The organism is Candidatus Pantoea rara, assembly GCF_051136265.1.
Taxonomy (GTDB): Bacteria; Pseudomonadota; Gammaproteobacteria; order Enterobacterales; family Enterobacteriaceae; genus Pantoea; species Pantoea rara.
On the sequence record NZ_CP194942.1, the window covers coordinates 2,174,400 to 2,405,085 of the forward strand.

A 230,686-nucleotide genomic window follows, 5' to 3' on the forward strand; every position below is an offset into this window, starting at 1 on the left:
CAATCAGTCGATTAAAACCACTGATGGCCGCACCATTGTGACTGACGGCAAACCGCAGATTGATTCAGATACTGGTCTGGTTTCTTACCGTGATGCTCAGACAGGAAAAACTGAGCAGATCAATCGTAATGAGATCAGTAACATGAGTGAACTCGACAACTAATATAAGGTGAAAACGATGAAAAAAGCGCTGATTTTACCTCTCGCCGCATTGATTGGTATGACCGTATTAACCGGCTGCACCCGTACCAGTTATGCGATTCAGACTAACGATGGACGCACCATTATTAGTGATGGCAAGCCTTCTGAATCGGATGCCGGCCTGCTGGCGTATACCGACGCAAATGGCGTGAAGCAACAGATTAATAAAGCAGACGTTAAAGCCGTCTCTGAAGTTCCGCACAAATAATGCGTGTGCTGTTAGCCAATTAATAAAGCCGCCTGAGGGCGGCTTTATTTTTGCCTGTAAGCAGAGCACTGCCTGGCGCTGCCCTTCTTTTATTATCGATATTTTATAAACCAGAAATAGCTAGTATGGCGTGGCAATAATATTGCTAAGCCCGGTCGGATCTTGTGCCAGAAGTATTAAAAAATATGAGATACACACGTTCTGCTTATCTGAATTTCAGGCAACCCCGCTCTTTTTTGACCAGCATAATAAATCAGTGATTTTCTGCCGAATCAGCATGCCCTTTTTTATCATTTATAATCATGGGGTTACATCCTGCCTTAAAGGTTCCATATATTTTCGGTAATTTGCACCGTCTCTGTCCGGCGTTTTCGGCCTTTTAGTCCGGAGCACCTTTAACTAGACTATTTATATCGCTATTTAATCAGGAGGGTAGAGATGGTTTATCACGATAAAACAACCGGTCATATGATTCTTGGTGAAGCAGCCATTAATCTGGCGTTTGAAGAGCAGGAAATCACCCTGATATCACTGATTCGGCAGTTAGGTGAAATGGCAGAGAATGAGCGCAGCGATGATCGGGTAGAGCAGATTTCAGACGCGCGAAACTGGCTCAAAGGTTTCATTGATCCCACAACCCGCGATCGCGCCGAACTGAACTGGCTGGTAGAGACCGGACAGGCGCCGATTTCCCTTAAAGATTATCGTTAATCATGTACAGGTCGTTGCTGTTCATTTTTCATGGCGCCGGACGCCTGTCCGGGGCCAATCAGCCTGATGGACGTCCCCGGCGTCTTACTTTAAACCGCCTCGCGTTGACCTGGTTCCCGGGATAATAAACGCATTTACCCTCATGGCTGAAATTGCTGTACAGATGCACTGCTTTTGTATAACTTCGCGCAATACGATCGTTTTTATCTCACACCCAGGAAATCCCCCCATGTACCCGACCCAGAGACTGCCACAAACGGCAGACGACATTGCCCGTTATTTCAATGCGGCAAGCCTGCCTTCGCAGCAGGAGACGCTGGGACAGGTGGTGGTGGACATTCTTAATTCGGGCGGGAATGTGAATCGCAAATCAATCTGCACCAAACTGTTGCGTCGCCTTGAAACGGCATCCACTGAGGAAGAAGAGCGCCATTACCGTGCGCTCATCAGCCTGTTATTTGGGCGTTAATGCAATCCCTGTCAGCGCGTCAGCGGCTCCCCGCTTTCCGTTACCCGCTGAGTCTGTGGATGTTTCGCTGTCTGGGTTTCAAACCCACCACGGGCGGCAAAAACAGAGCAGCTAATCGCTGCTACGAGTGTCAGTAAGATTGAAGTTTTCACGAAACAGGCCTTAATTTTCCACGCTATAGAATAAAGCGTGAAAGCCTGGCACAGAATCAGAGGTGGGGAAAGGAAAGTGCAGAATTTCTCGGTCCTGAATGTGCGGGGCTGCGAAGTGCCTGCTTACTGAGCCTGCTTATTGATTAAGCGGCCCTGCCTCAAAACAGTTATCCCGACACTTTTAATACCAGCGTCTACTTCAGCGCAACCACAGGCAGATCCGTGATCCGGGTGGTATAGGCTGGCGACAGCATTTCGCGCTTCATCGACCAGGCTTTGTTAATCCCCTGTCCGGCAAACCACAGCTTCCCACTGCCGAGTTTGTTGACTGTGTCGATCAGCTTCATCAGCTCTTCGCTATTGCGGCGGGGTTGATGTTCGTCAAACAGATCAAGCTGAGCCACGCCCTGACTGAAAAAATCCCCCAGCACGATGCCTGCCTTCATGTAGCGGTGTCCTTCAATCCAGATGTTATCCAGACACGCTATCGCAACGCTGATAATGTCGCGCGTGTCCTGCGTCGGGATCAACAGCTGGCCAGTGGACTGATTGCCATAAAAGGGTTCGTCAGTCGCATGCGGGCTGGTACGCACAAACACCCCTATCTGGCGACAATATTGATTCTCACGACGCAGTTTTTCTGCCGCGCGCTCAGCATAGGCGCAGACGGCCTCACGCATCTGATCGTAGTCTGAGATACGGCTGCCAAACGATCGCGAACACATAATTTGCTGTTTTACCGGCGTCATCGACTCCAGTTCCAGGCAGGATTCGCCGCGCAACTCTCTGACGGTACGCTCCATTACCACGCTGAACTGTTTGCGAATGGCTTCTGTACTTTGATCGGCCAGATCTTTCGCCGTCATGACGCCCATGGCGTTGAGCCGTTTGCCGATCCGGTGGCCCACGCCCCAGACCTCAGCCACATCAATCAGCGGCAGCAGCTTTCTTTGCCGCCCGGGATCTGAGAGATCGACAATGCCGCCCGTTTTGCTCCACTTTTTGGCCGCAAAATTCGCCAGTTTGGCCAGCGTCTTGGTCTGGGCAATGCCGACCCCGACGGTCAGATGGGTCTCTTTGCGTACCCGCTCTCTGACCTGGCGGCCAAAGGTCTCCAGCGCCATACAGTTATGCACGCCTGTGAGATCCATAAAGGCCTCGTCGATCGAGTAGATCTCCACCGACGGCGCCATCTCTTCCAGTATCGTCATCACCCGGTGGCTCATGTCGGCGTAGAGGGCGTAATTTGAGCTGAAGACGTGCACCGCGTGACGCGTCAGCTCTTCACGCATTTTGAAATAGGGTGCGCCCATTTTGATGCCGGCTTTCTTTGCCTCGGCACTGCGTGCAATCACGCAGCCGTCGTTGTTGGACAACACCACCACCGGCTTGCCTCTGAGATCGGGCCGGAAAACGGTCTCACATGATGCGTAAAAGCTGTTGACGTCGACCAGCGCGAACACGATCAGTGCGTCGCTTTAATCACAAACGTCACCACGCCAAATACCTCCAGCGCATCTTCCGTCCGGATAGCAATCGGTTTAAATTTAGTGTTCATCGGCATCAGTTGCAGGCAGGGATGAAGCTGGAGACGCTTAACGGTGAATTCACCGTCGACCGCGGCGACCACGATATCGCCGTGTGAGGCGGTGAGTGAGCTGTCGACTACCAGCATGTCGCCATCGTTAATGCCCGCCTCAATCATCGACTCGCCGCTGACCCGGACAAAATAGGTGGCGCTGGGGTGCTGAACCATCAGTGCATTAAGATCGATACGTTGTTCGACATAATCCTGCGCCGGAGAAGGAAATCCACACGGCACGCGTTCGATATAAAGCGGTAAAGGCATAACGGCGCGAATGTCCGCAGGTTTAATGAATTCCATCATGTCACTCCTTTTTCAAATTACTGTATATAAATACAGTAATGGCTAATCCCCCTTTTAATCAAGTAACAGAAAAGATTTTTAAGCGAAGGGGTTGATGGTAATGCACTTTTTTTTAACCGTTTTTTCGCATTGCCGTCAGAGTAAGCAGAAATGGGTTACTTTCGCCGCACTGCGGGAATATCAGCAATTTTTTTTTACAGTAACGCACCTTATACATTCAGCCGCTGGTTATTCTGACTTAAGGAAAATCTGACAACGCCTCTCTGGCGCGGGTGGAGGTTTGAATATTACGAGCGGGCTGGTTATTCTGCCTTTTTTAAGCATGGAGGGATTATGACAGACGACGATCGAATCAAACATCTGGAAGAGGCAGTCGCGCAGTTAAGGGTTGAGACCACGGTATTAAAAGCGATACTCGGTCAGCAAATAGCGCTGAATAATCTTAATTACAAAGGGAAGTTTGACGATGTGCTGGCGGCGCTGGCGAAAGAATATGCCGGGCGTGGTCTGGAAGAAGGCAATAATCAGGCCATTCATGATGCCCTACGTGAATATATTAAATATGAGCCGCCTGCAGTGGAATAACCGCGTTCTGGCAGCGTCGGATTACCGGACATGACCGGCTCCCGAACGCTGCCATCCTCCTGACCTGCCCCGGCAAATGCCTGACGTTGCCGTTCAGTCTTTAAGCCTGACTGTCACTCTCCAGCGCATCCTGAATCGCATCGGCCAGATTACCAATTTCATTCGCCACGGCCTGCAGGTCCCAGGAGGTTTTTGAGCCGGTTGCCGACGTGGAGGCGCTGACCGACTCCTTTGCCACTGAAAGCGCAGCCGCCACAGCCACTGCACGTTTATGTTGTTCCTGAGTTACGCCCGCAGGCGGAATCGCGAAATAGTCGTGAACCATGATCATTTCCTTGTGATGAATAAGGGCTCAACCTTAGCCTTCTGCATCAGGCGTGGGAAGTGAATTATGCAGCGTGGCGGGTCAGACGGCCAGGATTGCAGCAGTCGCATTGCCCTGCGCCTTTTTACTATGCTAAAACCTGTACAGCTTTTTTTAAAATCCGCCAAAAAAACCGTTTTAACGCGTTAAGGTGCCATCAGGTACTTCCCGCATTTTTCTCCTGAAAATCTTCCTGGCCCAGGAAAGAGCGCCAACCTGCTGTATTTTAAACAGTAATAAGCAAAAAACCATTTTGCCGTTTTAAACACGTATTTAACATACACCACCGACCAGTATAATTTTGTCAAATTTTGTTGTACAACTTTGCAATTCCTGTATAACTTTGTCCCGTGATGTTAAATCACTTGTAACGAGGGTACTTTGCACCGCATCTGAAGGTGTTGTGGATTTCCACCTTCAGATGCAATTTTTTTTGCGTCAGCCGGCAACCGGATCTGAAACGACGCATTCTCCCCCTTTTCTTATGAGGCCTGACATGCAAACAACGATGAATACAGAGTCTCAGATTTCTGATTACTTCATGAACTCTGGCGCAGCGCTGACTACTGAACAACAGGTGGTCACCGCCGTTCATGCCGAACTCGCCCGTTCGAAAGCGCATGTCTCACATAAAGACGTCGTGCTGGGCCTGATTAATCGTCTGGAGAGCGAGCGTGACGTGGTTAAGCAGGATATTTACCGTCAGGCTCTGGAACATGTTCTGCAGCGTGCTTCGGCCACCAGCGAAAGCTAAATGGTTAAGTGGGAACGCGATTGAGCATGGATGCTTTTCCCGTCCGGAATCAGCCCCTTTTAAGGGGCTTTTTTGTTTCTCCTGCACTGAATAGCGAGTCCCCTTTTTATCGCTGATATTCCCTGCTCTGCCAGGCCAGATTTAGATCCGGAAAACACCGTTTTTTCCTCTTATTTAACCGCAAATTCTGGTTAATTGCTCTCGTTTCGCTTTATTTATCCGATATCTGTGTCCAGGCTTTTTCCTGCATCTACTGCAAACACAGACGAGGAAAATAACCATGTTTCATCATTCATCAAAACTTCAATTCCCGGTTCGTGTAGATAAACCCGATCCAGAGTTTGCCATGCTGTTACAGCAGGCCATCGGCGGCGTCGAAGGTGAGATTCGTGTAGCGATGCAATACTTTTTCCAGGCGATGGGCGCACGGGGTGATGTGCGGATTCGCGATCTGCTGATCTCAACCGCCACCGAAGAACTGAGCCATATCGAAATGCTGGGCTACGCCGTGGCGCTTAACCTTGAAGGCGCTCCGCTCTCTTACCAGGAAGCCTCAGCGAAAGACCCGGTGGTCAATGCCATTCTGGGCGGCATGAACCCACGCCATATCCTCTCTTCCGGTCTGGCGGCGATGCCGGTTAACGCCAACGGCATGCCTTTCGACATGAGCCATATCTACGCATCTGGCAACGTGGCGGCCGATATGCTGGCTAACGTCACCGCAGAAGCCACGGGCCGTGTGCTGGCTACCCGCCTCTACAACATGACCGAAGACAAAGGCATGAAGGATTTCCTCTCCTTCCTGATTGCCCGTGACACCATGCATCAGCAGCAGTGGCTGGCAGTGATCGAAGAGATGGGCGGACTGAATGCATCGCTGCCAATCCCGAACAGCTTCCCGCAGGAACATGAGGCGCAGGAGCATTCTTACTACTGTCTGAATACCTCGCTGGATAAACCGCTGCCGGAAGGTCGCTGGAGCAGTGGCCCGGCTTACGATGGTCATGGTCAGTTCAGCGCGAAACAGCAGCCCGATATTCTGGGCGATGAGCCGGTGCTGGGCAATGCCCGTCCCGGGTCCGGTGCGCAGTCAGAACAGATCGACGGCGTCACCCCACCAAAACCTTAATCCCTCACCTGTCAGGGTCCGATGCCCTGACAGGGTTGTCCCCTTTTTACGGAGGAAAAGTCATGTCATCCACTCAGCGTCCACACCCCCCTTTTGCAGAGCAGCCGCAGACGTGGCCTGGCAGCACCGCCGCGATGCAGCCGCAGCCCGATCATGGTGAAGAGAGCTATCAGGGTTCAGGCCGTCTGGTGGGTAAAAAAGCGATTATTACCGGCGGGGATTCCGGTATTGGCCGGGCCGTCGCCATTGCCTTTGCCCGGGAAGGTGCCGATGTGCTGATCTCTTATCTTGATGAGCATGAGGATGCGCAGGATACCGCCCGACTGGTTGAGGCTGCCGGATCGACCGCACTTCTGGTGCCTGGCGACATCACCGAGGCGTCACACTGCAACGCCCTGGTCGATAAAGCCGTCGAAGCCTTTGGTGAGATTAACATTGTGGTCAATAACGCGGCGTATCAGATGACCCGCGAGTCGCTGGATGAAATCAGCGACGACGAGTTTGACCGGACCATGAAGACCAACCTTTACGCGATGTTTTACATCACTAAAGCGGCCACGAAGCATATGCCGGCGGGCGGATCGATCATCAATACCGCCTCGATCAATGCTGACCAGCCGAAACCCAGGCTGCTCGCCTACTCTGCCACCAAAGCCGCCATCATTAACTTTTCTGGCGGCCTGGCCGCCCTGCTGGCGGAGAAAGGCATCCGTGCCAATGCGGTTGCACCCGGCCCGATCTGGACGCCGCTGATCCCTTCGACCATGCCGGTTGAACAGGTGAAGAACTTTGGCAGTGAAGTGCCGCTGCAGCGTGCCGGTCAGCCTGCTGAGCTGGCACCCACCTACGTAATGCTGGCCAGTGATGAAGCCAGCTACATTTCAGGGGCAACCATCGCCGTCACGGGCGGCGTGGCGATTATTTAACGTTCGCCGATTCCCTGGTCTCTTCGGCCAGGGGATGACTTATCAGCTTCTGCGTTATCCCCCATTGATAGAGCGGATCCCTCGCCAGATTTTTCATTTTCACTTCGCACATGATGTCGAAATTCTGGAACGACAGCGCCCACGCATTCAGCGTCGGATTAAAGAAATAGTCGGAATGCGCCCGCAGTTTGCTTTTGCTCACGCCCAGCTGCTGCTGATCGGGCCAGCCCTCCTGCGGAATAATGCCCTCCTGCGAAATCGAATAGTGCAACACCGGCCGCACGCCGCGCCATGAGTCGATAACGCTGGCAACACGTCCGTCATCCGGCTGAATAAACTCACTCTCTTTGACCCAGTGATGGTGAATATCCAGCACAACCGGACAGAGCGGTGCCGCCTGCAGCACATCATCCAGCGAGCAGGAGATCTCATCATTCTCTACTGTCAGCATCAGTCGCGCTTCCGGGCTGAGCTGATTAAATGATCGTTTAAAGCCGTCGAATCCCGCCCTGCCGTTCATATGAATGTTGATTTTGAAATCCTGGAAGGTCTTGCCGTAGCCCATCAGACAAGCGCAGAGTGTGTGATACTCCACATCCTCGATCGCGCGCGCTACCACATCAGGATTATCGGAGGCCAGCACCGTATATTGCCCCGGATGGAAGGAGAGCCGGATCTGATGCGCCCGCGCCAGTTCGCCACAGCGGGCAAACAGCGGATAGAGCGCAGGCAGGAACGCCGCAAACAGCGGCGCTGCTTCGGGTACCGTGTAGAGTGGCAGCAGATCGCTGCCGATGCGCATCATCCTGAGTGGCTCCGGTAATGTGGCCAGATGCTCAAGCGTCAGGTAGAGATGATTAAGGTTGGTAACGGTGATCTCATGGACCAGCTGATGACGTTCAGCGTGCGGTAAACTCAGAAATCGTTTGCGGGTGGTTGCGCGAAACGGGAAAAACTGTTTACCGTCGCTATTGAGATACTTACATGCAAAGCCTAATTTCATGTCTGCTCCTGATTTATGCTTACCCGAAGTGTAACAGGCCTCGGGTGACCAGCCAGTCGCGGGCCACAGAGATCAGGCTTAATAATGACAGGGAGAATGACTATGCAGGGTCACGAGATTCAGCGCATCGCTATCGACGCGGCTGAACGGCTGCCCGCCGCCGAATCAAGCTATCCATTCGGGCCGGAACATCAGGTTTATAAAGTGTGTGGAAAGGTGTTTTTACTGCTGACTGAATTGCGGGGTGTGCCGATTATCACCCTGAAATGCGAGCCGCAGCAGGCGGAGCTGCACCGGGTAATCTATCCCTCGATCACCGCCGGTTATCATATGAACAAGCGCCACTGGATCACGGTGTATCCCGGCGATGGCCTCTCGCCCGGCCTGATTCAGCAACTGGTTGAGGAGTCCTATCAGCGGGTGGTGCGCGGCATCCCCGCCTCACGCCGTCCTGTTTGGGTGGGATGAGGGCGGTGACAGATCAGATGGAAAACCCGCCGTGGCCAGCGGGTCATCCGATTGCAGTCCTTTACTTAGTGGTGCAGCATCTCTTCCACAACCTGTGAGTTTGTCATCTGGTAGGGATAATAAGTTGGCCAGTTATCCATTTCAGCCAGCAGCGCCTGCTGAGACTGGTTGCCCATAAAAATGTGGAAATGGGCAGACTTGCGCGGCCCGATCGTGTGATCGCTGAACTGCACATATTTCGGGGCGTGACTGCTGGCGTCCTGACATTCAAACAGATAGCGCACCCCTTTTTTGCCGGAACTGTAGGTCAGGATTTTATGGCCCGCGTAACGATAGTGGCAGGCACTGACCCGATCGCCGACATGGAACTCCATCACCCCATTTTCGATACCGATGGTATCGACGTCGGTGGCGTAGCCTTTACGATAATAAGCTTTAACGTCCTCTGCCGTTTTACGGTGATCCTGTTGCGCTTTCTTCTGCCAGACCGGATCCAGCTCGCCGCTTTGCAATAACGGATAGACCGATTGCCACAGCCCATCCCAGTCAGAGAGCGGCCGATCTTTTACGTCGCTGTCAGCAAAGACGCCTTCAGCCGCCTTCTGCTCCGTCGCTGACAACGGTTTTCCATGAGCATGCGTGCCGTGTGCCAGCCCCTGCTGACTAATTAACAGCGCACCCAGTAGTCCCATCCATTTACCTGCATGATTTCTCAACGCCTGATCCTCAGTCAAGGTTACAAAATGAAATGTTATGATATAACATAATGTAACTCAACCCCGAATAGGCTCTCTGCCTATTAATTTTATTTATTGATTATCTCTCTCACCACAACATGACGCTGACCGGCGGATGACGAGTCGGACGGTGTATTAAAGCGGGTTGCCCGCAAAGCAGACGCGGACGGGTAAGCCGCTAAGCCAGACGGTACAGGGCATGGATAAGCGAAGCGATAGGGAGTATTCAGAAGTAAGCCCGATTTTCTGCCGGATAAAAAAGACGCAGTCACCGCAGTTAAATGGCTGGTTTACCCTCAGCATTGTTCAGGTTGTTCTATATTTAGTGTCGTCGAAAGTAAAATAACAGCTGGAGCACGAATTAATGTCGAAAGAAACAGAGAAGAAACCCCTGAGCGAACGCGCCCCCACCACCGGTCCGGAATCATCAGAACCGGGTCTGGGATCGCTGGCACCAAAAGATGGTTCACATCAGCCCCCAGCCGAACCGACTCCGCCAGGCAAACAGCCCACTGCCCCGGGCAGCCTGAAAGCGCCCCAGACACACAGCGCCAAACTTGACCAGCTTGAAGCCAGCCGTAAAAACGGCACTCATCAGGCGCTCACCACGAATCAGGGCACGCGCATCGCCAATGATCAAAGCTCACTGCTCGCGGGTTCGCGAGGTCCGACGCTGCTGGAAGACTTTATCCTGCGTGAGAAAATCACGCATTTTGACCATGAACGTATCCCGGAGCGTATCGTTCACGCCCGTGGCTCTGCCGCACACGGCTATTTTCAGCCTTACCGTTCACTGACAGATCTGACCAAAGCGCAGTTCCTCAGCGACCCGGCGCAGACCACGCCGGTGTTCGTACGTTTCTCCACGGTTCAGGGTGGCGCTGGCTCTGCGGATACCGTGCGTGATATCCGCGGTTTCGCCGCCAAGTTCTACACCGAAGAGGGTGTCTTTGACCTGGTCGGCAACAACACGCCGGTGTTCTTTATTCAGGATGCGCATAAATTCCCTGACTTTGTGCATGCCGTTAAACCTGAGCCGCACAACGAAATCCCGCAGGGTCAGAGTGCCCATGACACCTTCTGGGATTACGTCTCACTGCAGCCGGAAACCATGCACAACGTCATCTGGGCGATGTCTGATCGCGGTATTCCGCGCAGCTATCGCACCATGGAAGGCTTCGGCATTCACACCTTCCGCCTGATCAACGCCGAAGGCAAAGCGACCTTTGTCCGTTTCCACTGGAAGCCGGTGGCCGGTAAAGCCTCGCTGTTGTGGGATGAATCGCAGAAACTGACTGGTCGCGATCCCGATTTCCACCGCCGCGATCTGTGGGAAGCGATTGAAGCCGGTGATTTCCCGGAATATGAACTGGGTCTGCAGCTGATCCCGGAAGAGGATGAGTTCAAATTCGACTTCGATATTCTGGATGCCACCAAGCTGATCCCGGAAGCGCTGGTGCCGGTAGAGATTGTCGGCAAGATGGTGCTGAACCGTAACCCGGATAACTTCTTTGCTGAAACCGAGCAGGTGGCATTCCACCCTGGCCATATCGTGCCGGGCCTGGATTTCTCCAACGATCCACTGCTGCAGGGCCGTCTGTTCTCCTATACCGACACGCAGATCAGTCGTCTGGGCGGACCGAACTTCCATGAGATCCCGATTAACCGTCCGACCTGCCCGTACCATAACTTCCAGCGTCAGGGCATGCATCGTCAGGATATCGACACCAATCCGGCGAACTACGAGCCAAACTCCATCAACGACAACTGGCCACGCGAAACCCCACCGGCTGCCAAAGGCGGTGGCTTCGAGAGCTATCAGGAGCGGGTTGAGGGCCACAAAGTACGCGAGCGCAGCCCGTCATTTGGTGAATATTATTCCCAGCCGCGCCTGTTCTGGAACAGTCAGACTGAGGTTGAGCAGCAGCACATCATTGGTGCCTACTCGTTTGAACTGAGTAAAGTGGGTCGCGCTTACATCCGTGAGCGCGTGGTGGATCATCTCGCACGCATTGATATTAAGCTGGCGCAGGGCGTGGCGGATAATCTGGGCATCGCGCTGACCGATGAACAGCTCAACATCCAGCCACCTGCAGCGGTGAACGGCCTGACGAAAGATGACAGTCTGAGCCTCTATGCCATTCCGGATGGTGAGATCAAAGGCCGTCAGGTCGCGCTGCTGCTGAGCGATGGTGTGAAAGCGGCGGATGTGCTGGCGATTCTGCAGGATCTGAAAGCGGAAGGCGTGCACGCCAAACTGCTGGCGCCGCATATGGGCCAGGTGCGTGCCGACGATGGTTCGGTGCTGCCGGTCGACGCGACCTTTGCCGGTCTGCCGTCGCTGACCTTTGATGCGGTGATGGTACCGAATGGCAATATCGATGCCCTGCTGTTAAGCGGCGATGCCCGTTACTTCCTGCTGGAAGCCTACAAGCACCTCAAGGTGATTGGTCTGGTGGGCGATGCGCGTCGCTTTAAAGCGCAGTTCGGTCTGGAAGAGGCCGATCAGGAAGAAGGCATTGTGCAGGGCGACTCGGCAGAGCGCGCACTGATGTCTGAGTTTACTCAGGCGATGAAGGCGCACCGCGTCTGGTCACGCAGCCAGAAGGCACAGTCCGTTCCGGCCTGATGCGTTGAGTGAATAAAAAACCGCCCCTGGGGGCGGTTTTTTTATGCTGAAACTGTCGCACGGCTGCGTGCGCAGTGATCCGTCAGACATTCCGTTATCAGAAGGTCTGCCAGTTCTCATTGTCCGTCACGGCGGCAGGCTGACGTTTTGGCACGGCAATCGCCTTCGCAACCGGTGCGGCAGAGAATGCGGCGTGCAGACTGCCGGTTTTGAATACCGATACCGTTTTACGCAGATAGCTCGCCTGCTCTTCCAGTGAGGCGGCGGCACTGGCTGACTCCTCCACCAGCGCGGCGTTCTGCTGCGTCACGCCATCCATCTCAGAAACCGCAATGCAGACCTGCTCAATGCCACGGGTCTGTTCGGTCGAGGAGGCGGCGATCTCTTCGATCAGTTGTGTCACCCGGCTTACCGACTTCACGATACTCTCCATCGCAATGCCTGCCTGAGAAGCGTGACCGGCACCGGTTTTGATGCGCTCGGCTGAGCGGTCAATCAGACCGCGAATCTCCTGCGCGGCGCTGGCGCTGCGTCCGGCCAGCGAACGCACTTCACCCGCGACAACGGCAAATCCACGCCCCTGCTCACCGGCACGCGCGGCTTCAACCGCGGCGTTCAGCGCCAGAATATTGGTCTGGAAGGCGATGCTGTCAATAATGGCGATAATACCGGCGATCTGATTCGAGCTTTCGCTGATCTGATCCATGTTGGCGATAACGCGGGCAACGGTTTCGCCGCCCTGCAGGGCGGTGGCAGACGCCTCTTTCGACACGGTGGTCGCCTGCTGCGCATTGTCTGCGTTGAGTTTCACCGTCGAGGTGAGCTGCTCCATGCTGGCGGCGGTCTGCTCCAGCGCGGCAGCCTGCTGTTCGGTACGGGAGGAGAGATCGGTGCTGCCAGCGGAAATTTCTGCTGCTCCGGTAAAGATAGAGCGGGTCGCGTCATCCACCGAGGTAATGGTCACCACCAGCGCATCGCGCATCTGCTGCAGCTCCTGAATCAGCAGGCCCATCTCATTGCGGCCTTCGTGCTGAATATCGGAGGTTAAATCACCTGCCGAAATCGCACGCATATAGCCGGTCAGTCGGCCCAGCGGGCTAATCAGCAGCTTCTGCAGTCCCATCCAGACCGCCACGCCAATCACGCCAGTAATCAGGCAGATAGTCAGCAGCGCCCAGAGCGCATCCGTCAGGCTGCGCTGGTTATGTTCAGAGGTATCTCTCATCAGCTGGATGTTCACCGCACGCCAGGCTTCATAGGCCGAATCAAGCTGGTCCTGTGCCGCCTGCGCTTCAAGGTTGCCATAGCCCGCGTAGTTACCCTGCTTCAGAAACGTAATGGAGGCCAGCATGGTGTCATGCATCTGCTGATAGGCGTTCTGCACCTGCGTCGACTGGGCTTCGCTCTGCCCCTCTTTGCGCGGCATCGCCTGCCACGCTTTAAAGTCGGCATCGGCTTTGTCCGCAGACTGTCCCGCCTGCTCCAGCAGCGTGGCGATGGCCGCCAGTGATTTAGGATCCTGCTGGTTTTTCAGGAAACGGATCGCCACGCGGTTGATGGTAACGCGGGTTTTAATCAGGGTTTTCACCGCATCGCTCAGATGCTGCTGCTGCAGTGTCAGCTGTTCGGCGGCCACGAAGTTTTTATCGGCTTTTGCGACGCCGTTGTAGAACAGAAATCCGGTCAGGGTCAGTAACGTAATAAAGACGGCAAGCACCGCCAGAATACCGTGAGTTATTTTAAGATTTTTAAGCATGTCCGCAGGCTCATGTCAGAGAAGTTAGAGTGGTTATCGGCCAGCCTGGGATTTATCTGAGTATACCGGCAAAGAAGTTACCAATCCGCCCCCGCCGGGCGCAGCCAGCGCGCCGCTCAGGGCAGAAAAAAGTTACGACTCTGTCTGAACGCATTCGGCGCTTAACAACCGACCCCATGCTGTGGTTGAATTCGCCCCTTACTTTTTCGCTCGTGGTTAACATGCATTACATTCAGAGTCTGATGAGTTTTATTGAGGGGAACAGGGTGCTATCGATCAGCTTCAGCCTGCTGCTGCTGATCGTGGCCGGGATGGTCACTCACCTGATCTGCAAATTTTTCATCGTCAAAGTCATCAGGCGGGTCTTTTTCAGCGGGCATAAAAAGGGTGTGCCACTGGATAAGGACATTCGCCTCTCTCAAAAGCTGTCAAATTTTGTGCCGGTGATTGTGGTCTACAATTTCCTGCAATTCATGCCGGGCCTGCCTGAAAATCTGAAAGTCGCGATTCAGACCATTTGCGGCATCCTGTTTTTTGTCTATCTGTCGATCTTCTTCAACGAAGTGCTGGAGATTGTTAACAACTCCTATACGCGCAAATCCAAGCGCAAGAATCACTCGATCAAGGGCTATATCCAGATTGGCAAAATCCTGGTGCATATCATCGCCGCGATCATGATTCTGGCGATAATGTCCAACAAATCACCGGCAATTATCATCTCCTCGCTGGGTGCAGTTGCCGCGGTGCTGATGCTGATTTTCCAGCATACACTGCTGTCGCTGGTGGCGAACATTCAGCTCTCCTCCAACGATGTCCTGCAACTGGGCGACTGGATTGAGATGCCGGACAGAAACATCAGCGGCGAAGTGATCGACATTGCGCTGCATACCATCACCATCCGCAACTGGGATAACACCATTTCGCGTATTCCGACCAAGAACTTCCTGACCGAGACCTACACCAACTGGCAGGCGATGTTCTCGTCGGGCGCGCGCCGCATCATGCGCAGCTTTTATCTTGATCAGAAGTCGATCACCTTTGTGAATCAGGAGATGCTGCAGTCGATGAGCCAGATCCGTCTCGCAGGCGAAACGATTACTGAGATGCTGGATGGACGCGATATCAATGCCGTTGGCGACCGCTGGTTTATGGAAAACGGCATCACCAATCTGATGGTGTTCCGTAAATACCTGACTGGCTGGCTGGCCCAGCGCGATGACATTATGAAAGAGATGTATATCGTGGTGCGGCCGCTGAAGCCGTCGCCGGATGGGCTGCCGGTGGAGATCTACTGCTTCACTTCATCGATTTTCTGGGCTGATTATGAAAATACCCAGGCGGCGATTTTTGAGTATATCTATGCGATGGCCCGACTCTTTGAACTGCAGATTTACCAGCACCCGACAGGATCGGATTTTGCCCGGCTGGCTCAGCCGCGGCCCGACAGCCGGGATGCGCAGCAGAACGGCGTACAATGACGCGCGGTGGCAAGCTTCTGCCACCGCCGGAGTAAAGGTTGCTCAGCATTAACTCTTGCTGAGCGCATAGTTCAGCACTTTGTCATTTTTCATCTGCACGGTCAGCGTCTGCCCCTCGGTGGTGTTCAGGGTGCGCGCCTCGCTGTAGGTCCACTTCAGCAGCCGCTGCCCGTCCGGGTAAGGCGTTTCACTGTCAGGCTGACCAAACAGCGCAATCAACTGAGCTTTGGTGGTCTGACCGGCATGAATGTGCTGCAGATTACTGCTGTCCAGCCGGTGCCCGACCTGGCTGGAACAGGCGGCGAGCAGCAACAACAGCGCGGCTAACAGAATTCGTTTCGTCACGTAACATCCTTATGAAGTATTCAGCGCCGCAGGTCATCGAGCGCGATCGCGTTTAAGCTTATAGCGAATCCGCACCATCCGGCAGGGTTTTCTGCGCCTGCACCGTCTCCTGTCCCCAGGCAGAGTCCGATTCACGGCAATTAACGCAAATTTATGCCGCCAGACGCCCTGCAGCCCTGCGATTGCAACATCTTAGTCTATGATTACTCTCTGTATGCCGCGTGGAAGCGGTCTCACTCCTTTCTTCCCGCCGCATTACGCTGAATATCAGTCCAGCATCCTGGCTGAAGAGACGCGCCAGCCCACCTGGCATCCTGGTCTCGCTGCAAGGTTTATGATTTTTGACGCTTACGTCATCGACATCCTTTTCTCGCGGTGGCCGCCATCGCGTATTTCCAGGCTAAATGAGGCAACTGAATGGAATCCAAATCTTTTTTTAAAAGTTGGGGCGTTGAACGGGTTGCCAGTGATGAGGTACGTTTCCGCCTCTGGGCAACCGGTCAGCAACGCGTGACGCTGCGTCTCTCCGGCAAAGACATTGAAATGACACCGCAGGCGGATGGCTGGTTTGAAGCCCAGGTCGCCGGTGTAGCGGCGAACGCCGAATATGATTTTGTGCTGGCGGATGGCACGGCCGTGCCCGATCCCGCCGCCCGCGCCCAGAAAGCGGAGGTTAACGGCCCGTCGCTGGTGATCGACCCTGATGCGTATCAGTGGCAGAACACAGGCTGGAAGGGTCGTCCGTGGCAGGAGTCGGTGGTGTATGAACTGCACATCGGCACCTTTACGCCTGAAGGCACCTTCCGGGCGGCGATTGAGAAGCTGCCCATGCTGGCTGAAACCGGCATCACCATGATTGAAGTGCTGCCGGTGTCGCAGTTTGGCGGCCATCGTGGCTGGGGTTACGATGGCGTGTTGCTCTATGCACCCCATGCAGCCTACGGGTCACCCGATGATTTTAAAGCCTTTATCGATGCGGCACACGGTCACGGTCTGTCGGTGGTGCTGGATATCGTGCTGAACCACTTCGGTCCTGAGGGCAACTATCTGCCGCTGCTCGCGCCAGACTTCTTCCACAAAGAGCGCCAGACGCCGTGGGGCGCGGGTATCGCCTATGACGTTGATGCGGTACGCCGCTACATCGTGGAAGCGCCGCTTTACTGGCTGCAGGAGTTTAATCTGGATGGCCTGCGCTTTGACGCCATCGATCAGATTGATGACCCCAGCGAAAAGCATGTGCTGATTGAAATTGCTGAGCGCATCCGCGCCACGATTACCGACCGCCCTGTTCATCTCACTACCGAAGATTGCCGTAACGTCACCTTCCTGCATCCGCGTGATGAAAACGGAGAGGCTCCGCTGTTCACCGGCGAATGGAACGATGACTTCCACAACGCCGTGCATGTGCTGGCCACCGGCGAAACGCACGCTTATTACCAGGATTTCGCCGACCAGCCGGAACAGCGGGTAGCACGTGCGCTGGCAGAAGGCTTTGTCTATCAGGGTGAAGTCTCGTCGCAGTCGGGCGAGCCGCGCGGGGTGAAAAGCAGCAGCCAGCCGCCAGTCGCATTTGTCGACTTTATCCAGAACCATGACCAGACGGGCAACCGCGCGCAGGGCGAAAGGCTGGTCTCGCTGGCAGGCGCAGAACGGACGCAGGTGCTGCTGGCCATGTTACTGGTCTCGCCGCACATTCCGCTGCTGTTTATGGGCGAAGAGTATGGCGAAACCCGGCCGTTCCTGTTCTTCACCGATTTCCACGGCGATCTGGCCAAAGCGGTGCGTGAAGGTCGTGCCCGCGAGTTCGAAGGCCATGCCGGTCACGGTGAAACGGTGCCGGATCCCAACGATGTCACCACCTTTGAACAGTCGAAGCTTAACTGGCAGCGCACAGAAACGCCGGAAGGTCAGCAGTGGCTGGCGCTGACCCGTCATCTGCTGGCGCTGCGTCAGGAACATATCGTGCCGCTGCTGCAGAGCGCCGGAGGGGATGCCGGTCAGATAGTGAAAACAGCAGAAGGTTTCCTGGCAGTACGCTGGGACTTCCCGCTGGGCACACTGTCACTGGCGCTGAACGTCGGCGACAGTACGCAGCCGATCCCGGACTTGCCGGGTGAAACCCTGTTTGCCTGGCCGCAGACCGCTACCGAACTGATTCCCAACGCTATCGTGGTGCGTCTGGAAAAGAGAGAAGCTGAATGAATATTCCTACCGCAACGTACCGCATCCAGTTCCGCAACGGCATGACCTTTGACCGTGCGGCAGCGCTGGTGCCCTACCTGAAACAGCTGGGTATCAGCCATCTTTACGCCTCGCCGATCTTCAGCGCGACCGCGGAGTCGACCCACGGCTATGACGTGACCGACGTTAACCAGATCGAGCCGTCGATTGGCGGCCGTGAAGGCTTTGATCGCATGGCTGCCGCGCTGAAAGCAGCCGGGCTGGGGCTGATCCTCGACATCGTGCCGAACCATATGGCTGCCTCACTGGAGAACCCGTGGTGGCGCGATGTCATTGAGCATGGCGAACAGAGTCGCTATGGGCACTATTTCGATATCGACTGGTCGCGCCGCCTGACGCTGCCGTTCCTCGGTGACACCTTTGAGGCGGTGCTGGCAAAAGGTGAGATCAGCGTGCAGCGCGATCCCCAGACCGGCAAGCCGGCGCTGGCCTACTTCGACAATTTCTATCCGCTGAAACCTGAGACCTGGCAGGATCGGGAAGAGGCGGTGCTCGCCCTGCGCGATGCCGCACAGATTGCCGAACTGCATGAGCAGCAGCCGTGGCGACTGATCTCCTGGCGTGATGCGCCCAATGACCTTTCCTACCGCCGCTTCTTCGAGGTGACCGGTCTGGTGGGTGTCCGCGTGGAAGATAAGGACGTCTTTGATGCTGCACATCAGCTGATCCTCGAACTGGTACACAGCGGCGCAGTGCAGGGATTGCGCGTCGACCACGTGGATGGTCTGGCCGATCCGCGCGGCTATCTGGAGCAGTTACGCCAGGCTGCCGGTCCCGACTGCTATCTCACCGTGGAAAAAATCCTTGGCGACAATGAACAGCTGCCTGACGAGTGGCCGGTTTCCGGCACTACCGGATATGAATTTATGGCTGCGCTCGCCAATCTGCTGGTCGACAGCGATCGCCTGAGCGGCCTGCGCAAAGCATATCAGGCCGTCATCGGCAAAACCGTCGACATGAAAGCGGAGCTGCGTGCTGCCAAGCTGCTGATGGCGAACCGCAACTTCGCGGGTGAATTTAACCGGTTACACCAACTGGCGCTGAAAATTGCTGATACAGAAGGCGCGCCACAGCCGGAAGCCGAACTGAAAAATGCGCTGCGTGAGTTGCTGGTGGCGTTCCCGGTTTACCGCACCTACGGCACACCGCAGGGCCTGACACCGGCCGACACTGCGCTGCTGCAACAGGTCGTCAGCGAGGTTAAAGCCAGTGCCCATGCACCGGACACGCAGGCGCTCGACTTTCTGACCCGCATTCTGCGTGCTGAGATTCCCGACGCTGCCCGCGACGATGCCACACAGTTCCGCACCCGCTTTCAGCAACTGACCGGCCCGCTGATGGCGAAATCGGTAGAGGACACCCTTTTCTTCCGTCAGCACATGGCGCTGGCGCTGAATGAAGTGGGGGCTGAGCCGCTGGCGCGTCACTTCTCGCAGGATCAGTTCCATGCAGAGATGCAGGCGCGGCGCGAACATCAGCCCGATGCGCTGTCAGGCACTTCAACGCACGACACCAAGCGCGGTGAAGATGCCCGTGCGCGTCTCTATACGCTGACCGAAGCGCCGCAGCGCTGGGCGGAGTGCGTCAGCCGCTGGCGTGAAATGAATAACGATCATGTCGTTCACCTGAAAGATGGTCCGGCACCGGAACCGGCGGTCGAGTGGATGCTGTATGAAGCGCTGGCTGGCGTCTGGCCAACCACCCTGCAGCCGCAGGATGCGGCGGGTCTGGCGGCGCTGGAAGCCCGCTTTGTGGTTTATGTAGAGAAAGCGCTGCGTGAAGCCAAACTGCGCACCGACTGGGCCGACAATAACGACGCCTATGAAGAGGCGGTGCTGGGCTATGCCCGTCACCTGCTCGCGCCTGACAACAGGGCTTTCCTCAGTGATTTCTGCCAGTCGCTGCAACCCTTTATGCGTGCCGGGCTGGTCAACAGTCTGACCCAGACCGTGGTGAAGCTTACCGCGCCTGGCGTACCCGATATTTATCAGGGCAGCGAAGCGCTGGACTTCAGTCTGGTCGATCCTGATAACCGCCGCGAGCCTGATTTCGACGCCCTGGCCGCGATGCTTAATGCGCCACAGCAAGACAGCAGCGAAGCGCACTGGCTGCGCGGTCAGGTCAATCAGCAGGCGATTGTGAAGCTGCTGGCGCTGCGTCAGCAGCAGCCTGAACTGTTCCGCCAGGGTGACTATCTGGCGCTATCAGCGGAGGGCGAGCAGCAGGATAACGTACTCGCCTTTGCCCGCACATACCAGGATCAGGCGGTCATTGTGATTGTGTCACGCCGGGTGTTTAACGCGCTGCCAGAGAATCTCGATCAGCCACCCGCAGCGCGCTGGGCTGACACGGTCATCGACCTGCCTGCGGCCTTGGGCAATCGCCGCTATCAGGATCAACTGAGCGGCAAAACCCTCAATGCCAGCGACCCGTTGCCGCTTACAGAGCTGGCATCGCAGTGGTGCGCCGTGCTGGTGGCACAGTGAAATCCGAATGAATTTGTTTATTACGCGTCAATCTGTTCATTGAATAACGAGGCATAAATGTCAAACAGTCAGCGTTTTGAAATTACGGCGGGTTACAGCCATTTGCTGGGGGCCAACTTTGATGGCCAGGGCGTGAACTTCGCCCTGTTCAGCGCCCACGCCGAGCGGGTTGAACTCTGCCTGTACGATCCCAGCGGCAAAACGGAAATTGCCCGTCTGGAGCTGCCGGAATATACCCATGAAGTGTGGCACGGCTATATTCCGGGGCTGAAACCCGGCGCGCTCTATGGCTATCGCGTTTATGGTCCTTATGATCCGGAAAATGGCCATCGCTTTAACCCGAATAAATTGCTGCTCGACCCGTACGCGCGTGAACTTGCGGGCGACATCGCCTGGAACGAGGCGCATTTCGCGTACGATCTTTATCACGACGATAAAGATCTGACGTTCGACACCCGTGACAGTGCGCCGTTTACGCCAAAGTGTCGGGTTGTCGACCCGAATGAATTCGACTGGCACGATCAAAACCGCCCGAACGTGCCATGGCCCAAAACCGTGATTTATGAAACTCACGTCAAAGGCTTCACGCAGCTCAACACCGCGCTGCCGCCGGAAATGCGCGGCACCTTTGACGGCATGAGCCACAAATCGACCGTCGACTACATTAAAAGTCTGGGCATTACCTCGGTTGAACTGCTGCCAGTGCACTGGTTCCCGGACGATCAGCATCTGCTGGATAAAGGGCTGAAAAACTTCTGGGGTTACAACACGCTGGGCTTCTTTGCGCCCGCGACCCGCTACTTCGGGCCGCGCGGCATTCAGGGCTTCCGTGACATGGTGCGCGCCTTCCATGATGCCGGCATTGAGGTGATCCTCGACGTGGTCTATAACCACACCGCCGAGGGGAATGAGCTGGGTCCTACGCTGTCATTTAAAGGCATCGACAACTTCTCCTATTACCGCACGATGCCAGACCAGCATCGTTACTACATCAACGACACCGGCACCGGCAACACCGTGAACACCTCGCATCCGCGCGTGCTGCAGATGGTGCTCGATTCACTGCGTTACTGGTCGGAGTCGATGCATATCGACGGTTTCCGTTTCGACCTCGGCACCATTCTCGGTCGTGAACCCGATGGATTCGACCCGCGCGGCGGCTTCTTCGATGCCGTGATGCAGGACCCGATTCTGTCGCAGAAAAAGCTGATTGGCGAACCCTGGGATATCGGTCCGGGCGGCTATCAGGTGGGCAGCTTCCCGCCTGGCTGGGCAGAATGGAACGATCAGTACCGCGATACGGTACGTGATTACTGGAAAGGCAACAACGTCTCTACCGACTTTGCCGCCCGCCTGCTGGGATCCGGTGACCTTTACGATCAGCACGGTCGTCGCCCGTGGGCCAGCGTTAACTTCATTACCGCGCACGATGGCTTCACCCTCAACGATCTGGTGTCGTACAACGACAAACAAAATGCGGACAATGCCGAAGATAACAACGACGGTCACAACGACAACCGCTCGTACAACTATGGCGTCGAAGGCCCGACCGAAGATGAAGGCATTAACGCAGTGCGTGAGCGTCAGAAGCGCAACTTCCTTGCTACGCTGATCTTCTCTCACGGTACACCGATGCTGCTGGCAGGCGATGAGTTTGGCCGCAGCCAGATGGGTAACAACAACGGCTACTGCCAGGACAGCGAAATCTCCTGGGTACACTGGGATAACCTGCCGGAATCTGCCGAGGCGCTGCGCGAATTCACCCGCCAGATCCTGACGTTACGTGCGCAGCAGCCGTTGCTGCGCCGTGAAAGCTGGCGCGACGGTATGGATATCAAATGGTTTAACGCCGGTGGCGGCTTCCAGCAGGCTGAGCAGTGGGATGAAGGCTCAACGCTGGGCGTCTATATCGGCCGGCCGGACCTGCAGACTGAGGAAGGCATCTGGCATGACGTCCTGATGCTGTTCAATCCGTTTGAAGGCAATGTACCGTTCCAGATTCCGCAGTTTGGTGAAGGCGGCTGGGTGCTGGAACTGACCACCAGCGACACCGCGAAGCGCGGTCTGGTGATTACCAAAGAAAAGGATTTCGAACTGGAAGGACGCAGCTTCGCCCTGTTCAGACGTCCATAGCCGTTAACCCCGGTTAGAAAGTCGTCATCTGGCGCAGCGCATTTCGCGCTGCGCTTGTGTTTCTGGCGATGGCTGCCAGGCTTAACCGGTTGTTAACAGTGAGAATTGATGCTGATAAGGAGGCATAATGTCCAGATTTACGCAGAAAGTTGTGGTTGTGACAGGTGCCGGGTCCGGCATTGGCGAAGCCAGCGCAAAGCGCTTCGCTGAAGAAGGGGCATCCGTCGTGCTGGTAGGTCGTACCGCGCAGAAACTGGAAGAGACGCTGGCCGGAATGACGCCAGGCGATCACCTGGTAGCAGCGTGCGACGTCTCAGAAGCCGATCAGGTTAAGCAGCTGTCAGAAACCGTGCTGAAGAAGTATGGCCGGGTTGACGTGCTGGTGAATAACGCGGGCGTTATCGTGCAGGGCCGCGTCCATGAAGTCGGACTCGACGCATGGAAAACCCTGATGAAAACCGACCTTGATGGCGTTTTCCATGGCGTACACTATTTCATGCCTGCCCTGTTAAAGAGCAAAGGCAACGTGGTCAACATCTCTTCCGTTTCCGGCTTAGGCGGCGACTGGGGCATGAGCATCTACAACGCAGCCAAAGGGGCGATCACTAATTTTACCCGTGCACTGGCGATGGACTACGGCGCAGATGGCGTGCGGGTTAATGCAGTCTGCCCCGGCTTTACCCTCACCGACCTGACCGAAGATGCCAGTCAGGATCAGGCGCTGATGGAACGCTTTTACGATCGCATTCCGCTACGCCGTGCAGGTGAAGCAGATGATATCGCCCATGCCATTCTTTTTATTGCCAGCGATGAAGCCAGTTATATTACCGGCGTCAATTTGCCGGTCGATGGCGGAATTACCGCCTCTAATGGCCAGCCTAAACAGGCATAAATATCAGGGCAGCGTCTTTACGCTGCCTTTTTTATTCTGAACGCCCCGCCCTGTTATTTCGCTTTATTCTCTTTTATATGTGGCCATGTGTTGCCGGAGAATTTTTACGCCCGCGAATTAATGTTTTGGCGTATGACGGGTTGGGGTGGCTGCGCGCGCCGGTTTAATTGTCGTGCTGTTGCTTGTCGGGCAAATAAACGTGCTCAGACAGGCATTACAGAGAATGGCATTGGCGTGATGGACTTTCGCCACTGCCAGCGCCTGCTGCCGGGTATAAAGCGAACCAATAAAGACGCGTTTATCGTTCTTTGACAGATTAACGCAACCTTCTTTGTGTAAAATCCATCCACCCATGGGACGCGGGCACAGATAATAGTAGCTGGCTTTAAGCATGGTAGTCATCCTGATAGTTGCTGTATGTATCTTAAAAAACGAACCAAAATTCGTAAGAGGTTTTTTTTGTAATCTGAAGCGTTATTAAACTAACTGAGAATTTACCCTAAAACCACTTTATTGCGTAACGCAAACTGACTTTGAGAATATGCCCTTTTTTGCCGATGATATCGCTTCAGGCATTCGACGCACTGAAACATACCCTTCCGTTTTGCACCCCCTATTGTAGTTGTAATGCTAATGCATCAATAAAGCAGCTAAACTTAAAATAATACATTAAAAACAACTGACTACCGGATGGTATAGTTAATTTATCCTGCAAGTACCCTCCGTTATGATTAGAGTCACAACTAACTTAGTTCATCCCCACCGGGGTAAGTATGAGTATTGATAAACAGAGACTGAAAAAGAATAAAAACAGCCTGCGGCACGCCTTTAAGCGAAGCGCCAGAGTGGCCGCCGTCGGGGATTTATCAATACCGTCGTATTCAAAGGATAGAAATGGGCTTGAAAAAGTAAAACGATCGGTTTACTTTTAAGGAATGAAAAAGAGAAACGATATCATTCAGGCTGCCGAGCGGCTCTTCTACACACATGGCTTTCACGCTACCAGCACCGATCAACTCTGTCGGGAAGCCGGTGTCTCTACGCGTACGCTTTATCACCACTTCGCCTCACGCGAGGCGCTAACCTCTGCCGTGCTGAGTGCTCGTGAGCAGCGTTTTATGGCTGACTTGCTGCCACCGCAACAGCCAGAGGCGATAGCGCAGCTGTTTGTGGTGCTGGGCGACTGGACAAAGGCGAACGGTGCCCATGGCTGCTTCTTCCTGAAAGCCTGGGGGGAATACGCTGAGCGTGACAGTGAGCTGGCCGCGCAGGCACTGGCCTTCCGTGCCACAATGCGCCACTACATCACACAGTGTGTGACGCATCTGTACGGTGCTGAAGATCGGCAACTGAGTGATGCCATCTGGATACTCTTCGAAGGCGCGATCACTACGGCGCTGCTCACCGGTCCCGCCGCAGCCCGACAGGCGGCTCAGGTCGCCCGTCAGCTACTGCGTCAAAACGGCGTGACCGGATGAGATCGTCTACCGCTCTGGCTCTCACCGGCTTTAGTCTGATCGCCGCGACTTACGGCATGGCCCGCTTCTCATGGGGATTGATGCTGCCTGCTATCTCGCCAGATATCCCGTTTACCCCACAGCAGGCAGGGTTGCTGTCGGCATGCAGCTTTGCGGCTTACTGCTTCACTATTCTCACTTCAGCCGCGCTGACCGAACGCTATGGCACACGTGTGACCGCGTTACTGGCCTCACTCAGTGCAGCGGCAGGTCTGCTTCTGCTCGCCAGTGCCTCTTCAGTACTGATGCTGGCGGCCGGACTGTTTATCGCCGGATTGAGTTCTGGTCTGGCTTCACCCGCACTGGCCGCAGCGGTCAGTCACAGAATTCCTGCAGCACGTCAGCCGCGTACAAATACGCTGATCAATGCAGGTACCAGCGCGGGCATTATCCTGACGGTAGTGATCCTGAGCATGCTGCCTGGCGGCTGGCGCGCCGCCTGCCTGCTGTTTGCCCTGCTATCACTGCTCTGTGTGCTGCCAGTCATGCGCGTGTTAAAGGATCAGGCGGCCGAACGCACCTCCAGAGTGCGTCACTGGCAACAGCGATTTTATCGCCGCACTATGCGCCAGCTGATGGGTATCGCGCTGATGTCGGGCCTGGTCAGTGCAGCCTGGTGGAGCTTTGGGTCGGCGCTTCTGCGTCAGCATGTCGGTGTTGATGCAGAGACCGCCCGCTTACTCTGGCTGATTGCGGGAAGTGCAGGCATTGTGGGTGCGGCAACCGGCCTGGTCGCTGCCCGTATAGGGCTAAATGGGGTTTACCGGCTGTCATTGTGTGGTATGGCACTGCTGGTGCTGGCCATGAGTCATGGTGAATCTATCGGCTTAGGCATCGCGGTTGCCTGCTGCGGCGCAGGTTACGTTACCCTGTCAGGCGTACTGTTGGTCTGGGGCGCTCGCGCCACCGCCGAGGACCCGGCGACGGGCGTCAGCATCCTGTTTTTTATGCTGGCGGTAGGTCAGGTTGTGGGATCGCTGCTGTTTGGTCAGCTCTACGCCTGCTGGGGTGCCACAACCGCCTTAACGCTCTTTGCGATCGTTGCCCTGCTGTTGCTGTTTATTGCACCTGCAAAGAACAGCGGCGAGGCAGTTAAATAAGCAGACGGCGGCGAAAGAGATAAAATCGCCGGTAAATGTAATAAATCGTCGCGGATATGCCATGCCAGACAGTCTGAAAATATGTATCCGGCTAATGAAGAGTAATCATTTTACGTGGCGGACTATCGCGTGATAACAATCACCCGCGCGAATCAGATCGCACGGATATTTTTAATACGGGGATTAACTTTCTGCTGAAGTAAATCCTCTTCGGGACCCAGATAATAAGGTACAGCGCATTGCTTACCATCTTTGGTAAAAATAATCTGGTTATCGTGCAGGAATAATGCCGTGAAATGACCCAGCACTACACCATTTAATTCAAAGCAGTGATTTCTTGCTGCATGCAGCCCCTGCTTACTATTCAGAAAATCAATAAATCGCATCACGCTGCGCCTCCGCAAAATCACCTAGCCCCACCAAAACCGCAAAGATAATAGCCTTAACTCTGGCACGAATCACCCGACTGATGCTGTTTTCAGAATAGGCTTAACCGCCATTCAGTTGTGGTACTAAACCGGCGTCTTTATTTTATCCACGTTCTGCCAGGAATATTCCTGGAAAACATGGCAGATATGAAATAACGGCAGCGCATCATATTTATATTGCGCCCTTTAATCGTCCGCTATACCGTTGTTTTTTAACCAGGTGCAGATTTTCAGATGAAAAGCCGGAGCAGGTTATGGAAATTCATGAAGCAGATGAACGCCACATCGCGGCGATTCAGCAGATCTATGCATGGCACGTCCTTAACGGCACCGGCTCTTTTGAGACGGTACCGCCTGAGGCCGCAGAGATGGGTGAGCGGATGCGAAAGATTCAGCAGGCTGGCCTGCCGTGGTTCATCGCCGTCAGCGACGGGAACGTTCGCGGGTTTTGCTATCTGGCCCCCTATCGTCCGCGTTATGCCTACCGGCATACGCTGGAAGACTCTATTTATATCGATCCTGGATTTCAGAAGCGCGGTGCAGGCTCACGTCTGCTGGAGCATGCAATCAGCTGGGCTGAGCAGGCAGGATACCGCCAGCTGATTGCTAACGTCGGTGACAGCGAGAACCAGGGGTCAATTGCCGTGCATCGCGCCGCGGGCTTTGAAATGACCGGCATTCTGCGCTCGGTGGGTTTCAAACACGGCCGCTGGCTGGATACCGTTTTTATGCAGCGCACTCTGGGAACGGGCGATTCAGCGTTACCGATTAAAGACTAAATAGTGTCCTGGCGAGAAAGGCACACGGCCCCACGTTCTCCCGTGGAGAACCTTCTGGTAAAGTGTGTTAACAAAAATTAAAAATTCCGGAAAACTTTATGTTGTCGACAATCATTTATCGCAGCCACATTACAGAGAATGTGCCGCTGAAAACCCTGAATGATCTGGCGTTAAAAGCGAATAAAATCAATAAATCATCCAGCGTTACCGGAATTTTGCTGTTCAATGGCACGCACTTTTTCCAGCTGCTTGAAGGGCCTGAGGCGGCGGTTAAGGCAGTCTACAGCCGCATTTGTCAGGATCCGCGCCACCATAATCTGGTCGAACTGCTGCGCGATTACGCACCGGCGCGTCGTTTTGGTCACGTCGGGATGGAGCTGTTCGATCTGCGGCTGCATGATAAAGAGACGGTGCTGGAAGCAGTGCTGGCGAAGTGCACCACCCGATATCAGTTGACCTATGCCGATCGCGCCCTGCATTTCCTGCGCACTTTTGTCGAAGCGCGGGAAAAAGAGAACTATTTCGAGATCCCTTCCGCCAGGGGCTGGTCGTTTATTCGTGATGAGTCAGAGCAGCGTGAAGGCAATGCGGCGCTGCTGGCAACAGATGAGGTCAGCTTTGCTTTTCAGCCGATCGTTGACCCCTTCGCCTGTGAAATTGTCTCGCTGGAGGCGCTGCTTCGTGGCCCGCAGGGAGAACCACCACTTCAGTACTTTGCCGGACTATCACGCGAGCAGCTCTATCAGGTCGATCTGAATTCGAAAAAGCTCGCTTTTACTCAGGCGAAACATCTGGGGATCGAGGGCATGACACTGTCGATCAATCTGTTGCCCATGACTCTGGTGGAAATCCCCGACGCCGTCCCGTTTTTGCTGAACGAAATTGCTGCGCAGGGGCTGGTGCCGGAGCAGATCATGGTTGAGTTCACCGAGAATGAGATTATCTCGCAACCCGAGGCCTTTGAAGCCGCTATCAGGCAGCTGAAGGCGGCTGGTATCAGTCTGGCGCTGGATGATTTCGGTGCCGGTTTTGCCGGCCTGTCGCTGCTGACCCGCATTCAGCCCGACAAGATCAAGATTGACCGGGCCATTATCTCTGATGTGCATAAAAGCGGGCCAAAGCAGGCAATCATTCATGCCATTCTGAAATGCTGCGCCTCACTGGAGATTGGCGTTATCGCGGAGGGCATTGAACAGCCTGAAGAGTGGATGTGGCTTGAAGCGGCAGGCGTGACCCAGTTTCAGGGTTTCCTGTTCTCCAGACCTGAACTCAATGGCATCGCCGCCGTGGCCTGGCCGGAGCTGGTTTAACACTGCGATTAGGATGAATTTGCGATTCCCTGCCTTGCTGGATTCTCCGGCTGCTGCTAAATAATTAACAGCGCCGGGGGATCATATTTCTGTCATCTTCCCGCGTCACAGTCAGTCATAATAAAATCAGCGATTAAATGTTTAGCAGTCAGATGTTCAGTGTTTAGGCCAGCGCTACGCGCCCTGCGTGCGACGTGACTCCAGGAACAGCATTTGAGGAACTGAATGAAGCAAATCATCCGCGGTGATAAAGAACCCTCCCATATCCTGGCTGCGACCCGTGCGCTCGAAGCGCACTACTCACGCTACGGAGAAGGTAATAAATACCATCCGATTATCTATTCTATCGCCTACCGCAGCCGGTTTTACCAGGTTGAGGTAATTACCCGGCGCGAAACCATGGTGGCCACGGTGATAACCGGGGTTCGTAACCTGACGCATCTCTCCGGCGCCGCCTGACGGCCGCCTGCTCTCCTGCGGGGGCATTCAGCCCCCGCCATCCCCGCTTAACGTCGATAGAGTGAATTGGCCGGATAGATTGCGCCAATCACACTTTGTTCCCGTGCGCCTGTCACCGCAGGCAGATTGCCCGGCAGCCCGGAGAGCGTGCGGAACGCCAGCCAGGCAAACGCCAGTGCTTCCATATCATCGCCACTGATTCCCGCCGCATCGGTAGTGGTCACTTCTGTACCGGGAAGATGCGCCGCCAGACGCGCCATCAGTTGCGGATTGCGACTCCCGCCGCCACACACCAGCAGACGGTCGCAGCCATCATTGAGCAACACCTGCTGTGTGATGGTGATAGCGGTCAGCTCAACCAGCGTGGCCTGCACATCCTGCGGTGCCAGACCCGGGAAGTAGCGCAGATGCTGTTCCAGCCAGCCCAGATTGAAGTGTTCGCGCCCGGTGCTTTTCGGCGGCGGCAATGCAAACCACGGCTCCTGCAACAGCGTCTCCAGCAGAGCCGGAATAACTGTTCCGCTGCGCGCCCACTGCGCATCTTTGTCATAGGGCTGTCCCTGGTTACGCCAGATCCAGGCGTCCAGTAGCATATTCCCGGGACCGGTATCGAAGCCGCGCACCGGCTGACCCGGAATCAACACGGAGAGATTAGCGATGCCGCCAATATTCAGCACCATGCGGCGTTCAGTGGCATCCATCAGCAGCGCCTGGTGAAAGGCGGGCACCAGCGGTGCGCCCTGCCCGCCCAGTGCCATGTCACGGCGGCGGAAATCACCCACCACGGTAACGCCGGTTGCTGCCACAATCTGGTTATTGTCACCAATCTGCAGCGTATTGGGTGCGTCACCCAGTGGCTCATGCCAGACGGTCTGTCCATGACAGCCAATCGCCGTAATATCGCTGGCTTCCAGCGACTCGCGCTTCATTAATGTCACCACGGCCTCAGCAAACAGCTGGCCCAGGCGGGTATCAAGCTGCCCAAGCTGTGACAGCGTCAGAGATTGTCCCTGACAGATTTCCAGCACCGCCTGACGCAGCGCCGGTGGCATTGGATGGGAGTAGCTCGCCTGCTGGGCCACCATATTCTCATCAATGGCGGCCAGCACCACATCCACCCCATCCAGGCTGGTACCTGACATTACCCCGATATAGCGTCCTGATTTCATAGCCATTCCTTACTTCCGGCGGGAAGTGCGATTCATCTGCGGCTAGCCTGACAAATAATGATCGCTAATTCTATGATTAAATTGTTTTTATCCAATTGTGCCTGGCGATAACGTAACGGGACTATTTTTCATCGACGATTGAATTATTGTTGATCCTGCATAGTCTATGCTTGGTCCAACCGTGTTTTATTCGGACAGGGATTAATTTGCCAGGTTTGTGTCTTATACTGTGAGCAGGATACAGCGGTAAACGTGGCGCCTTCTCGACTAAAGGAGTTTCAAATGATTAAGCGTGTAATTGTGGTCGCTCTGGCCGGTGCTATGCTGGCAGGTTGTAGCAATACCAGTACGCTGTCGGGTGATACCTACAGTGCCAGTGAAGCCAAGCAGGTGCAGAGCGTTTCGTACGGTACCTTAGTTTCTGTGCGTCCGGTGAAAATCCAGGGCGGCGATGACAGCAACGTTATCGGTGCAATCGGTGGTGCGGTGCTGGGTGGCTTCCTGGGTAATACCATTGGTGGCGGCACCGGGCGTAGCCTGGCGACAGCCGGTGGTGCGGTTCTGGGTGGCGTAGCAGGCCAGGGCGTACAGGGCGCAGTCAATAAAGCCGATGGCGTTGAGCTGGAAATCCGTAAGGATGATGGCAATACCATCATGGTGGTTCAGAAACAGGCTGCCTCGCGTTACTCCGTTGGCCAGCGTGTTGCGATGGCGTCCAACGGCAGCCAGGTGACGGTTTCACCTCGCTAATGCTGTAAAACAAAAAACCGACGCCCTCGCGTCGGTTTTTTTATTTCTCTTTGTTCTGAAGTTCGAGAATGTTTTTCTCAAGCCGGGCGATCAGCGTCACCATCTGGCTGATCTCTTCCCGACTGATGCCAGACAAAATGTCGTCCCGCGTCTCATCAATCACACTCTCAACCTGTTCGATAATCGGCTCCGCCTGCTGCGTCAGCTTAATGCGCTTAGCACGACGATCGTTGGCGCAGGTCGAACGGGTAATGAGTCCTTTCTCTTCCAGCTGGTCCAGCGTGCGCACCAGCGAGGGCTGTTCAATACCAATCGCCTTGGCTAACTGAATCTGCGACTGTTCGGGCGGCAGTTGATGAATATTGTGCAACGTCACCCAGTGAGTCTGAGTCAGCTCAAGCGGCTTGAGCCGCTGATCAATCAACGCGCGCCAGATGCGCACCAGGCGAGATAAATCCGTTCCGAGGGGCGTATCCATTTCATCTCCTTATAATTAGCTTGCTAGCTATCAAGCCAGATTTTACACTATTCTGCGAGTTTACAGGAAAAATTACAAATCCCGGACCAGGCCACGATAACGTGGCAGCGCTTCAAGTCTGCCGTTTGGGTTAACGAAGGATGTTATCACGTGCTCACTCCTGCTTTTTCAGGTGCGAATCCGCTGACTGACCTGGTCGTGGGCGCCTCACTGTTTTTCCCGCCAATATTCAAAGCGGTGATCCTCGGCTTCTTTTTCTGGCTGTTGATCCACCCGCTGGTGCGCGGCTGGATCTACTCCGGCGATGTCTGGCATCCCACCCTGTTTGATCTCTCCCTGTTTGTGCTGTGCGTTACCGCCGCACTCTGGCTCATCGGTCACGGATAATCGATATGAAATTTAACGCGGTAAAATATTTCTCCACGCTGATTGTGTTTGCCCTCGCGCTGCTGGCCGCTGGCTGGCTGTGGAACTACTACATGCAGTCGCCCTGGACCCGTGACGGGAAAGTGCGGGCAGAGCTGGTCGATATCACGCCTCAGGTATCGGGCCGGATTACGCAACTGAAGGTGAAAGACAATCAGTTTGTACACAAGGGCGAGCAACTGCTCACGCTGGACCCGGTGCCGTGGCAGATCGCCCTCGACAACGCCGCCGCCCAGCTTAGCAAAGCGCAGGCGGACATGGCGAAAGCGCAGCATGAATTTAACCGACGCAGCAGCCTGCCACGCAACATTATCTCCGCCGAGGATCTTGATGCGGCACGCTTAAGCTCTGGTGCCGCCGCCGCCAGTACCAAAGCCGCGCAGGCTGAATGGGAACGGGCGCGCTGGAATCTGCAGCAGACCACGCTGACCGCTCCGGCGGATGGCTGGATCACTAATCTGACGCTGCGGCCCGGCAACTATGCCACCGCGGGTTCTCCCCTGTTTGCGCTGGTCGACAGCCACTCTTATTACGTGATGGGCTATTTCGAAGAGACTAAGCTGCGCCATATTCGTCCTGGCGCGGCGGCACAGGTGGTGCTCTACAGTAATGGTATGCAGCTGCAGGGCCAGGTGGACAGTATTGGCCGCGCTATCTATGACCAGAGCATTGAGCTCGACAGCGGCCTGGTGCCCGATATTAAGCCAAACGTGCCCTGGGTGCGGCTGGCGCAGCGAGTGCCGGTGCGCATTCGTCTCAACGCGCTTCCTGCCGATGCCGATTTAGTGGTCGGTACCAGCTGCACCATCACCATCCAGCCATGAATCTTCAGTGGCTGGCCTGGGATCAACTGCCCTGGATTAAGGCGAACGCCGGTCAGTGGCGCTATGCGTTGCGTAATGCTATTGCGATGTGTCTGGCGCTGAGCATCGCCTATGGGCTGGATCTCGATGAGCCTTACTGGGCGATGACCTCTGCCGCCGTGATCAGTTTTCCCACTGTCGGCGGCGCGATCAGTAAAAGTCTTGGCCGTATTGTCGGCAGCTTGCTGGGAGCAAGCGCCGCGCTGCTGATTGCCGGACATACCCTGAATGAACCATGGTTGTTTACCTTTGCGATTGCGGGGTGGCTGGCGCTCTGCACCGGCATTTCAAACCACTACCAGAATAATGTCGCTTACGCGTTTTCACTGGCGGGTTACACCGCCGCCATCATCGCCTTCAGCAGCGTGAATATCACCGATATCACTACGCTGTGGACTATTGCGCAGGCACGCGTCTGTGAAGTGATTTCCGGCATTCTCTGCGCCGGATTGATGATGATGGTGCTGCCGAGCACTTCCGATGGCGAAGCGCTGATTACCTCACTGAAGCAAATGCACGCCCGGTTGCTGGAGCATGCGGTGTTACTGTTGCAGCCCTCGGCAAGCGATACCATTCGTGTCGCGCATGAAAACGTCATCAGCCAGATCCTGACCATGAATCTGCTGCGGATTCAGGCGTTCTGGAGCCACTATCGCTTTCGCCGACAGAATAACGTCCTGAACTATGTGCTGCACCAGCAGCTGCGACTCACCAGCGTACTTTCCAGCCTGCGCCGTATGTTACTGAACTGGCCGGACGCGCCTGATGCGCTGTTTGAGGCATTGCAACGCCTGCTGGCTGAGCTGGCAAAACCCGCGTGCGATAAATATCGTCTGGCGCAAATTCTGCGCAGCGTGACGCCTGCGACGGATGGCGACTACCGGCAACGTGCCTTTTGTCAGCGGCTGCGCTACTTCTGCTGGATGTACCTCAACGTGCTACGCTGGATTCGACTGATCGATCGCGCCGATGCCGATACCCGCTTTCAGCCGCCGCCGGTTCCGGCACTGGCGCGCGACAGTGACAGTGCCGAAGCGGGCTGGAGCGCCCTGCGGACCTTCTGTGTGATCGTGCTGGGCTGCGCATTCTGGATCAATACGCAATGGTCTTCCGGGGCTTCCGCGCTCACCCTGACCGCCATTGCCTGCGTGCTTTATGCTTCCGTGCCCTCACCCGGCGGCAGCGTTACGCTGCTGCTGAAAACTCTGCTATGGCTGTTTGCGTTTAGCTTTGTGATGAAGTTTGGCCTGATGGTGCAGATCAGTCAGCTATGGCAGTTTTTACTGTTTTTATTTCCGCTGCTGGTGACCCTGCAACTCTTCAAGCTGCAGCAGAAACAGCGGGCTGGGATGTGGGGACAGTTCATCGTCTTTATGGGCTCGTTTATTGCGGTGACGAATCCGCCCACCTGGGATTATCAGGACTTTTTTAACGATAACATCGCCAAAGTCTGCGGCGTGTTGCTCGCCTGGCTGGCGTTCCAGATTCTGCGGCCCAGTTCTGATGCGCGACGCAGCCGACGGCATATCCGGGCGTTGCGGCTGGCATTTCTTGATCAACTGCGGCAACGGCCCCGTCTCAGCGAGAGTCGTTTCGAATCGCAGATTTACCACCGTATCAGCCAGCTCAGTCACAGCCGTGATGAGCAGGCGCGCGTCTGGCTACTGCGCTGGGGTGTGGTGCTGCTTAATTGCTCGCATATTGTCTGGCAGTTGCGTGAATGGCGCGCCGGTTCGGCAGCACTGATGACGTTCCGTGATAACAGCCTGCAAAATTTACAGCAGATTATCAGCAGCCGCGGCGTGCGCCACAGCTCGCTGGATCGGATGCTGACGGAACTGGAAGAGACCATTGCCACATTACTGGCGCTGGAAAACAACGAGGCCAGCGAACTGGCGGGAATTATCTGGCGATTACGCTGTTCGCTGGCACAGCTGAAGCAGGCGGTACCGGCGTGATTACTGGCAATATTGCTGCTGCTGCCGGTTAAAATCCTCCTGCAACTGTTGTAGCGTTTTATGGCCTTCGAAGCGGGTTTTATCCATTTCAGTCATAGGTTCGATCACCAGCGCTTTCTCATCGGGTGAGAAGATGAACCGGCGTGTGAGGTCGGTGCCGGTAAAACTTTGACCGTGGATGCCGCCGCACACCATGGTCATAGTGCGCCGATTGATGGTGGTATCAGTGAAATTGGTTTCGGTGGCGCTGCGAAAGACCTGATCACAGCCCTGTGCTTCCAGCTTGCGCACCATGTTGCGGCTCAGCCATTCCCGGCCTTTGGCGATCTTTTCGCAGGTGACACGCATCGGGCTGGTGTCAATGGTGCGCTGAAGTTCCCGTCCGGTTTCAGTAACCAGTTGCGTCTCATTGGGTTTATCGCATCCCACCAGCAGCAGACACAGCAGTAATGCGCCCTTAAATTTCATTTTCCTGCTCCTTTCCCCATCACGCTTTCTTACCTGAATCAATATCATAGGGGGGAAATGTCAGGGATGGTACAACAATTCATAAACAGTCAGGAGAAAAGCGGGCGGCCATTGCCTGCCGCCCAAAAATTCAGATTACACCGCAGGCATAGCGCGCCCCGCCGCCGCCCAGCGGTTTAGGATGGTCGGCATGATTATCCCCACCGACATGCACCATCAGCGCTTTGCCTTTAATCTCTTTTAACGATTTCAGACGCGGTGCCAGCACCGGATAGGTCGCGTTGCCTTTGTCATCGACATAGACCGCAGGCAGGTCGCCCAGGTGTCCCTCTGCATAAGGCCCCAGATGTTTACCGCTGCTGGCCGGATCAAGGTGCCCACCAGCTGCACCAGCGGCGACCCTTTTTCCATCAGACTCGCCCGGCTCACAGCTGCCTTTGGCATGAACATGGAAACCATGAATGCCCGGCTGAAGCCCCTGCAGATCCGGTGTGAACTGCAGACCATACTGTGTCTCGTCAATCGTTACGGTGCCCAGCGATTTTCCAATCCCTTCAGCGGTAACCTGATGGATCGTAACCTGCTCGCTGGCAGCCTGTGCTGCACCGCAGGCGATCAGAGCGGATAGCGCAACTGCTTTCATTTTCATGGTGACTCCATTTGCATCCCAGGGGTTGAGATAAGTCTGGTCGCTGTTGCGCTATTTTGCTGAAAATTGACGCAGTTTTACGCTTCAGGGCACATCAAATCCCAGGGCGGCCTTGCGAATCCGGAACCACTGCTGGCAAGTCAGGATTACGTTCAGTGACCCGGCAGCCTCGCTGACCCGCGCTGCTCTACCTGAACCAATGATCGGCAGTGGGCGCGATGGCAGCATCAGTATCCAGGCATAGACCACCTGCTCCAGGCTGGTGGCACCGGTTTCCTGCCGCACGGCTTCCAGTTCGTTACGCAGCGGCTGGAAATGGGGATCGTTAAACAGGCGACCACCACCCAGACAGGACCAGGCCATCGGACGAATGCGCAGCTGCTGACACTGATCCAGCGATCCATCAAGCAGCACGCTTTGCTGAACCGGTGAGATCTCAAGCTGATTCGTCACCAGCGAGAACGGCAGACGGGATTGCAGCAGGGAAAACTGTGATGGTGTGAAGTTGGAGACGCCAAAATGCAGAACCTTGCCGCTGTGATGCAGCGCCATAAAGGCTTCAGCGACCTCATCAGCCGCCATCAGCGGATCGGGCCGATGGATGAGCAGCAAATCGAGCCGATCGGTGTGGAAATGGCGTAATGAGTTTTCAGCACTCTGCAGGATATGACGTTTATCAGTAATGTAATGACCAATCTGGTGCTCAGGCCGGGCGCGGGTGGCAATGCCGCACTTGGTCACAATCTGTAGCTGGTCGCGCAGTCCGGGTGCCAGTTTCAGTGCCTCGCCAAAGGCCGCCTCACACTGGTAATCACCGTAGATGTCCGCATGATCAACAGTTGTAATACCCAGCTCCAGATGGTGCTCAATAAACGCGACCCGCTCCTGAGGCGACATACCCCACTCCATCAGACGCCAATACCCCATAATCAGCGGTGAAAAATCGGGCCCCTGTGAGGCGATGGCTTGCGGTTCTAACATGACGTTCTCCCTGTTGCGCGTGGGCTGTAATTAATGTGTCAGAGAGTATAACGGAAAGCGCAACGTCGTCAGAATAACTCCGGCTGTTGCGGTTCGGGCGGTTCGTCGCCTTTCTGCTGCCGCTGCAGACGCTGACGACGCTGCTGACAGAGTCGGATGACCTCACGCTTCTGGGCATCGCTGAAGCGAAGCCAGTTGAACCGCTCATCGCGGCTGCGTAAACATCCCAGGCAGTAGCCGCGCGCATCCGTCTGGCAGATGCCGCGACAGGGACTGGGAACCGGGAAAAACTCAAGCTGCTCGGCCACCACGACTCCGGATTCACAGAATAAATAGTTAACTAAAAAGCGTAGCCTGTTTACACAGGAAGTACGCCCTGGCCGGTCACAATTATCCCTTTCTTTCATGGACAGGTGAACACTCTGTGCCAAACGCCTGGTGCAAGGTTGCATTAGACCGACTGGTCTACTAACCTCGTTGCTATGAATAAGACGCTACAACGCAATGAAACCCGCGAACACCTGCTCCAGACAGGTGAGCAACTCTGTCTGCAGCGCGGCTTTACCGGAATGGGCCTCAGCGAACTGCTGACGCAGGCGGCGGTGCCGAAAGGCTCCTTCTACTACTATTTCCGCTCTAAAGAGGCGTTTGGCGTGGCGTTACTGGAACGCTACTTTGCGCGTTTCCTGCAGGATGTAGCGTTACAGCTTAATCAGACCAGCGGCACGCCGCGTGAGCGCCTGCTTAATCACTTTCGTGCTGCCGTTGAGCTGTTTGTGGAGCAGGGCCATATTGTTGGCTGTCTGGGCGTCAAAGTCTCCGCTGAAGTGTGCGATCTCTCTGAGCCAATGCGTGACGCATTGCAGCAGGGCGCGGCGAAGATCACTGCGCTCTACGCCCGGACACTCATCGCTGCAGAGCAGCAGGAGACGCTGAACCTGCCCCAGCCTCCCGCGCAAATGGCAGAATTACTGTCGCTGTTGTGGCTCGGCGCCAGTCTGCAGAGCAAAATTTCCCGCGAGGCGCAGCCACTGCGTCTGGCACTCAGTACCATCGAACAGTGGCTTAAAATTCACTGATTTTTAAAAAACATGCTTGTAGACGACTGGTCTACTAATCAGGAGCTATTATGGCGAGTACCCAGCTGTTTCGTCCGCTGAAAGTCGGCGCAATTACCGTCCCAAACCGCGTATTCATGGCACCGCTGACCCGTCTGCGCAGCATTGAGCCAGGCGACATCCCTACCCCGATGATGGCGGAATATTACCGCCAGCGTGCCAGCGCAGGGCTGATTATCACCGAAGCGACCCAGATCTCTTTCCAGGCGAAGGGCTATGCCGGTGCGCCGGGCTTACATACACAGCCACAGATTGCGGCATGGAAAGCGATTAACGAAGGTGTGCATCAGGCTGGCGGTCACACCGCAGTACAGTTATGGCATACCGGTCGTATCTCTCACAACAGCGTGCAGCCGGAAGGCAAAGCCCCCGTCGCTCCATCGGCGATTGCCGCAGGCACCCGTACTTCACTGCGTGCTGAAGATGGCAGCGTTTATCGCGAAGATACTTCGACGCCACGTGAACTGACTGTGCCCGAGATTCAGCAGATCGTGGCAGATTTTGGTCAGGCTGCGGCTAACGCGCGTGAAGCCGACTTTGACCTGCTTGAGCTGCACTCCGCGCACGGCTACCTGATTCATCAGTTCCTGGCGCCAGATTCAAACCAGCGTACCGATGAATATGGCGGCAGCATCGAAAAACGCGGTCGCTTTGCGCTGGAAGTGGTTGATGCGGTCATCGCTAACTGGTCAGCCGATCGTATTGGTATTCGCGTCTCGCCAATCGGCAGCTTCCAGAATCTGGACAACGGCCCGGATGAAGAAGAAGCGGCGCTGTGGTACATCGCAGAGCTGGCGAAACGCAACATTGCCTATTTGCACCTTTCAGAGCCAGACTGGGCCGGTGGTCAGCCTTACACCGACGCCTTCCGTCAGAAAGTGCGTGATCTCTTCCCGGGTGCCATCATTGGTGCCGGTGCCTACACAGTTGAGAAAGCGGACGATCTGATCGGTCGCGGTCTGATCGATGCGGTTGCGTTTGGTCGTGATTACATCGCTAACCCGGATCTGGTTGAGCGCCTGCAGCAGGATGCCCCACTCAATCCACAGCGTCCGGAAAGCTTCTACGGCGGCGGCGCTGAAGGTTATATCGACTACCCGACGCTGTAACCGTTTTGGGCTGCCGTACGGGACGATGGCGGCAGCCATTATTCAACGGCGATTTTCATCGCTATACTTATCGCCTGGGTCATCCGGCGATGGCGTTTTATTTTAAAGAGGATGTTATGCGTTTACTTCATACCATGCTGCGCGTTGGCGATCTGCAACGTTCTATCGACTTCTATACCCGTGTGCTGGGCATGCGCGTGCTGCGTCAGAGCGAAAACACCGAATATAAATATACCCTGGCCTTTGTGGGCTACACCGACGAGAGCGAAGGTGCAGTGATCGAGCTGACCTACAACTGGGGCGTCGATAAGTATGACCTCGGTAATGCTTATGGTCATATTGCGCTGGGCGTTGATGACGCAGCAGCGGCCTGCGAACGTATCCGCAAAGATGGCGGCAACGTGACGCGTGAAGCCGGCCCGGTTAAAGGCGGCTCCACCATTATTGCCTTTGTTGAAGATCCCGATGGCTACAAAATCGAGCTGATCGAAAATAAAGATGCCGGCAACGGCCTGGGCAACTAAACCTGCTCCTCAGCCTGCCCGTCCGGGTGGGCTGAATCCCCTTCTCTTCGCTTCATCTGCTGCACCCGGCCCCGTTTTTTGCCATAATACGCGCTGCCCTTTTTCTGCAACGAGATCCTGATGTCTGAATCGAATTCCCCCAATGCACTCAATCAACGTTTCCGTGGCTTCTATCCGGTGGTGATCGACGTCGAAACCGCCGGTTTCAACGCGCAAACCGATGCGTTACTGGAGATTGCCGCTATCACGCTGAAAATGGATGAAGAGGGATGGATTCAGATTGACCAGACGCTGCACTTCAACGTTGAACCTTTTGTTGGATCGCTGCTGCATCCGGAAGCGCTGGCTTTTACCGGTATCGACCCGAGTAATCCGCTGCGCGGTGCAGTGAGTGAATATGAAGCGCTGCACGCCATTTTCAAAATGGTGCGTAAAGGCATTAAAGACAGCGGCTGCAATCGCGCCATTATGGTGGCGCATAATGCCACCTTCGACCTGAACTTTATGTCAGCGGCAGCAGAACGTGCCAGCCTGAAGCGTAATCCGTTTCACCCGTTTGCCACTTTTGATACCGCGGCTCTGAGCGGACTGGTGCTGGGTCAGACGGTGCTGGCGAAAGCCTGTATTGCGGCAGGAATGGAGTTTGACAGTACGCAGGCGCATTCGGCGCTCTATGACACGCAGCAGACGGCGACGCTGTTCTGCGAGCTGGTGAACCGCTGGAAACGGTTAGGTGGCTGGCCACTGCCCTTTGCGGAAGGTGATACAGAAGCCACGACATCCGCATAAGGGATGCCGCAATGAGAAAGGCCGACGTGATGTCGGCCTTTTTTTATTCTGCTTCTTTAAACTTCTCTGCAGTCTCTTTAATCAGCGTCTGCAGTTCACCACGTTGTAACATCTCAACGATGATGTCGCATCCACCGACCAGCTCGCCATCGACCCACAGCTGCGGGAAGGTTGGCCAGTTAGCGAATTTCGGCATCTCGGCACGAATATCCGGGTTCTGCAGAATATCCACGTAAGCAAAACGCTCACCACAGGCTGACAGCGCCTGGACCGCCTGAGCAGAGAAACCACAGCTAGGCAGTTTCGGGGAACCTTTCATGTACAGCAGGATCGGGTTTTCTGCGATCTGGCGCTGAATTTTTTCTACAGTACTCATTATTGCCTTCCTTAATTCGTCACTTCGTGTTTGTTTATTGTAGCGACTTCGCAGCCTGACTGAAAACGAGATTTTGACCGCTGCCCGATTAAATCGCCATCATTGTTAAGTCCTGCTTCGGGACGCTTTAATTCATGATTATTAACAGCTGGTAACAGTTTAATAATTCGTAATAATTTCGTTGATATAAGACGCTGAAAATGTTCATTTTCAGCGCGATTACGTGGGTTGCAAAGATTAATATTAAAAGGCATTACAGTTTTTAAACGAACTGGACTAGAATGGCCTGGGCGCTGATCCTGGATCAGATTAATCTCAACTTTGTCGCGGTGCGTAGTGGCCCTGACAACTTAACTAATCAACGGACTATGCGTTTAATCATTACGCTTTTCATGCTGGCCTTTGCGCAACTGTTTTTCAACGTCGCTGCTGCTTCACCGCACGCGCCGGTGAACGTCAGTACGCATAAAGCAGAAAAAAAGAGTGCGCGCGACGATGAGCGCCGCAAGCGTCGCCAGGTGAAAACGGTGACGAAAAAGACTCGCCTCAGCCCTGTTCAAAAACTCAAAACTAAAAAACAGAAAAAAGTTGAACTCACCGCTAAACAGACGCCTGCTAAGAAGACCTCGCTCAAAACTGCCCGTATCAGCAAAACCAAAGAAAAAAATAAAGAGAAGAAACGCTATGGTCATGAGCGTCTGCTGAAAACGGCTGAGGTCACCGCCAGCGAGCCTGGTACAATTAAGATGAGCAAATCTCACCGTCAGCGCTACCAGAAGGCGCGCGAAACGGCGATGACCAAGCTGATGGGTCAGTTGGGTAAACCGTATCAGTGGGGTGGCACGTCACCGCATACCGGTTTCGATTGCAGTGGTCTGGTCTGGTACGCCTATAAAGATCTGGTCAAGTTTAAGATCCCCCGTACCGCTAACGAGATGTATCACCTGCGTGACGCTGCGCCAATCAAGCGTGAGTCGCTGGAGAAAGGTGATCTGGTCTTCTTCCGTATTAATGGGCGCGGTACTGCGGATCATGTTGGCGTTTACCTGGGCGATGGCAAATTTATCCAGTCGCCACGTACCGGCAAAGATATTCAGATCAGCGCATTAGGTGAAGATTACTGGCAGCGCCACTACATCGGCGCTCGTCGGGTGATGACGCCAAAAACCATACGCTGAGCAGCATTACAGGCAGAAAAAAGCCGGGATATTCCCGGCTTTTTTATTAGTGCAGAATGGCGGTAAAACTAAAGGCCACAATCATCAGCAGACAGCCCACGGTGGTCATTAACGCCAGTTTAAGATCGGTACTCATTGCTTGCTCCTTAGTCACACAATGTGTAGGGATATGGCATTTTCCCACACAGCCCGGTAAAAATCTCGTTTTATCCGTCCAGCCTTGTTAGAATCCCGCCTTTGTTGCGCAACGCGCGCAACTCTGATTCCGTTTGCGCATCTTTTACAGCGTTTATTCATCGCCCCAGGCCAGTTTACGAGCCGGAAAGCTGCATTTTTGCGTAAAAAACCCCTGAGCAGACGCAAACGTTTAACACTACGCTTATCATAGAGTTAGATAAGCACTGGAGTCCGATTTTCATGGCAACAATTAAAGATGTGGCGAAACGCGCCGGCGTCTCAACGACCACCGTTTCGCACGTCATCAATAAAACCCGCTTTGTCGCTGAAGAAACGCGTAACGCGGTCTGGCAGGCGATCAAAGAACTGCACTACTCGCCGAGCGCCGTTGCACGCAGCCTGAAAGTGAACCATACCAGGACGCTGGGCCTGCTTGCCACCTCCAGCGAAGCGCCCTATTTCGCTGAAATTATTGAAGCGGTTGAAAATCACTGTTTTGACAAAGGCTATACGTTGATTCTGGGTAATGCGCATAACGATCTGCAAAAACAGCGCGCCTACCTCAGCATGATGGCGCAGAAACGCGTCGATGGTCTGCTGGTGATGTGCTCTGAATATCCGGATGATCTGCTGCAGATGCTGGAAGAGAACCGCAATATTCCGATGGTGGTGATGGACTGGGGCGAGTCGCGCGCCGACTTCACCGACACGGTACTCGATAATGCTTTTCAGGGCGGCTATCTGGCGGGACGCTATCTGATTGAACGTGGACACCGGGATATTGGTGCTATTCCCGGTCAGATGGAGCGTAACACCGGAGGTGGACGTCATGCCGGTTTCCTGAAGGCACTGGAAGAAGCGGGTATTCTGCCGCGCGCCGAGTGGATTGTGCAGGGTGATTTTGAGCCGGAGTCGGGCTATCAGGCGATGCAGCAGATCCTGTCACAGAAACAGCGTCCGACGGCGGTGTTCTGCGGTGGTGACATCATGGCGATGGGCGCGATTTGCGCTGCCGACGAGATGGGTTTGCGTGTGCCTCAGGATATTTCGGTAATCGGCTACGACAATGTGCGCAACGCCCGCTACTTCGCGCCGGCTCTGACCACCGTGCATCAGCCTAAAGCCCAGCTGGGTGAGAAAGCGCTGGATATGCTGCTGGACCGCATCACCAGTAAGCGTGAAGTGTCACAAACGATTGAAGTCCACCCTACGCTGATAGAGCGCCGTTCCGTGGCCGATGGTCCGTTCCGTGACTATCGCCGTTAATCCTCGCTTAACCACTCCTGATTAAGCGTTTGCGCATCACCCAGATAGCTGAGTAGCCAGCCTGTCGCCGGTGATGCGCGATCCTCGGCCCAGCTAACACAGCAGGGGCTGTCCGGAAACGCCACCGGCAAGGTCAGTTCAACCAGATCGCCGCAGTCGAGCAGTGGCCTTGCAAGATGTCCCGGCACCATCGCCACACACAATCCCGCCTGCACGCACTCCAGCCCGGTTTGCCATTCCGGCACCACCAGTCTGCGCTGATTATCTAACGTCCACGTCATACGGCGCGGCAGCGCACGCGAGGTATCTTCCAGCACCAGCGAAGGCCAGCTACGCAGCGTATCGTCATCAATCTGGCTCGCCTGTGTCAGTGGGTGATCGGGTGCAACTACGCAGCGCCAGTTGAGGGTGCCCATATCACGAAACGCAAAACGTCCGCCCACCGGAATCGCCTGGGTGGCCCCAATGGCCACTTCTACCCGTCCATCGGCGAGCGCATCCCAGACGCCGTTAAAGACTTCATAATGAATGATCAGCTCCATATCGGGAAAATGGCGATAGAAATCTTTGACAAGTTGCCGGGTTCGCTGAGGTTTGGCGATACGGTCAACGGCAATGCTGAGGTGCCCGCGCCAGCCGTTGGCCAGCTGCTGACACTGTCGCCGTGTGGCAAGCATTTTTTTGATGACGCTTCGCCCTTCCCGGACAAAATGCTCGCCCGCCGGGGTCAGGACCACTTCGCGATGCTGACGTTCAAACAGCGGTACTGCCAGCCAGTTTTCCAGCTGGCGCACCGTATAGCTGATGGCAGAGGGTACCCGATGGAGCTCCTGCGCGGCGGCGCTGAAGCTCCCTCCACGCGCAACCGCGTCAACCACTTCCAATGCATATTCTGACCACATAATCTGCCTTCAAAAATTTTAACAGCAATCGGCAAATATTACCGTTTCACAGCAGCAAACGCACCTTTTACACTCTGCCGCGTTTATCCTGCAAAAATGAGAATGAGATGTTGTCGAATAAAGGATTTATGCCTTACCTTGCCCTGCTGAGCATGCTCGGCTTTTTAGCCACGGATATGTACCTGCCCGCCTTTGGTGCGATGCAGCAAACCTTTAACACCTCACCCGGCCTGATCAGCGCCAGTATGAGTCTCTTTCTGGGAGGTTTCGCCGTCGGTCAGCTTTTCTGGGGACCGCTCTCCGATCGCATTGGCCGTAAACCTGTGCTGCTGGCCGGACTGGCTATGTTTGGCGTCGGCTGTGCGGGCATGCTGTGGGTAAATGATATTTATCTGATGCTGGCGCTGCGCTTTGTGCAGGCGATTGGCGTCTGTTCTGCGGCTGTGAGCTGGCAGGCGCTGGTGGTGGATCGCTACCCTGCCGCGCGCGCCAACAAAGTCTTCGCCACCATTATGCCGCTGGTTGCGCTCTCTCCGGCGCTGGCCCCGTTGCTGGGCGCCTGGCTGATCGGCCATTTCCACTGGCGTTCGATTTTCCTGGTGCTGACCCTGATTGCGGTAGCGCTGATTCTGACCACGCTGCGTCTGCCTACCGTTCGCAAAGCCGCAGGTGAAAAAAGGGCGCAACCCGGCTTTTTCACACTGCTGAAATCCCGGATCTACAGCGGCAACGTGCTGATCTACTCCGCCTGTTCCGCTAGCTTCTTTGCCTGGCTGACTGGCTCGCCATTTATTCTGGCGGAGCTGGGTCTTTCGCCCGCCGATATCGGCCTGAGCTATGTGCCACAGACACTCGCCTTCCTGATTGGCGGCTTCGGCTGTCGCGCCCTGCTCAACCGCTTTAACGGCGCACAGTTGCTGCCCTGGCTGCTGAGCATCTACAGCCTGAGCATTCTGGCGCTGTTTGCTGTTGCACTTGCAGGCAACAGCACGCTGGTGAGCCTGATGGTTCCGTTCTGCGGCATGGCGCTGGCTAACGGTGCGATCTATCCGATTGTGGTTTCCAGTGCGCTGATGCCCTTTCCGGATGCCACCGGCAAAGCGGCTGCGCTGCAAAATACTCTTCAGTTAGGACTTTGTTTCGCCGCCAGCCTGGCGGTATCGGCCGGATTAACTCAGGCGCTGTTTACCACCACACTCATCATGACGGCGACTATTGTGCTCGCGCTGATCGGTTACGCCATGCAGCGTGCCGCAAGCGCACAAACTGTTGTTGCCTCTGCGCAACCTGCCTGCCAGGATAATCATTAACACAGTGACTTTTTTAGTTAGCATCCTAACAATAAGTTATTGAATATTGACCCGCGTGAGAATATACTCATCCGGGTCAACAAATCTGTAATAAATCAACAATATAATAACGTAATAATCTGATTGGCACCCTGTTGCCGGGACGGTATTCGCGCGCGTTATTCTCACCCTACCGACCTGCTGCAGGCTATTCCAGTCCTCTGTATCACACAATAACCGGTGTGCGGAGTCATCCGTAACGTTTCTCAATGCCTGACGAAATTGGCTACTCTTTGTTCAGGTTCAGATTGGACAGGTGGTGGAAAAGCTATGAGTTCATCGTATGCAGACGCAGTGAGCCCAGAAGAGAACCATTGGTATCGCATCGTTCACGAACTGCTGGAAAAAGCGGATATCGAAATCAATGGTTCACGTCCCTGGGATATTCATATTACTCATCCCGGTTTTTTTAAACGTGTTCTGCAGGAGGGATCGCTTGGGCTCGGTGAGAGCTACATGGATGGATGGTGGGAGTGCGACCGGCTGGATATCTTCTTCCACCAGGTGCTCAAACATAAACTCGATCAGCAGCTTCCTCATCATTTCAAAGATACACTACGCATTGCCGCTGCACGCTTAACCAATCTCCAGTCAAAAAAACGGGCGTGGATTGTTGGTAAAGAGCATTACGATCTCGGTAACGATCTCTTTTCACTGATGCTCGACCCGTATATGCAATATTCCTGTGGCTACTGGAAAGATGCCACGACACTGGCAACGGCGCAGGAAGCCAAGCTGGATATGATCTGCCGTAAATTAGCGCTGGAACCCGGGATGTCGCTGCTGGATATTGGCTGTGGCTGGGGCGGGCTCGCGGAATTTGCCGCACGTCATTACGGCGTCAAAGTGCATGGCGTGACAATTTCCGCTGAACAACAGAAACTGGCGCAGCAGCGCTGTAGCGGATTAGACGTCACGATTTTGTTGCAGGATTATCGCGACCTGAATGAGCAGTTTGATCGCATCGTTTCGGTGGGGATGTTTGAACATGTGGGGCCGAAAAATTACGCCACCTATTTTGATGTGGTCGATCGTAATTTAAAGCCTGAGGGTATTTTCCTGCTTCACACCATTGGCGCGATTAAAACCGATATGAGCGTCGATCCGTGGATTGATAAATATATCTTCCCAAACGGCTGCCTGCCTTCAGTTCGCCATGTGGCGGATGCCAGCGAGCCCCACTTTATTCTGGAAGACTGGCATAACTTTGGTGCCGATTACGATAAAACACTGATGGCCTGGCATGAACGCTTTTTACAGGCCTGGCCAGAGCTGGCCGATAAATATGGCGAACGCTTTAAGCGGATGTTCTCCTATTATCTGAATGCCTGTGCCGGTGCCTTCCGGGCGCGCGATATTCAGCTGTGGCAGATTGTGTTTAGTCGCGGCGTTGAGGGGGGACTACGGGTGGCGCGGTAGGGTGATGTTAAGAAGATGCTGCTGCGCTAAAGGCTTTAAAATAATGGCCTGTTAAGTTCTGAGCGTGGAGCGGCGCAGGAACACCGAAAGATTTGAAAAGACACAAAACCCGTTATCCGTGGCGGGGGACGCTTTCCTCTTCTGACTGTGTTCCCTGTGCTTCAGGCTATTATATCGCTGCCAGATTCACCCGGATTGGCTCTCCAGCAATCTTTGCCGCTTATTAGCTCTCGGCGTCAGGCTGGCCGGTCAGCATGCTCATCGCCGCCGCGGCATCGCGCTGTGCTAATACCCGCTCAACGGTCTCTACGATCGCCTGCGTGTGCGGGTCGACCTCAATATTGACCCGATCGCCAAACGTCTTCGCGCCCAGAGTCGTGCGCTCCAGCGTTTCGGGGATCAGATAGACGCAGAATTTGGTCTTAGTCACATCACCTACCGTCAGGCTGATACCGTCGATGCCGACATAACCTTTATGCAGAATATATTTCATCTGCATCGGATCCTGGATTTTAAACCAGACTTCGCGATTATGTTCTGACTGGATAATCTTGCAGATTTCAGCGGTGGTCATAATATGACCTGACATCAGATGGCCGCCTATTTCATCGCTGAATTTGGCTGCACGCTCAATATTGACGACATCGCCCTGATGTAAATCGCCAAGATTGGTCACCCGCAATGTCTCTTTAATTAAATCAAAACTAACGCGGTCGCCGTCAATTGCCGTCACGGTTAAGCAGCAACCGTTATGAGCGACAGATGCGCCCAGCGCCAGACCCGGTAACAGTTCTTCCGGCAGTCGGACAGTGTGGGTACGAAACAGTTCTTTCTCTTCAATGGACACGATTTCTGCGGTGCCCTGCACAATACCGGTAAACATAGTCTTTGCCTCTGCGAAGTTTGCGTTAGTTTATCACAGCTCAGGTCAGCTGTTAGAATTCAGCCCGTGCCGCCTCTTTAATCTGTGGCAAACCGCATTGTGTGACAAAGATTGGCGAATAGTGTTACGCCAGTTACACTAGCTCGCGCAATTTCCTGGGCTTTTCTGCCCTTTTAATTCATTCAACAAGTCAGGTGTTAACGTGCAGAAGTATTTAACAGAAGCGCGTCAATTGCTGGCCCTTGCGATTCCGGTCATCCTTGCTCAGGTGGCTCAAACCGCAATGGGATTTGTGGATACCATTATGGCCGGCGCTGTCAGCGCCACGGATATGGCCGCCGTTGCTGTCGGCACCTCTGTCTGGCTTCCGGCCATCCTTTTTGGTCATGGTCTTCTGCTTGCATTGACGCCCACCGTTGCGCAACTCAACGGTTCAGGTCGCCGCGAACGCATCGGCGAACAGATCCGCCAGGGATACTGGCTCGCCTTCTTCGTCTCCCTGCTGATTATGGTGCTGCTGTGGCATGCCGGTTATCTCATCCGGGCGATGCATGACATTGATCCGGCGCTGGCGCTCAAAGCAGAAGGCTATCTGCATGCCCTGCTATTCGGCGCGCCTGGCTATCTCTTCTTCCAGGTGCTGCGCAATCAGTGCGAGGGGCTGTCGAAGACGAAACCCGCCATGGTGCTGGGCTTTCTGGGGCTGATGTTCAACATCCCGCTTAACTATATCTTCATTTATGGTCACTTCGGCATGCCTGCCCTGGGGGGTGTCGGCTGTGGCGTAGCGACCGCCTCTGTTTACTGGGTGATGTTTATCTGTATGCGCTTCTGGGTACGCCGGATGGGTAGCATGCGCGATATCCGGATGGAGAGCCGCTGGTCACCTCCTTCGCGTCCGATTCTGAGCCGCCTGATGACGCTGGGGTTGCCGGTGGCGCTGGCGCTCTTCTTTGAGGTCACGCTGTTCGCCGTTGTGGCTCTGCTGGTCTCACCACTGGGCATCGTTAATGTGGCCGGTCACCAGATTGCGCTGAATTTCAGTTCACTGATGTTCGTGTTGCCGCTGTCGCTGGGTGTCGCGACCACTATCCGCGTCGGGTATCGCCTGGGTCAGGGCTCCACCGAGCACGCCCGCGTCGCGGCCTGGACCGCCCAGGGTGTTGGGATCAGCATGGCGGCACTGACCGCGATTTTTACCGTGACGTTTCGTCATCAGATTGCCCTGCTCTACAACGACAATCCCGACGTGGTAACGCTGGCGGCACAGCTGATGATGCTGGCGGCGATTTATCAGTTCTCAGACTCGATTCAGGTGATTGGCAGCGGGATCCTGCGCGGCTATAAAGATACGCGGTCAATATTCTTTATTACCTTTATCGCTTACTGGCTACTGGGGCTGCCGGCTGGCTATCTGCTGGCGCTGACCGACTGGATTGTGCCCCGGATGGGACCGGCGGGCTTCTGGTGCGGCTTTATCATCGGCCTGACCTCAGCGGCCATCATGATGCTCTGGCGCATCAGACGGTTACAGCAATTCCCTGCTGAAATCATTCTTAAGCGCGCGGCGCGATAGCTAAACAGGCGGGTCATGCGTGGCCCGCAATGATGAAAAAAACGACGGTTAGCACAGTTGCTGCGCAGTCACGGCGAAAAAACTATTTTCCCCTTGCCAGCCTTACACGCTGCCGTTAATATTCGTCCCCGCTGTCGCCCTGACAGCATGTTGCGCTCTTAGCTCAGTTGGTTAGAGCACCACCTTGACATGGTGGGGGTCGATGGTTCGAGTCCATTAGAGCGCACCAAGTGCGTCCGTAGCTCAGTTGGTTAGAGCACCACCTTGACATGGTGGGGGTCGGTGGTTCGAGTCCACTCGGACGCACCACTATTCAAAAGATTCAAAATGCGCTCTTAGCTCAGTTGGTTAGAGCACCACCTTGACATGGTGGGGGTCGATGGTTCGAGTCCATTAGAGCGCACCACTTTCAGAATTTCCGCAGTTTGCGCAACACCCCTTTTATTGATCTGCATCGCTTACCTCCTCTGCTTTTTGATTGGTTTTCGCATACTTAGCGTCTATACTGTCCCGCGTTGCTTACTTGAAAGGTTTCAGCGATCACGTGCATACTGCGATAACTCAAATGATTTGCGCAACAACAGCGTGGTGGTTACCAACCGTAACCGCACAACTTCCCTGCACGCCTGGCCTTCGTCACCTATTCTTACTCAGTACTGCCCATTTCAGTCTCAATCAGAAATTTCACTTCGATGCGCTGCCATCGAATTCCGCCCTTATTCATCCATCACAACTTACAGAAAATCCGTCATGAAAAAGACTAAAATCGTTTGTACAATTGGCCCGAAAACCGAATCCGAAGAGATGCTGACTCAGCTCCTTGAAGCTGGCATGAATGTTATGCGTCTTAACTTTTCTCACGGCGACTATGCTGAGCATGGCCAGCGCATCACCAATATGCGTGCCGTAATGCAAAAAACCGGCCGTCAGGCCGCCATCCTGCTGGATACCAAAGGCCCTGAAATCCGCACCATGAAACTGGAAGGCGGCAACGACGCTGCTCTGAAAGCGGGTCAGACCTTCACCTTTACGACCGACCAGAGTGTGATTGGCAACAGCGAGCGCGTTGCGGTCACCTACCCGGGCTTCACAGCTGACCTGAAAATTGGCAACACTGTGCTGGTTGATGATGGCCTAATCGGCATGGAAGTAACCGAAGTCACTGAAAACACAGTGGTATGTAAAGTCCTGAACAACGGCGACCTGGGTGAGAACAAAGGCGTTAACCTGCCGGGCGTTTCCATTCAGCTGCCAGCACTGGCTGAAAAAGATAAGCGCGACCTGATCTTTGGTTGTGAGCAGGGTGTGGACTTTGTCGCCGCCTCTTTCATCCGTAAACGTTCTGACGTGCTGGAAATTCGTGAGCACCTGAAACAGAACGGCGGTGAGCACATCCAGATCATCTCCAAAATCGAAAACCAGGAAGGCCTGAACAACTTCGACGAAATCCTCGAAGCCTCAGACGGCATCATGGTTGCGCGTGGCGACCTGGGTGTTGAGATCCCGGTTGAAGAAGTGATCTTCGCGCAGAAGATGATGATCAAAAAATGTAATAAAGCACGCAAAGTGGTTATCACTGCCACCCAGATGCTGGATTCCATGATCAAGAACCCGCGCCCTACCCGCGCAGAAGCCGGTGACGTCGCCAACGCCATCCTCGACGGAACCGATGCCGTTATGCTGTCTGGTGAGAGCGCCAAAGGCCGTTATCCGCTGGAGTCGGTCACCATCATGGCGACCATCTGTGAGCGTACCGACCGCGTAATGAAGTCCCGCATCGACAGCCAGAGTGATAACCGCAAAATGCGTATCACCGAAGCGGTCTGCCGTGGTGCTGTTGAAACAGCTGAGAAGCTGGAAGCACCATTGATTGTGGTAGCTACAGAAGGCGGTAAGTCGGCTAAAGCCGTACGTAAATACTTCCCGAACGCGACTATCCTGGCGCTGACCACCAATCCGACCACTGCCCGTCAGCTGATCCTGAGCAAAGGCATTGAGACGCGTCTGGTAACTGAGATCGCTTCAACCGATGATTTTTATCGTCTGGGTAAAGAAGCAGCGCTGGAAAGTGGCTATGGTCAGAAAGGCGATGTCGTGGTGCTGGTGTCAGGTGCATTAGTACCAAGCGGAACTACCAATACCGCATCCGTACACGTCCTGTAAAACTTTCTTTATCTGTTATTTTAAAGCGCCTGAGTCAGGCGCTTTTTTTATTTGTACTTAACGCAAGTGCCAGATAAATCCAATCGAAAATAACAATCCGATTACACTTTATATGAAGGTTAATCCGATTAAATCCCTCTGTTTTAGCTAAATTTTTCTATCATGTTCTGTGATTCGCTGCTTCTTTGAGCGAACGATCAAATTTAAGCATGTTCTCATCAAAAATTTATTCTCAACTTAAAAAGCTTTGTGTAATACTTGTAACGCTACATGGAGATTAACTCAATCTAGAGGGTATAAATAATGAATCGTACTAAACTGGTACTGGGCGCGGTAGTTCTGGCTTCAACTATGCTGGCTGGTTGCTCAAGCAACGCTAAAATCGACCAGCTGTCTTCAGACGTTCAGACTCTGAACGCTAAAGTTGACCAGCTGAGCAACGACGTGAACGCAGTGCGTTCAGACGTTCAGGCTGCTAAAGATGACGCAGCTCGCGCTAACCAGCGTCTGGACAACCAGGCTCACTCTTACCGTAAGTAAGAGTTCTGGTTTAAAAATGGCGCCTTTATGGCGCCATTTTTTTTGCCTGAATTCAGTGCCCTTCTCAGGCACGCATTGTTTCAGGGTTGAACCGCTTTACCTTCATTTTGTATAACAGGGCTTTCTGCACCCACAGACGCACTCTCCAGCCCCGCAGGCGGCACGGTTTCACTCTGTACTGGCTCTCCATTACTGACCAGCACAGGCATGCCTGAGCGACGCGTCAAGCTGGCTTTAATCAGCGCACTATCACTCTTCTCATTTTTCATGAACTTCTTCAGGTCACTGGTGATCGCAATTGGCATGGTCTGCGGATCATCTTTGTCGTTACGCGACAGTGGCTGATGCACTTCCACGTAACGTTTCCCATCCGGCTCCACGGCATACTTCACCGGCTGATTAATGATCTGAACACGCGTGCCCTTAGGTGCAGCACTAAACAGCGCTTCGATATCCTCTGAACGCAGGCGGATGCAACCTGAACTGACACGCATGCCAATGCCAAACTTCGCATTGGTGCCGTGGATCAGGTACTGGCCAGTGCCGCGTGCCAGACGCATGGCAAACAGCCCCATCGGGTTGTCCGGTCCGGCTGGGACCACGCCAGGTAGCGTAATGCCCTCTTTAGCGTAACGTTTGCGGATATTCGGGGTGGGCGTCCAGGTGGGATTCGGGATTTTCTGGCTGATCTGCGTCACCATGACTGGCGTTGCCGCACCCAGCTGGCCAATGCCGATGGGATAGACGATGACTTTATCTTCCCCTTTGGGATAGTAGTAGAGGCGAAGCTCGGCGAGATTCACCACAATCCCTTCGCGCGGCGTATCGGGCAGGATCATCTGAAGGGGTACCGTCAGCTGAGTACCTGCTTTGGGCAGCCAGGGATCGGTACCGGGATTCGCTTCCAGTATGCCCAGCAGGCCGACCTGATAGCGTGACGCAATTGATTCGAGTGGTTGTTTATCATCAGGAACCTGAGTCAGGACGTTTTCGCCAATCAGGCGACTGTCAGGCGGTGGCAGCGGATATTCGGTGGCGAACGCGGGTGCAGAGAGCCCAAAGCAGGTCAGCAGCAATGCACCGGCTAAACGTAAAGCAGGTTTCATGCAATTTTTTCTCGTCAGATAAAAAAACAGACGCCGGATGGCGTCTGTCGAGTGTACCTTAGCTGAGGTTCTGAGCGGTATGGCGAATAGACCGAATCATCGCCTCAAGCCCCTGCGACCGTGTGGGCGTGAGGTGCTGCATCAGGGCCAGTTCGCCAAACCAGTGGCGCACATCCAGCGCCAGGATTTCGGCGGGTTGCAGATTCTGATAAAGACTAAATACGATAGCAATCAGCCCTTTAACGATAGCAGCATCGCTGTCGCCTTCAAACGAAATCGAACCATCTTCCTGCGGAGTCATTCTGATCCACACCTGACTCTGACAACCCGAAATCACGTTTTCTGGCTGGTGTAAGGTTTCAGAAGATTCCGGAAGCTTTGAACCCAGCTCGATGATGTAGAGATACTTCTCTTCCCAGTTGGCGCAACGATTGAAGTTGCGGACCAGTTTCTCTTTTTCAGGCAAAGTCGCCATCACTTACTCCGTTAAAACTGTTCAGCCGCCCAGCAGACGATGAATGCGCGTCAGACCAGCAGCCAGACGATCCACTTCCTCTTCACTGTTATAGAAAGTGAAGGAGGCGCGGCACATCGCCGGGACGTTGTAGTGCTGCATCAGCGGCATCGCGCAATGATGTCCTGTGCGGATGGCAATACCATATTGATCCAGGAAGCTGCCAACGTCATAAGCATGGTGCTTGCCCAGGTTGAAGGCGATCACACCAGCACGTGACTGCGGGCCATAAATCTGAATGTCCGGAACGGTGCCCAGCTTATCGAGCGCATAATTCATCAAAGCCGTTTCGCGCTGATGAATCGTATCCAGTCCCAGCGCCTGCACATAGGCCAGTGCCGCACCAAAACCGATAATGCCGCCGGTGTTCGGCGTACCCGCTTCAAAACGCCACGGCGCGCTGTTCCAGGTGGTACCGGTGGGCAGCATGACGCGGTCAATCATCGAACCGCCGCCTTCCCACGGTGGCATCTCATCCAGCAGCGCTTTGCGGCCGTAAAGAATACCTACGCCGTTTGGACCATAGAGTTTATGACTGGAGAAGACGTAGAAGTCGCAGCCGATATCCTGCACGTCGACTTTGTCATGCATAACCGCCTGCGCGCCATCCACCAGTGTTACCACGCCAGCGGCTTTGGCCTGTGCCACAATCGCCTTAACCGGGTTAACGGTGCCGAGCACGTTTGAAACGTGCGTGACCGCCAGCAACCGCGTACGGCTGTCGATCAGCCCCGCCAGTTGCTCCAGCGCCAGTTCACCGCTGTCATTCAATGGCAGGACGCGCACTTCTGCGCCGGTGCGCTGGGCCAGCATCTGCCAGGGAACGATATTGGCGTGATGCTCCATCTCAGTGATGATCAGGTTGTCGCCAGCCTGGAGGTTACTGCTGCCCCAGGTGTTCGCTACCAGATTGATGCCCTCGGTAGTGCCTTTGACGAAGACAATCTCTTCCTGTGACTGCGCATTGATAAAACGGGCAGCCTGATCGCGCACATTCTCCATGTCGCTGGTCGCCTGCTGGCTCAGCGTATGGATACCACGGTGCACGGCCGCATAGCCGTGCTGATAGAAATGACTCTCGGCATTAATTACCGAGAGTGGACGCTGTGCACTGGCCGCACTGTCAAGATAGGCCAGCGGATGACCGTTGACCTCACGCTTCAGGATAGGAAAATCAGCCCTGATGCGTTCGAGATCGAAGTTCATCATATGTCGCCTCCGGGAAAACGTTCAGCAATGCGCTGCAGCACAGCCTGACGCATCACGCTGTTTTCCAGTGTTTCGGTCAGCTCTGCGGCAAACGCATGAATAATCATGGTCTGCGCCGCATCCTCTTCAATACCGCGCGAACGCAGATAGAACATCTGCTCATCATCGATACGACCGATGGTGGCACCGTGGCTGCACTTCACGTCATCTGCGTAAATTTCCAGCTGCGGTTTAGTGTCCACTTCAGAGAGTTTGCCCAGCAACAGGTTGTTGTTGGTCATCTGTCCGTCAGTCTTCAGCGCATGCTGTGCCACTTTAATATGGCCGTTAAACACCGCCCGGCCTTTGTCACGCACGATGGTTTTATGCATCTGGCGACTCATACAGTGACCTTTGTTGTGCTCCAGGTAAGTGCGTGTATCGGCCACTTCCTGTTTCACTGGCAACACCAGGCTGTTAATCGCCAGCGTGGTATTTTCGCCGTTCAGCTGAGTACTGGTGTTATGACGCGACAATCCGGCACCCAGCAGGAAACTGGTGCTGCTGACCTGGCCATCATTGCCAATCACCAGATCGTTATGAGCGAAGTGATAGCTGGCACTGCTTTCAAAGGACAGCTTAGTGTGGGTCAGCTTTGCGTTGTCGCCGACGGCAAAGGTAAAGCGCGTGCCGGTGAAATGGGCGCGCTCATCCAGTGAGACGTAGTGCTCAATAACTTCCGCTTCAGCACTCTCTTCCAGCTGCAGATGATGACGATAATGAACCGTATTCATGCCCGTCTGTTGGCCGCTGGTGATATGCAGCAGGTAGATCGGACGCGCAGCGGATTTACCACGAGGCAGACGCAGGGTCGTAACCTCTTCCGCCAGACTTTCTGTCAGGTGCAGGAAGACTTCCGGCTGGACCGCTGCGGGCAGCGGACGGCGCTCGGCGGCTACGCTGTGCTGAACCTCAAACAGCTCGACGTCGCGGCTGCTAAAGGCAGGCTGGAACTGACCGTCGACATAAACCAGACGGATCGCATCCAGCGGCAGCGCCAGGGCATCAACCTGTTCAGCGCTCAGAGTCTGTGGCGCATCGGGCAGCACAAACTGCTGGGAAAGCAGCGTATCCAGCGGCGTGTACTTCCAGTTTTCATGCTTGCGGGTTGGCAGGCCAACACGCATCAATTGCTGCCAGTGCTGCTGTGCCTGCAGAGAACGCACGTCGCCACGCGACTCAAACAGGTGATGCCACTGTTGCAGCGCAGAATCACTCTTCGTCGGTAAGCCAGCCATAACCTTGCTCCTCCAGCTGTTTCACCAGCGAGAAGTCGCCAGATTTCACGATTTTGCCCTGATACAGAACATGAACGAAGTCTGGCTTGATGTAATCCAGAATACGTTGGTAGTGAGTCACGATGATAAAGGCACGCTTCTCGTCACGCAGGCTGTTTACGCCATTAGCAACGATTTTCAGCGCATCGATATCCAGACCGGAGTCGGTCTCATCCAGGATGCAGAGCTCCGGTTCCAGCGCCGCCATCTGCAAAATGTCGTTACGCTTCTTCTCACCACCGGAAAAGCCAACGTTGACTGATCGGGTCAGCAGATCTTCCGGCATCTTCAGCAGCTGAATTTTCTCTTCAATAAAGTCCTGGAAATCGAAGCGATCCAGCTCTTCCTGCTGACGATATTTGCGCACCGCGTTAACCGAGGTTTGCAGGAAAAACTGGTTACTGACGCCGGGAATCTCTACCGGATACTGGAACGCCATAAAGATGCCTTCACCGGCACGCTCTTCAGGTGCCAGTTCCAGCAGGTCTTTACCTTTAAAGCTGACCGAACCGCCAGTCACCTGGTAATCTTCACGGCCTGCAAGCGTCGCTGACAGCGTACTTTTACCTGAGCCGTTCGGGCCCATGATGGCATGCACTTCGCCCGGTTTAATTTCGAGATTCAGACCACGCAGAATGGCTTTATCTTCAACACTGACCTGCAAATCTTTAATGCTTAACATTCTTATTCCTTCACATTGCTTCCGGCAAGGCGTGTGACGGCATCAGCCCACACTGTGCTCAAGGCTGATGGCTAACAGTTTCTGGGCTTCCACGGCAAATTCCAGTGGCAGCTCCGAGAATACGTCTTTACAGAAGCCGTTCACGATCATGGAGATCGCATCTTCTTCACTGATACCGCGTTGCAGACAGTAGAACATCTGATCTTCGCCGATACGTGAGGTCGTGGCTTCATGCTCCAGCTGAGCGGTGTTGTTGCGGGTCTCAACATACGGGAAAGTATGTGCGCCGCAATCCGGACCGATCAGCATCGAGTCACACTGGGTAAAGTTACGGGCATTGGTGGCGGTTGGCATGATCTTCACCAGCCCGCGATAGGTGTTCTGACTTTTACCGGCCGAGATCCCCTTGGAGATAATGGTCGATTTGGTATTTTTACCAATGTGGATCATCTTGGTGCCGGTATCGGCCTGCTGACGCCCACTGGTCAGTGCTACTGAATAGAATTCGCCTACTGAATAGTCCCCGCGCAGAATGCAACTCGGGTATTTCCAGGTGATAGCCGAACCGGTTTCCGACTGCGTCCAGGACATCTTGCTATGGTCACCTTCACACAGCGCGCGCTTAGTAACAAAATTCAGGATACCGCCCTCACCTTCGCCACCTGGGAACCAGTTCTGAACAGTCGAATATTTTACTTCGGCATTTTTGTGGATGATCACTTCCACGACGGCCGCGTGCAGCTGATAAGTATCACGCACTGGCGCAGAACAACCTTCGATGTAGCTGACATAACTGTCTTCATCGGCGATCAGGATGGTGCGTTCAAACTGACCCGTTTTTGCCGCATTGATGCGGAAATAGGTCGACAGCTCCATCGGGCAACGCACCCCTTTCGGGATGTAAACGAAGGTGCCGTCAGAGGCAACCGCCGAGTTCAGCGCGGCAAAGAAGTTATCGTTAGCCGGAACCACCGTCCCGAGATACTGCTTCACCAGTTCAGGATGCTCCTGAATCGCTTCGCCGAATGAACAGAAGATAATCCCCTGCTCCGCCAGCTTGCCGCGATAAGTGGTTGCTACCGAAACGGAGTCAAAAATGGCGTCAACCGCCACTTCGCGACCTTCACGTACCGGCACACCGAGCTGATTAAACGCGTTTTCCACTTCCTGCGTCAGATAGTCGCTGGCTGGCGCGCTGCCTGAAGCCTGCAAGGCGCCCGGTTCGGAAGCACAGCTGTCATCACAGTTGCCGCAGGACGGCGCAGAGTAGTAGCTGTAATCCTGGTAGTCGAGTTTTTCGTAGTGGGCTTTCAGCCAGTGTGGCTCTTCCATTTCAAGCCAGGCACGAAAAGCTTTAAGACGAAACTCCAGCATCCACTCTGGCTCGTTACGCTTGGCCGAGATCGCCCGCACCACATCTTCATTAATGCCGTTGGCAAATTCTTCGGTCTGCAGTTGGGTAAAGAAGCCCTCTTTGTAGTTGAGCTTGCCTTCCCAGATTTGTACATCGTCAGATGTTTCGCTGTGTCGTGACATATTTCACTTACTCGACGCCAAAGCTCTCACCGCACCCGCAGGCGTGCTGAGCTTTAGGGTTATTGAATTTAAAAATCTGATTCAGGCCTTCGCGAACGTAATCCAGCTCGGTGCCATCAACGAATGGCATCGCCTGAAGCGGCACAAACAACGTTGCACCGTGGAATGAGAACTGCAGATCGTCTTCGGCGGGCTCTTTAACCATATCCATGACGTAGCCAAACCCGGCGCAGCCAGATTGTTTCACGCCAAGGCGCAGACCCTTGACATCAGGGTCCTGAGCAGCCAGATTGAGTATTTGTTGCGCTGCGGTTTCAGTCAGCGTCAGCCCTTTCCAGACAAAATCGTCGGGTGAGAAAGAGTCTGTATTAACAGATGCCATGTTGATACCTCTTGAGTCCGGACCTTTTCAGGTTATCCCCCTATGGTAGTGATCTGACCAATCACTTCAACCTCTTGTTTTGCAGGGATAATCATCTAGTGCTATTTTACCTGCTTATTTATTAAGCATAGCTGCTTCAGCTCACCCTGCGGTGGGAAAATCAGCATCAATAAGCCAGTGATAACCTATTAATAAATCACTCTTTTTAAAATAGCCATTTTTGAAAAAAGTGCTTATTGATAGGTTACGCCTTTCTTCGATGTAAACAGATTGTTATTTCCGATTATACCGACAGGCAGGATAAATCGATAAATTTTTCTGCCCGGCAATTGCAATCCCAGAATGGATGAATATGATAATTATTATCATTCACATTCAGGGCGACGCAATGACCCTCTCTGTTTCAGCCTGGTTGCAGCACAAAATTGACGAATACCACTTTTCCGTCCGTGACATTACCGTCGACTTTTATATGGCGCAGGCAAAGCTTGACCGGACCGACTGCACGATCCATCAACTACGTCAGTTTAATGATGCCTGTCAGGATATGGCAGAAGTCTGCCAGATGAACGGTGACGATCAGAGTTACCTGCATGCCTTGGGTAAACTGCATCACCGACTGGTGCAGGAGATGGGAAACAACGATCGCGATCGCCTGTTTCGCCTTCAGGCTTATCAACTGGCGCGACTGTCCCTGACCCGACTCTGCCATCAACTGGCCATGGTCGGAGAATGGAACAAAGCCACCGTGCTGCAAAGTGACTTTGTACGTCACGCAGGCTGGATATTCTAATCCAGCCACGGCGTGACGTCGCGCACAATTTTTTTACATTATCTCTAACAATGCCTGAAGCGGATGGCGCATGCCGTTGCCTTCCACACGTTTGACCTGACTGCGGCATGAATAGCCGGTGGCAAGGCAACGCTGGCGCGGCAATCGCTGGAGCTGAGGATGCCAGGAGAGCGCGTAGATCCCCAGCGAGTTTTCGAGATTTTTACTTTCGTGGCCGTAGGTGCCCGCCATGCCGCAGCACCCCACATTGATGTTTTCCAGCTTCGCACCAAACCGGGCAAAGATCCCCTGCCACTGATTCGGTGTGGAAGGCAGCGCGGTTACCTCTGTACAGTGCGCAAAGAGATACCATGACTCCCCGCCCGTGGCCTGCACGTCACGCTCTGCCAGCGCACGCTCTAGCCATTCATGCACCAGCAATACGCTAAAGTCGCCACGTGATTCACCCAGCGTCTGACGATACTCATCGCGATAACACAGCACGGTAGCGGGATCCACACCCACCATAGGCAGTTCCAGTTTTGCTACCCGGTTAAGAAAATCGGCAGTGCGGGCTGCGGTGCGGGCGAAACGTTGCAGAAAGCCTTTCACATGCTGTGCTTTGCCATTGGGCGAGAACGGCAGCAGCACCGGACGATAGCCCAGCTTCTCAATCAGCCTGACAAAATCGTTAACCAGCTGTGCCTCATAGAAGCTGGTGAAAGGATCCTGTACCACCAGCACGCAGTTGGCGCGCTCAGTGGCTGACAGCCCTTCGAGCTGCTCCAGCGTCATATTCATGGCGGGATGACCGCTGAGCTGCTGTTTCAGATTAGGCGCTGAGAGCAGAGGCAGATCGACCATGCCGATATGCGTCTTGCTCAACTCTTTCACCCACGGCTGGCGCAGGAAAAAGTTGAACACGTTCGGGGCTTTCGCCATCAGGGGCGCATAGCCTTCAACCGCCGCCACCAGATGATCGCTCACCGGACGCAGATAACGGGTGTGATAGAGCTGCAGGAAGCGCGAACGAAACGCGGGCACGTCAATTTTAATCGGACACTGGGTTGAGCAGGCTTTGCAGGCCAGACAGCCTGACATCGCCTCTTTCACCTCGTGAGAGAAGTCATACTCCCCTTTACTGGCGTGCCAGCTGTTGCGGGTACGGGCAATCATCCCGCGCAGTGACAGGCTGTTTTCCGGTAGCTGCTTTTCCAGTGCCAGGGGATCGACGCCCTGTTCGGCCAGCAGCCGTAGCCACTCCCGCGTCAGCGTCGCCCGCCCTTTGGGTGAGTGAATGCGGTTGCGCGTGATCTTCATGGAGGGACACATCGGGCTGCGGGCATCAAAGTTAAAACACAACCCGTTGCCGTTGCACTCCATCGCCCCACGCCATTCATCCCGGACCGTGACCGGAATCTGTCGATCGAAGGTTCCGCGCTTCACTGCATCAACCTGCATCATCTCGTCGTTGCTGTTAAAAGGCGTACAGATCTTGCCGGGATTGAGTCGGTTAAGGGGATCAAAGGCCGCTTTGATGCGGCGCAGTTCGTTAAACAGCGTCTCGCCAAAGAATGCCGGACTGTACTGGGCGCGGAAACCTTTGCCATGTTCGCCCCACAGCAGGCCACCGTAGCGCGCGGTCAGCGCTACCACTTCGTCGGAGATCTGTTTCATCATCATCACCTGCTGCGGATCGCACATATCCAGCGCCGGGCGCACGTGCAGGACGCCTGCATCGACATGACCAAACATGCCGTAGCTAAGACCGTGGCTGTCCAGCAACGCGCGAAACTCAACAATGTAGTCCGCCAGTTTTTCCGGCGGGACGGCGGTATCTTCCACAAATGGGATCGGTTTAGCGCGGCCTTTGGCATTCCCCAACAGACCCACCGCTTTTTTCCGCATGTTATAGATGCGCTCAATGCCATCCAGATCGTTATAGAACTGATAGCCAATTACGCCGCCCTGCTGCTGCGCCATCAGCGCGTCAAGGCGGGTGCAGAGCTGTTCAATCTGCTGATCGATCAGCACTGCGTTGTCACCGGCGAATTCAACAATATTCAGACCCTGCATCTCTTTGTCGGGTACGTCAGCAATCAATTCACGCACCGAGTGCCAGACGATATCTTCCCGCGCCAGATTGAGCACCTTAGAGTCAACGGTTTCAACGGAAAGCGCCTGCGCTTCTACCATTAAGGGCGCATTGCGCAGGGCAGAATCAAAAGAGTCATATTTGATGTTCACCAGTCGCCGCACTTTCGGCAGCGGGGTGATATCGAGCCGCGCTTCTGTGACGAAAGCCAGCGTACCTTCTGCGCCACACAGCAGGCGCGTCAGGTCGAAGGTTTGCATATCGTCGCTGAACACATGTCGCAGGTCATATCCGGTCAGAAACCGATTCAGCTTAGGAAACTTTTCCAGAATCAGCGCACGATGCTCTCGGCAACGCGTGAGGACCTGCTGATAGAGCCGCCCTTCAGGTGTGGCTGTCTGAGCCAGGGTTTCAGCCAGCGCGGTTGCCATGGGTCGCGTATCAAGGATATCGCCGCCCAGCAGCACGGCGCGCAGACCCAGCACATGGTCCGAAGTTTTGCCATATACCAGCGAACCCTGACCCGACGCATCCGTATTGATCATCCCGCCCAGCGTTGCGCGGTTACTGGTGGAAAGCTCTGGCGAGAAGAAAAAACCGAAAGGCTTCAGCCACGCATTCAGTTGATCTTTGATGACTCCCGCTTCGACCCGCACCCAGCCCTCATCCGTATTGATCTCCAGAATGCGGTTCATGTAGCGCGACATATCCACCACAATCCCCTGATTCAGCGACTGCCCGTTGGTGCCAGTGCCGCCGCCACGCGGGGTAAACACCAGACTGGCGAAACGCGCTTCTCCGGCCACGCGGGCGAGCAGTGCAACATCCGCCGTTGAGCGCGGAAAGAGCGCCGCGTCGGGCAGCAGCTGATAGATACTGTTATCAGTGGAAAGTGAGAGGCGATCGGCATAGCTGGTCGCCATGTCACCCGTAAACCCCTGCTCTTTCAGTGATTCAAGGAACGTCAGCACCAGTTGAACGAGGCCCGGCGCCTGCGAAATCTGTGGGATCATGATTGTCTGACCGAAGGTGTTGTAAACGTTTGCGTTTATGCGTGAGCGATTTCTCGTTTTATCATATTTTTCCTGCGTCTGCCCTTTTTTCAGAAAAGGCAAAAACCTTTCACCACGACGCTGTTTAATCCCTGGTAAATAGATCATGATAAAAACGGGCATCCGAATACCCGAAGATGAAGGATTAAGACGAGGTTATGAGTCAATGATGAAAAGCCAGTATCGGGATATGGATTTACCACAAATACTCTTCACCCTGATGTTCATTCTGCTGTTGATCGTCGCCTGCTTATGGGTGGTGCAGCCGTTTATTCTGGGCTTTGCCTGGGCCAGCATGGTGGTGATTGCCACCTGGCCATTGATGCTGAAATTCCAGCGACTGTTATGGGGACGCCGTTCACTGGCGGTGATCGTCATGACACTGCTGCTGCTATTGTTGTTTATTATTCCTATCGCCCTGCTGGTCAGCAGCCTGATCGATAACAGTGCGCCTGTGATTGCCTGGGTTACCCAAGGCCACACGATGCCGAAACTGACGTGGCTCAAAGAAATCCCGATGGTTGGCAAAAAGGTGTATGTCAGTTATGACACGCTCGTGGCAAGCGGTGGTGCCGGCGTGATGGCGAAAATACAGCCTTACATCGGCCGCACCACAGGCTTTTTTGTGGCTCAGGCCGGTCATTTCGGGCGCTTTATGATCCATCTGGGCGTGATGTTACTGTTCAGCGTGCTGCTTTACTGGCGTGGCGAACAGGCTGCCCAGGGCATCCGTCACTTCGCGTTTCGCATGGCAGGGCGACGCGGTGATGCCGCCGTACAGCTGGCAGCCCAGTCAATCCGTGCCGTAGCACTTGGCGTGGTGGTGACGGCGCTGGTGCAGGGTGTGCTGGGCGGTATCGGACTGGCGATCTCCGGTATTCCTTATGCCACGCTGTTGACGGTGCTGATGATCCTCTGCTGTCTGGTACAGCTCGGTCCACTGCTGGTGCTGGTTCCTGCCATCATTTATCTCTACTGGAGCGGCGATACCACCTGGGGAACCGTGCTGCTGGTCTGGAGTTGTGTGGTCGGCACGATGGATAACGTTCTGCGCCCGATGTTAATCCGTATGGGCGCAGACCTGCCGATGATTCTGATCCTCTCAGGCGTGATTGGTGGCCTGTTCGCGTTCGGCATGATTGGTCTGTTTATCGGCCCGGTGGTTCTGGCGGTTTCCTACCGTCTGGTTTCCGTCTGGGTTCATGAAGCGCCAGCCCCGGATAATGACCCGATGGCCTCGGCTGATGCCCTGGCCGATCACGAGAGTACCCCACCTGTCGTCTGATGCGCTGCGGTAACGCGCCGCGTTAATCCCCCTTTTGAGCATTGATTAGTGCGGTTAATGATGATTAACCGCACCTACTCTCACCTATCAGATAAATTCTGTTTTTCATTAGCGATTTTTAAGAAAAAAGCCATCTTTGGCCGAAAAGTGACCTTTCAGGGCTAAAAAAGATTACTTTCTGCACTGTTTCTTAAGCCAAATGGCAAAGTAAAGGTGACAAAAGATTATCGGCTTTAAACTAATAAGAGGATTCTTAAAGACGCCAGCCAGCCGTATGAATAACATGTTTCCTATGTTCGAAGTCAAACCGATGATTTCCAGACAAACTAATTCCCCTGAGTAGCGTAAAGAATTGCTGTGTGTAGTCTTTGCCCATCCCCTGTGATGGGCTTTTTTTTTGCCTGAATCAGGCCAGCGATGAATAGAAAAGGCCCGCAATGCGGGCCTGAGAAGATTGCTACAACAGGTGTCAGGCGGTTTTATTTAGCTGCGCCAGACTCACCCACGTTTCCACCACGGTGTCCGGGTTCAGTGACAGACTGTCGATACCTTCTTCCATCAGCCATGCGGCAAAATCCTGATGGTCGGAGGGGCCCTGTCCACAAATTCCGACATATTTCCCCTGCTTCTTCGCCGCTTTGATCGCCATGGAGAGCAACGCTTTCACGGCTTCGTTACGCTCGTCAAACAGCGCAGAGACAACGCCGGAGTCGCGGTCCAGCCCCAGCGTCAGCTGAGTCATGTCGTTGGAACCAATAGAGAAGCCGTCGAAATATTGCAGGAACTGTTCTGCCAGCAGGGCATTGGACGGGATCTCACACATCATAATGATCTTCAGTCCGTTCTCGCCGCGCTTCAAACCCTGACGCGCCAGCTCTTCTACCACGGCCTGCGCCTGATCCACGGTGCGCACAAACGGAACCATGATCTCGACGTTGGTGAGGCCCATTTCGTTGCGAACACGTTTCACTGCTTCACACTCCAGCGCAAAGCAATCCCGGAAGCTGTCGGCCACATAACGACCTGCCCCACGGAATCCCAGCATCGGGTTTTCCTCTTCTGGTTCGTAGCGTTCGCCGCCCACCAGGTTGGCATATTCATTCGTTTTAAAGTCCGAAAGTCGGACAATTACGCGTTTCGGCGCAAATGCCGCGCCAAGTGTGGAAATTCCTTCAGTCAGGCGAGCAATGTAAAACTCGACCGGATTATCAAATCCTTTCATCATTTTACGGATCTGCTGTTGCAGTTCCGGCGTCTGCTGATCGAATTCCAGAAGCGCTTTAGGATGGACGCCAATCATGCGGTTAATAATAAATTCCAGACGCGCAAGACCGACACCTTCATTAGGCAGACAGGCGAAATCAAAGGCACGATCGGGGTTGCCGACGTTCATCATGATTTTCAGTGGCAGTTCAGGCAGTGAATCGACCTGCGAACTGGTGACATCGAAATCAAGCAGCTGATCATAGACGTAGCCGGTGTCGCCCTCGGCGCAGGAGACGGTAACCTGATGGCCCTCTTTCAGCCGATCGGTGGCATCGCCACAGCCGACGACTGCCGGAATGCCCAGCTCACGAGCGATGATTGCCGCATGACAGGTTCGTCCGCCACGGTTTGTGACAATTGCTGATGCCTTTTTCATGATCGGTTCCCAGTCAGGGTCGGTCATGTCAGTCACCAGCACGTCGCCTTTTTCAATACGGTTCATTTCGCTGATATCGTGAATGACCTTCACCACGCCGGCACCAATACGATGACCGATAGCACGGCCTTCAACCACGACGCTGCCCTGACCCTGTAGCGTGTAACGTTCCATTACCTGTCCATTAGAACGCACGGTTTCTGGACGCGCCTGAACAATAAACAGCTTGCCAGTGTGACCATCTTTAGCCCACTCAATATCCATCGGGCGCTGATAGTGCTGTTCAATCAGCACGGCCTGCTTTGCCAGCGCCTGCACTTCTTCATCGCTCAGGCAGAAACGGTCTCGTTCAGCTTCCGGCACATCTTCAATTTGCACCTGCTCGCCATGCGCCTGGGAATCGGCGTAGACCATGCGAACCTTTTTCGAGCCCATGTTGCGGCGCACGATCGCGGGACGATCGGCTGCCAGGGTTGGCTTGTGGACATAGAACTCATCCGGGTTAACGGCACCCTGCACCACCATTTCACCCAGTCCCAGCGCGGCGGTGATAAAGACCACCTGATCAAAGCCGGACTCAGTATCAATGGTGAACATCACCCCAGAAGAGGCCAGGTCAGAGCGCACCATGCGCTGAATGCCCGCCGAGAGTGCAACGCCGCGGTGATCGTAACCCTGATGCACGCGATAAGAGATAGCACGGTCATTAAACAGCGAGGCAAAGACATGCTTCACTGCGACCATCACTGCGTCGATTCCCTGCACATTCAGGAAGGTTTCCTGCTGGCCGGCAAAGGAGGCATCGGGCATATCTTCTGCGGTGGCAGAGGAGCGGACGGCGAACGACGCAGCATCGTCATCGGCCGAAAGTTGCTTATAGGCATCCAGAATGGCGGACTCCAGCTCCGGCAGGAACGGCGTTTCCACCACCCACTGACGAATCTGCTTACCCGCTTTTGCCAGCGCATCCACATCATCAATATCGGTCTCATCCAGCAGCGCATAAATTCGCTGGTTCAGCCCGCTCTGGTCCAGGAACAGGTTAAAGGCCCAGGAGGTGGTCGCGAAACCATTGGGCACGGAAACGCCCAGCGACGACAGATTAGTAATCATTTCACCCAGAGAGGCATTCTTGCCTCCTACCCGGTCAACATCATGCATACCAAGCTGGTTATACCAGAGCACAAGTGGCTGTTCGCCTTTCGTGGACATTGAGCTTATCCTTTATCAATTATTAATGAATAGACACAGGGAGTTATCTATCTTCAGCCTGGCATATTCCTCCTTCAATAACGATGTGTTGAATCGTTAAAGCAGAATTTCAGCAACAGTTTCGGAATTGTGAGCGGATTATTTTGTTGTTGCGCAAAGAGGCTATTTTCCGCTAACCACTTGATGCAACTGGAAATGGCACATTTTCAGCCACTTAACCATTCTGTTTTGTTGCGCAACAGTTGCGTGGCTATTTGCGGCGTAATATCAGATAGAAAGTATTCCGGCAAAGCGAAACACCTTTTCATTTTGTATTATCGTGATGAAAAAGCAGGTAAATAATCCGGACAGACCTTCCAGAAATTAAAATCAGAGATGATTTATTTAATCGCATGGCTCATGCTGATTGCTCACTCTTGTCTGAGGCTGATTTCGTTATGACAACTGACAGAAGCGTTTTTTATATCTCCGATGGTACGGCTATTACGGCTGAAGTACTGGGTCATGCGGTGCTGTCGCAATTTCCGGTTAATATCACCAGTCTGACGCTGCCGTTTGTAGAAAACGTCCAGCGGGCGCTGGCGGTTAAAGCCCAGATTAACGCGCTCTATCAGCAGAGCGGTGTCCGGCCGCTGGTGTTTTTTTCCATCGTAACCCCGGAAGTGCGCGACATCATCGTGCAGAGCGAGGGCTTTTGTCAGGATATCGTGCAGGCACTGGTCGCCCCGCTACAGCAGGAGTTAGGTTTAGCGCCTGCACCGGTCGCTCACCGTACCCACGGACTGGATGCCAGTAATCTGGGTAAATATGATGCGCGCATTGCAGCGATCGATTATGCCCTCGCGCATGATGACGGCATCTCGCTGCGCGGGCTGGAGGATGCACAGGTGATCCTGTTGGGGGTCTCGCGCTGTGGCAAAACGCCCACCAGCCTCTATCTGGCGATGCAGTTTGGTGTTCGCGCCGCCAACTATCCTTTCATTGCTGACGATATGGATAACCTCAAACTGCCGCCAGCGCTGCGTGCACACCAGAATAAGCTGTTCGGGCTGACCATCGATCCGGAACGCCTGGCGGCAATACGTCAGGAGCGGGCGGAAAATACCCGTTACGCCTCAATGCGTCAGTGCCGACTGGAAGTGGGCGAAGTCGAAGCGCTGTTCCGCACCCATCAGATCCGCTATCTCAACAGCACCAACTACTCGGTAGAGGAGATAGCCACCAAAATTCTCGACATCATGGGCCTGACGCGCCGCATGTACTAGAACGCTATTCGGGTCGGCGTTGTAAAGCGGCGCTGCCGTCGCTTTTGATTTCATTATCAAATCCCGGGTTGAATTCGCAGGCTAATGGTTTATTGTGACCATCATCACTTCCCGGTATTTCACCGCTGCGAAGAACCGTTTTCGAGAATCTCATGAATAAAACCGACGAACTGCGTACCGCACGCATTGGTAGTCTGATTACCCCCGCCAGCCTGGCGGCCGAACATCCTGTCTCTGCGGCAATTGCTGACAATGTCACTGCTGCCCGTAAACGTATTGCCCGTATTCTGACCGGTGAAGATCCCCGCCTGCTGGTGGTGATCGGTCCCTGCTCGCTGCACGACCCAAAAGCGGCCCTGGACTATGCTGAGCGTCTGAACGCGTTACGCAGCCGCTATGAAGACCGGCTGGAGATTGTGATGCGAGCCTACTTCGAGAAGCCGCGCACGGTAGTGGGCTGGAAAGGCTTAATCTCCGATCCGGATCTGGATGGCAGCTATGATGTAAACCGGGGTATCGGCATCGCCCGCAAGCTGCTGATTGATATCAACGCGCTGGGTCTGCCTACCGCTACCGAATTTCTGGATATGGTGATCGGCCAGTTTATTGCCGACCTCATCAGTTGGGGCGCAATTGGCGCCCGCACCACGGAAAGCCAGATCCACCGCGAAATGGCGTCGGCACTTTCCTGCCCGGTCGGCTTTAAAAACGGTACCGATGGTAACGTACAGATTGCCGTGGATGCGATCCGTGCTGCGCGCGCCAGCCACATGTTCCTGTCGCCGGATAAGCTGGGCCAGATGACCATCTATCAAACCAGCGGCAATCCGCATGGGCATGTGATCCTGCGTGGCGGCAAGCAGCCTAACTATCATGCCAGTGATGTCGCCGCCGCCGCAGAAAGTCTGTCGGCGTTTAATCTGCCTCAGCAGCTGGTGATCGACTTCAGTCACGCGAACTGCCTGAAGCAGCATCGTCGCCAGATGGATGTCGCGGCAGAGGTGGCAGAGCAGATTAAATCGGGATCGCGGGCCGTTGCCGGTGTGATGATTGAAAGCTTCCTGGAAGAAGGCAATCAGAAAGTGGTGAGCGGCGAACCGCTGGTTTATGGTAAGTCGATAACCGATCCCTGTCTGGGCTGGCAGGAGAGCGAACAGGTGCTCTCCCTGCTGGCAGAGGCGGTTTCTCACCGCCTCTGAGTATGGATTAGCTGGAGCAGCTCACCTCTAAAGTCTTGCCCCAGTCTGGCGGCCGCTGACGATACTCAGCGGCTGTCTCATCACTAAAGGGTTGCTGTAACGCCTGATGCAAATGTGCCAGCGCACCCTGCTCGCCCCGCTCCGCCTCTTCAATTGCCTGCTGTGCCAGATAGTTGCGCAGAATCACCGCCGGATTGGCGGCCTTCATGACTGCCTGACGCTCTTCATCGCTCACCTGCTCCTCCATGAGACGGTTGCGATAGCGCAGATACCAGCCATCAAATGCCTCACGATCGATAAATTCATCGCGCAGCGGTGAGCGGCTTTCAGCCTGTTGAGTCTCACTCAGCAGCCGGAATGTCAGGGTATAATCGCTGTGCTCCTGCGTCATCAGTGCCAGCAGATCCGTCAGAATCTGATTGTCGCTGCTCTGCTGGGTCAGCAGGCCGAGCTTCGCCCGCATCCTTTCACCCCAGACCCGCATTAATTCAGGTTCATAAGCGCTCAACGCCGTCCGCAGCTGCTCGGTGGTCAGCAGACCCGATAACGCATGTGCCAGCCGGTTGAGATTCCACATGCCAATCATCGGCTGATTTTCAAAGCTGTAGCGCCCCTGATAATCACTGTGATTGCAAATGAAGTCAGGCTGATAATCATCAAGAAACCCGAAGGGGCCATAGTCAATGGTCAGGCCAAGAATCGACATGTTGTCGGTGTTCATCACCCCATGTGCAAAACCCACACTTTGCCACAGCGCAATCAGCCGCGCGGTGCGTAACACAATGTCGGTGAACCACTGTTGATAGCGGTCCGCTTCCTCTGCCAGGTGCGGCCAGTGATGACGGATGGCGTAGTCGGCCAGCTGCTGCACTTTCTCCTGCTGCTGGCTGTAAAAGAAATGCTCGAAATGGCCGAACCGCAGATGGCTCGGTGAAATGCGCATCAGCATCGCACCGCGCTCGGGAGTTTCGCGGTAGACCGGCTCATCGCCTATCGACAGAGTCAATGCGCGCGTGGTGGGAATGCCCAGATGGTGCAGCGCTTCCGAAGCAAGAAACTCCCGCACGCTGGAACGGATTACGGCACGACCATCACCCATGCGTGAATAAGGTGTCAGACCTGCGCCCTTGAGATGCCAGTCCAGCTTACTGCCATTCTCCAGACGCTGTTCACCCAGCAAAATGCCGCGCCCGTCGCCCAGCTGGCCTGCCCAGACACCAAACTGATGGCCGCTGTACACCTGCGCCAGTGGCTGCATGCCGGGCAGCAGGGCCGCGCCGTGCCAGACATCATGACCGCGACCGTCAAAGAGCGCGCTATCCAGTCCCATTGAAGTGGCAAGCGGTGCGTTGTGATACAGCAGGCGTCCGCCTGTCAGCGGTGTAGGGGTAAGCGCGGTGTAACACCCTGTCAGTTCACGGAACCAGGTGTTGTCAAAAGAGGCTTTGTCTGAGGACATTGTTTCTCCCATGCGCTGCTCAGCGATACGTAGATTAGTTCTCTAGTGTAACGCTGATAGCGGGGATTAACAGGAAGTATCAGCCGGGATGCTGAGAGGATGGCATACGATCGTCGGCGCAGAGCAACGAACGCAGTGCATCAGATTTAACCACGGAGAAAAGTGCCCCCTGGAAGTCGGCACCGTCAAGCTGGCTGACTTTATCGAACAGCATTTCATCGTCAACGCCACAAATAATGAGGCGGTCACAGTGAGCGCGGAAATTATCAATAATGCTCTGGATAAATGGCACGAATGAAGCGCGTTTTGCCAGCGAATGAATAAATTCTTTGTCCAGGCAGATGCAGCTGAATAAATTATCGTAGACCGCATTCGAGGGAGTCTTGCCCGCCCCGAAATGGGAAATTGCTAAATTAAACTCAGCATGCAGGTCAGCCAGCAGGGGATTATTTTTGCCCAGCTTCAGTTGCGGAAACGTTTCAGTGATATTCAACAGAATGAACGGCAGCTGCTTTATTTTGCGCATGACTAATTCACTCGCCAGGAGCGTCCGGGCCATACCTTCATCAATACGGATAAATGCTGACACCGAATGCGCTTCAAATAACGCACGATTCTGCTCCAGCAGTCCAATCTGACTTTGCAGCAGGCGCAACTGCTGCGACTCCTCAAGCTGCGGCAGCAACAGATCCTGCGGCAGAGTGATGGGGGCATTTTCATGCACAAATTGCGTTACCAGCTCGACAGCGGTCAACCGTCCGTGAACATCACAGACAGGATAAAACCAGATTTCCGACTGATAGTCGGCCGAGAGATGAATTTTCATTTTAATGCCAGAATAAGCGGCGATGGAGATATCGTATAGTAATGGTCAGGCGCAGGCAAGAGCGCCAAATCATTGAAGAGACGAACTTCTTTACCCTTCCACTGCCGTTTGACAACCGTCGATCACGCTTAAGCCAAATAGTCGCGCTAAAATAGCGGTTATTAGTGGAATTAAATAAGCATTAATTATGTTTATTAAAATCCATGCTCAATAACAGTCATTTAAAATAATACTTTTATTCTCTGTTTTAACTCTATTTAAAATTGGACTTAAGTCAGATTTGGCTGGCTGCGTTTAAATACGGCGCGCCTGCCAGAACACTTTTCGCCAGTAGACATTGTCGAGCGAAGAGCGGATCACCCCCTGGCTGGTTGAAGCGTGGATAAAGGCGTTATCGGTGTCATAAATGCCCACATGCAGGCCATTCTCGCCGCGACCGGTTTTGAAGAACACCAGATCGCCGGGCAGCAGGTCATCTTTGCTGATTTGCGTGCCAATATCGCTTTGGGCTGAGGTGGTGCGTGGCAGTTGCAACGCAAATTTGTCACGGAAGGTCAGATAGACAAAGCCAGAGCAGTCAACACCGTTACGACTCATGCCGCCATAGCGATAAGGCGTGCCACGCCAGTGGCCGAGCTGATCGTTCAGTTCCGCTATCACGGTGATCGAATCGGAAAGACGGCCATTTATCGGCGGAGCGCGATGACTGCATCCCGTCAGCAGCAGAACTAAAATCAGCAAACCCAGGCGCATTGCCAAATGTCCTTATCAGAAGTTGCAACCGGCTTAATGTAGCGGTAAAGCCCGCCAGGTAGCAAGTGTCAGGGCAGCACAGTTAATAGCGTGCGTCCTTCGAGTTGAATCTGCCGGAATGCTATCTGGTAGAGCGGAGTCAGGCGCTGCGGCGTCAGGACTTTAGCCGGTTCGCCCTGCGCAACCACCTGGCCCCTGTTCATCAGCCAGACCCGATCGGCCTGTTGCAGGCTGTGGTTAAGGTCGTGACTACTGGCGATTACGCTGATACCTGCCGCGCACAGCTCCGCAATCAGATCGTCGACCGCTTTCTGCTGGCCGATATCCAGCGCCGTCAGCGGCTCATCGAGGATCAGTAGCCGCCCGTGAGGATTGATGAGGGGATCAATTTGCGCACAGACTGCCGCCAGCCTGACGCGCTGCCATTCACCACCGGAGAGTCGGGTCAGCGAACGGGATAATTTATCCTGCAGCTGAAGCCGTTCCAGCAGCGTGGTGAGTCGGGCATCGGACTGCGAGCCCGCCTGTTTAAGATGCAGACGCAAATAGTGCCAGACCGGCATCTGACTCAGCGGCGCCTGCTGTTGTGGCAACCAGCCGCGAATCCTGGACAATGCCGCGCCGTTCCAGTCACTCAGTGGCTTTTCATCCAGCATTACTGTGCCGGAGGCGGGTTGCAGTCCGGCAAGTACGCTAAGTAAGGTGCTTTTGCCTGCCCCGTTCGGCCCTGCCACGTGCAACAGCTGACCGGCGGCAAGCTCACCGGTCAGTGGTAGCAGCCGTCCGGCAACGGCTGCCTGTTGCAGGCGCAACAGCATCTATTTTGCCAGCGCCTGCTTAATGGTTTCCAGAATGATCGGATCTTCCGGCGTCATGTCAGGTGCAAAACGCTGAATCACGCTGCCGTCACGGCCAATCAGGAATTTTTCGAAATTCCACAGAATGTCGCCCTGCGCTTTCGGGGCGCGCCCTTTACTCTCCATACGCTCGTAAAAACCGCTTCCTTCCGGACGCACGGCTTCGGGCCGGGCCGCAATCATCTGAGCATAGAGCGGATGACGACCTTCGCCATTGACCTCGGTTTTGGCAAACATCGGGAACGTGACGCCATAGGTCGTGCTGCAGAAGGTTTTGATCTCTTCACTGCTGCCCGGCTCCTGCTCCAGAAACTGATTGCAGGGGAAACCGAGTACGCTGAAGCCCTGATCCTGCCAGGCTTTCTGCAGGTTCTCCAGCTCTTCATATTGCGCCGTCAGGCCACATTTCGAGGCAACATTGACCACCAGCAGGACCTGACCCTGCCACTGTGACAGCGTAGTTTTTTCTCCGTCGAGCGTAACCAGTTCAGTCTCATAAATGTTCATGCTATTTCCTTTGTGGATGCTGTTGTGGATCCAGAATAACCAGCCGAAGCTAGCGCGAAGATTTCACCAGTAAAATAATAAACAGTGGCGCGCCCAGTGTCGCTGTGACGACACCTATCGGCAATTCTGCCGAGGTCAGCGCCAGACGTGCCACGATATCGGCGGCCAAAAGCACAGCCGCGCCCGCCAGCGCCGAGGCCGGCAGCAGATAACGGTGGTCGCTGATGCCACTCAGGCGCAGGAGATGCGGGATCACCAGTCCGACAAAGCCAATGGCACCGGCCATCGCGACGCTGATGCCTACCAGCCAGCCCATCGCCAGCACCAGGAGGTTCCGCCAGTAGAAGAGTGACAGCCCGAGCTGACGGGCAGAGGTCTCGCCCAGGGCCAGCAGATTGAGAATCGGTCCGGTCGCCCCCAGCGCCAGCATCACAGGCAGCAGGGCCAGCAGCATCCAGCCGTAGCGCCAGTCAATCCCGCTGAATCCCCCCATCATCCAGTACATCAGCTGACGCAGATCGAGACTGGTGCTGAAGTAGACCGCCCAGGTCATGATGGCGCTGCAGATAATCCCCAGTGCCACGCCGGTCAGCAACAGCCGGGCGACCGAGAGCTGACGATGCGCAAAATGCAGCAGAATCAGTGTAATAATCAGCGCACCTGCCATCGCCGCCAGTCCCAGGCTCCACAGTGAGCCACTGCCCAGCAGCACGCCAAGCACCAGGCCGATACCGGCTCCGTTCGAGACACCAAGCAGGCCCGGCTCCGCCAGCGGATTGGTGAACAGCGCCTGCATCACAACACCGCATACCGCCAGAGAGGCGCCCACCAGCACCACCGCCAGGCTGCGGGGCAGCCGCAACTGCCAGACGAAGAGTCTGCCGCTCTCGGTGAACCATGCTGAAGGCGCAATCCAGCTGTCTCCGGCACAAAGGCTGACACAGAGCAGTACAGCAAGCATAAGAGCCAGCGCAATCAGCCATTTCTGGCCGCGCCGATCGGACTGGCGCGCGAACGTGTCGAGCAGAGACATAAGCAGGATTAGCTGAGAAAACAGTGATTTGATTGTAGAGGGATTGCAGAAAAAAGAAAGGCGGATAAAGCGGGTTGCGCCGGGCTGACGTGGACATCAACGGGCGCGGGGAGCTGAGATGATGCATGCCGAAACCATGAAAAAAGGCCGCTTTCGCGGCCTTTTTGAAACGCTGAAATTCAGTCAGTCTCTTTGGGTGTAGCGTTCTCTACGCGGCTTTTCAGCTTCTGTCCTGGGCGGAACGTTACTACGCGACGCGCAGTAATCGGAATATCTTCACCCGTTTTCGGGTTTCTGCCAGGACGCTGGTTTTTGTCACGCAGGTCAAAATTACCAAACCCAGACAGTTTTACCTGTTCTCCATTCTCCAAAGCGCGACGTACCTCTTCGAAAAACAGCTCTACTAACTCTTTGGCATCGCGTTTGCTCAGCCCGAGTTTCTCAAACAGGTACTCTGACATCTCAGCTTTTGTAAGCGCCATAGGTTCAATCCCTCAAGGTTGCCTGGAATCGCTCTTTTAATGCCGCAACGCATTTGCCAACGGTCGCGGCAATCTCCTCTTCTTCGAGTGTCCGGCTGGTATCCTGCAAAATCAGGCTGATTGCGAGGCTCTTGTAGCCCTCAGAAACGCCCTTACCGCGGTACACGTCAAACAAGTTTACGCCAACTACCTGATTTACGCCAACTTTCTTACACTCCGCGATGATATCTGCTGCAGGCACGTTTTCAGCCACCACAACGGCAATGTCACGACGGTTCGCCGGGAAGCGAGAAATCTCGCGCGCGTCAGGCAGGACGCGGTCTGCGACCTTATTCCAAAGCAGTTCAAAGACTAAGGTGCGGCCATTGAGATCAAGCTTACGTTCCAGCTCAGGATGAACCACGCCGATAAATCCGATATGTTCATCATGCAAATAAATCGCCGCGCTCTGTCCTGGATGCAACGCCGGATTCACTTCAGCCCGGAAGCTGATGTCATCCAGTTTGCCGGTTAAATCGAGCAGCGACTCTAAATCGCCTTTCAAATCATAGAAGTCAACTGTCTGACGCGCCAGATCCCAGTGCTCTTCAACGCGGTTACCGCTGATGACGCCAGCCAGCATAAGATCCTGACGGATGCCTAAATCTGCCTGCGTATCCGGCACAAAGCGTAAGCCGCTCTCAAACAGACGCACGCGACTCTGCTGACGGTTCTGGTTGTAGACCACCGCGCTGAGCAAACCCGTCCAGAGTGACAGACGCATCGTCGACATATCGCTGGAAATCGGGCTTGGCAGTAGCAGCGCCTCTTCACCTGGATGCAGTAACTGCTGGATTTTCGGATCGACGAAGCTATAGGTAATCGCTTCCTGATAACCTTTGTCCACCAGCAGGTTTTTAGCGCGTTTCAGCGACAGATTTGCTTCGCGATGCTGAGTCATAACCAGACCAGCCTGCACCGGCACATCCGGAATATTGTTATAGCCGTAGATACGGGCCACTTCTTCAACCAGATCTTCTTCAATCGCCATATCGAAGCGCCAGGCCGGAGCGACAGCCTGCCACTGCCCTTCACCCACAGTCACTTCGCAGCCGAGACGGGTCAGAATATCAGTGACCTGCTCATCCGCAATCACGTGACCAATCAGACGGTCCAGCTTTTCACGACGCAGCATAATGGTCGCCGGTACCGGCAGGGCAGCCTGATGGGTCTGATCGATGATCGGGCCCGCTTCACCGCCACAGATTGACAGCAGCAGCTGGGTAGCACGCTCCAGCGCGGTATGTTGCAGCGCCGGATCAACGCCACGCTCGTAGCGATGTGACGCATCGGTATGCAGACCGTGACGACGGGCGCGGCCAGTGATAGAGAGCGGATCGAAGTAAGCGCACTCGAAAAGGATGTTCTGCGTTTCGCCGTTCACGCCCGAATGTTCGCCACCAAAGATACCGGCCATGGCCAGCGCTTTCTGATGATCGGCGATGACTAAGGTGTCACTCTGCAGGCTGGCTTCAGTGCCATCCAGCAGCGTCAGCTTTTCGCCCTCTTTCGCCAAGCGAACCACGATACCGCCGTCAATGCGGTCGAGGTCGAAGGCGTGCATCGGCTGGCCCAGTTCCAGCAGGACGTAGTTGGTGATATCCACCACCGGATCGATTGAGCGAATGCCACAGCGACGCAGCTTCTCTTTCATCCACAGTGGCGTAGCCGCCGCGACGTTAATCCCCTTCACTACACGGCCCAGATAGCGCGGACAGGCTTCAGTTGCATCAACCTGAATCGGGAATGTTTCATTCAGCGTAGCCGCGACAGGTTGTATCTCTGGCACGTTCAGCGGTAAACCGTTCAGCACGGCGACATCACGGGCGATACCGATCAGACCCAGGCAGTCGGCACGGTTAGGCGTGACGCTGATTTCAATAGTGTTGTCGTCAAGTTGCAGGTAAGTGCGGATGTCAGTACCCACCGGCGCATCGGCGGGCAGTTCAATGATGCCGTTGTGGTCGTCGGAAATACCCAGCTCGGAGAACGAGCAGAGCATGCCTTCAGATGGCTCGCCACGCAGTTTGGCCGCTTTGATTTTGAAATCACCTGGCAGCACGGCGCCCACAGTCGCGACGGCGACTTTCAGCCCCTGACGGCAGTTCGGCGCGCCACAGACGATATCCAGCAAGCGATCGCCGCCCACGTTGATTTTGGTCACGCGTAGCTTGTCGGCATTCGGGTGCTGGCCGCACTCCACCACTTCACCGACTACGACGCCGTGGAATGCGCCGGCAACCGGATCAACGCCGTCAACTTCCAGACCGGCCATGGTGATTTGTTCAGACAACGCGGCGCTGTCCAGGGCTGGATTTACCCATTCGCGTAACCAGAGTTCACTGAATTTCATTGGATATCCTGCCCTTACTTAAATTGTTTGAGGAAACGTAAATCATTTTCGAAGAAAGCACGCAGATCGGTCACGCCGTAGCGCAACATGGTCAGACGCTCCATGCCCATACCAAAGGCGAAGCCGGAGTAAACTTCCGGGTCGATGCCGACATTGCGCAGCACATTAGGGTGGACCATGCCGCAACCCAGCACTTCCAGCCACTTGCCGTTTTTACCCATGACGTCCACCTCTGCGGATGGCTCAGTGAACGGGAAGTAAGAAGGACGGAAACGAATCTGCAAATCTTCTTCGAAGAAGTTGTTCAGGAAATCGTGCAGCGTGCCTTTCAGATTGGTAAAGCTGATGTTTTTATCAACAATCAGCCCTTCCATCTGATGGAACATTGGGGTGTGAGTCTGATCGTAATCGTTACGGTAAACGCGGCCGGGCGCAATAATGCGGATGGGCGGCTGTTGAGCCTTCATGGTACGGATCTGTACGCCCGAGGTCTGCGTTCGCAGTAAACGCGTAGCATCGAACCAGAAGGTGTCATGATCGGCACGCGCCGGGTGATGGGCAGGAATGTTCAGCGCATCGAAGTTATGATAATCATCTTCAATTTCTGGTCCGGTGACGACGCCAAAGCCTAACTCACCAAAGAAGGTCTCAATGCGATGCATAGTGCGGGTCACCGGATGCAGCCCCCCATTCTCAATGCGACGGCCCGGCAGCGAAACATCGATGGTCTCCTCCGCCAGACGGGCATTCAGCACTGCGGATTCCAGAGCATCTTTACGCGCATTCAGGCGCTCGGTGACCTGCTGTTTAGCTTCGTTGATTATCGCACCCGCTGCAGGACGTTCTTCTGCTGGCAGCTCGCGCAACGTCGTCATCTGCAGTGTCAGATGTCCTTTCTTTCCCAGGTATTCGACGCGCACCGCGTCAAGGGCGGCGATATCCGTCGCCCCGTCGATAGCCGCTGTGGCGCTGGCCACCAGTTCTGCGAGTTGGGACATAGTTTCCTCTTTTTCCAGTCAGGCTGGTCAGTTCTCGTTGGGACCTGCCGGTCCAATATACTTACGCCAGAAACAAAAAAGCCTCCACGAGGGAGGCTTTCAGCGCGATTTTTCGTTTCTTCTCTTATGCGCAAAAGCCCCCGAATGTCAGGCGCTAAAGTAAAAAAAGAAACGGAAAATAGCAGCATTCATGCTTGCGGTTACCTTGTCATGCTATACAGGGGGTACTATTGAAATGCTCAGCGACGAAAAAGTCAATCTTTTGCGTAAGTTACAGGCAATAAAAAAGGGAGCAAGCTCCCTTTTCCATCTGACTTACGCCAGGGCTGATTTCGCTTTTTCGACCAGTGCAGAGAATGTCACTTTGTCGAATACTGCGATGTCGGCCAGGATCTTACGGTCAATCTCAATGGCTGCTTTTTTCAGACCATTGATGAAACGGCTGTAAGACATGCCGTTCTGACGAGCCGCTGCGTTGATACGCGCGATCCACAGCTGACGGAACTGACGCTTACGTTGACGACGGTCACGGTAAGCATACTGACCAGCTTTGATAACAGCCTGGAAGGCAACACGGTAAACACGTGAACGTGCACCGTAATAGCCTTTAGCTTGTTTTAAGATTTTTTTGTGACGTGCGCGAGCAACTACACCACGTTTTACACGAGCCATTTAGCTCTCCTGTTTAATATTCTGAATTAATGAAAAAAATTTACTTATGCGTACGGCAGGCAGGCAATTACCAGACCCAGATCGCCTTTAGACACCATGCCTTTCGGACGCAGGTGACGTTTACGCTTAGTAGATTTTTTAGTCAGAATATGACGCAGGTTTGCGTGTTTACGCTTGAAGCCGCCAGAAGCGGTCTTCCGGAAGCGCTTGGCCGCGCCACGTACAGTTTTAATCTTTGGCATTTTAAAAATATCCACTTCGCATTGTTAATAACATGACCCAGACAGGCGAACAGTTAACCGCACAGCGCGAACGCTGCGCGGTAAATGCTACTTGAAAGCCTACTGTTTCTTCTTAGGAGCGAGCACCATGATCATCTGGCGGCCTTCGATCTTCGAAGGGAAGGATTCGACAATGGCCAAATCCAGATCTTCACACAGGTCTTTACGAACGCGGTTAAGCACTTCCATACCGATCTGCTGGTGCGCCATTTCACGACCGCGGAAGCGGAGCGTGATTTTGGCTTTATCGCCTTCTTCCAGAAAGCGAATCAGGTTGCGTAGTTTGACCTGATAGTCGCCATCATCGGTTCCAGGACGGAATTTGATTTCCTTAACCTGAATAACTTTTTGCTTCTTCTTCTGTTCCTTAGAAGATTTGCTTTTTTCATAGAGGAACTTGCCGTAATCCATGATGCGGCAGACCGGCGGTTCGGCATTCGGGCTGATTTCGACTAAGTCGCCGCCCGCTTCCTCGGCTTTTTCCAAAGCTTCGCGTAATGTGACAATGCCAATCGGCTCGCCATCCATGCCTGTTAAGCGCACTTCGGTAGCACGGATTTCACTGTTAATTTTGTTCGGACGCGTAGGTAGTACTCGTTTTCCGCCTTTAATACTTTATTCCTCCAATTGTTGAAGATTTCGGCTGCGAATCTCTTGCTGAAGTTTCTCAACAAACACATCGACATCCATCGACCCAAGGTCTTTACCACGGCGGGTGCGAACGGCCACTTTGCCAGCTTCCACCTCTTTATCACCGCAGACCAACATATAAGGGACGCGACGTAATGTGTGCTCGCGGATTTTAAAGCCTATCTTCTCATTTCTCAAGTCTGCCTTCACACGAATGCCAGCATTCTGCAGCTTACGCGTCAAAGACTCAACATATTCTGCTTGTCCATCGGTAATATTCATTACCACGACTTGCAGCGGTGCCAGCCAGGTTGGGAAGAAACCGGCAAATTCTTCGGTAAGAATACCGATGAAACGCTCCATTGATCCCAGAATCGCACGGTGAATCATCACTGGCGTCTGACGATCATTGTTTTCACCCACGTAGGTTGCTTCAAGGCGTTTTGGCAGGGAGAAGTCTAGCTGAACTGTTCCGCACTGCCAGGCGCGATCAAGACAATCGTACAAGGTGAACTCAATTTTAGGACCGTAGAACGCGCCTTCGCCTGGCTGGAACTCAAACTCAATATTGTTTTCGTTCAGCGCGGCAGCCAGATCTTCCTCGGCACGATCCCACATCTCGTCTGTCCCAATGCGCTTCTCAGGACGGGTGGATAACTTCACCACAATCTTTTCGAAGCCGAAGGTGCTGTACATGTCATAAACCATGCGGATACAGCTGTTCACTTCGTCACGTACCTGCTCTTCTGTGCAGAAGACGTGTGCATCATCCTGGGTAAAGCCACGTACGCGCATCAGACCGTGTAGCGCACCTGATGGCTCATTACGGTGACAACTACCAAACTCTGCCATACGCAGCGGCAGGTCACGATAAGATTTCAGACCCTGATTAAAGATCTGAACATGCCCAGGACAGTTCATTGGTTTGATGCAATATTCACGGTTCTCAGATGAGGTGGTGAACATGGCTTCTTTATAGTTTTCCCAGTGCCCGGTTTTTTCCCACAGGACGCGATCCATCATAAATGGACCCTTAACTTCCTGGTACTGGTACTCTTTTAATTTGCTGCGGACAAACACTTCCAGCTCGCGGAAGATGGTCCAGCCATCATTATGCCAGAAGACCATGCCTGGTGCTTCTTCCTGCATGTGGTAGAGATCCAGCTGCTTACCGATCTTACGATGGTCACGCTTCGCCGCCTCTTCCAGACGTTGCAGATAGGCTGCCAGCTGCTTTTTGTCTGCCCATGCGGTGCCATAAATACGCTGCAGCATTTTATTGTTGCTGTCGCCGCGCCAGTAAGCACCGGAGATTTTCTGCAGTTTAAAATGATGGCAGAACCGCATGTTCGGCACGTGCGGACCGCGGCACATGTCGACATATTCTTCGTGATGATACAGGCCAGGCTTATCATCATGGCTGATGTTTTCATCAAGAATGGTGGTTTTGTAAATCTCGCCACGCGCCGCAAATACGTCGCGGGCTTCCTGCCAGCTGACCTTCTTCTTCACCACATCGTAGTTGGTTTCAGCCAACTGATGCATGCGTTTTTCCAGCAGGTCGATATCTTCCTGGGTCAGGGTACGATCAATGTCGACATCATAATAGAAGCCATTATCAATGACCGGGCCAATCGCCATTTTGGTATCCGGCCACAGCTGTTTAATCGCATGCCCTAACAGGTGCGCACAGGAGTGACGGATGATTTCCAGACCCGCTTCATCTTTAGCGGTAATAATCGCGACGGCGGCATCTTCAGTAATGGGATCAACAGCATCAACCAGTTCACCGTTGACGCGGCCAGCGATACAGGCTTTCGCCAGACCCGGGCCGATGTCGAGTGCAATATCCATGACACTGACAGGGCGGTCAAACACGCGCTGGCTGCCATCAGGAAGCGTAATTACAGGCATTTCATATCCTTATTTGCAGTGGTAAGCCACACGAAAGCTTACATGCAACGTAATGTAAAATTAGTGACCTGGCGTGATATCAGACCCACATTGTCGGAATGTCACCAGGATTGCAGTGCGGAGCAGATGATAGCAGTTTTCCGCAGCGAGAAAAACCCATGCCCTTTTCGCTAAGCCATGGAGAGAACAAAAAAAAGCGGCCTGACACAGTTGTCAGGCCGCTCTCAAGACTGCAGGCAAAAATGCGCTTACATCGCGTAAGAGAGCATGATTGAGGTTTTGGTATCGGTACGATCCGGCGCAGATTCTGCCGGATGGTTGTTCCAGCTGACGTTGTAAGCCAGCTTCAGCGCGAAATGGCTGTTGATCGCCACCTGCAGACCGGTTTCGGAGTTCACTGTGGTGTCTTCTCCGAAGCTGCTCAGCACAGAGACGCCCTGAATGAATTTGGTGGTATCGGTCAGCTGCCACTGATAGCTGACTGCGCCATAGCCCAGCGCCTTGGTCTGATGGCCGCCAGCGTGATAATCGTCATAACGTACACCCGGACCTACTTCCGCACGCAGCGAGTGTACCGGGCCATTCAGAATCTGACGACCATAACCGGCAGTCAGGACATCGCGTGAATCGTAACCGTTGAATCGATCGCTTAACCAGCTCGCCTGTCCAAACAGGTAGTCATACGAATTCAGGTTATAACGTGAACGACCACCGATGTTGTACGTCTCTGACGAGCGCTCATCGTTAGATGAGGTGTTAGCTGCGTTACCCCACAAGCTGTATGCCATAGATGACTGATACCAGGTCATATTGGTCTGAGCCGTCATTGATGAACTGGTGGTGTTACCGGTTTGCGCCAGGTATCCCGCAGCAGCAGAACCTTCAAATGGCTTTTTAGCGGTAGAAGGATCATCCATTGATGTAAATACGGCGTTATCGGCCAGTGCCTGGTGACAAAAAGCTCCGGCGGAGAGCAAAAGAACAGCAGACAGCTTGTTATAGGCTTTCATTAAATGTGATCCGTGCGACTGTTTAAAAAACGGAGAGTCTGAAGCGTTTTGCCGGGCATTCAATGCAATTTACGGTAAGTTTTGTAAAAAATTATTAACTTACACAAAATGCCTGGAATTGCCCTGACAACCCCTGTTAATTGGGACTCATCTTATTAACGTCGCGCATTATAGTGCTGCCTGCCTGAAAAGCCAGACGCAACGGCAGAAGATTTTTAAGACATGCTGCTGGCTCCTTACAGAGATTTACGCTATGCGTCACGTCATAAACACAGCATCTCCTTCATAATTCGCCTGATTTTTCACCATGGTCTACGCTCAGTTCAGTTTCCTTTCCCCCGGAGGTACCGCATGAGCAGCAATGATTTAACCCGCTATATTGTGACCTTTCATTATCAGGAGTCGGGATTAAGTGACATCCTGGAGCTGACCAGCGCGATGACCGCCGCCGGTTTGAGTACCACGCTGACGGATGACGAGGGCCATCCTCATGAACTGGGTACGAACAGCTATGGCATTGTCAGCACGCTGGATGCGGAAAATCTGCGACAGCAGGTCACTGCGGCCGGTGAAAGCGCACTGGGTCAGAAACCTGAGGTGATGGTTACGACCTTTGAGGAGTATCTGCGCGACGTCGCCAATCATCGCCCCGCGACCTCCGCGCCAGAATAAGAGGTGCAATCGCGCGGGTTTTGGTGAATATTTAGGCATCACAATCTGACTTACGCAGCGAATAACGAGGATAGCCCTATGTGGTCAGCCATTAGTCGTCTGTTAAGCGAGCAGTTAGGCAACGCCGAAATCACTCAACGTCACGCCCTTGCAGGGGGTGATATCCACCCTACCTGGCATATCCGCTACGGTGACCACGACGTCTTCGTCAAAAGTAATAGCCGTGAAATGCTCTCGCTCTTTACCTGGGAAGCGGATCAGTTAGCGTTGCTGGCGCGCACCGGCACAGTTCGGGTGCCCAGAGTCTATGGTGTGGGTCATCATCGTGAAGAGAGCTTTCTGCTGCTGGAGTACATCCGGCCACAGCCGCTTGATGAGCAGAGCGCGTATCAGCTGGGTCAACAGCTGGCGCACCTCCACCAGTGGAGCGAGCAGACGCAGTTTGGCCTTGATTTCGACAACAACATCACTACTACGCCCCAGCCCAACAGCTGGCTGCGACGCTGGTCGGTGTTTTTTGCCGAACAGCGTATTGGCTGGCAATTGCAGCTGGCGGCGGAAAAAGGCATTCAGTATGGTGATACTGAACTGATTATTGCCTCCGTGCAGCGGGTGCTCGCGTCCCATCATCCGCAACCGTCGCTGCTGCATGGCGATCTCTGGCCAGCTAACTGCGCAAGCAGTGACAGTGGCCCGTGGCTGTTCGATCCTGCCTGCTACTGGGGCGACCGCGAGTGTGATTTAGCGATGCTGAGTTGGTACCCCGACCTGCCTCGTCAGATTTACGACGGCTATCAGTCGGTGTGGCCCTTGCCGGATGGGTTTTCGCAGCGCCTGCCTGTCTACCAGCTCTACTATTTGCTAAACCGCGCTAACGTGTTTGGCGGCCACTGGCCTGGCGATGCACAGTTCGCCATTGGCCAGTTGCTGGATGAAGATGCATTGGGCAACAGTCAGGCCAGACCGGCCTGACTGACTGACCGGGAGGGTGTGTCAGATAAAGCCCAACAGCGACAGCGCGAAATAACCGGCTATCGCAATCACTACCGGCAGCACATAGAGTGGGAAGATCTGCAGGAAAATGGTGTGGCGAGGAACGCGCACCTTCTCTTCCAGTTGCTGACGCGTGCGCCCTTCAGGGCCTTTTGCCTGCTCAAGAATCATCTGATCCTCGATGCCCTCTTTGACATGACGCGCCTGACGTCCCATCCGCGCGCCTGATGACTCCAGCGCCAGGCCGACAAAAATCAGAATATAGATCAGCCAGAAGCCCAGGTTCATCTGACCGTTAAATTCCGGTACCGGCGAGTTATGCCAGAAGACATTCAGGAACGGCGTGTTAAAACGCAGCATATCAACGATGACATGGACGAAATCGAGCATAACGGCGTCAATGCCTGGCTGCTTTTCGCTGTGCTTAAACATAAAGCTCAGAACAGAAATAATGGTCGACATCAGCGCCACTAAAAAGAGCACCCAGCCCGCCACTCGCTTAAGGATGGCGATACGGCCAGCCTGTTGATAGGTCATAATATCTCCTGAACCCGGAATCCAATTTGCCGTCAGTCTACCTGCCAAAGGTGAAATTTCCCAAATAAAGCGTGGCCGATCGGGCAGAGAGTGCGCCCGCAGAGAATGATGCTAAGGTAAAGCCGACTTTAAAAGGAGACTTCTGATGCCCTATCACCGCCCTGTCCTCGCCGCCCTGTTTGATATGGATGGCTTACTGATCGATTCTGAGCCGCTGTGGGATCAGGCTGAGCTGGATATCTTTTCAACGCTGGATGTTGACCTGTCACGTCGCAGTGAAATGCCCGATACCCTGGGTCTGCGCATCGACCAGACGGTGCGGATGTGGTACGAAATACTGCCGTGGCAAGGCCCCTCTCAACAGGAGGTCACCGAGCGTATCATCGCGCGTGCCATGACGCTGGTGGATCAGACACGGCCCCTGTTGCCGGGCGTCGAAACGGCACTGCAATTGTGCCGGGATCAGGGACTGAAAATTGGCCTTGCCTCGGCATCGCCTCTACGGATGCTGGAACAGGTACTGGAGATCTTCAATCTGCGCCACTATTTCGATGTTCTGTCTTCTGCAGAAGCGCTGCCCTACAGCAAACCCCATCCGCAGGTCTATCTCAACGCTGCCGAAAGCCTTGCGATTGATGCGCTCAACTGCATCACGCTGGAAGATTCGTTTAACGGCATGATCGCCACCAAAGCCGCGCGTATGCGATCGATCGTGGTGCCCGCCGCTGAGCACCGTGACGATCCGCGCTGGGCGCTGGCAGATGTCCGGCTGGACAATCTTATACAGCTCCGTCTGCAGCATCTGCAGGGATAATCAACAGCCCGCCTGGCGCGGGCTTTTTTTTGCCCTTTACCCCTCTCAGTTGATCCCACTCGCAATAAAATAAAACAACGTTTCATTTTTATTGAATTCCCATGCCGCTCTGCCTAAGATGCCCAAACCGTCCCCTTTCGGGGCATGAATAACCTGACCTGCAGAGAGGCCTGAGATGGACATTCGCCAAAGTATTCACAGCGATCATGCAAAACAACTCGACACTGACGCACTGCGTCGCGAGTTTCTGATTGAGAAGATTTTCACTGCCGACGATTACACCCTGACCTACAGCCATATCGACCGCATCATCATTGGCGGCGTCATGCCGGTGAACAAGCCGGTCACAATCGGTGATGAGATGGGAAAACAGCTGGGCGTCAGCTATTTCCTTGAACGACGTGAGCTGGGCATGATCAATATTGGCGGCCCGGGGCTGGTAGAAGTTGATGGGAAAGCGTGGGAAATCGGCCAGGAAGAGGCACTCTACATTGGCAAAGGTGCGCGCAACCTGCTGTTCCGCAGCCTGAATCCGTCTCAGCCCGCCAAATTTTATTACAACAGTGCGCCCGCACACAGCACCTTCCCGGACAAGAAAATTACGCTGCAGGAGGCTGCCACCGCAACGCTGGGTGATGCCGCGACCTCCAACCGCCGCACCATTAACAAATTCATCGTGCCGGACGTGCTGCCGACCTGCCAGCTCACCATGGGCTTAACCAAACTGGATGAAGGCAGCCTGTGGAACACCATGCCCTGCCACACCCACGAACGTCGCATGGAAGTCTACTTCTACTTCGATATGAGCGAAGAGAGCGCCGTCTTCCACATGATGGGGCAACCGCAGCAAACCCGCCATCTGCTGGTACACAACGAGCAGGCGGTGATATCGCCCAGCTGGTCTATTCATGCCGGTGTTGGCACCCAGCGTTACACCTTTATCTGGGGCATGGTGGGTGAAAATCAGGTCTTTGATGACATGGACCACGTCAAAATCAGCGAGCTTCGCTGAACAGAGGAGAAATACCATGGTACTGAACACGTTTAACCTGGAAGGTAAAGTGGCGCTGGTGACCGGCTGTAACACCGGTCTGGGGCAAGGTATGGCGCTGGGTCTGGCGCAGGCGGGCTGTGATATCGTCGGCGTTAACCGTGATGGCCCGGATGATACCCAGGGCAAAGTCGAGGCGCTGGGTCGCCGCTTCTGGCCGGTGCAGGCCGACCTGATGCAGACCAGTGTGGTGGCCTCTGTGGTTGAACAGGCGGTGGCGGTGGCAGGCAAAATTGACATTCTGGTCAACAATGCCGGCATTATCCGGCGTGAAGACGCACTGAATTTCAGCGAGCAGGACTGGGATGATGTGATGAACATCAACAGCAAGAGCCTGTTTTTCCTTTCGCAGCAGGTTGCCCGTCAGTTTATCGCGCAGGGTCGCGGCGGCAAGATTATCAATATCGCCTCCATGCTCTCTTTCCAGGGTGGAATCCGGGTGCCCTCTTATACCGCTTCAAAAAGTGCCGTAATGGGACTGACCCGTCTCATGGCGAACGAGTGGGCAAAGCATGGCATTAACGTCAATGCCATCGCACCCGGCTACATGGCGACCAACAATACCGAGCAGCTGAGAAATGATGAGTCCCGCAGCGAAGAAATCCTGTGCCGCATTCCGGCCGGACGCTGGGGCGTGCCTGATGACATGATGGGCCCGGTGGTCTTCCTTGCCTCTGCTGCTTCTGATTACGTTAATGGTTACACGCTGGCAGTCGATGGTGGGTGGCTGGCGCGTTAGTCTTTCGGGCGGACAGTGTTTCATCGCTGTCCGCCTTATTAATAATATTCATGCTTCGTTACAGCGTCACATGTTCTCATTTACTGGATAAATCCCTATACTGGATGCATCGACAGTTTCTTTGTAACCAGGTTCTATCATGACGGGCGAAGGCCACATCATTTTTGCCATTGCCAGCGCTATTTTTTCCAAGCGTGCTGAGCTGACACCTGTGCTGGCTCAGGCCGACTGGTGGCATCTTGTTCCCTCAGCACTGCTGACTTGTCTGCTACCCGATATCGATCACCCTAAATCTCTGCTGGGACAGCGACTCAGCTGGCTCTCTCATCCTATTGCACGCGCGTTCGGCCACCGGGGATTTACCCACAGTTTGCTGGCGATTGCCGCCGGATTGTGGCTTTTTCAGATTAACCTGCCTCAGTCGTCACCGATACCGGCCGATGTTCTTCAGGGGCTGACGCTGGGGTACCTTAGCCATATAGTGGCCGATATGCTGACGCCCGCCGGGGTTCCACTGCTGTGGCCCTGCCGCTGGCGCTTCCGCCTGCCGATTCTGCGCAGCCAGAAGGGCAATCAGCTGGAGCGGGCATTGTGTCTGGGACTGGTGGGCTATGCGCTGTGGTTTCCGGTGGGGATGCCATCTTTTGGTGCAAACGGCTGGCCATCCCAGCTGTTCGATACGCTACAAAATGGCGTTGGGCGATTGATTTCCAGTCATACTGCGCAATAAAAGCGCGAAAAAAGCCATTAAGTTATAAACCATGCCATTTGGATATAAGGCACCCTCTGCGCCTGCTGTTACCATTCATGCTGTCTTAATTCGTGATTAACATTATGCGGCCTTCCCGTGACGGAAGGCCGCATTACTCTGGAGTTTCAGCATGGACCTTCCTCTTACGCTTAATATCGTAGCCTTTGTGGTGCTGCTGGTATTACTCTCCCGCTTCAGCCGTCAGAACTGGAGCCTGTCGAAAAAAGTGCTGACCGGTCTGGTGATCGGCGTACTGTTCGGCCTGGCATTGCAGTTGATCTATGGCGAAAACAGCGCAGTGGTTAAAGAGTCGATCAGCTGGTTTAACATCGTCGGTAATGGCTATGTTCAATTGCTGCAGATGGTAGTCATGCCGCTGGTGTTCGTTTCCATTCTGAGTGCGGTCGCCCGTCTGCATAACGCCTCGTCGCTGGGAAAAATCAGCGTACTGACTATCGGTGTTCTGCTGTTTACCACCGCGATCTCGGCGCTGGTCGGCGTCTTCGTCACCGGCCTGTTTGGTCTGAGCGCGGAAGGTCTGGTGCAGGGCGTGCAGGAGACCGCACGTCTTAGTGCGATCCAGAGCAACTACGTCGGCAAAGTCGCTGACCTGACTGTGCCGCAGCTGGTGCTCTCCTTTATCCCGAAAAATCCGTTTGCCGATCTGACCGGAGCCAGTCCGACCTCGATCATCAGCGTCGTCATCTTTGCCGCTTTCCTGGGTGTGGCTGCGCTGCAGTTGCTGAAAGATGATGAAGTTAAAGGCCAGCGCGTGCTGGTAGCGATCGACACGCTGCAGTCCTGGGTGATGAAGCTGGTGCGTTTAGTCATGAAGCTCACGCCATATGGTGTGCTGGCGCTGATGACCAAAGTGGTTGCCGGTTCTAACCTGCAGGACATTATCAAGCTGGGCAGCTTTGTGGTCGCCTCTTACCTTGGCCTTGCCATCATGTTTGGTGTTCATGCCCTGCTGCTGTCGGTCAATGGTATCAACCCGATGCGCTTCTTCCGCAAAGTGTGGCCGGTAATCACTTTCGCCTTCACCAGTCGCTCAAGCGCAGCCAGCATCCCACTGAGCGTTGAGACCCAGACCCGACGTCTTGGCGTGCCTGAGTCGATTGCCAGCTTCGCGGCATCCTTTGGTGCCACAATCGGTCAGAACGGCTGTGCCGGTCTCTACCCGACCATGCTGGCCGTGATGGTTGCGCCAACGGTTGGGATCAACCCATTTGACCCGTTGTGGATTGCGACACTGGTCGGGATAGTCACGCTGAGCTCAGCAGGCGTTGCCGGTGTCGGCGGTGGTGCCACCTTTGCTGCACTGATTGTCCTGCCTGCGATGGGCTTGCCGGTGACCCTGGTGGCGCTGCTGATCTCGATTGAGCCGCTGATTGATATGGGGCGTACCGCACTGAACGTCAATGGTTCAATGACTGCAGGTTCCCTGACCAGCCGCTGGTTAGGAATGACCGATAAACGCGTACTGGAAAGTGACGACAACGCCGAGCTGGCGCACCGTTAATCTGCCTTAAACCTGGCGCGCCCGCGCCAGGTTTTTTTCTGTCTCTCTTCTCCACAATCTCCCCCATTGATGGCGATGCCGTTAAGAAAGCGTTAAGCATGGTAAACAGAGGAAAAATCCGCGCTTTAGTGCTTGTCTTTGCCCAATAAAAGGCGAATTCTGCACCCAGTCTTAGGAGGAGAACACCGGATGAAAAAGATAATCGCCTCGCTTCTGACCCTGACACTTCTGACACCTGCTCTGGCTTTCGCCCATCCTGGCGACTGGGGCCCGGGATGGGGCCGACATGGCGGACCCGGCCCTCACTGGGACCGGCCTGGGCCGATGCGCTTTTTGCCTGAGGCCGCTACTGCGGTACTGATAGGCGGCCTGACTTACTACCTGCTAAACGGCAGTTATTATCAGCGGCACGGTGAGGAGTATGTCATGGTAGAGCCGCCTGCAGAGTCGCGGGTCAGCAGTGAAATGCGGGTACTCGACTTTAACGGCAAACGCTTCTATGTGCAGGCGGGTCACTTCTACCAGCGGCAGATAGACGGCAATTATGTTGAGGTGCCACGCCCGGCAGGATTGTAGTCAGCGCCACAACGAAAAACGGCCCGTCATCATGACGGGCCGTTTGCTATTCAGGGTGGCGATTACTGCTGCTGAACCTGCGGATCGGTGTCATATTCCGCACAGCTCTGGAAGCCGTAGTTCATCACACGGCCGGTGTCGTTGTAGCTCACGAAGTAAGTCTGAGCTTTACCATCGCGCTGACCCAGAACATAAGTCTGGCAGGTGCCGCGCGCGTGAACCATAGTGATTTCAGTAGAAGGCGTACCGGCGATCTGACGAACCTGATCACGGGTCATACCCTTTTTAACATCCTTTACCACTGGCTTAGTCACGTAGCTTTCCGCACGATCATAAGTCGTACAACCAGACAGTGCAGCCAGCGTCAGCGCCGCAGCGATACATCCCATCACTTTATTCATCTTGTTGTTCCTCATTGATTGTCCATGTGGAAACAAGCCTGGAACATAAATGCTGATTTATCAAGTTTATGAGGAACAATTAGTGGCAAGGCAAATGTCAGCATTTCGTAAAGATGGCTGTTTTACTGTCAGCGCCGCCGTATACTTCCTGCCGAAGCAGGCTACGAAAGCGAGACGATTTCAGCTATCTCCACTCTATCGGCACAGGTGCAGATAAGTGTGGCGGTCACGTTGCCTGCCCCTGTTCTCTTGCCCGCTTTCTGTTCATCCCATCGCTGACTATCCCGAGGAACAATGACCCCTGCTCACTCCAACCGCCTGGTTTATGCCATTACGCTGGGCCTGCTGGCCGCACTTGGCCCGCTCTGCATCGACCTCTATCTGCCTGCTCTGCCGCAGATGGCGCAGGATCTACACACCGAAACCGCGACCGCGCAGCTGAGTCTGACCGCCGGTCTGCTGGGTCTGGGCTTTGGCCAGCTGCTGTTTGGCCCGATGAGCGATAAGTCTGGCCGACTGCGCCCGCTGACTCTGTCACTGGTGTTACTGTTTATCGCGTCGATGGGTTGTGCGCTGGCGCAGGATATCCACCAGCTGCTGGTGGCAAGGCTGTTTGAAGGGTTAGCCGGTGCGGGCGGCGCAGTACTGTCACGGGCGATTGCACGCGATATGTACAGCGGCCATGAGCTGACACGTTTCTTCGCACTGCTGATGCTGGTCAACGGTCTGGCACCGATTGGCGCGCCGGTACTGGGCGGCGTGCTGATGACGATAGTCGACTGGCGCGGCATCTTCATGGTGCTGGGCGGCATTGCTATTCTGCTGATCCTGCTGGCGCGCTGGAAGCTGCATGAAACCCTGCCCGAAGAACGCCGCAGCAAGGGATCCCTGTTTTCCGCTTACGCGGCCCTTGGCCAGGTGGTTACCCATCGCCCCTTTATGGGCTTCTGTCTGACCCAGGGCTTTATGATGTCCGGCATGTTCGCCTATATCGGCGCCTCGCCGTTCGTGCTGCAACAACTCTATGGCCTGTCGCCCCAGGCCTTTAGCTTCTGCTTTGCGGCCAACGGGTTTGGCCTGATCATTGCTTCGCAGACCAGCGCCCGCCTCTGTCCGTTGTGGGGCGAATATCGGGTGCTGAAAGGCGGATTGACGCTGGCGTTTGTTGCCTCCAGCCTGCTGCTGCTGGCCGCGCTGCTTCACGCACCGTTAGCGCTGCTGCTGGTGGCGTTGTTCTTTACCATCGCCAGCAATGGGGTCATCGCTACCACCGCCTCATCGCTGGCGATGCAGAGTCAGGGCCATCGCGCAGGCAGCGCCTCGGCGATCATTGGCGTCACCATGTTCACGCTGGGTGCGATTACTGTGCCAGTCACCGGCATTGGCGGCACCTCGGTACTCAGCATGTGTGCCACCATTTTTGGCTGCTTTATGATGGCGATTATGATGTTTAACGTGCTGGCGAAAAAACCGCTACCGCAGTTATAAACTCACTGATTTCGCAACCTTTAGCCGCAATCAGTTGCCGCTTAAGCTTGTTGTTTTCACGAAGGCACGTTAGCTTTACTAACACGTTCGCATTGAGCCGACTGGCCACTGACCTGAGGAGAAGTTCATGTCACTGCAGCAGGAAATTATTGAAGCACTGGGTGTCAAGCCCGCTATCGACGCCGATCAGGAAGTGCGCGTCAGCGTCGATTTTCTTAAAGCCTATCTGAAACGTCACAGCGGACTGAAAACGCTGGTGCTGGGGATTAGCGGCGGTCAGGATTCAACCCTGGCGGGCAAGCTGGCGCAAACGGCGATCAGCGAACTGCGTCAGGAGAGCGGCGATAACGACTACACCTTTATTGCTGTACGTCTGCCATATGGTGTGCAGGCAGATGAGCAGGATTGTCAGGATGCACTGGCCTTTATCAAACCCGACCGTTCCCTGGCGGTGAACATTAAAGAGTCCGTGCTGGCCAGTGAACGCGCGCTGCAGGAGGCGGGTATTACCCTGTCCGATTTCGTGCGCGGCAATGAAAAAGCGCGCGAGCGCATGAAAGCGCAATACAGCATCGCCGGTATGACCAAAGGGGTGGTAGTCGGCACCGACCACGCCGCTGAAGCGGTCACCGGATTCTTCACCAAATATGGCGATGGCGGTACTGACATTAACCCCCTTTTCCGCCTGAACAAGCGTCAGGGTAAACAGCTGCTGAAGCATCTTGGCTGCCCGGAACATCTCTATCTGAAGAAACCGACTGCCGATCTGGAAGATGATCGTCCAGGCCTGCAGGATGAAGTGGCGCTGGGCGTCACCTACGAGATGATTGATGACTACCTGGAAGGCAAAAGCATCAATCCTGACAGCGCCCGCATCATCGAAGGCTGGTACCTGAAAACTGAGCACAAACGTCGCCCGCCGATCACGGTATTCGACGACTTCTGGAAGTAATCCTGCGCCTCCTTTGCCCTGGCAAGGGAGGCTTCACTCATTCATTTTGTTGATCGCTGCATGCCTGCCACCGTTTCGCGCGCCACCCTCATCGGGCTTATCGCCATTCTGCTCTGGAGCACCACTGTGGGTCTGCTGCGCAGCGTCAGTGAAGCCTTTGGCGCCACCGGCGGCGCGGCGCTGATCTACACCACCACGGCGATCCTGCTTTGCCTGACCCGAGGGCTGCCCAGACCTGGCGCGCTGCCCGCCCTCTACCTGTGGCTGGGCGGTGCGCTTTTTGTCGGTTATGAAATCTGTCTGGCGCTGGCTATCGGGCTGGCCAGCGATCGCAGCCAGTCGCTGGAGCTGGGGATGATTAACTATCTCTGGCCCTGCCTGACCATCGTCCTGGCCATTCCGTTTAATCAGCAGCGCTTCCGCATCTGGCTCTGGCCCGGGCTGCTGCTGTCGCTCCTGGGGATCATCTGGGTGATGAAAGGCAGCAGCAGCTCGCCCGCGCTGCTGTGGCAGAATATGCTGCGCAACCCTGTTGCCTATGCACTCGCCTTTATTGCCGCCCTGACCTGGGCGGTCTACAACAACCTTACCCGCCGTTTTGCCCGGGGTTCGAACGGCGTTACGCTGTTTTTTATCCTGACCGCGCTGGCGCTGTGGCTGAAATATGCCTTCGGCGATCGTTCTGTGCCGCTAACGTTCGATCTGGTGCCGATGATGGAGGTACTGTTTGTCGGCCTCTCAACTGCTATCGCCTATTCCGCCTGGAATCATGGGATTCAGCAGGGCAATCTGACGCTGCTGGTCACCGCTTCCTATTTCACGCCAGTGCTGTCGGCCCTGCTGGGATCGCTGTGGCTCGGCCTGACACCACCGCTTGCCTTCTGGCAGGGTGTGGCGATGATCACCCTGGGGTCGCTGATCTGCTGGCTGGCGACACGACGACTGTAATCAGACGGCTGGCGATCATTTCACCTGCCTGTTATGCTGTATGGACAACCAGTAAGTGGAGTCCATTTTGGCCAGACGTGCTGCCATTCTTCGCCCCGAACCCGACGCGAATACAATTTATCAATATCCCGAACACCTGCGTGAATGGCTGGAAGGCCTGCCGAATCATCCTGGCGTCTATACCTTTCATGGCGAAAGTGAGTCACTGCCGCTTTACATCGGTAAAAGTGTCAATCTGCGTTCGCGGGTGATGTCCCATTTCCGCACCCCGGACGAGGCGAAAATGCTGCGCCAGTCACGGCGCGTCAGCTGGATCCCTACCGCAGGCGATCTCGGTGCGCTGCTGCTGGAAGCGCAGATGATCAAAACCCAGCAGCCGCTGTTCAACAAGCGACTGCGCAAAAACCGCCAGCTCTGTTCGCTACAGATTACCGACGGCAAACCGACGGTGGTTTACGCAAAAGATCTCGATTTCAGCCAGTCACCCAACCTCTTTGGGCTCTATCGCAGTCGCTTTGCAGCGCTGGAACGGCTCAAGCAACTGGCGGATGAGTATCAGCTCTGTCATGGGCTACTGGGTCTGGAAGCGCTGAGTGCGGGACGCGGCTGCTTCCGTTCGGCTCTGCGCCGCTGTGCCGGAGCCTGCTGCGGTAAAGAGCCGGTCAGCGATCATCAGGATCGACTGCTGGAAGCGCTGGAAAATGTGCGGGTTTTCTGCTGGCCGTGGCAGGGTGCCGTAGGTCTGGTGGAGGAAGGCAAAGAGATGACGCAAATCCATGTCATCGACCACTGGTTCTATCTCGGTTCGGTCAGCAGCATGGATGAGGCCAGAAAATTGCAGCGGCCCAAAGGGGGTTTTGATCACGACGGCTACAAAATCCTCTGCCGCCCGATTCTGTCGGGTGTCTACCCTATTCTCCCCCTATAAAAAAACCGCCGACGCTGCCCACTCACTTTCAGTGGACAGCGTCGGCGGTCTCAGACCGTTCGCTTAACGAATGTTATTCAGCGGGTTCTGCTGGCGGTGCCATCTTACCCTCGTGCGGGCCTTTCTCAGTCAGACGCTTTTCAAAGTTCGCGTTGTACTGTTTCTTCTGCTCCGGCGTCAGCACGTTATAAAGCTTGTTCTGGGTTTCCAGCATCTTCAGCGCATGCTCTTTCGCATTGGCGGACATCTTCTCTGCCTGCGCCTCGGCTTTGCTCTGGTCAAAGCTATCAGACGCAATAATGCTGTGAGCCGCACGGCGCTCGTCCAGTGACGGACGTTTCATATCTTTATGGCTCTCTTTCATGATGTCGCGCATCTGGGTTTTCTGCGCTTCGGTCAGGTTCAGACCTTTAAACATCATATCCATGCCGTGGCGCATTGGCGGTTTGTGCATCGCCTTTTCGCTGCCCGCTGGCGGTGGGGTCAGGTTATCTGCTGCTGCATGGACGGCGCTGGCTGCACCAAACGCCAGCGAAGAAGCCAGTAAAAGGGAAGTCAGTTTGCGCATAATAGTGTCCTTATAATTCATGATAATGACGACAGCACTCTGTCGCGTCTTCGGAAACAAGCATACGACGCTGAACGTCAACTACTCAGAGCCTGAGTAAAGCCGTGAAAGCATAAAAGATAAAAAACGGGCAATCATGAAGAGAATAAGAAGAAAGGCGTGAGGAATTGAAAAAGTTTATGAATTTAAAGCGAATCTGGCAGAAATCATGGAGGATTGTAAGGGTTACGGCAGGAAAGCGGAAGGCGATCTCCCGCTTTTCCTGTCGATTTTTTAGCGCCGATGGCCTGCGCCCGTATATGCAGGCATCAGACCGGAAGCGCCTGGGTCTGTTCACCCTCTTCAATCAGCATCAGTCCGGCACGCAGCCCGGCGGCCACGTTGGGGTTGGGGAACAGCACATATTCCCGCGCCTGCTGCACGTAATAACGCGTATCGCCATCCTCCGCCAGCAACGTTCCCTGCGGGAACGCGGTAAAGTTCAGCGTTTCCGGCGACATATGGAGCGTAAAGTGCTCACTCAGTCGGGTGATCTGCTGCACAACCCGATAGTGGCGCGGTTTCACCGTCGCGGCAGGCATCGTTTCGCCATAGAGTAATGACGCCAGCGCCTGCTGTGCTGCGCTGAACTGACTGAGATCGTTCTCGCCAAATGGCAGCGCTTTGCCCAGTTCAAGGGTACAGCTGGCCGCACCGAAGTGCTCGCAGCTGAAATGCGTGAAGGTGCCGCCCGGCGAGCGATGAAACACCAGTGCTTCCAGCCCCGCAGCGGCCAGCCACTCCAGAAACGCAGGCGGCCAGGGGCGCTCGTTCTGCGGCATCACGCCGAACTGAGGATGATACGAACCGCGAATGGCGGTATGCATGTCGAGATGCCAGCGCGTCTCATCGCACTCGCCCAGCTGCCAGAAGGTTTCCAGCGCCTGCTCCAGCCGCAGCACGCGGCGGGCCTCATCACCATCATCAATCTGCTGCCAGCGTCCGCCAAAAAGCCGGTTAATGTCATAACGTACATAGCGCTTACCGGCACGCAGCGCTGAGGGATTACCCAGAATCACCAGCATGCGCTGCTGTAACGGCTTCTCACCCCGTAACAGCGGATTAATCAGCTGGTTCACAATCTCTACCGGGGCCGTTTCATTGCCGTGGATCCCGGCAGAAAGCACCAGCGCCTGTTTAACCGGCACCGTCGGCTCCATCAACAGTATGCCGTGATACAACCACTGCCAGCGAAGATGCGCCGTTTCACCACTACGCTTACGCGGCACCTCGCCGGAAAGCGTTTGCTGTAAAAAGTCCTGCATCATTCCTCCTTTGCGCCCTGAGCAGATGGCAGACTGTGCTGTCCCCCTGCTTCACTGCTGAAATGCGTATACATTTCCTAAGTCTAGCAGCTTCGTCAGTTCATCCAGCGCGTCGCGTCCCTCACGCAGCAACTGTGGGTCGACCAGATCGGCCTGCGTCAGGCGATCGCGGTAATGACGGTCAACCCAGTTATTCAGTGTGCTGAAGAGCTTTTCGTTCATCAGCACCGCCGGATTCACTGCCTGCTGCTCCTCTGGCGTCAGCACTACCCGCAAACGCAGGCAGGCTGGACCCCCTCCGTTATACATGCTTTCGCGCAGATCAAACACCTTCAGGGCTTTTAGTGGTGTATCAGCCTCGACCTGTTCACACAGGAAACGCCAGACTCCCGGATGCTGGCGTGACTCCTCCGGCAGCACCAGCATCATCGTGCCGTCAGGACGGCTCAGCAGCTGGCTGTTAAACAGATAAGTCTCTACCGCATCTTTCACTGAGACCCGGTCTGCCGGCACTTCCAGTGCGACAAAACCGGGGACGCGCGCCCGAAGCTGCGCGAGCAGTTCAGGCTGATCAACAAAGGCGTGCTGATGGCAGAACAGCATCTGCTGGTTGCTGACCGCAATCACATCGTTATGAAACACGCCCTGATCGATCACCGCAGGATTCTGCTGAGCGAACAGTATGCTTTCGGGTGAGAGCTGATGCAGACGGGCTACCGCCTCGCTGGCCTCGCGGGTCTGACGCGCCGGATAACGCTGCGGCGCTTTGCCCTCATGGCTGTTGTCGCGACCATAGACAAACAGCTGCACGCCGCGCTCGCCATAGTCACCGCCGAGACGGTTATGGTTAGCCGCCCCTTCATCACCAAACATCGCCACCTGCGGCAGCGCATCGTGCACGGCAAAATGGCGATCGTCGCGGAAGATGGAACGCAGCAGCCACGCGGTTTCTGGCGCTTCCATCGCCCGGTGGAATTTGTTGTTCAGGTTTGCCACCGTCAGGTGAACACGGCCATCCAGACTGTCTGCGGACGGCGAAACCGTCGCGGCATTGGCAACCCACATCGCCGACGCAGAGCTGGCGGCGGAGAGTAATCCCGGTGCGGTTTTCCCCGCCGCCGCCAGCACCTGCTCATCGCTGCCGCTGAAGCCGAGCTGACGCAGCGCCGCAATATTCGGCCGCTCGTGCGGCGGGATCACTCCCTGTACGTAGCCCATATCGGACAGCGCTTTCATCTTCAGCAACCCCTGCTTTGCCGCCAGACGGGGATTCGACGGCTGCAGCTGGTTGCGTGTCGAGGCTTCGTTTCCAAAAGACAGCCCGGCATAGTGGTGCGTTAATCCCACCAGCCCATCAAAGTTGGCTTCAGTTGCCTTCATGCGCTCTTCTCCGACGCGGAGAAATCAAGTCCCGGCGACAACGTGGCGGGCAGCGTCAGGTCCGGCGTCTCCAGTGAGGCCATCGGCCAGGCACAGTAATCCGCCGCATACCAGGCGCTGGCACGATGGTTGCCCGAAGCCCCGATGCCACCAAACGGCGCGGTACTGGCCGCACCGGTCAGCGGTTTGTTCCAGTTGACGATACCGGCACGGGCTTCAAGCAGCAGCTGATCGAACTGCTGACGTGAAGGCGAGATTAAACCGCACGACAGGCCGTAACGGGTCTGGTTCGCCAGCGCAATCGCCTCGTCAAAGGTGTCATAGCGGATTACGCCGAGTAGCGGGCCAAAGACCTCTTCATCCGGGATACCCGGCACACCGGTTAAATCGATAATGCCCGGTGTAAGAATGGCACTGTGACGATCCGGCCAGCGCATCGCCAGCAGCACTTCGCCACCCGCATCAACCCGCTGTTGCCACTCACTCATGATCTTCTCTGCCGCGCCCGTAGAAATCACGCTACCCATAAAGGGTTGAGGCTCAGCATTCCAGGCGGCCGGTTGCAGTCGTCCAGCGACCTCTGCCAGCCGCTGCAGAAATGCATCGCCCACCCCTCCACGTTTGACCAGCAGACGCCGGGCGCAGGTGCAGCGCTGACCGGCGGTAATAAAGGCTGACTGCAATGTAATGTTAACGGCCGCATCCAGGTCAGCCGGATCTTCCACAATCAGAGCGTTGTTACCGCCCATTTCCAGCGCCAGCATCTTCTCAGGCTGACCGGCAAACTGGCGATGCAACTGATAGCCGGTATGGGCACTGCCGGTAAACAGCAGGCCATCGATCTGGCTACAATTAGCCAGCGCCTGGCCGGTTTCACGTCCGCCCTGTAACAGCGCCAGCACACCAGCAGGCAGGCCCGCAGCCAGCCAGATTTCAACCGTTTTCTCGGCGGTTAGCGGCGTCAGTTCACTGGGTTTAAAGACCACGCAGTTGCCCGCCAGCAGCGCCGGAACGATATGGCCGTTTGGCAGATGGCCGGGGAAATTATAGGGACCAAATACCGCCAGCACGCCATGCGGGCGATGGCGCAGCGAGCTTTCGCCCTCATGCTGCTCACCGGTGCGGCTATGGTACGCCTTCACCGAAAAGCCAATTTTATTGATCATCGCACCGACTTCGGTCAGGGCTTCCCAGCGTGGCTTGCCGGTTTCACGGGCAATAGTTTCTGCCAGTTCCGTCTTGTGGGCCTCAAGTCCGGCCGCAAATTTTTCAATGATGACCTGCCGCTCCGCCAGCGGGCGTCTGGCCCAGCCCGGAAAGGCCGCGCGCGCTGCGTCACAAGCGGCCGTGACCTGTGCTACTGATGCCGCCTGGCCCTGCCATAACGTTTCACCGCTGACCGGATCCGCTTTAGTCAGGACCTCTGCGTCACCTTCCAGCCATTCTCCCTTTATCAGGTGCGTCATGCTGTTTTCTCCTCTTTGCAGAGCGTCACTACGCGCAGGCTGTCGCCCGGCTGACAGTGGAGCGCCCGCATCTGTTCATCCGTAAGTTGCACGCTGTCGCTGTCGGCATTGGCCGGGATCAGCACCACACGGAACTGGCGGTAATTGTTATTGGCAACCAGGCAAAGCGGCGCATCCGCCGGATTTTGACCCCTTTCTGCGCTGCGCAGACGGCTTTTACGTATGGCGCGGATGTGGTTGATATCGCACTCCAGCGTCGGGCCGCCATCAAAAATGTCAACATAGTTGAGGTAACGGAAGCCTTCGGCTTCCAGCACAGCACGGGCAGGAGCCGTTTGTGGGTGCACCTGTCCGATGACCGCCTGCGCCTCTGGCGTCAGGTAGTCGATATAGAGCGGATGCTTCGGCATCAGTTCAGCAATAAAGGATTTCTGGCCAGTGCCGCTAAGAAAATCGGCTTTGCTGAATTCCATTGAGAAGAAGCGACTGCCCACGCTCTCCCAGAATGGCGAATGCCCATGCTCATCGCTGATGCCACGCATCTCAGCCACCACCCGGTCGGTGAAGCGCTCGCGGAAATTAGCCATAAACAGGAAGCGGGACTTCGAAAGCAGATAGCCATTTTTGCCGTCACGGTAGTCGGGATCGAGAAACAGCGTGCAGAGCTCACTGCTGCCGGTGTGATCATTACTTAGCGACAGGGTTGGCAGCGCGGCGTAGACATTCAGCTCTTTCGAGGCGTGCACCTGTGTACCGACGCGGAAATTGTACCAGGGATCCTGCAGGCCGACTGCCACCTCAATGGCGCAGATGCCGACAGCACGGTTATCTTCACTGTCTGCCAGCACAAAGACATAGCCCTGTTCAGCGCGGGGCAGCGCATCCTCCCAGGTCTGCAGCGATCGATCGATACGCGCCTGTAACGTGGCGCTATCAACGGGCAGCGAGGTCAGCCCGCCTCCGGTTTTGCCGGCCAGAGCCATCAGCTGGCTTAAGTCATCGCGTTCAACCGGACGGATGACCATCATGATGCAGACCCTCGTACCAGATGTTCACACACCTCAGCAAAGCGTGCCATACCCAGCCTGACTTCCTGCTCACTGATATTCAGTGCCGGGGCAAAACGCACGACATTGGCACCGGCAATCAGCACCATCACACCCATCTCCGCGGCGGCCAGGTTAATCTCTTTGGCTTTACCGGCAAAGTTGTCGCTCAGTACTGCACCAATCAGCAGGCCCAGACCGCGCACTTCTTTAAACAGATGCAGACGCTGGTTGATCTCATCCAGTGCCGCAACAATCCACTCGTGACGCTGCGTAACACCGGTCATCATTTCAGGCTGATTGATCAGTTCCATCACTTTACCGGCCACCGCACCCGCCAGCGGATTGCCGCCATAAGTCGTGCCGTGAGTACCCACGCCCATTACCATCGCCAGATCTTCGCGGGTCAGCATTGCACCAATGGGGAAACCGCCGCCCAGCGCTTTGGCGCTGGTGAGGACATCCGGCGTGACACCATAATGCATATAGGCGTAAAGCGAGCCGGTGCGGCCAACGCCGCTCTGCACTTCATCAAAAATCAGCACGGCCTGATGCTTATCACAGAGTTCACGCAGTCCGCGCAGAAACGCCGGATCGGCAGGCAGCACGCCGCCCTCACCCTGAATCGGTTCAACAATAACCGCGCAGGTGTGGTCATTAATCAGTTCAGCCGCCGCAGCCAGATCGTTAAATGGCGCATGCTGGATGTCGGGCGGCAGCGGTGCAAAATCTTTTGAGTAAGCGGGCTGACCACCGGCTGATACGGTAAACAGGGTGCGGCCGTGAAATGCATTCTTAAACGCCACAATGCCACTTTTATGTGGGCCGACACGGTCATGCGCGACTTTACGCGCCAGTTTCAGTGCCGCTTCGTTCGCTTCTGCACCAGAGTTACAGAAGAACACCCGGTCAGCAAAGGTCGCGTCAATCAACTGCTTTGCCAGTCGCAGGATGGGTTCATTGGTGTAGCCATTACCGGTGTGCCATAAACGTGCGGCCTGGTCCTGCAACGCCTGTTGTAACGCCGGATGCGCATGCCCTAACGCATTGACGGCAATGCCACCAGCAAAGTCGATATAATCTTTGCCGCTTTGATCCCATACAGTAGAGCCTTCCGCGCGAACCGGTACAAAGGTCGCAGGTGCATAAACCGGCATCATCCATTGATCGAAATCGTGACGTGAAACGTGCAGTGCCATAACCCACTCTCCTGCTTTACTTTACCGGCCAGGTAAAGCTTATGTTTTAAAATTGTTAAAGGATGTTGTAATGCAGCCCTACTGTAGATTGCAGTTAACGTGCCAGCCAGAGAATTAATGCATAAAATGATCTTCATAACGAAATATCAATAGGTTACACGCTGACAATATTCACTTTATTTGCATACATAGTGAATAATTGTCTGATTGCACCGGCAAAGCGGGGTTTTAAATAGCGGAATTATGCATTCGCGGGATGAAATATCGCTTTTGTGATCGCTGATAAACTATCTCTCCAGGAAAGCCCGTCTGACGCCCTGTTTTCGCGCAGTTTGCCTCACGCTGGTGCAGTGCCTGATCGGTGAGTCAGCTGAAAAAAGGAAAACTGGCTAACAAGCGTTAACACGCTTTACCTTTCTGTCTGGCGGCAGTCGTACGACTCCGCACGTCTTACTGCGGTTAAATTTTCGCCTAAAAGATCATTATTTAACCATGCCGGACTGGGTTATTTCAGACGTGATTATTTGAACCGATAATATTATTCATGAAAAAATGAACAAATATTAATATGCATGCTAATGGTTAGAGAAAAAACATTATTTTTTACGATTTACAGCCGATAAGCCATAATTAAATCCGTGAGTAGATTGATTTGAAATCGTACAGTGAAAAATTTTTCTTATCGCCTGAGTTTATTTAAAAGCATTGATAATTATATAAAAAATAGAAATATTTTACATTTAAAAACCAGAATAAAATCTTATTACGCCGTTATTCAATCTGCTTTTTTGATGCTTATCAGCCATCTGAATATAAAAATCACAATTTGTTACTTATATTCCACTTTGTAAATTTATCTTTTTGTGTCATTTTCTTTTCACCCCGAAAACAGGGGAATAATAATTAATGAATACAGGGTAATAATTAAATGATGAAGCGCACTTTACTGGCGGCTGTGATGCCGTTACTGATTGGCCTCTCCTCGACGCAGGCCGCAGAAGTTTATAACAAGGATGGCAATAAGCTGGATCTGGTCGGCAAGATTAACGTGTCACACCTCTTTTCTGACGACGAAAAAAACAATGGTGACACCTCTTCTTATGCCCGCTTTGGTTTCAAAGGCGAGACTAAGATTACTGACCAGCTCACCGGCTACGGTTTCTGGCAGTATCAGTACAGCCTTCACAACTCCGAAGGGAGTGACGCACAGGCCACTAACCGTACCCGTCTGGGCTATGCCGGCCTGAAATTTGGTAAGGCGGGTTCGCTGGATTATGGCCGTAACTATGGCCTGGTGTATGACGCACTGAGCTACACCGATATGCTGCCGTTCTTTGGCGGTGACTCCGGTTATACCGACGCCTTCCTCTCAGGTCGCTCAACCGGCGTGCTGACCTGGCGAAACAGCAATTTCTTTGGCCTGGTCGATGGATTAAACCTTGCCGCGCAGTATCAGGGCAAAAACGATCGCAGCAGTAATATCGACGGTGTGCGTCGCGGCAATGGCGATGGTTTCGCCCTCTCCGCCTCTTATGACTTCGACTTCGGCCTGAGCTTCGCTGGCGCGTTTGCCAGCCTGGATCGCACCACGGCGCAAAATGCGGCCGCTCGCGGTGAAGGCGAGAAAGCCCAGCACTGGGCGACGTCGGTCAAATATGATGCGAACCAGGTTTATCTGGCCGCGATGTACGGAGAAACCCTGAACGCCACGCCGATTGTGGGCGGTTTCGCTAACAAAGCGCAGAACGTTGAAGCCGTGGCACAGTATCAGTTCCTGAACGGCTTCCGACCGTCCGTGGGTTACGTCTCATCGAAGGGCAAAGAGATTGAAAATATCGGCGATGCCGACATCATTAAATACACCGCCGTGGGTGCCACCTACTACTTCAATAAGAACATGTCGGTGTACGGTGAATACCGTATCAACCTGTTGAAAGACAACAATCCGCTCGGTCTGGCGACCGACGATATTACCGCGCTGGGTCTGATTTATCAGTTCTGATGAGACAGCGGGCCCGGCACTTTTCGCCTGGCCCGCTTATTGCCTCATGCCAGGCCACAGACAATGCCACGCGGCTTTTAGCCGAGCGCCCTGACTAAGCTGACGGCCACCGCCTCTTCCTGCATCAACTCTTCTACATTGGCGGATGCCAGCAGCGTCGTAGCCTGCCCGGCAGGTATCGGACGGCTAAAGAGATAGCCCTGTCCGTAATCACAGCCGCGCTTTCTCAGCCACCTTAGCGTGGCGACATCTTCTATGCCCTCTGCCGTAATCACCACATTCAGTCCCTGACAGAGCGCCAGCAGCGTTTCCACCACTTTTCGCTGCTCCACTCCGGTTACGATCCCGGCGATAAACGACTGATCAATCTTGATTTTAGTAATACCCAACCCCAGCAATGCCGACAGGTTTGAATAGCCCGTTCCGAAATCATCCAGCACCACCCCGATGCCTGACGCTTTCAGCAGACGAATCGCCTCGCGGGCGTCATCAGAAATCGCCATGACGTTCTGTTCGGTGATTTCAAGTTCCAGCATGACCGGCCCGGCTTGCTGCATAATCCCGGATAAACAGGTGGTCAGCGCCGGTCTCAGCAGCTGCTCTGGGGTAATGTTCAGCGACAGGCAGAGCCCGGCTGGCCATGCCCGGGTGGCACTGACGGCATCCTGCAGCAGCGCCACGGTCATGCTGTCCATCAACCCCAGCCGCTCTACTACCGGCAGAAATTCAGCGGGTGAGACTGTCTGGCCCGACGCCGTGATCCAGCGCGCCAGTATCTCAAAGCCGGTAATATTCCCGGTGCGCAGTGATACCAGTGGCTGCAGAAAGGGAACGATGGCATGACCGCTTACCGCGGCAACGACCTCCTGCTCCAGTCTTTCCCGCTGGCGAAAGCGCAGCTCCATGTCCGGTGAGAATCGGGCCAGATAAGAGCACTTATCCTGCTTCGCCTCGTACAACGCCAGGTCTGCCGCCCGCACGACATCAGCCTGGCCGGTGCAGGCTGAGCTGGCAATGCCAGCAGAAAGACTCAGGAAGGTGTGTGGCCCCGTCCGGATAGATGCCGCATGCTGGCAGAAAATTTCGGCGGCGGCCAGCGCCTGTTCAGCCTGTGAAGTGTCGGCAACAATGGCAAATTCATCCCCGCCGATCCGAAATACCTGACTCCCGCTGCCCGCCGTGGCGGTCAGCAGATCGGCCAGTGCGACCAGCGTGGTATCACCCTGACGATGACCATTCAGGTCATTGATACTTTTAAAGTCATTGATATCGAGCAGCGTCAGGGTAAAGGGCGTACCGCTGGCATCAAGCGCAGCAATGTGTGCACTAAACGCGCGACGGTTCATGACGCCCGTCAGGGCATCGGTTCCGGCTAACCTGAGCGCATTTTTTTCCGCGGCCAGGATTTTACGGATCAGGCCCGCAATAAGCAGCGCCGGAATAATCATGGCCAGTCCAGCAAATGAGGAGGATGTCAGGATAAACCTCAGCCGCTCGCTGGTTTCAAAATTAGTATCGTAGCTCAGACCCAGCAGGCTGGAGATCTGCGCCTCCAGCCCGCATTCCCACAGCGTGGAAAGTAAAATGATGGTCGCAATATTCAGCATTGCGAGCCAGAAAAGTTTCAGGCGCATGCGTTAGTTCCCGGTGATGGCAAGGTCAGACTGTTGTTTTAATTGTCAGTAAAAACCGGGGTGTACTGCTTATAGCCTGTCAGCAAAGCTGCCGACAATAATCACCCCGTGGTATTTCTACTCATAGCATTCGCGCGTTCTCAGCCGCCTTTCGGCAGCAAGGCTAACGACTGGCGGAGCCGCGCTTATGTCGGTTCCATCATCATTCCGCTAAGTGTTCTATCGGCAGCGCGGGCAAAATTAACAGGCCCGTCCAGTTAATTTTGTGCATTTCAGCTGTTCTGGCTGGCTCAGTGAAGCGCCAAAAGGGTCACGATCTCCAGACGATAAAAGTCGGATAATCAGTCTATTGAAGGGAATTCCAGCCCCACCATCGCCCACCCTTTACTGACCAAAAACGATGAAAATGAGTGTGATTTTTATTATGCAAAATTAAATCGTGCACTATTAAGTTAAATGTAACCCTCCAGAATCCTTTTCGCCTGCCGATATCGTGGTACTCAATAGACTTTCCCGGAAAGAACGATGAAAATTTCAACGCGCCTTGGCGCAGGTTTTGGCTTGCTTATTCTCCTGTTTGTTATCTGTGTGGGTACTGCGATTCATGCGCTGAATAGCGCCCGCAACAGTATGGACGAGGTGGTCAATGTCCGGCTGAATAAGTACCAGATTGTACTGGATATGCGAGGCGGCGTGCGGGATATGGCCATTGCGGTGCGTAACCTTGCCCTGATGACCGATCCGATCGCGATGAAGCCAGAGTGGGAACGTCTGCAAAAACAGCGGGCACTTTATATCCGCAACCGCGAAGAACTTTCGCGCATGATGCAGGCGGATGGCGGTGAGGATGGACAGGAGGCGATGAGCCGAATCATGTCCACTGAAGAGGCCGCCCTCTCCACCCTGATGACCGCAGGGAAACTGGGGCTGGAAAATCGTCAGCAGGAGGTCACTGGCTATCTGTTAACCGTCGCACGCCCCGCTCAGCAGAGTCTGCTAAAGGCAATCAACGATCTGACCGAGCTTGAGATGCGTAACAATCGGAATGCCGTTACAGACAACGCCAGTGCGATCACTCGCACCACCTGGATACTGATTATTCTGGCGGCGCTCTCCATGCTGGCTGCGGTCATCACCTGTGTATTGATTGCGCGGATTCTGATGCGTCAGCTGGGTGGGGAACCAGGCCAGGCTCAGACACTGGCTGCGGCGATTGCCGCGGGCGATCTGACGTCGCCGGTCACGCTGCGTCGGGGTGACAGCACCAGCCTGCTTGCCTCGTTAAGCGGTATGCAGACCAACCTGCGCGGGCTTGTGACGCAAATCAAGGACGCCTCTGCCTCCGTCGCGCTGGCGGCCGATGAGATTTCGCAGGGCAACACCGAGCTGTCATCCCGGACTGAGCAGCAGGCTGCTGCGCTGCAGGAAACCGCCGCCAGCATGGAACAGCTCACCGCCACGGTGAAAAGCAACGCAGCAGGCGCGCAGCAGACGGCGGGCTCAGCGCGCGAAGCCGCCACGCTGGCCCATGCAGGTGAAACAGATGTTCACCGCCTGTCGGAAACGATGCATGACATTTCTCTGAGTGCCGTTAAGGTGCGCGATATCACGTCGGTGATTGAAGGCATCGCTTTCCAGACCAATATTCTGGCGCTCAACGCCGCCGTCGAAGCGGCGCGCGCCGGTGAAGATGGCCGCGGCTTTGCCGTGGTCGCGGGGGAAGTCCGATCGCTGGCCCAGCGCAGTGCCACCGCAGCGCGCGATATCAAGCAGCTGATTGAGCAGGCCGTAACCCAGGTCGAGGAGGGTGTGACGGTGGCATCCGGAACGGGTGAGCGCATCCTGAAGATTGTCAGTCGCGTGGGTGAACTGGCCGATGCCATGGACAACCTCGCCCTCTCTTCCGGTGAACAGATGCAGGGCATCTCCCAGGTCAGCATTGCGGTGAGCCAGATGGATGGCGTCACCCAAAACAACGCCGCGCTGGTAGAGGAGTCCTCTTCTGCATCACAGTCACTGCTGGGCCAGGCGCGCGACCTGCGCGGCATGGTTGAGACCTTTACGGTGTAGGCCTTTCCGGGGGCACACCGCACCGCGGGGACGGCTGTCATCACAGGTCGATAACGGGTGTGGTGTGATGAAACCAGCCTGGGTTAAACGCTGAAATTTTGCAGTCTGTGTTGCACGCTTGTGCACGCTGCACGCAAGGGTTGCGGCCGGTTATATTGACTTCAATTTAGTTTGACTCAATACTGTGTCACCTTGCAATCGGAGGCGCAGATCAGGGCTTTTCACGCGGCCGCGATAGCGCTTAAAGGTCTGGTGTCTGACACCAGAAAAGAGATGCTGCCGCAATGGCCATCTCCCCGAGACACTTAGCGAGACTTCACGGCTGGCAAACCACCTGTAGTCTGGCTGTCCCCCCGGACTCAGAATGAGTTAACAATATGAATGATGAAACTGCGGGGATCTCTGATACGCCTCCCGCCAGTGCAGCGCCTGAAACCATCGACCAGTTTCTCTGTTTTGCGCTTTATTCCGCCTCACTTGCCATGACAAAGCTCTATCAATCACGGCTGAAACCGCTGGGACTGACCTATCCGCAGTATCTGGTGCTGCTGGTGCTGTGGGAAAAAGATTACCTGACCGTCTCTGATATTGGTGCACGTGTCCGGCTCGATTCCGGCACGCTCAGCCAGCTTCTGAAGCGACTGGAGAGCGCAGGCATTATCTGCCGTCAGCGTGACACCGGAAATGATGAGCGCCGGGTGTTCATCTCTCTGACGGAACAGGGTCACGCGCTTAAAATCGCGGCGGCGGGCGTCCCGGCTGATATGGTCTCGGTGATGGATACCGACTGTAATGAGCTGGGCGAACTGACGGCTCAGGTAGCCACGCTGCGTGAAAAACTGCTTAGGGCCCTGCCATGAAACGGGTTGTAGATAAACGTGTGGACAGGCTGAATAGTCAGCGAGTTCCTTCATGCGCTGTTCAGCCAGACTGTCACCGCTGGAGTTTCTTTTGAGTACCGATAAACCGGCGGATATGGATGACGTCCATGCCGTGGTAGGCCATGCTGTATCCAGTCTGCTGAAGTCAGGCAAGACGGCAGGCATACAGGAAATAATCACTTTTCTTCAGCATCAGCAGGCGCGGTCGGTCAACGGTCAGAGAGAGGTCTACGCCAGGGCCGTTCGCATTGTGACGAACATGATTAACTGACGGTTTCATCGCGTGCAGCACTAAGGCTTCGGGTCGCCCTGCCCGCTGCCGCGTATTCAGAGCGGGTTAGCCTATGCTCAATGAGCGGCCTTTCTGGCCTCTCATTCTTATCTGTCAGGGCTACGCATCCAGCGGCCCTGTTTATCTGGACAGTTTAACGGCTATTCTTATTCGGCATGTGCCGCCCGGGCAACCTCTCTGACGGCGGTTTCTACCCGCTCTGAATCTTTCTGAATGCTGGCAATTACTTCTCCGGCTTCACGCATCAGCATCACCCCCTGGCCCGTATTCGCCAGCGAGCTTTCAATGCCGCGGAGCACCTCTCTGGCCAGCTGATTATTTCCTGCGACCACCTGTTCGATCTCCTCAGTCGCACTACTGACGCTGGCGGCCAGGCTACGGACTTCTGCCGCCACGACCGCAAAACTCCGGCCTGACGTGCCTGCCCGTGCGGCCTCAATGGCAGCATTCAGTGCAATAAGCCGTGTCTGCATGGCAAAACGCCTGATGGTTTCAACCATGCCGTCAATGCTGTCAGACTGGCTGTTAAGGCGTGTGACAACCGTCGAAACGCCGTTCATCTCTTCAGCAATCCGGTTGATCATCTGAATACTGTTGTCGATAACATCCGCGCCTGCCTGTGCGCTTCCCCGCGTCTGAACGGCCATGTTCCAGGCCTTTAACGCCGCATCATATTCCTGTTGATTACGCAGCACCTGTTCCGTCACATCAGTGGCAAATTTAACGATTTTGGTAAGCTGACCGTCACTGTTAAAGACAGGATTGTAAGTTGCCCTGAGCCAGAGAGGTTCGCCACGCCGGTTAAGGCGCGGAAACTGACCCGAGAAGAATTCGCCCTGATTCAGCCGTGCCCAGAACTGACGGTACTCCTCGCTCTGAGAGAGCGCTTCTGAACAGAAAAGCCGGTGATGCTGCCCTATAACCTCAGCAGCCTGATAGCCTGTAGCCTGAAGAAAGTTTTCATTTGCCTCCAGCACCTGCCCGTCAGGGCTAAAGGCGATCATCGCCATAGAGCGGCTGATCGCATTAATGATCGACGCCTGCTCCAGGGATGCGTGCATCCGCTCCGTAATATCAGCGGCGATTTTAATAATTTTGTAGACTCTGCCGCGTCGGTCAGTGACCGGAATATAGCTTGCCTCCAGCCAGACTGGCCGCATACCTTTCGCCAGCCGAAGAAATTTATCACTGAAACTTTCGCCTGCCGCCAGACGCTGCCAGAAGCGTTGATATTCTGGCGAATTCACCAGCGCGGCTGGGCAGAACATGCTGTGATGCTGACCCACGATTTCGTCTGACCGGTATCCGATGGTCGACAGAAATAGCGGGCTGGCTTCCTTAATTATGCCGGCAGGCGTGAATTCAATAACGGCCATAGTGCGTGCCAGCGAACGGAACGACGCGGCATAATGCAGGCCACGCTGAATAAGAAAAGAAGGGAGGAGATATTTCAGTAAATTCATGCGCATCAGCAAAACCAGAAGGAGTAGGAATTGCTGTAGTTATCGGCTTTGATGCGTCGGCCATTATGCATCGCTGTGATAGTTACGGTTGATGATTGCAACACAATATTACCGCTGTAACACTCCCCCACGTTTGCCCATTATCACGACAGATTTGCCCGCTAGAGCGCCGTGCCAGCAGGTGCCATCAGATCATAGCGATCGTTCTGCGGGGTCGCGTCCATCGCCATCGGCGGCTCTACTTTCAGGGTGATCCAGTTAGAGGTGACACGCTGCTGCCTGCTGTCCTCCAGAGTCACAGAGAGGCGATATTCGTTGCTGGCCTCCGGTGCCGGATCCCACTGCGGTAAGATCACACTCCAGCCCTGCGGATCGGCATTATTGGCCGGGGGCGTCAGGCTCAGCGCCTGCGTATCGCCCTGCCAGCTCACCGCTTTGATGTCATTGCTGGCGCGCACCTGCAGCTTCAGCGGCAGACTCTCGCCACTGCTCAGCTGCCAGGGCGGGGTCGCCAGAAATACGGAGAGCGTTTTACGCTGACGGAATGAGAGCACCGGCGTATCACTGCGGGTCACGGTATCATAACGGCTGCCGCGCAGGGAGTGCGCCTCAGCAACATTACCGGCATCAAGCTGACGGCTCAGCGCCACGCCGAAGCGATAACTGAGTTTCAGCCCCAGCTGATCCTGGCTTTCACCGGCGCTACTGGTTTTGTGCGTGGCGGATAAGGTGACCAGCGGCACCGGCGTGTAGGAGAGGCCAAACGACATCGCGGAGGGGTTGTGATAACGGTTGCCACTGTTAAACAGATCGACATTCTCACCCAGATATTGCTGATAGCTCACCGAGACGCCAAGCTGACGATAAAAAGGCAGATAGCTCTGGCTGGTGATGTCATAGCCGCGCGCCATGCGCTGCTGCTGGGAGTCATTCAGATTTTTCCAGTCGGAAAGCGGCTGATAATAGTTGGCAGAAAAACGCAACGAATCGCTCCACGCCTCCGTACCTACAGAGGCGCGCTGCAGGCCGCTGCTGAATGTGCGGTCGATAAAACCGTTATAGCCCAGCAGCCAGTTACCCGCGTCCCAGCGTTGTCCCAGTCCCGCATTGCCAACCAGACCATCATCGGTATCGTGCAGGCCAAGCTGACTGAAGGTGAGCAGGCTGTTTTCATCGGCCAGGGCGCTGAAGAGATCGCCACCCGTGCCCGCAAAGTTTCCGTTCATATCGACTTTCAGGTCCAGCTCCGCGTTGCCATAAGGCGACAGCAGTGACTGCCCTTCACTCTCAACCCGACCGGCCACTTCATCACGCAGATGATTGAAGGCCCAGACGCCTGCCTGCTGGCCAAACGTCACATTGCTGTCGCTGTTGTTACTGGCCTCACCAATACTTTTGGCTACGGCTGCCAGCTTTTTGCTCCACTCTTCATCCTGATCGCTGACACCGCCGAGCGTCGGCAGCGATTCACTGTAGCGCGCCGGATCGTCGAATGGCGTCTCAGACACCGCCGTTTCGGTCTGGAAGGCGCGGGCGCTCTGCGTGGCAGTCAGCGACAGCGCAATTAAAGAGAGAACCCCTGTTTTCCGTATCATGTCACCCGGTATGTTGATTAGTTCGTTGCTGCGATTAAAGACAAATCATCAGCACTTACCTTAACATATTGTGACGGCGATGCAGGACAGCAGCGGCAAATTGTGCATATCCCAGAAAAATCCGGGCCAGAAAAAGGCCTGCTATAACAGCAGGCCCGACGCAAAAAGGCTTCTGTCAGGAGAAGATCAACCCGCCATCCACATTGATAGTCTGCCCGGTGATGTAGCGCGCATCGTCTGAGGCCAGAAACGCCACAAGTCCGGCGACATCCTCCGGCCGACCCGCACGCTTCAGTGGAATGTTTTGCACCCACTCTGCCATCAGCTCACCTTTGCCGTAGGTTTTCTCCTCGTTACTGAGGATCTCACCCCAGACGCGATCGTTGTAATCCCACATCTCACTTTCGATGATGCCGGGACAGAAAGCGTTGACCGTGATGTTCCACGGTGCCAGCTCCAGCGCCAGACTCTGCGTAATGCCAATCACGCCCATTTTGCTGGCGGCATAGTGCGGCGTGTAGATAAAGCCCTGCCGTCCCTGCCCCGATGACGTGTTGATCAGGCTGCCGCTGTGCTGCTTCACCATATATTTTGCCGCTTCACGGCAGCAGAGCCAGACGCCGGTCGTATTAACCGCCAGAATCCGCTCAAAGTCGCTCTTCGGCATCGTGTCAAAACGGTCGATGGTGATCACACCCGCATTCTGTATCGAGACGTCAATCTGACCAAAGCGCTCAAAAGCCTGCTGATAGAGCTGCTGCACTGCGGCTTCATCCGTGACATCGACCTGCAGCGCCAGGATCTCACTGCCGTACTGCTGCTGCAGCTGGTCGGCCGTCGTGAAGACCCGGTCAGCAGTCGACACCATCACCAGTCTGGCGCCGTCGCGTGCGAAGCGCGCCGCAATCCCGGCACCAATGCCCCGACAGGCACCGGTAATCACCACTGTTTTTCCACGTTGTTCGCGGCTCATAATTGCTCCTGTTAACTGTGACGAACATCAGTGAGAGGTGCTGCCTGCTGCTTTTTTTCATGGCGACGCAGCAGCACCACTTTGCTTTGCAGACGTTGCTGGAACTGGTCGATCACCACCGCAGTGACAATCACCAGCCCTTTAATGACCATCTGCCAGAAATCGCTGACCCCCATCATCACCATGCCATCGGCCAGGAAGACGATAACGAAAGCGCCAATAATCGAGCCGGAAACGCGCCCACGTCCGCCTGCCAGCGCCGTGCCGCCCAGCACCGTGGCACCAATGGCGTCCATCTCAAACATGTTGCCGGTCATCGGATGTGCAGTCTGTAACTGCGAGGCGACCACCAGCCCGACCAGACCGGCGCAAAGGCCAGAAAAGGCGTAGACGAAGATTTTCACTTTGATAATCGGCACGCCCGCCAGACGCGCAGCGGACTCATTGCCGCCGATGGCATAGATATAACGTCCCAGCGGGGTTTTGCGCGTCAGGTAGAGGCCCAGCAGTAAAAAGCCGAGCATCAGCCAGATAGGCAGATAAACGCCCAGCACGGTGCCCGAGCCAAGCAGGGCAAAACCGGTGTTGCCGAGCGCGGGCACACCCACCAGGTTAGCGTAGGTGCCGCCGTCGTTGAACAGCAGCGCCGCACCGCGCGCCACATACATCATCCCCAGAGTGCAGATAAAGGGGGCCACGCCGAGTCGGGTGATCACCGTGCCATTAATCAGCCCCACCAGTACGCCAAAAATGGCCACCACCAGAATCACTTCGGGTACGTTGAGAAATAGCGTATTGCCGCCCCATAACGGGATGCCATTGGTCAGCAGCGCGCCCGCGACCATGCCGCAAATTCCGGCGACCGCGCCTACCGAAAGATCGATTCCGCCGGTGAGGATCACCAGCGTCATACCAATCGCCAGCAGCCCGGTAATCGCCACGTGCTGCGTCATGATTAGCAGGTTAGAGGGCGTCAGAAAGTTCGGCACCATCACGCTGAAAAAGCCGACCACAATCAGCAACGCAATAAAAGTGCGCGCCTTGAGCAGATACATATAGAGCAGATATTTTTGGTTCATGACATTCTCCGGCCAGCTTAGCGCCTGGACCAGCAGGCGTAATTGTTGCAGGCAATCCGGACATGGACAGCGCGGAACAACCCGGCGTACATGCAGTACGTGAGGATGGCGAGCACTGCCCAGGGTTCAGACTGACAAATAAAGTAGCCCAGGGGGCCAGACGCTTAATCCTGTGGGGTTGATGCCGCGATCAGTTGTTCTCGCGTCGCCGCTGCACGCGGCAGATCGGCCGTAATCCGGCCATCGGCCATCACTAAAATGCGGTCCGCCAGCGCCATGACCTCATCCAGTTCGGAGGAGGAGAACATCACTGCCAGCCCCTGCTGCGCCAGATTACCAATCAGGTGATAGACGTCGGTTTTAGCCCCCACGTCGATACCGCGTGTTGGCTCATCCAGCAACACGACCTGTGGTCCGGTCATCAGCGCTTTACCCAGCACCACCTTCTGCTGATTACCGCCGCTCAGCGCCGTCACCGGCAGATCGGGATCGCTGACTTTGATTGCCAGATGGCCAATCATCTCATTCACCCGCTGCCGTTCCCGGCCCGGATTCAGCAGCCCCAGCGCACGACGAAAACCGCGCAGGCTGAAGTCAGAGAGCGTCATATTGGCCGTCACCGACATCAGTTCAATCACCCCTTCGCCTTTGCGATCTTCAGGCACCAGCGCGATGCCACTTTTCAGCCGCTGCTGGAAGCTGCGTTTCGCCAGATCCTTACCGGCCAGCCGTACGCGGCCAGATTGACAGGGCATCAGGCCAATCAGTCCCTTGAACAGCTCGGTGCGTCCGGCACCCAGCAGCCCATAAATGCCGATCACTTCGCCTTTACGCAGGGTAAAACTGACCTCATTGAGCTTGTAACCCCCGTTCTGATGCAGCGCGGTCAGGCCCTCAACCTCCAGCACCGTTTCCCCTTGTGACGCAGGCTGATAGTCGAACTGTTTTTTCTTATCGCCCACCATCTGGGCGATAATCCACGGCACGCTGGCGTCGCGCACCTCGCGTTCACTGATAAAACGGCCATCGCGAAAAATGGTGATGTGATCACCAATCTCCATCAGCTCTTCCAGCCGGTGAGAGATGTAGATGATGGTGACGCCTCGCCGCTTCAGCTGATCAATGACACTGAACAGCACTTTGACTTCCGACTGGCTCAGGGCGCTGGTCGGCTCATCCATGATCAACACCCGGGTATCTTTCGACAGCGCACGGGCGATCTCCACCAGTTGCTGATGACCAATGCCCAACTCGCCCAGCGGTGCATAGGGATCGACATCCAGCTGCAGACGATCCAGCAGCGACTTCGCCAGCGCATACTGATACTTTTCGTTGATCACACCGCGCTGGAAAAACTCGTTAGCGATAAAAATGTTGTCCATCACGTTCATATTGGGAAACAGATTCAGCTCCTGAAAAATGATACTGATCCCCTGCTTCTCTGCCTGATGCGTGGAGTTCAGCGACACCACCTTGCCATCCAGCAGAATCTCGCCCGACGACGGTGTTTCCACCCCCGCCAGCATCTTCATCATGGTGGACTTACCGGCACCGTTCTCCCCGATCAGGACATTCACTTTGTTGCGGTAAACCCGATAGCTGACCTGATCGAGCGCGGTCACACCGGGATAGAGGCGCGACACGTTGCGCGTTTCGATAATCACGTCGCCGGGCGCTTGCGGTTGAGGGTTTTGCATCTGCCGCTCCTTATTGCCGGGTAATCGCAGCCGGAGTGATATCCGGCAACTGCTGCGGAATATCCCAGCTGCTGAACACGCCGCTGACCCTCACTTTGTCACCCACCTTCGGCGCGAACTGCTGCATCAGGGTGGCGGCGTGCTGGTTGATCGCTTTGCCGTAATCACCAAACATCACCTGATCATTGAAGTCCTGATAGCTCGCCCCCTTGTAAGCATCACGCAGCGCGGTGCCGCGAATAATTGGCCCGACCTGAATTGTGACACTGTCACCTGATTCATCCCTTACAGTCATCTTTCCGCTGCGTGATGTGGTATTCACGGCGGTCACCTCGCCGCGAACAGAGACGCTGAAGACACAGGGATTCTCAGCCTGACTGCGATAACCATACGTCTGACAGGCGCTGTCAAAGTCTTTGGCAGACTGCAGCGACTTCATTAACGTCACCAGCGGTTTAGCCTCTGCCTGGACCTGCGGCACCAGCTTCTGCTGCCACACCTGGTCGAGGTTCGCCATCTTCGGATTAGGGGGGTTTTTAAGGGCAGCCAGCTCCTGCTGCGACACGATTTTGCAGCCACCTGACAGCATGACCACCAGCATCAGCCAGACTCTTCGGGACATCTTCTTCTCCCTGGCGCCCGCTTGCGCAGGCGCGAAAGCGGTTAATTACGACTTGTAGTTAAAGTCCTGTACGCCTTTGGCGTTTTCCGGGGTAATCAGAATGCCGCGGAACATCACGCGCTGTTTTGCCGGTTTGACGCCTTTCTGGATGAAGTTATCGAGATCGGTTACCCCTTCGGCGGCAATCGCCTGCGCCTGCAGCATCACCGTAGCTTTCAGCGTGCCCGCTTTCACCGCATCGCGTTCGTCGTTGCTGCCATCAATGCCCACCACAATCACATCGTTGCGACCCGCCGCCTTCAGCGCTGCAATCGCGCCCAGCGCGACCGGGCCGTTACCGCAGATCACCCCTTTCACATCAGGATGCGCCTGAAGGATGCTGTCCATAATGCGCTTACCGTCGATCAGGGTGCCTTTGGCATCCTGACGCGCCACGCTCTGCATATCGGGATATTGATCCAGCACCTGATGGAACGATTTAGAGCGAGTCACGCAGTTGTTGTCGGCCAGGTTACAGGCGAGTTCGGCATATTTGCCCTTTTCGCCCATCTTCTCGACAAAGACGTTGGCGACGTCTGAACCCGCCTGGAAGTTATTGTGGGTAATCTGTGCCAGCGCCACGTCATCCACCGGGATTTCGCGGTTGATCAGCACCACCGGGATCCCGGCATCTTTGGCTTTTTTTATCGCCGCCACGCTGGCGGTCGAGTCGGCGTTATCCAGCACGATACCCTGCACTTTCTTACCGATTGCGGCGTCAATCAGTTCGCTCTGCTTCTTCACATCTTCGCCGTGCGACAGTACCGTGGTTTTGTAACCCAGTTCCTGTGCTTTGAGATTGGCGCCTTTGGCTTCGGAGGCGTAGTAGGGATTATCAAGCGAGTTAACCAGAATCATAATGGTGCCCTTCTCGGCGGCAAATGCCGCCTGCGAAACCAGACAGGCAGCCACGGCAGTACACAGCAGGGTACGGTTTTTCATGATGTTCTCTCTTATCGTTATGGCAGGGTATGAAGTCCCGGGTGTTGGGCTGGCCTTACCAGATGGTGAAGCCACCATCGATCATTAAATCTGCGCCGGTGATCATGTCGCTGCCGTTGCTGGCGAAGAACAGCACAGCGGCGGCGATCTCATCGGTATAGGCAAAGCGGCCCAGCGGTATCAGTTTTTTCATCTGCTCACCCTTCTCGCCGCGCCAGGCTTTCTCGCCCATCGGCGTCAGCACCACGGTGGGCGACAGGGTGTTCACGTTGATGCGATGCGGAGCAAACTCTTTGGCCATGACTTTGGTCATGCCAAGCAGACCCGCTTTGGCAGAGGTATAGGCGACATGGTTGTCGATAGCGATGGACGCCGCCTGTGAGGCGATATTAATAATCTTGCCGCCCGCACCGGCACGAATCATCAGCTTTGCAGCCGCCTGCGAGCAAAGGAAAGGTCCGGTGAGATTCACCGCAATCTGCTTCTGCCACTCGGCAAAATCGGTTTCAATCACGGGTTGCAGCATCACGTAGCCCGCGCAGTTCACCAGGATATCGATGCGGCCATAGTGGGAAACCACTGCGTCGAACGCCTCTTCCACCGACGCGGGATCGGTGACGTCACAGCAGACAAACTGCACCCGATCGGCCGCGAAGTCTGCCTGAAGGCTGGCGACCTTGTCCGCTTCAAACGGCGGATAGAGCAGTGCCAGACGCGCGTCCTTCTCCAGCAACATGCCATTGGTTGCCATGGCGATGCCGCCCAGTCCACCGGTCACCACCGCCACTTTATCGGCCAGACTCATTGCCGTATCCACGCCGTAGCGCAGGTTTACGTCATATTCACCACTCATCCCACTCTCCCCCTGAATTTTTGCTGCTACGAATGATTCACTCATTTTCGAACAAAAATATAAGCTATCGAAAAGAAACGATGTGTGGGGCAGATCAAATTTCGACCATCTGCCGCCTTAAGCGGCTTATCTGATTGAAAAGACGTGATCTGGCTTCCAGACCCTAAATAAAGCCGCTCTGCTGTTACAGGGAAAGCCTGATAGATTCAATAACCTGCGGATTATTTATTTTCGTTCGAAAACCAAAGGCACAACAACCCATCTCGCATTCATAAAAATGGCGCGTTAAACTCAGCCACAGAGACCTTGTTTGGCCGACCTCTCAGGTTATTGGAAAAGGGAGCATTTCGATTGAAAAGCAAAAGTGAGCAGTTCGCTGACATGCAGCAACGCCGCGAAAAAATTCTGGAGATGATCCGTGAGGATGGCACGGTCACAGTCAAAGCGCTGACAGAGACTTTTGGACTGACCGAAGCCACATTACGCAGCGACCTGCGCATGCTGCAAAAACAGGGTTTTGTACAGCGCTACCACGGTGGTGCGACGCTGATGACGGGAAAGCAGAATACCGGCGCAATGCTGCTGGAGCGGCAGACTCATCTGGAAGAGAAAGAGGCAATTGGCCGGCTGGCGGCGCAGCATATCGAAAATGGCGACACGGTGATTTTCGATTCCGGCACCACGACCACCGCGATTACCGATGCCATCAGCCATATCCGACGTCTGTCAGTGGTGACCACGGCCGTCAATATCGCCCTGAAACTGGGCGGCGAACCGGGGATCAACATCCTGCTGACCGGCGGCACCTTTAAATTTCCGACACTTTCTACCTCTGGCGAGAAAGCGGCCGGCTTTTTCGAAAATGTGCTGGCCGAAAAACTCTTCCTGGCGACCGCCTGCATCTCGCCGCGTCTGGGTCTGAGTTTCCCCAGCGAAACTGACATCAAAGTAAAACTGGCGATGATCAAATCCGCCAGCACGGTTTACGTGGTGGCGGACTCCAGCAAAATCGACAAGGTTTCCATGTTCGCGCTGCCCTGTGACTGGAGCAACATCCACTACCTGATCACCGACAGCGGCATCAGCCCTGCGCAGGTCAACGCCTTTGAAGCCTTAGGCGTGAAAGTGCTGGTGGCCCCGCTGCCGCTGAAGCGGGCGATGTAATGCCCATCGCAACACCATCGCTTCAGCTACACGCCGTCATCAGACAGCCACAGGATTAAAGTAAACTGCCGGGCCTGCTCCTGCAAAAGCCGCACCATTACCAACCGTGCAGGAATGGCCTGCCTGAAGAGCAACGTGTGCGAGCCAGGGATGGCGAGCCCAATTCGCAGGATGCGAGGTTCCTTTGCGATCAGGCAGACCTTTCCTGCACGGCGCACTGGCTCACCGGTTTCCCACCCCGCACCTGCAAATCCGCCCGATAAAACCGCACCACCTCACCCACCACCAGCAGCGACGGCGACACCGGCTGATCCCGCGCGACCGTCTCCGCCAGCCCGCCCAGTGTGGTAATCAACACCCGCTGATCCGGCCGGGTGCCCTTCTCGATAATCGCCACCGGCGTCTCCGGATCGCGTCCCTGCGCCTGCAACTGGGCACTGATGGACGCACTCCAGCTCAACCCCATATAAAAAACCAGCGTCTGATTCACCGCCGACAGCGCGGCTGCATCCAGCTGTGGCTCACCCCTCCGGCCATGCCCGGTAATCAACCGCAACGACTGTGCACAATCCCGATGCGTCAACGGAATCCCGCTGGCGGCCGCACAGCCTACCGCCGCCGTAATCCCCGGCACCACTTCACAGCGAATCCCGGCCGCCTGCAGGCTTACCATCTCCTCCCCACCGCGACCAAAAATAAAGGGATCGCCTCCCTTCAGGCGGATTACATCGCGCCCGCTGCGTGCCAGATCCACCAGTAACTGATTAATCTGCGCCTGCTTCAGCCCGTGCTGCCCTGGCTGCTTACCCACATCAATGCATAACGCACTCTCCGGCACCTCCGCCATCACCGCTTCACTTACCAGCCGGTCATACACCACCACCTCAGCCCGTTGCAGTAATCGCAATGCCTTCACCGTCAGCAACTCAACATCACCAGGGCCTGCACCCACCAGCCATACTGCACCCTGCGGCTTTGCCGGATCGACCGGAGCCAGTAACTTATCCAGAGAATCAATTGCTCGCGTCATCATTCCTCCACAACCACATCGGACAGCAACAACTGCTTCAGCTCCGGAATACAGGAGCCGCACTGCGTGCCGCATTTCAGCTTCTCACCCAACGCCTGAGTGCTCCGACACCCCTGCGCCATCGCCTGCAAAATCGTCTGCTCACCCACCGACATACAGCTACAGATAATCCGGCCCGCCGCGCTGTGCTGCGCCGCCTGACCCGCCAGCACACTATGCCGCCCGGCAGCCTCCTGCGGCGCATCCGTAAACGCCGCCGCGACAAACGCACTATCCAGCGACGGCAACGTGCTACCGGCATAAAACGCCACCTGCAACGCACCGTCACGCCAGGCCAGCAACCGGTAATCGGGGCCACTGCCGGTGGCGACCTGCACGTCACAGCCTGACAAATCAACCTGCCCGGTCAACCACGCTTGTGGCGATCCCACGCCTGCCAGCGCATACCGCTGCACTGCCGGAAAGGGCGCGCGCGACCAGTAACGCAATCCCGCGGGCTGGGTAATCCCACGCTGCCAGAGCCAGCCCTGCCAGCTCACTGCCAGCGGCAGAATCCTTACCGGCGTCTGCTTCAGCGCAGGCTGACCCGAAAACGGACAGGCCCGGGCGGCGACCAGCATGCCGACGTGACTCTGCTGACTGAACTGCCGGTTCCAGTGCATCGGCACAAACAGCTCGCCGCGCCGTATCCCCGAATCTATACGCACCCGGACGCTGATCCAGCCCAGTACCGACTGCACCCGCACCAGACTGCCCGCCGTCACGCCATACTGCGCGGCGTCAGCAGGATGCAGCGCCACAAAGGGCTCATCGCAATGCTGCATCAGACGCGGCACCAGCCCGGTGCGCGTCATGGTATGCCACTGATCCCGCACCCGACCGCTATTCATCAGCAGCGGATAAGCAGAATCTCGCCGCGCTAAGAGAGGCGTGGCCGGGACAAGCAGGCGGGCTTTACCGTCCGGATGAAAGAAGCGGCGATCGCCAAACAACCGGGCACAGCCCTGCGGAAAATGACGGTTCACTGGCCACTGAACCGGACGCAGTGCATCCCATTCGGCCTGGCTCAGCTGCGCCAGCCCACTGATATCAAACGCCCGCTCTCCCCGATTCTCAAAGCCCGACAGCGCCGCATGCTCGCGGAAAACGTCCGATGGATGTTGCCAGTTGAACCCCTCGCTGAACCCTAATCGCTGCGCCACCTGCGCCAGTAGCCACCAGTCAGGCCTGGCATCACCGGGCGCGGCAGCAAAGGCGCGCTGGCGCGAAATACGCCGCTCTGAATTCGTTACGGTGCCATTCTTCTCGCCCCATCCCTGAGCAGGCAGCAGAATATCGGCAAAGGCACTGGTATCGGTCTGCGCCATCACATCCGACACAATGACCAGCGGACAGGCCGCCAGCGCCTGCGCCACGTGGTTGCCCTCCGGCATCGACACCGCTGGATTGGTGCCCATAATCCACACGGCTTTCACCTCGCCCTCGGCAATGGCTCTGAAGAGATCGACCGCGGTCAGCCCTGGCTCGCGGGCTATCGACGGGCTGCGCCAGAAACGCTGCACCCGATCGCAATCCGCTTCCGTAAAACCCATGTGCGCCGCCAGCTGATTCGCCAGACCACCCACCTCGCGACCGCCCATGGCATTCGGCTGTCCGGTCAGCGAAAAAGGCCCGCAACCCGCGCGGCCAATTTTACCCGTCAGCAGATGCAGATTAAGCATCGCCTGGTTATTGTCGCTGCCTGTGGCGGACTGATTAATCCCCATGCACCACAACGTCAGCACCCGATCGTGCTGGCTGAACAGCTGGAAAAAGTGCGTCACCTGCTGCTCAGTCAAATCACAGGACTCTGCTACGCGCGCCACATCCCACTGCGCAGCCGCAGCCAGCGTTTCACTCACGCCATTCAGATGCGGCAACATGCTGCTATCAAGGCTATCCTGCTGCGCCAGCCAGTGCAGCAGGCCGGAAAACAACGCCGCATCGCTGCCGGGACGCAGCGGCAGATGCAGATCGGCCTGATCGCAGCTCGCCGTGCGGCGCGGATCAATCACCACAATGCGCATCGCTGGCCGTTGCAGCTTCGCCTGCATCAGTCGCTGCCAGACCACCGGATGCGCCCAGGCGGCGTTAGAGCCCACCAGCAACACCAGATCGGCCTGCTCCAGATCCTCATAACAGCAGGGCACCGCGTCAGCTCCCAGCGCGCGCTTATAGCCAACCACCGCCGACGCCATGCAGAGCCGGGAATTGGTATCGATATTGGCAGCGCCAATGTAACCCTTCATCAGCTTATTGGCGACGTAGTAATCCTCAGTTAGCAGCTGCCCGGAGCCATAAAATGCCACCGCCTGCGGACCATATTGATCGATCACCGCACGCAATCCCGCCGCCGCCGCATCCAGCGCGTCGTCAAGGCTGACCTGCTGGCCGTTAACTTCGGCGGTCAGCAGACGCCCCTGCGGGGTCAGCGTCTCACCCAGCGCCGCACCCTTAACGCACAACCGGCCCGCATTGGCAGGATGCTGCGGATCGCCGACGACGATTGCCTGATGAGGTCCCTGCGGCGTGACGCAGACGCCACAGCCGACGCCGCAATAGGGACAGGTGCTGTTCATGATGCCTGCGCCAGCTGGTTAAGCGGACGGTTTGCCAGCCAGATCTGCCCCGCTTCCAGCTTCACCGGCCAGCAGCGCAGCTGATGCTGCGGGTTATCCAGGCTCTGCCCGTCACGCAGCCGTATCCGCTGCTTGTAGAGCGGAGAGATCACCACTGGCTCGCCGCCGACATCGCCCAGAATCCCGCGCGACAGCACGCTGGCGTCGCTGCCGGGTTCGCGATCTTCCAGCGCAAAGAGCGCATCACCAAAGCGAAACAGCGCAACACGCTCACTGCCGAGTCGCGCCCCAATCCCGGCTTCCGGCGGAATCGCGTCCAGGGTGCAGATCGCACTCCACGGCTCGGCGGGCAGCTGCAGCAGCGGACGCGCGGCCACAGACTCAGGCTGGCGCTGACCGCGTACCCGGCTGTAGTACAGCGATTCATCAGCCTGGTCGCTGTTGACCGTCGGCGTAAACAGCGCAAGCCGCGACGGGTCCGCCAGCGTGGTCTGCCACTCACACTGGTATGCCTCCACCACCCGCTGCATCTCCTGCTCCAGCGTCGCACCCAGCCCGAGGCTATCCTCAATCACCACCTGCCGCAGGTAATCCAGACCGCCTTCCAGGTTGTTCATCCAGACGCTGGTTCGCTGCAGGCGATCGGCGGTGCGGATATAGAACATCAGCAGGCGATCGACATAACGCAGCAGCGTAGCGTCATCGAGATCGCTGGCGAACAGGTCGGCGTGGCGCGGCTTCATGCCGCCATTGCCGCAGACGTAGAGGTTCCAGCCCTTTTCGGTGGCGATCACGCCGATATCTTTGCTCTGCGCCTCCGCACATTCGCGGGTACAGCCCGAAACGGCCATCTTGATCTTATGCGGCGCGCGCAGCCCCTTGTAACGGTTCTCCAGCGCGATGGCGAAAGCGGTGGAATCCTGCACGCCGTAGCGACACCAGGTTGATCCCACACAGGATTTCACCGTGCGCAGTGACTTCCCGTAGGCATGACCGGTTTCGAAACCGGCAGCGAGCAGCGTCTGCCAGATATCGGGCAGCTGATCGAGCCGCGCGCCAAACAGGTCGATACGCTGACCGCCGGTGATTTTGGTGTAGAGATCGTAACGCGCGGCCACCTCGCCAATGGCGATCAGCCCCTGCGGCGTGATTTCACCCGCCGGGACGCGCGGCACGACCGAATAGGTGCCATCTTTCTGGATGTTGGCAAAGTAGCGGTCGTTGGTGTCCTGCAGCGGCAGATGCGCCGGTTTCAGCAAATAATCATTCCAGCAGGAGGCGAGCAGTGACGCCACCAGCGGCTTGCAGATCTCGCAGCCCTGCCCCCGTCCGTGCGCTGCCAGCAGCGCCTCAAAAGTCCTGAACTCGCCAGCCCGGACCAGGTGATACAGCTCCTGCCGCGAATAACTGAAGTGGTCGCAGACATCTTTTTTCACCTCAACGCCGAGATTTTCCAGCTGAAACTCCATCACCTGCTTCACCAGCGCCGCGCAGCCGCCGCAGCCGGTCGCCGCTTTGGTGCAGCTCTTAATGCTGCTCATCTCACTGCATCCGCCTTTCACCGCCTCACAGATATCACCCTTGCTGACGTTGTGGCAGGAACAGACCTGGGCGCTGTCCGGCAATGCCGCGACGCCCGGTGCTTTCGGCGCACCCGCCAGCGCAGGCAGGATCAGGCTTTCGGGCGCAGCAGGCAGCGGCAGGTCGTTGAGCATCATCTGCAGCAGCGTGGCGTAATCATTGCTGTCGCCGACCAGCACGCCGCCCAGCAGCCGGGTGCCCTCCGCAGAGACCACGATTTTCTTGTAGATGCCTTTTGGCCCGTCGGTCCAGTGATAGTGCTGGCTGCCCGGCGTGCGGCCATGCGCGTCACCAAAGGAGGCGACCTCCACGCCCAGCAGTTTCAGTTTGGTGCTCATGTCCGCGCCGCTGAAGGCGGCGGGTTCAGCCGCCAGATGGCCGGCCAGTACCCGCGCCATCTGATACCCCGGCGCGACCAGACCAAAGATCTGGCCGTTCCACAGTGCGCATTCCCCAATGGCAAACACGTCGTCATCGCTGGTCTGGCAGCGATCGTTAATTTCGATGCCGCCGCGCGGTCCCAGCGTCAAGCCCGCCTCACGCGCCAGCTCATCGCGCGGCCGGATACCGGCAGAGAACAGCACCAGATCGCCGGGTAAACGGCTGCCGTCAGCAAAACACAGCACTACGCTGCCATCGGGCTGACGTTCGATTCGTTCGGTCTGTTTTGAGGTGTGAACTGTCACGCCCAGCGCGTCGATCTTCTGACGCAGCATCAGCGCCCCGCCCTCATCGAGCTGCACCGCCATCAGACGCGGCGCGAACTCCACCACATGCGTCTCCAGTCCAAGCTGCCGCAGCGCATTCGCCGCCTCCAGACCCAGCAGACCGCCGCCAATGACGATGCCGCGCTGGCTAAGGCGGGCGCAGGCGGAAATGGCATCGAGATCATCCAGTGTGCGATAGACAAAGCAGTGTTCGCCGTCGTGGCCCGGCACTGGCGGCACAAAAGCACGTGAGCCGGTCGCCAGCACCAGCTTATCCCACGCCAGCTCATTGCCCGCGTTGTCACGCAGGCTGCGCTGCTGGCGGTCGATCGACACGACACGACAGCCGCTGCGCAGTTCGATACCGTGCAGCGCAAAGAAGTCCGCGCTGACCATCGACAGATCGTCAGCCGTTTTGCCGTTGAAATAGTCCGACAGATGCACCCGATCATAAGCCTGCTGGCGCTCCTCACCGTAAACCACAATGTGATAGTGCTGATGCATTTCGCGGGCAACCAGCTGTTCAAGAAAGTGGTGACTGACCATGCCGTGACCAATCACGGCTAATACCGGTTTACTCATCTCAGGACTCTCTGCAGCCTGTGGCTGCGGTTCAGGTTGATCGTGATCGAACAGGGCATCAAGCGTGACAGGTTCAGCGCGCTGCAGGCGTTCCAGCAGTGCAGTGCCCTGCCGGGTGTCACCAGAGAGCAGCACGCCACAGAGGCGGCCCTGACGGAGAAAAAGGCGGCGGTAGTCGCCGGAAAGAGGATCAAAACTGCTGATGGACGGCGCCTCACTGACATCACCGGCACTGAACAGCGAAATGCCGCTGACCTTAAGGCGCGTCGCCAGCGGCTGGCTGATAAAATCCGCCAGTGGCGATCCAGCCAGTTGCGCCGCCAGAATCTGAGCCTGCGCCAGGCAGGGCGCGACCAGACCAAAGGTTTCGCCCGCGATTTCACAGCACTCACCCACCGCATAAACATCGGGAATGACGCTGCGCAGCTGACCATCCACCAGAATGCCGCGCTGACACGGCAGCCCCGCGGCCTGCGCCAGCGCTACCTCCGGCTGCACCCCGATGGCGATCACCACCTGCGCAGCGGTGCAGTGACGCCCGCAAATCAGCACCACGCCCTCCTCATCAATCGCCGTGAGTCCGCTGTTCAGTTCACAGCGGATGCCGCGCTGTGCTAATGCCGTCAGCAATAGCTCGCCCGCTTTTGCATCCAGCTGGCGATCCAGCAGCCAGGGTTTGTGGTGGACCAGTGTCACTTCACGGCCACGGGCGCGGAGTGCTGCTGCCGCTTCAATGCCGAGAAACCCCCCGCCCAGTATCACCACCGGACCCTGGCCCGCCAGCAGTCGCCGGACATCAGCGATGCTGCGAAAGCCCAGTACGCTTTCCGCATCAATACCAGGAATTGCGGGCAGACGGGGTTGTGAACCGGTGGCAAACACCAGCCGATCCCAGCCGAGCTGGCGCCGATCGGTCTGCACCGTCCGCGCAGCCAGATCGACCTGCAGTACGGTTTCGCCAGTCAGCAGCGTGACGCCGTGCCGCTGATACCAGTCGCGATCGTGGATCAGGGTGTCACTGAAGGACTTTTCACCCGCCAGCACCGGCGACAGCAGCACGCGGTTGTAGTTGCCGTGGGGCTCGCAGCCAATGACCGTGATGGCGTAACGCAGCGGCGCACGTTGCAGCAGGCTCTCCACCATCTGCATCCCCGCCATGCCATTGCCTATCACCAGCAACCGTTGCCTCATGGTCTGCTCCTTATGCCGCCGTGGTCTGTTTTTCATAGAGAAAATGCAGCACTTTCTGGCGCAGCTGGTGGTAGCGCGGCTCATCTGCCAGCGCGACCCGCGAGCGCGGACGCGGCAGATCGACCGTGAGGATTTCGCCGACCTGCGCTGCCGGGCCGTTGGTCATCATCAGCACCCGGTCGGACAGCAGCACCGCTTCATCCACGTCATGGGTGATCAGGACAATGGTGGTGTTCAGCTCCTGCTGAATGCGCATTACGCTGTCCTGCAGATGGGCGCGGGTTAACGCATCCAGCGCGCCAAATGGCTCATCCAGCAGCAGCACACGCGGCTTCATCGCCAGGGCACGCGCAATGCCGACGCGCTGCTTCATGCCACCAGAGATTTCGCCAGGCCGCTTGTGCATGGCGTGGCTCATCTGCACCCGATTAAGGTTGTGCTCGATCCAGTCGCGCATTTCCGCTTTGCTGAAGCGTCCTTTAAATACCTGCTGAACCGCCAGTTCGACGTTCTGAAATGCCGTCAGCCACGGCAGCAGTGAATGGTTCTGAAACACCACCGCGCGCTCCGGGCCCGGCCCGGTAATCTCACGGTTATCACACAGCAGCACGCCGCTGCTGGGACGGGTTAATCCGGCAATCAGGTTCAGCAGCGTCGATTTGCCGCAGCCGGAATGGCCAATCAGGCTCAGGGTTTCCCCTTCGTGAATATCAAAGCTGACGCTGTCCAGTGCCAGGAACTCGCCGCTGGCAGTGTTGAAACGCTGGCTCACCTGCTGAACGCGAATAATGTGTTGCTGCATGATGTTCTCCTTATTTTTCCCAGCTGAAACGACGCACCAGCAGCATCAGGCCCTGCTCCAGCAGCAGCCCGACCACACCGATAATCAGAATGGCGATCAGAATGTTTGCCACATTGAGGTTGTTCCACTCATTCCAGATCCAGAAGCCGATCCCCAGCCCGCCGGTCAGCATTTCGGCGGCAACAATCACCAGCCACGCGATCCCGATAGAGAGACGTACCCCGGTAAGCATCGCAGGCAGCACGGCAGGCAGCAAAATCCGGCGCATCACCGTCCATTCGGAGAGCTGTAACACCCGCGCGACGTTGAGATAATCCTGTGGAATGCGCTGCACCCCTTCGGCGGTATTGATGATCATCGGCCAGATGGAACAGATAAAAATGGTCCAGCTGGCGGCCGGCTCGGCGCGCTGAAACAGCAACAGTCCAATCGGCAGCCAGGCCAGTGGGCTGACCGGGCGCAGCAGGGCAATAATCGGATTGAACATCCGCGCCATAAAGGCGAAGCGCCCCAGCAGAAAACCCGCCGGAATGCCCACCAGCGCGGCGAGGCCGAAGCCGATGGCGACGCGCTGCAGCGAGGCCATCACATTCCAGCCGATGCCCTGATCGTTGGGGCCATTGCTGTAGAACGGGTCAGCGAACAGAATCTGTGCGGCCTGCCAGGTCGCGTAAGGCGAAGGAAACGAGGGTTCGGACAAGGCGGCGATCTGCCACACCAGCAACATCAGCAGCAGGCCACCCGCAGCCGGAATGCAGCGCTGCAAAAACGGACGCAGCCGTGCCGGACGAATGGCGGCTTTCGGGGTGACCTGTAACGGAATCACGGTGGCACTGCCGGGGGTTTGCTCTGGCTGAGCCAGCGCGCGCGCGTCAGTTCTCATAACAACCTCTCTTAACGTTTGATAGCGAAACTGGCGGCGTAGGCGGCAGGATTGTTGCCATCCCAGACTTTGCCGTCGATCAGGGTACTGCTGCGCATCTCGCTGGCGGGCAGTGCAATCTGCCCGACTGCGCTGGCGGCCTGTTTATAGATATCAATGCGGTTGATCTGGCGGGCCACGGCGAGGTAATCGGGATCGCTGGCGAGCAGCCCCCAGCGTTTCATCTGCGTCAGGAACCACATGCCATCTGAGAGCCAGGGAAAACTGACGTTGCCGTTGTCGAAGAAGCGCATCGGATGCGCGTCCTGCCATGACTGCCCCAGCCCGTTCTGATACTGACCGAGCATTCGCCCCTGTAGCGTCTCCACTCTGGTATTGATCCAGGCGCGCCCGGCTAACACCTGCGCGGTTTCACGGCGGTTATCGTCTGAGGCGTCTATCCAGCGCGCGGCCTCCAGCACGGCGGCGGTCAGCGCGCGGGCTGTGTTGGGATTCTCTTTCACCCACTGCGCGCGGGTACCGAGCACTTTTTCCGGATGTTCTGGCCAGATCTGCTGGCTGGTGGCAGCGGTAAAGCCGATGTTGTCGCTGATGGCGCGCTGGTTCCAGGGCTCACCGACGCAGAAGCCGCTCATGTTGCCAATCTTCATGTTCATCACCATCTGCGGCGGCGGCACGACCACGGTGCGCACATCGTTAAACGGATGAATGCCGGCATTGGCCAGCCAGTAATAGAGCCATATAGCGTGCGTACTGGTGGGAAAGGTATGCGCGAAAGTCAGGCTGCCTTTGGGGCTGCCATCAACGGCTTTTTTCAGGCTGGCCGCATCGGTGACGCCACTGGCTTTCAGCTGGTTCGACAGGGTGATCGCCTGGCCGTTGTGGTTGAGCGTCATCAGGTTCGCCATGTCGTGCTGCGGTCCCGCCACGCCCAGCTGCAGCGCGTAGATCATGCCGTAGAGCACATGCGCCGCATCCAGTTCGCCGGAGGTCAGCTTGTCACGCACTGCTGCCCAGCTCGCCTCTTTGCTGACCGCAAGCGTCAGACCATACTTCTTATCGAAGCCTTTTACCGACGCCATGACCACGGGCGCGCAGTCGGTAAGCGGAATAAAGCCCACCCGCACCTGCGCCTTTTCTGGCGCATCAGAACCTGCGGCCCAGACTGCATTTCGTAATCCCGGAACGATCCAGGCCGCACCCAGCGCAGCACCGGAGATCAGCGCCTGACGTCGTGTCAGTGAAAATGGCGTTTTGCTCATCATGTTGCCCCTGAACAGAAATAAAAAAAGGCGTCCTCCGACAAGCCGAAGCCTGCGGATGGACGCCTTTATCCAAAGCACTGACCCCACCGCCATTGGCGGGAGCAATGCGTACTCTCTGTAGGGTTAAAGCAAAGGGTGTGCCAGATCGCCGACACCGCGCGAATGCCGGCTGACAGCAGTATGCGAGTTAAAATTTAAACAAATTTGCACGTTTTTGACGCAGATCACGCACAAAGTCTGTGCAGATACCTCATCCGGGTTAGTTGCTCAGCGTTTTCGCCACCGCCAGCACCGCCTGCGCGATTTCCAGTACCCGCTTATTCTGATTCATCGCGCTTTTGCGCAGCGCCTGCCAGGCGGCTTCTTCGCTGAACCCCTGCTGCTGCATCAGCCAGTGCTTGGCCTGATCAACCACCCGCCGCTCGTCAAGTGAGGCCCGCATTGACGCCAGTTCATCCGCCTGCTGTTGCAGACGCTGTGACTGCTCACCAATCAGTGACAGTACCGAACGCCCGAGCTGCGGGGCCAGGCCGTCACTGTTGAGTGCAGCGGCGCCGGGCAGCCAGTCAGCCCCGGAGACGTAGAGCGAGAAGTTGCTGTCGCCCTGGATGACCGGGCGTGCGGCATGCCGCTGCGCCTGATCTATCGCCTCACGGCAGCGCTGCATCAGCGTGGCCGTCAGGGCATCCTCCAGCGTTTTCATCTGGTCCAGCCGCTCAGAGAGCAGGGAAAACCAGTGCAGCGCGCCGGTCTCATCATACCGTCCGCCAGTGCAGGCGATGCGCCGCAGACGTTCAATGTCCCGACCGGGCTGAGCCAGCGGCCGCCAGCATTCACAGGCGGCGCTGTCAGCAAACTCCCGGAAGGTGGTAAAGCTCTGCTCCTGGGCCGCGATCAGGGCCACCATCTGGCTGCGCTGGTCAGATGTGAACTGCCCCGCCGCAAAGCCAGCGGAGCCGATAGCCCGCTCCTGACCAGCCAGTTCTTTGCCCTGCATAAAGCTGAACAGGGCGATAAGTGCGCGGGAAATGCCGGGATAGCTGGCAGTGTCGGCCGCCTCAAACACCAGATTGAGTAAGGTGCGGATCACCTGATTGAAGGCGGCCATCGCCGCAGCCTGATCCAACTCACGCTGGCTGATTTGCTGACGCAGTGCGGGCAGCCCCGCCAGCGACTGCAGAGTGGCAGCAATCAGGTTACAGAAGCGGCTATAGCCAGGCTGTGCCACGGCGGGCGGGAGCGCCTGATAAAAGTGCTTCAGGCCGTCACAGACCTCCTGCTGTCGGGCGAGACGCTCAGCACTGAACAGTGCGCCGCCCGAGCAGATCCAGAGGTTGTTTGCACCACGTTCACGCTGCAGCCGATGAACCAGTTCACTGATGGCAGCCATCAGCTCGCCCGTCTTAAGCAGCCGTTGCAGGCTGGCAATATCGCTGTCACGCGATGCCTGTAGCCAGGTCAGGGCATCACTCATTGCTCACCTCCGTGGAGTTAAAACTTTTTAGTAGCAAAAGGCGTGCCGCTTTCCGGAAAAATGAGGGTCAGAACCCGGCGTAAATTCTGAATTTTGATAAGATTCTTAACGCAAACTGATAATTTTTTTTGGCAACAAGTTATAAGGAAATCTTAATAGTTTCCAATCGGATTCATTGCGTGGCAGAATGCGCGGCACTGTTCTCAATCAGTTTGTCTCTGCGATAATTCAGTTCGCTTTAACTATCACATTCGCTGGCGCTTTTCTGACACCGAAACCCGCCCGTAAAGCGCCCGCTATCACGCATTGGCAGCAGGTGCAATGGTTTGAATTCTCAAAAGTCTTAGGTAGACTGAATACGTTACTATCCTGATGTAAACTGACCTTTTTTTGAAAAACAGAATTTCGGCACGATGTAGCGCGACAAACCGCGCCTCCAGACATCGGGCCCGGCAACATGCAGATACTTTGATGAGATCACGAGGAACATGGTGAAAAAGAGTCTTGCGTTAACACTGCTGGCGGTTCTTACCCTGGCAGGCTGTAAGGCCCCGCCGCCGCCCGTCACTGACGATACGCTGGTCACCAGCGAAATTAACGGCGTCAAACTGGTCCATCGACACGCTGTCGCGGCACCGACAGAATTTGAGCCGGTCAATCAGACCTGGCGCGCGCTCTATGGCGCCTCCGTCATGACCTCGCCTGACTACGGCGGCAAAGTGGTTCGCTATCTCGAAACGGGTAAACCGTTTGAAGTATTAGGTAATGTGGAACACAGCTGGCTGGCGATTGCTGACCAGGCTGACGGCCCGCTGATCGGTTATGTGCCGTTAAAAGCGGGTGTAGCGAGCGATCGTTACGATGCGACGGTGCAGAGCGATCGTCCCCGTCCCCGCAAAACCAAACAGGTCTGCGTGGCCGTCGGCGGTGCCAGCAAAGCCTGTCGGACTAACGATACCGCGACCTGGATCTTAGACTGAATATGAAATCCGGCGCATATTGCCCGCAGCACCGTCCCGGGCTGCGGGTACAGGGATTAGCCATTGGCTGGAAGATCACTAATTAATGACTGTGGAATCCCCTGCGCGTGAGGCGACCCCCTCAGGCAATGAGAATCTATTACTTCAGGCTGCGGCGCCACTGCTGAACGCGGTGGTGCAAATTCGTCAGGCAGCCACCCACGATGACCCTGCGGGTCTGCGCCAGTCTCTTATCGATGAAATTCGCCAGTTTGAACAACGCTGTAAACAGGCAGGGCTGCCGTTTGAGATGATTATCGGGGCGCGTTACTGCATCTGCAGCGCGCTGGATGAAGCGGCAGCGCAAACCCCCTGGGGCACGCGCGGAGTCTGGTCTGGTAACGGCATGCTGGTCACCTTCCACAATGAAAGCTGGGGCGGCGAAAAATTCTTTCAGCTGCTGTCGCGCATTTCACAAAGCCCGCAACAGCACCTCTGGCTACTGGAGGTGGTGCAATACTGCCTGCTGCTGGGTTATGAAGGCCGCTATCGCGGCAGTGAAAACGGCCGCGCCCAGTGCGACGGTATCCGTAAACGCCTGAAAACTCTGATTGACGAAACGCGCGCTCAGCGCCAGACACCACAACCTCCTCTGGTGGAGGTGCATCCGCTGGTGAGCACCCTCGCCCGTCCGATGGTGCCGCTCTGGGCCTGTGCCATGCTGGTCGCGTTGATCGGCTGCCTGATCTACAGCAGCCTGAACTGGCGGCTTGGCAATGCTGCCGAGCCGCTGCTGCGCGCCCTCTATCAGACGCCGCTGCCGCAGATTACTGCGGGCCGCCGCCCCTCTTCGCCGCAGGCGCTGCTCGATCTCCGTCAGCGCCTGAATGATGTCATCGCCGCCGGACAACTCGAAGTCAGCGATGGCGCCTTTGGCAGTAAAGTGATTATTCCGGCGGACAAACTGTTTGCTGAGCAAGGCACAGTGATCAATCCGGTGGGCCGCGCGCTGCTGGCTCGCGTCTCAACCGCCATGAAAGATGTTAAAGGCACTATTCTGGTTTCGGTGTTCACCGACGATCACCCGGTGGATAACAGCCGATTTGCCTCGAGCTATGAGTTCTCCTTTGCCCGCGCCCGCGCAATCACCCAGCTGTTACAGATTCAGCTGAATGGCGGTCACACGGTTCGCTCTGAAGGCCGTGGCGACAGCGACCCGCTGCTGCCCAACGACAGCAGCGAAAACCGGACCCGCAACCGCCGCGTAGAAATCACGCTGTTTGCCGCACCTGAAACGCTCAGTAATCATCAAGGAGCACAATGATGCGCGCCTCCCTTCGTCTGCTGCTAACGCACCGCCTGCTGTGGAGTTTTATCGGCGTTACGGCGCTGAGCTGTCTGGTCTGGATGCTGGGCCCGTTCTGGTCATGGGGCGAGTCACGTCCGCTGGAACCGGTTCTGCCTCGCCAGCTCACCGTCAGCGCCCTCTATTTTCTCTGGATTCTGTTCCAGCTGATCCCGTCTCTTTATCGTGCCTGGTTTAACAGCCGCTTACTGACCCAGCTCGAGCTGGCGGGCAGCGACGATTCGGCGGAACGTCAGGTGACCGAAGAACGGCTCAACCAGCGCTTCAGCGAAGCCGCAATGCAGCTGAAACGCACGCAGTTTGGTCGTCGTCACAACGGCAGTCTGCTGTCACGCTTTAACGCCAATTACCTCTATCAACTGCCCTGGTATCTGGTGATGGGTGCGCCCGGGGCCGGTAAAACCACCGCGCTGTTTAATGCGGGCCTTGAGTTTCCTCTGACCGATACGCTGGGCAAACAGGCCATTCGTGGCGTCGGCGGCACCCGTAACTGCGACTGGTGGTTCACTGACAGCGCGGTGCTGATCGATACCGCCGGGCGTTATGCGCTGCAGGAAAGCCAGCGTGTGCGCGATGCTGCTGAGTGGCACAGCTTTATTAATCTGCTGAAACGCTATCGCACCCGCCAGCCGATTAACGGCGTGATCATGACGATCAGCGTCGCTGATCTGCTGAGTGATTCGGCCGAGGCGCGTTTCGCTCAGGCCAGCGCGCTCCGTGAGCGTATGGCGGAACTGCATCAGCAAACCGGCATTCACTTTCCGGTCTATGTGATGGTGACTAAAACCGATCTGCTGAAAGGCTTTATGAGCTACTTCGGCTCCATGGATAAAGCACGGCGTGATGCCATCTGGGGCTTCACCTTTAACTGGGATTTGGGCAAGCCGCACAAAGACGACTGGCACCACCATTTTGGCCAGCAATTTCAGCGGCTGGAAGAGGATCTCCAGCAGCACCTGGCCGCACAGATGACCCTGGAACGCGACCTGAACGAACGCGCGGAATGTTTCCTCTTCCCGCAGGAGTTCGCCTCGCTGCGCCCGTTGCTGAACGAATATCTGGATATCGTCTTTTCCGAGCATCAGGATGCGGTCGCCTGGAGCCCGCGCGGCCTGTTTTTCACCAGTGGTACTCAGGAAGGTCTGCCGTTTGATCGCGTGATGGGTGAACTGAGCCGCAAACTGCAGTTACGTCAGGCGGGCGATCACTCGATCGCGGCCTGGGACAGCGTTAACCGCAATAGTCCGATTCCCGGCAACAAAGGCCAGAGCTTCTTTATTCGCGACCTGCTCAGCGACCTGATCTTCAAAGAGAGCGGTCTGGCGGGCAGTAATCGCCGCTGGGAGTACCGTAATCAGCTGTTCCACTGGATTGGCTATGGTGTGCTGGCCGGTGCGCTGCTGATCGCCTCCAGCCTGTGGGGACTGAGCTACTACCAGAATCAACATTATCTGCAACAGGTTGCTGCGCGGGTACCCGCGATTCGTGAGCAAAGTCTGCAGGTGATTCATCAGCCTGCTGATAATATTTTTGATCTGCTACCCTTTCTGAATAACCTTGTGAAGCTGCCGCTCTCGGAACGTTTTTCTCTCGATAATCCGCCGCTTACTATGCGGGCTGGCTTATACCGCGGCAGCCAGGTCAGCGATGCCGCCTGGGTGCTTTATCAAAATGCGCTTAAGTCTTTGTTGCTGCCGCGCGTGGCGCAGCAGATCACCAACATTCTGCGCAACGATCCGGGTGATGATAACGCCTACAGCCGCAATGCGCTGCGTGCCTATCAGATGCTCTATCAACCGCGTAATTATGACGGCGAGTTTTTACGGGCCTGGCTGCTGCAAAATTTACAGCGCTCACTGCCTGATACGGTCAGTGCCCGCGATTTGCAGCAGCTTGACTGGCACCTGAGCCAGTTGCTGGATCAGCAGATTCAGTCGTCGCCTTATGCACGGGATAATGCACTGATGATGCGCAAGCTGGCGGATAATCTGAACATTGCGGGCGAGGCGAGTGGCGTACTGGCGGTAACGCCTGTGCATCCGGCCCCGCGGTCAAACTCACATAGCGAGTAATGGTGAGGTGAACATGGCTGCTTACACGGCCCCCGGCTGGTATGGCAAGCTGCCGTCGACCGGTGATTTTCTGCACCATCGACTAAGCGAGCAACAGATTAGCCCGTGGAACCACTGGTTCCAGCAGGGATTAATGCACTGGCATCAGCAGGCCTGGTCCTATAGCGCGAACTTTCTTCACGCGCCGGTGTGGAATTTTGTCCTGCCGGTAACCGCCACCCGGCCACAGATACAGATGGGCTGTTTACTGCCCTCCTGCGACCGCGTCGGACGCGCCTGGCCGCTGCTGGCACTGCACAGCTTTCCGCTTAGGCAGTGGCATCCGGCCCAGCTGACCATCTCCGGCGACTGGTTTCAGGATCTGGGCGCAACACTGTTACGGGCCGTTCAGAACCCGCTCAACGGCGAGCAGTTAGAACAGCAGATTCAGGCATTACCTCCGCTGCTGGTGCCCGCCCGGAGGCCCTCTGCCATTATGGATGTGCTCGGCTTTCAGGATCTTCCCTGCACGCTGAGCTGGCATGAAGTGGCTGAACGTTTCGATCCTCAGCAGCATATGAGCTACTGGTGGAGTAACCGCAGCGATGGGTTTGTCCATGCGACCCACAAGCACAGCGGCAACCTTACCGCGCAGCTGTTTTCGTTACTGTTTAACCCGGCGGCAGGTTCACAGCCGGGACGTAATGGCCTCTATCCTCCGATGTTCGAATGAGGCCGGATGCGTTTGCCGTTTAATCTGGGATAACTCATGCAATTTACCATTGTGCAAAGCACTACGGATGTTCCGGTCAAAAGCGTGGCGTTTCAACCGCCTGGCGGCACGATTGGCCGCAGTCAGGACAACGACCTGGTGTTGCCAGATGAGACGCGTGCCATTTCGCGTCTGCAGGCACTGGTTCACCTGTCGCATGACGGAGAGTGCCGTCTGACCAATCAGGGCAGCGTGACGCCGGTAGAACATAACGGCATTTCCCTGGGTCGCGGCATGCAGGTGCTACTGAAGCATGGCGATGCGTTGCGCATCGGCGACTATGCGCTGGAAGTGCGTGACCCCACCTGCAATAACGCCCGGACCGATCCCCTGGCCCTGTTCGCTGGCGACAGCGTCGAGCCTGCGAATCCACTGGGCATTCACGAACATCATGAGATTGATGAGCGACTGCTGGTCAATGAGGTTACCCCCACCCGCCACGAGCGCCACAACGATGCGCGGCTGGCGATCGACCCGCAGGACAGTGCGCCGCGTCGGGCGCAGGTGTCACAGCCGATGGATCAGGATCGGCTGATCGCCGCCCTGATGGACGGTATGGGACTGAGCAACGGCCACGCCACCCCGGTTGATGAAGAGCAGATGCGTATTACCGGCCGAATGCTGAGCCTCTTTTCTCAGGGCACCGTGGCGCTGCTCTCGTCGCGGTCCATTCTCAAGCGTGGCGTAAAAGCGGACATGACGATGATCCTGAACGAGGCCAATAACCCGTTCAAGATACTGCCCTCCGGCAAAACCGTGCTGATGCAAATGTACCAGAGCCAGATGCCCGGTTTTATGCCGCCGGAACAGGCGGTACGCGATGCGCTGGTCGATCTGCAGGCCCACCAGCTGGGCATGATTGCCGGTATTCGCGCCATTATCGCGGCGATGCTGCAATCTTTTAATCCGCAGCGGCTGGAAGAGCAGGCGCGCGCCGATGGTCTGGTATCAAAGCTGCCCTTTTCCACCGCGAAGAAAGCGGCACTGTGGGACTACTTCATGCGTAATTACCAGCGTACCGCCGGAGAGATCGAAGACGATTTCCACACGCTGTTTGGCGAGGCCTTTCTGCACGCGTATGACATGGAAGTGAATCAGTATAAAGACTCTCAGACGCGGGTAGATGAAGCATGAAAATCGTTTTTGCCAGCCGCTGCCAGCAGGGGCTACGCGATGAGAATCAGGATCGCACCGGCGCTGAGCTGGATGAGCGTAAAGCCTGTTTTGTGGTCTGCGATGGCGTGGCCGGTTTGCCTGGCGGCGAGATGGCAGCACAGCTGGTGCGGGATACCCTGCTGAGCCAGATTCAGGCGCACGACGATTTTACGCCAGAAATGACGCGTCAGGCCATCGAACAGTGCCGCTTAGCGTTGCAGGCGGCACAGGGTAAAAATCCGAAATATTCACGCATGAGCACGACCCTGGCGGCGCTGTTTATTGACCGTCAGAAACAGCGTGCATGGTGGGCGCATGCTGGTGACAGCCGGGTTTACCACTTCCGCCGTGGCGTGCTTCATGAGGTGACCCGGGATCACAGTCTGGCCCAGCAACTGAAAGATGCGGGCTATGAAAATACCGGCATTAACAGTAATTTACTCTATAATGCGCTCGGCGCTGAACCGTCTCGTCTGGTGAGCTTTTCGCAGGAGATTGGGCTGGAAGATGGCGACGCATTTCTGGTCTGCACCGATGGCTTCTGGCTGAATCTGACCAGTGATGAAATGGAACAGGCGCTGCGTATGGTGAATGCCTGCGAAGAGTGGCTGGCTCTGATGGAACAGGCGGTAAGCCGCAACGTGAAGAAAGATAATCTCAGCGCACTGGCGATCTGGATTGGTGAACCGGAAGAGGCAACATTGCTCTATTCACTGGCTGATTCGGCGCGCTTTCTGCCGCCTCGTTTTTGATTCCAAGGATCCTTATGAAACTGTGGTTGCCCGGCATCATCACTCTGCTGATTGCCTTTAACGCCCAGGCTGAAAATTATCGGGTGGTCTATTCCCCCAGCCTGGCGCTGGAGGTCTATATCGATAATGTGGTGAGCAAAGCGCCTGATGACTGGTGTAAAGAGACGCTGCCGTTGCGCATCGTCTCCGGTAAAAGTAAGGATTCGTCGGTGCTGACCACCTTTTTACCCCGCGTCGGCACCCTGCTTGCTAATCAGTGCGGATTACTGGACGAACTGCCCTGGCAGATGACCAACAAAGAGGGTGGCGTACTGGCCAGCGGCAGCGCCAGCAAGTTGCAGAACTGGCGCCCTATCGTGATGGCCGATGCCACAGCCAGCGCCAGTGACAGCAATGCCGCACCGCTTGACCTGTCACGGCCCGCCAACAGCACGCCGCTGCAACATTTTGATCTCCCCAGCGGCTGTCATTTCCGCACCGCCTGGGATGAGAATGCCCAGACCCTTTTTATCCCGGATGTCAGCAAGCAGCACTGCTCGCCTGACGGCTGGGCAGAAGGCAGGAGTGAACTGACACTGGCGACGCCAGAACATTCCACGCCCGTCGCGGTCACGTTCTATCAGGGCTATCCCATCGCCAATCTGGCGATCCCGGACAGCAAGCTGGAAGTCATCGCCGCGAATAATCAGCGCATGATTGTGACACGCCCGGATACGCCAGAGAGCTGGCTGGTGTTGCCCTTTGATGCCCGGCAACATGTCTGGCGCTTCAATGGTGCCCTGTTGATTAAGATGGATAAGAATGCGGCGCAGCAGGATGCTGACGCTGTGAAATCGCGAGTCGATACCTTGCGCAGCCAGTGGGCGCCCTATTTCATGCCACAGCAAAAAGTGAATGTGTTACTCATCGACACCCTGCACGCGGATTTGGCTGATCCTGCCATTGGTGCCTGGCGTAACATCAATTAATTACCGCGCAGCCTGACGATCAGGCCGTGTACAGAGAGTTCACTATGTCGGCAAATGATAATCCGAAAACTGTTCCCAATGCCCTGCCAGACGGCTACCGTTTCAATGAGTTTGAGATCAAGGAAGTGATCGGGGGCGGCGGCTTCGGCATCGTCTATCGTGCGTGGGATCACCAGTTAGAACGCACTATCGCTATCAAAGAGTATATGCCCGTATCGCTGGCTGTTCGTGCCCCGGATTTGACGCTGGAACTGCGCGGGGAGCGTTTCCAGAAGCTCTTCAATGCCGGACTGAACAGCTTTATTCAGGAAGCGCGTCTGCTGGCCCGCTTTAACCACCCGGGATTGCTGCACGTGCTGCGCTTCTGGGAGCAGAACGGCACGGCCTACATGGGCACGCTCTACTACAGCGGCATGACGCTGAAAGAGTGGCAGGTCACCAGCCCGGCGTCGATCTGTGAAGCCTGGATACGCCGCCTGTTGCCGCCGCTGCTGGGCGCCATCAGCACCATTCATCAGGCTGGCTATCTGCATCGCGATATCTCTCTCGACAACATTCAGCTTCAGGAGAATCAGCTGCCGGTGCTGCTGGACTTCGGCTCGGCGCGAAAGGAGATCGGCAACCTTTCTGACGAAACGGAAATCATGCTGAAACCGGGCTTTGCGCCGATTGAGCAGTACAGTGAAGAAGGTGAAGTTGAACAGGGACCCTGGACCGATATCTACGCCCTTGGCGCGGTGCTGCATAGCCTGATTACCGGTAATCCCCCGCCAGTGAGCGTGGTGCGCTGCATTGAAGATAATTATCAGCCGCTGGTGGAACGCCAGCCTGAAGGTTATTCGCTGCCGCTGCTGCATGCTATTGACTGCGCGCTGGCGATGAAACCAGGCGATCGTCCGCAAACGATTGACGCCTTTGCAGCGCTGATCGATCTGCCGGTCAGTGATGTGGAAGCGGTAGTGAACAGCTTCCCGGTGCCGGGCGAACCGCCTGCTCTGCCAATAGAAGAGGGGCCCGAGACGGCTCCACCGGTCGTGATGGCCATGAATCATGTCGCCGCGTCTGCTGAGCCGGTCACGCCACGCACCGTGCGCCGGCTGTCTCCTGGCCTGGTGGGCCTGGCAGCAGTGGCTATCCTGGCGGTCATCGTCACGGTCTGGCTGGCTAATCGCCACAGTACGACGCCGGAGGTGGTAAGTAATCGCTCAGCCATGACGCCTGCGCCCGCGTCGACTCCATCAGCCGCCGCCGTTCCGGCTGCGCTGGCGACGGTTTATCTTAAGCTGGAAAGCGGTGAAAGCGTGTTGCTTAACGGACAGCCGGTCGAAGTGAAACCGGGCAGCAGCGGATTTGCCGCACTCAATCTGGCAGCAGGACAATACAAAATCGACGTGAAGAATGGCAGCGAGACGCACACCCAATCCCTGACCATTGATAAGCCCGGCACCTGGCTGATTAATCCGGGTAAATAATCACGGGATCATAAAAGGGCGCGACAGTGTCGCGCCCTTTTCTATGCTGCTTTTAAGCGGCTGACCCGCCTCAGGCCTGCTTCAGAAAGGATTGCTGTAGGGTGCGCACCTGATGCGCCAGCCTGCTCAGACTCTCCTCCTCCATGCCGCGTCGGGTCAGTTCCTCTTCCAGCGCAAACAGATACTGCGCATTCGAACCCAGCGGGCCACTGGCCGCGGCGATAAGGGGTGCAATCGCCTCCGGGCAGGAGTCCGATTCATAGAGCGGATGACGCGGGTCCATAATAAAGGTCAGTGCAGTCACGCTGCGGCCATCCTCCAGTTGTAACTCACACCATGTCGGTAAATAACAGCCGGTGATCATCTCACGCTTCCAGAGCAGTGCCAGCTCGTCATGCAAACGCTCTTCCGGCAGGCGAAACGCCAGTCCGGTGGTGCGGCCACCCTGCTTCAGCGCCAGCATGCGGCCGGGATGCGTGGCGGTACCACGTCCGGCAATCAGCCGCAGGCAGAAAGCACGGTGCCAGCCCTCCAGCGAACCGGATGCAACTTCATCCGCCTCAAAAATCGGGTTCCACATCAGCGAGCCATATCCAAAGATCCATACCGGGCTGTGATCGGGACGGCAGGCCAGGGTGGCTGCCAGTGAGGCCGCGCGCTGCTCGCAACTCCAGAGTAGCGTCTCATCGATATCCCCGAACGACGTTTTACAATCCGCTTTTAATAGAAATTCCCGGGTAAGCAATGCGACCTCCTCAACGTCAACAGCGTCCTGCAGAATGGCTCCAGTAACATGATCTCCAAAACGGCACTGCGTTTCGTTCATTAAAATGACATTAATCTATTTATGCGCGGGGTGACAAGCGTGATTCTGGTCCCAGCTTAAAAAAAACCAGATAAACCCTATAGCGAAGACGAAAAAAAGGGCCAGATAATCCTGGCCCTTTGTCATGAACAGGCTAGCAGTGACATTATTTTTTAGGATGCCATTTATCATCATCGCCTTTTTCATACTCTTTTTTCACGGCTGACCAGGCGACTTTGTGCGCCACCTCTTCACGCGACTCATCGCCACGGCGATCTTCGGCCTTTTTATACTGATCCCACGCACTGTTAAATGCCTGCTGATAGATATCCTGCGCATGCGCGGGCAACACGTGTTTTACATTATCGGGTAAGTCGGTTCGTTTAGCGTAAGGCATAACTACTCCTCAGTTCAGGGACACCTGTTAAGCCTGGCGCAGCACAGAAAAAACACAAACAGTGATTTAAAGACCATTCAGATTAAAAAAATAAACCAGGTCATATAAATTATAATGTGGATTCATTTTTTTGACGATAAATGCAGATTTAGATGGATAATACACATTTGTTATCGGCTGATTAATATTGAAATATTTCAGATAACACAAGGTTAATTGCATTTCGATACTTTATAGAAATTAAGTAAAACCCAGTAAATTTTTCCCGTTCAGGCCGGTGAAAAGATAAACTGCGCCCTGCCCTAAAACTGATTATATTTCTAACAGCAGCACTCGCTGTGTCCGGATAATCATTAACCAGAGAGGATGGTGAATGCCTTCACATGAAAAAACACGTCACAAGGAATTCTCGCTGATACTTCCCCTTGTCACGCTGGGGATACTCTATTTTTTTGGTGCAAATACCTCATTTCCGATAGTCGTCGGTATCAACTTAGTGGCGCTGGTTGCCATTCTTAGCAGTGCCTTTAGCGTTGTCCGGCATGCAGACGTGCTGGCCCACCGGCTGGGCGAACCCTATGGCTCCCTGATTCTTAGCCTGTCCGTCGTCATTCTGGAAGTGAGCCTGATTTCGGCACTGATGGCGACCGGCGATGCCGCACCCGGCCTGATGCGCGATACGCTTTATTCGATTGTCATGATTGTGACCGGCGGGCTGGTCGGCTTTGCGCTGCTGCTGGGCGGTAATAAATTTGCGACGCAGTACGTTAATCTGGCGGGCGTGAAGCAATATCTGATCGCTATCTTTCCCCTCGCGATTCTGGTGCTGGTGTTTCCCAACGCGTTACCGGGCGGTAATTTCTCTGTCACCCAGGCACTGCTTATTGCAGCGATTTCAGCCGCAATGTATGGCGTTTTCCTGCTGATCCAGACCAAAACGCACCAGAGCCTGTTTGTTTATGAGCATGAAGATGAGAGTGACGACGGGGATCCGCATCATGGCAAACCTTCGGCGCACAGCAGCATCTGGCACTCTATCTGGCTGATCGTGCATCTGATTGCGGTCATTGCCGTGACCAAAATGAACGCCAATACGCTGGAAAGTCTGTTGACGGACCTGAATGCACCGGCACAGTTCACCGGCTTCCTGGTCGCTCTGCTGATTCTCTCACCGGAAGGCCTGGGCGCGATTCGAGCCGTGCTGATGAACCAGGTTCAGCGCGCCATGAACCTGTTTTTTGGTTCGGTGCTGGCGACCATCTCCCTGACGGTACCGGCGGTAACCATTATCGCCACCCTGACCGGACAGGAGCTGATATTCGGTCTGGAGCCGCCACAGATGGTGATTATGATGGCGTCACTGATTCTCTGTCAGCTCTCCTTCTCGACCGGACGCACCAATGTACTCAACGGTGCCGCCCATCTGGCGTTGTTTATCGGGTATCTGATGACCATCATGCTGTAACGTCACCGGATTTCAGGCGAAAAAAAAGAGCGATTAATCGCTCTTTTTTTGCAGCAAACTTATTTGCTGGTATCGAGTTCCGGGAAGCTTTTCACCAGATCGTCAATCGCCTTCATCTGCGCCAGGAACGGCTCCAGTTTATCCAGTGGCAACGCGGATGGGCCGTCACACAGGGCGTGTTCCGGATCCGGGTGCGCTTCGATAAACAGACCGGCAATGCCGACGGCCATACCGGCTCGTGCCAGCTCAGCCACCTGCGCACGACGACCGCCTGATGCTGCGCCAAACGGATCGCGCGTCTGCAGCGCATGGGTCACATCGAAAATCACCGGGCTATTTTTGGTGACTTTCTTCATCACGTTAAAGCCGAGCATATCGACAACCAGATTGTCATAGCCAAAGTTGCTGCCGCGATCGCACAGGATAACCTGCTCATTGCCGCCTTCAGCGAACTTATCAACAATGTTGCCCATCTGACCCGGGCTGACGAACTGTGGCTTCTTAACGTTGATAACCGCGCCGGTTTTAGCCATCGCTTCCACCAGGTCAGTCTGTCGCGCCAGGAAGGCCGGCAGCTGGATCACATCAACCACTTCAGAAACCGGCTGAGCCTGTGATGCTTCATGAACATCGGTAATGATCTTCACGCCGAAAGCCTGCTTCAGCTCCTGGAAAATCTTCATCCCCTCTTCCAGGCCAGGGCCACGATAGGAGTGAATCGAGGAACGGTTCGCTTTATCAAACGACGCCTTAAACACGTAAGGAATACCGAGTTTAGTGGTGACGGTGACGTAGTGTTCGCAGATGCGCATTGCCAGGTCACGTGACTCCAGCACGTTCATCCCGCCAAACAGCACAAATGGCAGATCGTTTGCGACGTTGATATCGCCAATACTCACGACTTTCTGTGTCATGCCCTTTCCTTTTCAGTGGGTCCGCTTAGTGCAGCGTGACCTGTTTTTGTTCGATTGCGTGAATCTGAACTTTGATCATTTCGCTGACCGGGTCTTCAGGACACTGCTCAACGAAGTAAGTTAAATCATTCAGGGCGATATGTTCGCACTCCAGCTGCGCGTAGATCAAACCGCGATCGCGAATTTCATAGGGATCATCAGGATCGATACGCAACAGCACCTGACTGACGTTCAGCGCCAGTTCCATTTTCTGCTCTTCCATCAACGCCGCTTTCAGCGTATCGAGCATCTTGCGCATCACGGTGACGGTTTTCGCTTCGTCCAGGTCATCATCATACAGACGCGCGGTCGGGCTGATGTTGCCTTTGAGCCACACTTCCAGTGTGTGCCGATCAAGGGTTTCTCCGTTGAACGGGTTGATCATCCACTTATCGCCATCAATCCAGTCGGCACGCAGAATCAGCTGCGTCGGAAAGATCACCGGCATCAGCGGCAGTTCCAGCTCGGCGGCGATGTGCAGCAGGATAATGCCCAGTGACACGGCCGTGCCCTGACGTGTCTTCAGGACATTGTCGATCCACAGCGCATCAGAAAGTTTATAGACGCCGCTGGCGCCGCAAAATCCCCACTGGCGATAAAACAGCTCCAGCAGCTTTTCCAGCTGCATGTCAGCATCTTCAGAGTGACTCACATAGTCACGCGCTTCGGCGACTAACGCCGCAAGTTGCGTTTCCACCGACAACGCCGGGAAATCAGCGCGGATGGCAAGTGTGGCACCAATCACCGCTTCACACAGCGGTGTCTGGCTGAAATCTAATTGTTCGGTCGAGGTCATACTATCCCCATAACGGCATTTTGGTCAGCGCCAGCTTAATGATGGTCACCAGGGCGATTAACGCCACCAGAAAAGCGATCCAGCGGGTGCGATCAGTGCGTGGACGGCGACTCAATGCCACAAATCCTAAGGCGATGTAGATGATAACCGCTAAAAGCTTCTCCGTCAGCCAGCTTCCTTGCGGCGTGAAGGGATAGAAGTGAGTAATCATCACCAGCGAGACGCCGGTCACCAGTAACAGCGTGTCATTAACGTGCGGCAGAATGCGGACCCAGCGTTTCGTCATCATCGCCGATCCACAGCGCAGCCAGTAAAAGCGCAGCAGGAACAGTGTTACGGTCAGCACGACCGTTAAGATGTGCAGATTTTTAATCAGGGGATAAAAGACGAACATCATCAATCCTTTTTAAAGCGCTTTTATGAGGGGAACTGACCTAAGGTCACACGCGGATTGCCGCCGTAATCATTGACCGTTTCGACGGCGTGATAGCCATTTTGCCGCAACAAATCGGCCACCGCCTCACCCTGCTGCCAGCCATGCTCAAGCAGCAGCCAGCCTTCCGGCAGTAGCCATGCGGGCGCCTGCTCAATCAGCGTGCGCAGATCCGCCAGTCCCGCTTCATCGGCCACCAGCGCGCTACGGGGCTCGAAACGCACGTCACCCTGCGCCAAGTGACTGTCGCTGGCATCAATATAGGGTGGGTTGCTGACGATGAGGGTAAAGCGCTGCGGCGTGAGTGACTGGAACCAGTGACTGAGCAGAAAGGTAGTGTTGGTGAGACTGAGCTGCTGGGCATTGCTGCTCGCCAGCTCAACGGCGGCCTCGATGCGGTCCACGCCGGTCACATGACAGTCGGGCCGCTCGCTGGCCAGCGCCAGCGCAATCGCCCCGGTGCCGGTGCCCATATCCAGAATGGTCGAGGGTGCCGCGGGAAGGTGCGCCAGCGCCTGTTCGACCAGCAATTCGGTATCGGGCCGCGGGATCAGCGTGGCATCACTGACGCGCAAAGGCAGCGACCAGAACTCACGTTCACCCACCAGATGGGCCACCGGCTCACCCCGGGCCCGGCGCGCCAGCAGGCTATCAAGCTGTTCGAGCTGCGCATCGCTGAGCACCGTTTCATCAAAGGCAATCAACCAGCTGCGCGATTTGCCGGTCACGAAACCTAACAGGATCTCTGCGTCACGCTTCGGACTGTCACCACCGCACAGCGTAGCGACCGCCTGTTTCAGCCAGTGACGAATATCCATTAATCCTGACCAGCCAGCGCCGCCAGCTGATCCGCCTGGTACTCCTGCACAATCGGCTCGATCAGGCTGTCGATTTTACCTTCCATCACTTCATCCAGACGGTAGATTGTCAGGTTGATACGGTGGTCGGTCACGCGGCCCTGCGGAAAGTTATAGGTACGGTTACGGTCAGAACGATCGCCACTGCCCAGCAGATTGCGACGGGTACTGGCTTCAGCGGCGTGACGGCGGGCCATCTCTGCCGCGTGAATACGCGAACCTAGCACCGCCAGTGCTTTGGCTTTGTTTTTATGCTGTGAACGCTCGTCCTGACACTCCACCACGATGCCGGTTGGCAGGTGAGTAATACGAATCGCGGAGTCGGTGGTGTTGACGTGCTGACCGCCTGCCCCGGATGAGCGGAAGGTATCAATCTTCAGGTCACCTGCGTTGATTTCTGGCAGTTCCGCTTCCGGGATTTCCGGCATCACGGCTACGGTACAGGCTGAGGTATGAATACGACCCTGCGATTCGGTCTCTGGTACACGCTGAACGCGGTGGCCGCCTGACTCAAACTTCAGGCGTCCATAGGCACCTTCGCCGGTTACGCGGGCAATGACTTCTTTGTAACCGCCATGCTCGCCTTCGTTGGCGCTGATAATCTCCACGCGCCAGCGACGCGCTTCGGCATAGCGGCTGTACATGCGGAACAGATCGCCGGCGAAGATCGCGGCTTCATCGCCGCCGGTTCCGGCGCGCACTTCGATAAAGCAGGCGCGCTCATCATCGGGATCTTTCGGCAGTAACAGAACCTGCAACTGCTGCTCCAGTACCTCACTCTTCTCACGCGCTTCCTGCAACTCTTCCTGTGCCATATCACGCATTTCAGGATCGTCGAGCATCTGCTGCGCCGTTTCGATATCTTCCTGCACCTGCTGCCAGTCGCGGAAGCAACGGGTCACGTCGGTCAGTTGCGCATATTCGCGTGACAGCGCACGGAAACGCTCCTGATCGGCGATGACGCCAGCATCGCCCAGCATCGCTTCCACTTCTTCGTGGCGCTCCTGCAGGGCTTCCAGTTTGGCAACTATAGAGGTTTTCATTTAAATGTGGGATTCCCGTAACAGGTGGCGACAGCGGTGTGCCTAATCGAGACCCAGGCTGTCGCGTAAAATCTGCAGGCGTTCATTATCGCCATCGCGGGCGGCCTGCTGAAGTGATTTGGTTGGAGCGTGTATTAAACGGTTGGTCAGCTTGTGCGCCAGTTCCTGCATGACTTTCTGCGGGTCGGCACCCTGTTGCAGCGCCTGCAGCGCACGGCCTTCCAGCTCAGCGCGGATCTCTTCCGCCTGAGAACGATATTCACGGATCGTATTCACCGCACCCTGCGAGCGCAGCCACGCCATGAATTCACTGCTTTCCTGCACCACAATGCTTTCGGCCTGAACCGCGGCCGCTTTGCGCTGCGCCAGGTTCTGCTCGATGATCGCCTGCAGGTCATCCACGCTGTAGAGATAGGCGTTAGGCAGGTCGCCCACTTCCGGCTCTACGTCACGCGGTACGGCAATATCCACCAGCAACATAGGTTTGTTGCGGCGCGCTTTCAGGGCGCGCTCCATCATCCCCTTGCCGATAATCGGCAGCGGACTGGAGGTTGACGAGATAATAATGTCGGCTTCTGCCAGACGGGCATCAATCTCCGCCAGCGTAATCACTTCGGCACCCACTTCCGCCGCCAGCGTTTCGGCGCGCTCGCGGGTTCGGTTAGCGATGATCAGATTTTTGACCTGATGTTCACGCAGATGACGCGCGACCAGCTCAATGGTTTCACCTGCGCCAACCAGTAGCACATTGACTGAGGAGAGAGATTCGAAGATTTGACGGGCCAGCGTACAGGCGGCAAACGCCACCGAAACCGCGTTGGCCCCGATATCGGTTTCCGTGCGCACGCGCTTGGCAACAGAGAAGGTTTTCTGGAACATGCGTTCCAGTTCACTGCTCAGCGCATGACCACGTGAGGAATCAGCAAACGCTTTTTTCACCTGACCGAGGATCTGCGGTTCGCCCAGCACCAGTGAATCGAGTCCGCTGGCGACGCGCATCAGGTGGCTGACCGCCTCGTTATCCTGATGCCAGTACAGGCTGTTGCGTACATCCTCTTCATCCAGCTGATGATAATTGCATAACCAGCTCACCAGACGCGCCTGTAGGTCGGCCTGCTGCTCTACACTCAGGTAGAGTTCAGTCCGGTTACAGGTGGACAACACCACGCCGCTCTGCACCATTGGCTGTGATAACAGGCTGTTTAGCGCCTGCTCAAGCGTCTCCGGCCCGAACGAGACGCGTTCGCGCAGAGCAATGGGGGCTGTCTTGTGATTGATTCCGAGAGCGAGCAGCGTCATGGCGGTTTTGGTTGGGATGTCCCAATAATGTCAGGGTTTTGTGAGGCGCATTCTACAAGATGCGGCAGATCAAGAAAAGCCATACAAAGGCTATGACTGTAATAAGATTAACCCGATCGTGCTCAATTTGCTGCATAACAGCATTGACGGTTAAAACCGTGACGGTTAGCGTTATCCGTTACGAATAATAAATGTGTCCGAGGAGATGACCACTTGATGCTTAATTCACCACGCAATCTGTTGCGCCTTTTGCCCCTTGCCAGCGTCCTGCTGGCGGCCTGTAGCGTCAACAAACCGCAAGGCCCGGGCCCCAGCGTTACCGCGCCACAGTGGCAACAGCATCAGCAGGCGGTCTCAAAGGTCACGCACTATCAGACCCGCGGCGCCTTTGCCTACCTTTCTGACAAACAGAAAGTCTATGCCCGCTTTAACTGGCAGCAGACCGCGCCGGATCGCTATCGCCTGTTGCTGACTAACCCGCTGGGCAGCACCGAACTGCAGCTCGATGCGCAGGGCTCTGTGGTGCAGATTGTCGATAACAAAGGCAAGCGCTACGTCAGCAACGATGCGCAGAAGATGATTTCACAGCTGACTGGCATGAACATTCCGCTGGCCAACCTGCGTCAGTGGATGATGGGGCTGCCTGGCGATGCCACAGATTATCAGCTTAACGATAGCTATCAGCTGAGCAGCCTGAACTACAGCCGCGACGGCCAGAACTGGCAGGTTTCTATCGCGGGCTACGACAGCAAGGTCACCCCGCCGCTGCCCTCCAGCCTGGAGCTGAAAGAGGGTGATCAGCGGATTAAACTGCGTATGGACGGCTGGACCGTTCAATGATCACCCACTGGCCTGCCCCGGCAAAACTGAATCTTTTTCTCTACATCACCGGCCGTCGTCCCGACGGCTATCACAACCTGCAGACGCTGTTTCAGTTTCTGGATTACGGTGACCAGTTGCAGATTACCGTTGATGACAGCGATTCGATTCAGCTGTTGACGCCGGTGGCAGGCGTTGCCGATGCGGACAACCTGATTGTGCGTGCCGCGACCATGCTGAAGCAGGCGGCACAGGAGAAAAAATGCCTGCCTGCTCGCGCAGGCGCGCAGATTGCCATCGAGAAACGCCTGCCTATGGGCGGCGGTCTCGGCGGCGGCTCCTCTGATGCCGCCACCGTGCTGGTGGCGCTGAATCACCTGTGGCAAACCGGCTTCACACCGGATGCGCTGGCGGCGATTGGCGTGAAGCTGGGTGCAGACGTACCGGTGTTCGTTCAGGGCTTCGCGGCCTTTGCGCAGGGAGTCGGTGAACAACTTCAGCCCGCAGAGCCCGAAGAAAAGTGGTATCTTGTCGCTCATCCCGGCGTGAACATCAGTACACCAGTGGTATTCAACGACCCCGAACTGACGCGTGATACCCCATCGCGCAGTTTATCGACGCTTTTAGCTGCACCCTTCACCAATGATTGTGAAGCAGTGGTAAGAAAACGTTTTCGTGAGGTTGATGAGCTTGTTTCCTGGCTGCTAGAATACGCGCCGTCACGCCTGACTGGCACGGGCGCTTGTGTGTTTGCTGAATTCGACACCGAGTCTGCTGCCCGTCAGGTGCTGGAGCTTGCCCCGAATGGGGTGCGCGGATTTGTAGCGCGGGGCGTAAATGTTTCGCCGCTACAGCGTGCCCTGCGAGGCGATTAGCAAATGTGTGACAGTGTCACCCCGTTCCAGACACTGCACCTTTTGCATCAACACACCCGTGTGAACGAACATGACCGTACGCGCCGGTTACCGTCATGCCGTTCATTCTCTGGACGCAAAGCCTGAGGTTCTTCTCGTGCCTGATATGAAGCTATTTGCTGGTAACGCCACCCCGGAACTAGCACAACGTATTGCCAACCGCCTTTACACCAGCCTGGGAGACGCCGCAGTAGGCCGTTTCAGTGATGGTGAAGTGAGCGTACAGATTAACGAAAATGTACGCGGTGGTGATATTTTCATCATCCAGTCCACCTGTGCTCCCACCAATGATAATCTGATGGAACTGGTTGTGATGGTCGACGCGCTGCGTCGTGCTTCTGCTGGTCGTATTACCGCAGTCATTCCCTACTTTGGTTATGCCCGTCAGGATCGCCGCGTGCGTTCCGCGCGTGTGCCTATTACCGCTAAAGTAGTGGCAGACTTCCTTTCCAGCGTCGGAGTTGACCGTGTTCTTACGGTTGACCTGCACGCCGAGCAGATCCAGGGCTTCTTCGACGTCCCGGTTGATAACGTATTTGGCAGTCCGATCCTGCTGGAAGATATGATGCAGATCGGTCTGGAAAACCCGATTGTTGTTTCTCCCGATATTGGTGGCGTAGTACGTGCCCGTGCTATCGCTAAACTGCTGAACGACACCGATATGGCCATCATCGATAAACGCCGCCCTCGCGCGAACGTTTCTCAGGTGATGCATATCATTGGTGACGTTGCTGGCCGCGACTGCGTGCTGGTCGACGACATGATCGACACCGGCGGCACGCTGTGCAAAGCGGCTGAAGCGCTGAAAGAACGCGGTGCCAAGCGCGTGTTCGCTTACGCGACGCACCCGATCTTCTCCGGCAATGCGGTTGAAAACCTGCGTAAATCCGTCCTCGACCAGGTGATTGTCTGCGATACCATCCCACTCTCTGACGAGATTAAGTCACTGCCGAATGTGCGCACGCTGACCTTATCTGGCATGCTGGCCGAAGCAATTCGCCGCATCAGTAACGAAGAATCGATCTCGGCGATGTTCGAGCATTAATCTTCGCGGAACCGGGCCCTGTGCCCGGTTTTTTTATGTCTGCCAGTCGCCCGATTAACGCGCTTCTTTTTCTGAGATTTCCGCGATAAATTCCCCTGCAATCCCCTATTTTCAACGCCACTTACTCTTTTGCTAAAACGCTGCGTTCCCCGCTTCTGCCCGGTGCCATTAAGTGGTAATTTGCAACGCAATTTTCATCAGAACCCGGCCCTCATGAACCTCGATATTTATACCTTATTTATTTGCGAGCTTTATGTGCTGGGGTTTCTGAGCATCATTATGGTTTTTGCCTGGATTGGATCGCAGTATGACCGGGTTCTGGGTTTTACATGCCTGTCACTGGTTTTTACCCTGATTTCCGTATTCTTGAGCAGCCTGCGCAGCAGTGGTCTGCATTTTCTGCCTGTTGCGGTGGGTAATGTGCTGGTGATGCTGGCGTATGGTGGATTGTTAAATGCGTTCCGACGCTTGTGCGGCAAACCCATCGGCATTCACTGGCTGTTGGGCGCTCTGCTCTGGGCACTCCTCTGTTGCTTTCCGGTGTTCTATTACAGCTTACCCAAACGGGTACTGGTGCTGTGCATCGCCTGTGTCGTCTATACCGCTGCGCTGATCCAACTGGTCTGGCTGGCACGTGACATGCTGAAAGCCACTTTCTGGCCTGCGCAGTTACTGTTGTGGATCCATCTGTTGTTTCATCTGGCACGCCTGTTTCTGGACCCGGCGATTCCCAGTGCGCAGCCCGGTGCGATTGGCGGCTCCAGCTTCTCGGTTTACGTCATTCTCGAATCAATTCTGTTTGTCATCGGACTGACGTTTACTATTCTGGCCATGGTGAATGAACGGATGCAGGTCAGCTTAAAACATGCCTCCCTGCACGATCCGTTGACTAGCGTCTGGAATCGTCGTGCCCTGTTTAACGAAGCCGGGAAAATTGCGGCGCGTTGCCGCCGTCAGAACCGGCCCTACAGCGCGATACTCTTCGATCTTGATCATTTTAAAAGCATTAATGATCGGTATGGTCATCATCAGGGAGACCAGATTTTAATTCACTTTTGCAGCATTGTCAGAGTACTGATACCGGCGGAGGGGCGCTTTGCGCGACTGGGTGGAGAAGAGTTTGCGGCGATAATTCCGGCAGGCGCAAAGGAAACGAGAGCCTGGTGTGAAGCGATCCGACTGGCGGTCTGCGCGTCACAACCCAATGCGATTACCTATTCAGTCAGCATCGGGTTTGCGACTGTGACCCACCACCAGCAGGACTTTGAAGATTTACTGGCACTGGCGGATGCGGCGCTCTACCACGCTAAGGCCAGCGGCCGGAACCGCACAGCGCAGCATCCGGTCACTGCCGTACTCAGTTAATGGTGTGAATTGGGCGTCCGCCGGCAGCGATTGTCATAGCGACGATGCCAGTAATAACGATCTTCCACTTTTTCACGCCCACTGAGACCCGCCCCCACCAGCCACAGCAGCGCACCGATAAAGATGCCTAGCATCGCACCCTGCGCCAGAAGCTGCGGCATGTGGAGGGAGGGAAGCTGATTAATAATTGAAAAACCGACGCCCAGTACCATTGTGACTAATCCCAGTACCATCAAGCTGTTACCCGCTACGCGGCAGTGATGATGTTTCATGCTGCACCTCCATCCTTATGAGTCAATAACCGCACACAATGTTAAGTGCCATAAGTTTAGGCAATGGATAGAGGCAACGTTGCGGACTGGATCACACATCAGTCATAAAGAATCCGCTGGTCCTGATTGCAGTCTGTTGATTCAGATAGAAAATGATTAATCACGGTTCTGAACCATTTCAATGCTTCGGCTTTGTCATCCTGAGTGTGGCGAAGTAAACTAACGCCCTTTCGCGATAACAGCAGGATAATCATTGTGAGCAGCATTAAACTGATTGTGGGCCTTGCCAATCCGGGCGCTGAATATGCCGCCACGCGCCACAATGCGGGTGCCTGGTATCTGGATTTACTGGCTGAGCGCCACAATCAGTCACTGAAAGAGGAAGGCAAATTCTATGGCTACACTGCCCGCCTGGCGATAGCCGGAGAGGATGTGCGCCTGCTGGTCCCGACCACCTTTATGAACCTGAGCGGTAAAGCGGTGGCGGCGATGGCGACCTTTTATCGCATTACGCCGGAAGAAATTCTGGTGGCGCACGATGAACTTGATCTTCCCCCCGGCGTGGCGAAGTTCAAGCAAGGCGGCGGCCATGGCGGCCATAACGGGCTGAAAGACATCATCAGCAAACTCGGCAACAACAACAATTTCCATCGGCTGCGCATCGGTATCGGTCACCCCGGCGACCGCAACAAGGTGACGGGATTTGTGCTGGGCAAGCCGCCCGCCAGTGAGCAGAAGCTGATTGATGATGCCATTGATGAAGCGGCGCGCTGTACTGAACTGTGGCTCAAAGAGGATCGCATCAAGGCGATGAACCGGCTGCACGCCTTCAAGCCTGCTTAAACGCCCGAATCGTCGTGATTCCGTGTATAATGCGCGAAATTTTTCAATCCGTCTCCGACAGTCCGCCTTCTGGCTCACTGTCCATCCAGTTATAAAGGGTATCAAACCATGGGATTCAAATGCGGTATCGTGGGCCTGCCGAACGTCGGTAAATCCACTCTGTTTAACGCGCTGACTAAAGCGGGTATCGAAGCGGCTAACTTCCCCTTCTGCACCATTGAGCCAAACACCGGCGTGGTGCCGATGCCTGACCTGCGTCTCGACCAGCTTTCTGAGATTGTTAAGCCGCAGCGCGTGGTGCCGACTACCATGGAATTCGTCGATATCGCGGGTCTGGTCAAAGGCGCGTCTAAAGGTGAAGGTCTGGGCAACCAGTTCCTGACTAACATCCGCGAAACCGAAGCCATCGGCCACGTGGTGCGCTGCTTTGAAAACGACAACATCATCCACGTGGCGGGTAAAGTGAACCCGGCTGAAGATATTGATGTGATCAACACCGAGCTGGCGCTGTCCGATCTTGAAACCTGTGAACGTGCGATTCAGCGTGTGCAAAAAAAAGCCAAAGGCGGCGACAAAGATGCCAAAGCCGAGCTGGCTGCACTGGAGAAGTGCCTGCCGCATCTCTCTGAAGCGGGCATGCTGCGTTCACTGGATCTGGATGCAGACGACAAAGCGGCCATCCGCTATCTGAGCTTCCTGACCCTGAAACCAACGATGTACATTGCTAACGTCAATGAAGATGGTTTCGAGAACAACCCTTACCTGGATCAGGTGCGTGCTATTGCTGAAGCAGAAGGTTCAGTCGTGGTGCCCGTCTGCGCCGCCGTTGAGTCGGATATCGCCGAGCTGGAAGATGAAGACCGTGACGAGTTCATGGCCGAACTGGGGCTGGAAGAGCCGGGCCTGAACCGCGTGATCCGCGCCGGTTACTCGCTGCTGAACCTGCAGACCTACTTCACCGCTGGCGTGAAAGAAGTGCGTGCATGGACTATTCCTGTTGGCGCGACAGCCCCACAGGCAGCCGGTAAAATCCATACCGACTTCGAGAAAGGTTTTATCCGCGCCCAGACCATCGCGTTTGATGACTTTATTGCCTATAAGGGCGAGCAAGGTGCGAAAGAAGCCGGCAAGATGCGTTCAGAAGGTAAAGAGTACATCGTGAAAGATGGCGATGTGATGAACTTCCTGTTCAACGTCTGATTTGCTGGTTGTCTCATGCGGTTTCATTAAGCCCATGAAATCTGGCAGACTCCCCAAAAATCCACGCCATTGCGTGGATTTTTCATTTTAACGCCGTACCAAGAGTGTCTGTCGGCACATTTCACCCATGCCGCAATCATGACCTGAAACGGCACCTGTTCAGCAACGGATAAACTGCGCTTCACACTGCCGGGCAATCTCCCACAGCCTGTTACGGATGACCTGCTTAAGTTGCAGAGTGGACTGCGACTGGGGCTGGTCACGGCGGCTGATCAGCATCACTTCAAACGGCAGGGGCTGCGCTATGGGCAGCAATTTTAACTGTTCGGCATAGCGGCAGGCGGTGAAGAGATCCACAATGCCCATGCCGCCACCTGCCAGCACCATATCCGCAATGACCGAATAGGTTTTAATCGACAACGACACGGCGGGATTGAGTTTCTTATCGCGCAGCGCACGGTGAAGTACGCGTCCAAGCGGATCCTGAGCCTGCATCATCAGTAAATTATTGTTGCACAACCACGCCAGCGTAACGGGTTCATGCCGGGGATGAGTGAGGGGTAGCAGCGCCACCATGGAGGACTGGAACAGAGGCTCAGCCAGCAGATCCGCATCGACCTGCTGACCAAAGACCAGCGCGAAATCGAGCTGATTATCCAGAATCATCTGGCATAAGGTACTGAAGTGCTCGGTAACCAGTTCCACACTGACGGAGGCCATCTGTTGCCGCCAGGTAACCAGGGCGGGAGCCAATACCATCTGACCAAAAGCGTGAGCTGCTCCAACGCGAACTAATTGCCCTTCGCCACGCCGCAGCTGTTCGGTGAGCTGGGTAATGGATTGCAGGCGCTGGCAGAGATCCTCTATTTCAGGCAGCAGACGTCGCCCTTCTGCCGTTACACTCATTCCCTGTAGCCGTCGCTCAAACAGCGCAAATCCCAGCTGCTGTTCAGCGTGATTCAGCACACGGCTGATATTCGGCTGCGACACATTCAGCAGGCGCGCCGCTGCGCTGATGCTGCCGGTCTGTACGATGGCCTGAAAGACCTCTATATGGCGGAGCCGCATGATGATTTACCCTGGATGGAATGGCGAACACGGAAGCCTCTCCGACAGGCTGCACCGGCGGAGGGAGAACAATCATTATCCTGCTGCAAAAACTGTACCGCAAACCGGTGCAGCTCCGGAATAATGTCGCTACGACTGCGTACTCGCCAGATAGGAGAATGCACTGAGTAAGCTGATTAACGTCTCCATCTTCTCCGCCTGATACGCCACGGTAACGGCATCCAGGCGCGTGACGCCGGGGATCAAACTGAACAGATCGGCCAGCACCGGTTTCGTGGCCTGAAGCTGCATAGCGTAAGGGGCTGTCAGCCGGGTTGTGCTCACCTGAGGGCGATGCTGCAGTGCGGCGCTTGCCGCGGCTGCGATCGCACGCTGTGCCGCTTCAGGGCTGATCGATTCCGCGCAGGTATGCGAAATGGCGCGTTTTACACAGACGTAATCGACCGCTGAGTAATGTTCCGCTATCCAGTTCTGTAACTGATCGTCGCCGGTGACCAGCAGCAATGGCGTGCCGTGTTCAGCCGCGGCGGCCGCATAAATATCGGTTTCGCCCATCACCAGACCATTGATATGGATACGCCAGAATGCCCGACCGTTAATGGTATGCGCTAGTACGCCAGGCTCACCTGCTGCGCTGTGAAATCCCACCAGAAACAGCCCGTCGAACGTCTGCTGTTCTATCCCCTCCACCATCGACAGAACGCGGGGTTTGCCCTGCACCAGTCGGGCGCGGGGATCGATATTTTCCGCACGTAAATTGGTCATCTGAGCGTGGCTGTCTGCAACCACCACTTCCGTTGCCCCGCCGGCGAAAGCGCCTTCAATCGCGGCATTCACCTCCTGCTCCATCAGACCACGGGCCAGCTGATGTTCCGGGTGACCAGGTGAACATTGTTCCGGGCGCATAACCCCCGCGATACCTTCAATGTCGGCCGAAATAAAAATTTTCATGAGGTTAATCTATCCAGAATCTGAGTCAGTGAAGGGCGATGGTGACCGCGAAAGCCGGTAACAGCCTCTGCGCTCAGCAAGGCATCCAGTACAGCCTGTTCGGTTGCATCTGCCGCCGCCGCAAGCAGCGGCTCCAGCGTGTCGTCCGGTGGCGGCAGCGGTTGCGGTTGCGTTGAAAACGCCACCGCAATATCGCCCGAGCCGTGGCCCCAGTAACTGCCCAGTCGTCCCAGACCGGCACCGGCTCGCTTCGCGATGCGCTTTAGCTGACGTGCGTCCAGCGGGGCATCCGTTGCCATGATGATGATGACAGAGCCGGCATCACGCTGCGGCGCATCTCCGGCAAGCAGCGGCGCAATCATCCCGCCGGCCCGGACGCCATCGAGCGTTAATGCCTCCAGCGCGCCGAAATTGGCCAGTACCAGCACGCCAAGCGTGGCGTTGAGTGAAGGAATAACCCGTGAGGCGGTTCCGATGCCCCCTTTCATGCTGAAACAGCTCATCCCGCGTCCCGCGCCGACGCTGCCGCGCGCGAATTCAGCGGAGGCCGTCTGCAGCGCCGCCTTAGCCATCTCCTCACTGATGGCCAGCGCCTGGATATCATTCAGCCAGCCATCGTTGCACTCCAGCACCAGTGGGTTCACCGTGGGCAACGTTCGGCCCAGTTCCGGGTTACGACGGATGGCATCCCGCACCAGCGCGGTAAACAGCGTGCCAACCGCCAGCGTGTTACTGAGCAGAATCGGCGTCTGAAGCACGCCAAGTTCCTCTATCTGAACCAGTCCGACGGGTTTCGCAAAGCCGTTCAGCACTTCAGCCCCACACGGCAGCGGCGTGAGAAACAGATTGTCGCCCGGCGGTACGACGGCGGTGACGCCAGTCTGCTTTTCGCCTTCATTAAGCGTGTAATGTCCGACAAGCACGCCCGCAACATCGCTGATGCGATTAGTGGGTCCGCAGGCGCTTCGCGGCTGCCCAAGCTGACGCCTGTCACGCCAGCGATCCAGCAGCAGGTCACGCTGCAATTGTTGGTAATCCATCGTCAGCCCTTGAGTTTGGGATCGAGCGTGTCGCGCAACGCGTCGCCAAGCAGATTGAATGCCAGCACGGTGATAAAGATCGCCAGCCCAGGAAATACGCTCATATGCCAGGATCCGGCCATCATCATGCTGCGACTCATCGCCAGAATATTGCCCCATTCCGGCACGTCCGGTTCCGGACCCAGTCCGATAAAACTCAGGCCCGCCGCGGTCAGAATACTGGTACCAATGCGCATGGTGAAGTAGACAATCACGCTGGAGAGCGTGCCGGGCAGAATATGCCGCAGAATAATCACGCGGTCTGGCGCACCGGCACAGCGAACGGCTTCAACATAGGCCGCCTGCTTCAGAGAGAGCGTCGACGCCCGCACGATGCGGGCAAATACCGGCACACTGAATACCGCGACCGCGATAATGACATTGTTCAGGCCCGCCCCCAGCAGCGCCACCACCGCAATGGCCAGCAACATGCCGGGAAACGCGAATAAGACGTCGGCACCGCGCATGATCAACATATCAACCCAACCGCCGTAATAGCCCGCCAGTAATCCGAGCATGACTCCGACCAGCATACCGATCGTCACCGACAGCACGCCGATATAGAGCGAGATACGCGCGCCATAGATAATGCGACTGAGCAGGTCGCGCCCCAGTTCGTCGGTCCCCATCCAGTGTGCCGCCGTTGGCGGTGACGATAACGCCATCCAGTCCGGCGCCATAGGATCCCAGGGCGCCAGCCAGGGCGCAAAGACCGCCACCACAATCAATAACAGCACAAAGCCACCTGAGACCAGTGCCAGCGGGTTACGCACAAAGGCATGCAGGAAATCACGCCACGGCGAACGAATAATCTGAGGCGGGTTGTCAGTCAGCGATTGACTACTCATTTCGGCTCCTGTCGCAGACGAATGGCCGGATTGACCACCGCGTAAAGCAGATCGACCAGCAGATTAATCACAATAAATTCAAACACGAACAGCATCACCAGCGCCTGAATTACCGGCTGATCCTGCGCTTTGATCGACTCTATCAATAACCAGCCTAACCCTGGCCAGTTGAAAACACTCTCCACCACGATGGATCCGCCCAGCAGAAAACCGAACTGCAGACCCAGCATGGTAATCACCGGAATGAGCGCATTGCGCATCACATGTTTCCACGTCACCAGCCGGTTACGCAGCCCTTTGGCTTTGGCGGTGCGCACGTAATCTTCCTGCGCCACCTCCAGGAAAGCCGAACGGGTAAAGCGCGCCATGACCGCCGCCACTGACGAACCCAGCGTAATGGCGGGCAGGACAATATCGCTGGCCTGGTTAAAGCCGCTGACCGAAAACAGCCCAAATGGCATCGCGACGAACTGGATGAGTAGCAGCCCCAGCCAGAAGGCGGGCATCGAAATACCGCCCACCGCCACGCTCATCAGCGTCCAGTCCTGCCATCGTCCCCGTTTCAGGGCCGCCATCACCCCGAATAATAACCCGAGAATAACGGACCAGGTAAAACCTGCTAAGGCCAGCCACAGCGTCGGCATACAGCCCTGTCGGATCACCTCCCGCACCGGTTGCTGAGTGCGATAGGTGATGCCCAGATCGCCCTGCAACAGGCTGCCGATCCAGTGGAGGTACTGCTGCGGCAGCGGATCGTTAAGCCCGAGATGCTGACGCGCCGCCTCGATGGCCTCGATGGGCGCATCCGGTCCGGCATAAGCGCGCGCCGGGTCGCCCGGCATGAGCTTGATAAAACCGAATACCAGCAACGAGACCACCAGCAAAACCGGGATCATCTCCAGTAATCGGCGAATGATGTATGCAAACATGCCATTCCCTCAAATGAGGTGTGACTGGCCTCCTCACGTCCCCGACCCGTTCAGGAGTGGTGACGAGAGAAGAAACCGTCTTATTTAAAGGACGCCTGAGTGAACAGGAAATTGCCATCAGGCAGCATCGAAACGCCGCTCAGGGTGTTGCGCTTGCCCACCAGATTGTCTGGCGTGCCAAGGAACGCCACCGGTGCTTCTTTCCATAACACTTTTTGCGCCTGTGCATAGGCAATGCCGCGCTTTGCCGGATCGGCCGTCGCCAGCCCGGCTGCGATCGCTTTGTCTGCGTCAGGGTTGCTGAAGTAGGAGACGTTATAGGAGGTCGGCACCCAGGATTCGGTGGCAAACAGCGGACGCAGCGCCCAGTCGGCATCGCCTGTTGAGGTCGACCAGCCGCCATAATAGAGGTCAAACTCCGCCTTTTTCGGGTCCTGTACACCCCACAACTTAGCGTTGCGCGTGCCGGAATCCATCGGCGTCACCGTGGCCCGAATGCCTGCCGTGGCCAGTTGCGCTTTCAGCACCTGAGCGGCACGGACGCTGGCCGTGGCATTGGTCACCCAGAGCTTAAGATCCAGACCATTCGGATAGCCCGCCGCTTTCAGCAACGCTTTGGCCTTGTCCGGCGCATAACTGTACTCAGGATCGCCCTGTTTCTGATAGAACTGTACGCCTTCCGGTATAGCGGATGTGGCCGGTTTACCCAGACCGGCAAACGCCACTTTCAGCCACAGATTACGGTCAATCGCATAGTTGATGGCCTGACGCACCCGAACATCGTCCAGCGGCTTGTGCTGCGTGTTGATCGCCATGTAATAGAGATAAATGCTCGGATCGCGCTGAATGGAGAGATGGCTGTCCTGTTTCACGGCGGCTATCAGGTCTGAAGGTAACGGCCAGATGGCATCCACCTGCCCCGATTTCAATGCGGCGACGCGTGTCGCATCTTCCGGACTCGGCGAGAAGATCACATGGTCGACTTTAGGCCATCCCTGCTGCCAGTAACCGTCATATTTCGCCAGCGTGACCGCCTTGCCCGGTGTCCAGTTAACAAATTTAAACGGACCGGTGCCGACCGGATGCAGTCGCAACTGCGCTTCGTCCGGGTATTGCTTAAGAATGGATGGACTCCACATCACCGCCGAAGGATGCGCCAGCGTGTTGATAAAGGCTCCGAACGACTGATTCAGATCGATTTTTACCTGGTCGGGTGCCAGCACCGTGACCTTATCGATCATTTTGTAGAGGCTATTACGTTTCAGCCCTTTTTTCTGATCTGCCAGACGATCAAGGTTCGCTTTGACGGCTTCGGCATCAAAAGGCGTACCGTCCTGGAAAGTAACACCTTTGCGCAGCGTAAGCGTAAATTCGGTGGCACTGTCATTGGCGGTATACCCTGTCGCCAGCCAGGACTGCAGCTTCATCTGAGGATCAAACTGGAACAGGCGTTCAAAGATGCCGCTCTGCACCGAGTAGCTGACATTATCCGAGGTGTCATGTGGATCCAGCCCCGTGATATCGGCATACATTGAAATGCGCAGATCCTGTGCCTGCGCAGTCATGACCAGCGTCGTCGTCAATGTGAGGGCTAGCGAAGTACGGCGAAACAGCGTTTTCATAGATTCTCCTGGTCGTTGAGGATAATTACAATGCAATGCCGTCAGCGACCCAGTGATGGGGCGCAACCTGGCGATAACGGGGTTTAGTGACCGTTTCGCCCACCTTACGCAACGGCGAGGGAATTTCGCTGTCATCGAAAAGACGGGGCTGACGGTTCTCGGGATCAGCGACCGGCACGGAGGCCAGCAGACGCTGGGTATAAGGATGTTGCGGCTGATTAAAGACCGACTGGCGCGGACCCAACTCCACAATCTGGCCGAGGTACATCACCGCGACGCGATTCGCAATACGCTCGACGACCGCCATATCGTGAGAGATGAAAATCCATGCCACGCCCGTTTGCTGCTGCAGGTCCATCATCAGGTTCACCACCTGCGCCTGAATCGAGACATCCAGGGCAGATACCGCTTCATCCGCAATAATCACTTTCGGTTTCAGCGCCATGGCGCGGGCAATGGCAATACGCTGACGCTGACCGCCTGAAAATTCGTGCGGATAACGACGCGCGTGCTCTGGCAGGAGACCGACGCTCTTCAGCAGCGCATCAATCTGTGGGGAAGCCTGTTCCAGTGAAGAGACCATGCCATGTAGCAGTAACGGCTCGGCAATGGTGAACCCCACGGTCAGGCGGGGATTCAGTGAGGCATAGGGATCCTGAAACACCATCTGGATTTCACGGCGCAGCGGCTGGAACGCGGCCTCTTTCAGGTCAGAAATTTCCTTTCCTTCAAAGTGAATGCTTTCAGCCTCACTGTTGATGAGGCGCATCAGCGCCCGTCCGGTGGTCGATTTGCCGCAGCCGCTTTCACCCACGATGGCCAGGGTTTCACCCGGCCACAGACTGAAATCAATCTGCTCCACCGCATGCACATGATGCGTAAGGCCCGATAAGATGCCGCTGCGAATCGGGTAATAGACTTTCAACCCACGCACATCCAGTAGCGGCGCAACGTCATAGCGAGCGGTTTGCTGTTCGCTTTGCTCAGCCTCGCGGGCACCCGGCAGGGGAAAGCGTTGCGGCCACGCGTGTTCCCGCATATCACCGAGTTTTGGCACTGCCGCCAGTAACGCCTGGGTATAAGCGTGCTTTGGGCCGGCAAAAATCTCAGACACGGTTCCCTGCTCGACCACTTCGCCACGCAGCATGACCACCACGCGATCGGCGATTTCCGCCACCACGCCCATATCATGGGTGATAAACAGCACCGCCATCTGTTTCTCACGCTGCAGGTCACGAAGAATATGGAGAATGCGCGCCTGCACGGTGACATCCAGCGCCGTGGTCGGCTCATCAGCAATCAGGAGTTGCGGATCACAGGCAAGGGCCTGCGCAATCATCACACGCTGCCGCATGCCGCCTGACAGCGAGTGCGGATAGCTTTTCATGACGCGATCCACATCGGCGATCCGCACCTGTCGTAGCAGTTCACGCACACGCGCATGGGCCTGCTTTCTGTCGCACAGATGGTGATCGCGTAATGCCTCCGTAAGCTGATCATCAACGCGCAGCACCGGATTCAGCGACGTCATGGGCTCCTGAAAGATCATCGCCATTTCACGGCCACGCAGTGTGCGGCGCTGAGCGTCATCCAGCGTTTCTAACGCATGCACGTTTCCGCTCCGGTCGCAAAACTGCATACTGCCGCGATCAACACGGCCGTTATTTGCCAGCAGGCCCATCACAGCCAGCGACGTGACCGATTTACCGGAGCCGCTTTCGCCCACGACAGCGACAATTTCACCCGGATGAATGGCAAAACTGATGCCTTTGAGTGCCTGATTTTCACCGCTGCGCCCATGGAATGAGACGCTAAGATCCTGAATCGCCAGCACGGGGGATGGCAAGGCAGCTCGGGTTGCAGGGGAAGTACGTTCTGTGTCCGTCATCGTCGCCTCACAGAGTTATAGCCAGATACGGCCTTCGGAGTAGCTCAAAAAAGGAGAACTGTCGGCGGCAAGCCAGATGGGGCCATCCAGATCGACGAACTCTGCGTTAACCGCGACGGGCAATGCCGCTTCCATGGCCAGTGACGAGCCCAGCATGCAACCGACCATGATGCGCATATTCAGCGCCCGGGCTTCATCCGCCATCGCCAGCGCTTCCGTCAGGCCACCGCACTTATCCAGCTTGATGTTGATCATGTCGTAACGATCGCGTAATCCGGCAATATCCGCCCGCGTATGGCAGCTTTCATCGGCACAGACCGGTATGGGATGCTTAAAACGTTGCAGGTCATGATCCTGTCTGGCGGGAAGGGGTTGCTCAACCATCGCAATATTGAAGGCCTTCAGTGCCACCAGCAGGCTTTCCAGTTCCAGCCCCGACCAGGCTTCATTGGCGTCGATAATGAGCGTGGCATGTGGTGCCGCTGCACGAATCGCCGCCACTTTTTCCAGAATCTCACTGCGGTCGAGCTTAATTTTGAGCAGGATGGCGCCCCGTGACACGGCATCCGCCGCTGCGAGAGCCATATTTTCCTGCGTATCCAGGCTAAGGGTTTCTGCCGTAATGACTGACTCAGGCTGAGAGCACGAACTCATTTGCCACAGCGTCTGATTCGCCCGGGCGGCATCAAGTCGCCACAGCGCACAGTCCAGCACATTGCGCGCTGAACCGGCGGGTAACCACTGTTGCAGATCATGACGGCTCAGGCCCGACTCTACCTCATTACGTACGGCTTCGAGCATAGTCTGAACGCTCTCCAGCGTCTCATCGTAACGCGCCGTCGGGGTACATTCGCCCTGCCCGATGAACCCTTCCTGCTCCAGCGTGACCCGGATGACCGTCACGGCGGTTCGGGTACCGCGTGCAATAGCAAAGGGGCGGGCCAGCGGCAGCTCCACCACCTCAATCTGCAACTGTCGCATTTCAGCCACGCTCCTGAAGCAGTGCGGCGATCCCATCAATACCAAAACGCACCGGATCCGTGGCCGGTAAGCCGAACTCAGCGCTGATGTCGGCGCAATAAGCGAGCGCCTCTTCTTCACTGTAATTGGAGGTATTGATTGCAAAGCCAGCGAGCTGAACGGACTCACTGGTCACCTGCGCGGCACGCAGATTGGCTTCAACGCACGCCTGCAGGCTGACCATGGGCTGGTGTGGCAAATGACGCATATGAGGACGTCCCATTTCGTGACACATCACCAGCCAGTGCGGTTGGGCACCTTGCATCAGCCCCATACTCACGCCCGCATAGGAGGGATGGAACAGAGAGCCCTGCCCTTCAACGATATCCCAGTGGTCCTCGTCATTTGCCGGTGACAGCGCTTCTGCGGCACCGGCAATAAAGTCAGCGATAACCGCATCCACAGCGATGCCCTCCCCCGCGACCAGAATGCCGGTCTGCCCCGTGGCACGGAAATCGGCTTTCATACCGCGCGCGCGCATCGCCGCTTCCAGCGCCAGTGAGGTGTACATCTTGCCCACTGAGCAGTCCGTACCCACCGTCAGTATCCGCTTACCTGAACGCTTCTTACCGCTGCCAACATTAAGCGCTGGACGCATATGACGCAGGTCAAACAGCTCAACGCCAGAAGCCTGCGCAAGCGTCACCAGTTCCGGCTCATCCACCAGCCGATGGTGCAGACCACTGGCAACATTCATGCCTGCTTTAATGGCACTTTTAATCGTTTCCAGCCAGTGCGCTGGCAGATAGCCGCCGGCATTGGCCGTACCCAGCACCAGCGTTTTCGCGCCGCGCGCTATAGCGCCGGGAATATCCAGTTCATCCAGACCCAGACTGACCGTGCAGCCCGGCAGTTTAATTTCGCCAACGCACTGCTCCGGCCGCCAGATATGAACGCCGCGCGCCGTTTTTGCCGCGAGGGGATCGGTAACATCGCCAAGAAAAAGTAAATAGGGTTGTGGGATTAGCATGTTGTCTCTCGTTTCAGCCAAAAGATCAGGTTCTGAAACCACTATTTCATGCGTTCTGAAAGGTGACGAATGCTTGTTTAGCAGGAGGGTATAACGGCAGGTTATAGCCAGAGGGAATAGTGATGATGGGTAGGTTTTTCAGGGGGTTTGGGACAGGGAATGGGTTCAAGCAAGGGGTGGGTCATAGGAAAAAGATTGTGTTGAGAGAAAAATAGAAGAGAGTCGCGGAATGGGTATTCCGCGATAACAGCACTACAGATCCGTAGGGGTTATTTCATGCGACGCTGCCGGGCGACGCTGGCAAGGCGTTGTGTCCGGCAGTAAATGGCAAAGAGGACAAAACCCTTCCCATTCAGTACCCAGCGAGCCCCCACCAAAGCAGCGAGTGCCAGAATCAGCCACAGGCCCGAGTGGCTAGCCGTAACAACTCTGTAGCTCAGGAGTAAAACAGTCGATATAAGCAACATTGCACAGACGTATGCCAGTCCCGCCACGCCCGCTGTATGGCCCCGCGCAAGCAGGTAACTGGCCGTAAGCATCGCGCCAATAACAACAATTGAGGGAACAAAAAAACTCAACGCATGTATCTGTGGACTCAGAGGAGGTAACGCGTGCAGAAATGTCAGCAGATTAAATGCAAATGCAACCAGCAGCAGCATCAGCACGATTGCAACCGGGAAGCCGTTTTGCCGGGGAAGCGACTCAGAAGGCTGTTTAAAATAGCGTTCAAGCTCTGAAGTGGAACGGGCAAGTATGGAATCATCCTGCCGTGCGATTGCCTGATCTAATTCGCGCCCCTGTTGCAGGAGTTCAGTGATATTTCGCCCTACAAGCCATGATAAAAATTGCATTAAATTACCGCCAGTGACTGGATTGTTCCCACGATGTAGCGTCCGGTGCGCGGCACGTTACCTGGAGCAGCAATGATACCACTGACAGCACTGCCAGCCACAGCCGCTGCGCTCGTGACGACCTGTGCGAGTTGCTTAACAAGTTCTTTTTGCACCGGTTCTACAGGAAAACGTTTTGGATAGAGTCCTGCACGGATGGCGGCTTTAAGCTCTTTATTAGTTATACCCGGGTTTTGCGCCTTAATGATTAATTCAGTAAGGCGCGCCCGGTCCTGCCTTGGATAGTTCCTGAGCCACTCCGTGGCTTTTAAAGAAGAGACCGATTTCATTGCTCGCCATGTTGCCAGAGCTTCTTTTAATGCACCGCCCACACTGGCAAGTGAAATAAGGTCAAGAGACGTTGAAGTGGCAACGTACCACTCCTGAGAGTCCAGCCACGCGACGTTTTCACCCGCGTTTTCGACGAGATCATAAACCCGGTAAATACCGTTAATACACTGCACGCCAGTTGCGGCAGCGCCAGCATAACCAATAGCAACAAGCACGCCGCTACTGCCAGCCGTTATCGGCGTTGCTGAAGCACCGATAACCGCCACGCCAGCGGTGATAATCATTGCACCACAGGAAAGCACGGTCGAGGCAATCTCCGTGCCCATTGAGGTCGCGCTTACGGCTTCACTCAGTGACTTGCCCGTATCAGACGCGGTTGCTTGCTTAGGCGTTTTGGTCACAATAAGATGTGTGACGATACCACTTTGGCCATTAGGATGACGCTGACCAGGCCGAACAAGATAACGCTGCGCGCCATCTGCATAGATGATGCCAGCCTGATAAAACTCCCGGGTACAATCCATTGCTGCACCCAGCGCCTTGAAATCAAAATCGGGTGCCCCATAACCGGTTAGTCTCGCGATGTCATAACCCGGTAAGTTATTTTCGGGATTCATTCCTGGCAGGTTCATTTTATCTCCTAATAGGCTCAACAGGATAAAAAGAGAGTTTTTTAGATATTGAAATTCGAAATGGAAAAACCATTATTACTGCACCAAAACTTTATGTAAATATGCAGGCAAAATTATAAGCTTACCGTTTTTTGATTGCACAAAAAATAGCTACCCCACCCCTCGCTTCTTGACTCAACAGACCTAATATAGGCTTTGCATGTCACCTGAAAAAATTTTAAAAACAATCACTTTCTAAATACGGCAGTAAGATTGCCACTGTGAAGTGAAGCAAAGCATAACACAAAATTTTTGAATTAATACAAGCATCACTGCCAAACATTAAATAACTGCTTCCAGATTTCCATCTCATCATCTGTAGGAAGACTATAGTCACCCGTAACCTTACGATAATTCATGAAACAAACATCTATGGCCCGTATTGAAACTGTTTTATTCTTACGGCTTCCATCAATGATAGCTTTCATCTCCTCAAGATACACTTCATTTTTAATCATTTTTTGGAAGAAAGTCTCAAGAAAATCTAAAACTTCATTGTAGGAAAATAAATCTATCATTCTCGCTCCGGTAAAACATCGACATTATCGAATTCCACTTACTTTTAATCAACATTCATCTATTGGATTTTTCCAGCGATATATTCTTGGTGCGCTTTGCTAAATAATTCAAGAAGGGTTACGTTTTTATCACCAAACACTTGAGGATGACGCACTTGCTTAATGCCGTTTCCTAAATTGGCAATATATCAAATTCATCTCTAAGGCCGGCATGACTTCATGATTTATATAGAGAACTAAAATACATTACTTACCATTGCAACTTACCCGTATGTTTACAGAAGGAATAATAATTAAGTGTTTTAAACTTTTGACAATCAAAGTTGAGGCCGTCTCCGTCTTTCTCTGAATTGGGTGGCAATAATAACCTCATAAGCATCAGCTTCACTTTTTTGATCCTTCATTGCGTCATCGAAGGTTATTTTTGACTCTTTTTCAAACATAGCCACGGTACCATCGTCATATCGAATATAGTAACCATCGTTTTTCTTTACTATATCGACACCATAACCGGTAAATATCAACTTACTCATAATAAACCTCTCAGAAGTTTATTTAAAACGGTGTAAATGTTTGCATCACTCAGGGGTGCTTGGTCAATTACCGTTTCAATCACTCCCCCGAATTTTTTCCTCCAGGCATGCAATGGCCATTAGCTTCTGTCTCTCTTCCGGATGGTATCTTAAGCCCAATGGGCTTCAATATGTCAATTCTTACTGGCGAATTTCACAAATTTAAATAAAACACACTCCTTTATAAAATATCAGTTTTGCCACAATATTTAAAATAGGTTTATCCAGTGAATAAATTCTCACTGTCTATAGTTAACAAACCCACAGAGAAAAAATTTTTTCCCTAAAATATAGTTACATCCGGGATAAGCTACAATGATTTTATAAAAAAAATTACTGCCAGTGATCCAGCAACTCTATCCACATTTCTTTCTCACCAGGAATCACCTTAATGAAAGCTCTATTTTCTTTTATGTATTGCATATACTTTTCATATATAGCCCTAATGGTTACAGTCTTTTCAGAGCGAGAGCCTTCAATTAGTTTTTTAACTCCTCAAGGTAAAGAGAAGATTCAACTCTGGTTTCGAAAAATCTCTTGAGATAGTCAAGCACTTCATTGTATGAATGGTGATCCATTAATTCCTCTGGCAAAATATCAACATCATCAAAGCTTATACTCAATAAAATAATTTAATTGCTTACTGACTTTTATTTATGCTCTATGATTTCGTAATTATCGGGTGAGCGCCACATAATTTCCTTATATGAGAATTTAATTTTACCTTGCTATTTTAAATAATCCATAACCTGAGAGGGTGCCCAACCCTGTCCATATGAAAATAACGCCCCTATCTCTGCCAACTTCTCGATCAAAAAGAACTGTTCTTTTTCCTCTTCAAAATTAACATGGTAAGAATCTCCCTTTTTAGAAAAACCAATTTCTTTCAACTTAGACTCTTCATTAACTACCCCTTTGAATTGAACTACAATTCTTTTAGGTTCTAAAATTGTTACTCGTATGCAGTTTAACACTTCACCTCTTTACTACATTAACTTTTAAGATTGTATTTACTACGAGGTTATAATAGTAGACTGGGGATTTATCACCATTTCAGGTGCACCGCCTGGTAAATGCTGCCCTGGCCATTTAAAGTAATCATTCCCGCCTAGAGGGCTACGTGGTTCAATTTCTCGAATACCACTTATTTTTATGACTTTAGAACCGACTAATAACGAGTCTTTATAAAGCCCTATTTCCTTCTCAATTACTCTAGCTTTAGCTCTTGTTATTGTAATTCCTTGGAAATTTCCGACATAAGGAAAATATTTCATTACACCTTGTTTGTCGCTAATGAAAATTCCGTCTCTACCTATATCAGGATAAGCATCCCAAGATGTAGGACTTATATTGTAACCTTCATTAGAATTTTTTAGCATATTATGCTGGCGTTTACGAGCCTGATTAACACTACACCTACTCAACTCCAAAGGATCCACCCAACCCAGTGCATTCGGCGCATACAGGTAGAGGTTAATCCCATCCGTCAGCCCTATCGGGTCCTGCTGGGTGAACCGTCCGCTGTCCGGGTCATAATAACGAAACAGATTGTAGTGCAGTCCGGTTGATTCGGCCCCTACGGTGCCTCACCGTGTGGGGCCATCGCTGAAGCGATGTACAAATTTGCTTAAGCAAATTAGTCCCCGTCAAGGTAGTGGCCCTGCTATAAGGTGGAGTCGGGTGAACGACCGGCATCCGCTGGCTGGACTCGCGTCGCCATTTACTCCGCCGACATGTTGAGGCCTCCCCTGAGTTTTTCCTGTTCAGAGGCAGTCATTAGCTATGGTAATTTCTGCCGGGAATTTATAGATAACTAACTTGTTACTTTATAAAGTTCTTTTCGCAACTGTTCTAACCGTTGATTTTCTTTCATTAAAGGTTTTCCATTACTGTGCAAAACTAAGTCGTTAAATGATCCCATCCCACCATAGGCCGTCCTTATATTGTAAATACCTTCATGATAATCATCATCTAATTGCCTCAGGCACTTATCAAAGTATCTTGCCCAAGGAAGTTCACCATTTTCTAATAGTAGATTTATTACTTCTATTAATACTCTTTTAACTTCATTCATCATAGCAGCGGCCATTTTCCTATTACTGTTCCCACTTTCCATGGTTCTAATATCACTATTTGCTCTGTTCCACCGATATAAAATCCATTCTGATAACCCACCTCGCCTACATACACTTTAGTGCCCGCTGGTATTTTTATTTCATATGCACTGTCAAGTACTGAAGCAGAACCATTAGGCCATTTTGGTAAAACTGCTTTATCAACTCGCGTCTGAATAATACTTTGTGGTTTATCCAAACTGAAGAAACGCCCAAATGGATTTGTTGATACTCCCGCCCGATAAAAACTTGTATCCTTAGAAAGAATCACTTCTCTATATCTACCACCAGAAAATGTTTCAGCCAACTCTTTATCCAAAGGTCCTGGTTTTATTGCGGAGTAGGTGCCAGTCTCTTTTCCAAGAGAACACCTACTCAATCCCCAAGGATCCACCCACCCTAACGCATTCGGCGCATACTGGTAAAGGTTGATCCCGCCCGCCAGCCCTATCGGATCCTGCTGGGTAAACCGTCCGCTGTCCGGGTCATAATAACGAAACAGATTGTAGTGCAGTCCGGTTTCCCGATCCAGGTACTGGCCCTGCATACGCAGATTCTGCTTCACCACCGGAACTCGTTCGCTGGACTCGCGCAGCAGCTTGCCCCACGGGCTGTTAATCCCTTCCCAGGCCTTTTGCCCTTCCCTGTCGGTCAGCAGCTCCGGCATCCCGTTGGCCGCATTATGGAACCAGTAAATCTCCGGACTTTCCACGCCATCAATACGGGCCAGCGGTTCATAGCTCTGGCTGTCGCTGTAAACGTAGGTCAGCGGAATACCGTCGTGGATTTCCTGCAGCAGGCGGTAACCTTCCCACACAAAGCGCGTCGTGACGGCGTTGCCCGACGATCTTCCCTGTAACAGCGGCTGGCTGGTTTTACTGATGCGGCGCCCAAGCGGATCGTAGCGGAAACTCACCTTAGTGCGCGGCTTATTACGGTCCCGCGGCTCACTGATGACGTCCGTCAGGCGATGCTCACCATCGTAGCGATATCGCCAGCGGGTATGCCCGTCATCTTTCTCAGTGGTACGGCCATGAATATCATATTGCCAGCGGATACCGTTCAGTTCTGTGACACGGTTATGCATCACGTGCGCGGCACTATGGCGATCCAGCGGGTTGCCTGCGCCATCCCAGCGCCACTGCTCATTGCCCGGCTGTGCGCCGTCCTGTGACAACAGCCGGCCGGCGTTATCGTAGTTCCATAATGTCTGGCTGAACGGATTATCGTCGCGCTCTTCGCGGATCAGGTTGTTGCCGTAATCGAAGTCGCGGCGACGGGACCAGACGCGCGGCGCAGGACGCTGCGCGTCTCCCCTGAACACGTCACGGCGGCGCAGCCTGCCTAACCGATCATACTCACTGCGCGTGGTCAGGCCGCCCTGCGTCCGGCTCAGTTCCCGGTGCAGCGTGTCACGGGTAAACTCGGTGACCGGCAGGTTGTCTAATGCGATACTCAGTAAATGGCCGCTGCCGTAATAAAGCTGCTTCAGGTTGCGACCATCCGGCAGGGTTAAGGCTGTGCAGTTACCCAGCGCGTCATACTCCCATGCCAGTTCACCCTGCTCTCCCTGTTCAGCAACGATGCGGCCCAGCGCATCGTACTTAAAGGTAATCTCCTGCTCGGCCTGCTGGCTCCACTCGGTGTCAGACAGTGGCAGATGCTGCGACACTTTACCCAGCTGGCCGCCACCACTGTAGTGATAGCGCGTCTGGCCTTCCGGCGTGGTCCGCGCCCGCAGTTGGCCTGCACGGCTCCAGTGGTAGCGATGGATAATGGACTGAGCATGCCCGGCGGCAAAGGTACGTGATACCGTGCGGCCCGCTGCGTCATAATCATATCGCGTGGCAACGCCATCCAGCCCGACCTGAGCCAGCAACAGAGAATCTGCGCCCCACTCGAACTGGTACTGCTCACCGTTCTCGTTTTGCAGCGCCGTCAACCGGCCACGGCTGTCCCAGCGTCGCTGAACCGTCTCACCCTGCGCATTGCGGCTGGCGATCAGTCGCCCAACGTTGTCGTAGCGGAATTCACTGCGCTTGCCATCAGCCGATTCATAGGCCAGCGGCAGTCCGTTTTCACTCCAGTGCAACCGCTCTTCCCATCCCTCTGCGCGTTCCAGCTGAAGAGGACGGCCTGCGGCATCATAGTGATAACGGGTTTCTTCACCATCCGGCGCGATGACTGAGCTGAGCCAGCCCAGCGGATGATAACGGTAGCGCGTGGTCAGCCCTGAGCAGTCGGTTTCACGGATAACCTGGCCGGCGTCGTTAAACTCCCGGCGGTAGCTGTTACCCGCTGCGTCGATCTCCTCGACAACCAGCCCAGATTCGTCCCGCTTATAGATCGTGCTTTGCCCGAGCGCATCAACAACGCGCTCAAGACCGTGATGGGGATCGTAATAGTACTTCGTGGTGGAACCGTCAGCTCCGGCAACCACCGTGGGCAGTGAACGGTGGGACAGCCATTGCACCGCCTGCACACCGCCGTCAGCATCTTTCTCTTCAATGCGGTTACCCAGATCGTCATAGGTGAAGCTCACCGCGTTGCCCAGCGGATCGATGCGGCGCGTCAGGAGTTCGTTTTCATCCCACTCATAACGCCACTTCTCGCCCCGCTCGTCGATAAAACAGGTGATGAGGCCCGCAGCATTCCAGTGATGTTCACGCTGCTGACCGTCATAGGTTGAAACCCGCGTGATGCCCGCCTCGAGATCGTAATGCATGTGGCAGCCGTCACCGGTATTGGTGCGGTTCTCAACTACGCGCCAGTGATCCAGCTTCTGCCAGCGATATTCGCTTTCGAGCCCGCCGGGCAGCTGATGCCAGACCATTAACCCGTCGTCGTTGTACCGGAAGCGCCGCGACACAACGCCAGCGGCATCAGTAACGCTGGCAAGCTGGCCCTGTTCAGTGTATGTCCAGCGCGTCAGAGGCCAGTGCTGATCACCATCAAAATGGCTGGCTGATGTCGGGCGCCGCGCGTGATGTTTGTCGTCGTAGTGCAGCGTAACGTCAATCGCCAGCGGCGCGTCATGAATACGCACCAGACGAGCCTGTTCATCCCAGCCCATCTCCAGCGCATTACCGTACTCGTCGCTGAGTGAAGCCAGACGCAGCACCTGCGGATCAGCAGCCGTGCGTCGGTACAGACGCCAGACCGCACCGTCGTCATCGGCAATGGCGATATCGCCAGACTCGTTGCGCCGCACCATCAACCCTTCGCTGATGCTGTAGAGCACCTCTTTTTCACCGGGCACGTCAAAGCTCAGTTCGCGTCCGTTGTCATCGAACCAGGTCGCCCGATTCCCTTCCAGCGTCAGGTAACTGTCAAACACCGTGGCCCAGCCCTGACCAAACAGGCCAGCGCGCTGAGTCAGGCTGTTATAGCTGCGCTGAAAACTAAGCGGGAAACGTCCGGGAAGGGAAAAATCGCGCTCGGCGTCATCATTCAGGACTTTGACGCCGGTCGCCGCATGAACCGGGAACAGCGACGAGAAAGCCGCGTTGATGGCCATGTCCGCTGCCATACCGCCTACGGCACCGGCCAGCGCGCAGGGCATGTTTTTGAGGATCTGACCAGGGCGACCACGAAGGAGGGAAAGGCCGATCATCATCACGGCCAGGCCTGGGACCTTGCCACTTTTGATCTCTCTGACCGTGACGGTTTCACCACCAATGATGACATTGGGGGAGACGTCGTCACTCACGGTGGCATCACAGGTGGTTTTATCCTTTGCGCGCACCGCAGGCTGGCCATTGATAAAGACGCTTTTCGATCCCTGCGCCAGATATTGCGGTGCACTGTGTTTTTCACAGGCCACTTTGTCCTGCTCCAGCGGAGAGGTACTCGCATCGGCGGAGGCGACCGTAGGTTGCCACATTGCACTGCCAAACTGACCCACCGCAGAGAGCAGCATGCCGCCATAATCCGCGAAGCTCTTCGGTGATTGCGGTTCTGGGGGCGGTGTCTCACCGGGCGTGAGCATCCCGGCCGCGCGCACGGCTAAAAGACCATTAATGTGCACATTATCTGATCCGCTGGCGATCACACCGGCGGGTGACGGCGGGAATATCATGTTTCCCAGCCCATCCGCCGCTTTGCTGATCTCCTGTGACAGACCCACGGCATTGGCAAGTATACCGCCAAGAATACCGCTGAGCAGGCAACTGTTACCCACGGCAGCTACACTCGCCGCTGCCGCCCCTGTACCCAGCAGGGGCGCTGCCGAGACGATAGCAGCACCAACCGCAGCACCAATGACGGCATACGCCGCACCTTCCGCCACAATGCTGGTGATATCAGCAAAAATGCTGGAGTGAATGATCTCGTCGCCCACGCGGGCCGCAGGGTTATCCATAGGTTATGCTTTCCGTGGCGTGTTCAGAGTCAGGCTTTGTTTAAAAGCACTCCAGCGCTGTCCGTCTTCTTCATTGAACGGGCGCATTGCGGAGAGCGTAAAAATCATTAAGGTGTTCGAGTCAGGCACCTGCGTAGCCAGCTGTTTCTGCCACACAGCTTGCCCGTTACGGTCAAACATAGTTTCAACTTCAATGGCGTGTAGGGTGTTATCTAAACCCTCCATCACGCGTACAAACTCACTCTGCTGGATGTGACCCATCTGACTCCGCAACGTGTCCCACTGACGCTGGAATTCTTTTTCCGCATCACTGCCCTCAGAAATAACACCACGGCTTACAACCAAAGCCAGGCCACTGGCTTCGTCACGGAGAATATTCATGGTGGTGTCCTGCCAGGCAGCAGGAAAAAGCGCAAAGGCGCCCTCATTGAATTGGTAATTCATATTGGAGGTCCGTTTTATTAATTGTTTGTGGCAGGTGGGATCAGGCTATGGAATTCGCCATCAACGTTATTGGCATTAGTGAGTAGCTGTGTATTATCACGCGAAACTTTAATATCAAAAAGTCGATGCGTAATATCAGGATCGCCACCACAACTGCTATCGTGATGATCTTCGCGAACCGTGATGACAAAGAAACGTTTATCACTGCTGTCGTCGAGATCGTACCGCAGGCAGTTATCACCGAGGCTGGTCAGGTGCCAGGTATGAATCGCTTCCGTTGCAGCACTGATAGCCTGATCAGCGCTGATTTCGCTTTGCTCTGCCCCCAGGTCTGTTTTCAACATGATGGAGCTGACCTTTCCCTGGTCAATCTGGAACATTAACTGTTTCCCGCCCAACGGGTAGACAAGCCAGTGCTGATTATCACTGTCATCCTCTTTTCCAGGTCCATAGGCTTGCTGAACCTGTTCCGGACTATCACCTACCACGATATTTCGGGCCGTTGGCACGCTGGCACTTCCCAGAAGGATCTCTGCCAGAACCGTGTGGCTGGCATCTCCAGCCGCCGTCGCGCTGAACAACTCATAGCCGTCATAGCTATGCTGAAAATAGTTGTATTGCTGGTTGTTGATGACCACTTCGCCGGCCAGAACTGAACTCAGGGCCTTGCCTGCACGTACGAAACTTCCGTTGCTCCAGGTGTCACCTGGAGTGAAAGCATAATCGTTCAGCAGAACGGAAAAATCGCCCTCGTTAAGAGCAGGAACAGACGATTCAGTGCTGGATTCGGCCCTGGCAATGCAGGATAAAAACATGAGGACAGACACAAAAATAAGACGGGCGAAAAAACGATTTATAATCATTGAATTTTATCAGGGTTAGTAATAAAAATAAGAGATAATTTTTATTTATTCAATAATGCAGCGCAATTAAACTCACTCAATATCAATTAAAAAGTCACAATTGAATTGTACGTGGGGAACGAGATAAAACACCACAACATCAATTAACTTTATGCTTATCCTTCAAGGCGAAGGAAAACTGTCTCTTTGGAAAAATCATTACTCCCACTTACCATCTTGCTTTACAAGTGTTTTATTTCCCTGTATCACATTCAACTCAAGTGGGTTAAATCTCACAATATAATCTACATCGCTATTATTGAAGGTCATTCCGTCAGCTTTATTTGAGTTGGCAGGCTGCGTGGTTTTACCTTCAAGAGTGATTTCTTTTCCATCTTTATTTCTGAGGCCAAAGTATTTAACTTTATCACATACAGTATAAAAAACTCCGCAACCATTCACTAAGGTAATGGTGAAATCAGATGTCGAAAAAACTTTCATATCAGATTTCAGATCCCCCTGATTTACTTCTTTATCGAGCGCATAAGCTTTTGGTGCATAAAACTCGCCATTCTCAGCATCTTTGATTAACTTCCATAAAACTTTATTATCCTTAAGTTCTAAACTTGCTTTAACTTTTACCCCACCAAAAGCAGAATCAAATTCAATCAATGCTTTTTTTCCATTTGCAGTGCCTTTGAGATTACTGCCATCACCCTCAGGGCAATCTATTTTGTTCCCGCCTCTGGTAACATAACAATAACTACCCGTTATGTTATTATTATTCTGTTTTAATTTTAATGTTAACGTTGAGTATAATGACCCACTATCATTTTTTTCCTGTCCACTCCACTGGCCGGTAAAATCATCAGAAGCAAACAAGGATAATGAAGAGAATGACAACAAAAACACAATGCTAAATCCAAATTTGTTCATTTAATTAACCTTGAAATTTCAGATGCTAATTAACCCTGTTATTCCAGATATTGATATAAAGCTAATTAATAACAACAACTGAAAGCAGCAAAATCAATCAAATAATTATTACTTTTAATGATATGACATTTATATGTGATGTGCAAACATCCTGTGTAATAGTGTGCATACATGACACACCATCACGCAAGAATTTTATTAATCGTAAATATCCATCCACTTTCCATCTTCAGACAGCACGATTTTATTATTAACGACAACCGTAAGGTTACTTATTACATTGTTGATGATATATGTTGCATCATTATTACGGAATTTATAACTCAGCACAGGGCAGGATGCCTGACCACAATTACTTTTCATGGCTTTACCTTTTAATTTTACAACTGCCCCATCTGATTTTCTTACACCCTCATAGCTAACGTCATTACATTCCGAACCCACAGCGCAGAGTGACGTTATTCTTATTTTGAATTTTTCCGTCTCGAAAAATTTCTCACCATTACTTTGCTTTTCTTTTTGGTTTTTAACGGGAGTAACTGACTGCTCTTTATCAAAATGCTTTGTCCAACTCGCAATATCTTCCTGCATTTTATTATTTGCACGATCATTGCTTACATAATATATTTTATTTTCTTCAGGCAGCATCCATGCAGCATAGACTTTACCGTCAGGCTGTATAACAAATGCAGAAGCCTGCTCAAGATAAAGATCTTTTAACCAGCCCTCAACGAATATACCGCCGTTATCTGTTTTATGGGGTTCGCCAAAAACATCAAAGTTCTGGCTGAACTCACTGTACTCGCTGCCTAAAACAGACTTTAAACTGGAGACAACATTCTGGTCACTAAAGATGTTTGGAACATTGTCTAAGCTATTGTACTTAGACAAAACCACCTGCTCGCCTGAAGCTGTCGCAACACCTACCGGGCAAACTATAATTATTATCAAGAGCATCATGTTAACACATAACTTCATAGTTTTACCTGAGGAGTGTACTAATTTTCGCTATTTTACCGTACTGATTAGTTTATTTTTTTAATTAATCATTAAACTCGCCAGATGGCATTCTGTTGTATACAATAAACCAAGTCTTGAGTGAATGCGGTATTGATTTTCTTTACTCACTTACTTTTAGGGTGAGAATTTAAAACTATTCAGCTAATTTTAAACTCTTCAATTGGAAAATAAGATTGAAAATTAATTTAACCCTGCGTGACGTATCACGCAGGGTTGTTGTTATTCATCAGTATTAATCGCCATCATAATATGACTGATTTTTTTATGCTCTAGCTGAAATGACATGCGTTTGTTATCAGCGTCATAATATAACCAGTGCTGATTATCACTATCATCCACTGTGCCCTGACCATATTTACTGACCAGCATATCCTGACTGTCACCGGTCCCTACGCCTCTGGCTGTTTTGATCGCAGGGGTATTGATAGTGATCTGTGCGATGAGATAGCTGTCGATATCACGCTGTTCTTTTTGCCAGAACAGGTTCGCAGTGTAGATTTCAAAACCATCATATTTGTGCTGGTAGTATTTATAACTGGTGTCACCAGCAGGCACATCGCCAACGAAGTTTTCACTTATCTGCGCGCCCACCTGCTTCTGAGTTTCATCGTTCCACTTATCCCCTAAGGAAAAAAGATGATTATTTATATTCACAGTAAAATCAGTTGATTTTAATTCAGCACCTGAAAACTCCGCCACCGCGAGATGGGAGAAGGTAGATAAAGTAAATATTATAAGATGAAGCAGGCAAAAATTAACTTTATTAAAAAAAGACATTTCAAATCTAATATCCAGCAACTTTATCATGAGCAAAAAATGAAAGGTGACATTAATAAAATAAATTAATGCCACTACGAAACTTCATCTATCTGTCAGTAAGTCAAATAATCACATCAAAAAAACACACAAACTATTTTTTCGAATCATAATCTGGTGCTATACCAGTGTGCGTTTCAACCAGCCTGTCTTTTTGAACCCACCCATCGACCTGGTTTCCATCGTTAGTTACATACATCACACTGTAATAGTTTTTGTACTCAACATAAGCATATAATTCATTACCGGGGACAACAAAAACCTCTTTTTTTATGCATTTTTCGTCTGGAGCAGAATAGAAATATAATCTTCCTTTGCCACCGACTTTGTATACATTATCTGTATTGTCGAAATTCACGCCTTTGTTATTAGCCTCACTACTCAAATTCTGGCAGAAATCATTGGCGGTAGCCATTAGTGGTAATGAAAACGCTAATGCGCATAAAAGTTTAATCATAGTAATCCTCTCCCTTTCATTACGGAAATCAAACTGTTGGCATAGTCAGGATCGGTTGCATACCCTTTAGCCTGTAAGCCTTTAGCCCATTCTACCGGATCGGATGAGTTGAACAAACTGCTATACCTCTGATTTTTAATCAAAAACTGGGAGTGCTGCTCAATACTCTCGTCAATTGAATCATAACTGGCAAATTTATCCAGTACAGCAACACGTTTTCCGTTGATATTCTCATGAGTCCAGTCTTCCACAAAGTTTGGCGAGCCATGTGCCTTGACCCCAAAAATGTTGTTGCTCACTTTGTCAGTGTTAACATCAGTGGGCATTTTTTTGCCCCAGTTAGATTCAAGAATTGCCTGAGCCGTGGTGATTTTAGCGGGGACACCAGTTTTCTTTTCATCTTCCTGAGCAGCAGCATACACTTTATCGAAGAATGCTTGTTTTTCGGGGGGTAAAGGGCGTACTTTTCTTACCTGGTTGTTTGCCAACGGCGCAACCGCCCCTTTCGCCGTTGCCGCCGCAGCCTTTGGTGCAGCGGGCGCGGCCTGGCCTTTTTGCTTCGGCGGGAAAAGGTTCTCCACCGCCTGACTGATGTTCTGTTTATGACTGGAGCCCGGTGCGCTAGTGCCCGGTTTTGCGCCATCTGTGTTCAGGTTCAATTTGCCGCCAGAGGTGGTGATATGACCATCGCCCTGCACGAAAATATTGAAGCCTTTACCCACAATATTAATCTGGCCATTCGCATTAAGTTCGATTGCACTCTCGCCACATTCCAGGCGGAGTTTAGTCCCTGAACCTACTACATAGGTATCGACCACAGCATCGAGTTTGCCCTTACCGGTCAGCCTCTCTTCCCCCCCTTTTACACCGTGGACGCGATTGGTTTCGATACGGTAGAGCTCATTGCCGCCCGCATAATGGCTATGATTGTTGGCGACGGAATGGCTGGCGTCATTTTTAACATGGGTATCCATGTTCTTCTGCGCCTGGATCCACAGGTGTTCCTCACCCGCCTTATCCTCAAACCTCAGCGCGTTCGCCGTGTCCGCCGTGCCATCCTTTGACCGGCTCAGAAAGCCCATCTGCGTCGCCGCCGCCGGCAGCGCCCACGGCGGCATGCTCGCCTCGTTATACACCCGGCCGATGATCAGCGGACGGTCCGGATCGCCGTTGATGAAGTCCACCACCACCTCATCGTTAACACGCGGGATCTGCACCCCGCCGAATCCCTGACCGGCCCACGCGCTGGAGACGCGCACCCAGCACGAACTCGTGTCGTCGCCCTTCGCCAGACGGTCCCAGTGAAACTTCACCTTTACCCGGCCGTAGCGGTCGGTCCAGATCGACTCGCCTTTCGGCCCCACCACCTTCGCGGTCTGCGGGCCGTGCGTTTTCGGCCACGGCGTCTCCGGCGGCGTGCGGTACGTCACCGACGACGGCAGCACCGTGAAGCTGATGTTGTGCCGGCTGTCGCCGGTGTCGCCACTGGCGTAGCTGTTCTCGGCGAAGTCATAGGTGGCCGAGGTCACCAGATACTCGCCGTTGTCGCTGAAGTGCGGCGCGTTGATGATGGAGAAGGTGAAGCCCGGCGCGATGCCGGTGGCGGTGCCCGACCCGCTGACGCTGTGGTGCTCGGCCTGCCACACCTCCTGACGGATGCGCGCGTAGGACTCGCCGTGGCTGTGGTCGACAAAGTGGCCCGGCCAGTCGTAGACGTCCACCGACCCCGGCACCGGCGACGCCGGGTTCTGCCGCGCCTGCAGCATCCACGCGTTCGGCTTGCGGAAGTCGTAGTCGTCGGTGCTGTAGATGCCCGGCGTCACGCTCTCCGCCAGCGACCACTGGCTGATGCCCTCTTCCGTCACCACGCCGCCCGACGGGGTGACGTGATAGGCGATGGTCTCATAGCCCGGAAACGCCTGATGCTGGTCCGGCGCGTCGCACAGCACCAGCGTGTGCCTGTCCGCTTCGTGGCGGAAGAAGTAGTAAATCCCCTCCAGCTCCATCAGGCGGCTGATAAAGTCCAGGCTGCTCTCCTGATACTGCACGCAGTACTCCCACACCCGGTAGCTGCCCGCCAGGCGCGTCTCCACGTTAACCCCGTACTCCTTCAGCAGCGTCTGCACTATCTGCGGCACCGTCTGGCTCTGGAAGATGCGCAGGTTGCGGTCGCGCCGCATCGGCCACAGGTCCGGCTCCACCGTCAGCTGGTAGACCGCGTAGCGGGTGCCGCTCAGCTCCTGGCTGCGCACCGCCACGCGGGTGATTTTGCCGTTGAGGTAGCGCGGGCTCAGCGCGTTCATCAGGCCGTCGGTCTGCAGCGTAAAGGTCACCGGCTTGCCCAGCAGGGCGTGACGGTCGATGCGCGCGTCGGTGGCCAGCAGTTCGGCGGTGAGCACAAACGGACGGGACAGCGTCTCGGTGCCCGTGAGCGTGTGGAACAGCAGGCCGTCCGCCGGCAGAAGGACGGTGATACGATCAAACATAGTGATTTCCCGGACAGATGGTAATCGGTGAATTAACCCGGGTATTGCCCGAGGTCAGGCAATACCAGAGGGTCAGACAAGCGTCTTTTATTATTGCAGCGGATCACATGACGAGTTAAAAACAGGTGCCTTAATACTCATTGCTACGAGACGGAATGCCAGCTAAAGATGTCTAACTGGCAGGATTACTATTATTTCACGTTGATATTCAGGGTCGCCAGAATAATTTCTACGCAGCGTTTATTCGCTTCGAAGTGATAACTTTTATCATTTCTGTGCTGCCCTACCAATTCAACGTAGCACCACAAGCCTGAACAATTGAATATGTAACTCTGATAAAAGGCGCGCATTTTCTCTTCGTCGCTGTAGAGCTCACCTGTACAGGTCGATAATGATCCCAGCGCAGCATTGATATCATTAGGAATGGGTTCCAACTCGTTTGCCACCAGCGTGACCGAATGCTCATGCTCCCGGAAACGTTGCGTCGACTTTTCAAAAGCATCCTCTGCGGAATGGCATACGGTACCGGAATAAAAGCAAAAATTAATGACCCCGTAATTCACACCATCTATAGTGTGATCGACGATAAGTCTGTTCGCAGCAATAACACTGGCATGCCAGGACACCGGTATTTTAAAAGCGTTTTCCCCATCCAGGTTAACCGAGGTCAGCAACTCCGCCATGGCCAAGTTACTGCGATGCAGCAGATTCCAGTTAACCACTGTGAAATAGATTTCATTGGCAAGCGAAGGATAGTCGCGTGCTGCACAGGACGCTTTTAATAAGAGGTAGTTTCCACCGCCGCTCTCTCGATTGTAATCTTTTTGAACAGTGTATCGTGAGATCACTTCGTCACCGGAAGCGTGCGTTTTTAGGGTCAATACATCTGCAAAAATACCGTTTTCCGAGGCCTTACCGACAAGACGGCGGTGCAGAATTTTTTCGCCCATCATGGCGAGTTTTTTAAACAGCCAGTCAGACGCATTCATCTCCCACTGGCAACGTTCATACGCGGCCCAAACTTCCAGATAAGGTGAGTCATCCGTGGTTAAGTAGCGACCGATATTGGTTAAACCGACATCAGGGAACGCAACCGGCTCCAGTTCCGCAGGTTTGAGGCTTTTAGGAAGCACAACCCAGTAATGCAGCATTTCTTCTCTGGCCGATGTATAAAGGCATTTCCAGAAGCGTTGTTCGATTTCTTCTTTAGAGAAACCCGGCGTAAGGGGAAAAGTATAATCCGTTTCAAAATTCATAGCCTGTTTCCCTTCTTAATTTAATTCGCTAGCCAGATGCCGTAATAAATCACTATAGAGCCAAGAGAAACCACGCATTTTGCAAAGATGAGCATGCCAGGCACTAACTTACTGGCAGTAGGTGAAATTCGGGCATAATTATCAGCATTATATTTTTTTTGAAAACCCACAATCCCACTAAATAAAGTGCAAATCATGATAATCATAAACTTTATGCCAAGGATAAATATAAAAGAAATGCCTATTTCTTCCATTAAATCTCCAGCAAGATCATTACTAAACCCGGGAATAGCTAACACTAATCCTTTGAGCGCAAAGGCAAGTACTACAATACCAACCAGCACACCTACAAACTTCTTACCAAATCCTGCCCATTCTTTTTTATTATAAAAATCCTTTCCGTTCCAGACATAATAAACCGTTACAATCCAGAAAAATAAAAACGCTATAAATTTCATGTTAGAATCAACCCTATCTTTATTTAACCGCCAACTAAAACCGTTGCGCAACCGTTGATGATAGCACCATCTGCACCACCATTGCTTCCAGATTTTTCTGTACTATCCCTTTCACCAAAAAACAGGTCGCGGAGGGGTTTTAATGCAATTTTTACATTAATATCACCTGTTATCCCCAGTATAAAAGCTAACCTACCTGAGAGCTTTACTGTAGCTGAGTAATCGGTTTCATCCGCATAGGCAGTTAAACCTCCTGCTGCACCCACTGCGCCTAAATGTACTCCGCCTTTAGCATCAGCTACTACAATACCGTACAGGCTAACTTTCCCCGTAACGCTCTCTTTCACTGCCGCTGCACCTGCGCCCCCCTCAACGCTGAACCCATATCTTCCTTTATTGCCGGTATATACTTCTACAACCGCTTTTGCATCAGCAGTGCCAAGCGTCACATCGCCGGTAGCGATGGCATACAATGTGTTCTCTGTTCCTATTGAGCCGGTCGCGCCATATTGCATACCCGCCGCTGCGGCTTTGCCATTAATGCCATAGATTCCGCTATCACCGGTGTAAAGTGAGCCAGTTGCATTGGCATCCGCTATTTTATTCCGCAACTCACCTTTCAAAAGTGCGTCACTTTTCATATTCGCTAATGTGAGGTTTTCAAGCGAAAACCCTGCCGACACAGTGTCATAACTGCCATCATTGGTGCTGTCTTTCAGGCTGGCATACGCCCCTAAAATTCGCGCATCGTAGTGCTCGCCATGCAACATCCCATCATCACCAGCCTTCTTCGCCAGCGAGCCTCCCCAGTATTGAGGCGGTGCAGGTTTACATTTCGCGGGAGTCGACGCCCCACCTGCATGACACTGCGTCTTATCACCCTGACGGGCCAGCGCCATACCGTTAACGAATACGCTGCCGGAGCCGCTGACGATAATACCGCTACCGTGTTGCTTACACGAAAATTCATCACCTTTTCGCGCAGCGGGAAATCCGCCAATGATAACGTCAGGACTGCCGCATTGAATGGGGCCATCGTGAGCCGCTTTATCCACAGAAGCTCTGGCCGCAGGCATACCCATACTGATGTTCCTTCCAATAAGCGATTAACTGTTAATATTGACGACCGCGCCTTTGATGTCGGTGATGTTCGTGCCGGTAATGCTTACCTTGTCATTCGCCTTTAATTCAGCATTTTTACCGGTACCTAAAGTGGTCAACTCATTGCCCTTAAACAGTGCCTGCAACTCGCTCTCAGCATGGATACTTCCTGTTTTCACCTGGATTTGAATAGCGTCAGGGGTGATCAGGATGTAATTCTCTTTCACCTTTAATTTGATGCTGGTATTGGCTTCAAGCAGCGCATTGCCCTCTTTATCCATGGTCAGCACCGTTTCGCCTTCGCCAACATTAATAACGTGCTGGATGCCCGTATTGCTCACCGCATGTTCACCCACGTCGGCCTGACGATTGCGCTTTATCGTGACCTTTTCGTCACGGCCTATGGTTTTCTGCCGATCCACACCGACATGGTGCGTCTCACAGCTTTCCACTTCCGTATCCATATTTTTTTCGGCGTGGATCCAAATCTGCTCATGTCCTGCTTTGTCTTCAAAACGCAACGCATTAGCAGTATCGCTGTTACCATCCTTTGACCGGCTCAGAAAACCCATCTGCGTCGCCGCTGCCGGCAGCGCCCACGGCGGCATGCTCGCCTCGTTATACACCCGGCCGATAATCAGCGGACGGTCCGGATCGCCGTTGATGAAGTCCACCACCACTTCGTCGTTGACACGCGGGATCTGCACGCCGCCGAACCCCTGGCCGGCCCAGGCGCTGGAGACGCGCACCCAGCAGGAGCTGGTGTCGTCGCCCTTCGCCAGACGGTCCCAGTGAAACTTCACCTTCACCCGGCCGTAGCGGTCGGTCCAGATGGACTCGCCTTTCGGCCCCACCACCTTCGCCGTCTGCGGGCCGTGCGTTTTCGGCCACGGCGTTTCCGGCGGCGTGCGGTACGTCACCGACGACGGCAGCACCGTGAAGCTGATGTTGTGACGGCTGTCGCCGGTGTCGCCGCTGGCGTAGCTGTTCTCGGCGAAGTCATAGGTTGCCGAAGTGACCAGGTATTCGCCGTTGTCGCTGAAGTGCGGCGCGTTGATGATGGCGAAGGTAAAGCCCGGCGCGATGCCGGTGGCGGTGCCCGACCCGCTGACGCTGTGGTGCTCGGCCTGCCACACCTCCTGACGGATGCGCGCGTAGGACTCGCCGTGGCTGTGGTCGACAAAGTGGCCCGGCCAGTCGTAGACGTCCACCGAGCCCGGCACCGGCGACGCCGGGTTCTGCCGCGCCTGCAGCATCCACGCGTTCGGCTTGCGGAAGTCGTAGTCGTCGGTGCTGTAGATGCCCGGCGTCACGCTCTCCGCCAGCGACCACTGGCTGATGCCCTCTTCCGTCACCACGCCGCCCGACGGGGTGACGTGATAGGCGATGGTCTCATAGCCCGGAAACGCCTGATGCTGGTCCGGCGCGTCGCACAGCACCAGCGTGTGCCTGTCCGCTTCGTGGCGGAAGAAGTAGTAAATCCCCTCCAGCTCCATCAGGCGGCTGATAAAGTCCAGGCTGCTCTCCTGATACTGCACGCAGTACTCCCACACCCGGTAGCTGCCCGCCAGGCGCGTCTCCACGCTGACCCCGTACTCCTTCAGCAGCGTCTGCACAATCTGCGGCACCGTCTGGCTCTGGAAGATGCGCAGGTTGCGGTCGCGCCGCATCGGCCACAGGTCCGGCTCCACCGTCAGCTGGTAGACCGCGTAGCGGGTGCCGCTCAGCTCCTGGCTGCGCACCGCCACCCGGGTAATTTTGCCGTTGAGGTAGCGCGGGCTCAGCGCGTTCATCAGGCCGTCGGTCGGCAGCGTAAAGGTCACCGGCTTGCCCAGCAGGGCGTGACGGTCGATGCGCGCGTCGGTGGCCAGCAGTTCGGCGGTGAGCACAAACGGACGGGACAGCGTCTCGGTGCCGGTGAGCGTATGGAACAGCAGGCCGTCCGCCGGCAGCTGTGCAGTAATGCGTGAGAACATAAGTAATCCCTGACTATTAACTGTGTGGATCGAGCAACCAGACGCCTTCTTCGCTGATGTTCAGCGTCTGCTGGCGGGTGCCACTCTGGCCGCTGATGGCAAAGGTGTAATTACCTGGGGCCAGCTGCAGCGTCGCGAAGCCATTCACCGCCGGGACCAGCGCCTGCGGCTGACCGTTAACCTGAACGCGTTCACCCTGCTGCAGACGGATATAAACCTGAGCGACCGGCGCGGGTGGCGGTGCCGGCTGAGGATCGGGTTCACGTGCGTCGGTCTGCGCAGGCTCAGCAGTCTGAGCTGGGGCGCTGACAACCTTCTCTGCCGGGATCTCAGCCTGGGTCGGTGGCGCAGCAACTGGTTGGTTAACCGGCGCGACGGTGACGGCAGGCGCGCTGTTCTGCGCGGTCTCATCCGGTGGTGTCTGCTCATTACCGCGTGACATCAGCAGACCGGCGCACAGCCCGACCAGCACGCCCGCAGCCACCAGGCCCGGCAGTGCAAAGCGATGTCCCAGCAGCGCTTTCAGCGGCGAGGCGGGTTTGACGACCTCCTCTTCTTCTTCGATCGGCACCAGCATCGTGCCTGGCCCACTCATTTTTGCACTGAGCAGCGGTTCCGGTTCACGTTCCGGCAGCGCCATCAGCACAGCAAAATCATCAATGCTCTGTGGACGATCTTCCGGTTTCAGCGCCAGCGCGCGATCGATGGCGCTGAGCAGCGCCGTCGAGTAGCCCGCCTGACGACGCTGCATCAGCGGCTGGTAGTTATCTTCGATGCTGCGCACCACGCTGACCGGTGGCGGTGCACCGGTAATCAGCGTATGCAGCACCGCGCCCAGCGCGTAAATATCGGTCCACGCGCCCTGCTCGCTCTCGTCGTTATCGCTGTACTGCTCAATCGGCGCATAGCCGGGACGCAGCATGGTCTCGCTCTCATCCGACAGGTTGCCGATGGTTTTACGCGCCGACCCGAAGTCCAGCAGAATCGGCTCGCCGCTGCTCTGAATCTGGATGTTATCCAGCGAGATATCACGGTGCAGGTAACCCGCTTCATGGATAGTTTTGATCGCGCCCAGCAGCGGCGGCAGCATGCGACGAATCCAGGCCTCATTCACCGACTGCGGATTCCGTTCGCTGAAGTTCGAGAGCGTGGTGCCGCTGTAGAACACCGTGCCCATATAAGCGGTGTCGTTCTGCACCCAGAAACGCAGCACGTGCAGCAGGTTCGGATGATTAAAGCGCGCCAGCAGACGCGCCTCCTGAATAAAGCTGTTCAGTCCGGCGTGAAAGGTTTTGCTGAACCGCTCACTGCGCAGCACCAGATTGAGGTCATCGCTGCGCACCGCCAGCGAGGCGGGCATGAACTCTTTGATGGCGATATCACGCTCCAGCTGGTGATCCCAGGCGCGATAGACGATACCAAAGCCGCCACCGCCGATGACCTCTTTGATTTCAAATTCATTGAAGCGGTAACCCAGCGGCAGGGCGTTGGGGACATTCAGGGGTTGATCATGTTCCGACATATTCAAAAGCTCTCTGATAGCCAGGATTAAACTGTGAACTGGCAGACAAATTCGCCCTGCTCACAACGCACTTCAACGCGGCGATAGCGTTCATCGCGGGCGTGGGCACTCAGCAATATCTGGCTCATCTGCGGCAACAGCGTGTTGGTGAGGATGGCATCTACCATGCGACCGCCCGACTCCACCTCGGTGCAGCGCTGAACGATCTGGCTGACCACCGACTCGTCGATCTGCGCTTCAATGCCGTGGTTGTCGGCCAGACGGCGCACAATGCGCGCCAGCTGCAGCCGCACAATCTCTGCCAGCATCGCGTCGCTGAGCGGGTAATACGGCACCACCAGCAGACGGCCCAGCAGCGCAGGCGGGAACACCTCCAGCAGCGGCTTACGCAGCGCAGTACTCAGGGCGTCGGGATCGGGCATCAGCTCAGGATCGGCACACATCGCGCTGATAAGCTGCGTGCCGACATTTGAGGTCAGAATGATGATGGTGTTGCGGAAGTCGATGTGGCGGCCTTCGCCATCCTCCATCCAGCCTTTATCAAATACCTGGAAGAACAGCTCATGCACATCCGGATGAGCTTTCTCAATCTCATCCAGCAGCACCACGCTGTAGGGACGACGGCGAACGGCTTCGGTCAGCACGCCGCCTTCGCCGTAACCGACGTAGCCCGGCGGTGCGCCTTTCAGCGTCGAGACGGTGTGCGCCTCCTGGAACTCACTCATGTTGATGGTGATGATGTTCTGCTCGCCGCCATAAAGCGACTCGGCCAGCGCCAGCGCGGTCTCGGTTTTACCGACACCGGACGGGCCGCACAGCATAAAGACGCCTGCGGGCTTGTTAGGGTTATCCAGACGCGCGCGCGTAGTGCGAACCCGCTTCGCGATCAGCTCCAGACCGTGACGCTGGCCGATGACGCGCTGGTTAAGTGTGTCAGCCAGATTCAGAACAGCGTCGATCTCATTCTTCACCATCCGGCCCAGCGGAATGCCGGTCCAGTCCGAAACCACGGCAGCCACCACGCCCGCATCGACGGCGGCAAACAGCAGCGGCGAGTCGCCCTGCAGCGCCGTGAGTTGCTGCTGCGTCGCATCGCGCTGTTCACGCAGCGCAGCATCTTCTTCAGTCACACAGCGGGCGCGCAGCGTGATCAGCGTCTCGACCAGTTCGCGTTCCTGCAGCCAGCGCTGTTGCAGCGCATCGCGTTCAGCTTCCAGCGCAGTGCGCTCTGCGGCAATCGCCTGCTGACGCGTCACATCGCCAAGACCGACGCGGATTTCACGCTCAATGATTTCCGCTTCAATCTCCAGCGCGGCCAGACGGTGCAGGCAATCTTCCAGCGCCGCAGGCTGTGCGCCCTGACTGACCGCCACGCGGGCGCAGGCGGTATCCAGCAGCGCCACCGCTTTATCGGGCAGCTGACGCGCCGGAATGTAGCGATGGGATAGTTTCACCGCCGCAGTGACTGCATCATCCAGCAGCAGCACCCGATGATGTTTCTCCAGCGCGCTGACGGTGCTGCGCAGCATCAGAATCGCTTTGGCTTCATCCGGCTCCTGCACCTGCACCGTCTGGAAGCGGCGGGTCAGCGCCGGATCTTTCTCGATGTACTTTTTGTATTCGGCCCAGGTGGTCGCGCCAATGGTGCGAAGCTGGCCGCGCGCCAGTGCCGGTTTCAGCAGGTTAGCGGCATCGCCGGTGCCCTGCTGACCGCCAGCACCAACCAGGGTGTGGATCTCGTCGACGAACAGCACAATCGGCGTCGGGCTGGACTGCACTTCATTGATCAGCGCCTGCAGCCGCGCTTCGAACTCCCCTTTCATTCCGGCACCGGCCTGAAGCAGGCCGATATCCAGCAGCCAGAGTTGCACATCGCGCAGCGGCGCAGGGACATCACCCGCGGCAATACGCAGTGCGAGGCCTTCGACCACCGCGGTTTTTCCGACGCCCGCTTCACCGGTCAGCAGCGGGTTATTCTGACGACGACGCATCAGGATATCGACCATCTGGCGGATCTCATCGTCACGCCCGGTCACCGGATCGATGCGGCCTTCACGAGCGCGCGCGGTCAGGTCCTGCCCATACTGTTCCAGCGTTGTGCCACCGGCCGCAGGCGGTGCGCCCGCCGCGTCCGCCGGTGCGCTCATCGCCTGCTGCGCTTCTTTGCTGTTACTGAGTAGCGTGTCGAACTCAGCCAGCAGCGCATCGGCGTTGACGCGGCTGAACTGGCCGGAGATGCCTTTCAGTACGCTGGCCAGGTTGAAGGTTTTCAGCATGCCGATCAGCAGATGGCCGCCGCGAATGCGGGTCGCGCCATATTTCAGCGAGGCGTAGACCCACGCCCGCTCAACGGCGCTGTCGATATGCTCGGAGAGGTCGGAGACCGCACTGGCACCGCGCGGCAGGCGATCCAGCGCGGCAACGATGTCCTGAGTCAGGGCCTTTTCATCCAGTGAAAAATGTGTGATGACCTGCTGTAAGTCGCCATCCTGCTGCTGCATCAGCTGATGCAGCCAGTGCACCAGCTCAACATAGGGATTGCCGCGCAGTTTGCAAAAGGCGGTGGCGCTTTCCAGCGAGGTAAATAACAGCGTATCCAGTTTGCCGAATAGCACGGCACGGCTGATTTCTGACATAGGGGGCTCTCTTCAATGAAAGACGCAGGCTGTGTAACAGGGAAAGCGGCTGGGCTAGCGTGAAGCTGCCTCAACCTCAAACATAAAATCTTCACGATCGTGCGGCTGCGGCATCTGCCCCAGCCAGCTGGTGTAGCCGAGTCGGGCACTGCCGCCCAGCGCCACACCCTGCACCTCGTCAGCAGCGAGGATCAGGCTGAGATCCCACTGCATTTCGATGCCCAGGTAGTGGCGTACCCAGTCGCGCACTTCCTGCGCGCCAGGGGCATCCGGCAGAAAACGGGCATACTGCGCAGCGCTGAGCGGGCCCAGGTGCAGGCGAAAACGGTGCTGCACATCGCGTACCGCCACGCCGAGAAACGCAGAGGCGCCCAGCCGGGGCATGTGGCGTCCCGCGCCCAGCCGGGCCTGATCGCGGCTGTCCAGCGTCAGCCAGTGCGGCAGGTTCTGCGTCAGCCGGACCGGTACGCCAAAGTAGTGGCGCAGGATGCGCACCAGCCCTTCGGCATCGTGACCGTGACGGCTGAGATGGCCCACCAGCATCAGCCGGGCATGAAGACTCAGCGAGCTGGCCTGCTGCTGGGCGGGTAAACCGATGCCGGCCAGACAGGCGAGATAGTTCAGGAAGCGACTGTCGTCGGGGCGATCCAGCGACACGGTCGGCTGCGCATCCGCCCAGGCGCGGTAAAACAGCAGCGTGGCGCGGTGGTGAAACAGGTCAGCAAATGCGGACAGGCTATGATCCTGATGATGCACGATGCGTTCGTGCACATATTCGGTCAGATGAGTGGGCAGTGGGCCATTAGGGCCAAACAAACCAAAGCTGAAGATCGACAGCTCATGCCTTCCCGCCTCGTCACGTGGCGTGACGCTGGCGACGGTGGCAGGGGCAAACGCCAGTGACGGCGTCTGACCAATGCGTACCGATTCAAACTTAGGCAGCGGCGCACGGCCCAGTGGATAGCGCTGGCCACCCTGCGCATCCAGCCGCCGCAGCAGCTGGAACAGATCGTAGCGCCACGGCGCGGCCATCACTTTTTGCCAGAAATCATCCGGCAGTCGGGTGAGCCGTGGCAGCGTAATCACCTTTTCGCCACTCATATCAGCGCTTTCCGGCCCATGCGCGGCGGCCAGTAGCCGACTTCCCCGCGCTGCTGACTGTTCAGGGTGAACTCCGTGAAGCTGTTCAGCGCCACCAGTCGGCCACAGACCCGCTCCAGCACGCTACCGAACAGCCACGGGCTGGCACCCGAAAACGCCTGCTCATCCACCTCCAGCGTAATGCTGACGCCGCGCGCAAACACCACCGGGCCTGGCTCCGGCACGCGGCGGTTGACCGCGCTGAGCGTACAGTGACGGATGCCGTCAATCTGGCGGGCAACCGGCGCTTCAGCGAGGTTAGCGTAGAGGCTCAGCAACTGGCGCAGCGCGGCCGCACCTTCTCCGTCGCTGCTGTCCATCAGGCTGAGGTAGTTCATCTGCAGATGGCTGATCAGCCGCCACGCTGAAAGGCCTTCCGCCAGCGCCGGGCGCGGCGGTGTCGGTCCTTTGCACAGTTTCAGCTCCGATACCGGAATGGAGTCCGGCATCACGAAGTTGCCCTGATCCTGCTGCAGCATCAGCGGCAGATCGCGACTGGTACACATCACCTCAGCAGAGAGATAGCGCACCTCATCGCGCCACAGCGCGTGATGCTCATCCACCAGCGACAGAAAAACTTCGGAACCGATGTAACCGGTGCGCGTGCCGTAACGCTGGGCCTGCTCTGACAGGGTGCGCTGTTCACGGCGCAGGGAGAAGTAGGCGCCATAGTCACCCTGGTCGCCGCTGAAGGTGCTCCAGAACGGGCGGAAGACCTGCTCTTCCCGCTTCCCCTCTACGGTGGCGAACAACCGCTGAACCGAATGCACTTCATAATCCAGTGGCCGGATGTTATCCACCACCAGATGATATTCATGCTGGCTGTCGCTGACCTTCAGACGCTCAGCGGTTTTCGGAAACAGGTTGATGACCGGCGTGCAGTGCAGCGCCAGATGGCTGTGATCGACCACGCTTTCCAGCGCGCTGTCCGCTTTGTCGAGCAGGATGATAATGTCGAATGCCGTGGCGTTGTCGCAGCGGCGCAGAAACGGGCCGAGCTGGTTCAGGCTGATAAACTGGAAACGTGCCGGAAAGGCGAAATATTCCTGCAACAGACGATACCCGTCGAAGTTACGCAGATCGTCCGGCAACAATGCCTGCTCCGGCGCAAAACCCTCCTGCTGCAGCGCGTCATCTGTCAGCACCTGACGCAGCGGCCGTTTCTCTACCGACTGCAGGACGATACCTACCCGGTGCTGCATCAGCAGCTCCAGCAGCTTCAGTGCCTGAATATCCGGGCCACTGAGGAACAGCATCAGGTCGTCCACGTTGAGCTGACTCAGGGACGAGATCCCTTCACACGTGATGCGGATGCGCAGCGCACTCGCCGCGCCCAGGCCCGTGAGTTTCAGCTCACCAGAGGGCAGATCACCCGGCACGCCGCCGAGGCTGGCTTCGCTGATCCGCAGCGGATGCAGCACCACATCATGTGCGGTGGAGTAGCTACAGGTCACCCCGGTTTTTTTCAGATTCTGGCTCTCCATCATGGTGCCACGCGGCACGCGGAAGCCCTGAGTCATGTCACCCTTGCGGCTGTCCGGCGTCAGCTGTGCGATGGCCATTGACGGCGTTGGCGAAAGATAGGATGGCGCAATCATCTCCAGCAAACGCTGTGAGAAGCGCGGAAACTCCGCATCCATCTTCAGCTGCACGCGCGACGTCAGGAAGGCGAATCCCTCCATCAGCCGTTCTACATAAGGATCTGCCACGTCGATGCCATGCATGCCGAGACGTCCCGCCACTTTCGGGTAGCGCGTCGCGAACTCTGCCCCCATCTCGCGCAGGTAGGCCAGTTCACGGTTGTAGTAGTCGAGCAGATTGCTGTCCATGATTACCCTGCATCCTGAAGTTCGAAATGGCCGCTCTCCAGATCAACCTGAGTGCGGAACAGAAACGCCAGCGGATAAGGTACGCACCAGAGCCGCCCTTTGATCTCAATCGACAGTACGTTGTGCAGGCTGAGCGAGCCGAGATCGCTGACGCAGCGCACCTGCAGCCCCTGCGGCAGAATGCGCGGCTCGAAGTGCAGAATGGCGTTGGTCATTTTGCGCTGCATATCCTGCCATTCGATATCGGAGACGTTCTGCCCGGCCAGCGGCGCAACGCCGAAATTCCAGACCGAGCGCTGCACCTGATCGAAACCGTCCAGATCCTGCTGCGCTTCGTTATTAATGGTGTTGAAGAGCCACTGCAGATCGCGCAGGACGTGGCGGCGCAGCGTGCTGTGGCTGATCAGCATGCTGTTCTCCGCCTCCTGCTGCTTGTCCGGCGCGTTGTCGGTCAGGCGATCCAGCAATGAAGATTGCAGCTTGTCGCGGGCGGTTAACGCATCGCGCTTTTTGCGCGCGTGAAAGCCGCCATGCAGCTGGGCATAGCCATCATTGTGCGCGCCTGAATCATGACTCATCGGCAGACTCGGTGTTGTCGAACGTGACCTGCTGCAGGCTCAGCAGCGAGAATTCCGCGCTGTCGCTGATCCACATTTTTTGCCCCTGGCCGATAAACTGATCCGGGTCGTCGCCCAGCGGCTGCCATTCGGTGACGCTGGCGCGCAGAAAACGCTCGTCTGATTCTGCCCGCAGCGGATAGCGCGCCGGGATCTGACCCACCTGCTCGCTGCCATCCACCAGCTGCACCCGCGTATGACGCCACACCAGATCAGTGACGCTGGCCGGCGCCTGGAACTGCATCTCACGAATAGCGGCAAACGGGATCCAGTAATAACGACCCTGATTGATCACTTCACACACCGGCCCGAAACGGCTGTCGCCATCCATCAGCCAGCTGAATGCGGTCGGCTGATCCTGCTGGGTCGCGGTGCCAGGATTGGCGGCGGCGAGGTTGAGTGCCTCTGCCCGCAGTGCGCTGCCGCGCGCGACATCGCCTGCCGTTTCGACCTGTAAGGCGGCCAGCAGCGTGTCGCACCAGTGCCAGGCACTGCCCGGCAGCACCGGGTCGGCCTCGCCACGCAGTACTGCATCACGCTGCAGTTCACCCGCAATCGCCTGCTGCAACAGAGTGACGGTCGGTTGCGCCTGCGGACTTAACGCCAGCCAGGATTGCAGCTGTGTCTGCGCGCGCGTCCAGTTGCCTGACAGGCAGAGCAGTTGCACAAAGGCAGCCCGCAGGTCGGCGTTCGCCGGATTCGCCTGAATCTGACGGGTGACATCAGCCAGCGTCTCGCTGAGCGTGGCGTTAGCCAGAAGGTGTTGTAAGGATTCCATGCAAACTCCTTTTGCGTCAGTTAAGGGTGCGATAGGCCGCGGCGGCGGGATCTTTCAGTTCAGGGTGCAGTTTTTCCACCAGTTGCACGCTCAGCGTGGCATCGCCGCTTACCCACGGTGACCAGACTTTGCGCACTTCCTGCAGACGTGCCTGCAGTGCACTCTGGTCGGCCGCTTCGCTGGCGGGCATCTGTACTACCACCTGACGCATTGCCTGCCAGCCGTTAAAGCGGTTGCTGAACGGCAGAACCAGCCAGCTGTCCGGGGATTTTTCGTTGCTCAGCACCATGCGCTCGCTATTGACCGTGGTGATGTGGAGTTCGGCCGTGGATGACTGACTGCTCAGTCCCATTACCGGGAAGCCCTGCAGGAAAGTCACGCCGACGGCTGCCGGCGCGCCGTTACCCTGCTGCGTCAGGCGGCTTTGTCCGCTGAGCCAGCCGTCAGAACCGCAGACCAGCCCCTGTTTTGCCGGAACAAACAGCGCGCTGCCCTGTGCCGGATGCTGCCACCAGGTCCGGAAATGGCAGCCATCGAGCAGACTGAATTGCAGCCAGGGCGAGGTATCCGCCTGGGCGGCATTGCGCAGTGCGTCAATGGGTATGGCCGCCGTGGCTGGCTGTTGCTGTTGCTGTTGCTGTTGTTGCTGTTGCTGCGGTGCGGGTGGTGTCACCACGGTTTTCCACTGCTGCGCGCGGGCGGCGCTGCCGGTGGCGATTGCACTGCCCTCTGGATCGGTCAGTTGCCAGTGCAACTGCTGCAGCGGTTTACACTGCGTTGCCATTAATCCGGCCACCCGGGGCAAGAACTCTTTTAAGACCGTGGGGTTTTTCTCACCCAGCGTGACGATGCGCAGGTTAACAGTGCTGTTACACCAGCTCGACAGCTGATTGTTTTTGACGTCATCAATCCAGACATCCAGTTTCTGTGCCGGGGACTGTACGATGCGATAGTTTTCAGCATAAGCCTGCATGCTAAGCAGCATCGCAGCCAGACCCAGTAATCCATATTTCATGTTGGCGTTCTCAATCTCGCAGAGGGAAGAACTGCGCCGCTTCAGAGAGCGAGTGCAGCAAGGTGGTGTCCTGAGGCGATCCAATCCAGACGGCCAGCGCACTGAAATTATCCTGCTGTCCCTGATCCGACTGATCGTTTTTGATGATTTGCTGCATCAGCGTCAGCCACTCTTCCGGTGTGTTCACCATGTGCAGTGACTGCTGCATCTGTTCCAGCGTCACACCGTGCCAGAAACCATCGGTGCAGAGTAAAAAGGCATCGCCATCTTCAATCCCGACCACATCGCTGTAGCTGGCGTCGCGCTGCTCATCGCCCATTCCCAGCGCAAAATAGAGCAGATTGCTGTTGATGCCTTCGGTGCGATGTCCGGCATCTTTCATCTGCTGCACCAGGCTGTGGTCGGTGGTGACGAGATAGAGATAGCCGCGACGAAACAGATAGAGGCGGCTGTCACCGGCATGGGCCCAGCAGGCCAGATGGTAGTCGCGGTCAATGAACAGGCTGACCAGCGTGGTGCCCATCCGGCTGTGTTCACTGCTGGTTTTTTGCTGCTGCCGGATGGCGTGATTCGCGTGATTAACGTAGTTACGAATCGACTGCGCATTGAGGTGCGCGTCGCCATCAAATGCCTGCAGCAGGCTGCTGCGGGCGATGGCGGCCGCCTTATCACCACCAGGAAACCCAGCCACACCGTCACAGACGACAAAGCAGGCTGAACGCTTACCGATGACATCACCGATCTGATCCTGATTACTGGCGCGATCGCCCTGATTGGACGTCGAGGCAATAGTGATATTCATGCGTCATCCGTGTGGGTTTGTGAGTCTTTGTACTGATTGACTTCCAGGTCGTAGGCGTGCAGAAACGCTTCGCCAAACAGGGTGTGGAAATCGTCTTCGATCTCGCCTGCTGTCTCGCCGTAGCGCTCAACAAAATGCTCCCACAGCGCCGCTTTGCGGCTGCCCGGCAGACCGATACGTGAAACGGATCCTGCCTGACGCGCCTCTTCTTCCAGCTGCTCCGGGTTAAAGGATTGCAGCATTGAGGCGATGATGGCGCGGATACCGGCGATCATGCCCAGCTGGTGCGCCTGCAAATCGATCAGCGCATCACGCACCGCCTGACGCGGCGGCATAAAGCCCGGCATCCGGCTGCCGAACATCTGCATCAGGACGGTTTTACCCGACGGCAGCAGCTTGAACGGGTTGTTGGCGTCATCGAGGATCACCGTCATGTCAGCCTTGACGCCGCGCTTGAGGATCGAACGCGACGACAGCAGTGCCACCGTGCCCTGCGAGAACATGCTGAGCATCTGACCAAATTGCAGCATCTGCTCGCGGTCAAACTGAGGCGTCGGCTGCAAATCACGCAGGCCCATGCCTTCCAGCAGCGCATCCAGCAGTTCGCCTTTCAGGGCGTCGCTACTGCTCTCGCTAGCTGCAGTCGCGTGCGCAGCGGCGGCATGGTGGCGACCGGAAGCAACCGGATCAATGCGCAGCCGCCCTTTTGGCGTCGGCGATGGGGTGCGCTGCACCGCCTGCGGCGTGGGCAGCGTAATTCCGCCGTAGTCGTTCTGCGGATTCACCGCGTCAGGCTGGCCGGACTCCGCTTCATCAGCCTGCGGCGCATGCCGTTGGGCTTCGCTGTGAGGCTGGTCATCAACAGGTAAGTCGATGCCGCTGAACAGCGGTGAGTTTTCCATTTCGTTCAGACTGACGGAGACCTGCTCGTGTGCAGGTGGAGCAGCCGACTCAGGCTTTGCCTCTTGCTTAGGCGGTACATGCAAGGTCGCGGGTTTCGCTGGCTCCGGCTGTGCCAGTGGCACTGCATTGCCCATCATCAGTCCTAACGGATCGTCATGATTGCGCACATCCGCATTGCTTTCGCCGTCAAACAGACTCAGCGGATCCAGTTCAGCTGCGGGCGCTTCAGCCTGCTTCGGCGCAGTGTTCTGCTGAGCGGAAAGCGTGCTCGGCGTCCGATCGTCAAAAATACTCTGCTGCGCGAACAGCGCATCGCCGTCGTCAAACAGGCTGCGGCTTTTCGGCTGCTGGCCATAGTCCAGCGGCGCATCATTAATCAGCTGTGACAGGGGATCTTCCGGATTTCGGTCTGGCAAAGCAGGCGCGGTCAGCGGATGGGAATCCGGCATCTCCGGCACTGCTTTGCGTTTAGAAAGATCGTCTGAAATCGAAAACTCTTTCGCCAGGCTGTCCCAGATTTCGCTGGGAATGGCGGCGGTGCTGGCTTTTTCGGCGGCAGGTTCGCGAACGGGTTCGACGGGCAGAACCGGTTCTGGACGCGGAACAGCCCTTTCCATCTGCGGCTGATGATCGCTGTTGAGGTCGCTGACCAGCAGCTGATAATCATCAATGCCGAGAATGTCCCCGTCCTGCAGCTCAACCTGCCGACCCCGTTCCAGCGGGATATCGTTGAGCAGCACGCGCGTCACATTGCCACGGTTGGTCAGGCGACATTCGCCGTTAGCCGTGATGTGCACAATCGCCTGCAGGCGTGAGAGTGTGCGATCGTCATCCGGCAGTACCAGATTGTTATCCACGCCGCGACCAATGGTGCCGCCGGGCGGGAAGAAATCACAATGAGTCTGAGGCGGCTGTTGGCCCGGTTTAGTCGTTATTATCGTAAAGCGCATAACGGATTCCTGCGGTTAGCGGTTCGGCATCTATACCGCGCACCTCTCGGGGAAAGACGCGGGGTATAGAGAGCGGGAAGTTTTAATTTGGGGGATGGGTTTATTAAATAGCTGTCTGTGAATTTAATTTATTTAACAAAAGGGAGTGATTAATAAATCATATAATGCAAATTTTATTTTTCAAAAAATCAAAGTTTCAACTCTGATAAAATCTTTTTTTACCATCAATGATAAGGTATTAATCTCATCTTTTTAATTCTTTGTTCGTTAAGTTCAGAAGCACACATATTAATATACGAATGACTTAAATCACTTCCTTTATCTGCAGCATAAGAAGCCAGTTTACAATCATTCTCACGGTACTTCAGCCAGGCTCGTTGAGCTTCAGTCAACGTATCCATATACTGGCTTAACTCTTTATTGTCACCTTTGAAAAGCGTTTCAATTCTGTTTTTAGCAAGCTTGTATTCTTTATTTAAATCAACCTCAGTTTCATTTCTGTTTTTTTGTGCACATGAATAAACTTCCTGACCGTTATTGCCCATTGAACAAGCATTCATCGCATAGACGGGAGAAACATAAACAACGGTGACACACAGCAGCATAAAAAAATAAGATTTCATTAAAATATTTCCCTGTAATAATGTCCCTTCTCCTGAGTAAAACGGGAGGCATCAATATGCCCCGTTTTTATATACAGCTCTATTTCATCACGCCAGCATCCTGAGCAATAACTTTACCCTTAAATGTAATAATATAATCCCAGAGACTCTCGCCTTTAAGACTGGGATAAAACGAATAATTATACTTCCCGTTAGTGAAGTTATACCCCTCGAAGTCGCAAACGTCAGGGCAGTTTTTATTAATCGTCTCACCCTTAAGAGATATAGATGAATTATCTTTCAGACTTCTCGACTTAAGCGAAACTTTATCACAGGTCAGATTACCTTCTTCACAGCCATATATAATTTCCGCTTTAAACTTTTTGCCTTCAAAATGTGAAACTGATTTCGCCAACGCTAATGAAGGTAAAATCACTAGTGCTACCATAATAAAAAAAATTTTTATATTCATCATCTGGTTGACTTGCAATAGACTCGACTGGAGTAAACTGGTTGACAGGTAAACTACAAAGCATCGACAAACATTTATATCATAAATATAAGTTAGTGCCCGCAGACATTTCATTGGCATCAGCAGAATTATGGAATTGAAAAATAGAAATAACAGTGCGTTGACGATTCATCTTATAGAGAATGTCGTGCCCAGCCTTTTAGAACCTGAGCACGACGACGTAATTAATAGGGCAATTGCTTCAGAATATCAGTACGTTCCTTGTCAATACGGGTCACGCAGAGGTTAGTTGCGACCGCATTCGCATTGCTGCCTTCTTCAGCGGCAAAGGCTTCCAGCTTGCACTGACCATCACGATATTTCAACCAGTTACGCTGGGTATCTACCAACGTTGCGACATAGTCATCAGCCAGTTTTTTCTGCGTGCCGTACATCTGTACAATTCGCTTTTTAGCCGCCTGATACTCTTTGTTCAACTCATCTTCTGCCATCTTCTTCTGCTGAACAGTACACTGATACAGCGCACCATCTGAAGGCTGTTTTGCACAAGTATCTTCAGCGAATGCTGAAGCGCTAATGCCAAAAGAGAAAACCGCTAAAGCCAATCCATGTACTAACTTCATACTCACTCCTGTTAACGATTTTTACGAAGATAATTTGCACGGCGCCTGCCAGTCTCACCTTCTCTGATAGCCGGCGTATTTTCAATATAATGAATCAGTGTATCAAAGTCATTGGTCATGCCCGCCATCATGGGACGTGGGCCTTTCGTCCAGCCCTGATAAACAAAGTCCACCATGATGTCTCTGATAGCAGGATGGAGGTTTTCCCATGCCACTTTACCCGACTGATTATTAGTATAATTGTCGTAGTTCTTCCGTGCACGTTCGACGTAGCCCGGATAAATCGCTTCAAATAAATTGATTTGCTGCTGATGGCTGATTGTACCGATTGCGGTCTGGTTGTTACGGACAAACTGACGAGCCTGATCGCCTTTAAGACCCGCACCTTTGGCGATCATGGTGGCCTGACTTACCGGAACGCCAGCGGCCTGCAGTTGTGCAGAGATACTTGCCTCAGAACGCGATCCCAGATCGTAACCGCGACCCAACGTGACACCTGATTCCATTTTTTCTGGCCAGTGAATATGACGGCTAAAATAGCGGCTGGTCGGAGAGTCATCCCCTTCAGCATCAAAGGTCACCTGTCCGGCACTCACCACCAGCGGCCCGGTTGACGGGTTATTAACTGGAGGCGCTGCTGGCCTTGGTGGCGCATTACCTGGCACGTTTCCGCGCATCAGGCTGCTCCACGTCTTGCCATGGATATCGACAACACCATCCGGGCGAGACATAAAACGGGATTGGAACTGCTTAATCGCCTCAATGGTTTTCGGTCCCATGCGGCCATCGGCACGAAGTTGTGGATATCCATTGCGCTGTAACAACTGCTGTACTGTCTTCACGTCACCGTATTGATTACGTCCACCGACACCAACCGAGCCAGAAATACTCATTTACTATCTCCGTACAATATTGTTGATTCAGAGAGTCCTTGTAAACCGGCTGGAGAAGGCGCATGAAGACGCTGACTTCTCTGGCCAGGAAAGATACGCCTCCTGTCCGGAGGCGTATCGCTTCTTACGCTTCTTTGTTGCCTTTAATATCCCAGCCAGCGCTGGTTTCTGCGCCTTTACCACCGGAAGAGCTCTGCTCCCAGTACTGCTGTTTTACTTTAGAGGCCTGGAAGGCATAGGTTACGCCCAGGGTATCGTCGTGCTCGGAACCCACAAACTGAACGTTAGTTACCAGCACATCCTCCAGCGTGATGCGGGTGTATTCGATTTGTGTTCCACCCGCTTTGCAAACGGACACTTCGACTTTCGAAACGTGCTTACCGCTGGCGCAGTTCTTGAGCAGCGCGGTGACAGCCTTATCGATTTTAGCGTTGATGTGCAGGTCGTTGAAATTAACTTTACCTGCACCACCACCACCACCCACGCTCATATTGCCTGGCTGGCTGGCACCCCAGGAAAAGGAATCAATATCGATCCAACCCGTGTGGTTTGAATCTTTAGATTCACCCGTAATGCCATCTACCTTCAGATACATATCAATAGCCATTATCTTTCACTCTTTATTGGTTGAGATTATTGCTTTCAAAAAAAGCAAGGATATGGCAAAAAGAAAAGCATGGGGCTGAATAAAACAGTCCATATTTTACCTTTGCCTTGCTTCTGAAATATCGTCATAAACGACATTTCAGATACCGAATTACCCGGCATTAAGCCGGGCAATTTATACATTCAGTTTTCATATCGAAAAGCAGGTTACTGCCAAGACATCCAGGAGAAAATGAAGCAAACACTCAATAGATGTCTCTTAGCTTTTTCGCCGCCCAGTAAAAACCTAACGATGCAGTCACTGATATAATAATCAGGACGCCGTTAGTTATTTTCTGCATCATCGTGACATTCCAGTCACAGAAGAAAAGGTAATAACCTGCACAGCTAAATAAAATCAGGGAAGAAATAAAAATCAGCAGGTAATGGAATAAATACAGGACAAACTTTTTAACCATGCCGTCATGCTCCCTGACATTTATCTCAGCAACCTTTCTGTCAGGCATCAGGCGCAAAACCCTCTCGCGCCTGAAAACCTTGCGACTCAGCCCTTACGCATTGTCATTCTTCAGTGAGGGCAGCTTAGAAACCAGACGCAGCGAAACGGTCAGACCTTCCAGCTGGTAGTGCGGACGCAGGAAGAATTTCGCAGCGTAATAGCCTGGGTTGTCTTCCTGCTCTTCCACATTCACCTCGGCAGCGGCCAGCGGCTTGCGGGACTTGGTCTCCTGCGAAGAGTTAGCCGGATCGCCATCGACGTAGTTCATCACCCAGTCGTTCAGCCAGCGTTCCATCTCATCGCGCTCACGGAAAGAGCCGATCTTGTCACGCACGATGCATTTCAGGTAATGCGCGAAGCGGCAGCAGGCGAACAGGTAGGGAAGACGCGCGGCCAGACGAGCATTGGCGGTGGCATCGGCGTCGTGATACTCCATCGGCTTCTGCAGTGACTGCGCACCAATAAAGGCGGCGAAGTCGGAGTTTTTGCGATGCACCAGCGGCATAAAGCCGTTTTTCGCCAGTTCGGCTTCGCGACGATCGCTGATGGCGATTTCGGTCGGACACTTCATGTCCACGCCGCCGTCGTCACTCGGGAAAGTGTGGCACGGCAGATTTTCAACGGCTCCGCCCGACTCCACGCCGCGGATCGCCGTGCACCAGCCATACTCTTTAAAGGAGCGGTTGATGTTGGCGGCCATCGCGTAGGCGGCATTACTCCACGTGTAGTTACCGTGATCGGAACCGTCGGTCTGCTCTTCGAAATCGAAGCTGTCGACCGGGTTGGTACGGATGCCATAAGGCAGACGCGCCAGGAAACGCGGCATCACCAGACCCAGATAGCGCGCATCTTCCGATTCACGCAGGCTGCGCCAGGCTGCATATTCGGTGTTCTGGAAAATCTTGGTCAGATCGCGTGGATTCGCCAGCTCCTGCCAGGACTCCATCTGCATCACTTCCGGCGCGGTGCCGGTAATAAACGGACAGTGCGCAGCTGAACCGATACGCGCCATCTCACCCAGCAGCTCAACATCCTGCGGACTGTGGTCGAAGTAGTAGTCGCCCACCAGGCAGCCAAACGGCTCGCCGCCGAACTGACCATACTCCTGCTCATAAATCTTTTTGAACAGCGGGCTTTGATCCCAGCCGGCACCCTTGTAACGCTTCAGAGTACGGCCCAGCTCCTGCTTGGAGATGCTCATAAAGCGGATTTTCAGCATCTCGTCAGTTTCGGTGTTGTTCACCAGATAGCTCAGGCCGCGCCAGGCGCTTTCCAGCGACTGAAACTCCGGATGGTGAATGATCTGGTTCACCTGCTGTGACAGCTTTTCGTCGATCTCAGCAATCAGCGCCTGAATGGTGCGATAGGCATCGCTGGAGACGGTGACGGTGTTCTCCAGCGCCTGCTGCGCCAGGGTTTTCACTGCGCTTTCAACCGCCGCGCGTGCCTGATCGCTTTTTGGCCGGAACTCTTTATTCAGCAGCGCGCTGAACTCATCCTGACTGAAACTGGCTGCGCCCTGCGACTGCGGTTGTTGTGAAGTCTGCGTCATGCCTGTGGCTCCTTACCTTCAGTGGCCTCATCCTGCTTTGGCAGATGGGTCAGGGCCTGCAGCAGTGTCGGATCCTGCAGCACCTTACCAATCAGCTCTTCCGCACCGTTTTTGCCGTCCATGTAGGTCAGCAGGTTCGCCAGCTGGGTACGCGCTTCCAGCAGCTTGCTCAGCGGCTCAACGTTGCGGGCCACCGCATCCGGCGAGAAGTCATCCATGCTGTCAAAAGTGAGATCGATGTTTAACTTGCCTTCGCCATTCAGGGTGTTATCCACCTGGAACGCGGCGCGCGGCTTCAGCGCTTTCATGCGCTCATCGAAGTTGTCGATGTCGATCTCAAGGAATTTGCGTTCGTCGATGCCTGGCTGAGGCTCCAGCGGTTTACCCACCAGATCGGCCAGCACGCCCATCACAAACGGCAGCTGGATTTTGCGTTCCGCGCCATAAATTTCCACGTCATATTCAATCTGAACGCGAGGCGCGCGATTGCGGGCAATGAACTTCTGCCCACTGGATTTGCTTGTTGCCATGGTTTTCTCCATCAATGATGCGCGGATAATGTGTCACAGCAGGCGCGCAGGTCCCGCTGTGTGAGTGGGTCACGCCTGCTTAGTCGCGACGTCCGAAAATAGTTTCCAGCTGATGAACGCCATCGGGTGCCAGTTCGCGGATGATCTCCAGGAAGTCGCGCTCGATTAAGCGCTGCACCCGGTCAATCATCAGCGGGGCCGGATGACTCGGCTCATGCTGGGTGAAGTAGAGCTTCACTTTTTCCAGCATCAGCTGCGCGTCGGCGCGGGAAGTAATCTGCACCGTGCGCCAGTCCGCCGCCGCGCGCGGCGTCGCTGCGGTCGCCGCCGGTGCAGCGGCTTCTGCGGGCTGTTCCGCCACTGCGGTGGGAATCAGCTGGCTGATGTCGGTGGCCTGGCAGCGTTCGGCGATCAGCGCAATCTGCCTGCGCAGCAGTGCCAGTTCCGGCACCGCAGCGTCGCCCAGCCGTTCGGCCACAGTTTCGCAGATGGTCTGCAGCCGCTCATGAATCTGCAGCACGGCCTCAATGCCGGGCTGGTCGCCGCGCGCCAGTTCGTCGATCAGACGCGGCAGGCCGCCTGGGTAATCTGCTACTTCGGTTTTGCTGCCGTCGCACAGGGCGGCGGCATCGCGCAGCGAGATACCGTCAGAGGGATAGCGCAGCAGCCAGCACTGACGCACCGCGCCGCTGAGATCAGTCTTGTCACCCAGCAACGCCAGAGCATTGATACGGTAGAAGGGATCCTGCTCGCCATACTCTTCCAGGCGGGGCCACAGCGGCTCCCAGTAGAGCAGCAGCGCCTGTTCAATCAGCTTCAGTCCCTGAGCATAGCCCGGCAGCCCTTTCAGCTCCGTCCAGGCATGCGTCAGCGCCAGCATCACGCGTAAATCTTTGCTGCGGACCAGCAAAGCTATCGCCAGCTTTTCGACTTTGTTCCAGTCGGCGGGTTCGGCAGGAATAATGGTGTCGCCGAACTGCTGTTCCGCTTTACCGGCGCTGGCCTGCTCCATTGCCTGAAAATCGGCGTCGTACTCCAGGTTATCGCCGCCGGGATTTTCCTCACTGACCGGAGCCAGCAAAGCCTCAGTGTTCATCGTCATGCGTCTCGCCTCAGGATTCAAACATCGGGGGATAAAGTCCGTTTCGTCCCGGCTTTGCCCCACCGGCCGGATCAAACAGCAATGAAAAGAGCTGCGCGGTGAAGTTACCGCTGTGGACCTGGGTATAAAGCGGGAAACCGTCGCTTTGATTAGTCCACCAGAAACTGGTGTAGAACTGCGGGTCGAAGTTCTCGCCCGGTAACGCCCAGTTCAGCGTCGAGGGCGTGTCGCCATGCCCGATGACGTTGAGAATATCCGACGCGTCACCCGCTTCCTGTGGCGGTTGCGGCTGCGGAATGCTGATCAGCGCCTGATCCAGCTGCTCCGGTGACCCACCGCCCTGCACTACCCGCAGCAGCGTATTACCCACCTGCTGATACCACTCGCCGGAGCGGGCCAGCAGCGCGGGCGACCACTCGGCGGGGGTAAAGTGGCGCAGCGCGCAGAGCGGATAGTTACGCCCTACGCTGTCCCGTGCGGCGATCAGGCAGCCCATCTGAATCAGCTGACTGCCCAGCATCGGCGGTACCACAAAATTCCAGACCGGCGCGTTGAGGAACGGGCGCGACGGGGCGTTTTCACTCTCCTGGCTGCTCTGCCAGTGATGCAGGCCCACCTGAAACCAGCTGGACCATTGGCGATAGAGCACGTCAGGAAAGCGGCGCTTCACAAAGTCACCTGCGCTGGGCAATTTGCCGTACCAGCAGGGTGCAGCGTAATGAGTCATTGTCGGGTCCTGTTTCAGGGGCAGCTAAAGCCGGGAAGCTGGAACGGGTTACGAATGCTGCCTGGGGTAAACGACAGCGTGACCTGATGACCTTCCACGCTGAACGTAGCTTCGCGGGTCAGGCCGCCTGCAGCGGTAACCCGGGCGCGGTCAAAGAAGCGATTGAGCGCCCAGGGGCCGCTGGTGACCAGCGTCGACGTAGTGCCGTTGGTCAGGCCCAGCTGCATCCGCACCTGGCTGGTACCGCCAGGGCCAGGCCAGCTGACCATCTGCACTGCCTGCGGCCCGTGGCTGTAACGTAATTGCTGTCCATCCACATCCAGCGTCAGATTAAGGATGTCGTTGTCCATTTTTACGGTGCGCAGCGTGACGCGGAAGCCTGGCGTGGTTGCGCCGTTGGCAAAGAACGCATCGCGAATCGACTGTGCCTGCTGGAAAGGACGAAGCAGCGCTTCGCCACCCGGCAGCGTTTTACCGTCAATACCCGGCGTAAAGCGCCATGCCGTGTTGGTGGTATCGACTTTGCTGGCCAGGTTGTCGCGGAAGAAGCTGTCCATCATGCCGCTGCCGGGCGCAAACATCCGGGCCAGATCGTCTGGGGTGACTTCACTGCGCGCGGAGCGAACCAGCGGATAACGACCGGCGATCGCCTGACGACAGAAGCTGCCCACTTCCATCGTGATGCGTTTACGGACGTTATCCATATCGCGTCGCTGTGCATCGCTGCTGGCCCCGACCGCCATGCTGGAAACCATATTCTGCAGCGAACCGGGCAGACGTCCGGCGCTGGCCTGAAGGCGACTGATCGCATCGCTGGCCGGTGGCGGCATCCCGCTGTTGGCGGCATCCTGCACCGCCGTGAGGTAGCGATAGAGATCGTCAATCTGGTGCAGGAAATCATCCACCGCCAGCACCTTGCTGCCCTGCTGCAACGGCTGCGCCAGCTCAAGCACGGGCGCAAAATGCACGGCAACCGCCTGTTCCGGAGACACCTGCGCTGCCGCCTGTCCACGCGCCGCCGCCGCGTCGGGCGAGGTAAACAGCGCTTCAAGGGTGCGGGTGGCGCTGTTATCCGACGGTTTTGCCGCCTGCGCGGTTTTCTCGTCGGGCTGTGCCCGGTTCAGTGTCAGCAGGTTGCTGAGATTAATCACCAGCTGGCGCAGCGGCGAGTGGTTGCCCGACAGCAGACGCGCGGTGTTGATACGTTGGGAAAGATCAGCGCTGCTGTTGAGCTGGATATCGCTCAGAAACTGCTCCCACTGGCCGATATAGTCCTGCACATAGAGCTGGCGCACCGCGAGATCGGTCTGCTCACTTTTCTGTTGCGGCGCAACACCGCCAAGTACCCAGAGATCATCCTGATAAAGTGCCTGCGTCACCGGGGCAATCTGCTTATCCACATGCTGCCAGTAGCCATCCGGGGTATAGAGACCGGACACCCCGTCATTCACCGATTTACCGCTTTTGCGGGAAAACACCAGCTCGCTCTGAGGGCCGCCCAGCGCCGCCAGCGTCACCGGCTGCAGGCTGTCGCTGCGTGAAAGCAGGCGCTTCAGCCGCCCATAGACCCGCTGTGACAGCGGCATCTGATTAATCAGCGCCTGCTCGCGCTTTACCAGCGCGTCATCCTTCGCATACGGCGAGGAGTGAATCTGCGTCTCCAGCAACTGTTGCAGATGCCACGCCAGCTGTTTCACCTGTTGCTGTGTAACGTTCTGCGGCAGCTCACGCGAGAGATTCAGCATCAGCCAGGCCTGCAGGAATTTGCCATCGTAGTGCTTCGGCTGATAGAGCATCTGATACGCCTTAAGCGCTTCATAGCTGTAGTCAGCGTCGCTGCCCGTGTCATTGCGTAGCCAGCGGGTGATGTTCTGCGCCACCTGCGGCAACAGCAGCTGTTTCAGTGCTTTGTCATAGAGTGCACGGGTCGCATCGCTGACCTCAGTACCACGATATAGCCCCATACGGCGCGTCAGCGGTGGAGAGTCCAGCGAGAAGTCGGCGCTTTCCGGCAGATGCAGCAGGGTGTTGAGATACGGCACCAGCGCAAAGAGATCGCCATTGACCTGCTGCTGAAGCTGATCGCCGAGTTGCTCAACCTGCGGCCCTTTAGCGGCCATCTCCTGAAGATAGGCTTTGTTCTTGCTGTAGCTGGTAAGCCACAGTCCGCCTGCCACCAGTAACAGCACCAGCAGCGCCAGATACCCCGACCATAATCCGGCGCGGTTGCGCAGCTCCCACCAGCGATTGCTGCCTGCCAGACCTGACTCCTGGAAAATCACATTTTCCAGCACCCCTTTCAGGAAGAAGCTCTGGCCTTTGTTCTGCGGAATCGGTGACTCTTTATTGACCTGATCCCAGCCTCCCGACTCGCCCGCCTGCTGACCCGGCAGATTCAGTGCGCGGTTCAGCTCGCCCATCACCCGGTCAAACGGCAGCCCTTCCTGGGTGCCACTGGCAAAGTAGATGCCGCGTGGTGCGAACTGGGTTTCAAAATCGGAGCGGGCAAACAGCGTATCGAGCGCGTCTGCCAGTAACGGACGTAACGCCGCAAACTCCTGCGGGAAGAGATAACATTCGGCCCGAGCCTGGGCATCACTCTCCGTCAGCAGACGATCGGCCAGTCCGGCATCGAGTCGCTGTTGCAGCAGTGAATACTCCTGCTGGAACTGGCTGTTCAGCTCGAAATCGGCGGCGGATGCCTTCGCCCATGGAAAGGTGAACCCCCAGATTTGTTCGCGCTGAGCTTTGTCCAGCGAGGCGAAGTAGCTGCGGAAGCCTTTGAGCAGGTCAGCTTTGGTGACCAGCACATAGACCGGGAAACGGATGCCGAGACGATCGTGCAGCTCCATCAGACGCTGACGCAGCGCCAGCGCCTGGTTGCGCAGTGCCTCGGGCGACTGGCTCAGCAGATCGGAGACACTCAGGGTGACGATGACACCGTTAATCGGCTGACGTCCGCGATATTTACGCAGCAGGTCGAGGAAATGATGCCATTCGCTGGCATCGCGATCCTGCTGACTCTCCTGGGTGCTGTAGCGCCCGGCGGTATCGAGCAGCACCGCGTCATTGGTGAACCACCAGTCGCAGTTGCGGGTGCCGCCAATACCGCGCAGCGCCGACTTGCCGAACTTGTCCGCCAGCGGAAACTGCAGGCCGGAGTTGACCAGTGCCGTGGTTTTACCGGCACCGGGTGCGCCGATGATCATGTACCAAGGCAGCTGATAGAGATACTGGCGGCCAAAGCGCTGCGCCCAGAACGGCGTGCCCTTGCTGCTGTGGCGCTGGAAATGCGCCTTTTTCAGCATCTCCGTGGCTTCCGAGAAACGCCCTGCCAGCACCTGCTCCTCGCTGGTCAGACGCTGACGATCGGCTTCCGGCGCATCGCTTTTGCCGGTTTCCAGGCTCGACATCAGCTTGCGGTTGAGCCAGAAATTGTAGATCCGCGGGATCGCCTGACCCAGGCCCCAGACCAGATAGAGCAGCGCGATACTGATCATCCGGTTCTGCTCTGGCTCAAGCGGACGCGAATCAACGATAGAGAAGACCGGGCCAATCACCCAGATAATAAATGAGAGCGCGGTGATGCCGACAAAGCCCCACGCCAGGCGACTGGTCAGCACCGCAAACAGAATATTCAGCATGGATCAGTTCCCTCTCGCCAGGCCGTTGAGTTCGGCATGCGTCGCATCCGGCGCCACCAGCAGTGTGATTTCAACGCGACGGTTACGTGCGCGATTTTCTGCGCTGTTGTTCGGCACCAGCGGATTGCTTTCGCCGCGCCCTTCCGCTTTTACCCGTGACGGATCTGCCAGTTGCTGTTGCAGCAGGGATTGCACCGACCGCGCGCGTGCCAGTGAGAGTTCAAAGTTGGAGGCGAAGCGTGCGCTGCGGATCGGTACGTTATCGCTGTAACCAATCACCTGAATCTGGCCGCTGACGTTGTTCATGGCGGCGGCGATGCGCTGGATCACGTCAACATAGCGTCCGCGCACCTCGGTAGCCGCCGAGGCAAATAGCCCATCCCCTTTCAGTGTCACCACGCTGCGATCCGCTTCGTCACGCACGGCCACCAGCCCGGCATCGATTTCCGGTTTCAGGAAGGCGCGCAGGTTGAGCGTAGCGGGCGGTGGCGGCGCAGGGTTACCAATCTTCACTTCCGGCAGCGCCGTCTGATAGATGCGGGCCAGCACCGGCGAGGTGTAATCGCCCAGACGCCAGTTGAGCACGATATAGAACAGGCAGGCTGCCAGCCCGGCGACTGCGGCGCAGGCCCACAGCGGGATCATCGGTCGCCACAGCTTGCGCAATACCGGCTGATCGGTAGGATGCGGTGACAGCGCCGCCGCGTAACTGCCTCGCACGCTTCTGATCATCTGCAGCAGACGCTGTTTGATGGTCTCCAGCTGCGAGCGGCCATTGTCCAGCACCCGATAGCGGCCTTCGAACCCCAGCAGCAGACAGAAGTAGATCAGCTCCAGCATCAGAATGTGACGCCTTGGGTTCTGCGACAGCTTGGCCAGTAGCTGGAAAAACTTCTCGCCACCCCAGGTTTCGTTGTGAAAAGTCACCAGCAAGCCGTTGCTGGTCCAGACGCCGCGACTGCCCCACGGCGTCAGCGCCGCCGCCTCATCCAGCGCGGTACAAAGGCAGTAACGCGCGCCGATGATCACTTCGTAGCCGAGACCTGACTGCTGGCAGCTCAGCTCGAAGCGGCGAATCTGGTCGATCAGTTGCTGGCGCAGTTGCGCCGGGTCTTCGTGCGACACCGAATGGCGGATCTGTGGAATCGCGTTAATCAGGGGGTTAGCCGCCGCGACCAGCACATTCTGGTGGCTGGCATCGGGCGCAAGATCGCTGTGTGATTTTTGTTGTTCCTGCATCATGCTGCGTGCTCAGTTTATTATTCTGACTGACTGCGGATGGCCCAGAACTCCATGTTCAGGCCAGGAAACTCACCGGCAAGATGCAGCGCAAAAGCGCCCGAGCGCTCCATCTCTTTCCATAGCTCGCTGTTCTTATCCAGTTCGAAATAGCTGTATCCGGCATGCCACGGTATCTGCGGCGGCGCGCCGGGCATCGCCCGAAGTGCCAGACCCGGCAGCTGCAGCTGCACCAGATCGCGGATTTTGCTGACCGGCGCGACTTTCATCTGCGCAGGGAAATGGGTTTTGAGCGTGTCAGCCGGCACACTGGCCTTTACCGCCAGCACAAAGCCAAACTCATGCACCATGCTGCTCTCCGGCACGGTGGCAACATTCAGGCCGTGGGAACGCTGAATCAGCGGTAGCTGAATCGCGCTCTCTTCCATCACCTGCGACAGTCCCTGGCGCAGTAGCAGCGACAGGCGGCTGAAGCAGCTGTGCAGATCGTCATGATCGTAGAGCGGCAGTAAATCCGGTGCGCGGGCGGGTGTCCAGGTGCTGAGCTCCGCCGCCAGTTGCAGCCAGTGGCTGTAGAGCGTTTCAGGATGGAGCAGAGGCAAATGTTGCAGATGGCTGTGCAGGCCAAGCTGACGATTGAGCAGTGCCAGCAGCATAAAATCGACCATATCGGCGCTGTTGAAACGACCGGTGCCAGGCGCGCGCTGACTCAGCTGCTGGCTGCGTTGCTGGATCAGCCCGTGCAGATCGTTAAACATGTTCTGCAGCGGACGGCTGCTGTTCAGGGTCAGCATCGGCGGGATATAGTCGCTGTCGAGCCGGATGTGGTTGTCGCTGCGTTTTTCAATCACCTGCGCCACGCCCATCGCGGTCCACTCAGCGGTCAGATCCTGTTCCAGCATCAGCCGCAGGCGCAGCTTGCCGAACTGCACCGTGGCGCTGCCTACGGCCTGGGCGTTGTCATCTTCCACGTCCGCTTCCCAGGCGAGATAGCGCGCCAGAGAATCCTGCGACTCTTTGAAGGCGACCGCTTCGCGGCCATTGCGCCGGGCCGGTATCGCCAGCACCACTTTGCTCCGGTCAACAGAAGCCGGCAGATCCAGCGGCGCCGGGCCATGCTGCGGCTGGCTGAAGGAGAAAAACGTGCCGTCTGGCAGACAGCCGCTGGCCGCGCTTAGCGCCAGTTTTCCCTGACGCAGCAGCGCTTCATCGAACTCCAGATCGTAAAAGCCCCATGTGTAGGCGCGCTGTGACTGGCCCCACTCACGCAGGGTGCTGAGAAGATAATTTTCTGACTGCTGGAAATGGTGAGGACGCAGAAACATCCCCTCGGTCCAGACTACCTTTTCGGCTCTGTTCATAGACATCACTGTTTTTCCACGCGAAGGCCATTAATCCCTGCCACGATGCGGGCATTCAGCTCGCTATCGTTACGTTTCCAGAACGCCCAGAATGACGGCGAATCGCCTTCGGGAACCGGCAGTGACAGTCGCCAGACCTTGCCATCCAGCGACTGATATTCCGCCATGATGCCGATAAAGCGTGCCTCCGGCAGACTCCGGATGCGCAGTGTTTTGCTACGCTGTCCTGGCGTCAGGAAGAACTGTTGGGTGTTGAGCTGGGCGCTGCCCAGCACGGTTCCCGACTGGTTTTGCAGGGAGTAAAAGTCCGCCGACATGAACTCCGCATCGGAGCTCAGTAACACCACACGGACCTTCAGCGGCGCACCGCCATTGAGCTGATTCTGTCCCTGCACGTCCAGGTTGTAGTAAGCCACCGGCGGCGTACTGTTACTGCTGCAAGCGGCAAGCAGCCACACCAGCAGCACGATCACCCCACGACGCAGTTGTGTTGTTCTCATCATCAAGCCCTCCCTGCTCTGTGCGATTAGTTAATGATCCAGGTTCCGTTACTGCTGTTCTGACAGGCGGTGCTGTCACCGTTGACCGCGACGCAGGTTTTCTTCTTGCTGCTGCGCACGCGACGTTTTGGCTGATCGGCTTTAACGGTCTGGTCGTAAAGTTCGCTTTTCACCACGGCGCGGAACGGCACATAGCCCGTCAGTTGGACGGTTGCCTGCGGCGCGGCGGGCTGAGCATCTTTCACGGCAGCGGTGGCGTTGTCCGGTTTACCTTCTGCTGCGGCCTGCGCGGGTTCACCCAACGCCAGCCAGTTGTTCTCTACCTGACCAATCACGGTGTAGCTTTCGCCGGTTTTCAGGGTATCCACCACTTTGCCGCCGTAACCTGGCTGGCTCATGACCGAACCGGGATAGAGCGCGCGGTAAGTTTCGTTGACCGGGCTGAACTGCGCCGGCGGTTTAACGGCGTAACGGTGGCTGATCGCCACGCCGTCAACCGTGCTGGTGACCAGCGTGTCATCGGTCATTTTTGGCGGTGTTTTACAACCGGCGACTGAGAAAACAAACATCAGGCCTAACGCAATACGGAGCTTCACCATTTTTTTCATGTTGTGTTCCATTCATATCCTGGAGAGTGGCCAGAGGCCGGTTGTCAGTGTTGAAAATCGGGAGCAGGTCTTCAAAAAATTTGAGTTAGTGCCATGCTAAAAAACAATTCTTAAACGAACCGCGCTAAACCGTCGCATGCTGGCATGGCAAACGATCAAAAAAGGTTAAGTATAAAAATTTATAAATGGAGACGACTGCGGGAGACGGGAGGAATCTGACCTGGTAATAAACGATCAAAAACCTGATCAATATTTTCCCGGCAAATTTAAGAAGGCAGGCAAAACCCAAGCTTTACTAATGCCATCCCTGGTCGAAAAACAGACTTATTGACTCAGATTTAAAATAACAGTGTTATTCGCTAACGAAATAAAATGGCTTAACACATCTGCCAGACACCTTATTAAAGCGATCCAATTCAACAAGTTACATCAATATAAGATTTCATAGCTACCGCACGAGTCAGGTATTCCCTGCCCGCCGGTCTGAAATTACAATCCATGTGTAAATATAATCTGCGAGTTTACATAAGATTGACAAAATTTCAAAGACCCACTTTCACAAGATTTTACTTTAGAAATACTTAACTAATTAAGTTAATCCAAATATGTCACCCTTTTAGGTACTCTGTTAGGACAAATCCCAACAACTTGCAAAAATATGAAGTATTTTTACACATTGATTAATTTTACAACACCCCTTCATTAAAAATACTCATGTTAAAAGTGGTTCTGATTTTTTGCACTCAGGATGTGTAAGCGTCAGGCCGCTGGCAGTGATGCATTACACGCTCACAAAACCACGAAATAAAAATATACTTATCAATTAGTTAACTATTTAATGTACGGGATTTCAGTGAGTGAACATGGAAGAGAGCAGAATGGAGGTAAGCGAAGCGATTATCGGTGAATTGCCCGTTCAGACAGGACTGATTAATTGTTCTTTAGAAAGCGTGATTACTAATAAGTGTAATTGTGTCAGAAGGTTACAACAGAGGATCACAAAAAAACCACGCCTGAGCGTGGTTTGAGCTGGCGCGCCGGGTAAGCGGCTTGTCAGGATTAGAAAAAGCCCAGGGGCTCGATGCTGTAGCTGACCAGCAGATTCTTGGTCTGCTGATAGTGATCCAGCATCATTTTGTGGGTCTCACGGCCGATGCCCGATTTTTTATAGCCGCCAAATGCGGCATGCGCCGGATAGAGGTGATAGCAGTTCGTCCAGACGCGTCCCGCTTTAATCGCCCTGCCCACGCGATAGGCACGGTTGATATCGCGGGTCCAGACGCCTGCACCCAGGCCATAGATAGAATCGTTAGCGATGCTGACCGCTTCCGCCTCATCTTTAAAGGTTGTAATACCAATGACCGGGCCAAAGATCTCTTCCTGGAACACCCGCATGCTGTTGTTGCCTTTCAGCAGGGTTGGCTGGATGTAGTAACCGCTGTTAAGTGAGTCATCCAGCTTTTCGACGCCGCCGCCCACCAGCACTTCAGCACCCTCTTTTCGTGCAACCTCAAGATAAGAGAGAATTTTATCGAATTGCTGTTGCGACGCCTGAGCGCCGACCATGGTCTCGGTATCCAGCGGATCGCCCCGTTTAATGGTTTTTACCCGCTTCATGACAGCCGCCATGAACGGCTCGTAGATTGACTCCTGCACCAGTGCACGCGACGGACAGGTACAGATTTCACCCTGATTCAGGAAGCCCAGCACCACGCCTTCGGCGGCTTTCTCAATAAAGCTCTCTTCCGCCTGCATGATGTCTTCAAAGAAGATGTTCGGTGATTTGCCGCCCAGCTCAACTGTCGACGGGATCAGGCTTTTCGCTGCCAGCTCCAGAATATGACCGCCGGTGGCAGTAGAGCCGGTAAAGGCGACTTTGGCGATGCCGGGATGAGAGGCCAGCGCTTCACCGGCCTCTTTACCGAACCCATGCACCACATTCAGCACGCCCGGCGGGAGCAGATCTTTTATCAGATCGACAAAGAGGGTGATCGACAGCGGCGTCTGTTCAGCCGGTTTCAACACGACGCAGTTACCCGCGCCCAGCGCCGGTGCCAGTTTCCAGGACGCCATTAACAGCGGGAAGTTCCAGGGGATTATCTGTGCCACCACACCCAGCGGCTCGTGGAAATGGTAGGCGGCCGTGAACTCATCAATCTCTGCTGCACTGCCCTCCTGCGCGCGGACACAACCGGCAAAGTAGCGGAAGTGATCGACGGCCAGCGGCAGATCGGCCGCCAGGGTTTCACGCACGGGTTTGCCGTTATCCCAGGTTTCATAAACCGCCATGGTCTCCAGATGCTCTTCCAGCCGATCGGCAATTTTCAATAGCAGCAGCGAGCGTTGCTGGGGTGAGGTCTTGCCCCAGGCATCAGCTGCCGCTGCCGCAGCGGCCACCGCGTTGTCAACATCGGCAGCGTCTGAGCGTGGAAACTCACCGGCGGCAGAACCATTCACCGGTGAGGTATTGGTGAAGTAGTTGCCGTTCACCGGCGCGACGAATTCACCATTAATGAAGTTGCCATAATTTTTTTGTAGCGTAATCAGAGAACCCTGTTCTCCGGGGGCGGCGTAACGCATGGTCATTCTCCTGACAGGTGACTAATGCAACAATGATGAAACTTATTATTAACATGAAGGATCATTGAGAGCCTGTCAGGTCTGTTAACCAGAAACTGTGACCGCCCCGAAGGAATAGGTGCTTCCGCTGCGCTTATAGAAAATTCCGACTTTTACCTAAAAGACTGGTCAGGGAGAAACTTGTGCGGCACAAAGGGTGTCAACGTGAGGATGAATTCATTCTGGAGATGAGCATGCTGGCTTCAGCTATTACCCTGATGCGCGCTAAAGCCAATTTCGTGCATCAGTTTATCCGCAACCCTCGCAAGATGGGCAGCATTACACCCTCATCAGAGGCACTGTGCCGCGCCATGATTGCGTCGGTGGAATGGCCTGAAACGTTACGAATTGCCGAACTCGGCGCAGGTGATGGGGTGCTGACACGGCAGATACTGGCGCAGATGGCACCCGACGCAACGCTGGATGCTTTTGAGATCAGCAGCACGCTGGCAGACAAGCTCAACGCGCTGGACGATCCACGCATGACCGTGCGCACCTGCTCTGCGGAGTACCTGAGTGGGAAGTATGACGTCATTTTCTCTGGCCTGCCGTTGCTGTCTTTACCCCCTGAATTGCGAGAGGCAATCCTGCGTGCGGTCTATAACGCCCTCGGCCCGAATGGCGTGTTTGTGCAGTTTCAGTACACCTCGCTGACCCAGCCTGATCTGTCGCGCTACTTCACCTGGGAACGCCAGCGGGTGCTGAAAAACGTGCCACCCGCCTGGGTCTATCGCTGCACACGTCATTACGCGCCCTGAGCACGCCCGACTAACGGGCGCGTCTGTTGCCAGAACGTCGCCAGCAACTCACGCGCCCAGTCTTTCCCTTCTATCTCGTTGGCCCCTTCCTCTGTGCAGCCCTGCGGCGTACAGACGGTCATGATGTGCCGTGTAAATTCAGGATGAAACTGCACGGAGAGTGCCTGCGGCGTATAGCGTACAATCTGACAGCCATCGCGTGCAGAAGCAGCCAGCACCTGTGCCTGCGGCGGCGCACTGATCACCGACTGGCGATGTGACAGCCAGACGCTAAAATCCTGTGGCAATTTCTGCAGCAGGGGATCGCGCTGCGCCTGGCCTGAACAGCGGATCGGCAACAGACCGCGCTCCCAGCCATTGGGGTTATCGGCCACTTCCCCGCCCAGCGCATAGGCCATCAGCTGATGACCATAGCAGACACCCAGCAGCGGCAGATCAGTATCAATCGCTGCCCGAATCCATGCGGCGCTGCGTTCGCTCCACTCAGCGTGATCGGTGACCATCGCCCAGGAACCGCTGAGGATCGCTCCGGAAATCTGATCGAAATCGGGTAATGCCTCGCCCAGATGGGGCCGGACAATCAGATACTCATCAGGTTGCAGGTTTAACGCGTCAATGAACCAGCGCGGCTGTTCACCAATCTCTGAGACGACGTTTGCGGGTGGGACTTCAAGCTGAATCAACGCAAGGGGTAAGGCGGACGTCTGGGTCATACCGAATCGGTTCCTTTAAGAAGTCGTTTCAAATCAGTCTGCCAGCATCGCGCGCGAAAGTCTCATCGGGCTGCGCCGCAATGGCAGAAAATTTGTCGCTGCGATTGGCTGGAATGCCGCAGTTCGTGCCATCATTAGCGGGCTAAGCAAAAATCATCGAAAGGATATTATCGTGGCTGTGCGGCATTTTTTTCTGATTCTGATGGTGGTTTCCATCTGGGCCTTCAACAACGTGGCGGTGAAATGGGGCCTGCTGGAGCTGCCGCCCCTGTTTCTGACGTTTATGCGTTTTGTGATCGTGGCCATCGTGCTGGTGCCGTTTTGCCGGATTAACCGTCAACAGTTGCCCTGGCTGCTACTGCTGGCGTTTACATTCGGCTTTATGCACTTCTCGCTGCTGTTTGTCGGCCTGCGCTACACCGATGCCGGCACCGGTGCCATTGTCGTGCAGCTGGGAACGCCGATTGCCATGCTGCTGGCGATGGTGGTGCTGAAAGAGAAGCTGAAGCTGGTGCAGCTGGTGGGCATTATGATCTCGCTGAGCGGCGTGGTGGTGCTTTCTGGCAGCCCGACGATTCCGTCATGGTGGGTGCTCTGCCTGCTGCTGTGCAGCGCCACCGGGTGGGCCGTCAGTAACCTGATTGTAAAGAAGTCGCCGCCGATTAAGCCGCTGACCATGACCGGATGGATTGCGTTTCTGGCGATTCCGATCACAGGCGCGTCCAGCTTTGTGATGGAGTCGAACCAGCTCTATGCCCTGCAACATGCGGGCTGGCACGGCTGGTTTGCGATTCTCTACAGCGCCATCGCCTCGTCGATTGTGGCTTATACGCTGTGGTACATGCTGCTGAAGAAATATAACGTCAACCTGATCATGCCCTACTCGCTGCTGACGCCGGTTTTATCGGTGCTGATGGGGATTATGGTGCTGGGTGACAGCCTCAACAGCTTCAAGATTATCGGCGCATCCCTGGTGATCTTCGGCACGGCTATCGCGGTGATCAACCTGCGTAACCTACGGATGCATGCCCGCTTCCCGCGCCTGCGGCGGCGTTAATTCCGCGTGCTATGCTTGAGAAATGACCTTTTTCAGGGAGCACAACATGGACTCAAAGCTTGCCGCCTCTTTGTGGCAGCAGATGCAGCAGGGATTGCGGGGGCGCGATGACGCCTTGCCTCTTCCCACCTTCGTTGATCGTGCCACCTTCTCTTCTGCTTTTGCCGTCAGTGAACTGGCGGCCACCAGCCTCGGTCTGGCGACGCAGGCTGCCGCTGCACTCATTGCCACATCCCGACCTGAATGTCCCTCTCACCCCATCATCGTCAATGTGCGTCTGGCATCGCGCTGGTTTCAGCAAAGCTTTCACCCGCTGAACCGCGCGGCGCCCGCGATGTGGGATGCGTTTGCCGGTGACTATCGCAGTCGCGATGGCTGGATCCGTCTGCACACCAATGCTGCGCATCACCGGCTGGCGATGGAGCAGGTGCTGGGTGCGCACGCCGACCGCGCGGCGCTGGCGCAGCAGGTGCAGCAATGGCAGGCCAGAGAACTGGAGCAGGCAATTATTGATGCCGGTGGCTGCGCCGCAGAAATGCGCAGCACCGCCGCCTGGCAGCAGCATCCACAGGGTCAGGCCCTGCAGCGCGAACCCCTGTTTAGCTGGCAGACTACCCAGCCCTTAGCTGCGCCAGACTGGCCGCTGGCCGAGGCGCGTCCGTTAATGGGTATAAAAGTGCTGGATCTGACGCGGATTATTGCCGGGCCGGTCGCTACCCGATTTCTTGCCAGCCTGGGGGCCAGCGTGCTGCGCATCGATCCTCCGGGATTGCAGGAACCGACGCTGGATGAGGAGATGAGCTGCGGCAAGCACCGTGCGGTGCTCGACCTGACCCGGACTGCCGATCGCGAGCAGTTTATCGGCCTGCTGCGCGAAGCGGACGTACTGGTGCACGGCTATCGGGCAGATGCGCTGGAACGGCTTGGGTTTGACGCAGAGACCCTTCAGGCACTCTCACCTGGCCTGGTCGATGCTGGTCTGAGTGCCTGGGGCTGGCAGGGACCGTGGCGCAACCGTCGGGGATTCGACAGTCTGGTGCAGATGGGATGCGGGATTGCTGAGCGGGGCATGCAGTGGCAGCAGAGCGATAAGCCGGTTCCGCTGCCGGTCCAGGCGCTGGATCATGCCAGCGGCTATCTGCTGGCGGCGGCGGTACTCGAGGGCTTGCGGCGACGCATTACTGAGGGCCACGGTTGCCAGGTCCGGCTGTCGCTGGCACGCACCGCGTGGCTGTTGCAGCAGCACCCCGCGGGTCAGCTCGCGGGTTCGGGCATTGTCCCGCAGGTTAAAGATAACCAGCCCTGCTACGAGTTAACGCCGTGGGGATTTGGCGTAAGGCTCAAGGCGGCGTCCTGGCTGCCCGGCACCCCGCAAATTTTTGCGACGCCAGGCTGTAAGCCGGGTACACACCCGGCAACATGGTAAATCAGGCGTCGGGCGTTTCTTCGCTGCTGTCCAGCAGTTCGTTGTACATCGCCTGAATGGCTTCACGGCTCAGCATCGCCAGGGTGCGATAAAACGCGGTGGTCGCATGCGCTTCCACTTTGCCCAGGAACGTTCCGCACCACGGTAGCAGGTACTCTTCAAACAGCGCCATCTGCGCTGCGCTCTCATCTTCCGCAGACTGATCTTCCAGCCATGATGCGGCCAGCAGCAGCACACCAAAATGGTCAGCAGGCGCATCGCTCAGCGGCATGCCGCGCGACGTTAAGAAGGCACGCACTTCAGCTTCAGTTTTTCCTTCCGGCCACTGTGAAGCGTAAGGCGGCACATTACAATCGCTGCCAACAAACAGCGCGTTGTAATCGGCGGCCAGCGCCTGCGGGTCGCTGTTCTGCTGCAGACGCGTCAGCAGTTCATCCTGTTCCAGCGGCCACTGCGACTGCAGTTTACCTTCACGCAGCAGCGTGAAAAGCGGCACCAGCAGCGGGTCCTGCGGCTGACGATTAAACAGTGAGCCGATTACACGGCACAGAATGGAAAACTCATTCATGAGTCAGATTTCCTTGAGGCAAAATAAATTAAAAGTCAGCCAGTTCAGCAATATGTTTGCCGCTACGCATTTCCAGAAAGTCGAGCAGGCGACGCGGCGTGACATTTAACACCCGATCTTCGGGAAAATCCACCTCGCGGGCAATCCGCAGGCAGTGTTCGAAATGGCCGAGCGTAAATGCCGTGTGGGAATCGGAACCAAACGCCAGTCGTCCTCCGGCATCGCGAACGGCGGCGGCGATAGCCCGGCAGTTCGGTTCACTGCCCGGACGCGAGTGGGTAAAGGAGGAGTTGTTCAGCTCCAGCGCCACATTGTAGTGGGCGGCGGCCTCAGCGATCGCCGGAATATCGACCGGGAATTTCGGGTTGCCCGGATGGCTGATGATATGGACCAGCCCACCCGCCATGGCGGCGATCATCGCGTCAGTGTGATGCTTTCTGTCGCGCGGCGCATAAACCGGCTCGTGAAAACCGGCGACGATTAAATCCAGCGCATCAAGCATCGGACCTGAACAGTCGATCTCGCCCTGCTGGTTTTTAATATTGGCTTCGATACCGCGCAGAATCCCTACGCCATCGATCACACGCGGCCAGACGCGCATATTAATAAAGTGCCAGTAGTGCGGCGCATCGGCCATGTCGGGGCCGTGATCGGTAATGGCGAACAGTTTCAGGCCGGTTTGCTTCGCCTGAGTCACGTAATCGTGCAACGTGCTGTAAGCATGCGTGCTGGCGATGGTGTGCATATGCAGATCTACCGGATACATCCTCTTCTCCTGCTGAGTGCCCCTGACAGGGCCGGTTCATTAATAGCCGCGCTGACGATCCACCCTGCCCTGCGGCGGCTCGCCTGCCTGATCCTGATTGATGGCGCGGGCGATGTAGTCGATAGCTTCGTCGATCAACGTTACCGCCGCATTATGGGGGGTGATCATGACACGCGGATGTGACCAGAGTGGATGCGCCTCCGGCAGCGGTTCAACCTGAAAGACATCCAGCGCCGCCGCTTTCAGCTGACCGCTATTAAGCGCGGCCAGCAGATCGTCTTCCACCACCTGCGCGCCACGCGCGATGTTGAGGAAGAACGCGCCGTGGGGCAGCTGCTGTAAAAAGTCGTGATCGATAAGATTTATGGTCTCGGGTGTACTCGGCAGCAGGTTGATCACCACGCGCGTCTCCTGCAGAAAGGCAGGCAAGGCATCGCGACCGGCAAAGCTGGTCACGCCGTCGATCGCTTTCGGTGAGCGGCTCCAGACGCGCAGCGGGAATCCCCAGGGTTTCAGGCTCTCCGCTACGCTCTGTCCCAGCACGCCCGCGCCCAGAATGCCGATGGTGAAGTTTTCGCGCGTGTAACCTGGCAGTGGCTGCCAGCACTGTTGCTGCTGCTGGAGACGGTAGTCGTCAAAACGACGGAACCAGCTCAGCACGCTATGCACCGCATACTCCTGCATCTGCCGCGCCATCCCGGTATCTTCCAGCCGGTAAAGCGGCACGGTGTCGGGCAGCATCTCCGGATGCTGCTGCAGCTGTTTCAGAATCTCGTCAACGCCTGCGCCCAGCGCAAAGACGCCGCGCAGTGTGGCGCGTCCCTGCAGCATCTCTGTGGGCGGTGAGCGGACCAGCGCGTAATCAGCCGGCCCCTTATCGCCTGGCTGCCAGGCCCGAACCCGCGCCTGGGGCAGACGCTGTTGTAAACCGTTAATCCAGGCCGCTGCAGACTGCGACGGGTGATACCAGATGATCTCCATCCTGCTCTCCTTTTTTCTTTCAGCGTCGGGGAAAAGCGGGGTGAGAGCAAGAAAAAACCGGCGTGATAATGCGGTTTTTTCCCTAAAAATAATTCCCGTGGCTTCACATTTCCGGCTCGCTTCAGGGTGAAGTGGTCAGATAAGGTCTAAAGTTGGACCTGTGGTCAATGCGTTACGCGCGGCCGCATTTCGGACAAGGAGAAAAACCGATGACAAAAATTGAGGTAAGCGCCGACTCACGGCGTCAGCGTTATGCGCCCTTTCTGCTCACGTTGCTGCTGAGCGTTCCCGCTTTCACCACCCATGCCGACGACAACAGCCGCATGCTGAATAATCAGCCGCAGCCGCCGGATGTGCGTTTAGGACCGCTATTTAACGCCGTGCAACAGGCGAAGTTCTATCCCGATCAAAAGACCTTTGCGGATGCGGTGCCGAAATTCGATCCCGCGTCGATTCTTGCCGACTGGCAGATGCAGAAGAAACAGCGCAACTTCGATCTGAAGCATTTTGTTGATACCAACTTCACCCTGCCCACTGCCGGTGATAAATATGTGCCGCCTGCCGGCCAAAACCTGCGTGAACACATTGATGGCCTGTGGCCGGTACTGACGCGCACCACCAGCAGCGCCGGTCAGTATGATTCCCTGCTGCCGTTGCCTAAGCCCTACGTGGTGCCGGGCGGGCGTTTCCGCGAAGTCTATTACTGGGACAGCTACTTCACCATGCTGGGGCTGGCCGAGAGCGGACACTGGGACAAAGTGCAGGATATGACGGATAACTTCGCCTCACTCCTCGACCGTTATGGCCACATCCCTAACGGCAACCGCAGCTACTACCTGAGTCGTTCACAGCCACCGTTCTTCAGCCTGATGGTTGATCTGCTGGCGACACACGATGACGGCAAAGCCTATGTCCGCTACCTGCCGCAGCTGCAGAAAGAGTATGACTACTGGATGGCGGATAGCGATAAAGTGGTGTCAGACGCGGCCAGTAAGCGGGTCATAAAGCTGACGGATGGCACCCTGCTCAACCGCTACTGGGATGCGCGCGACGTGCCACGCACCGAATCCTGGATGGATGACATAGCTACCGCGCAGAAAGCGCCGCAGCGCAATAAAGCGGAACTCTATCGCGAGCTGCGTTCCGGTGCGGCATCAGGCTGGGACTTCAGTTCGCGCTGGTTTACCGATGCGCACAACCTGTCGACAATTCGCACCACACAGCTGGCCCCGGTTGACCTTAACAGCCTGATGTTCCATCTGGAGCAGACACTGTCAAAAGGCTACCAGATGAACAAGCAGAGCGATCTGGCGAAGCAGTTTGCCGATCGCGCGGAGAAGCGCCAGGCCGCAATCAACCGCTATCTGTGGGACAGCAAACAGAACTGGTATGCCGATTATGACTGGCAGAAAAAACAGGTCCATCCGCAGCTGACGGCTGCGGCCCTGTTCCCGCTCTATCTGCGGGTCGCCAGTGACAAACAGGCTGAAAGCACCGCCAGCGCAGTAGAAAAACAGCTGCTGAAACCCGGCGGTCTGGTGACCACCACCGTGAACAACGGTCAGCAGTGGGACGCGCCGAATGGCTGGGCACCGCTGCAGTGGGTTGCCGTAGAAGGTCTGGAACACTACAACCAGCCTAAACTGGCGAAAGAGGTCGGCTTACGCTTCCTGCAAAACGTCCAGAACACCTATGACCGTGAGCATAAGCTGGTGGAGAAATATGTCGTTGACGGCAAAAATCTCGGCGGCGGTGGCGGCGGTGAGTATCCGCTGCAGGATGGCTTTGGCTGGACCAACGGCGTCACGCTGAAACTGCTGGATAAGTATTGCCCGAAAGATAAAACCTGTAACAGCGCCCACGATATTCCTCAGGCGTCTGCCTCGCAAAACTGATCCACTCTGGATACCTCCGGCCCCGCCGGAGGTATCCGCACCTCATTTCAGCGAATTTTACTTGACCTTCTTACATCAACAGGCAAAATTGCAGCCAATTTACAAAAGGTAATAGTTCTCATTATGATAATGAGATTGCCTATCAATAATTTTATTCACCTGCCTGAACCTTTGCCAAGAAAGGAATTTTGATGAAACTGTCATTGTCGCTGAAAGGCCATATTCGCCTCTGCATCCTGGCGCTGACCGCGCCTGCTTTGAGTTATGCTGCCGATATGGTGGTCACTGCCCAGCCGCAGGAAGATTCGACCTCGCCGACCCAGGGTTATCTGGCGACCACCAGCCAGGGCGCAACTAAAAGCGATCGTCCGCTGATTACCACACCGCAATCGATATCCGTGGTCACCCGCCAGCAGATGCAGGATCAGGGCGCGCTGACCCTGAACCAGGCGCTGGGCTACAGCTCCGGTGTCTTCACCAACTTCGGCGGTGCGGCGACCCGTTATGACACTATTGCTCTGCGTGGCTTCCACGGCGGCGATGTCGATAACACTTTCCTCGACGGTATGCGGGTAATGAGCGACGGCGGCAGTTTCAACGCATTGCAGGTAGATAACGCCTTCCTTGAGCGCATCGACGTCATCAAAGGCCCCTCTTCTGCGCTTTATGGCCAGACGGTGCCGGGTGGGCTGGTGAACATGGTGACCAAGCGTCCTCAGTTCGCGGAAGAGGGTCACATCCAGCTGCAGGCAGGCAGCAACGCCACCACCGGCACGATGTTTGACTATACCAATGCGATCAACGATCAGTGGGCGTTTCGCCTGACCGGCGTAACCCGCAACAGCGATACCCAGTACGATCACACCCGCGAAGAGAAATATGCGCTGATGCCGCAGCTGATGTGGCAGCCGGATGAAGATACTCATCTGATCCTGAAAGCCTATCTGCAGAAAGATCCCTCAGGCGGCTATCATGGTTCTGTACCGGGAGACGGCAGCCTCACCGAACACAACGGCTACAAGCTGAGCAACGGCTTTTATGAGGGCAACAGCGATCTCGATCAGTTCAAGCGGCACGAACAGATCTACAGCTTCGATTTCGCCCATCGTTTTAACGACGTCTGGACGTTCTCCTCGACCGGCAGCTACAGCCACTCAAATGTCGATCTCGATCAGGTCTATCAGATTGGCTGGGATGAAAATAATCCCGATCTGCTGAACCGCTACTACTCTGGCGAACGCTCGTCGCTCTCTGCATGGTCCACCGATAACCGTTTAACGGCAGAGTTCAACACGGGCGAACTGGAGCACCGCGTGACGCTGGGTGCCGAGTATCATCGTTACAAAAATGAGATTAGTGAGGCCAGCGGTTCAGCTAACCAGCTTAATGCCGTGACCGGCGAGCAGGTGGGTGAGATGCCTGACCACGCCTGGGCAGATAGTACCCGCCGCTACTACCAGACCGGCCTCTATCTGCAGGATGAGATGAAGCTGGATCGCTGGCATCTTGATCTCTCCGGCCGTTATGACCGCATCGTCGCCAATAACAGCGGTAGCGAGCGTCGTCAGGATGATCACATTAGCGGACGCGCAGCCCTGCTCTATGCCTTTGACAACGGCATCTCGCCTTATGTGAGCTGGAGCCAGGCAATTACCCCGGCCGCGCTTACCGATTCCAACAATAACCTGCTGAAGCCGACCACCGCCGAGCAGTATGAAGCCGGCGTGAAATATCAGCCGGTCGGCACCCGCGATCTCTACAGCGTGGCGGTCTATGACCTGACGCAGAAAGATGTGGCGAACCGGGAAGCACCGACGCCGTACTTTACGCCATCGGGCAAAGTTCATTCACAGGGTATCGAGCTTGAAGCGCGTAATCAGTTAACCCCGCGTCTGAGCACCGTAGCAAGCTACACGCTCAATCATCTGCGCTTTAAAGATTCGGTGGATGGCAACAGCGGCCATACGCCGTATGTTACTCCCAACAGCATGGCGGCACTCTGGGGTCACTATCAGTTTGATTACGGTCTGAGTGCGGGCGCGGGCGTGCGTTACATCGGCAAACAGTGGGCGGACAATGAAAACACCACACGCGTGCCGTCTGTGACGCTATTTGATGCCTCAGTGCGGGCCGATCTCGGCGTCTGGAACAGCAGTCTGAAAGGCGCATGGGTGCAGGTCAACGCCAATAACCTGACTGACCGCACCTATGTGGCGGGCTGTTACGACACGGGCTATTGCTACTGGGGCGCAGAGCGCAGCGTGATGGCGACAGTCGGTTACGACTTCTGATGGCAGAGTAAACGATAAAAAAAGGGGACGAATCGCTTCGTCCCCTTTTCTGTTGAAACTGTTACGGTTAACTGCGTACTTTGCGGTAAACGAACAGCACCACGATGGCACCGATCACTGCGACCACAAAACTGCCGAAGTTAAAGCCATCGACGCGGCCGAAGCCAAACAGCGTACTGATCCAGCCACCCACTACGGCACCGATAATACCCAGCACGATAGTCAGAATGAAACCGCCACCGTCTTTACCCGGCATAATCCACTTCGCCAGAATACCTGCGATTAAGCCAAAGACGATCCAGGAAATAATACCCATCTGTTGCTCCTTCCTTTTTATGATTAAATCGTGAACGCCTGATTTATCAAGCGGTTTACCGCGATAAGTATAGTCATCTTTTTGAAAATTGCTTGCCTGCTCACGGTTATTATTTATGAGCCGCAGATTAAAGCTTTTTTTAGCCGCGCCGATAACCGAAACGAGACAAAAAAACAGCATAAACAAAGTAACCCCCTTGTGGAGCAGGACGTGAAAGAAGCCGACCAGGAACAATATCTAAAACGTGGCACGCTGGCGGTTCTGGGCGTTATGAAAGATCTGCTGCGGCATCAGACGCCGTTGCTGGTACGGTTTCCACGTGGGCAGTTCATCAGCAGGATGCTGACGGCCGATAAAGATCGTCTGGTGTTTGATCTTGGCAGTAATAACCTGGATAACGACTATGCCCTGACCAGCGACGATCTCAGCATCACCGCTGAAACTTTCGGTGCAAAGGTGGAATTCAGCCTGACCTCACTGGAACGCATAGATTTTGAAGGCTTACCCGCTTTCAGCGCGCCGCTGCCGGACCTGCTGTGGCAGATTCAGCGTCGGGAGTTTTTCCGGGTCTGCGCCCCGCTGGAGCCGCAGTTCTGGTGTCACACCGCGTGGCCGGATGGCCGTAAAACGCGCCTGCGGTTACAGGATCTCTCCCTGGGCGGTCTTGGCGTGCTGGTGGATGAACCGTTACCCGAAGGATTGCAGAACGGTGACAGCTTCAACTCGTTCCGGGTCGAGCTGGGCGAATATGGCATTTTTGAAGTGCCGGTGAAGCTACTGAATATTGGCGAGCGCTGTGTCGTGACCCGCAAAAATGAAACCCTGATCACACCCCGCCTGAGCTTCCGGTTTGCCACGCTGAACCCGGCGCAGGAGCGGCAGCTTCAGCAGATTATTTTTGCCCTGGAGCGGCTGGCACGCGATAAATCGACCCGTTTTCAGTAACGGCTTTACGGATGCGCCACACAGATGGGTTGCATCCAGGCTATGCTTCTTGCTTGTTTTCTTTTAAACCGGAACCCAGCAAGGAGACCCTCCCCAATGGAAAACTGGCTCTCTTCACGTCGTTTTCAATCCCTCTTTTTTAATCAGGAACTCTGGCTTAACAGCGCTATCGTAGTGGTTTCCACCCTGGTCATTTACTGGGTATTACGTACTCTGATTCGCTTTATCTCCAACCGGATTGCCCTTTATAGCGAGCATCGCCATGTCCGCGCCACCGCGATTCTGGTGGAGATACTGCGCAGTACCAGCCAGACCCTGTTGCTGATCTTTTCGCTGCTGATTGCCCTGAAGTTTGTCGATCTGCCCGCGTCCTGGAGCGTAACCATCGCGCACGGCTGGTTCCTGGCGCTGATTGTGCAGCTGGCGCTGTGGATCGACTGCGGCATCCGGCTATGGCTGAAAAGTCTGCTGCGCGACCCGCTGCATGTGCGTAATCCGGTCACCACAGTGATCCTCGGGATTCTGCTGCGGGTGGTGGTCTGGATCATGATGTTCCTGGCCATTCTGTCGAACATGGGCATCAACATTACCGCACTGGTCGCCAGCCTGGGCGTCGGCGGTATCGCGATAGCGCTGGCGATTCAGACCGTGCTGAGCGATGTGTTTGCGTCGCTGGCGATAGGCTTTGATAAGCCGTTTGAACATGGCGATTTTATTGTCTTTGGTGACATTGCCGGATCCATCGAACATATCGGTCTGAAAACGACCCGACTGCGCAGCCTGAGTGGCGAGCAGATTGTCTGCTCAAATACCATTCTGTTGCAACAGACGATCCACAACTACAAGCGCATGCAGCAGCGCCGCATCGTGTTTAAGTTTGGTATCAGCTACGCCACACCCTCTGAGCAGGTCCGGGAGATCAGCCCACTGGTGAAAGAGATTATTCAGGGCGTTGAAACCACCCGTTTTGACCGCGCCCATTTCCTGGCCTTTGAGGACTCAAAACTGACCTTTGAAGTGGTCTATTTTGTGCTGGACGCGGATTACAATAAGTACATGGATATTCAGCAGGAGATTAACCTGCAGCTGATGGCGGCACTGGAAGAACGGAATATCCGCTTTGCCTTCCCGATTCGTCAGGTTGAGTTCAGCGGCGGTAATCTGCCACCGGTCGATCTGGTAGCAGTGCCGAATGAAGAGGACGAGGTGCGCAGAATGGCGCGCTAAGTTTCTGCCCGCCTTCCTGTTCAAGGGAGGGCGGGCATTCAGTCTTACCACCTACTGATGCCGATAGCAGCTCACGCCGAGATACTCACTGAACGCCTCCTGCAACACACCCGCCGTGGCAGAGTGGTTCATCGCTACATGATGCTCGAAGCCATTCCGGCAGATCCACGCCAGCAGCGTTTCCAGTTGTGGTACCTGAATCACCGCACGACAGCCCACCGTGTCCAGCGGATCCGTAACCGACATCCCCTCACCCACATAGGCTTTGATTTCGCC

212 protein-coding genes, 3 tRNA genes, 1 other RNA gene, 1 pseudogene and 1 other annotated feature (2 of these 218 only partly in view) are annotated in these 230,686 nt (G+C 55.4%); of the genes and pseudogenes, 82 read left to right on the plus strand and 135 right to left on the minus strand.

The genetic code is table 11. From position 1 onward, the window contains the following. The 4 genes from ACR8BF_RS10220 to ycgZ all read left to right on the plus strand — a co-directional run. Positions 1–163, plus strand: partial view of a YgdI/YgdR family lipoprotein gene (locus tag ACR8BF_RS10220; RefSeq protein WP_010245442.1) — the 3' portion only. Its footprint begins 71 nt before the window's first position; only the last 163 of its 234 coding nucleotides appear in the window; the start codon falls outside the window, past its left edge; its stop codon occupies positions 161–163. Positions 164–178: 15 nt separating this feature from the next. Beyond that, positions 179–409, plus strand: coding sequence for a YgdI/YgdR family lipoprotein (locus ACR8BF_RS10225; protein ID WP_003848985.1), 231 nt, complete (start codon positions 179–181; stop codon positions 407–409). Between the two features lie 438 nt (positions 410–847). After that, positions 848–1,120, plus strand: a complete 273-nt coding sequence (locus ACR8BF_RS10230; RefSeq protein ID WP_313699055.1) for a hypothetical protein — start codon at positions 848–850, stop codon at positions 1,118–1,120. Positions 1,121–1,349: 229 nt separating this feature from the next. Then, the gene (gene ycgZ, locus ACR8BF_RS10235) at positions 1,350–1,589 is read left to right on the plus strand and encodes a regulatory protein YcgZ (RefSeq protein WP_434744900.1); all 240 of its coding nucleotides are present in this window, start codon (positions 1,350–1,352) and stop codon (positions 1,587–1,589) included. A gap of 346 nt (positions 1,590–1,935) precedes the next feature. Here ycgZ and umuC read toward each other — a convergent pair whose 3' ends face one another. Next, a complete protein-coding gene (gene umuC / locus ACR8BF_RS10240; RefSeq protein ID WP_179895849.1) occupies positions 1,936–3,204 on the minus strand; it encodes a translesion error-prone DNA polymerase V subunit UmuC in 1,269 nt (422 codons plus the stop codon). A gap of 2 nt (positions 3,205–3,206) precedes the next feature. Then, a complete protein-coding gene (gene umuD / locus ACR8BF_RS10245; RefSeq protein WP_179897059.1) occupies positions 3,207–3,626 on the minus strand; it encodes a translesion error-prone DNA polymerase V autoproteolytic subunit in 420 nt (139 codons plus the stop codon). 336 nt (positions 3,627–3,962) lie between these two features. Between umuD and ACR8BF_RS10250 the strand changes: the two genes are divergently transcribed. Further along, positions 3,963–4,214, plus strand: a complete 252-nt coding sequence (locus tag ACR8BF_RS10250) for a hypothetical protein (protein ID WP_179895850.1) — start codon at positions 3,963–3,965, stop codon at positions 4,212–4,214. Positions 4,215–4,314: 100 nt separating this feature from the next. On the opposite strand, the gene ACR8BF_RS10255 is transcribed toward ACR8BF_RS10250, so the two are convergent. Further along, positions 4,315–4,539, minus strand: coding sequence for a hypothetical protein (locus ACR8BF_RS10255; RefSeq protein WP_179895851.1), 225 nt, complete (start codon positions 4,537–4,539; stop codon positions 4,315–4,317). A gap of 535 nt (positions 4,540–5,074) precedes the next feature. On the opposite strand from ACR8BF_RS10255, the gene ACR8BF_RS10260 reads away from it, so the two are divergent. From ACR8BF_RS10260 to ACR8BF_RS10270, 3 genes are all read left to right on the plus strand, one after another. Further along, the gene (locus ACR8BF_RS10260; protein WP_179895852.1) at positions 5,075–5,332 is read left to right on the plus strand and encodes a biofilm development regulator YmgB/AriR family protein; all 258 of its coding nucleotides are present in this window, start codon (positions 5,075–5,077) and stop codon (positions 5,330–5,332) included. Between the two features lie 280 nt (positions 5,333–5,612). After that, the gene (locus ACR8BF_RS10265) at positions 5,613–6,461 is read left to right on the plus strand and encodes a manganese catalase family protein (protein WP_179895853.1); all 849 of its coding nucleotides are present in this window, start codon (positions 5,613–5,615) and stop codon (positions 6,459–6,461) included. Between the two features lie 62 nt (positions 6,462–6,523). Then, positions 6,524–7,387 carry a glucose 1-dehydrogenase gene (locus ACR8BF_RS10270; RefSeq protein ID WP_434744901.1) on the plus strand — a complete coding sequence of 288 codons (864 nt, stop codon included), beginning with the start codon at positions 6,524–6,526 and terminating at the stop codon, positions 7,385–7,387. Here the strand turns inward: ACR8BF_RS10270 and ACR8BF_RS10275 are convergent. After that, complete coding sequence (locus tag ACR8BF_RS10275; protein ID WP_179895855.1) at positions 7,380–8,390, minus strand: UV damage endonuclease UvsE; 1,011 nt, start codon at positions 8,388–8,390, stop codon at positions 7,380–7,382. The genes ACR8BF_RS10270 and ACR8BF_RS10275 overlap by 8 nt on opposite strands. A gap of 102 nt (positions 8,391–8,492) precedes the next feature. On the opposite strand from ACR8BF_RS10275, the gene ACR8BF_RS10280 reads away from it, so the two are divergent. Beyond that, a complete protein-coding gene (locus ACR8BF_RS10280; protein WP_179895856.1) occupies positions 8,493–8,858 on the plus strand; it encodes an MmcQ/YjbR family DNA-binding protein in 366 nt (121 codons plus the stop codon). 65 nt (positions 8,859–8,923) lie between these two features. On the opposite strand, the gene zinT is transcribed toward ACR8BF_RS10280, so the two are convergent. Further along, complete coding sequence (gene zinT, locus ACR8BF_RS10285; protein WP_434744902.1) at positions 8,924–9,574, minus strand: metal-binding protein ZinT; 651 nt, start codon at positions 9,572–9,574, stop codon at positions 8,924–8,926. Between the two features lie 385 nt (positions 9,575–9,959). Here zinT and katE point away from each other — a divergent pair, with 385 nt between their 5' ends. After that, entirely contained in the window at positions 9,960–12,224 is a 2,265-nt protein-coding gene (gene katE, locus ACR8BF_RS10290; protein ID WP_179895857.1) for a catalase HPII, read from the plus strand. 97 nt (positions 12,225–12,321) lie between these two features. Here katE and ACR8BF_RS10295 read toward each other — a convergent pair whose 3' ends face one another. Further along, a complete protein-coding gene (locus tag ACR8BF_RS10295) occupies positions 12,322–13,980 on the minus strand; it encodes a methyl-accepting chemotaxis protein (RefSeq protein ID WP_292992715.1) in 1,659 nt (552 codons plus the stop codon). Between the two features lie 221 nt (positions 13,981–14,201). Here ACR8BF_RS10295 and ACR8BF_RS10300 point away from each other — a divergent pair, with 221 nt between their 5' ends. Continuing rightward, entirely contained in the window at positions 14,202–15,458 is a 1,257-nt protein-coding gene (locus tag ACR8BF_RS10300) for a mechanosensitive ion channel family protein (protein WP_434744903.1), read from the plus strand. Positions 15,459–15,506: 48 nt separating this feature from the next. On the opposite strand, the gene ACR8BF_RS10305 is transcribed toward ACR8BF_RS10300, so the two are convergent. Beyond that, on the minus strand, positions 15,507–15,803 hold the full coding sequence (locus ACR8BF_RS10305; protein ID WP_292992719.1) for a hypothetical protein: 297 nt from the start codon (positions 15,801–15,803) through the stop codon (positions 15,507–15,509). 417 nt (positions 15,804–16,220) lie between these two features. On the opposite strand from ACR8BF_RS10305, the gene treZ reads away from it, so the two are divergent. The 4 genes from treZ to ACR8BF_RS10325 all read left to right on the plus strand — a co-directional run bounded on the left by treZ (position 16,221) and on the right by ACR8BF_RS10325 (position 23,555). Then, complete coding sequence (treZ, locus tag ACR8BF_RS10310) at positions 16,221–18,005, plus strand: malto-oligosyltrehalose trehalohydrolase (protein ID WP_434744904.1); 1,785 nt, start codon at positions 16,221–16,223, stop codon at positions 18,003–18,005. Continuing rightward, complete coding sequence (gene treY, locus ACR8BF_RS10315; RefSeq protein ID WP_434744905.1) at positions 18,002–20,530, plus strand: malto-oligosyltrehalose synthase; 2,529 nt, start codon at positions 18,002–18,004, stop codon at positions 20,528–20,530. Before treZ ends, treY begins: the two co-directional genes overlap by 4 nt. 57 nt (positions 20,531–20,587) lie before the next feature. After that, positions 20,588–22,663 (plus strand): glycogen debranching protein GlgX, encoded by a 2,076-nt coding sequence (glgX, locus tag ACR8BF_RS10320; RefSeq protein WP_434744906.1) that lies wholly within the window; start codon positions 20,588–20,590, stop codon positions 22,661–22,663. Between the two features lie 127 nt (positions 22,664–22,790). After that, a complete protein-coding gene (locus ACR8BF_RS10325; RefSeq protein WP_179895863.1) occupies positions 22,791–23,555 on the plus strand; it encodes an SDR family NAD(P)-dependent oxidoreductase in 765 nt (254 codons plus the stop codon). Between the two features lie 117 nt (positions 23,556–23,672). Here the strand turns inward: ACR8BF_RS10325 and ACR8BF_RS10330 are convergent, their stop codons facing one another. Continuing rightward, the gene (locus ACR8BF_RS10330; protein ID WP_136198166.1) at positions 23,673–23,948 is read right to left on the minus strand and encodes a hypothetical protein; all 276 of its coding nucleotides are present in this window, start codon (positions 23,946–23,948) and stop codon (positions 23,673–23,675) included. A 542-nt stretch (positions 23,949–24,490) separates the two neighbouring features. On the opposite strand from ACR8BF_RS10330, the gene ACR8BF_RS10335 reads away from it, so the two are divergent. Both ACR8BF_RS10335 and ACR8BF_RS10340 read left to right on the plus strand, forming a co-directional pair. After that, a complete protein-coding gene (locus ACR8BF_RS10335; protein WP_179895865.1) occupies positions 24,491–25,033 on the plus strand; it encodes a TetR/AcrR family transcriptional regulator in 543 nt (180 codons plus the stop codon). Beyond that, complete coding sequence (locus tag ACR8BF_RS10340; RefSeq protein ID WP_434744907.1) at positions 25,030–26,172, plus strand: MFS transporter; 1,143 nt, start codon at positions 25,030–25,032, stop codon at positions 26,170–26,172. Before ACR8BF_RS10335 ends, ACR8BF_RS10340 begins: the two co-directional genes overlap by 4 nt. A 152-nt stretch (positions 26,173–26,324) precedes the next feature. On the opposite strand, the gene ACR8BF_RS10345 is transcribed toward ACR8BF_RS10340, so the two are convergent. After that, positions 26,325–26,558, minus strand: a complete 234-nt coding sequence (locus ACR8BF_RS10345) for a hypothetical protein (RefSeq protein ID WP_179897064.1) — start codon at positions 26,556–26,558, stop codon at positions 26,325–26,327. A gap of 296 nt (positions 26,559–26,854) precedes the next feature. Between ACR8BF_RS10345 and ACR8BF_RS10350 the strand changes: the two genes are divergently transcribed. The 3 genes from ACR8BF_RS10350 to ACR8BF_RS10360 all read left to right on the plus strand — a co-directional run bounded on the left by ACR8BF_RS10350 (position 26,855) and on the right by ACR8BF_RS10360 (position 29,148). Beyond that, positions 26,855–27,379, plus strand: a complete 525-nt coding sequence (locus ACR8BF_RS10350) for a GNAT family N-acetyltransferase (RefSeq protein ID WP_434744908.1) — start codon at positions 26,855–26,857, stop codon at positions 27,377–27,379. Positions 27,380–27,477: 98 nt separating this feature from the next. Then, positions 27,478–28,689, plus strand: a complete 1,212-nt coding sequence (locus tag ACR8BF_RS10355) for a diguanylate phosphodiesterase (protein WP_292992732.1) — start codon at positions 27,478–27,480, stop codon at positions 28,687–28,689. A gap of 225 nt (positions 28,690–28,914) precedes the next feature. Beyond that, positions 28,915–29,148, plus strand: a complete 234-nt coding sequence (locus ACR8BF_RS10360; RefSeq protein ID WP_003850264.1) for a DUF4060 family protein — start codon at positions 28,915–28,917, stop codon at positions 29,146–29,148. Positions 29,149–29,195: 47 nt separating this feature from the next. On the opposite strand, the gene anmK is transcribed toward ACR8BF_RS10360, so the two are convergent. After that, entirely contained in the window at positions 29,196–30,317 is a 1,122-nt protein-coding gene (gene anmK / locus ACR8BF_RS10365; RefSeq protein ID WP_434745932.1) for an anhydro-N-acetylmuramic acid kinase, read from the minus strand. Positions 30,318–30,599: 282 nt separating this feature from the next. On the opposite strand from anmK, the gene slyB reads away from it, so the two are divergent. Further along, the gene (gene slyB / locus ACR8BF_RS10370; RefSeq protein WP_179895869.1) at positions 30,600–31,067 is read left to right on the plus strand and encodes an outer membrane lipoprotein SlyB; all 468 of its coding nucleotides are present in this window, start codon (positions 30,600–30,602) and stop codon (positions 31,065–31,067) included. A 40-nt stretch (positions 31,068–31,107) separates the two neighbouring features. Here the strand turns inward: slyB and slyA are convergent, their stop codons facing one another. Further along, entirely contained in the window at positions 31,108–31,545 is a 438-nt protein-coding gene (slyA, locus tag ACR8BF_RS10375; protein WP_136198598.1) for a transcriptional regulator SlyA, read from the minus strand. A gap of 150 nt (positions 31,546–31,695) precedes the next feature. Between slyA and ACR8BF_RS10380 the strand changes: the two genes are divergently transcribed. Genes ACR8BF_RS10380 through ACR8BF_RS10390 form a run of 3 tightly spaced genes read left to right on the plus strand, consistent with a single transcriptional unit; the run spans position 31,696 to position 34,792 of the window. Next, entirely contained in the window at positions 31,696–31,932 is a 237-nt protein-coding gene (locus ACR8BF_RS10380; protein WP_010245554.1) for a DUF1656 domain-containing protein, read from the plus strand. 5 nt (positions 31,933–31,937) lie between these two features. Next, entirely contained in the window at positions 31,938–32,795 is an 858-nt protein-coding gene (locus ACR8BF_RS10385; RefSeq protein WP_179895870.1) for an efflux RND transporter periplasmic adaptor subunit, read from the plus strand. Further along, on the plus strand, positions 32,792–34,792 hold the full coding sequence (locus ACR8BF_RS10390; RefSeq protein WP_434744909.1) for an FUSC family protein: 2,001 nt from the start codon (positions 32,792–32,794) through the stop codon (positions 34,790–34,792). The genes ACR8BF_RS10385 and ACR8BF_RS10390 overlap by 4 nt, the downstream gene beginning before the upstream one ends. Here the strand turns inward: ACR8BF_RS10390 and ACR8BF_RS10395 are convergent, their stop codons facing one another. The 4 genes from ACR8BF_RS10395 to ACR8BF_RS10410 form a co-directional block, all read right to left on the minus strand. Continuing rightward, positions 34,793–35,260 (minus strand): hypothetical protein, encoded by a 468-nt coding sequence (locus tag ACR8BF_RS10395; protein WP_179895872.1) that lies wholly within the window; start codon positions 35,258–35,260, stop codon positions 34,793–34,795. Between the two features lie 130 nt (positions 35,261–35,390). After that, a complete protein-coding gene (gene sodC, locus ACR8BF_RS10400; RefSeq protein ID WP_179895873.1) occupies positions 35,391–35,909 on the minus strand; it encodes a superoxide dismutase family protein in 519 nt (172 codons plus the stop codon). Between the two features lie 84 nt (positions 35,910–35,993). Then, positions 35,994–36,890 (minus strand): aldo/keto reductase, encoded by an 897-nt coding sequence (locus ACR8BF_RS10405; RefSeq protein WP_434744910.1) that lies wholly within the window; start codon positions 36,888–36,890, stop codon positions 35,994–35,996. Between the two features lie 68 nt (positions 36,891–36,958). Next, a complete protein-coding gene (locus ACR8BF_RS10410; RefSeq protein ID WP_003850275.1) occupies positions 36,959–37,198 on the minus strand; it encodes a DUF1289 domain-containing protein in 240 nt (79 codons plus the stop codon). 174 nt (positions 37,199–37,372) lie between these two features. On the opposite strand from ACR8BF_RS10410, the gene ACR8BF_RS10415 reads away from it, so the two are divergent. The 4 genes from ACR8BF_RS10415 to rnt all read left to right on the plus strand — a co-directional run bounded on the left by ACR8BF_RS10415 (position 37,373) and on the right by rnt (position 40,430). Further along, positions 37,373–37,969 (plus strand): TetR/AcrR family transcriptional regulator, encoded by a 597-nt coding sequence (locus ACR8BF_RS10415; RefSeq protein ID WP_179895876.1) that lies wholly within the window; start codon positions 37,373–37,375, stop codon positions 37,967–37,969. Positions 37,970–38,019: 50 nt separating this feature from the next. After that, positions 38,020–39,117 carry an alkene reductase gene (locus ACR8BF_RS10420; RefSeq protein WP_292992753.1) on the plus strand — a complete coding sequence of 366 codons (1,098 nt, stop codon included), beginning with the start codon at positions 38,020–38,022 and terminating at the stop codon, positions 39,115–39,117. 116 nt (positions 39,118–39,233) lie between these two features. Next, positions 39,234–39,641 carry a lactoylglutathione lyase gene (gene gloA, locus ACR8BF_RS10425; protein ID WP_008926200.1) on the plus strand — a complete coding sequence of 136 codons (408 nt, stop codon included), beginning with the start codon at positions 39,234–39,236 and terminating at the stop codon, positions 39,639–39,641. A gap of 120 nt (positions 39,642–39,761) precedes the next feature. Further along, on the plus strand, positions 39,762–40,430 hold the full coding sequence (rnt, locus tag ACR8BF_RS10430; protein ID WP_179895878.1) for a ribonuclease T: 669 nt from the start codon (positions 39,762–39,764) through the stop codon (positions 40,428–40,430). Positions 40,431–40,473: 43 nt separating this feature from the next. Here the strand turns inward: rnt and ACR8BF_RS10435 are convergent, their stop codons facing one another. Then, on the minus strand, positions 40,474–40,809 hold the full coding sequence (locus ACR8BF_RS10435; protein ID WP_170933470.1) for a Grx4 family monothiol glutaredoxin: 336 nt from the start codon (positions 40,807–40,809) through the stop codon (positions 40,474–40,476). Positions 40,810–41,174: 365 nt separating this feature from the next. Between ACR8BF_RS10435 and ACR8BF_RS10440 the strand changes: the two genes are divergently transcribed. Then, positions 41,175–41,984 (plus strand): C40 family peptidase, encoded by an 810-nt coding sequence (locus ACR8BF_RS10440; protein WP_179897067.1) that lies wholly within the window; start codon positions 41,175–41,177, stop codon positions 41,982–41,984. A gap of 46 nt (positions 41,985–42,030) precedes the next feature. On the opposite strand, the gene ACR8BF_RS10445 is transcribed toward ACR8BF_RS10440, so the two are convergent. Further along, positions 42,031–42,120, minus strand: a complete 90-nt coding sequence (locus ACR8BF_RS10445) for a YnhF family membrane protein (RefSeq protein ID WP_095707274.1) — start codon at positions 42,118–42,120, stop codon at positions 42,031–42,033. A 281-nt stretch (positions 42,121–42,401) separates the two neighbouring features. Here ACR8BF_RS10445 and purR point away from each other — a divergent pair, with 281 nt between their 5' ends. Next, complete coding sequence (gene purR / locus ACR8BF_RS10450) at positions 42,402–43,427, plus strand: HTH-type transcriptional repressor PurR (RefSeq protein ID WP_179895879.1); 1,026 nt, start codon at positions 42,402–42,404, stop codon at positions 43,425–43,427. Here the strand turns inward: purR and punR are convergent. Further along, positions 43,424–44,329, minus strand: coding sequence for a DNA-binding transcriptional activator PunR (gene punR, locus ACR8BF_RS10455; RefSeq protein ID WP_179895880.1), 906 nt, complete (start codon positions 44,327–44,329; stop codon positions 43,424–43,426). The genes purR and punR overlap by 4 nt on opposite strands. 107 nt (positions 44,330–44,436) lie before the next feature. Here punR and punC point away from each other — a divergent pair, with 107 nt between their 5' ends. After that, positions 44,437–45,639: a purine nucleoside transporter PunC gene (gene punC, locus ACR8BF_RS10460; protein ID WP_179895881.1), complete on the plus strand. Its 1,203-nt coding sequence runs from the start codon at positions 44,437–44,439 to the stop codon at positions 45,637–45,639. 309 nt (positions 45,640–45,948) lie between these two features. Next, on the plus strand, positions 45,949–47,097 hold the full coding sequence (gene cfa, locus ACR8BF_RS10465; RefSeq protein ID WP_292992773.1) for a cyclopropane fatty acyl phospholipid synthase: 1,149 nt from the start codon (positions 45,949–45,951) through the stop codon (positions 47,095–47,097). A 223-nt stretch (positions 47,098–47,320) separates the two neighbouring features. On the opposite strand, the gene ACR8BF_RS10470 is transcribed toward cfa, so the two are convergent. Further along, positions 47,321–47,980, minus strand: coding sequence for a riboflavin synthase subunit alpha (locus ACR8BF_RS10470; RefSeq protein WP_179895883.1), 660 nt, complete (start codon positions 47,978–47,980; stop codon positions 47,321–47,323). Between the two features lie 202 nt (positions 47,981–48,182). Between ACR8BF_RS10470 and ACR8BF_RS10475 the strand changes: the two genes are divergently transcribed. The 6 genes from ACR8BF_RS10475 to ACR8BF_RS10500 all read left to right on the plus strand — a co-directional run bounded on the left by ACR8BF_RS10475 (position 48,183) and on the right by ACR8BF_RS10500 (position 52,259). Beyond that, the gene (locus ACR8BF_RS10475; protein ID WP_434744911.1) at positions 48,183–49,556 is read left to right on the plus strand and encodes an MATE family efflux transporter; all 1,374 of its coding nucleotides are present in this window, start codon (positions 48,183–48,185) and stop codon (positions 49,554–49,556) included. 152 nt (positions 49,557–49,708) lie between these two features. After that, positions 49,709–49,785: transfer RNA gene (locus ACR8BF_RS10480), tRNA-Val, on the plus strand. Positions 49,786–49,788: 3 nt separating this feature from the next. Then, positions 49,789–49,865, plus strand: a tRNA-Val gene (locus ACR8BF_RS10485). Positions 49,866–49,885: 20 nt separating this feature from the next. Further along, a tRNA-Val gene (locus ACR8BF_RS10490) sits at positions 49,886–49,962 on the plus strand. Between the two features lie 344 nt (positions 49,963–50,306). Then, positions 50,307–51,719, plus strand: coding sequence for a pyruvate kinase PykF (pykF, locus tag ACR8BF_RS10495; RefSeq protein WP_090961529.1), 1,413 nt, complete (start codon positions 50,307–50,309; stop codon positions 51,717–51,719). Positions 51,720–52,022: 303 nt separating this feature from the next. Further along, positions 52,023–52,259, plus strand: a complete 237-nt coding sequence (locus tag ACR8BF_RS10500; RefSeq protein ID WP_003853216.1) for a major outer membrane lipoprotein — start codon at positions 52,023–52,025, stop codon at positions 52,257–52,259. 80 nt (positions 52,260–52,339) lie between these two features. Here ACR8BF_RS10500 and ACR8BF_RS10505 read toward each other — a convergent pair whose 3' ends face one another. The 7 genes from ACR8BF_RS10505 to sufA are packed head-to-tail and all read right to left on the minus strand — an operon-like array spanning position 52,340 to position 59,004. Further along, positions 52,340–53,365, minus strand: a complete 1,026-nt coding sequence (locus tag ACR8BF_RS10505; protein WP_434744912.1) for a L,D-transpeptidase family protein — start codon at positions 53,363–53,365, stop codon at positions 52,340–52,342. A gap of 58 nt (positions 53,366–53,423) precedes the next feature. Beyond that, positions 53,424–53,840 (minus strand): cysteine desulfuration protein SufE, encoded by a 417-nt coding sequence (gene sufE, locus ACR8BF_RS10510; protein ID WP_179895886.1) that lies wholly within the window; start codon positions 53,838–53,840, stop codon positions 53,424–53,426. A gap of 21 nt (positions 53,841–53,861) precedes the next feature. Further along, positions 53,862–55,085: a cysteine desulfurase SufS gene (sufS, locus tag ACR8BF_RS10515; protein WP_136197886.1), complete on the minus strand. Its 1,224-nt coding sequence runs from the start codon at positions 55,083–55,085 to the stop codon at positions 53,862–53,864. Further along, positions 55,085–56,365, minus strand: coding sequence for a Fe-S cluster assembly protein SufD (gene sufD / locus ACR8BF_RS10520; RefSeq protein WP_313699010.1), 1,281 nt, complete (start codon positions 56,363–56,365; stop codon positions 55,085–55,087). The genes sufS and sufD overlap by 1 nt, the downstream gene beginning before the upstream one ends. After that, positions 56,340–57,086, minus strand: a complete 747-nt coding sequence (gene sufC, locus ACR8BF_RS10525; protein WP_090961543.1) for a Fe-S cluster assembly ATPase SufC — start codon at positions 57,084–57,086, stop codon at positions 56,340–56,342. The genes sufD and sufC overlap by 26 nt, the downstream gene beginning before the upstream one ends. 42 nt (positions 57,087–57,128) lie before the next feature. After that, positions 57,129–58,622 (minus strand): Fe-S cluster assembly protein SufB, encoded by a 1,494-nt coding sequence (gene sufB / locus ACR8BF_RS10530; protein WP_010245634.1) that lies wholly within the window; start codon positions 58,620–58,622, stop codon positions 57,129–57,131. 7 nt (positions 58,623–58,629) lie between these two features. After that, the gene (gene sufA, locus ACR8BF_RS10535) at positions 58,630–59,004 is read right to left on the minus strand and encodes a Fe-S cluster assembly scaffold SufA (RefSeq protein WP_313699006.1); all 375 of its coding nucleotides are present in this window, start codon (positions 59,002–59,004) and stop codon (positions 58,630–58,632) included. Between the two features lie 388 nt (positions 59,005–59,392). On the opposite strand from sufA, the gene ACR8BF_RS10540 reads away from it, so the two are divergent. Further along, positions 59,393–59,797 (plus strand): hypothetical protein, encoded by a 405-nt coding sequence (locus ACR8BF_RS10540; RefSeq protein WP_434745933.1) that lies wholly within the window; start codon positions 59,393–59,395, stop codon positions 59,795–59,797. 33 nt (positions 59,798–59,830) lie between these two features. Here the strand turns inward: ACR8BF_RS10540 and ydiJ are convergent, their stop codons facing one another. Further along, entirely contained in the window at positions 59,831–62,884 is a 3,054-nt protein-coding gene (ydiJ, locus tag ACR8BF_RS10545; RefSeq protein WP_434744913.1) for a D-2-hydroxyglutarate dehydrogenase YdiJ, read from the minus strand. Between the two features lie 205 nt (positions 62,885–63,089). Here ydiJ and ydiK point away from each other — a divergent pair, with 205 nt between their 5' ends. Both ydiK and rprA read left to right on the plus strand, forming a co-directional pair. After that, positions 63,090–64,208: an AI-2E family transporter YdiK gene (ydiK, locus tag ACR8BF_RS10550; protein ID WP_434744914.1), complete on the plus strand. Its 1,119-nt coding sequence runs from the start codon at positions 63,090–63,092 to the stop codon at positions 64,206–64,208. Positions 64,209–64,500: 292 nt separating this feature from the next. Then, positions 64,501–64,608, plus strand: an RNA gene (gene rprA / locus ACR8BF_RS10555) — antisense sRNA RprA. 69 nt (positions 64,609–64,677) lie between these two features. On the opposite strand, the gene ppsA is transcribed toward rprA, so the two are convergent. Continuing rightward, the gene (gene ppsA, locus ACR8BF_RS10560; protein ID WP_434744915.1) at positions 64,678–67,062 is read right to left on the minus strand and encodes a phosphoenolpyruvate synthase; all 2,385 of its coding nucleotides are present in this window, start codon (positions 67,060–67,062) and stop codon (positions 64,678–64,680) included. A gap of 437 nt (positions 67,063–67,499) precedes the next feature. On the opposite strand from ppsA, the gene ppsR reads away from it, so the two are divergent. Next, positions 67,500–68,327 (plus strand): posphoenolpyruvate synthetase regulatory kinase/phosphorylase PpsR, encoded by an 828-nt coding sequence (gene ppsR, locus ACR8BF_RS10565; RefSeq protein WP_179895891.1) that lies wholly within the window; start codon positions 67,500–67,502, stop codon positions 68,325–68,327. Between the two features lie 152 nt (positions 68,328–68,479). After that, positions 68,480–69,526, plus strand: a complete 1,047-nt coding sequence (locus tag ACR8BF_RS10570; protein WP_179895892.1) for a 3-deoxy-7-phosphoheptulonate synthase — start codon at positions 68,480–68,482, stop codon at positions 69,524–69,526. 7 nt (positions 69,527–69,533) lie between these two features. On the opposite strand, the gene ACR8BF_RS10575 is transcribed toward ACR8BF_RS10570, so the two are convergent. The 15 genes from ACR8BF_RS10575 to ACR8BF_RS10645 all read right to left on the minus strand — a co-directional run bounded on the left by ACR8BF_RS10575 (position 69,534) and on the right by ACR8BF_RS10645 (position 83,340). Next, on the minus strand, positions 69,534–70,985 hold the full coding sequence (locus tag ACR8BF_RS10575; RefSeq protein ID WP_313698999.1) for a protein adenylyltransferase SelO: 1,452 nt from the start codon (positions 70,983–70,985) through the stop codon (positions 69,534–69,536). 79 nt (positions 70,986–71,064) lie between these two features. After that, a complete protein-coding gene (locus ACR8BF_RS10580; RefSeq protein WP_179895894.1) occupies positions 71,065–71,811 on the minus strand; it encodes an EAL domain-containing protein in 747 nt (248 codons plus the stop codon). Between the two features lie 294 nt (positions 71,812–72,105). Next, positions 72,106–72,564 carry a C40 family peptidase gene (locus ACR8BF_RS10585; protein WP_313698997.1) on the minus strand — a complete coding sequence of 153 codons (459 nt, stop codon included), beginning with the start codon at positions 72,562–72,564 and terminating at the stop codon, positions 72,106–72,108. Between the two features lie 68 nt (positions 72,565–72,632). Then, positions 72,633–73,382, minus strand: a complete 750-nt coding sequence (btuD, locus tag ACR8BF_RS10590) for a vitamin B12 ABC transporter ATP-binding protein BtuD (protein WP_313698995.1) — start codon at positions 73,380–73,382, stop codon at positions 72,633–72,635. Beyond that, a complete protein-coding gene (locus ACR8BF_RS10595; RefSeq protein WP_292992801.1) occupies positions 73,383–73,928 on the minus strand; it encodes a glutathione peroxidase in 546 nt (181 codons plus the stop codon). It lies immediately after the preceding gene. A 49-nt stretch (positions 73,929–73,977) separates the two neighbouring features. Then, positions 73,978–74,961: a vitamin B12 ABC transporter permease BtuC gene (gene btuC, locus ACR8BF_RS10600; protein ID WP_313698993.1), complete on the minus strand. Its 984-nt coding sequence runs from the start codon at positions 74,959–74,961 to the stop codon at positions 73,978–73,980. Positions 74,962–75,140: 179 nt separating this feature from the next. Next, a complete protein-coding gene (gene ihfA / locus ACR8BF_RS10605; protein ID WP_003853259.1) occupies positions 75,141–75,443 on the minus strand; it encodes an integration host factor subunit alpha in 303 nt (100 codons plus the stop codon). A 4-nt stretch (positions 75,444–75,447) separates the two neighbouring features. Continuing rightward, a complete protein-coding gene (gene pheT / locus ACR8BF_RS10610; RefSeq protein ID WP_292992814.1) occupies positions 75,448–77,835 on the minus strand; it encodes a phenylalanine--tRNA ligase subunit beta in 2,388 nt (795 codons plus the stop codon). 14 nt (positions 77,836–77,849) lie between these two features. Continuing rightward, a complete protein-coding gene (gene pheS / locus ACR8BF_RS10615; RefSeq protein WP_434744916.1) occupies positions 77,850–78,833 on the minus strand; it encodes a phenylalanine--tRNA ligase subunit alpha in 984 nt (327 codons plus the stop codon). 71 nt (positions 78,834–78,904) lie between these two features. Further along, positions 78,905–79,030 (minus strand) — a sequence feature (Phe leader region). After that, positions 78,981–79,025, minus strand: a complete 45-nt coding sequence (gene pheM, locus ACR8BF_RS10620) for a pheST operon leader peptide PheM (protein WP_106120997.1) — start codon at positions 79,023–79,025, stop codon at positions 78,981–78,983. Its footprint overlaps the feature before it by 45 nt. A 118-nt stretch (positions 79,031–79,148) precedes the next feature. After that, complete coding sequence (rplT, locus tag ACR8BF_RS10625) at positions 79,149–79,505, minus strand: 50S ribosomal protein L20 (RefSeq protein ID WP_098050756.1); 357 nt, start codon at positions 79,503–79,505, stop codon at positions 79,149–79,151. Positions 79,506–79,549: 44 nt separating this feature from the next. Beyond that, on the minus strand, positions 79,550–79,747 hold the full coding sequence (gene rpmI / locus ACR8BF_RS10630) for a 50S ribosomal protein L35 (RefSeq protein ID WP_010245683.1): 198 nt from the start codon (positions 79,745–79,747) through the stop codon (positions 79,550–79,552). A 99-nt stretch (positions 79,748–79,846) separates the two neighbouring features. Further along, positions 79,847–80,398, minus strand: coding sequence for a translation initiation factor IF-3 (gene infC / locus ACR8BF_RS10635; RefSeq protein ID WP_029519030.1), 552 nt, complete (start codon positions 80,396–80,398; stop codon positions 79,847–79,849). Positions 80,399–80,401: 3 nt separating this feature from the next. Continuing rightward, positions 80,402–82,330 (minus strand): threonine--tRNA ligase, encoded by a 1,929-nt coding sequence (gene thrS / locus ACR8BF_RS10640; RefSeq protein ID WP_292992820.1) that lies wholly within the window; start codon positions 82,328–82,330, stop codon positions 80,402–80,404. 248 nt (positions 82,331–82,578) lie between these two features. After that, positions 82,579–83,340, minus strand: a complete 762-nt coding sequence (locus ACR8BF_RS10645; RefSeq protein ID WP_179895902.1) for a DUF481 domain-containing protein — start codon at positions 83,338–83,340, stop codon at positions 82,579–82,581. Positions 83,341–83,691: 351 nt separating this feature from the next. Between ACR8BF_RS10645 and ghoS the strand changes: the two genes are divergently transcribed. Next, a complete protein-coding gene (ghoS, locus tag ACR8BF_RS10650; RefSeq protein WP_434744917.1) occupies positions 83,692–84,012 on the plus strand; it encodes a type V toxin-antitoxin system endoribonuclease antitoxin GhoS in 321 nt (106 codons plus the stop codon). A 78-nt stretch (positions 84,013–84,090) separates the two neighbouring features. Further along, positions 84,091–84,984: a fructosamine kinase family protein gene (locus ACR8BF_RS10655; protein ID WP_179895904.1), complete on the plus strand. Its 894-nt coding sequence runs from the start codon at positions 84,091–84,093 to the stop codon at positions 84,982–84,984. Between the two features lie 21 nt (positions 84,985–85,005). On the opposite strand, the gene ACR8BF_RS10660 is transcribed toward ACR8BF_RS10655, so the two are convergent. Next, positions 85,006–85,542, minus strand: coding sequence for a YniB family protein (locus tag ACR8BF_RS10660; protein ID WP_003848337.1), 537 nt, complete (start codon positions 85,540–85,542; stop codon positions 85,006–85,008). Positions 85,543–85,687: 145 nt separating this feature from the next. Between ACR8BF_RS10660 and hxpB the strand changes: the two genes are divergently transcribed. From hxpB to ACR8BF_RS10690, 6 genes are all read left to right on the plus strand, one after another. Beyond that, entirely contained in the window at positions 85,688–86,356 is a 669-nt protein-coding gene (hxpB, locus tag ACR8BF_RS10665) for a hexitol phosphatase HxpB (protein WP_434744918.1), read from the plus strand. Positions 86,357–86,531: 175 nt separating this feature from the next. Next, a complete protein-coding gene (gene kduI / locus ACR8BF_RS10670; RefSeq protein ID WP_179895906.1) occupies positions 86,532–87,368 on the plus strand; it encodes a 5-dehydro-4-deoxy-D-glucuronate isomerase in 837 nt (278 codons plus the stop codon). A gap of 16 nt (positions 87,369–87,384) precedes the next feature. After that, a complete protein-coding gene (gene kduD / locus ACR8BF_RS10675) occupies positions 87,385–88,146 on the plus strand; it encodes a 2-dehydro-3-deoxy-D-gluconate 5-dehydrogenase KduD (RefSeq protein WP_434744919.1) in 762 nt (253 codons plus the stop codon). 139 nt (positions 88,147–88,285) lie between these two features. Further along, positions 88,286–88,876: a metal-dependent hydrolase gene (locus tag ACR8BF_RS10680; RefSeq protein ID WP_179895908.1), complete on the plus strand. Its 591-nt coding sequence runs from the start codon at positions 88,286–88,288 to the stop codon at positions 88,874–88,876. Positions 88,877–89,027: 151 nt separating this feature from the next. Beyond that, positions 89,028–90,419, plus strand: a complete 1,392-nt coding sequence (locus ACR8BF_RS10685; protein WP_292992863.1) for an L-cystine transporter — start codon at positions 89,028–89,030, stop codon at positions 90,417–90,419. Between the two features lie 189 nt (positions 90,420–90,608). After that, complete coding sequence (locus tag ACR8BF_RS10690) at positions 90,609–90,995, plus strand: DUF6515 family protein (protein WP_434744920.1); 387 nt, start codon at positions 90,609–90,611, stop codon at positions 90,993–90,995. A 62-nt stretch (positions 90,996–91,057) separates the two neighbouring features. Here ACR8BF_RS10690 and osmE read toward each other — a convergent pair whose 3' ends face one another. Further along, positions 91,058–91,396, minus strand: a complete 339-nt coding sequence (gene osmE / locus ACR8BF_RS10695; RefSeq protein WP_179895911.1) for an osmotically-inducible lipoprotein OsmE — start codon at positions 91,394–91,396, stop codon at positions 91,058–91,060. A gap of 294 nt (positions 91,397–91,690) precedes the next feature. On the opposite strand from osmE, the gene ACR8BF_RS10700 reads away from it, so the two are divergent. The 4 genes from ACR8BF_RS10700 to cho all read left to right on the plus strand — a co-directional run bounded on the left by ACR8BF_RS10700 (position 91,691) and on the right by cho (position 95,712). Next, complete coding sequence (locus tag ACR8BF_RS10700; RefSeq protein ID WP_434744921.1) at positions 91,691–92,884, plus strand: multidrug effflux MFS transporter; 1,194 nt, start codon at positions 91,691–91,693, stop codon at positions 92,882–92,884. 127 nt (positions 92,885–93,011) lie between these two features. Beyond that, positions 93,012–93,836, plus strand: a complete 825-nt coding sequence (gene nadE, locus ACR8BF_RS10705; RefSeq protein WP_179895913.1) for an ammonia-dependent NAD(+) synthetase — start codon at positions 93,012–93,014, stop codon at positions 93,834–93,836. A gap of 60 nt (positions 93,837–93,896) precedes the next feature. After that, entirely contained in the window at positions 93,897–94,784 is an 888-nt protein-coding gene (yddG, locus tag ACR8BF_RS10710) for an aromatic amino acid DMT transporter YddG (RefSeq protein WP_434744922.1), read from the plus strand. Positions 94,785–94,851: 67 nt separating this feature from the next. Beyond that, on the plus strand, positions 94,852–95,712 hold the full coding sequence (cho, locus tag ACR8BF_RS10715; RefSeq protein WP_314983749.1) for an excinuclease Cho: 861 nt from the start codon (positions 94,852–94,854) through the stop codon (positions 95,710–95,712). A gap of 73 nt (positions 95,713–95,785) precedes the next feature. On the opposite strand, the gene spy is transcribed toward cho, so the two are convergent. From spy to ACR8BF_RS10745, 6 genes are all read right to left on the minus strand, one after another. Further along, positions 95,786–96,280, minus strand: a complete 495-nt coding sequence (gene spy, locus ACR8BF_RS10720; RefSeq protein ID WP_292992874.1) for an ATP-independent periplasmic protein-refolding chaperone Spy — start codon at positions 96,278–96,280, stop codon at positions 95,786–95,788. 308 nt (positions 96,281–96,588) lie between these two features. Next, entirely contained in the window at positions 96,589–97,584 is a 996-nt protein-coding gene (astE, locus tag ACR8BF_RS10725; RefSeq protein ID WP_434745934.1) for a succinylglutamate desuccinylase, read from the minus strand. A 51-nt stretch (positions 97,585–97,635) separates the two neighbouring features. Beyond that, entirely contained in the window at positions 97,636–98,964 is a 1,329-nt protein-coding gene (gene astB, locus ACR8BF_RS10730; RefSeq protein ID WP_434744923.1) for an N-succinylarginine dihydrolase, read from the minus strand. Further along, positions 98,961–100,430 carry a succinylglutamate-semialdehyde dehydrogenase gene (gene astD / locus ACR8BF_RS10735; protein WP_313698968.1) on the minus strand — a complete coding sequence of 490 codons (1,470 nt, stop codon included), beginning with the start codon at positions 100,428–100,430 and terminating at the stop codon, positions 98,961–98,963. The genes astB and astD overlap by 4 nt, the downstream gene beginning before the upstream one ends. Then, the gene (gene astA / locus ACR8BF_RS10740; RefSeq protein WP_179895919.1) at positions 100,427–101,458 is read right to left on the minus strand and encodes an arginine N-succinyltransferase; all 1,032 of its coding nucleotides are present in this window, start codon (positions 101,456–101,458) and stop codon (positions 100,427–100,429) included. Before astA ends, astD begins: the two co-directional genes overlap by 4 nt. Next, on the minus strand, positions 101,455–102,675 hold the full coding sequence (locus ACR8BF_RS10745) for an aspartate aminotransferase family protein (protein WP_292992881.1): 1,221 nt from the start codon (positions 102,673–102,675) through the stop codon (positions 101,455–101,457). The genes astA and ACR8BF_RS10745 overlap by 4 nt, the downstream gene beginning before the upstream one ends. 928 nt (positions 102,676–103,603) lie before the next feature. Between ACR8BF_RS10745 and ACR8BF_RS10750 the strand changes: the two genes are divergently transcribed. Then, positions 103,604–104,677, plus strand: coding sequence for a porin (locus tag ACR8BF_RS10750; protein ID WP_304622167.1), 1,074 nt, complete (start codon positions 103,604–103,606; stop codon positions 104,675–104,677). Between the two features lie 77 nt (positions 104,678–104,754). Here the strand turns inward: ACR8BF_RS10750 and ACR8BF_RS10755 are convergent, their stop codons facing one another. After that, positions 104,755–106,311 carry a putative bifunctional diguanylate cyclase/phosphodiesterase gene (locus ACR8BF_RS10755; RefSeq protein ID WP_179895921.1) on the minus strand — a complete coding sequence of 519 codons (1,557 nt, stop codon included), beginning with the start codon at positions 106,309–106,311 and terminating at the stop codon, positions 104,755–104,757. A gap of 525 nt (positions 106,312–106,836) precedes the next feature. Here ACR8BF_RS10755 and ACR8BF_RS10760 point away from each other — a divergent pair. The 3 genes from ACR8BF_RS10760 to ACR8BF_RS10770 all read left to right on the plus strand — a co-directional run bounded on the left by ACR8BF_RS10760 (position 106,837) and on the right by ACR8BF_RS10770 (position 109,533). Continuing rightward, complete coding sequence (locus tag ACR8BF_RS10760) at positions 106,837–108,381, plus strand: methyl-accepting chemotaxis protein (protein ID WP_434744924.1); 1,545 nt, start codon at positions 106,837–106,839, stop codon at positions 108,379–108,381. 377 nt (positions 108,382–108,758) lie between these two features. Next, positions 108,759–109,241, plus strand: a complete 483-nt coding sequence (locus ACR8BF_RS10765) for a MarR family winged helix-turn-helix transcriptional regulator (RefSeq protein WP_179895923.1) — start codon at positions 108,759–108,761, stop codon at positions 109,239–109,241. 91 nt (positions 109,242–109,332) lie between these two features. Beyond that, positions 109,333–109,533 carry a hypothetical protein gene (locus ACR8BF_RS10770; RefSeq protein ID WP_255434124.1) on the plus strand — a complete coding sequence of 67 codons (201 nt, stop codon included), beginning with the start codon at positions 109,333–109,335 and terminating at the stop codon, positions 109,531–109,533. Positions 109,534–109,700: 167 nt separating this feature from the next. On the opposite strand, the gene ACR8BF_RS10775 is transcribed toward ACR8BF_RS10770, so the two are convergent. From ACR8BF_RS10775 to ACR8BF_RS10810, 8 genes are all read right to left on the minus strand, one after another. Beyond that, a complete protein-coding gene (locus ACR8BF_RS10775; protein ID WP_434745935.1) occupies positions 109,701–111,017 on the minus strand; it encodes a methyl-accepting chemotaxis protein in 1,317 nt (438 codons plus the stop codon). 161 nt (positions 111,018–111,178) lie between these two features. Continuing rightward, positions 111,179–112,612 (minus strand): YchO/YchP family invasin, encoded by a 1,434-nt coding sequence (locus ACR8BF_RS10780; RefSeq protein ID WP_434744925.1) that lies wholly within the window; start codon positions 112,610–112,612, stop codon positions 111,179–111,181. Positions 112,613–112,787: 175 nt separating this feature from the next. Continuing rightward, positions 112,788–113,585 carry a glucose 1-dehydrogenase gene (locus ACR8BF_RS10785; RefSeq protein ID WP_434744926.1) on the minus strand — a complete coding sequence of 266 codons (798 nt, stop codon included), beginning with the start codon at positions 113,583–113,585 and terminating at the stop codon, positions 112,788–112,790. Between the two features lie 11 nt (positions 113,586–113,596). After that, complete coding sequence (locus ACR8BF_RS10790; RefSeq protein WP_292992893.1) at positions 113,597–114,664, minus strand: ABC transporter permease; 1,068 nt, start codon at positions 114,662–114,664, stop codon at positions 113,597–113,599. Positions 114,665–114,828: 164 nt separating this feature from the next. After that, on the minus strand, positions 114,829–116,361 hold the full coding sequence (locus tag ACR8BF_RS10795; RefSeq protein ID WP_434744927.1) for a sugar ABC transporter ATP-binding protein: 1,533 nt from the start codon (positions 116,359–116,361) through the stop codon (positions 114,829–114,831). Positions 116,362–116,371: 10 nt separating this feature from the next. After that, the gene (locus ACR8BF_RS10800) at positions 116,372–116,983 is read right to left on the minus strand and encodes a DUF2291 family protein (RefSeq protein ID WP_434744928.1); all 612 of its coding nucleotides are present in this window, start codon (positions 116,981–116,983) and stop codon (positions 116,372–116,374) included. A gap of 45 nt (positions 116,984–117,028) precedes the next feature. Further along, positions 117,029–117,964, minus strand: coding sequence for a D-ribose ABC transporter substrate-binding protein (locus ACR8BF_RS10805; protein ID WP_179895931.1), 936 nt, complete (start codon positions 117,962–117,964; stop codon positions 117,029–117,031). Positions 117,965–118,019: 55 nt separating this feature from the next. Then, on the minus strand, positions 118,020–118,817 hold the full coding sequence (locus ACR8BF_RS10810; protein WP_313698948.1) for a GolD/DthD family dehydrogenase: 798 nt from the start codon (positions 118,815–118,817) through the stop codon (positions 118,020–118,022). A gap of 351 nt (positions 118,818–119,168) precedes the next feature. On the opposite strand from ACR8BF_RS10810, the gene ACR8BF_RS10815 reads away from it, so the two are divergent. Further along, on the plus strand, positions 119,169–119,981 hold the full coding sequence (locus ACR8BF_RS10815; RefSeq protein ID WP_179895933.1) for a DeoR/GlpR family DNA-binding transcription regulator: 813 nt from the start codon (positions 119,169–119,171) through the stop codon (positions 119,979–119,981). A gap of 190 nt (positions 119,982–120,171) precedes the next feature. Here the strand turns inward: ACR8BF_RS10815 and cobA are convergent, their stop codons facing one another. The 7 genes from cobA to ACR8BF_RS10850 all read right to left on the minus strand — a co-directional run bounded on the left by cobA (position 120,172) and on the right by ACR8BF_RS10850 (position 132,114). Then, complete coding sequence (cobA, locus tag ACR8BF_RS10820; RefSeq protein WP_434745936.1) at positions 120,172–121,011, minus strand: uroporphyrinogen-III C-methyltransferase; 840 nt, start codon at positions 121,009–121,011, stop codon at positions 120,172–120,174. Further along, the gene (locus ACR8BF_RS10825) at positions 121,011–123,629 is read right to left on the minus strand and encodes a nitrate reductase (protein WP_434744929.1); all 2,619 of its coding nucleotides are present in this window, start codon (positions 123,627–123,629) and stop codon (positions 121,011–121,013) included. The genes cobA and ACR8BF_RS10825 overlap by 1 nt, the downstream gene beginning before the upstream one ends. Then, positions 123,626–127,690, minus strand: coding sequence for a nitrite reductase large subunit NirB (nirB, locus tag ACR8BF_RS10830; protein WP_434744930.1), 4,065 nt, complete (start codon positions 127,688–127,690; stop codon positions 123,626–123,628). Before nirB ends, ACR8BF_RS10825 begins: the two co-directional genes overlap by 4 nt. A gap of 10 nt (positions 127,691–127,700) precedes the next feature. Next, positions 127,701–128,492, minus strand: a complete 792-nt coding sequence (locus ACR8BF_RS10835; protein WP_179895936.1) for an ABC transporter ATP-binding protein — start codon at positions 128,490–128,492, stop codon at positions 127,701–127,703. A 10-nt stretch (positions 128,493–128,502) separates the two neighbouring features. Continuing rightward, positions 128,503–129,375, minus strand: coding sequence for a nitrate ABC transporter permease (gene ntrB, locus ACR8BF_RS10840; RefSeq protein WP_434744931.1), 873 nt, complete (start codon positions 129,373–129,375; stop codon positions 128,503–128,505). A gap of 11 nt (positions 129,376–129,386) precedes the next feature. Beyond that, on the minus strand, positions 129,387–130,637 hold the full coding sequence (locus ACR8BF_RS10845; RefSeq protein WP_434745937.1) for a CmpA/NrtA family ABC transporter substrate-binding protein: 1,251 nt from the start codon (positions 130,635–130,637) through the stop codon (positions 129,387–129,389). A gap of 262 nt (positions 130,638–130,899) precedes the next feature. Next, positions 130,900–132,114: a nitrate- and nitrite sensing domain-containing protein gene (locus tag ACR8BF_RS10850; protein ID WP_314983723.1), complete on the minus strand. Its 1,215-nt coding sequence runs from the start codon at positions 132,112–132,114 to the stop codon at positions 130,900–130,902. A 488-nt stretch (positions 132,115–132,602) separates the two neighbouring features. Here ACR8BF_RS10850 and ACR8BF_RS10855 point away from each other — a divergent pair, with 488 nt between their 5' ends. The 8 genes from ACR8BF_RS10855 to ACR8BF_RS10890 all read left to right on the plus strand — a co-directional run bounded on the left by ACR8BF_RS10855 (position 132,603) and on the right by ACR8BF_RS10890 (position 141,609). Continuing rightward, a complete protein-coding gene (locus ACR8BF_RS10855) occupies positions 132,603–133,094 on the plus strand; it encodes an SH3 domain-containing protein (RefSeq protein WP_179895939.1) in 492 nt (163 codons plus the stop codon). Positions 133,095–133,179: 85 nt separating this feature from the next. Then, positions 133,180–134,397 (plus strand): type IVB secretion system protein IcmH/DotU, encoded by a 1,218-nt coding sequence (gene icmH, locus ACR8BF_RS10860; RefSeq protein ID WP_434744932.1) that lies wholly within the window; start codon positions 133,180–133,182, stop codon positions 134,395–134,397. Continuing rightward, positions 134,397–136,511 (plus strand): type VI secretion system membrane subunit TssM, encoded by a 2,115-nt coding sequence (tssM, locus tag ACR8BF_RS10865; RefSeq protein WP_434745938.1) that lies wholly within the window; start codon positions 134,397–134,399, stop codon positions 136,509–136,511. Before icmH ends, tssM (ACR8BF_RS10865) begins: the two co-directional genes overlap by 1 nt. A gap of 13 nt (positions 136,512–136,524) precedes the next feature. Next, a complete protein-coding gene (gene tagF, locus ACR8BF_RS10870; protein ID WP_179895941.1) occupies positions 136,525–137,223 on the plus strand; it encodes a type VI secretion system-associated protein TagF in 699 nt (232 codons plus the stop codon). 36 nt (positions 137,224–137,259) lie between these two features. After that, complete coding sequence (gene tagH, locus ACR8BF_RS10875) at positions 137,260–138,396, plus strand: type VI secretion system-associated FHA domain protein TagH (protein WP_314983721.1); 1,137 nt, start codon at positions 137,260–137,262, stop codon at positions 138,394–138,396. Beyond that, on the plus strand, positions 138,393–139,169 hold the full coding sequence (locus tag ACR8BF_RS10880; RefSeq protein ID WP_292992916.1) for a PP2C family protein-serine/threonine phosphatase: 777 nt from the start codon (positions 138,393–138,395) through the stop codon (positions 139,167–139,169). The genes tagH (ACR8BF_RS10875) and ACR8BF_RS10880 overlap by 4 nt, the downstream gene beginning before the upstream one ends. Positions 139,170–139,183: 14 nt before the next feature. Further along, positions 139,184–140,137, plus strand: coding sequence for a hypothetical protein (locus tag ACR8BF_RS10885; protein WP_179895944.1), 954 nt, complete (start codon positions 139,184–139,186; stop codon positions 140,135–140,137). A gap of 44 nt (positions 140,138–140,181) precedes the next feature. Next, positions 140,182–141,609, plus strand: a complete 1,428-nt coding sequence (locus ACR8BF_RS10890) for a serine/threonine protein kinase (protein WP_292992919.1) — start codon at positions 140,182–140,184, stop codon at positions 141,607–141,609. Between the two features lie 70 nt (positions 141,610–141,679). On the opposite strand, the gene ACR8BF_RS10895 is transcribed toward ACR8BF_RS10890, so the two are convergent. Further along, on the minus strand, positions 141,680–142,354 hold the full coding sequence (locus ACR8BF_RS10895; protein ID WP_292992921.1) for a gamma-glutamylcyclotransferase: 675 nt from the start codon (positions 142,352–142,354) through the stop codon (positions 141,680–141,682). 226 nt (positions 142,355–142,580) lie between these two features. Then, positions 142,581–142,811: a putative cation transport regulator ChaB gene (gene chaB, locus ACR8BF_RS10900; protein WP_179895947.1), complete on the minus strand. Its 231-nt coding sequence runs from the start codon at positions 142,809–142,811 to the stop codon at positions 142,581–142,583. A 373-nt stretch (positions 142,812–143,184) separates the two neighbouring features. On the opposite strand from chaB, the gene chaA reads away from it, so the two are divergent. Next, on the plus strand, positions 143,185–144,276 hold the full coding sequence (gene chaA / locus ACR8BF_RS10905) for a sodium-potassium/proton antiporter ChaA (RefSeq protein WP_136198306.1): 1,092 nt from the start codon (positions 143,185–143,187) through the stop codon (positions 144,274–144,276). Between the two features lie 59 nt (positions 144,277–144,335). Here the strand turns inward: chaA and kdsA are convergent, their stop codons facing one another. Genes kdsA through hemA form a run of 6 tightly spaced genes read right to left on the minus strand, consistent with a single transcriptional unit; the run spans position 144,336 to position 149,657 of the window. Then, the gene (kdsA, locus tag ACR8BF_RS10910; RefSeq protein WP_179895949.1) at positions 144,336–145,190 is read right to left on the minus strand and encodes a 3-deoxy-8-phosphooctulonate synthase; all 855 of its coding nucleotides are present in this window, start codon (positions 145,188–145,190) and stop codon (positions 144,336–144,338) included. A gap of 25 nt (positions 145,191–145,215) precedes the next feature. Then, positions 145,216–146,025, minus strand: a complete 810-nt coding sequence (gene sirB1 / locus ACR8BF_RS10915) for an invasion regulator SirB1 (RefSeq protein WP_179895950.1) — start codon at positions 146,023–146,025, stop codon at positions 145,216–145,218. 1 nt (position 146,026) lies between these two features. Next, positions 146,027–146,419, minus strand: a complete 393-nt coding sequence (locus ACR8BF_RS10920) for a SirB2 family protein (protein WP_179897083.1) — start codon at positions 146,417–146,419, stop codon at positions 146,027–146,029. 23 nt (positions 146,420–146,442) lie between these two features. Then, entirely contained in the window at positions 146,443–147,276 is an 834-nt protein-coding gene (gene prmC / locus ACR8BF_RS10925) for a peptide chain release factor N(5)-glutamine methyltransferase (protein ID WP_179895951.1), read from the minus strand. After that, the gene (gene prfA, locus ACR8BF_RS10930; protein WP_179895952.1) at positions 147,276–148,358 is read right to left on the minus strand and encodes a peptide chain release factor 1; all 1,083 of its coding nucleotides are present in this window, start codon (positions 148,356–148,358) and stop codon (positions 147,276–147,278) included. The genes prmC and prfA overlap by 1 nt, the downstream gene beginning before the upstream one ends. A 42-nt stretch (positions 148,359–148,400) precedes the next feature. Next, positions 148,401–149,657 (minus strand): glutamyl-tRNA reductase, encoded by a 1,257-nt coding sequence (gene hemA, locus ACR8BF_RS10935; RefSeq protein ID WP_179895953.1) that lies wholly within the window; start codon positions 149,655–149,657, stop codon positions 148,401–148,403. 216 nt (positions 149,658–149,873) lie between these two features. Here hemA and lolB point away from each other — a divergent pair, with 216 nt between their 5' ends. The 4 genes from lolB to ACR8BF_RS10955 all read left to right on the plus strand — a co-directional run bounded on the left by lolB (position 149,874) and on the right by ACR8BF_RS10955 (position 153,800). Further along, positions 149,874–150,497: a lipoprotein insertase outer membrane protein LolB gene (lolB, locus tag ACR8BF_RS10940; RefSeq protein ID WP_150015460.1), complete on the plus strand. Its 624-nt coding sequence runs from the start codon at positions 149,874–149,876 to the stop codon at positions 150,495–150,497. Further along, on the plus strand, positions 150,494–151,351 hold the full coding sequence (ispE, locus tag ACR8BF_RS10945; RefSeq protein ID WP_434744933.1) for a 4-(cytidine 5'-diphospho)-2-C-methyl-D-erythritol kinase: 858 nt from the start codon (positions 150,494–150,496) through the stop codon (positions 151,349–151,351). The genes lolB and ispE overlap by 4 nt, the downstream gene beginning before the upstream one ends. 136 nt (positions 151,352–151,487) lie before the next feature. Then, positions 151,488–152,435 carry a ribose-phosphate diphosphokinase gene (gene prs, locus ACR8BF_RS10950; RefSeq protein ID WP_003850825.1) on the plus strand — a complete coding sequence of 316 codons (948 nt, stop codon included), beginning with the start codon at positions 151,488–151,490 and terminating at the stop codon, positions 152,433–152,435. A 213-nt stretch (positions 152,436–152,648) separates the two neighbouring features. Continuing rightward, entirely contained in the window at positions 152,649–153,800 is a 1,152-nt protein-coding gene (locus ACR8BF_RS10955) for a GGDEF domain-containing protein (protein WP_434744934.1), read from the plus strand. Here ACR8BF_RS10955 and ychH read toward each other — a convergent pair. Continuing rightward, complete coding sequence (ychH, locus tag ACR8BF_RS10960; RefSeq protein ID WP_179895956.1) at positions 153,797–154,072, minus strand: stress-induced protein YchH; 276 nt, start codon at positions 154,070–154,072, stop codon at positions 153,797–153,799. The genes ACR8BF_RS10955 and ychH overlap by 4 nt on opposite strands. Before the next feature lie 255 nt (positions 154,073–154,327). Between ychH and pth the strand changes: the two genes are divergently transcribed. Both pth and ychF read left to right on the plus strand, forming a co-directional pair. Beyond that, entirely contained in the window at positions 154,328–154,915 is a 588-nt protein-coding gene (pth, locus tag ACR8BF_RS10965; protein WP_179895957.1) for an aminoacyl-tRNA hydrolase, read from the plus strand. Positions 154,916–155,023: 108 nt separating this feature from the next. Continuing rightward, positions 155,024–156,115, plus strand: coding sequence for a redox-regulated ATPase YchF (gene ychF / locus ACR8BF_RS10970; RefSeq protein WP_136197908.1), 1,092 nt, complete (start codon positions 155,024–155,026; stop codon positions 156,113–156,115). Between the two features lie 159 nt (positions 156,116–156,274). Here the strand turns inward: ychF and ACR8BF_RS10975 are convergent, their stop codons facing one another. The 53 genes and pseudogenes from ACR8BF_RS10975 to exaC form a co-directional block, all read right to left on the minus strand. Beyond that, positions 156,275–157,183 (minus strand): LysR family transcriptional regulator, encoded by a 909-nt coding sequence (locus ACR8BF_RS10975; protein ID WP_434744935.1) that lies wholly within the window; start codon positions 157,181–157,183, stop codon positions 156,275–156,277. A gap of 129 nt (positions 157,184–157,312) precedes the next feature. Continuing rightward, positions 157,313–158,134 carry a M55 family metallopeptidase gene (locus tag ACR8BF_RS10980; protein WP_434744936.1) on the minus strand — a complete coding sequence of 274 codons (822 nt, stop codon included), beginning with the start codon at positions 158,132–158,134 and terminating at the stop codon, positions 157,313–157,315. Further along, on the minus strand, positions 158,131–159,174 hold the full coding sequence (locus ACR8BF_RS10985) for a P1 family peptidase (protein ID WP_434744937.1): 1,044 nt from the start codon (positions 159,172–159,174) through the stop codon (positions 158,131–158,133). Before ACR8BF_RS10985 ends, ACR8BF_RS10980 begins: the two co-directional genes overlap by 4 nt. A gap of 2 nt (positions 159,175–159,176) precedes the next feature. Next, positions 159,177–160,061: an ABC transporter permease subunit gene (locus ACR8BF_RS10990; RefSeq protein WP_434744938.1), complete on the minus strand. Its 885-nt coding sequence runs from the start codon at positions 160,059–160,061 to the stop codon at positions 159,177–159,179. Next, positions 160,058–160,990 carry an ABC transporter permease gene (locus tag ACR8BF_RS10995; protein ID WP_434744939.1) on the minus strand — a complete coding sequence of 311 codons (933 nt, stop codon included), beginning with the start codon at positions 160,988–160,990 and terminating at the stop codon, positions 160,058–160,060. Before ACR8BF_RS10995 ends, ACR8BF_RS10990 begins: the two co-directional genes overlap by 4 nt. A gap of 80 nt (positions 160,991–161,070) precedes the next feature. Then, entirely contained in the window at positions 161,071–162,612 is a 1,542-nt protein-coding gene (locus ACR8BF_RS11000; protein WP_434744940.1) for a glutathione ABC transporter substrate-binding protein, read from the minus strand. 25 nt (positions 162,613–162,637) lie between these two features. Beyond that, positions 162,638–164,500 carry an ABC transporter ATP-binding protein gene (locus tag ACR8BF_RS11005; RefSeq protein WP_434744941.1) on the minus strand — a complete coding sequence of 621 codons (1,863 nt, stop codon included), beginning with the start codon at positions 164,498–164,500 and terminating at the stop codon, positions 162,638–162,640. 15 nt (positions 164,501–164,515) lie between these two features. Beyond that, positions 164,516–165,481 carry an N-acetyl-D-Glu racemase DgcA gene (gene dgcA, locus ACR8BF_RS11010; protein ID WP_434744942.1) on the minus strand — a complete coding sequence of 322 codons (966 nt, stop codon included), beginning with the start codon at positions 165,479–165,481 and terminating at the stop codon, positions 164,516–164,518. Between the two features lies 1 nt (position 165,482). Further along, the gene (gene dgcN, locus ACR8BF_RS11015) at positions 165,483–166,490 is read right to left on the minus strand and encodes an N-acetyltransferase DgcN (protein WP_434744943.1); all 1,008 of its coding nucleotides are present in this window, start codon (positions 166,488–166,490) and stop codon (positions 165,483–165,485) included. Between the two features lie 269 nt (positions 166,491–166,759). Continuing rightward, positions 166,760–167,341 carry a hypothetical protein gene (locus ACR8BF_RS11020; RefSeq protein WP_434744944.1) on the minus strand — a complete coding sequence of 194 codons (582 nt, stop codon included), beginning with the start codon at positions 167,339–167,341 and terminating at the stop codon, positions 166,760–166,762. Continuing rightward, positions 167,341–168,303, minus strand: coding sequence for a hypothetical protein (locus tag ACR8BF_RS11025; RefSeq protein WP_314983685.1), 963 nt, complete (start codon positions 168,301–168,303; stop codon positions 167,341–167,343). Before ACR8BF_RS11025 ends, ACR8BF_RS11020 begins: the two co-directional genes overlap by 1 nt. Positions 168,304–168,611: 308 nt before the next feature. Continuing rightward, positions 168,612–168,860, minus strand: coding sequence for a hypothetical protein (locus tag ACR8BF_RS11030; RefSeq protein WP_434744945.1), 249 nt, complete (start codon positions 168,858–168,860; stop codon positions 168,612–168,614). 317 nt (positions 168,861–169,177) lie between these two features. Continuing rightward, the gene (locus ACR8BF_RS11035) at positions 169,178–169,393 is read right to left on the minus strand and encodes a hypothetical protein (protein ID WP_314983682.1); all 216 of its coding nucleotides are present in this window, start codon (positions 169,391–169,393) and stop codon (positions 169,178–169,180) included. A 767-nt stretch (positions 169,394–170,160) separates the two neighbouring features. Then, on the minus strand, positions 170,161–170,406 hold the full coding sequence (locus ACR8BF_RS11040; RefSeq protein WP_314983681.1) for a hypothetical protein: 246 nt from the start codon (positions 170,404–170,406) through the stop codon (positions 170,161–170,163). Between the two features lie 39 nt (positions 170,407–170,445). Next, complete coding sequence (locus ACR8BF_RS11045; protein WP_314983679.1) at positions 170,446–170,811, minus strand: type IV secretion protein Rhs; 366 nt, start codon at positions 170,809–170,811, stop codon at positions 170,446–170,448. 33 nt (positions 170,812–170,844) lie between these two features. Then, positions 170,845–170,997: pseudogene (locus ACR8BF_RS11050) on the minus strand (RHS repeat-associated core domain-containing protein); the annotation flags it as partial. Between the two features lie 248 nt (positions 170,998–171,245). Beyond that, a complete protein-coding gene (locus ACR8BF_RS11055; RefSeq protein WP_314983678.1) occupies positions 171,246–171,509 on the minus strand; it encodes a DUF6966 domain-containing protein in 264 nt (87 codons plus the stop codon). Continuing rightward, positions 171,506–175,906, minus strand: coding sequence for an RHS repeat-associated core domain-containing protein (locus ACR8BF_RS11060; protein ID WP_434744946.1), 4,401 nt, complete (start codon positions 175,904–175,906; stop codon positions 171,506–171,508). The genes ACR8BF_RS11055 and ACR8BF_RS11060 overlap by 4 nt, the downstream gene beginning before the upstream one ends. Positions 175,907–175,909: 3 nt before the next feature. Then, the gene (locus ACR8BF_RS11065) at positions 175,910–176,350 is read right to left on the minus strand and encodes a DcrB-related protein (protein WP_434744947.1); all 441 of its coding nucleotides are present in this window, start codon (positions 176,348–176,350) and stop codon (positions 175,910–175,912) included. Between the two features lie 17 nt (positions 176,351–176,367). Beyond that, positions 176,368–177,213: a hypothetical protein gene (locus ACR8BF_RS11070; RefSeq protein ID WP_434744948.1), complete on the minus strand. Its 846-nt coding sequence runs from the start codon at positions 177,211–177,213 to the stop codon at positions 176,368–176,370. A gap of 198 nt (positions 177,214–177,411) precedes the next feature. After that, positions 177,412–178,128 carry a hypothetical protein gene (locus tag ACR8BF_RS11075; RefSeq protein ID WP_434744949.1) on the minus strand — a complete coding sequence of 239 codons (717 nt, stop codon included), beginning with the start codon at positions 178,126–178,128 and terminating at the stop codon, positions 177,412–177,414. 198 nt (positions 178,129–178,326) lie between these two features. After that, on the minus strand, positions 178,327–179,106 hold the full coding sequence (locus ACR8BF_RS11080; RefSeq protein ID WP_434744950.1) for a hypothetical protein: 780 nt from the start codon (positions 179,104–179,106) through the stop codon (positions 178,327–178,329). Positions 179,107–179,367: 261 nt separating this feature from the next. After that, entirely contained in the window at positions 179,368–180,000 is a 633-nt protein-coding gene (locus tag ACR8BF_RS11085; protein ID WP_434744951.1) for a hypothetical protein, read from the minus strand. Between the two features lie 58 nt (positions 180,001–180,058). Further along, entirely contained in the window at positions 180,059–180,421 is a 363-nt protein-coding gene (locus ACR8BF_RS11090) for a hypothetical protein (RefSeq protein WP_313698886.1), read from the minus strand. Next, on the minus strand, positions 180,418–182,907 hold the full coding sequence (gene tssI / locus ACR8BF_RS11095) for a type VI secretion system tip protein TssI/VgrG (protein WP_434744952.1): 2,490 nt from the start codon (positions 182,905–182,907) through the stop codon (positions 180,418–180,420). Before tssI ends, ACR8BF_RS11090 begins: the two co-directional genes overlap by 4 nt. A 191-nt stretch (positions 182,908–183,098) precedes the next feature. After that, on the minus strand, positions 183,099–184,163 hold the full coding sequence (locus ACR8BF_RS11100) for a hypothetical protein (protein WP_313535635.1): 1,065 nt from the start codon (positions 184,161–184,163) through the stop codon (positions 183,099–183,101). A 20-nt stretch (positions 184,164–184,183) separates the two neighbouring features. Then, complete coding sequence (locus ACR8BF_RS11105) at positions 184,184–184,621, minus strand: hypothetical protein (RefSeq protein WP_434744953.1); 438 nt, start codon at positions 184,619–184,621, stop codon at positions 184,184–184,186. Positions 184,622–184,644: 23 nt separating this feature from the next. Further along, complete coding sequence (locus ACR8BF_RS11110; RefSeq protein WP_179895981.1) at positions 184,645–185,703, minus strand: PAAR domain-containing protein; 1,059 nt, start codon at positions 185,701–185,703, stop codon at positions 184,645–184,647. A gap of 24 nt (positions 185,704–185,727) precedes the next feature. Continuing rightward, positions 185,728–187,698 (minus strand): type VI secretion system Vgr family protein, encoded by a 1,971-nt coding sequence (locus ACR8BF_RS11115; protein WP_434744954.1) that lies wholly within the window; start codon positions 187,696–187,698, stop codon positions 185,728–185,730. 16 nt (positions 187,699–187,714) lie between these two features. Then, a complete protein-coding gene (locus tag ACR8BF_RS11120; protein ID WP_434744955.1) occupies positions 187,715–189,220 on the minus strand; it encodes a serine/threonine protein kinase in 1,506 nt (501 codons plus the stop codon). A gap of 26 nt (positions 189,221–189,246) precedes the next feature. Then, the gene (gene tssH / locus ACR8BF_RS11125; protein ID WP_434744956.1) at positions 189,247–191,856 is read right to left on the minus strand and encodes a type VI secretion system ATPase TssH; all 2,610 of its coding nucleotides are present in this window, start codon (positions 191,854–191,856) and stop codon (positions 189,247–189,249) included. A 54-nt stretch (positions 191,857–191,910) separates the two neighbouring features. Further along, complete coding sequence (tssG, locus tag ACR8BF_RS11130) at positions 191,911–192,957, minus strand: type VI secretion system baseplate subunit TssG (RefSeq protein WP_314983644.1); 1,047 nt, start codon at positions 192,955–192,957, stop codon at positions 191,911–191,913. Continuing rightward, entirely contained in the window at positions 192,954–194,825 is a 1,872-nt protein-coding gene (gene tssF, locus ACR8BF_RS11135; RefSeq protein WP_434744957.1) for a type VI secretion system baseplate subunit TssF, read from the minus strand. Before tssF ends, tssG begins: the two co-directional genes overlap by 4 nt. Before the next feature lie 2 nt (positions 194,826–194,827). Continuing rightward, positions 194,828–195,403, minus strand: a complete 576-nt coding sequence (tssE, locus tag ACR8BF_RS11140) for a type VI secretion system baseplate subunit TssE (RefSeq protein ID WP_179895987.1) — start codon at positions 195,401–195,403, stop codon at positions 194,828–194,830. Next, the gene (locus ACR8BF_RS11145; protein ID WP_434744958.1) at positions 195,393–196,220 is read right to left on the minus strand and encodes a type VI secretion system accessory protein TagJ; all 828 of its coding nucleotides are present in this window, start codon (positions 196,218–196,220) and stop codon (positions 195,393–195,395) included. The genes tssE and ACR8BF_RS11145 overlap by 11 nt, the downstream gene beginning before the upstream one ends. 16 nt (positions 196,221–196,236) lie before the next feature. Next, positions 196,237–197,235 carry a hypothetical protein gene (locus tag ACR8BF_RS11150; protein ID WP_434744959.1) on the minus strand — a complete coding sequence of 333 codons (999 nt, stop codon included), beginning with the start codon at positions 197,233–197,235 and terminating at the stop codon, positions 196,237–196,239. Between the two features lie 10 nt (positions 197,236–197,245). Further along, positions 197,246–198,037, minus strand: a complete 792-nt coding sequence (locus tag ACR8BF_RS11155; protein WP_434744960.1) for a PP2C family protein-serine/threonine phosphatase — start codon at positions 198,035–198,037, stop codon at positions 197,246–197,248. After that, complete coding sequence (gene tagH, locus ACR8BF_RS11160; protein WP_314983635.1) at positions 198,034–199,890, minus strand: type VI secretion system-associated FHA domain protein TagH; 1,857 nt, start codon at positions 199,888–199,890, stop codon at positions 198,034–198,036. Before tagH (ACR8BF_RS11160) ends, ACR8BF_RS11155 begins: the two co-directional genes overlap by 4 nt. 224 nt (positions 199,891–200,114) lie before the next feature. Continuing rightward, on the minus strand, positions 200,115–200,513 hold the full coding sequence (locus tag ACR8BF_RS11165) for a lysozyme inhibitor LprI family protein (protein WP_434744961.1): 399 nt from the start codon (positions 200,511–200,513) through the stop codon (positions 200,115–200,117). Between the two features lie 79 nt (positions 200,514–200,592). Next, entirely contained in the window at positions 200,593–200,967 is a 375-nt protein-coding gene (locus tag ACR8BF_RS11170) for a hypothetical protein (RefSeq protein WP_179895993.1), read from the minus strand. Positions 200,968–201,188: 221 nt separating this feature from the next. After that, positions 201,189–201,587, minus strand: coding sequence for a lysozyme inhibitor LprI family protein (locus ACR8BF_RS11175; protein WP_179895994.1), 399 nt, complete (start codon positions 201,585–201,587; stop codon positions 201,189–201,191). 11 nt (positions 201,588–201,598) lie between these two features. Then, entirely contained in the window at positions 201,599–202,480 is an 882-nt protein-coding gene (locus ACR8BF_RS11180) for a peptidoglycan-binding protein (RefSeq protein ID WP_313701477.1), read from the minus strand. Between the two features lie 124 nt (positions 202,481–202,604). Continuing rightward, a complete protein-coding gene (locus ACR8BF_RS11185; RefSeq protein WP_179895996.1) occupies positions 202,605–203,087 on the minus strand; it encodes an Hcp family type VI secretion system effector in 483 nt (160 codons plus the stop codon). 550 nt (positions 203,088–203,637) lie between these two features. After that, positions 203,638–205,137 carry a type VI secretion system contractile sheath large subunit gene (gene tssC, locus ACR8BF_RS11190; RefSeq protein WP_003853307.1) on the minus strand — a complete coding sequence of 500 codons (1,500 nt, stop codon included), beginning with the start codon at positions 205,135–205,137 and terminating at the stop codon, positions 203,638–203,640. Next, positions 205,134–205,667 (minus strand): type VI secretion system contractile sheath small subunit, encoded by a 534-nt coding sequence (gene tssB, locus ACR8BF_RS11195; RefSeq protein WP_008925979.1) that lies wholly within the window; start codon positions 205,665–205,667, stop codon positions 205,134–205,136. The genes tssC and tssB overlap by 4 nt, the downstream gene beginning before the upstream one ends. Positions 205,668–205,746: 79 nt before the next feature. Next, positions 205,747–206,763, minus strand: a complete 1,017-nt coding sequence (gene tssA / locus ACR8BF_RS11200) for a type VI secretion system protein TssA (RefSeq protein ID WP_314984701.1) — start codon at positions 206,761–206,763, stop codon at positions 205,747–205,749. Positions 206,764–206,779: 16 nt separating this feature from the next. After that, positions 206,780–207,496 carry a type VI secretion system-associated protein TagF gene (gene tagF, locus ACR8BF_RS11205; RefSeq protein WP_090962038.1) on the minus strand — a complete coding sequence of 239 codons (717 nt, stop codon included), beginning with the start codon at positions 207,494–207,496 and terminating at the stop codon, positions 206,780–206,782. 14 nt (positions 207,497–207,510) lie between these two features. Then, positions 207,511–211,140, minus strand: a complete 3,630-nt coding sequence (gene tssM, locus ACR8BF_RS11210) for a type VI secretion system membrane subunit TssM (protein ID WP_434744962.1) — start codon at positions 211,138–211,140, stop codon at positions 207,511–207,513. Positions 211,141–211,143: 3 nt separating this feature from the next. After that, the gene (locus ACR8BF_RS11215) at positions 211,144–212,382 is read right to left on the minus strand and encodes a DotU family type VI secretion system protein (RefSeq protein ID WP_434744963.1); all 1,239 of its coding nucleotides are present in this window, start codon (positions 212,380–212,382) and stop codon (positions 211,144–211,146) included. 17 nt (positions 212,383–212,399) lie between these two features. Beyond that, positions 212,400–213,740, minus strand: coding sequence for a type VI secretion system baseplate subunit TssK (gene tssK / locus ACR8BF_RS11220; RefSeq protein WP_179897105.1), 1,341 nt, complete (start codon positions 213,738–213,740; stop codon positions 212,400–212,402). A 5-nt stretch (positions 213,741–213,745) separates the two neighbouring features. Next, positions 213,746–214,243 carry a type VI secretion system lipoprotein TssJ gene (gene tssJ / locus ACR8BF_RS11225; protein ID WP_179895998.1) on the minus strand — a complete coding sequence of 166 codons (498 nt, stop codon included), beginning with the start codon at positions 214,241–214,243 and terminating at the stop codon, positions 213,746–213,748. Between the two features lie 23 nt (positions 214,244–214,266). Next, complete coding sequence (locus ACR8BF_RS11230) at positions 214,267–214,860, minus strand: SH3 domain-containing protein (RefSeq protein WP_292993236.1); 594 nt, start codon at positions 214,858–214,860, stop codon at positions 214,267–214,269. A 1,047-nt stretch (positions 214,861–215,907) separates the two neighbouring features. Then, positions 215,908–217,428 carry an acetaldehyde dehydrogenase ExaC gene (gene exaC / locus ACR8BF_RS11235; RefSeq protein WP_292993238.1) on the minus strand — a complete coding sequence of 507 codons (1,521 nt, stop codon included), beginning with the start codon at positions 217,426–217,428 and terminating at the stop codon, positions 215,908–215,910. A 233-nt stretch (positions 217,429–217,661) separates the two neighbouring features. On the opposite strand from exaC, the gene ACR8BF_RS11240 reads away from it, so the two are divergent. Continuing rightward, positions 217,662–218,225 carry a class I SAM-dependent methyltransferase gene (locus tag ACR8BF_RS11240; RefSeq protein WP_179896001.1) on the plus strand — a complete coding sequence of 188 codons (564 nt, stop codon included), beginning with the start codon at positions 217,662–217,664 and terminating at the stop codon, positions 218,223–218,225. On the opposite strand, the gene ACR8BF_RS11245 is transcribed toward ACR8BF_RS11240, so the two are convergent. Next, on the minus strand, positions 218,213–218,938 hold the full coding sequence (locus ACR8BF_RS11245) for a glutamine amidotransferase (RefSeq protein ID WP_313701463.1): 726 nt from the start codon (positions 218,936–218,938) through the stop codon (positions 218,213–218,215). The genes ACR8BF_RS11240 and ACR8BF_RS11245 overlap by 13 nt on opposite strands. A gap of 172 nt (positions 218,939–219,110) precedes the next feature. Here ACR8BF_RS11245 and ACR8BF_RS11250 point away from each other — a divergent pair, with 172 nt between their 5' ends. Further along, a complete protein-coding gene (locus ACR8BF_RS11250) occupies positions 219,111–219,995 on the plus strand; it encodes a DMT family transporter (protein ID WP_434744964.1) in 885 nt (294 codons plus the stop codon). 46 nt (positions 219,996–220,041) lie between these two features. After that, complete coding sequence (locus tag ACR8BF_RS11255; protein ID WP_434744965.1) at positions 220,042–221,421, plus strand: CoA transferase; 1,380 nt, start codon at positions 220,042–220,044, stop codon at positions 221,419–221,421. Position 221,422: 1 nt separating this feature from the next. Here ACR8BF_RS11255 and ACR8BF_RS11260 read toward each other — a convergent pair whose 3' ends face one another. From ACR8BF_RS11260 to ghrA, 3 genes are read right to left on the minus strand one after another with little or no spacing between them, the layout of a single operon-like run. Beyond that, positions 221,423–221,989, minus strand: a complete 567-nt coding sequence (locus ACR8BF_RS11260; protein ID WP_313701458.1) for a TorD/DmsD family molecular chaperone — start codon at positions 221,987–221,989, stop codon at positions 221,423–221,425. 28 nt (positions 221,990–222,017) lie between these two features. Next, positions 222,018–222,755, minus strand: a complete 738-nt coding sequence (locus tag ACR8BF_RS11265; RefSeq protein WP_140033520.1) for a phosphatase — start codon at positions 222,753–222,755, stop codon at positions 222,018–222,020. Positions 222,756–222,794: 39 nt separating this feature from the next. After that, entirely contained in the window at positions 222,795–223,736 is a 942-nt protein-coding gene (ghrA, locus tag ACR8BF_RS11270) for a glyoxylate/hydroxypyruvate reductase GhrA (RefSeq protein WP_434744966.1), read from the minus strand. Positions 223,737–223,945: 209 nt separating this feature from the next. On the opposite strand from ghrA, the gene treA reads away from it, so the two are divergent. Together treA and ACR8BF_RS11280 are read left to right on the plus strand one after the other, a co-directional pair. Further along, positions 223,946–225,631: an alpha,alpha-trehalase TreA gene (gene treA / locus ACR8BF_RS11275; RefSeq protein ID WP_434744967.1), complete on the plus strand. Its 1,686-nt coding sequence runs from the start codon at positions 223,946–223,948 to the stop codon at positions 225,629–225,631. 191 nt (positions 225,632–225,822) lie between these two features. Continuing rightward, the gene (locus ACR8BF_RS11280) at positions 225,823–227,922 is read left to right on the plus strand and encodes a TonB-dependent siderophore receptor (protein WP_434744968.1); all 2,100 of its coding nucleotides are present in this window, start codon (positions 225,823–225,825) and stop codon (positions 227,920–227,922) included. Positions 227,923–227,989: 67 nt separating this feature from the next. Here the strand turns inward: ACR8BF_RS11280 and ACR8BF_RS11285 are convergent, their stop codons facing one another. Next, positions 227,990–228,238 (minus strand): GlsB/YeaQ/YmgE family stress response membrane protein, encoded by a 249-nt coding sequence (locus ACR8BF_RS11285; RefSeq protein ID WP_013357556.1) that lies wholly within the window; start codon positions 228,236–228,238, stop codon positions 227,990–227,992. A 210-nt stretch (positions 228,239–228,448) separates the two neighbouring features. Between ACR8BF_RS11285 and ACR8BF_RS11290 the strand changes: the two genes are divergently transcribed. Together ACR8BF_RS11290 and ACR8BF_RS11295 are read left to right on the plus strand one after the other, a co-directional pair. Further along, entirely contained in the window at positions 228,449–229,183 is a 735-nt protein-coding gene (locus tag ACR8BF_RS11290) for a flagellar brake protein (RefSeq protein WP_179896011.1), read from the plus strand. A gap of 96 nt (positions 229,184–229,279) precedes the next feature. Further along, entirely contained in the window at positions 229,280–230,410 is a 1,131-nt protein-coding gene (locus tag ACR8BF_RS11295; RefSeq protein ID WP_313701450.1) for a mechanosensitive ion channel family protein, read from the plus strand. Between the two features lie 51 nt (positions 230,411–230,461). Here ACR8BF_RS11295 and ACR8BF_RS11300 read toward each other — a convergent pair whose 3' ends face one another. After that, positions 230,462–230,686, minus strand: the end of a protein-coding gene (locus ACR8BF_RS11300; protein ID WP_434744969.1) for an L-fucose/L-arabinose isomerase family protein. It continues 1,194 nt past the right edge of the window; only the last 225 of its 1,419 coding nucleotides appear in the window; its start codon lies off the right edge, out of view; the stop codon is at positions 230,462–230,464.

What these genes read in the sequence shown, in the direction of transcription:
- ACR8BF_RS11075 (WP_434744949.1), bottom strand. Translation starts at nt 178,128, where the DNA reads ATGAACAAATTTGGATTTAGCATTGTGTTTTTGTTGTCATTCTCTTCA.
- ACR8BF_RS10230 (WP_313699055.1), top strand. Translation starts at nt 848, where the DNA reads ATGGTTTATCACGATAAAACAACCGGTCATATGATTCTTGGTGAAGCA.
- anmK (WP_434745932.1), bottom strand. Translation starts at nt 30,317, where the DNA reads ATGAAATCAGGACGCTATATCGGGGTAATGTCAGGTACCAGCCTGGAT.
- ACR8BF_RS10885 (WP_179895944.1), top strand. Translation starts at nt 139,184, where the DNA reads ATGAAACTGTGGTTGCCCGGCATCATCACTCTGCTGATTGCCTTTAAC.
- ACR8BF_RS11080 (WP_434744950.1), bottom strand. Translation starts at nt 179,106, where the DNA reads ATGAAGTTATGTGTTAACATGATGCTCTTGATAATAATTATAGTTTGC.
- ACR8BF_RS11005 (WP_434744941.1), bottom strand. Translation starts at nt 164,500, where the DNA reads ATGACGGACACAGAACGTACTTCCCCTGCAACCCGAGCTGCCTTGCCA.
- gloA (WP_008926200.1), top strand. Translation starts at nt 39,234, where the DNA reads ATGCGTTTACTTCATACCATGCTGCGCGTTGGCGATCTGCAACGTTCT.
- tssG (WP_314983644.1), bottom strand. Translation starts at nt 192,957, where the DNA reads ATGAGTGGCGAAAAGGTGATTACGCTGCCACGGCTCACCCGACTGCCG.
- btuC (WP_313698993.1), bottom strand. Translation starts at nt 74,961, where the DNA reads ATGTCTCTGCTCGACACGTTCGCGCGCCAGTCCGATCGGCGCGGCCAG.
- tagH (WP_314983635.1), bottom strand. Translation starts at nt 199,890, where the DNA reads ATGCGCTTTACGATAATAACGACTAAACCGGGCCAACAGCCGCCTCAG.
- kduD (WP_434744919.1), top strand. Translation starts at nt 87,385, where the DNA reads ATGGTACTGAACACGTTTAACCTGGAAGGTAAAGTGGCGCTGGTGACC.
- ACR8BF_RS10755 (WP_179895921.1), bottom strand. Translation starts at nt 106,311, where the DNA reads ATGCGCCTGAAACTTTTCTGGCTCGCAATGCTGAATATTGCGACCATC.
- ACR8BF_RS10255 (WP_179895851.1), bottom strand. Translation starts at nt 4,539, where the DNA reads ATGGTTCACGACTATTTCGCGATTCCGCCTGCGGGCGTAACTCAGGAA.
- sufS (WP_136197886.1), bottom strand. Translation starts at nt 55,085, where the DNA reads ATGAACTTCGATCTCGAACGCATCAGGGCTGATTTTCCTATCCTGAAG.
- ACR8BF_RS10790 (WP_292992893.1), bottom strand. Translation starts at nt 114,664, where the DNA reads ATGAACCAAAAATATCTGCTCTATATGTATCTGCTCAAGGCGCGCACT.
- ACR8BF_RS11175 (WP_179895994.1), bottom strand. Translation starts at nt 201,587, where the DNA reads ATGAAGTTAGTACATGGATTGGCTTTAGCGGTTTTCTCTTTTGGCATT.
- tagF (WP_179895941.1), top strand. Translation starts at nt 136,525, where the DNA reads ATGGCTGCTTACACGGCCCCCGGCTGGTATGGCAAGCTGCCGTCGACC.
- ACR8BF_RS11265 (WP_140033520.1), bottom strand. Translation starts at nt 222,755, where the DNA reads ATGTATCCGGTAGATCTGCATATGCACACCATCGCCAGCACGCATGCT.
- purR (WP_179895879.1), top strand. Translation starts at nt 42,402, where the DNA reads ATGGCAACAATTAAAGATGTGGCGAAACGCGCCGGCGTCTCAACGACC.
- hxpB (WP_434744918.1), top strand. Translation starts at nt 85,688, where the DNA reads ATGCCCTATCACCGCCCTGTCCTCGCCGCCCTGTTTGATATGGATGGC.
- ACR8BF_RS10440 (WP_179897067.1), top strand. Translation starts at nt 41,175, where the DNA reads ATGCGTTTAATCATTACGCTTTTCATGCTGGCCTTTGCGCAACTGTTT.
- astA (WP_179895919.1), bottom strand. Translation starts at nt 101,458, where the DNA reads ATGATGGTCATCCGTCCGGTTGAACGCGATGACTTAAGCCAGCTGATG.
- ACR8BF_RS10845 (WP_434745937.1), bottom strand. Translation starts at nt 130,637, where the DNA reads ATGAGCAAAACGCCATTTTCACTGACACGACGTCAGGCGCTGATCTCC.
- umuD (WP_179897059.1), bottom strand. Translation starts at nt 3,626, where the DNA reads ATGGAATTCATTAAACCTGCGGACATTCGCGCCGTTATGCCTTTACCG.
- kduI (WP_179895906.1), top strand. Translation starts at nt 86,532, where the DNA reads ATGGACATTCGCCAAAGTATTCACAGCGATCATGCAAAACAACTCGAC.
- chaB (WP_179895947.1), bottom strand. Translation starts at nt 142,811, where the DNA reads ATGCCTTACGCTAAACGAACCGACTTACCCGATAATGTAAAACACGTG.
- ACR8BF_RS11055 (WP_314983678.1), bottom strand. Translation starts at nt 171,509, where the DNA reads ATGATGAATGAAGTTAAAAGAGTATTAATAGAAGTAATAAATCTACTA.
- ACR8BF_RS10405 (WP_434744910.1), bottom strand. Translation starts at nt 36,890, where the DNA reads ATGTTAGAACCGCAAGCCATCGCCTCACAGGGGCCCGATTTTTCACCG.
- ACR8BF_RS11155 (WP_434744960.1), bottom strand. Translation starts at nt 198,037, where the DNA reads ATGAATATCACTATTGCCTCGACGTCCAATCAGGGCGATCGCGCCAGT.
- tssB (WP_008925979.1), bottom strand. Translation starts at nt 205,667, where the DNA reads ATGGCAACAAGCAAATCCAGTGGGCAGAAGTTCATTGCCCGCAATCGC.
- ACR8BF_RS11110 (WP_179895981.1), bottom strand. Translation starts at nt 185,703, where the DNA reads ATGGGTATGCCTGCGGCCAGAGCTTCTGTGGATAAAGCGGCTCACGAT.
- ghoS (WP_434744917.1), top strand. Translation starts at nt 83,692, where the DNA reads ATGAGCAGCAATGATTTAACCCGCTATATTGTGACCTTTCATTATCAG.
- ACR8BF_RS10575 (WP_313698999.1), bottom strand. Translation starts at nt 70,985, where the DNA reads ATGTCCTCAGACAAAGCCTCTTTTGACAACACCTGGTTCCGTGAACTG.
- ACR8BF_RS10280 (WP_179895856.1), top strand. Translation starts at nt 8,493, where the DNA reads ATGCAGGGTCACGAGATTCAGCGCATCGCTATCGACGCGGCTGAACGG.
- ACR8BF_RS10265 (WP_179895853.1), top strand. Translation starts at nt 5,613, where the DNA reads ATGTTTCATCATTCATCAAAACTTCAATTCCCGGTTCGTGTAGATAAA.
- ppsR (WP_179895891.1), top strand. Translation starts at nt 67,500, where the DNA reads ATGACAACTGACAGAAGCGTTTTTTATATCTCCGATGGTACGGCTATT.
- tssI (WP_434744952.1), bottom strand. Translation starts at nt 182,907, where the DNA reads ATGTTTGATCGTATCACCGTCCTTCTGCCGGCGGACGGCCTGCTGTTC.
- ACR8BF_RS11285 (WP_013357556.1), bottom strand. Translation starts at nt 228,238, where the DNA reads ATGGGTATTATTTCCTGGATCGTCTTTGGCTTAATCGCAGGTATTCTG.
- glgX (WP_434744906.1), top strand. Translation starts at nt 20,588, where the DNA reads ATGTCAAACAGTCAGCGTTTTGAAATTACGGCGGGTTACAGCCATTTG.
- ACR8BF_RS11255 (WP_434744965.1), top strand. Translation starts at nt 220,042, where the DNA reads ATGGACTCAAAGCTTGCCGCCTCTTTGTGGCAGCAGATGCAGCAGGGA.
- icmH (WP_434744932.1), top strand. Translation starts at nt 133,180, where the DNA reads ATGACTGTGGAATCCCCTGCGCGTGAGGCGACCCCCTCAGGCAATGAG.
- ACR8BF_RS11150 (WP_434744959.1), bottom strand. Translation starts at nt 197,235, where the DNA reads ATGAAATATGGATTACTGGGTCTGGCTGCGATGCTGCTTAGCATGCAG.
- ACR8BF_RS10685 (WP_292992863.1), top strand. Translation starts at nt 89,028, where the DNA reads ATGGACCTTCCTCTTACGCTTAATATCGTAGCCTTTGTGGTGCTGCTG.
- ACR8BF_RS10810 (WP_313698948.1), bottom strand. Translation starts at nt 118,817, where the DNA reads ATGAGTGGTGAATATGACGTAAACCTGCGCTACGGCGTGGATACGGCA.
- ACR8BF_RS11180 (WP_313701477.1), bottom strand. Translation starts at nt 202,480, where the DNA reads ATGAGTATTTCTGGCTCGGTTGGTGTCGGTGGACGTAATCAATACGGT.
- ACR8BF_RS10275 (WP_179895855.1), bottom strand. Translation starts at nt 8,390, where the DNA reads ATGAAATTAGGCTTTGCATGTAAGTATCTCAATAGCGACGGTAAACAG.
- ACR8BF_RS11260 (WP_313701458.1), bottom strand. Translation starts at nt 221,989, where the DNA reads ATGAATGAGTTTTCCATTCTGTGCCGTGTAATCGGCTCACTGTTTAAT.
- ACR8BF_RS11145 (WP_434744958.1), bottom strand. Translation starts at nt 196,220, where the DNA reads ATGGAATCCTTACAACACCTTCTGGCTAACGCCACGCTCAGCGAGACG.
- ACR8BF_RS11295 (WP_313701450.1), top strand. Translation starts at nt 229,280, where the DNA reads ATGGAAAACTGGCTCTCTTCACGTCGTTTTCAATCCCTCTTTTTTAAT.
- cobA (WP_434745936.1), bottom strand. Translation starts at nt 121,011, where the DNA reads ATGACGCGAGCAATTGATTCTCTGGATAAGTTACTGGCTCCGGTCGAT.
- rplT (WP_098050756.1), bottom strand. Translation starts at nt 79,505, where the DNA reads ATGGCTCGTGTAAAACGTGGTGTAGTTGCTCGCGCACGTCACAAAAAA.
- ACR8BF_RS10745 (WP_292992881.1), bottom strand. Translation starts at nt 102,675, where the DNA reads ATGGCACTGCACGTTTCACGTCACGATTTCGATCAATGGATGATGCCG.
- cfa (WP_292992773.1), top strand. Translation starts at nt 45,949, where the DNA reads ATGAGTTCATCGTATGCAGACGCAGTGAGCCCAGAAGAGAACCATTGG.
- ACR8BF_RS10995 (WP_434744939.1), bottom strand. Translation starts at nt 160,990, where the DNA reads ATGTTTGCATACATCATTCGCCGATTACTGGAGATGATCCCGGTTTTG.
- ACR8BF_RS10645 (WP_179895902.1), bottom strand. Translation starts at nt 83,340, where the DNA reads ATGAAAGCCTATAACAAGCTGTCTGCTGTTCTTTTGCTCTCCGCCGGA.
- tssK (WP_179897105.1), bottom strand. Translation starts at nt 213,740, where the DNA reads ATGAACAGAGCCGAAAAGGTAGTCTGGACCGAGGGGATGTTTCTGCGT.
- ACR8BF_RS10295 (WP_292992715.1), bottom strand. Translation starts at nt 13,980, where the DNA reads ATGCTTAAAAATCTTAAAATAACTCACGGTATTCTGGCGGTGCTTGCC.
- ACR8BF_RS10250 (WP_179895850.1), top strand. Translation starts at nt 3,963, where the DNA reads ATGACAGACGACGATCGAATCAAACATCTGGAAGAGGCAGTCGCGCAG.
- ACR8BF_RS11025 (WP_314983685.1), bottom strand. Translation starts at nt 168,303, where the DNA reads ATGAACCTGCCAGGAATGAATCCCGAAAATAACTTACCGGGTTATGAC.
- ACR8BF_RS11060 (WP_434744946.1), bottom strand. Translation starts at nt 175,906, where the DNA reads ATGGATAACCCTGCGGCCCGCGTGGGCGACGAGATCATTCACTCCAGC.
- punC (WP_179895881.1), top strand. Translation starts at nt 44,437, where the DNA reads ATGTTGTCGAATAAAGGATTTATGCCTTACCTTGCCCTGCTGAGCATG.
- ntrB (WP_434744931.1), bottom strand. Translation starts at nt 129,375, where the DNA reads ATGAGAACTGACGCGCGCGCGCTGGCTCAGCCAGAGCAAACCCCCGGC.
- tssF (WP_434744957.1), bottom strand. Translation starts at nt 194,825, where the DNA reads ATGGACAGCAATCTGCTCGACTACTACAACCGTGAACTGGCCTACCTG.
- ACR8BF_RS10765 (WP_179895923.1), top strand. Translation starts at nt 108,759, where the DNA reads ATGAATGATGAAACTGCGGGGATCTCTGATACGCCTCCCGCCAGTGCA.
- ACR8BF_RS10420 (WP_292992753.1), top strand. Translation starts at nt 38,020, where the DNA reads ATGGCGAGTACCCAGCTGTTTCGTCCGCTGAAAGTCGGCGCAATTACC.
- sufE (WP_179895886.1), bottom strand. Translation starts at nt 53,840, where the DNA reads ATGGCGACTTTGCCTGAAAAAGAGAAACTGGTCCGCAACTTCAATCGT.
- ACR8BF_RS10570 (WP_179895892.1), top strand. Translation starts at nt 68,480, where the DNA reads ATGAATAAAACCGACGAACTGCGTACCGCACGCATTGGTAGTCTGATT.
- ACR8BF_RS11185 (WP_179895996.1), bottom strand. Translation starts at nt 203,087, where the DNA reads ATGGCTATTGATATGTATCTGAAGGTAGATGGCATTACGGGTGAATCT.
- ACR8BF_RS10325 (WP_179895863.1), top strand. Translation starts at nt 22,791, where the DNA reads ATGTCCAGATTTACGCAGAAAGTTGTGGTTGTGACAGGTGCCGGGTCC.
- yddG (WP_434744922.1), top strand. Translation starts at nt 93,897, where the DNA reads ATGCCTGCCACCGTTTCGCGCGCCACCCTCATCGGGCTTATCGCCATT.
- ACR8BF_RS11115 (WP_434744954.1), bottom strand. Translation starts at nt 187,698, where the DNA reads ATGTTCTCACGCATTACTGCACAGCTGCCGGCGGACGGCCTGCTGTTC.
- prmC (WP_179895951.1), bottom strand. Translation starts at nt 147,276, where the DNA reads ATGGATATTCGTCACTGGCTGAAACAGGCGGTCGCTACGCTGTGCGGT.
- ACR8BF_RS10775 (WP_434745935.1), bottom strand. Translation starts at nt 111,017, where the DNA reads ATGAATTTACTGAAATATCTCCTCCCTTCTTTTCTTATTCAGCGTGGC.
- dgcA (WP_434744942.1), bottom strand. Translation starts at nt 165,481, where the DNA reads ATGCGACAGTTGCAGATTGAGGTGGTGGAGCTGCCGCTGGCCCGCCCC.
- ACR8BF_RS10540 (WP_434745933.1), top strand. Translation starts at nt 59,393, where the DNA reads ATGACCCTCTCTGTTTCAGCCTGGTTGCAGCACAAAATTGACGAATAC.
- ACR8BF_RS10445 (WP_095707274.1), bottom strand. Translation starts at nt 42,120, where the DNA reads ATGAGTACCGATCTTAAACTGGCGTTAATGACCACCGTGGGCTGTCTG.
- ACR8BF_RS10415 (WP_179895876.1), top strand. Translation starts at nt 37,373, where the DNA reads ATGAATAAGACGCTACAACGCAATGAAACCCGCGAACACCTGCTCCAG.
- ACR8BF_RS10655 (WP_179895904.1), top strand. Translation starts at nt 84,091, where the DNA reads ATGTGGTCAGCCATTAGTCGTCTGTTAAGCGAGCAGTTAGGCAACGCC.
- ACR8BF_RS10335 (WP_179895865.1), top strand. Translation starts at nt 24,491, where the DNA reads ATGAAAAAGAGAAACGATATCATTCAGGCTGCCGAGCGGCTCTTCTAC.
- tssM (WP_434744962.1), bottom strand. Translation starts at nt 211,140, where the DNA reads ATGCTGAATATTCTGTTTGCGGTGCTGACCAGTCGCCTGGCGTGGGGC.
- ACR8BF_RS10505 (WP_434744912.1), bottom strand. Translation starts at nt 53,365, where the DNA reads ATGAAACCTGCTTTACGTTTAGCCGGTGCATTGCTGCTGACCTGCTTT.
- nirB (WP_434744930.1), bottom strand. Translation starts at nt 127,690, where the DNA reads ATGAGGCAACGGTTGCTGGTGATAGGCAATGGCATGGCGGGGATGCAG.
- ACR8BF_RS10360 (WP_003850264.1), top strand. Translation starts at nt 28,915, where the DNA reads ATGAAGCAAATCATCCGCGGTGATAAAGAACCCTCCCATATCCTGGCT.
- nadE (WP_179895913.1), top strand. Translation starts at nt 93,012, where the DNA reads ATGTCACTGCAGCAGGAAATTATTGAAGCACTGGGTGTCAAGCCCGCT.
- pykF (WP_090961529.1), top strand. Translation starts at nt 50,307, where the DNA reads ATGAAAAAGACTAAAATCGTTTGTACAATTGGCCCGAAAACCGAATCC.
- pheT (WP_292992814.1), bottom strand. Translation starts at nt 77,835, where the DNA reads ATGAAATTCAGTGAACTCTGGTTACGCGAATGGGTAAATCCAGCCCTG.
- ydiJ (WP_434744913.1), bottom strand. Translation starts at nt 62,884, where the DNA reads ATGATCCCACAGATTTCGCAGGCGCCGGGCCTCGTTCAACTGGTGCTG.
- punR (WP_179895880.1), bottom strand. Translation starts at nt 44,329, where the DNA reads ATGTGGTCAGAATATGCATTGGAAGTGGTTGACGCGGTTGCGCGTGGA.
- spy (WP_292992874.1), bottom strand. Translation starts at nt 96,280, where the DNA reads ATGCGCAAACTGACTTCCCTTTTACTGGCTTCTTCGCTGGCGTTTGGT.
- ychF (WP_136197908.1), top strand. Translation starts at nt 155,024, where the DNA reads ATGGGATTCAAATGCGGTATCGTGGGCCTGCCGAACGTCGGTAAATCC.
- ACR8BF_RS11020 (WP_434744944.1), bottom strand. Translation starts at nt 167,341, where the DNA reads ATGCAATTTTTATCATGGCTTGTAGGGCGAAATATCACTGAACTCCTG.
- ACR8BF_RS10385 (WP_179895870.1), top strand. Translation starts at nt 31,938, where the DNA reads ATGAAATTTAACGCGGTAAAATATTTCTCCACGCTGATTGTGTTTGCC.
- sufA (WP_313699006.1), bottom strand. Translation starts at nt 59,004, where the DNA reads ATGGCATCTGTTAATACAGACTCTTTCTCACCCGACGATTTTGTCTGG.
- ACR8BF_RS10690 (WP_434744920.1), top strand. Translation starts at nt 90,609, where the DNA reads ATGAAAAAGATAATCGCCTCGCTTCTGACCCTGACACTTCTGACACCT.
- sufB (WP_010245634.1), bottom strand. Translation starts at nt 58,622, where the DNA reads ATGTCACGACACAGCGAAACATCTGACGATGTACAAATCTGGGAAGGC.
- rpmI (WP_010245683.1), bottom strand. Translation starts at nt 79,747, where the DNA reads ATGCCAAAGATTAAAACTGTACGTGGCGCGGCCAAGCGCTTCCGGAAG.
- katE (WP_179895857.1), top strand. Translation starts at nt 9,960, where the DNA reads ATGTCGAAAGAAACAGAGAAGAAACCCCTGAGCGAACGCGCCCCCACC.
- ACR8BF_RS10390 (WP_434744909.1), top strand. Translation starts at nt 32,792, where the DNA reads ATGAATCTTCAGTGGCTGGCCTGGGATCAACTGCCCTGGATTAAGGCG.
- slyB (WP_179895869.1), top strand. Translation starts at nt 30,600, where the DNA reads ATGATTAAGCGTGTAATTGTGGTCGCTCTGGCCGGTGCTATGCTGGCA.
- ACR8BF_RS10470 (WP_179895883.1), bottom strand. Translation starts at nt 47,980, where the DNA reads ATGTTTACCGGTATTGTGCAGGGCACCGCAGAAATCGTGTCCATTGAA.
- astE (WP_434745934.1), bottom strand. Translation starts at nt 97,584, where the DNA reads ATGCAGGACTTTTTACAGCAAACGCTTTCCGGCGAGGTGCCGCGTAAG.
- ACR8BF_RS10660 (WP_003848337.1), bottom strand. Translation starts at nt 85,542, where the DNA reads ATGACCTATCAACAGGCTGGCCGTATCGCCATCCTTAAGCGAGTGGCG.
- ACR8BF_RS11230 (WP_292993236.1), bottom strand. Translation starts at nt 214,860, where the DNA reads ATGGAACACAACATGAAAAAAATGGTGAAGCTCCGTATTGCGTTAGGC.
- ACR8BF_RS10580 (WP_179895894.1), bottom strand. Translation starts at nt 71,811, where the DNA reads ATGAAAATTCATCTCTCGGCCGACTATCAGTCGGAAATCTGGTTTTAT.
- ACR8BF_RS10680 (WP_179895908.1), top strand. Translation starts at nt 88,286, where the DNA reads ATGACGGGCGAAGGCCACATCATTTTTGCCATTGCCAGCGCTATTTTT.
- sufC (WP_090961543.1), bottom strand. Translation starts at nt 57,086, where the DNA reads ATGTTAAGCATTAAAGATTTGCAGGTCAGTGTTGAAGATAAAGCCATT.
- ACR8BF_RS11070 (WP_434744948.1), bottom strand. Translation starts at nt 177,213, where the DNA reads ATGATTATAAATCGTTTTTTCGCCCGTCTTATTTTTGTGTCTGTCCTC.
- ppsA (WP_434744915.1), bottom strand. Translation starts at nt 67,062, where the DNA reads ATGTCCACGAAAGGCGAACAGCCACTTGTGCTCTGGTATAACCAGCTT.
- ACR8BF_RS11100 (WP_313535635.1), bottom strand. Translation starts at nt 184,163, where the DNA reads ATGAATTTTGAAACGGATTATACTTTTCCCCTTACGCCGGGTTTCTCT.
- astD (WP_313698968.1), bottom strand. Translation starts at nt 100,430, where the DNA reads ATGACGCACCTGATAAAGGGAGAATGGCTGGAAGGTGACGCAGAGGTC.
- ychH (WP_179895956.1), bottom strand. Translation starts at nt 154,072, where the DNA reads ATGAAACATCATCACTGCCGCGTAGCGGGTAACAGCTTGATGGTACTG.
- ACR8BF_RS11105 (WP_434744953.1), bottom strand. Translation starts at nt 184,621, where the DNA reads ATGAAATTTATAGCGTTTTTATTTTTCTGGATTGTAACGGTTTATTAT.
- tssJ (WP_179895998.1), bottom strand. Translation starts at nt 214,243, where the DNA reads ATGATGAGAACAACACAACTGCGTCGTGGGGTGATCGTGCTGCTGGTG.
- ACR8BF_RS10395 (WP_179895872.1), bottom strand. Translation starts at nt 35,260, where the DNA reads ATGAAATTTAAGGGCGCATTACTGCTGTGTCTGCTGCTGGTGGGATGC.
- tagF (WP_090962038.1), bottom strand. Translation starts at nt 207,496, where the DNA reads ATGACTCATTACGCTGCACCCTGCTGGTACGGCAAATTGCCCAGCGCA.
- ACR8BF_RS10795 (WP_434744927.1), bottom strand. Translation starts at nt 116,361, where the DNA reads ATGCAAAACCCTCAACCGCAAGCGCCCGGCGACGTGATTATCGAAACG.
- exaC (WP_292993238.1), bottom strand. Translation starts at nt 217,428, where the DNA reads ATGCGTTACGCCGCCCCCGGAGAACAGGGTTCTCTGATTACGCTACAA.
- ACR8BF_RS10975 (WP_434744935.1), bottom strand. Translation starts at nt 157,183, where the DNA reads ATGCGGCTCCGCCATATAGAGGTCTTTCAGGCCATCGTACAGACCGGC.
- ACR8BF_RS10825 (WP_434744929.1), bottom strand. Translation starts at nt 123,629, where the DNA reads ATGAACAGCACCTGTCCCTATTGCGGCGTCGGCTGTGGCGTCTGCGTC.
- ACR8BF_RS10330 (WP_136198166.1), bottom strand. Translation starts at nt 23,948, where the DNA reads ATGCTTAAAGCCAGCTACTATTATCTGTGCCCGCGTCCCATGGGTGGA.
- ydiK (WP_434744914.1), top strand. Translation starts at nt 63,090, where the DNA reads ATGATGAAAAGCCAGTATCGGGATATGGATTTACCACAAATACTCTTC.
- ACR8BF_RS10225 (WP_003848985.1), top strand. Translation starts at nt 179, where the DNA reads ATGAAAAAAGCGCTGATTTTACCTCTCGCCGCATTGATTGGTATGACC.
- ACR8BF_RS10585 (WP_313698997.1), bottom strand. Translation starts at nt 72,564, where the DNA reads ATGCGCCTGGGTTTGCTGATTTTAGTTCTGCTGCTGACGGGATGCAGT.
- ACR8BF_RS10270 (WP_434744901.1), top strand. Translation starts at nt 6,524, where the DNA reads ATGTCATCCACTCAGCGTCCACACCCCCCTTTTGCAGAGCAGCCGCAG.
- ACR8BF_RS10990 (WP_434744938.1), bottom strand. Translation starts at nt 160,061, where the DNA reads ATGAGTAGTCAATCGCTGACTGACAACCCGCCTCAGATTATTCGTTCG.
- ACR8BF_RS11090 (WP_313698886.1), bottom strand. Translation starts at nt 180,421, where the DNA reads ATGATTAAACTTTTATGCGCATTAGCGTTTTCATTACCACTAATGGCT.
- tssE (WP_179895987.1), bottom strand. Translation starts at nt 195,403, where the DNA reads ATGAGTCATGATTCAGGCGCGCACAATGATGGCTATGCCCAGCTGCAT.
- ACR8BF_RS10300 (WP_434744903.1), top strand. Translation starts at nt 14,202, where the DNA reads ATGCATTACATTCAGAGTCTGATGAGTTTTATTGAGGGGAACAGGGTG.
- ACR8BF_RS11215 (WP_434744963.1), bottom strand. Translation starts at nt 212,382, where the DNA reads ATGATGCAGGAACAACAAAAATCACACAGCGATCTTGCGCCCGATGCC.
- sufD (WP_313699010.1), bottom strand. Translation starts at nt 56,365, where the DNA reads ATGGCTGGCTTACCGACGAAGAGTGATTCTGCGCTGCAACAGTGGCAT.
- tssC (WP_003853307.1), bottom strand. Translation starts at nt 205,137, where the DNA reads ATGACGCAGACTTCACAACAACCGCAGTCGCAGGGCGCAGCCAGTTTC.
- ACR8BF_RS10785 (WP_434744926.1), bottom strand. Translation starts at nt 113,585, where the DNA reads ATGAGCCGCGAACAACGTGGAAAAACAGTGGTGATTACCGGTGCCTGT.
- sodC (WP_179895873.1), bottom strand. Translation starts at nt 35,909, where the DNA reads ATGAAAATGAAAGCAGTTGCGCTATCCGCTCTGATCGCCTGCGGTGCA.
- prfA (WP_179895952.1), bottom strand. Translation starts at nt 148,358, where the DNA reads ATGAAAACCTCTATAGTTGCCAAACTGGAAGCCCTGCAGGAGCGCCAC.
- treY (WP_434744905.1), top strand. Translation starts at nt 18,002, where the DNA reads ATGAATATTCCTACCGCAACGTACCGCATCCAGTTCCGCAACGGCATG.
- ACR8BF_RS10340 (WP_434744907.1), top strand. Translation starts at nt 25,030, where the DNA reads ATGAGATCGTCTACCGCTCTGGCTCTCACCGGCTTTAGTCTGATCGCC.
- ACR8BF_RS10855 (WP_179895939.1), top strand. Translation starts at nt 132,603, where the DNA reads ATGGTGAAAAAGAGTCTTGCGTTAACACTGCTGGCGGTTCTTACCCTG.
- ACR8BF_RS10955 (WP_434744934.1), top strand. Translation starts at nt 152,649, where the DNA reads ATGAACCTCGATATTTATACCTTATTTATTTGCGAGCTTTATGTGCTG.
- lolB (WP_150015460.1), top strand. Translation starts at nt 149,874, where the DNA reads ATGCTTAATTCACCACGCAATCTGTTGCGCCTTTTGCCCCTTGCCAGC.
- tssA (WP_314984701.1), bottom strand. Translation starts at nt 206,763, where the DNA reads ATGAACACTGAGGCTTTGCTGGCTCCGGTCAGTGAGGAAAATCCCGGC.
- tssM (WP_434745938.1), top strand. Translation starts at nt 134,397, where the DNA reads ATGCGCGCCTCCCTTCGTCTGCTGCTAACGCACCGCCTGCTGTGGAGT.
- ACR8BF_RS11170 (WP_179895993.1), bottom strand. Translation starts at nt 200,967, where the DNA reads ATGATGAATATAAAAATTTTTTTTATTATGGTAGCACTAGTGATTTTA.
- btuD (WP_313698995.1), bottom strand. Translation starts at nt 73,382, where the DNA reads ATGCTGTTGCGCCTGCAACAGGCAGCCGTTGCCGGACGGCTGCTACCA.
- ACR8BF_RS11280 (WP_434744968.1), top strand. Translation starts at nt 225,823, where the DNA reads ATGAAACTGTCATTGTCGCTGAAAGGCCATATTCGCCTCTGCATCCTG.
- ACR8BF_RS10700 (WP_434744921.1), top strand. Translation starts at nt 91,691, where the DNA reads ATGACCCCTGCTCACTCCAACCGCCTGGTTTATGCCATTACGCTGGGC.
- chaA (WP_136198306.1), top strand. Translation starts at nt 143,185, where the DNA reads ATGCCTTCACATGAAAAAACACGTCACAAGGAATTCTCGCTGATACTT.
- ACR8BF_RS10780 (WP_434744925.1), bottom strand. Translation starts at nt 112,612, where the DNA reads ATGATACGGAAAACAGGGGTTCTCTCTTTAATTGCGCTGTCGCTGACT.
- astB (WP_434744923.1), bottom strand. Translation starts at nt 98,964, where the DNA reads ATGAAGGCAACTGAAGCCAACTTTGATGGGCTGGTGGGATTAACGCAC.
- ACR8BF_RS11035 (WP_314983682.1), bottom strand. Translation starts at nt 169,393, where the DNA reads ATGAGTAAGTTGATATTTACCGGTTATGGTGTCGATATAGTAAAGAAA.
- ihfA (WP_003853259.1), bottom strand. Translation starts at nt 75,443, where the DNA reads ATGGCGCTTACAAAAGCTGAGATGTCAGAGTACCTGTTTGAGAAACTC.
- ACR8BF_RS11165 (WP_434744961.1), bottom strand. Translation starts at nt 200,513, where the DNA reads ATGAAATCTTATTTTTTTATGCTGCTGTGTGTCACCGTTGTTTATGTT.
- hemA (WP_179895953.1), bottom strand. Translation starts at nt 149,657, where the DNA reads ATGACGCTGCTCGCTCTCGGAATCAATCACAAGACAGCCCCCATTGCT.
- ghrA (WP_434744966.1), bottom strand. Translation starts at nt 223,736, where the DNA reads ATGGAGATCATCTGGTATCACCCGTCGCAGTCTGCAGCGGCCTGGATT.
- ACR8BF_RS10835 (WP_179895936.1), bottom strand. Translation starts at nt 128,492, where the DNA reads ATGCAGCAACACATTATTCGCGTTCAGCAGGTGAGCCAGCGTTTCAAC.
- pheS (WP_434744916.1), bottom strand. Translation starts at nt 78,833, where the DNA reads ATGTCCCAACTCGCAGAACTGGTGGCCAGCGCCACAGCGGCTATCGAC.
- ACR8BF_RS10350 (WP_434744908.1), top strand. Translation starts at nt 26,855, where the DNA reads ATGGAAATTCATGAAGCAGATGAACGCCACATCGCGGCGATTCAGCAG.
- ACR8BF_RS10760 (WP_434744924.1), top strand. Translation starts at nt 106,837, where the DNA reads ATGAAAATTTCAACGCGCCTTGGCGCAGGTTTTGGCTTGCTTATTCTC.
- ACR8BF_RS11000 (WP_434744940.1), bottom strand. Translation starts at nt 162,612, where the DNA reads ATGAAAACGCTGTTTCGCCGTACTTCGCTAGCCCTCACATTGACGACG.
- slyA (WP_136198598.1), bottom strand. Translation starts at nt 31,545, where the DNA reads ATGGATACGCCCCTCGGAACGGATTTATCTCGCCTGGTGCGCATCTGG.
- tssH (WP_434744956.1), bottom strand. Translation starts at nt 191,856, where the DNA reads ATGTCAGAAATCAGCCGTGCCGTGCTATTCGGCAAACTGGATACGCTG.
- ACR8BF_RS10355 (WP_292992732.1), top strand. Translation starts at nt 27,478, where the DNA reads ATGTTGTCGACAATCATTTATCGCAGCCACATTACAGAGAATGTGCCG.
- treZ (WP_434744904.1), top strand. Translation starts at nt 16,221, where the DNA reads ATGGAATCCAAATCTTTTTTTAAAAGTTGGGGCGTTGAACGGGTTGCC.
- ACR8BF_RS10345 (WP_179897064.1), bottom strand. Translation starts at nt 26,558, where the DNA reads ATGCGATTTATTGATTTTCTGAATAGTAAGCAGGGGCTGCATGCAGCA.
- ACR8BF_RS10805 (WP_179895931.1), bottom strand. Translation starts at nt 117,964, where the DNA reads ATGAAAAACCGTACCCTGCTGTGTACTGCCGTGGCTGCCTGTCTGGTT.
- ACR8BF_RS10500 (WP_003853216.1), top strand. Translation starts at nt 52,023, where the DNA reads ATGAATCGTACTAAACTGGTACTGGGCGCGGTAGTTCTGGCTTCAACT.
- ACR8BF_RS10850 (WP_314983723.1), bottom strand. Translation starts at nt 132,114, where the DNA reads ATGAGTGATGCCCTGACCTGGCTACAGGCATCGCGTGACAGCGATATT.
- kdsA (WP_179895949.1), bottom strand. Translation starts at nt 145,190, where the DNA reads ATGACACAGAAAGTCGTGAGTATTGGCGATATCAACGTCGCAAACGAT.
- ACR8BF_RS10750 (WP_304622167.1), top strand. Translation starts at nt 103,604, where the DNA reads ATGATGAAGCGCACTTTACTGGCGGCTGTGATGCCGTTACTGATTGGC.
- treA (WP_434744967.1), top strand. Translation starts at nt 223,946, where the DNA reads ATGACAAAAATTGAGGTAAGCGCCGACTCACGGCGTCAGCGTTATGCG.
- ACR8BF_RS10920 (WP_179897083.1), bottom strand. Translation starts at nt 146,419, where the DNA reads ATGTTCGTCTTTTATCCCCTGATTAAAAATCTGCACATCTTAACGGTC.
- ycgZ (WP_434744900.1), top strand. Translation starts at nt 1,350, where the DNA reads ATGTACCCGACCCAGAGACTGCCACAAACGGCAGACGACATTGCCCGT.
- osmE (WP_179895911.1), bottom strand. Translation starts at nt 91,396, where the DNA reads ATGAATAAAGTGATGGGATGTATCGCTGCGGCGCTGACGCTGGCTGCA.
- ACR8BF_RS10980 (WP_434744936.1), bottom strand. Translation starts at nt 158,134, where the DNA reads ATGAAAATTTTTATTTCGGCCGACATTGAAGGTATCGCGGGGGTTATG.
- ACR8BF_RS11045 (WP_314983679.1), bottom strand. Translation starts at nt 170,811, where the DNA reads ATGCTAAAAAATTCTAATGAAGGTTACAATATAAGTCCTACATCTTGG.
- ACR8BF_RS11120 (WP_434744955.1), bottom strand. Translation starts at nt 189,220, where the DNA reads ATGTCGGAACATGATCAACCCCTGAATGTCCCCAACGCCCTGCCGCTG.
- thrS (WP_292992820.1), bottom strand. Translation starts at nt 82,330, where the DNA reads ATGCCTGTAATTACGCTTCCTGATGGCAGCCAGCGCGTGTTTGACCGC.
- ACR8BF_RS10260 (WP_179895852.1), top strand. Translation starts at nt 5,075, where the DNA reads ATGCAAACAACGATGAATACAGAGTCTCAGATTTCTGATTACTTCATG.
- ACR8BF_RS10800 (WP_434744928.1), bottom strand. Translation starts at nt 116,983, where the DNA reads ATGTCCCGAAGAGTCTGGCTGATGCTGGTGGTCATGCTGTCAGGTGGC.
- ACR8BF_RS10880 (WP_292992916.1), top strand. Translation starts at nt 138,393, where the DNA reads ATGAAAATCGTTTTTGCCAGCCGCTGCCAGCAGGGGCTACGCGATGAG.
- tagH (WP_314983721.1), top strand. Translation starts at nt 137,260, where the DNA reads ATGCAATTTACCATTGTGCAAAGCACTACGGATGTTCCGGTCAAAAGC.
- ispE (WP_434744933.1), top strand. Translation starts at nt 150,494, where the DNA reads ATGATCACCCACTGGCCTGCCCCGGCAAAACTGAATCTTTTTCTCTAC.
- rnt (WP_179895878.1), top strand. Translation starts at nt 39,762, where the DNA reads ATGTCTGAATCGAATTCCCCCAATGCACTCAATCAACGTTTCCGTGGC.
- sirB1 (WP_179895950.1), bottom strand. Translation starts at nt 146,025, where the DNA reads ATGACCTCGACCGAACAATTAGATTTCAGCCAGACACCGCTGTGTGAA.
- ACR8BF_RS11030 (WP_434744945.1), bottom strand. Translation starts at nt 168,860, where the DNA reads ATGATAGATTTATTTTCCTACAATGAAGTTTTAGATTTTCTTGAGACT.
- ACR8BF_RS10890 (WP_292992919.1), top strand. Translation starts at nt 140,182, where the DNA reads ATGTCGGCAAATGATAATCCGAAAACTGTTCCCAATGCCCTGCCAGAC.
- ACR8BF_RS11065 (WP_434744947.1), bottom strand. Translation starts at nt 176,350, where the DNA reads ATGAATTACCAATTCAATGAGGGCGCCTTTGCGCTTTTTCCTGCTGCC.
- dgcN (WP_434744943.1), bottom strand. Translation starts at nt 166,490, where the DNA reads ATGCTAATCCCACAACCCTATTTACTTTTTCTTGGCGATGTTACCGAT.
- ACR8BF_RS10985 (WP_434744937.1), bottom strand. Translation starts at nt 159,174, where the DNA reads ATGGATTACCAACAATTGCAGCGTGACCTGCTGCTGGATCGCTGGCGT.
- ACR8BF_RS10595 (WP_292992801.1), bottom strand. Translation starts at nt 73,928, where the DNA reads ATGAACATTTATGAGACTGAACTGGTTACGCTCGACGGAGAAAAAACT.
- ACR8BF_RS11245 (WP_313701463.1), bottom strand. Translation starts at nt 218,938, where the DNA reads ATGACCCAGACGTCCGCCTTACCCCTTGCGTTGATTCAGCTTGAAGTC.
- ACR8BF_RS11240 (WP_179896001.1), top strand. Translation starts at nt 217,662, where the DNA reads ATGCTGGCTTCAGCTATTACCCTGATGCGCGCTAAAGCCAATTTCGTG.